The 226624-nt window shown below is 71.4% G+C and carries 206 protein-coding genes, 3 tRNA genes, 1 pseudogene and 1 riboswitch (1 of these 211 cut by a window edge); of the genes and pseudogenes, 127 read left to right on the top strand and 83 right to left on the bottom strand.

The window, feature by feature from the left end; genetic code table 11:
- Positions 1–183: 183 nt before the first annotated feature.
- The 3 genes from ACGFSH_RS07535 to ACGFSH_RS07525 are packed head-to-tail and all read right to left on the bottom strand — an operon-like array spanning position 184 to position 3308.
- Positions 184–1317: an Mrp/NBP35 family ATP-binding protein gene (locus tag ACGFSH_RS07535; RefSeq protein ID WP_393345919.1), complete on the bottom strand. Its 1134-nt coding sequence runs from the start codon at positions 1315–1317 to the stop codon at positions 184–186.
- 43 nt (positions 1318–1360) lie between these two features.
- Positions 1361–1984, bottom strand: coding sequence for a DUF1003 domain-containing protein (locus ACGFSH_RS07530; RefSeq protein ID WP_393345917.1), 624 nt, complete (start codon positions 1982–1984; stop codon positions 1361–1363).
- On the bottom strand, positions 1974–3308 hold the full coding sequence (locus ACGFSH_RS07525; RefSeq protein WP_393345915.1) for a magnesium transporter MgtE N-terminal domain-containing protein: 1335 nt from the start codon (positions 3306–3308) through the stop codon (positions 1974–1976). The genes ACGFSH_RS07530 and ACGFSH_RS07525 overlap by 11 nt, the downstream gene beginning before the upstream one ends.
- 214 nt (positions 3309–3522) lie before the next feature.
- Here ACGFSH_RS07525 and ACGFSH_RS07520 point away from each other — a divergent pair, with 214 nt between their 5' ends.
- Complete coding sequence (locus tag ACGFSH_RS07520) at positions 3523–4272, top strand: hypothetical protein (protein ID WP_393345913.1); 750 nt, start codon at positions 3523–3525, stop codon at positions 4270–4272.
- An 86-nt stretch (positions 4273–4358) separates the two neighbouring features.
- Here ACGFSH_RS07520 and ACGFSH_RS07515 read toward each other — a convergent pair whose 3' ends face one another.
- Together ACGFSH_RS07515 and ACGFSH_RS07510 are read right to left on the bottom strand one after the other, a co-directional pair.
- Positions 4359–4889 carry a hypothetical protein gene (locus tag ACGFSH_RS07515; protein WP_393345911.1) on the bottom strand — a complete coding sequence of 177 codons (531 nt, stop codon included), beginning with the start codon at positions 4887–4889 and terminating at the stop codon, positions 4359–4361.
- 49 nt (positions 4890–4938) lie between these two features.
- Complete coding sequence (locus tag ACGFSH_RS07510; protein WP_393345909.1) at positions 4939–6069, bottom strand: magnesium and cobalt transport protein CorA; 1131 nt, start codon at positions 6067–6069, stop codon at positions 4939–4941.
- Between the two features lie 553 nt (positions 6070–6622).
- On the opposite strand from ACGFSH_RS07510, the gene ACGFSH_RS07505 reads away from it, so the two are divergent.
- Positions 6623–7207, top strand: coding sequence for a suppressor of fused domain protein (locus tag ACGFSH_RS07505; RefSeq protein ID WP_393345907.1), 585 nt, complete (start codon positions 6623–6625; stop codon positions 7205–7207).
- A gap of 66 nt (positions 7208–7273) precedes the next feature.
- Here ACGFSH_RS07505 and ACGFSH_RS07500 read toward each other — a convergent pair whose 3' ends face one another.
- Positions 7274–8497 carry an MFS transporter gene (locus tag ACGFSH_RS07500; protein ID WP_393345905.1) on the bottom strand — a complete coding sequence of 408 codons (1224 nt, stop codon included), beginning with the start codon at positions 8495–8497 and terminating at the stop codon, positions 7274–7276.
- 267 nt (positions 8498–8764) lie between these two features.
- Between ACGFSH_RS07500 and ACGFSH_RS07495 the strand changes: the two genes are divergently transcribed.
- The 3 genes from ACGFSH_RS07495 (at position 8765) to ACGFSH_RS07485 (ending at position 11038) form a co-directional block, all read left to right on the top strand.
- A complete protein-coding gene (locus ACGFSH_RS07495; RefSeq protein ID WP_393345903.1) occupies positions 8765–9406 on the top strand; it encodes a DUF6758 family protein in 642 nt (213 codons plus the stop codon).
- 115 nt (positions 9407–9521) lie between these two features.
- Entirely contained in the window at positions 9522–10379 is an 858-nt protein-coding gene (locus ACGFSH_RS07490) for a PHP domain-containing protein (RefSeq protein WP_393345901.1), read from the top strand.
- Positions 10380–10432: 53 nt separating this feature from the next.
- Entirely contained in the window at positions 10433–11038 is a 606-nt protein-coding gene (locus ACGFSH_RS07485) for a MarC family protein (RefSeq protein WP_329413356.1), read from the top strand.
- Positions 11039–11109: 71 nt separating this feature from the next.
- Here ACGFSH_RS07485 and ACGFSH_RS07480 read toward each other — a convergent pair whose 3' ends face one another.
- A complete protein-coding gene (locus ACGFSH_RS07480; protein ID WP_094103735.1) occupies positions 11110–11262 on the bottom strand; it encodes a hypothetical protein in 153 nt (50 codons plus the stop codon).
- Positions 11263–11466: 204 nt separating this feature from the next.
- Between ACGFSH_RS07480 and ACGFSH_RS07475 the strand changes: the two genes are divergently transcribed.
- Entirely contained in the window at positions 11467–12360 is an 894-nt protein-coding gene (locus tag ACGFSH_RS07475) for an NYN domain-containing protein (protein WP_393345898.1), read from the top strand.
- Between the two features lie 106 nt (positions 12361–12466).
- Here the strand turns inward: ACGFSH_RS07475 and ACGFSH_RS07470 are convergent, their stop codons facing one another.
- Both ACGFSH_RS07470 and ACGFSH_RS07465 read right to left on the bottom strand, forming a co-directional pair.
- Positions 12467–13342 (bottom strand): alpha/beta fold hydrolase, encoded by an 876-nt coding sequence (locus ACGFSH_RS07470; protein ID WP_393345896.1) that lies wholly within the window; start codon positions 13340–13342, stop codon positions 12467–12469.
- Positions 13343–13457: 115 nt separating this feature from the next.
- A complete protein-coding gene (locus tag ACGFSH_RS07465) occupies positions 13458–16250 on the bottom strand; it encodes a DEAD/DEAH box helicase (RefSeq protein WP_393345894.1) in 2793 nt (930 codons plus the stop codon).
- A 511-nt stretch (positions 16251–16761) separates the two neighbouring features.
- On the opposite strand from ACGFSH_RS07465, the gene ACGFSH_RS07460 reads away from it, so the two are divergent.
- On the top strand, positions 16762–17505 hold the full coding sequence (locus ACGFSH_RS07460; protein ID WP_393345892.1) for a ferritin-like fold-containing protein: 744 nt from the start codon (positions 16762–16764) through the stop codon (positions 17503–17505).
- 209 nt (positions 17506–17714) lie between these two features.
- On the opposite strand, the gene ACGFSH_RS07455 is transcribed toward ACGFSH_RS07460, so the two are convergent.
- The 4 genes from ACGFSH_RS07455 to ACGFSH_RS07440 all read right to left on the bottom strand — a co-directional run bounded on the left by ACGFSH_RS07455 (position 17715) and on the right by ACGFSH_RS07440 (position 19734).
- Positions 17715–17984, bottom strand: a complete 270-nt coding sequence (locus ACGFSH_RS07455; protein WP_393345890.1) for a hypothetical protein — start codon at positions 17982–17984, stop codon at positions 17715–17717.
- Positions 17985–18251: 267 nt separating this feature from the next.
- Positions 18252–18479 (bottom strand): DUF3107 domain-containing protein, encoded by a 228-nt coding sequence (locus tag ACGFSH_RS07450; RefSeq protein WP_020130831.1) that lies wholly within the window; start codon positions 18477–18479, stop codon positions 18252–18254.
- A 213-nt stretch (positions 18480–18692) separates the two neighbouring features.
- On the bottom strand, positions 18693–19334 hold the full coding sequence (locus tag ACGFSH_RS07445; protein ID WP_069771643.1) for a TetR/AcrR family transcriptional regulator: 642 nt from the start codon (positions 19332–19334) through the stop codon (positions 18693–18695).
- A 181-nt stretch (positions 19335–19515) separates the two neighbouring features.
- Positions 19516–19734: a hypothetical protein gene (locus ACGFSH_RS07440; RefSeq protein WP_393345888.1), complete on the bottom strand. Its 219-nt coding sequence runs from the start codon at positions 19732–19734 to the stop codon at positions 19516–19518.
- Positions 19735–19962: 228 nt separating this feature from the next.
- Between ACGFSH_RS07440 and ACGFSH_RS07435 the strand changes: the two genes are divergently transcribed.
- The 7 genes from ACGFSH_RS07435 to moeZ all read left to right on the top strand — a co-directional run bounded on the left by ACGFSH_RS07435 (position 19963) and on the right by moeZ (position 28946).
- Positions 19963–20934, top strand: a complete 972-nt coding sequence (locus ACGFSH_RS07435; protein ID WP_393345886.1) for an alpha/beta fold hydrolase — start codon at positions 19963–19965, stop codon at positions 20932–20934.
- A gap of 355 nt (positions 20935–21289) precedes the next feature.
- Positions 21290–22384 carry a DUF3152 domain-containing protein gene (locus ACGFSH_RS07430; RefSeq protein WP_393345884.1) on the top strand — a complete coding sequence of 365 codons (1095 nt, stop codon included), beginning with the start codon at positions 21290–21292 and terminating at the stop codon, positions 22382–22384.
- Between the two features lie 279 nt (positions 22385–22663).
- The gene (locus ACGFSH_RS07425) at positions 22664–24433 is read left to right on the top strand and encodes a DUF3492 domain-containing protein (protein WP_393345880.1); all 1770 of its coding nucleotides are present in this window, start codon (positions 22664–22666) and stop codon (positions 24431–24433) included.
- Entirely contained in the window at positions 24430–25719 is a 1290-nt protein-coding gene (locus tag ACGFSH_RS07420; RefSeq protein ID WP_393345878.1) for a hypothetical protein, read from the top strand. Before ACGFSH_RS07425 ends, ACGFSH_RS07420 begins: the two co-directional genes overlap by 4 nt.
- Before the next feature lie 276 nt (positions 25720–25995).
- Entirely contained in the window at positions 25996–26958 is a 963-nt protein-coding gene (locus ACGFSH_RS07415) for an NAD-dependent epimerase/dehydratase family protein (protein ID WP_393345876.1), read from the top strand.
- Entirely contained in the window at positions 26946–27704 is a 759-nt protein-coding gene (locus ACGFSH_RS07410; RefSeq protein ID WP_393345874.1) for a spherulation-specific family 4 protein, read from the top strand. The genes ACGFSH_RS07415 and ACGFSH_RS07410 overlap by 13 nt, the downstream gene beginning before the upstream one ends.
- A 63-nt stretch (positions 27705–27767) precedes the next feature.
- Positions 27768–28946 (top strand): adenylyltransferase/sulfurtransferase MoeZ, encoded by a 1179-nt coding sequence (gene moeZ / locus ACGFSH_RS07405; RefSeq protein ID WP_256909364.1) that lies wholly within the window; start codon positions 27768–27770, stop codon positions 28944–28946.
- An 86-nt stretch (positions 28947–29032) separates the two neighbouring features.
- Here moeZ and ACGFSH_RS07400 read toward each other — a convergent pair whose 3' ends face one another.
- The 3 genes from ACGFSH_RS07400 to ACGFSH_RS07390 form a co-directional block, all read right to left on the bottom strand.
- Positions 29033–30595 (bottom strand): alpha/beta hydrolase, encoded by a 1563-nt coding sequence (locus ACGFSH_RS07400; protein ID WP_393345872.1) that lies wholly within the window; start codon positions 30593–30595, stop codon positions 29033–29035.
- A gap of 277 nt (positions 30596–30872) precedes the next feature.
- Complete coding sequence (locus tag ACGFSH_RS07395; RefSeq protein WP_393345870.1) at positions 30873–32432, bottom strand: alpha/beta hydrolase; 1560 nt, start codon at positions 32430–32432, stop codon at positions 30873–30875.
- 88 nt (positions 32433–32520) lie between these two features.
- Positions 32521–35268 (bottom strand): flippase-like domain-containing protein, encoded by a 2748-nt coding sequence (locus tag ACGFSH_RS07390; RefSeq protein ID WP_393345868.1) that lies wholly within the window; start codon positions 35266–35268, stop codon positions 32521–32523.
- Positions 35269–35454: 186 nt separating this feature from the next.
- On the opposite strand from ACGFSH_RS07390, the gene ACGFSH_RS07385 reads away from it, so the two are divergent.
- From ACGFSH_RS07385 to nudC, 5 genes are all read left to right on the top strand, one after another.
- Complete coding sequence (locus ACGFSH_RS07385) at positions 35455–35841, top strand: MGMT family protein (RefSeq protein ID WP_329413388.1); 387 nt, start codon at positions 35455–35457, stop codon at positions 35839–35841.
- Positions 35842–36170: 329 nt separating this feature from the next.
- Positions 36171–39737: an ATP-dependent helicase gene (locus tag ACGFSH_RS07380; protein ID WP_393345866.1), complete on the top strand. Its 3567-nt coding sequence runs from the start codon at positions 36171–36173 to the stop codon at positions 39735–39737.
- Positions 39738–39948: 211 nt separating this feature from the next.
- The gene (locus tag ACGFSH_RS07375) at positions 39949–43632 is read left to right on the top strand and encodes a UvrD-helicase domain-containing protein (protein WP_393345864.1); all 3684 of its coding nucleotides are present in this window, start codon (positions 39949–39951) and stop codon (positions 43630–43632) included.
- A gap of 10 nt (positions 43633–43642) precedes the next feature.
- Positions 43643–45055, top strand: a complete 1413-nt coding sequence (locus ACGFSH_RS07370) for a dipeptidase (RefSeq protein ID WP_393345862.1) — start codon at positions 43643–43645, stop codon at positions 45053–45055.
- 155 nt (positions 45056–45210) lie between these two features.
- The gene (gene nudC / locus ACGFSH_RS07365) at positions 45211–46152 is read left to right on the top strand and encodes an NAD(+) diphosphatase (RefSeq protein WP_329413394.1); all 942 of its coding nucleotides are present in this window, start codon (positions 45211–45213) and stop codon (positions 46150–46152) included.
- Between the two features lie 106 nt (positions 46153–46258).
- Here the strand turns inward: nudC and ACGFSH_RS07360 are convergent, their stop codons facing one another.
- On the bottom strand, positions 46259–46501 hold the full coding sequence (locus tag ACGFSH_RS07360) for a mycoredoxin (RefSeq protein WP_393345860.1): 243 nt from the start codon (positions 46499–46501) through the stop codon (positions 46259–46261).
- 219 nt (positions 46502–46720) lie between these two features.
- On the opposite strand from ACGFSH_RS07360, the gene ACGFSH_RS07355 reads away from it, so the two are divergent.
- From ACGFSH_RS07355 to ACGFSH_RS07335, 5 genes are all read left to right on the top strand, one after another.
- Positions 46721–48922, top strand: a complete 2202-nt coding sequence (locus tag ACGFSH_RS07355; RefSeq protein ID WP_393345858.1) for an ATP-dependent DNA helicase UvrD2 — start codon at positions 46721–46723, stop codon at positions 48920–48922.
- Between the two features lie 193 nt (positions 48923–49115).
- Complete coding sequence (locus ACGFSH_RS07350) at positions 49116–49436, top strand: hypothetical protein (RefSeq protein WP_393345856.1); 321 nt, start codon at positions 49116–49118, stop codon at positions 49434–49436.
- A 178-nt stretch (positions 49437–49614) separates the two neighbouring features.
- Positions 49615–49983, top strand: coding sequence for a WhiB family transcriptional regulator (locus ACGFSH_RS07345; RefSeq protein WP_329413400.1), 369 nt, complete (start codon positions 49615–49617; stop codon positions 49981–49983).
- Positions 49980–50303 (top strand): hypothetical protein, encoded by a 324-nt coding sequence (locus ACGFSH_RS07340; protein WP_069771665.1) that lies wholly within the window; start codon positions 49980–49982, stop codon positions 50301–50303. The genes ACGFSH_RS07345 and ACGFSH_RS07340 overlap by 4 nt, the downstream gene beginning before the upstream one ends.
- Before the next feature lie 138 nt (positions 50304–50441).
- A complete protein-coding gene (locus ACGFSH_RS07335) occupies positions 50442–50744 on the top strand; it encodes a hypothetical protein (RefSeq protein WP_393347002.1) in 303 nt (100 codons plus the stop codon).
- A 75-nt stretch (positions 50745–50819) separates the two neighbouring features.
- On the opposite strand, the gene ACGFSH_RS07330 is transcribed toward ACGFSH_RS07335, so the two are convergent.
- Entirely contained in the window at positions 50820–52334 is a 1515-nt protein-coding gene (locus tag ACGFSH_RS07330) for an ABC1 kinase family protein (protein ID WP_393345853.1), read from the bottom strand.
- Positions 52327–53553, bottom strand: coding sequence for a TOMM precursor leader peptide-binding protein (locus ACGFSH_RS07325; RefSeq protein ID WP_393345851.1), 1227 nt, complete (start codon positions 53551–53553; stop codon positions 52327–52329). Before ACGFSH_RS07325 ends, ACGFSH_RS07330 begins: the two co-directional genes overlap by 8 nt.
- A gap of 239 nt (positions 53554–53792) precedes the next feature.
- Between ACGFSH_RS07325 and ACGFSH_RS07320 the strand changes: the two genes are divergently transcribed.
- The 4 genes from ACGFSH_RS07320 (at position 53793) to ACGFSH_RS07305 (ending at position 57679) form a co-directional block, all read left to right on the top strand.
- Entirely contained in the window at positions 53793–54389 is a 597-nt protein-coding gene (locus ACGFSH_RS07320) for a M48 family metallopeptidase (RefSeq protein ID WP_329413405.1), read from the top strand.
- 144 nt (positions 54390–54533) lie between these two features.
- Positions 54534–56213: a TerD family protein gene (locus ACGFSH_RS07315; RefSeq protein WP_393345848.1), complete on the top strand. Its 1680-nt coding sequence runs from the start codon at positions 54534–54536 to the stop codon at positions 56211–56213.
- 11 nt (positions 56214–56224) lie between these two features.
- Positions 56225–56905 carry an AIM24 family protein gene (locus ACGFSH_RS07310; RefSeq protein ID WP_079659796.1) on the top strand — a complete coding sequence of 227 codons (681 nt, stop codon included), beginning with the start codon at positions 56225–56227 and terminating at the stop codon, positions 56903–56905.
- 18 nt (positions 56906–56923) lie between these two features.
- Positions 56924–57679 (top strand): AIM24 family protein, encoded by a 756-nt coding sequence (locus tag ACGFSH_RS07305; RefSeq protein ID WP_393345846.1) that lies wholly within the window; start codon positions 56924–56926, stop codon positions 57677–57679.
- Positions 57680–57745: 66 nt separating this feature from the next.
- Here ACGFSH_RS07305 and ACGFSH_RS07300 read toward each other — a convergent pair whose 3' ends face one another.
- Together ACGFSH_RS07300 and ACGFSH_RS07295 are read right to left on the bottom strand one after the other, a co-directional pair.
- The gene (locus ACGFSH_RS07300) at positions 57746–58261 is read right to left on the bottom strand and encodes an NUDIX hydrolase (RefSeq protein WP_393345844.1); all 516 of its coding nucleotides are present in this window, start codon (positions 58259–58261) and stop codon (positions 57746–57748) included.
- Positions 58258–59736 (bottom strand): zinc-dependent metalloprotease, encoded by a 1479-nt coding sequence (locus tag ACGFSH_RS07295; protein ID WP_393345842.1) that lies wholly within the window; start codon positions 59734–59736, stop codon positions 58258–58260. Before ACGFSH_RS07295 ends, ACGFSH_RS07300 begins: the two co-directional genes overlap by 4 nt.
- A 192-nt stretch (positions 59737–59928) precedes the next feature.
- On the opposite strand from ACGFSH_RS07295, the gene ACGFSH_RS07290 reads away from it, so the two are divergent.
- The 4 genes from ACGFSH_RS07290 (at position 59929) to ACGFSH_RS07275 (ending at position 63127) form a co-directional block, all read left to right on the top strand.
- Positions 59929–61038 (top strand): SDR family oxidoreductase, encoded by a 1110-nt coding sequence (locus ACGFSH_RS07290; protein ID WP_393345840.1) that lies wholly within the window; start codon positions 59929–59931, stop codon positions 61036–61038.
- A 169-nt stretch (positions 61039–61207) separates the two neighbouring features.
- A complete protein-coding gene (locus ACGFSH_RS07285) occupies positions 61208–61669 on the top strand; it encodes a molybdenum cofactor biosynthesis protein MoaE (RefSeq protein WP_393345838.1) in 462 nt (153 codons plus the stop codon).
- 120 nt (positions 61670–61789) lie between these two features.
- The gene (locus ACGFSH_RS07280; RefSeq protein ID WP_329417662.1) at positions 61790–61981 is read left to right on the top strand and encodes a hypothetical protein; all 192 of its coding nucleotides are present in this window, start codon (positions 61790–61792) and stop codon (positions 61979–61981) included.
- Between the two features lie 54 nt (positions 61982–62035).
- Positions 62036–63127, top strand: a complete 1092-nt coding sequence (locus tag ACGFSH_RS07275) for a PDZ domain-containing protein (protein WP_393345836.1) — start codon at positions 62036–62038, stop codon at positions 63125–63127.
- Positions 63128–63160: 33 nt separating this feature from the next.
- Here the strand turns inward: ACGFSH_RS07275 and ACGFSH_RS07270 are convergent, their stop codons facing one another.
- Entirely contained in the window at positions 63161–63703 is a 543-nt protein-coding gene (locus ACGFSH_RS07270; RefSeq protein ID WP_329413417.1) for a PPA1309 family protein, read from the bottom strand.
- 164 nt (positions 63704–63867) lie between these two features.
- Between ACGFSH_RS07270 and ACGFSH_RS07265 the strand changes: the two genes are divergently transcribed.
- The 4 genes from ACGFSH_RS07265 to ACGFSH_RS07250 all read left to right on the top strand — a co-directional run bounded on the left by ACGFSH_RS07265 (position 63868) and on the right by ACGFSH_RS07250 (position 69489).
- Positions 63868–66849 (top strand): UPF0182 family protein, encoded by a 2982-nt coding sequence (locus ACGFSH_RS07265; protein WP_393346937.1) that lies wholly within the window; start codon positions 63868–63870, stop codon positions 66847–66849.
- 40 nt (positions 66850–66889) lie between these two features.
- Positions 66890–66963: transfer RNA gene (locus tag ACGFSH_RS07260), tRNA-Met, on the top strand.
- 205 nt (positions 66964–67168) lie between these two features.
- Entirely contained in the window at positions 67169–69052 is a 1884-nt protein-coding gene (locus ACGFSH_RS07255) for a tetratricopeptide repeat protein (protein WP_393345834.1), read from the top strand.
- A 363-nt stretch (positions 69053–69415) separates the two neighbouring features.
- Positions 69416–69489 (top strand) — tRNA-Met (locus tag ACGFSH_RS07250).
- 92 nt (positions 69490–69581) lie between these two features.
- Here ACGFSH_RS07250 and ACGFSH_RS07245 read toward each other — a convergent pair.
- The 3 genes from ACGFSH_RS07245 to hisN form a co-directional block, all read right to left on the bottom strand.
- Positions 69582–69998 (bottom strand): Fur family transcriptional regulator, encoded by a 417-nt coding sequence (locus ACGFSH_RS07245; protein ID WP_069771680.1) that lies wholly within the window; start codon positions 69996–69998, stop codon positions 69582–69584.
- 47 nt (positions 69999–70045) lie between these two features.
- Entirely contained in the window at positions 70046–70483 is a 438-nt protein-coding gene (locus tag ACGFSH_RS07240; RefSeq protein ID WP_329413422.1) for a CBS domain-containing protein, read from the bottom strand.
- Positions 70484–70645: 162 nt separating this feature from the next.
- The gene (hisN, locus tag ACGFSH_RS07235) at positions 70646–71446 is read right to left on the bottom strand and encodes a histidinol-phosphatase (RefSeq protein ID WP_393345831.1); all 801 of its coding nucleotides are present in this window, start codon (positions 71444–71446) and stop codon (positions 70646–70648) included.
- A 170-nt stretch (positions 71447–71616) separates the two neighbouring features.
- On the opposite strand from hisN, the gene ACGFSH_RS07230 reads away from it, so the two are divergent.
- Positions 71617–72300, top strand: a complete 684-nt coding sequence (locus ACGFSH_RS07230; RefSeq protein ID WP_393345829.1) for a TetR/AcrR family transcriptional regulator — start codon at positions 71617–71619, stop codon at positions 72298–72300.
- On the opposite strand, the gene ACGFSH_RS07225 is transcribed toward ACGFSH_RS07230, so the two are convergent.
- The 4 genes from ACGFSH_RS07225 to ACGFSH_RS07210 all read right to left on the bottom strand — a co-directional run bounded on the left by ACGFSH_RS07225 (position 72257) and on the right by ACGFSH_RS07210 (position 75902).
- Entirely contained in the window at positions 72257–72580 is a 324-nt protein-coding gene (locus tag ACGFSH_RS07225) for a DMT family transporter (RefSeq protein WP_393345827.1), read from the bottom strand. The genes ACGFSH_RS07230 and ACGFSH_RS07225 overlap by 44 nt on opposite strands.
- A gap of 108 nt (positions 72581–72688) precedes the next feature.
- Complete coding sequence (gene rsgA, locus ACGFSH_RS07220) at positions 72689–73699, bottom strand: ribosome small subunit-dependent GTPase A (RefSeq protein WP_393345825.1); 1011 nt, start codon at positions 73697–73699, stop codon at positions 72689–72691.
- Between the two features lie 11 nt (positions 73700–73710).
- Positions 73711–75051 (bottom strand): 3-phosphoshikimate 1-carboxyvinyltransferase, encoded by a 1341-nt coding sequence (gene aroA, locus ACGFSH_RS07215; protein ID WP_393345823.1) that lies wholly within the window; start codon positions 75049–75051, stop codon positions 73711–73713.
- Between the two features lie 128 nt (positions 75052–75179).
- A complete protein-coding gene (locus ACGFSH_RS07210) occupies positions 75180–75902 on the bottom strand; it encodes a M50 family metallopeptidase (RefSeq protein ID WP_393345821.1) in 723 nt (240 codons plus the stop codon).
- A 50-nt stretch (positions 75903–75952) separates the two neighbouring features.
- Between ACGFSH_RS07210 and ACGFSH_RS07205 the strand changes: the two genes are divergently transcribed.
- The 10 genes from ACGFSH_RS07205 to ACGFSH_RS07160 all read left to right on the top strand — a co-directional run bounded on the left by ACGFSH_RS07205 (position 75953) and on the right by ACGFSH_RS07160 (position 86110).
- Entirely contained in the window at positions 75953–76768 is an 816-nt protein-coding gene (locus ACGFSH_RS07205) for an SOS response-associated peptidase (protein WP_393345819.1), read from the top strand.
- Positions 76769–76844: 76 nt separating this feature from the next.
- A complete protein-coding gene (locus ACGFSH_RS07200) occupies positions 76845–77480 on the top strand; it encodes an alpha/beta family hydrolase (protein ID WP_393346935.1) in 636 nt (211 codons plus the stop codon).
- A gap of 315 nt (positions 77481–77795) precedes the next feature.
- Positions 77796–78491, top strand: a complete 696-nt coding sequence (gene sigR, locus ACGFSH_RS07195) for an RNA polymerase sigma factor SigR (protein ID WP_393346933.1) — start codon at positions 77796–77798, stop codon at positions 78489–78491.
- Complete coding sequence (gene rsrA / locus ACGFSH_RS07190) at positions 78488–78790, top strand: mycothiol system anti-sigma-R factor (protein ID WP_329413430.1); 303 nt, start codon at positions 78488–78490, stop codon at positions 78788–78790. The genes sigR and rsrA overlap by 4 nt, the downstream gene beginning before the upstream one ends.
- Before the next feature lie 142 nt (positions 78791–78932).
- Positions 78933–80243 (top strand): HD-GYP domain-containing protein, encoded by a 1311-nt coding sequence (locus ACGFSH_RS07185; protein ID WP_393345817.1) that lies wholly within the window; start codon positions 78933–78935, stop codon positions 80241–80243.
- Positions 80240–81511 (top strand): HD-GYP domain-containing protein, encoded by a 1272-nt coding sequence (locus ACGFSH_RS07180; RefSeq protein ID WP_393345815.1) that lies wholly within the window; start codon positions 80240–80242, stop codon positions 81509–81511. The genes ACGFSH_RS07185 and ACGFSH_RS07180 overlap by 4 nt, the downstream gene beginning before the upstream one ends.
- Positions 81512–81616: 105 nt before the next feature.
- On the top strand, positions 81617–82597 hold the full coding sequence (locus ACGFSH_RS07175) for a hypothetical protein (protein ID WP_069771692.1): 981 nt from the start codon (positions 81617–81619) through the stop codon (positions 82595–82597).
- 112 nt (positions 82598–82709) lie between these two features.
- The gene (def, locus tag ACGFSH_RS07170; protein WP_393345812.1) at positions 82710–83360 is read left to right on the top strand and encodes a peptide deformylase; all 651 of its coding nucleotides are present in this window, start codon (positions 82710–82712) and stop codon (positions 83358–83360) included.
- Between the two features lie 330 nt (positions 83361–83690).
- Complete coding sequence (cyc1, locus tag ACGFSH_RS07165) at positions 83691–84743, top strand: epi-isozizaene synthase (RefSeq protein ID WP_393345810.1); 1053 nt, start codon at positions 83691–83693, stop codon at positions 84741–84743.
- Complete coding sequence (locus ACGFSH_RS07160) at positions 84740–86110, top strand: cytochrome P450 (RefSeq protein ID WP_393345808.1); 1371 nt, start codon at positions 84740–84742, stop codon at positions 86108–86110. The genes cyc1 and ACGFSH_RS07160 overlap by 4 nt, the downstream gene beginning before the upstream one ends.
- A 10-nt stretch (positions 86111–86120) precedes the next feature.
- On the opposite strand, the gene ACGFSH_RS07155 is transcribed toward ACGFSH_RS07160, so the two are convergent.
- From ACGFSH_RS07155 to ACGFSH_RS07125, 7 genes are all read right to left on the bottom strand, one after another.
- Complete coding sequence (locus ACGFSH_RS07155) at positions 86121–87086, bottom strand: GlxA family transcriptional regulator (RefSeq protein WP_393345806.1); 966 nt, start codon at positions 87084–87086, stop codon at positions 86121–86123.
- Positions 87087–87369: 283 nt separating this feature from the next.
- On the bottom strand, positions 87370–88383 hold the full coding sequence (locus ACGFSH_RS07150; protein ID WP_393345804.1) for a ribonucleotide-diphosphate reductase subunit beta: 1014 nt from the start codon (positions 88381–88383) through the stop codon (positions 87370–87372).
- Positions 88383–90767 (bottom strand): ribonucleoside-diphosphate reductase subunit alpha, encoded by a 2385-nt coding sequence (locus ACGFSH_RS07145; protein ID WP_393345803.1) that lies wholly within the window; start codon positions 90765–90767, stop codon positions 88383–88385. Before ACGFSH_RS07145 ends, ACGFSH_RS07150 begins: the two co-directional genes overlap by 1 nt.
- A 144-nt stretch (positions 90768–90911) precedes the next feature.
- Positions 90912–91001: riboswitch (cobalamin riboswitch) on the bottom strand.
- A 77-nt stretch (positions 91002–91078) separates the two neighbouring features.
- The gene (locus tag ACGFSH_RS07140) at positions 91079–91585 is read right to left on the bottom strand and encodes a GNAT family N-acetyltransferase (protein ID WP_393345801.1); all 507 of its coding nucleotides are present in this window, start codon (positions 91583–91585) and stop codon (positions 91079–91081) included.
- 97 nt (positions 91586–91682) lie between these two features.
- Positions 91683–93308, bottom strand: coding sequence for a monocarboxylate uptake permease MctP (gene mctP / locus ACGFSH_RS07135; protein ID WP_393345799.1), 1626 nt, complete (start codon positions 93306–93308; stop codon positions 91683–91685).
- Positions 93305–93619 (bottom strand): DUF3311 domain-containing protein, encoded by a 315-nt coding sequence (locus ACGFSH_RS07130; protein WP_329413452.1) that lies wholly within the window; start codon positions 93617–93619, stop codon positions 93305–93307. Before ACGFSH_RS07130 ends, mctP begins: the two co-directional genes overlap by 4 nt.
- A 100-nt stretch (positions 93620–93719) precedes the next feature.
- The gene (locus tag ACGFSH_RS07125; RefSeq protein WP_393345797.1) at positions 93720–94484 is read right to left on the bottom strand and encodes a GntR family transcriptional regulator; all 765 of its coding nucleotides are present in this window, start codon (positions 94482–94484) and stop codon (positions 93720–93722) included.
- A gap of 373 nt (positions 94485–94857) precedes the next feature.
- Here ACGFSH_RS07125 and ACGFSH_RS07120 point away from each other — a divergent pair, with 373 nt between their 5' ends.
- The 4 genes from ACGFSH_RS07120 to ACGFSH_RS07105 all read left to right on the top strand — a co-directional run bounded on the left by ACGFSH_RS07120 (position 94858) and on the right by ACGFSH_RS07105 (position 99639).
- Complete coding sequence (locus tag ACGFSH_RS07120; RefSeq protein WP_393345795.1) at positions 94858–96138, top strand: extracellular solute-binding protein; 1281 nt, start codon at positions 94858–94860, stop codon at positions 96136–96138.
- Between the two features lie 74 nt (positions 96139–96212).
- Positions 96213–97211: a carbohydrate ABC transporter permease gene (locus ACGFSH_RS07115; RefSeq protein ID WP_393345793.1), complete on the top strand. Its 999-nt coding sequence runs from the start codon at positions 96213–96215 to the stop codon at positions 97209–97211.
- On the top strand, positions 97208–98083 hold the full coding sequence (locus ACGFSH_RS07110) for a carbohydrate ABC transporter permease (protein WP_393345791.1): 876 nt from the start codon (positions 97208–97210) through the stop codon (positions 98081–98083). The genes ACGFSH_RS07115 and ACGFSH_RS07110 overlap by 4 nt, the downstream gene beginning before the upstream one ends.
- Positions 98084–98091: 8 nt before the next feature.
- Positions 98092–99639, top strand: a complete 1548-nt coding sequence (locus ACGFSH_RS07105; protein ID WP_393345789.1) for a glycoside hydrolase family 3 protein — start codon at positions 98092–98094, stop codon at positions 99637–99639.
- A 72-nt stretch (positions 99640–99711) separates the two neighbouring features.
- Here ACGFSH_RS07105 and nagB read toward each other — a convergent pair whose 3' ends face one another.
- The gene (gene nagB, locus ACGFSH_RS07100; RefSeq protein ID WP_393345787.1) at positions 99712–100497 is read right to left on the bottom strand and encodes a glucosamine-6-phosphate deaminase; all 786 of its coding nucleotides are present in this window, start codon (positions 100495–100497) and stop codon (positions 99712–99714) included.
- Between the two features lie 541 nt (positions 100498–101038).
- On the opposite strand from nagB, the gene ACGFSH_RS07095 reads away from it, so the two are divergent.
- A complete protein-coding gene (locus tag ACGFSH_RS07095) occupies positions 101039–102514 on the top strand; it encodes a sensor histidine kinase (RefSeq protein ID WP_393345785.1) in 1476 nt (491 codons plus the stop codon).
- A 209-nt stretch (positions 102515–102723) separates the two neighbouring features.
- Here the strand turns inward: ACGFSH_RS07095 and ACGFSH_RS07090 are convergent, their stop codons facing one another.
- Positions 102724–102981, bottom strand: coding sequence for a WhiB family transcriptional regulator (locus ACGFSH_RS07090; protein ID WP_016639615.1), 258 nt, complete (start codon positions 102979–102981; stop codon positions 102724–102726).
- A gap of 320 nt (positions 102982–103301) precedes the next feature.
- Positions 103302–104267 carry a diacylglycerol/lipid kinase family protein gene (locus ACGFSH_RS07085; protein WP_393345783.1) on the bottom strand — a complete coding sequence of 322 codons (966 nt, stop codon included), beginning with the start codon at positions 104265–104267 and terminating at the stop codon, positions 103302–103304.
- A gap of 148 nt (positions 104268–104415) precedes the next feature.
- Here ACGFSH_RS07085 and ACGFSH_RS07080 point away from each other — a divergent pair, with 148 nt between their 5' ends.
- On the top strand, positions 104416–104853 hold the full coding sequence (locus ACGFSH_RS07080; protein ID WP_393345781.1) for a hypothetical protein: 438 nt from the start codon (positions 104416–104418) through the stop codon (positions 104851–104853).
- Positions 104854–104890: 37 nt separating this feature from the next.
- Here the strand turns inward: ACGFSH_RS07080 and ACGFSH_RS07075 are convergent, their stop codons facing one another.
- The 3 genes from ACGFSH_RS07075 to ACGFSH_RS07065 all read right to left on the bottom strand — a co-directional run bounded on the left by ACGFSH_RS07075 (position 104891) and on the right by ACGFSH_RS07065 (position 107085).
- Positions 104891–106027, bottom strand: a complete 1137-nt coding sequence (locus tag ACGFSH_RS07075; RefSeq protein ID WP_393345779.1) for an RNA polymerase sigma factor SigF — start codon at positions 106025–106027, stop codon at positions 104891–104893.
- A gap of 17 nt (positions 106028–106044) precedes the next feature.
- The gene (locus ACGFSH_RS07070; protein ID WP_006136266.1) at positions 106045–106458 is read right to left on the bottom strand and encodes an anti-sigma factor; all 414 of its coding nucleotides are present in this window, start codon (positions 106456–106458) and stop codon (positions 106045–106047) included.
- Positions 106459–106824: 366 nt separating this feature from the next.
- Positions 106825–107085 (bottom strand): UBP-type zinc finger domain-containing protein, encoded by a 261-nt coding sequence (locus ACGFSH_RS07065; RefSeq protein WP_393345776.1) that lies wholly within the window; start codon positions 107083–107085, stop codon positions 106825–106827.
- A gap of 60 nt (positions 107086–107145) precedes the next feature.
- Between ACGFSH_RS07065 and ACGFSH_RS07060 the strand changes: the two genes are divergently transcribed.
- Complete coding sequence (locus tag ACGFSH_RS07060; protein WP_393345774.1) at positions 107146–108744, top strand: Na+/H+ antiporter; 1599 nt, start codon at positions 107146–107148, stop codon at positions 108742–108744.
- Positions 108745–108748: 4 nt separating this feature from the next.
- On the opposite strand, the gene ACGFSH_RS07055 is transcribed toward ACGFSH_RS07060, so the two are convergent.
- On the bottom strand, positions 108749–109636 hold the full coding sequence (locus tag ACGFSH_RS07055; protein ID WP_393345772.1) for a 1-aminocyclopropane-1-carboxylate deaminase/D-cysteine desulfhydrase: 888 nt from the start codon (positions 109634–109636) through the stop codon (positions 108749–108751).
- Positions 109637–109811: 175 nt separating this feature from the next.
- Here ACGFSH_RS07055 and ACGFSH_RS07050 point away from each other — a divergent pair, with 175 nt between their 5' ends.
- The 3 genes from ACGFSH_RS07050 to ACGFSH_RS07040 all read left to right on the top strand — a co-directional run bounded on the left by ACGFSH_RS07050 (position 109812) and on the right by ACGFSH_RS07040 (position 112894).
- Positions 109812–111218: a family 2B encapsulin nanocompartment shell protein gene (locus ACGFSH_RS07050; protein WP_393345770.1), complete on the top strand. Its 1407-nt coding sequence runs from the start codon at positions 109812–109814 to the stop codon at positions 111216–111218.
- Positions 111215–112327 carry a family 2 encapsulin nanocompartment cargo protein polyprenyl transferase gene (locus ACGFSH_RS07045; RefSeq protein WP_393345768.1) on the top strand — a complete coding sequence of 371 codons (1113 nt, stop codon included), beginning with the start codon at positions 111215–111217 and terminating at the stop codon, positions 112325–112327. Before ACGFSH_RS07050 ends, ACGFSH_RS07045 begins: the two co-directional genes overlap by 4 nt.
- A 303-nt stretch (positions 112328–112630) precedes the next feature.
- Entirely contained in the window at positions 112631–112894 is a 264-nt protein-coding gene (locus ACGFSH_RS07040; RefSeq protein ID WP_393345766.1) for a hypothetical protein, read from the top strand.
- A 28-nt stretch (positions 112895–112922) separates the two neighbouring features.
- On the opposite strand, the gene ACGFSH_RS07035 is transcribed toward ACGFSH_RS07040, so the two are convergent.
- The 3 genes from ACGFSH_RS07035 to ACGFSH_RS07025 are packed head-to-tail and all read right to left on the bottom strand — an operon-like array spanning position 112923 to position 114556.
- Positions 112923–113711 carry a VOC family protein gene (locus ACGFSH_RS07035; RefSeq protein ID WP_393345764.1) on the bottom strand — a complete coding sequence of 263 codons (789 nt, stop codon included), beginning with the start codon at positions 113709–113711 and terminating at the stop codon, positions 112923–112925.
- Positions 113708–114121, bottom strand: coding sequence for a VOC family protein (locus ACGFSH_RS07030; RefSeq protein ID WP_393346931.1), 414 nt, complete (start codon positions 114119–114121; stop codon positions 113708–113710). Before ACGFSH_RS07030 ends, ACGFSH_RS07035 begins: the two co-directional genes overlap by 4 nt.
- A 33-nt stretch (positions 114122–114154) precedes the next feature.
- On the bottom strand, positions 114155–114556 hold the full coding sequence (locus ACGFSH_RS07025; protein WP_329413482.1) for a helix-turn-helix transcriptional regulator: 402 nt from the start codon (positions 114554–114556) through the stop codon (positions 114155–114157).
- Positions 114557–114897: 341 nt separating this feature from the next.
- Between ACGFSH_RS07025 and ppk2 the strand changes: the two genes are divergently transcribed.
- Positions 114898–115800, top strand: coding sequence for a polyphosphate kinase 2 (gene ppk2, locus ACGFSH_RS07020; RefSeq protein WP_393346929.1), 903 nt, complete (start codon positions 114898–114900; stop codon positions 115798–115800).
- A 132-nt stretch (positions 115801–115932) separates the two neighbouring features.
- On the opposite strand, the gene sodN is transcribed toward ppk2, so the two are convergent.
- The gene (sodN, locus tag ACGFSH_RS07015; protein WP_329413483.1) at positions 115933–116328 is read right to left on the bottom strand and encodes a superoxide dismutase, Ni; all 396 of its coding nucleotides are present in this window, start codon (positions 116326–116328) and stop codon (positions 115933–115935) included.
- A gap of 145 nt (positions 116329–116473) precedes the next feature.
- Here sodN and sodX point away from each other — a divergent pair, with 145 nt between their 5' ends.
- A complete protein-coding gene (gene sodX, locus ACGFSH_RS07010) occupies positions 116474–116914 on the top strand; it encodes a nickel-type superoxide dismutase maturation protease (protein WP_329413484.1) in 441 nt (146 codons plus the stop codon).
- On the opposite strand, the gene ACGFSH_RS07005 is transcribed toward sodX, so the two are convergent.
- The 4 genes from ACGFSH_RS07005 to ACGFSH_RS06990 all read right to left on the bottom strand — a co-directional run bounded on the left by ACGFSH_RS07005 (position 116812) and on the right by ACGFSH_RS06990 (position 120374).
- Entirely contained in the window at positions 116812–117447 is a 636-nt protein-coding gene (locus ACGFSH_RS07005) for a CGNR zinc finger domain-containing protein (RefSeq protein WP_393345761.1), read from the bottom strand. The two genes, sodX and ACGFSH_RS07005, sit on opposite strands and share 103 nt — an antisense overlap.
- 198 nt (positions 117448–117645) lie before the next feature.
- Positions 117646–118407, bottom strand: a complete 762-nt coding sequence (locus tag ACGFSH_RS07000) for an amino acid ABC transporter ATP-binding protein (protein WP_329413488.1) — start codon at positions 118405–118407, stop codon at positions 117646–117648.
- Entirely contained in the window at positions 118404–119372 is a 969-nt protein-coding gene (locus ACGFSH_RS06995) for an amino acid ABC transporter permease (RefSeq protein ID WP_393345759.1), read from the bottom strand. The genes ACGFSH_RS07000 and ACGFSH_RS06995 overlap by 4 nt, the downstream gene beginning before the upstream one ends.
- Before the next feature lie 39 nt (positions 119373–119411).
- Positions 119412–120374, bottom strand: a complete 963-nt coding sequence (locus ACGFSH_RS06990) for an ABC transporter substrate-binding protein (RefSeq protein WP_393345757.1) — start codon at positions 120372–120374, stop codon at positions 119412–119414.
- A gap of 660 nt (positions 120375–121034) precedes the next feature.
- On the opposite strand from ACGFSH_RS06990, the gene ACGFSH_RS06985 reads away from it, so the two are divergent.
- From ACGFSH_RS06985 to ACGFSH_RS06970, 4 genes are all read left to right on the top strand, one after another.
- A complete protein-coding gene (locus tag ACGFSH_RS06985; RefSeq protein WP_393345755.1) occupies positions 121035–122264 on the top strand; it encodes an NADP-dependent malic enzyme in 1230 nt (409 codons plus the stop codon).
- A 183-nt stretch (positions 122265–122447) separates the two neighbouring features.
- Positions 122448–123413 (top strand): zinc-binding dehydrogenase, encoded by a 966-nt coding sequence (locus ACGFSH_RS06980; protein ID WP_393345753.1) that lies wholly within the window; start codon positions 122448–122450, stop codon positions 123411–123413.
- Between the two features lie 123 nt (positions 123414–123536).
- Positions 123537–123746, top strand: a complete 210-nt coding sequence (locus ACGFSH_RS06975; protein ID WP_329413495.1) for an HTH domain-containing protein — start codon at positions 123537–123539, stop codon at positions 123744–123746.
- Positions 123746–124351, top strand: a complete 606-nt coding sequence (locus ACGFSH_RS06970) for a Clp protease N-terminal domain-containing protein (protein WP_393345751.1) — start codon at positions 123746–123748, stop codon at positions 124349–124351. The genes ACGFSH_RS06975 and ACGFSH_RS06970 overlap by 1 nt, the downstream gene beginning before the upstream one ends.
- Positions 124352–124407: 56 nt before the next feature.
- Here ACGFSH_RS06970 and ACGFSH_RS06965 read toward each other — a convergent pair whose 3' ends face one another.
- From ACGFSH_RS06965 to ACGFSH_RS06935, 7 genes are all read right to left on the bottom strand, one after another.
- Positions 124408–125601 (bottom strand): helix-turn-helix transcriptional regulator, encoded by a 1194-nt coding sequence (locus tag ACGFSH_RS06965; protein ID WP_393345749.1) that lies wholly within the window; start codon positions 125599–125601, stop codon positions 124408–124410.
- Between the two features lies 1 nt (position 125602).
- Positions 125603–126547 carry a DUF4097 domain-containing protein gene (locus tag ACGFSH_RS06960; RefSeq protein WP_393346927.1) on the bottom strand — a complete coding sequence of 315 codons (945 nt, stop codon included), beginning with the start codon at positions 126545–126547 and terminating at the stop codon, positions 125603–125605.
- A gap of 237 nt (positions 126548–126784) precedes the next feature.
- Complete coding sequence (locus ACGFSH_RS06955) at positions 126785–126967, bottom strand: DUF6104 family protein (protein ID WP_019058231.1); 183 nt, start codon at positions 126965–126967, stop codon at positions 126785–126787.
- A gap of 266 nt (positions 126968–127233) precedes the next feature.
- A complete protein-coding gene (locus ACGFSH_RS06950) occupies positions 127234–131043 on the bottom strand; it encodes a multifunctional oxoglutarate decarboxylase/oxoglutarate dehydrogenase thiamine pyrophosphate-binding subunit/dihydrolipoyllysine-residue succinyltransferase subunit (protein ID WP_393345747.1) in 3810 nt (1269 codons plus the stop codon).
- Between the two features lie 302 nt (positions 131044–131345).
- A complete protein-coding gene (locus ACGFSH_RS06945; RefSeq protein ID WP_393345745.1) occupies positions 131346–132461 on the bottom strand; it encodes a sensor histidine kinase in 1116 nt (371 codons plus the stop codon).
- On the bottom strand, positions 132458–133198 hold the full coding sequence (locus ACGFSH_RS06940; RefSeq protein ID WP_109002674.1) for a response regulator transcription factor: 741 nt from the start codon (positions 133196–133198) through the stop codon (positions 132458–132460). The genes ACGFSH_RS06945 and ACGFSH_RS06940 overlap by 4 nt, the downstream gene beginning before the upstream one ends.
- A gap of 122 nt (positions 133199–133320) precedes the next feature.
- Positions 133321–134007, bottom strand: a complete 687-nt coding sequence (locus tag ACGFSH_RS06935) for a spermidine synthase (RefSeq protein ID WP_393345743.1) — start codon at positions 134005–134007, stop codon at positions 133321–133323.
- A gap of 281 nt (positions 134008–134288) precedes the next feature.
- On the opposite strand from ACGFSH_RS06935, the gene ACGFSH_RS06930 reads away from it, so the two are divergent.
- Positions 134289–135077, top strand: a complete 789-nt coding sequence (locus ACGFSH_RS06930) for a rhomboid-like protein (RefSeq protein ID WP_393345741.1) — start codon at positions 134289–134291, stop codon at positions 135075–135077.
- A 43-nt stretch (positions 135078–135120) separates the two neighbouring features.
- On the opposite strand, the gene ACGFSH_RS06925 is transcribed toward ACGFSH_RS06930, so the two are convergent.
- The 3 genes from ACGFSH_RS06925 to ACGFSH_RS06915 all read right to left on the bottom strand — a co-directional run bounded on the left by ACGFSH_RS06925 (position 135121) and on the right by ACGFSH_RS06915 (position 137835).
- Entirely contained in the window at positions 135121–135912 is a 792-nt protein-coding gene (locus ACGFSH_RS06925; protein WP_393345739.1) for a GNAT family N-acetyltransferase, read from the bottom strand.
- Positions 135913–136019: 107 nt separating this feature from the next.
- Positions 136020–137048 (bottom strand): DUF5954 family protein, encoded by a 1029-nt coding sequence (locus ACGFSH_RS06920; RefSeq protein ID WP_393345737.1) that lies wholly within the window; start codon positions 137046–137048, stop codon positions 136020–136022.
- Between the two features lie 130 nt (positions 137049–137178).
- Positions 137179–137835 carry a GNAT family N-acetyltransferase gene (locus tag ACGFSH_RS06915; RefSeq protein WP_393345735.1) on the bottom strand — a complete coding sequence of 219 codons (657 nt, stop codon included), beginning with the start codon at positions 137833–137835 and terminating at the stop codon, positions 137179–137181.
- 190 nt (positions 137836–138025) lie between these two features.
- On the opposite strand from ACGFSH_RS06915, the gene lon reads away from it, so the two are divergent.
- On the top strand, positions 138026–140446 hold the full coding sequence (gene lon, locus ACGFSH_RS06910) for an endopeptidase La (protein WP_393345733.1): 2421 nt from the start codon (positions 138026–138028) through the stop codon (positions 140444–140446).
- A gap of 155 nt (positions 140447–140601) precedes the next feature.
- Positions 140602–141084: a MarR family winged helix-turn-helix transcriptional regulator gene (locus ACGFSH_RS06905; protein ID WP_393345731.1), complete on the top strand. Its 483-nt coding sequence runs from the start codon at positions 140602–140604 to the stop codon at positions 141082–141084.
- Between the two features lie 130 nt (positions 141085–141214).
- Here the strand turns inward: ACGFSH_RS06905 and ACGFSH_RS06900 are convergent, their stop codons facing one another.
- Positions 141215–142006: a hypothetical protein gene (locus tag ACGFSH_RS06900; RefSeq protein WP_393345729.1), complete on the bottom strand. Its 792-nt coding sequence runs from the start codon at positions 142004–142006 to the stop codon at positions 141215–141217.
- A 369-nt stretch (positions 142007–142375) separates the two neighbouring features.
- Between ACGFSH_RS06900 and ACGFSH_RS06895 the strand changes: the two genes are divergently transcribed.
- From ACGFSH_RS06895 to ACGFSH_RS06875, 5 genes are read left to right on the top strand one after another with little or no spacing between them, the layout of a single operon-like run.
- Entirely contained in the window at positions 142376–145150 is a 2775-nt protein-coding gene (locus tag ACGFSH_RS06895) for a nitrate- and nitrite sensing domain-containing protein (protein ID WP_393345727.1), read from the top strand.
- Positions 145147–145650, top strand: coding sequence for a roadblock/LC7 domain-containing protein (locus ACGFSH_RS06890; RefSeq protein ID WP_393345725.1), 504 nt, complete (start codon positions 145147–145149; stop codon positions 145648–145650). Before ACGFSH_RS06895 ends, ACGFSH_RS06890 begins: the two co-directional genes overlap by 4 nt.
- Positions 145647–146087: a DUF742 domain-containing protein gene (locus ACGFSH_RS06885; RefSeq protein WP_329413519.1), complete on the top strand. Its 441-nt coding sequence runs from the start codon at positions 145647–145649 to the stop codon at positions 146085–146087. Before ACGFSH_RS06890 ends, ACGFSH_RS06885 begins: the two co-directional genes overlap by 4 nt.
- Positions 146068–146724: an ATP/GTP-binding protein gene (locus tag ACGFSH_RS06880; protein ID WP_393345723.1), complete on the top strand. Its 657-nt coding sequence runs from the start codon at positions 146068–146070 to the stop codon at positions 146722–146724. Before ACGFSH_RS06885 ends, ACGFSH_RS06880 begins: the two co-directional genes overlap by 20 nt.
- Positions 146725–146759: 35 nt before the next feature.
- On the top strand, positions 146760–148013 hold the full coding sequence (locus ACGFSH_RS06875) for a styrene monooxygenase/indole monooxygenase family protein (protein ID WP_393345721.1): 1254 nt from the start codon (positions 146760–146762) through the stop codon (positions 148011–148013).
- Positions 148014–148032: 19 nt separating this feature from the next.
- On the opposite strand, the gene ACGFSH_RS06870 is transcribed toward ACGFSH_RS06875, so the two are convergent.
- The 10 genes from ACGFSH_RS06870 to ACGFSH_RS06825 form a co-directional block, all read right to left on the bottom strand.
- Complete coding sequence (locus tag ACGFSH_RS06870; RefSeq protein WP_393345719.1) at positions 148033–149385, bottom strand: C40 family peptidase; 1353 nt, start codon at positions 149383–149385, stop codon at positions 148033–148035.
- A gap of 184 nt (positions 149386–149569) precedes the next feature.
- Positions 149570–149851, bottom strand: a complete 282-nt coding sequence (locus ACGFSH_RS06865; protein ID WP_393345717.1) for a hypothetical protein — start codon at positions 149849–149851, stop codon at positions 149570–149572.
- Positions 149852–149865: 14 nt separating this feature from the next.
- Complete coding sequence (locus ACGFSH_RS06860; protein WP_351362190.1) at positions 149866–150516, bottom strand: helix-turn-helix domain-containing protein; 651 nt, start codon at positions 150514–150516, stop codon at positions 149866–149868.
- 129 nt (positions 150517–150645) lie between these two features.
- The gene (locus tag ACGFSH_RS06855) at positions 150646–151584 is read right to left on the bottom strand and encodes a diiron oxygenase (RefSeq protein WP_393345715.1); all 939 of its coding nucleotides are present in this window, start codon (positions 151582–151584) and stop codon (positions 150646–150648) included.
- A gap of 106 nt (positions 151585–151690) precedes the next feature.
- Positions 151691–153148: a penicillin-binding transpeptidase domain-containing protein gene (locus ACGFSH_RS06850; RefSeq protein WP_393345713.1), complete on the bottom strand. Its 1458-nt coding sequence runs from the start codon at positions 153146–153148 to the stop codon at positions 151691–151693.
- Positions 153145–154662 carry an FtsW/RodA/SpoVE family cell cycle protein gene (locus tag ACGFSH_RS06845; protein ID WP_393345711.1) on the bottom strand — a complete coding sequence of 506 codons (1518 nt, stop codon included), beginning with the start codon at positions 154660–154662 and terminating at the stop codon, positions 153145–153147. Before ACGFSH_RS06845 ends, ACGFSH_RS06850 begins: the two co-directional genes overlap by 4 nt.
- Positions 154663–154715: 53 nt before the next feature.
- Positions 154716–155366, bottom strand: coding sequence for an SH3 domain-containing protein (locus tag ACGFSH_RS06840; protein ID WP_393345709.1), 651 nt, complete (start codon positions 155364–155366; stop codon positions 154716–154718).
- A 70-nt stretch (positions 155367–155436) separates the two neighbouring features.
- Positions 155437–156783, bottom strand: coding sequence for an ATP-binding protein (locus ACGFSH_RS06835; protein WP_393345707.1), 1347 nt, complete (start codon positions 156781–156783; stop codon positions 155437–155439).
- A complete protein-coding gene (locus tag ACGFSH_RS06830; protein ID WP_393345705.1) occupies positions 156780–157565 on the bottom strand; it encodes a hypothetical protein in 786 nt (261 codons plus the stop codon). Before ACGFSH_RS06830 ends, ACGFSH_RS06835 begins: the two co-directional genes overlap by 4 nt.
- A 483-nt stretch (positions 157566–158048) precedes the next feature.
- Positions 158049–158558, bottom strand: coding sequence for a protein phosphatase (locus ACGFSH_RS06825; protein ID WP_393345703.1), 510 nt, complete (start codon positions 158556–158558; stop codon positions 158049–158051).
- Positions 158559–158670: 112 nt separating this feature from the next.
- Between ACGFSH_RS06825 and ACGFSH_RS06820 the strand changes: the two genes are divergently transcribed.
- The gene (locus tag ACGFSH_RS06820) at positions 158671–159474 is read left to right on the top strand and encodes a nuclease-related domain-containing protein (RefSeq protein WP_393345701.1); all 804 of its coding nucleotides are present in this window, start codon (positions 158671–158673) and stop codon (positions 159472–159474) included.
- A 74-nt stretch (positions 159475–159548) separates the two neighbouring features.
- On the opposite strand, the gene ligD is transcribed toward ACGFSH_RS06820, so the two are convergent.
- Complete coding sequence (gene ligD / locus ACGFSH_RS06815) at positions 159549–160448, bottom strand: non-homologous end-joining DNA ligase (protein WP_393345699.1); 900 nt, start codon at positions 160446–160448, stop codon at positions 159549–159551.
- 46 nt (positions 160449–160494) lie between these two features.
- On the opposite strand from ligD, the gene ACGFSH_RS06810 reads away from it, so the two are divergent.
- A complete protein-coding gene (locus ACGFSH_RS06810) occupies positions 160495–161643 on the top strand; it encodes a Ku protein (RefSeq protein WP_393345697.1) in 1149 nt (382 codons plus the stop codon).
- Between the two features lie 15 nt (positions 161644–161658).
- On the opposite strand, the gene ACGFSH_RS06805 is transcribed toward ACGFSH_RS06810, so the two are convergent.
- Complete coding sequence (locus ACGFSH_RS06805; protein WP_393345695.1) at positions 161659–163062, bottom strand: acyltransferase; 1404 nt, start codon at positions 163060–163062, stop codon at positions 161659–161661.
- A gap of 257 nt (positions 163063–163319) precedes the next feature.
- Here ACGFSH_RS06805 and ACGFSH_RS06800 point away from each other — a divergent pair, with 257 nt between their 5' ends.
- Positions 163320–164390, top strand: coding sequence for a substrate-binding domain-containing protein (locus tag ACGFSH_RS06800; RefSeq protein ID WP_393346925.1), 1071 nt, complete (start codon positions 163320–163322; stop codon positions 164388–164390).
- Positions 164391–164570: 180 nt separating this feature from the next.
- On the opposite strand, the gene ACGFSH_RS06795 is transcribed toward ACGFSH_RS06800, so the two are convergent.
- Positions 164571–164858: a DUF4190 domain-containing protein gene (locus ACGFSH_RS06795; protein ID WP_329413559.1), complete on the bottom strand. Its 288-nt coding sequence runs from the start codon at positions 164856–164858 to the stop codon at positions 164571–164573.
- Positions 164859–165174: 316 nt separating this feature from the next.
- Here ACGFSH_RS06795 and ACGFSH_RS06790 point away from each other — a divergent pair, with 316 nt between their 5' ends.
- Positions 165175–167394 (top strand): TerD family protein, encoded by a 2220-nt coding sequence (locus ACGFSH_RS06790; protein WP_393345693.1) that lies wholly within the window; start codon positions 165175–165177, stop codon positions 167392–167394.
- Positions 167395–167501: 107 nt separating this feature from the next.
- On the top strand, positions 167502–168062 hold the full coding sequence (locus ACGFSH_RS06785) for a hypothetical protein (protein WP_393345691.1): 561 nt from the start codon (positions 167502–167504) through the stop codon (positions 168060–168062).
- Positions 168063–168141: 79 nt separating this feature from the next.
- Here the strand turns inward: ACGFSH_RS06785 and ACGFSH_RS06780 are convergent, their stop codons facing one another.
- The 3 genes from ACGFSH_RS06780 to ACGFSH_RS06770 form a co-directional block, all read right to left on the bottom strand.
- The gene (locus ACGFSH_RS06780) at positions 168142–168366 is read right to left on the bottom strand and encodes a cold-shock protein (RefSeq protein WP_393345689.1); all 225 of its coding nucleotides are present in this window, start codon (positions 168364–168366) and stop codon (positions 168142–168144) included.
- Positions 168367–168407: 41 nt separating this feature from the next.
- On the bottom strand, positions 168408–170690 hold the full coding sequence (locus ACGFSH_RS06775) for an FG-GAP repeat domain-containing protein (protein WP_393345687.1): 2283 nt from the start codon (positions 170688–170690) through the stop codon (positions 168408–168410).
- Positions 170691–170924: 234 nt separating this feature from the next.
- On the bottom strand, positions 170925–171179 hold the full coding sequence (locus tag ACGFSH_RS06770; protein WP_393345685.1) for a hypothetical protein: 255 nt from the start codon (positions 171177–171179) through the stop codon (positions 170925–170927).
- Positions 171180–171391: 212 nt separating this feature from the next.
- Between ACGFSH_RS06770 and ACGFSH_RS06765 the strand changes: the two genes are divergently transcribed.
- Together ACGFSH_RS06765 and ACGFSH_RS06760 are read left to right on the top strand one after the other, a co-directional pair.
- Positions 171392–171922: a DUF3761 domain-containing protein gene (locus tag ACGFSH_RS06765; RefSeq protein WP_393345683.1), complete on the top strand. Its 531-nt coding sequence runs from the start codon at positions 171392–171394 to the stop codon at positions 171920–171922.
- A gap of 60 nt (positions 171923–171982) precedes the next feature.
- On the top strand, positions 171983–172861 hold the full coding sequence (locus ACGFSH_RS06760) for a nuclease-related domain-containing protein (RefSeq protein ID WP_393345681.1): 879 nt from the start codon (positions 171983–171985) through the stop codon (positions 172859–172861).
- 107 nt (positions 172862–172968) lie between these two features.
- On the opposite strand, the gene ACGFSH_RS06755 is transcribed toward ACGFSH_RS06760, so the two are convergent.
- Positions 172969–173556 (bottom strand): hypothetical protein, encoded by a 588-nt coding sequence (locus tag ACGFSH_RS06755; RefSeq protein ID WP_393345679.1) that lies wholly within the window; start codon positions 173554–173556, stop codon positions 172969–172971.
- A gap of 549 nt (positions 173557–174105) precedes the next feature.
- On the opposite strand from ACGFSH_RS06755, the pseudogene ACGFSH_RS06750 reads away from it, so the two are divergent.
- Positions 174106–174421 (top strand): annotated as a pseudogene (locus ACGFSH_RS06750) (hypothetical protein); the annotation flags it as partial.
- Here ACGFSH_RS06750 and ACGFSH_RS06745 read toward each other — a convergent pair.
- Positions 174394–177180, bottom strand: coding sequence for a protein kinase (locus ACGFSH_RS06745; protein WP_393345677.1), 2787 nt, complete (start codon positions 177178–177180; stop codon positions 174394–174396). The pseudogene ACGFSH_RS06750 and the gene ACGFSH_RS06745 sit on opposite strands and share 28 nt — an antisense overlap.
- Positions 177181–177647: 467 nt before the next feature.
- On the opposite strand from ACGFSH_RS06745, the gene ACGFSH_RS06740 reads away from it, so the two are divergent.
- The 8 genes from ACGFSH_RS06740 to ACGFSH_RS06705 all read left to right on the top strand — a co-directional run bounded on the left by ACGFSH_RS06740 (position 177648) and on the right by ACGFSH_RS06705 (position 186772).
- Positions 177648–178979: a DNA-methyltransferase gene (locus ACGFSH_RS06740; protein ID WP_393345675.1), complete on the top strand. Its 1332-nt coding sequence runs from the start codon at positions 177648–177650 to the stop codon at positions 178977–178979.
- 66 nt (positions 178980–179045) lie between these two features.
- Positions 179046–179585, top strand: a complete 540-nt coding sequence (locus tag ACGFSH_RS06735) for a hypothetical protein (protein ID WP_393345673.1) — start codon at positions 179046–179048, stop codon at positions 179583–179585.
- Positions 179582–181678: a DEAD/DEAH box helicase family protein gene (locus tag ACGFSH_RS06730; RefSeq protein WP_393345671.1), complete on the top strand. Its 2097-nt coding sequence runs from the start codon at positions 179582–179584 to the stop codon at positions 181676–181678. The genes ACGFSH_RS06735 and ACGFSH_RS06730 overlap by 4 nt, the downstream gene beginning before the upstream one ends.
- 63 nt (positions 181679–181741) lie before the next feature.
- Positions 181742–181927, top strand: coding sequence for a hypothetical protein (locus tag ACGFSH_RS06725; protein ID WP_393345669.1), 186 nt, complete (start codon positions 181742–181744; stop codon positions 181925–181927).
- Positions 181924–183888, top strand: a complete 1965-nt coding sequence (locus ACGFSH_RS06720; protein WP_393345667.1) for an AAA family ATPase — start codon at positions 181924–181926, stop codon at positions 183886–183888. Before ACGFSH_RS06725 ends, ACGFSH_RS06720 begins: the two co-directional genes overlap by 4 nt.
- On the top strand, positions 183881–184273 hold the full coding sequence (locus ACGFSH_RS06715; RefSeq protein ID WP_393345665.1) for a hypothetical protein: 393 nt from the start codon (positions 183881–183883) through the stop codon (positions 184271–184273). Before ACGFSH_RS06720 ends, ACGFSH_RS06715 begins: the two co-directional genes overlap by 8 nt.
- A 913-nt stretch (positions 184274–185186) precedes the next feature.
- Positions 185187–186116 carry a hypothetical protein gene (locus tag ACGFSH_RS06710; RefSeq protein WP_393345663.1) on the top strand — a complete coding sequence of 310 codons (930 nt, stop codon included), beginning with the start codon at positions 185187–185189 and terminating at the stop codon, positions 186114–186116.
- Positions 186116–186772, top strand: a complete 657-nt coding sequence (locus ACGFSH_RS06705; RefSeq protein ID WP_393345661.1) for a Pycsar system effector family protein — start codon at positions 186116–186118, stop codon at positions 186770–186772. Before ACGFSH_RS06710 ends, ACGFSH_RS06705 begins: the two co-directional genes overlap by 1 nt.
- 475 nt (positions 186773–187247) lie before the next feature.
- Here the strand turns inward: ACGFSH_RS06705 and ACGFSH_RS06700 are convergent, their stop codons facing one another.
- Positions 187248–188345 (bottom strand): DUF1152 domain-containing protein, encoded by a 1098-nt coding sequence (locus ACGFSH_RS06700; RefSeq protein WP_393345659.1) that lies wholly within the window; start codon positions 188343–188345, stop codon positions 187248–187250.
- An 81-nt stretch (positions 188346–188426) separates the two neighbouring features.
- Here ACGFSH_RS06700 and ACGFSH_RS06695 point away from each other — a divergent pair, with 81 nt between their 5' ends.
- The 3 genes from ACGFSH_RS06695 (at position 188427) to ACGFSH_RS06685 (ending at position 190700) form a co-directional block, all read left to right on the top strand.
- A complete protein-coding gene (locus tag ACGFSH_RS06695; RefSeq protein ID WP_393345657.1) occupies positions 188427–189167 on the top strand; it encodes a GntR family transcriptional regulator in 741 nt (246 codons plus the stop codon).
- Positions 189168–189444: 277 nt separating this feature from the next.
- Complete coding sequence (locus tag ACGFSH_RS06690; protein ID WP_393345655.1) at positions 189445–189882, top strand: ATP-binding protein; 438 nt, start codon at positions 189445–189447, stop codon at positions 189880–189882.
- Positions 189883–189971: 89 nt separating this feature from the next.
- Positions 189972–190700 carry a GntR family transcriptional regulator gene (locus tag ACGFSH_RS06685; protein WP_393345653.1) on the top strand — a complete coding sequence of 243 codons (729 nt, stop codon included), beginning with the start codon at positions 189972–189974 and terminating at the stop codon, positions 190698–190700.
- Between the two features lie 42 nt (positions 190701–190742).
- Here ACGFSH_RS06685 and ACGFSH_RS06680 read toward each other — a convergent pair whose 3' ends face one another.
- Positions 190743–191150 (bottom strand): hypothetical protein, encoded by a 408-nt coding sequence (locus tag ACGFSH_RS06680; RefSeq protein ID WP_393345651.1) that lies wholly within the window; start codon positions 191148–191150, stop codon positions 190743–190745.
- Between the two features lie 165 nt (positions 191151–191315).
- On the opposite strand from ACGFSH_RS06680, the gene ACGFSH_RS06675 reads away from it, so the two are divergent.
- The 12 genes from ACGFSH_RS06675 (at position 191316) to ACGFSH_RS06620 (ending at position 198430) form a co-directional block, all read left to right on the top strand.
- Entirely contained in the window at positions 191316–191672 is a 357-nt protein-coding gene (locus tag ACGFSH_RS06675; RefSeq protein ID WP_393345649.1) for a hypothetical protein, read from the top strand.
- Positions 191673–191677: 5 nt separating this feature from the next.
- A complete protein-coding gene (locus ACGFSH_RS06670; protein WP_393345647.1) occupies positions 191678–193051 on the top strand; it encodes an FtsK/SpoIIIE domain-containing protein in 1374 nt (457 codons plus the stop codon).
- 86 nt (positions 193052–193137) lie between these two features.
- Positions 193138–193398 (top strand): hypothetical protein, encoded by a 261-nt coding sequence (locus ACGFSH_RS06665; protein WP_393345645.1) that lies wholly within the window; start codon positions 193138–193140, stop codon positions 193396–193398.
- Positions 193398–193976: a DUF2637 domain-containing protein gene (locus tag ACGFSH_RS06660; protein WP_393345643.1), complete on the top strand. Its 579-nt coding sequence runs from the start codon at positions 193398–193400 to the stop codon at positions 193974–193976. The genes ACGFSH_RS06665 and ACGFSH_RS06660 overlap by 1 nt, the downstream gene beginning before the upstream one ends.
- A 19-nt stretch (positions 193977–193995) precedes the next feature.
- A complete protein-coding gene (locus tag ACGFSH_RS06655) occupies positions 193996–194196 on the top strand; it encodes a hypothetical protein (RefSeq protein ID WP_393345641.1) in 201 nt (66 codons plus the stop codon).
- Positions 194196–194387 carry a mobile element transfer protein gene (locus tag ACGFSH_RS06650; RefSeq protein WP_069769931.1) on the top strand — a complete coding sequence of 64 codons (192 nt, stop codon included), beginning with the start codon at positions 194196–194198 and terminating at the stop codon, positions 194385–194387. The genes ACGFSH_RS06655 and ACGFSH_RS06650 overlap by 1 nt, the downstream gene beginning before the upstream one ends.
- 9 nt (positions 194388–194396) lie before the next feature.
- Positions 194397–194591: a hypothetical protein gene (locus ACGFSH_RS06645; protein WP_037680541.1), complete on the top strand. Its 195-nt coding sequence runs from the start codon at positions 194397–194399 to the stop codon at positions 194589–194591.
- 13 nt (positions 194592–194604) lie between these two features.
- Complete coding sequence (locus ACGFSH_RS06640) at positions 194605–194856, top strand: SpdD protein (RefSeq protein WP_393345639.1); 252 nt, start codon at positions 194605–194607, stop codon at positions 194854–194856.
- Positions 194857–194986: 130 nt separating this feature from the next.
- Complete coding sequence (locus ACGFSH_RS06635) at positions 194987–196309, top strand: replication initiator (RefSeq protein ID WP_393345637.1); 1323 nt, start codon at positions 194987–194989, stop codon at positions 196307–196309.
- Positions 196309–196479 carry a helix-turn-helix transcriptional regulator gene (locus ACGFSH_RS06630; protein WP_393345635.1) on the top strand — a complete coding sequence of 57 codons (171 nt, stop codon included), beginning with the start codon at positions 196309–196311 and terminating at the stop codon, positions 196477–196479. The genes ACGFSH_RS06635 and ACGFSH_RS06630 overlap by 1 nt, the downstream gene beginning before the upstream one ends.
- Positions 196476–197849, top strand: a complete 1374-nt coding sequence (locus ACGFSH_RS06625) for a tyrosine-type recombinase/integrase (protein WP_393345633.1) — start codon at positions 196476–196478, stop codon at positions 197847–197849. The genes ACGFSH_RS06630 and ACGFSH_RS06625 overlap by 4 nt, the downstream gene beginning before the upstream one ends.
- Complete coding sequence (locus ACGFSH_RS06620; RefSeq protein ID WP_393345631.1) at positions 197783–198430, top strand: DUF6083 domain-containing protein; 648 nt, start codon at positions 197783–197785, stop codon at positions 198428–198430. The genes ACGFSH_RS06625 and ACGFSH_RS06620 overlap by 67 nt, the downstream gene beginning before the upstream one ends.
- A gap of 176 nt (positions 198431–198606) precedes the next feature.
- On the opposite strand, the gene ACGFSH_RS06615 is transcribed toward ACGFSH_RS06620, so the two are convergent.
- Positions 198607–198678 (bottom strand) — tRNA-Arg (locus ACGFSH_RS06615).
- A gap of 93 nt (positions 198679–198771) precedes the next feature.
- Here ACGFSH_RS06615 and ACGFSH_RS06610 point away from each other — a divergent pair.
- The 25 genes from ACGFSH_RS06610 to ACGFSH_RS06490 form a co-directional block, all read left to right on the top strand.
- On the top strand, positions 198772–199413 hold the full coding sequence (locus tag ACGFSH_RS06610; protein ID WP_393345629.1) for a PleD family two-component system response regulator: 642 nt from the start codon (positions 198772–198774) through the stop codon (positions 199411–199413).
- Positions 199414–199620: 207 nt separating this feature from the next.
- The gene (nrtL, locus tag ACGFSH_RS06605) at positions 199621–200721 is read left to right on the top strand and encodes an ArgS-related anticodon-binding protein NrtL (protein ID WP_393345627.1); all 1101 of its coding nucleotides are present in this window, start codon (positions 199621–199623) and stop codon (positions 200719–200721) included.
- A gap of 14 nt (positions 200722–200735) precedes the next feature.
- Positions 200736–202127 carry a diaminopimelate decarboxylase gene (gene lysA, locus ACGFSH_RS06600; protein WP_393345625.1) on the top strand — a complete coding sequence of 464 codons (1392 nt, stop codon included), beginning with the start codon at positions 200736–200738 and terminating at the stop codon, positions 202125–202127.
- A gap of 214 nt (positions 202128–202341) precedes the next feature.
- On the top strand, positions 202342–203640 hold the full coding sequence (locus tag ACGFSH_RS06595; protein WP_393346923.1) for a homoserine dehydrogenase: 1299 nt from the start codon (positions 202342–202344) through the stop codon (positions 203638–203640).
- Between the two features lie 6 nt (positions 203641–203646).
- Positions 203647–204705 (top strand): threonine synthase, encoded by a 1059-nt coding sequence (gene thrC / locus ACGFSH_RS06590; protein ID WP_393345623.1) that lies wholly within the window; start codon positions 203647–203649, stop codon positions 204703–204705.
- A gap of 369 nt (positions 204706–205074) precedes the next feature.
- On the top strand, positions 205075–206004 hold the full coding sequence (thrB, locus tag ACGFSH_RS06585) for a homoserine kinase (protein WP_393345621.1): 930 nt from the start codon (positions 205075–205077) through the stop codon (positions 206002–206004).
- 406 nt (positions 206005–206410) lie between these two features.
- On the top strand, positions 206411–208462 hold the full coding sequence (gene rho / locus ACGFSH_RS06580; protein WP_393345619.1) for a transcription termination factor Rho: 2052 nt from the start codon (positions 206411–206413) through the stop codon (positions 208460–208462).
- Positions 208463–208627: 165 nt separating this feature from the next.
- Complete coding sequence (locus ACGFSH_RS06575; protein ID WP_393345617.1) at positions 208628–210421, top strand: trypsin-like serine protease; 1794 nt, start codon at positions 208628–208630, stop codon at positions 210419–210421.
- Positions 210422–210580: 159 nt separating this feature from the next.
- Positions 210581–211717, top strand: a complete 1137-nt coding sequence (locus tag ACGFSH_RS06570; protein WP_393345615.1) for an LCP family protein — start codon at positions 210581–210583, stop codon at positions 211715–211717.
- Between the two features lie 182 nt (positions 211718–211899).
- Entirely contained in the window at positions 211900–212124 is a 225-nt protein-coding gene (rpmE, locus tag ACGFSH_RS06565) for a 50S ribosomal protein L31 (RefSeq protein ID WP_393345613.1), read from the top strand.
- Positions 212125–212232: 108 nt separating this feature from the next.
- Positions 212233–213309 (top strand): peptide chain release factor 1, encoded by a 1077-nt coding sequence (prfA, locus tag ACGFSH_RS06560; RefSeq protein WP_393345611.1) that lies wholly within the window; start codon positions 212233–212235, stop codon positions 213307–213309.
- A gap of 85 nt (positions 213310–213394) precedes the next feature.
- On the top strand, positions 213395–214234 hold the full coding sequence (gene prmC / locus ACGFSH_RS06555) for a peptide chain release factor N(5)-glutamine methyltransferase (protein WP_393346921.1): 840 nt from the start codon (positions 213395–213397) through the stop codon (positions 214232–214234).
- An 83-nt stretch (positions 214235–214317) separates the two neighbouring features.
- The gene (locus ACGFSH_RS06550; RefSeq protein ID WP_393345609.1) at positions 214318–214965 is read left to right on the top strand and encodes an L-threonylcarbamoyladenylate synthase; all 648 of its coding nucleotides are present in this window, start codon (positions 214318–214320) and stop codon (positions 214963–214965) included.
- Complete coding sequence (locus tag ACGFSH_RS06545; RefSeq protein WP_393345607.1) at positions 214962–215639, top strand: protein-tyrosine-phosphatase; 678 nt, start codon at positions 214962–214964, stop codon at positions 215637–215639. Before ACGFSH_RS06550 ends, ACGFSH_RS06545 begins: the two co-directional genes overlap by 4 nt.
- Before the next feature lie 163 nt (positions 215640–215802).
- On the top strand, positions 215803–217041 hold the full coding sequence (gene glyA / locus ACGFSH_RS06540) for a serine hydroxymethyltransferase (RefSeq protein WP_393345605.1): 1239 nt from the start codon (positions 215803–215805) through the stop codon (positions 217039–217041).
- A 174-nt stretch (positions 217042–217215) separates the two neighbouring features.
- A complete protein-coding gene (locus ACGFSH_RS06535; protein WP_393345603.1) occupies positions 217216–218574 on the top strand; it encodes an MraY family glycosyltransferase in 1359 nt (452 codons plus the stop codon).
- Positions 218575–219028: 454 nt separating this feature from the next.
- Positions 219029–219484, top strand: coding sequence for a hypothetical protein (locus ACGFSH_RS06530; RefSeq protein ID WP_393345601.1), 456 nt, complete (start codon positions 219029–219031; stop codon positions 219482–219484).
- 225 nt (positions 219485–219709) lie between these two features.
- Positions 219710–220531 (top strand): F0F1 ATP synthase subunit A, encoded by an 822-nt coding sequence (gene atpB / locus ACGFSH_RS06525; RefSeq protein WP_359172868.1) that lies wholly within the window; start codon positions 219710–219712, stop codon positions 220529–220531.
- Positions 220532–220599: 68 nt separating this feature from the next.
- Positions 220600–220830, top strand: coding sequence for an ATP synthase F0 subunit C (atpE, locus tag ACGFSH_RS06520; RefSeq protein WP_009321656.1), 231 nt, complete (start codon positions 220600–220602; stop codon positions 220828–220830).
- Positions 220831–220871: 41 nt separating this feature from the next.
- Positions 220872–221417, top strand: coding sequence for a F0F1 ATP synthase subunit B (locus ACGFSH_RS06515; protein WP_393345598.1), 546 nt, complete (start codon positions 220872–220874; stop codon positions 221415–221417).
- Entirely contained in the window at positions 221414–222235 is an 822-nt protein-coding gene (locus tag ACGFSH_RS06510) for a F0F1 ATP synthase subunit delta (RefSeq protein ID WP_393345596.1), read from the top strand. The genes ACGFSH_RS06515 and ACGFSH_RS06510 overlap by 4 nt, the downstream gene beginning before the upstream one ends.
- A 134-nt stretch (positions 222236–222369) precedes the next feature.
- A complete protein-coding gene (gene atpA, locus ACGFSH_RS06505) occupies positions 222370–223959 on the top strand; it encodes a F0F1 ATP synthase subunit alpha (RefSeq protein ID WP_393345594.1) in 1590 nt (529 codons plus the stop codon).
- A gap of 21 nt (positions 223960–223980) precedes the next feature.
- Positions 223981–224898 (top strand): F0F1 ATP synthase subunit gamma, encoded by a 918-nt coding sequence (locus ACGFSH_RS06500; protein WP_393345592.1) that lies wholly within the window; start codon positions 223981–223983, stop codon positions 224896–224898.
- Positions 224898–226334: a F0F1 ATP synthase subunit beta gene (gene atpD / locus ACGFSH_RS06495; RefSeq protein WP_069769954.1), complete on the top strand. Its 1437-nt coding sequence runs from the start codon at positions 224898–224900 to the stop codon at positions 226332–226334. The genes ACGFSH_RS06500 and atpD overlap by 1 nt, the downstream gene beginning before the upstream one ends.
- 133 nt (positions 226335–226467) lie before the next feature.
- Positions 226468–226624 carry the 5' portion of a F0F1 ATP synthase subunit epsilon gene (locus ACGFSH_RS06490; RefSeq protein WP_062642034.1) on the top strand. Its footprint extends 218 nt past the window's final position, so the window shows 157 of its 375 coding nt (coding positions 1–157); its start codon is at positions 226468–226470; the stop codon falls past the right edge of the window.

The following is a 226624-nucleotide window of genomic DNA, read 5'->3' as shown; positions in this document are numbered from 1 at the left end:
TGGGGGGGGCGGGGCCCCCGGCCGGCCCGCCGCCCCCCCCCCCGCCGCCGCCCCCCCCCCGCCCCCCCCCGGCGGGGGGGGCCCCGGGGGCCCCGGCCCGCCCCCCCACTGTCGTCAGGCGGAGGGAGGGACGCGACCCGCGTGCGGGCCCGCGCCGTCCCCCGGAACCTGACGAAGCGGTCGCTAGAACTTGTTGCGCGGGGTGATGCCCAGCGACAGGCCCGACAGGCCGCGCTGGCGGCCGCCCAGCTTGCCGGCGATCGCGCGCAGGGCGGAGCCCGCCGGGGACTCGGGGTCGCTCAGGACGACCGGCCTGCCCTCGTCGCCGCCCTCGCGCAGCCGGACGTCGATCGGGATGGAGCCGAGGACCGGGACGTTCGCGCCGGTCGTGCGGGTGAGGCCGTCGGCGACCGTCTGGCCGCCGCCGGTGCCGAAGACGTCGACCATCTCCCCGCAGTGCGGGCAGGGCAGGCCGGACATGTTCTCGACCACGCCGACGATCTTCTGGTGGGTCTGCACGGCGATGGAGCCCGCCCGCTCGGCGACCTCGGCGGCCGCCTGCTGCGGGGTCGTCACGACGAGGATCTCGGCGTTCGGGACCAGCTGCGCCACGGAGATCGCGATGTCGCCGGTGCCCGGCGGCAGGTCGAGCAGCAGCACGTCCAGGTCGCCCCAGTAAACATCGGCAAGGAACTGCTGGAGCGCGCGGTGGAGCATCGGGCCGCGCCAGACGACCGGGGCGTTGCCCGGGGTGAACATGCCGATGGAGATGACCTTCACGCCGTTCGCGGACGGCGGCATGATCATGTTCTCGACCTGGGTGGGACGGCCGTCCGCGCCCAGCATGCGCGGCACGCTGTGGCCGTAGATGTCCGCGTCGACCACGCCCACCTTGAGGCCGTCGGCGGCCATCGCCGCGGCGAGGTTCACCGTCACCGACGACTTGCCGACGCCGCCCTTGCCGGAGGCGACCGCGTAGACGCGGGTCAGCGAGCCGGGCTTGGCGAAGGGGACCTCGCGCTCGGTCTGGCCGCCGCGCAGGGCGTTCGCCAGCTCCTTGCGCTGTTCGTCGCTCATCACGTCGAGGGTGACGTCGACGCGGGTGACGCCCTCCACGGCGGAGACCGCGTCCGTCACCCGCTGGGTGATCGTCTCGCGCATCGGGCAGCCGGAGACCGTCAGGTACACGGAGACCGCGACCGCCCCGTCCGCGCCGATCTCCACCGACTTCACCATCCCGAGCTCGGTGATGGGCCGGTTGATCTCGGGGTCGTTCACCGTCGCCAGTGCCTCGCGCACCGCGTCTTCGCTAGCCATAGGGACGATGGTACGGCGACCTGCGGGGACCGGGGTAAGCCCGTCACCGGTCGTCTACGTCACGTCCTCGCGACCGTTCTGCCGGGAATACGGCGTGTTCGCGGTGGCCGTCGCGCCGTTCCTCCAGCTCCTTGACCATGTCCTGCAACTCGGAGCGGATCCAGTCGCGGGTGGCGACCTCGCCCAGACCGATGCGCAGCGCGGCGATCTCCCTGGTCAGGTACTCGGTGTCGGCGATGGACCGCTCGTTGGACTTGCGGTCCTGTTCGAGGTTGACCCGGTCGCGGTCGTCCTGCCGGTTCTGCGCGAGCAGGATCAGCGGGGCCGCGTAGGAGGCCTGGAGCGACAGCATCAGCGTCAGGAAGATGAACGGGTAGTTGTCGAACCGCAGATCCGCCGGGGCGAAGACGTTCCACAGGACCCAGGCGATGATGACGATCGTCATCCAGACGATGAAGCGGCCGGTGCCCAGGAAGCGCGCGATGCGCTCCGACAGCCGCCCGAAGGCCTCCGGGTCCCACTCGGGCAGGATCCGGTGCCGGGGCGGCCGCGGCTGGTCCAGCCGGGCGCGGGTGCGGCCGGTCGCCGTGGCGCCCATCGGGGTGCGCTCCCGGCCCGTGCCGGCCTGGGCGCGCTCGCGGCCCGTGCCCTCGCGTTCAGGAGCCATGCCGACCGGCCCCCTCGGCGGCGCGCTCGCCCGCGGACCCGTCCTCGGACCCGTCCGCGGGCTCGCCCTCCAGGTGGAACTCCGTCTCGCGCCAGTCCTCCGGCAGCATGTGGTCCAGGACGTCGTCGACGGTCACCGCGCCGAGCAGCGAGCCCGCCTCGTCCACGACGGGCGCCGCGACCATGTCGTACGTCGCGAAGAACCCGGCGACGACCGGCAGGGCCGCGCCCGGTGCCAGGGCCTGCAGGTCGTCGTCGATGATCGAGCTGACCAGGGTGTACGGCGGATCGCGCAACAGCCGCTGGAAGTGGACCGTGCCCAGGTACTTGCCCGTCGGCGTCTCGTCGGGCGGACGGCAGACGTAGACCTGCGCGGCGAGCGCGGGGGACAGGTCCGGGTTGCGCACCCGGGCCAGGGCGTCGGCGACGGTGGCGTCGGGGCGCAGGACGATCGGCTCGGTGGTCATCAGCCCGCCCGCCGTGTGTTCCTCGTACGCCATCAGACGGCGCATGTCGGCCGCGTCGTCGGGCTGCATCAGGGACAGCAGCCGCTCCTTGTCCTCCTCCGGCAGCTCGGAGAGCAGGTCGGCCGCGTCGTCGGGGTCCATCGCCTCCAGGACGTCCGCCGCGCGCTCCTCCTTCAGCTTGCCGAGGATCTCGATCTGGTCGTCCTCCGGCAGCTCCTCCAGGACGTCGGCGAGGCGGTCGTCGTCGAGGGCGGCCGCCACCTCCGCGCGCCGCTTGGCCGACAGGTGGTGCAGGACGTTGGCGAGGTCGGCGGGGCGCAGCTGCTCGAACGTGGCGAGGAGGCTCTCCGCGCCCTGTCCGTGCTCCTCCAGCGAGAACCCGGTGACGGCCGACCACTCCACGGTCAGCGTCTCGCCCCTGGCCCGGCGGAAGGCGCTCGCCTTCTTGCCCTTGCGGACGAAGACGCGGTCGATCTCCCAGTCGCGGCGGGCCGGCAGCTGCTGCACGGACACGTCGAGGACGGTGACCTCCTCGCCGGTCTCCACGAGGGCGACGCGCCGGTCGAGCAGCTCCCCGAAGACCAGCCGCTCGGTGGGCCGCTGCTCGAAGCGGCGCACGTTGAGCACCCCGGTGGTGATGACCTGACCGGACTCGATGCCGGTGACGCGGGTCATGGGCAGGAAGATCCGGCGCCGGGTGGACAGTTCGACGACCAGCCCGAGCACGCGCGGCGGCCGCCGCCGCACGCGCAGCACGACGACGAGGTCGCGCACCCGCCCCACCTGGTCGCCGTTCGGATCGAACACGGGGATGCCCGAGAGGTGCGAGACGAAGATCCGCGGGGCTCCCGCTGCCATGACCGCCCCTCCTTGTCGTGCGCGCCGGTGGGGCGCGTTGTCGCCGGCGTTGCTCATTTCCCGATTGCCCGCTCGTGCGGGCTTCAGGCTAGCCCGTCCCGATCGGATACGCCCTGGTGGGGCGTCCGGACGGACTGGCTCCGCCCGGCCCGCGCGACCCCGGTACGCTGCCGTACGCCGCTCAGCAGACCCCCGCAGAAAGGCAGCCCTCCCTGTGACTGCGATTCCCCAGGGCCGTACGCGCCGGACCTCGTTGGTGAGCGCGGTGTGCGCGCTGGTCGTGGGCGTGGGGCTGGCCGGCTGCGGCGAGGATCCGGACGCGGGCACGAACGGGGTGGGCAAACTGCCGGCCGCGCGGATCCAGGAGAAGACCAAGGCGGCCGCCGGTTCCGTGGACGCGGTGCGGCTGTCGGGCAGCGTCGTCACCAGCGGGCGCACGTACCGGCTCGACATGCGTCTGAAGGCGGACGGCGGCGCCGGCTCGGTCACCGCGCAGGGGGCCACCTTCCATCTGCTGCGGGTGGGCGAGCAGCTGTTCCTCAAGGCGGACGCGGCGTTCTGGAAGAAGGAGGACGGCAAGTCCGGCGACGGCTCCGACACGGCGGCCGCCGACAAGCTCGACGGCAAGTACGTCAAGGTGCCGCCGGGCGACCCCTCGTATCGGAAGTTCAGCGGGTTCACGGACAAGGACCTCCTCCTCGACGGTCTGCTCACGCTGCACGGCGCGCTTGCCACCGACGGCCGCCACGAGCAGGACGGGGTGCGCACCGTCCGCATCACCGGCGACGGCGGCTCCGGCGGCAAGCTGGACGTGTCGCTGGAGGGCAAGCCCTACCCCCTGCTGCTGGAGCGCGCGGGCGGGGCCGGGACGCTGCGCTTCTCGTCCTGGGGCAAGGACTTCGCCCTGGAGGAGCCGGCGAAGGACCGGACCGTGGACTACGGCAAACAGCTCCCGACGTCCTGACCTCCCGCCGAGCGCGGCGACCGGACCACCAGGGCGACCGCGGGACCGGCGCGACCCGGGCGAGCGGCAGGGGGCCGGGCGGGGCGCTACTTGCGTCTGCGCCCGCGCAGCAGCAGCTTCGGCAGTCCGGCGGGCACCGGCTCGCGCGTGGTGGCGGGCGTGGGGACGGGCCGGGCGGCGAGGCTGTCCTCCGGAAGCGGCGAGGTGGCGCCGGTCGGCTCCAGGCGCAGCACCCGGCACTCGCGCGCCCAGCGCCCGGTCATGGCCTCGCCGTCGGGCGCGTTCAGCCGCTTGCCCTTCAGCTCGGCGACGGCGGCCTCCCAGGCCTCGGAGCCGGGCGCGAGCCCGGTCACCGTCGCCGTCCAGGTGACCAGCCGGCCGCCCTTGTCCTTGCTGCGCACCGTGACCTCGGCCGAGCCGCCCTCGACGAGTCCGGGCAGCGGCTGCTCGCCGGGCCCGTCGCCGACCAGGCAGGCCGCGCCGTCGTGCCACACGTGCCACAGCGCCCGCGCGGCCGTCTCCCGCCCGCCCCGGACCCAGACGAGGCCGGACTTCTTCGTGGCCTCCTCGACGAGGGTCCGGTCGACGAGGGCCTCTCCGAGCAGCTCGCTTGTCATGCCGCCCAGCCTATCCGGGGGCCGTCCGGGCGGGGCCCCGGCGACGCCCTCACAGCCAGCCGTTGCGCTTGAGCGTGCGGTGGATGCCCACACAGAGGGCCACCATGGCCGACATGACGACGGGATAGCCGTACTTCCAGTGCAGTTCCGGCATGTAGTCGAAGTTCATCCCGTACACCCCGCACACCATCGTCGGCACGGCGATGATGGCGGCCCAGGACGTGATCTTGCGCATGTCCTCGTTCTGCGCGACGGAGGCCTGCGCGAGGTTGGCCTGGAGGATCGAGTTGAGCAGTTCGTCGAAGCCGATCACCTGCTCCTGGACCCGGGCGAGGTGGTCGGCGACGTCGCGGAAGTACTTCTGGATGTCGGGGTCGACCAGCCGCATCGGCCGTTCGCTCAGCAGCTGCATCGGCCGCAGCAGCGGCGACACCGCCCGCTTGAACTCCAGCACCTCACGCTTGAGTTGATAGATCCGGCCGGCGTCCGTGCCGCGCGGGGTGCCCTTGCGGCCCGGCGAGAACACCTCGGTCTCGACCTCGTCGATGTCGTCCTGCACGGCGTCCGCGACGGCGATGTAGCCGTCGACGACATGGTCGGCGATGGCGTGCAGCACCGCCGAGGGGCCCTTGGCGAGCAGTTCGGGGTCGTCCTGAAGGCGGTGGCGCAGTCCGCGCAGGGAGCCCTTGCCGCCGTGCCGGACGGTGATGAAGAAGTCCTTGCCGGTGAAGCACATGACCTCACCGCTCTCCACGACCTCGCTGTTGGCCGTGAGCCGGTCGTGCTCCAGGTAGTGGATCGTCTTGAAGACGGTGAACAGGGAGTCGTCGTAGCGCTCCAGCTTGGGCCGCTGGTGCGCCTGCACCGCGTCCTCCACGGCCAGCGGGTGCAGCCCGAACTCGGCCGCGATACCCGCGAATTCGGCCTCGGTCGGCTCGTGCAGGCCGATCCACACGAAGCCGCCGTCGCGCCGCACCTGGCGCATGGCCTCCTGCGGGGTCGGCGCCTGCGGGAAGACGATGCGCGAGCCGTCGCGGTAGACGGCGCAGTCGACGACGGCCGAGGGGGTGGCCGGGTCGCGGGTGGTGTCGTAGGCGCCGGTGTCCGTACGCCCGCCCCCCTTGCGCAGGGAGGGGCGGGCGGGGCGGACGACGGCACGGAGGTCGCGGATCATCGACATGGCAGGCTCCTTCGCGATGAGCAAAGAAAGACCGCCACGACGGATGGAACTGCCCGGAATGAGGACGTCCTGACTGGGGGGCTCCCGGCCCTTCGGACCGGGAAAGGGTTTGGCACGTCCACAAAGCGGGGAGCACCGCTCCGTCGCGGTGGCGAGCTTCGCTGCTGAATCAGACCGGAGTGATCTGGCAGATCGGACCGGCCGGACCGATCGGGCAGATCAAGGCAAAGAACGAAACGAAGTGCTCTTCCGCTGAAGAGGAGCGCGACAGACGGCGACCAGCCGGAGGCGAAGAGGCCAGAGCAGCGATGTCAGCGGCGGGAAGAGCGAGTGGTACTGCACGGGTGACTTCGATCCATGACAGCCCCACCTCCTCCAGCCGGTCCCTCGTAAGGGAGTCTCGTCTGCGTCGGGGCGAGCGGGCGTTTCCCCGGAGTCTGGAAACCGGGAGATGCCCATCGCGTGTTGCCCCGAACCACCGGGCCAGAGTACCAGTCACCCGAAGTGTCAAGGCGCTGCTTTGCCCCGCCCTGACGAGTTCTATGCTCGCCGCATGGCTGATGTTCTTCCTCTGGTCGAGGCCCGTCTGCGTTCCGCGCTGGGCGAGCCGGACGCACGCGCCGCGGTCACCTTCCTCGGCGCGGACCGCGTCGAGGTGCTGCGCTTCCACGAGGGCGACGTCGTCCGCTACGCCACGCTCGGCATGTCCGCGCAGCCGATGAGCGATCCCACGGCGGTGATCGCGGATCCGGTGCGGGGCCCGCGCGCGGAACTGCTCCTGTCCGTCCGGCCGGGCGGCGCCGACACCGACAAGGTGCTCCGTCCGCTCGCCGTGCTCGCGGCGTCCCCGCAGGTCGAGGGGGTGGTCGTGGCTCCGGGTGCGTCCCTGGACGTGGGCGGGCCGCTGTGGCCCGGGGCCGCGTTCACCTCGGTCCTGGTCGCCGAGCCGGGCGGGCTGGTCGAGGACCTGGAGCTGGACGAGCCCCTCGACCCGGTCCGCTTCCTGCCGCTGCTGCCCATGACCCCCAACGAGGCCGCCTGGAAGCGCGTCCACGGCGCCCAGGCCCTTCAGGAGCGCTGGCTGACGAACGGGACGGACCTGCGGGACCCGTCCCGCACATCCGTCCCGCTCGGCTGACGCCCGTGAGGAACGTCACCAACTCTCCGCCCGGTAAGGCCGGTTGACCCGCCGGGAGGCCCGGCCTCAGTTCGCGAACACCGTGACCGAGTCCTCCGTCGCGTGCCGCGGCTCCAGCTCCCGCGCCTCGTGGGTCAGCGCCCTGCGCCGTACGAGGACCACGACCGCGCCGAGCACCGCGGTGAGCGCCGCGACCACGAACGGCATGTGGATGTCGGTCCATTCCTCGATCTTCGGCGCGAAGAAGGGCGCGGCCGCGGCCGCGAACCACCGCACGAAGTTGTAGCCGGCGCTCGCCACCGGACGCGGGGCGTCCGACACGCCGAGCGCCAACTCGGTGTAGACCGTGTTGTTCACGCCGATGAACGCGCCGGACAGGATCGTGCAGACGACGGCCGTGGTGTGGTCGCCGTAGCCGAGGACGAGCACGTCGGCGGCGAGCAGCAGCAGCGAGCCGCCGAGGACCTTCAGGGAACCGAACCGCTTCTGGAGCCGCGGCGCCACGAGCACCGAGAAGACGGCGAGCAGCACACCCCAGGCGAAGAACACCGCGCCCGACTTGTAGGGGCTCATGTTCAGCACGAACGGGGTGAAGGCCAGCACGGTGAAGAACGTGTAGTTGTAGAAGAACGCCGAGGCGGCGGCGGAGGCGAGCCCGCCGTGACCGAGCGCCTTCAGCGGGTCGAGCAGCGAGGTCCTGCGGGCCGGCCTGGGCTGTTCCTTCAGGAACGCCGTGATGCACAGGAAGCCGATCGCCATCAGGAACGCGGTGCCGAAGAACGGGTAGCGCCAGCTGGCGTCGCCGAGCACCGCGCCCAACAGGGGGCCGCAGGCCATGCCGAGGCCGAGGGCCGACTCGTACAGCAGGATGGCGGCCGCGCTGCCGCCGGCCGCCGCGCCGACGATCACGGCGAGGGCGGTGGAGACGAAGAGCGCGTTGCCCAGTCCCCAGCCGGCGCGGAAGCCGACGAGTTCGGCGACCGAGTCCGAGGTGCCCGCGAGGCCCGCGAAGACGACCACGAGGGCCAGGCCGAGCAGCAGGGTGCGACGTCCGCCGATGCGGCTGGAGACGAATCCGGTGACCAGCATCGCGAGCGCGGTGATGAGGAAGTACGAGGTGAAGAGCAGGGAGACCTGGCTCGCCGTGGCGTGCAGGCCCTGGGCGATGGACGGCAGGATCGGGTCGACCAGGCCGATGCCCATGAAGGCGACGACGGAGGCCCCGGCCGTCGCCCACACCGCCTTCGGCTGTCGCAGGATGCTTCCGGCTCCGGCGTCGAACGTGTCCATGATTCCTCTCGGCCCTAGATGGTTGGTATTTACACATACTAAGTTAGATCGCCTAACGGATGCAAGCTACATCTATATCGCGGCGAGCGGGCGATCCGCCGGCGAACGGCCGACGGGCGGCGGGCGTCCCGCAGGTGTCCCGGCGGGCGCCCCGCCGCCGTTCCGCCGGGCTTCCGGCGGCGTTCCGCCGGCCTTCCCCGGCCGGATTCCGTCCGGACGGGTGATCGTCCTTGACGTGGGCGGGATCGGGTAGGACCGTGGGGCTCTATGAGGGGCGAACCCAGTTGCCCGAAGTGTGGTGGCCGGGTCAGGGCTCCCGGACTCTTCGCCGATTCCTGGCAGTGCGACGTGCACGGGGCGGTCCATCCGCTGCAGCCCGTGATCCCGCCCAGCGTCGAGGCCCTCGGCGTCGTCGTGCACCGCACGCAGGTACCCGTGTGGATGCCGTGGCCGTTGCCGGTCGGCTGGCTCTTCACCGGTGTGACATACGCGGGCGACGACCGCAGCGGCGGCCGCGCCACCGCGGTCGCCTGCACGGGGCCCGGCCCGCTCGGCGGCGTGGGTGAGCTGATCCTGATCGCCGAGGAACTCGGCGTCGGTCTCGGCGCGCGCTACGCCGGTGTGGACGGACCCGATCCGGGGCCCTACATGAGCGTCGAGAAACCCCCGCAGGCCAAGGTGCTCGCCGCCGGCCGCCCCACCCCCCTCTGGCATGTCTCCGCCACCCCGGACGACCGCGCGGTGTTCGCGGGCGAGGCCCGGGGGCTGTGGCTGTGGGCGGTGGTCTGGCCCGAGCAGTCCGGGCTGCTGATGTACGACGAACTGGTGCTGACGGACCTGAGGGACGCGGGAGCGGAGGTCGAGCTGGTCCCGTGCGGAGCCCTGTCGCCCCGCCTGCTCAAGCCGTAGCGCCCACCCCGCGCATGTAGGGGGTGCTCGGCGGTTTCGGGTGTGACATGAGGGGGTCGGCCACCGGCTATGCTGGGGCGTCCCCATCCGTCCGTCACCGTCTGGAGCCCGCGTCGTGCGCATCGACCTGCACTGCCACTCCACGGCGTCCGACGGTACGGACACCCCGGCCGAGCTGGTCCGCAACGCGGCGGCCGCCGGTCTGGACGTCGTTGCGCTGACCGACCACGACACCACCCGCGGACACGCGGAGGCCGTCGCCGCGCTGCCCTCGGGGCTCACGCTCGTGACCGGCGCCGAGCTGTCCTGCCGGATCGACGGCGTCAGCATGCACATGCTCGCCTACCTCTTCGACCCCGAGGAGCCCGCCCTGCTCGCCGAGCGCGAGCTGGTGCGCGACGACCGGGTGCCCAGGGCGCGCGCGATGGTGGCCAAGCTGAACGGACTGGGCGTACCCGTCACCTGGGAGCAGGTGGCGCGGATCGCGGGGGAGGGGTCCGTCGGACGTCCGCACGTGGCCGCCGCCCTGGTCGAGCTGGGCGTCGTCCCCACCGTGAGCGACGCCTTCACCCAGGACTGGCTGGCCGACGGCGGGCGCGCCTACGCCGAGAAGCACGAGACCGACCCGTTCGAGGCGATCCGGCTGGTCAAGGGCGCGGGCGGGGTCACCGTGTTCGCCCACCCGGCCGCCGCCAAGCGGGGGCGCACGGTGCCGGAGTCGGCGATCGCCGAGCTGGCCGCCGCCGGCCTCGACGGCATCGAGGTCGACCACATGGACCACGACGCGGACACGCGGGGACGGCTGCGCGGGCTGGCGAAGGACCTGGGACTGCTGGTCACCGGCTCCTCGGACTACCACGGCAGCCGCAAGACCTGCGAGCTGGGCGAGTACACGACCGACCCCGAGGTGTACGGGGAGATCACCCGGCGCGCCACGGGAGCGTTCCCGGTCCCGGGCGCCGGCGGAGCCTGAGGCCCGTCCTCGCGTCCCCCTTCTGACTTCTTCCCCGCAAGGCTCTCGCACTGATGTTCGACGTCGCCGTCTTCGGCTCCCTGTTCCTCACCCTTTTCGTCATCATGGATCCCCCCGGGATCACCCCGATCTTCCTCGCCCTGACCGCCGGTCGCCCCGGCAAGGTGCAGAAGCGGATGGCCTTCCAGGCGGTCTGCGTGGCGGGCGGCGTCATCGCCGTCTTCGGGCTGCTGGGCCACCAGATCCTGAACTACCTGCACGTCTCGGTGCCCGCGCTGATGATCGCGGGCGGACTGCTGCTCCTGCTGATCGCGCTCGACCTGCTCACCGGCAAGACCGACGAGCCCAAGCAGACCAAGGACGTCAACGTCGCCCTCGTCCCGCTGGGCATGCCCCTGCTGGCCGGACCGGGCGCGATCGTCTCCGTCATCCTTGCCGTGCAGAAGGCCGACAGCGTCGCCACACAGGTCTCGGTGTGGGCGGCGATCCTCGCCATCCACGTGGTCCTGTGGGTGGTCATGCGGTACTCGCTGCTGATCATCCGGGTCATCAAGGACGGCGGCGTGGTCCTGGTGACCCGCCTCGCCGGCATGATGCTCTCCGCGATCGCCGTCCAGCAGATCATCAACGGCATCACCCAGGTCGTCCGCGGAAGCTGAACGGTCCCCTGCACACAGAGCCCCCCACGGCCTGGCCGTGGGGGGCTCTGAAAATCTGTACGGGACCCGTGTTATGAGGCCGAGGCGTCGGCCGGACGGATCCACAGCCGCTGCCCGATGGCGGCGGCCTGCTGAACGATCCGGTTGACGGAGGCGGCGTCCACGACGGTGCTGTCCACGGGCGTGCCGTCGACGTCGTCGAGTCGCATGATTTCGAAGCGCATTGCTTCTCCCTTCGTCTGGTCATCCCCCTCGCGGAGGATTGCTGTGCGTGCTGCTACATGAGTAGTCAACGCGGCGCATGTTACGAACATTCCCTACGCTAAAGAAATTTTTCGAACGACTAATTACTAACGAGTAAGGGGGTTTGCGGAGACTGAACGGGACCGGTTGTGTTCGCAGCGTGACCACCGGGACAATGGGGGGCGATGAACGACGACCTCCCGGCCCTCGCCGCCCGTATCGACCGCACGAACGAGCTGCTCACCCGCATGCTCGCCGAGGTGGCCAAGACGCCCTCGACCCACGCGATCTTCGTCGACGCGGGATACCTCTACGCGGCGGCGGGACGCCTGGTGGCCGGGACCGAGGACCGCCGGGCCTTCGACCTCGACGCCGAGGGCCTCATCGAGGCGCTCATCGACCGCGCCCGCTCGATCTTCGCCGACAGCCGCCTGCTGCGCGTCTACTGGTACGACGGCGCCCGGCGCCGCATCCACACCGCCGAGCAGCAGTCCATCGCCGAGCTGCCGGACGTCAAGGTGCGCCTGGGCAACCTCAACGCCAACAACCAGCAGAAGGGCGTCGACTCGCTCATCCGCACGGATCTGGAGTCCCTGGCCCGCCACCGTGCCATCAGCGACGCGGCCCTGCTGGGCGGCGACGAGGACCTCGTCTCGGCCGTCGAGGCCGCCCAGGGGTACGGCGCGCGCGTCCACCTGTGGGGCATCGAGGCGCCGGACGGCCGCAATCAGGCCGAGCCGCTGCTCTGGGAGGTGGACAGCCAGCGCACCCTCGACCTCGACTTCTTCAAGCCGTACGTCTCACGGCGTACCGTCGCCTACGACGCGGGCGGCGCGAGCCGACCCAGCCGGGAGGCCGTGCGCTTCGTCGGGGCGCAGGTCGCGGCGAAATGGCTGGTGGCGCGGGGCAGGGAGACGCTGGCCGAACTGCTGCCGGGTCACCCCTACCTCCCCGGCTCCGTGGACCAGGACCTCCTCGTGGAGGCCGAGGGCATCCTTCAGTACTCTCTGCGCGGCCAGGCCGACCTCAGGCGATCGCTGCGCGACGGCTTCTGGGAGCACGTGCGGACGCAGTACTAGGGCGCGTGCCAGGCGTCGCCCGGCAGACGGGACTTTCGGAACACGCCCCAGGGCGGTGCACCGCGTCCCATCCGTGCGCGGGGTCGGTGCGGCCGGCCGGGTCGGTTCAGTGGCTGCGGTCCCAGAAGTCGGCCAGTGCGTGGGCCGTCGGCAGGGGCTTGTCCAGGTTCGGCGAATGCTCGGCGCCCGGCACGACCGTGCGGTGCGCGTCCAGGTCCACGGCCATCGCGTCCAGGAGCGGCACCGGCCAGGTGTCGTCCCGCGCGCCCGACAGGACGTGCATCGGCAGCGGCACCGCCGCCAGCTCGCCCACGCGGTCCGGTTCGGCGTACAACTGACGTCCGGTCGCGAGGAGTTGGGCGGGCTTGTGATTGAGCCAGCGCAGCCGCATCTGGTCCAGCTTGCCGAAGCCGTGGGCCGGGCCGCCGACCTCCTCGGGCGGCCCCATCGCCAGGATCGCCGCCCACACCTGCGGCATGGACATCACCGCGAGCGCGTCGTGCAGCAGTTTCACCCGCTGCTTCTGGGACTCCGAGATCTCGCCGGGGCCCGAGGACATGAGCGTGAACGAGACGAAGGGGGAGTGGTCCAGCAGTACGGCGGCCCGGGCGATCTGTCCGCCCAGGGAGTGCCCCAGCAGATGCACCGGGGCATCGAGGGCGGCCGCCTGCGCGAGCACGTCCCTCGCCAACTCGACCTGTGCGTAGGGGGATTCGTCCTCCACGGGGCCGTCGGACTCGTTCTGGCCGCGGCCGTCCACGGCGACGCTCCGGTAGCCGCGAACCGCCAGCGGCGCGTGCATCCGGTGGAAGTCCTCCTTGCTGCCGGTGAAGCCGGGCAGCAGCAGCGCGACACCGCGGGGCTCGACACCGGCGGCAACGGGCGAGTCGACGACGGCGAACTCGCCGCGGTCGGTGCGCAGCGCGTACGCCCGCGCGCCGGGAGGGGGCGGGAAGGGGGTGGCGATGGTCGGCCTGGTCACGTGCCGAGGCTACCGGCAGAGATCGCGGCGCGCCCTCGCCGGGACCCGCTCAGCGGAACGCCGACGGCCCGGCCCCTCGTGAGAGGGACCGGGCCGACGGGTCGTGCGGGTTCGCTCAGCCCTCCGCGGGCTCCGCGGCGGCCGTCGCCTTGCGGGCGCGGCGCACCCGGGGCTTCGCCTCGGCCGCTGCTTCGGCCTCGGCGGGGGCCGGGGCGGTGGCGGCGGTCTTGCGGGTGCGGCGCGGCTTGGCGGGTTCCGCTTCCTGGGTGGCCTGGGCCGGGATGTCGACGGCGGTTTCCGCCGGGGCGGCCGTCTTGCGGGTGGTGCGGCGGCGCGGCTTGGCCTCCGCGGCCTCGGCCGTGTCGACCGCTGCCTCGGCCGGGGCGGCCGCTGCCTTGCGGGTGCGGCGCGGCTTGGCCTCGACGGTCTCGGCGGCCGGCTGGGCTTGCGTCGCCTTGACGGCGGTGGCGGCCGTCTTGCGGGTGCGGCGCGGCTTGGCCTCCGCGGCCTCGGCCGTGTCGACCGCCGCCTCGGCCGGGGCGGCCGCTGCCTTGCGGGTACGGCGCGGCTTGGCCTCGACGGTCTCGGCGGCCGGCTGGGCTTGCGTCGCCTCGACGGCGGTGGCGGCCGTCTTGCGGGTGCGGCGCGGCTTGGTCTCCGCGCTCTCCACGCCCTCAGCCGTGTCCACGGCGGCCTCCGCCGGGGCGGCGGCCTTGCGCGTGGCGCGCCGGCGCGGCTTGGCCTCGACGGCCTCGGCCGTGTCGACCGCGCCCGGTGCGGTGGCCGCTGCTTCGGCCTCGGCGGGGGCCGGGGCGGTGGCGGCGGTCTTGCGGGTGCGGCGCGGCTTGGCGGGTTCCGCTTCCTGGGTGGCCTGGGCCGGGATGCCGACGGCGGTTTCCGCCGGGGCGGCCGTCTTGCGGGTGGTGCGGCGGCGCGGCTTGGCCTCCGCGGCCTCGGCCGTGTCGACCGCCGCCTCGGCCGGGGCGGCCGCTGCCTTGCGGGTACGGCGCGGCTTGGCCTCGGCCGCCGGAGCCTCGACGACTGCGGCCTCGACGACTGCAGTCTCGACGACTGCGGTCTCGACCGCGGCCTCGGTCGGCGCCGTCGCCTTTCGGGTGCGGCGGCGGGGCTTGGCCTGGGTGCTGTCCGCGGCCTCCGCCGTGTCGACGACGGCCTCGGCCGCGGGGGCCTCGGCGGCCGGCAGCTCAGTGACCGTGACGGCGGGCGCGGCCTCGGCGGCCCGGCGGGTACGGCGGCGGCGCGGCTTCGCCGCGTCCTCCGTCGCCTCCTGCGCAGGGACGCTCAGGGTGTCCGGGGCAGGGCTCTCGACCGTCGCCACCGCGGCCACGGCGGCGGGGGCGACGGCGTCGGTCACGGTCGTCGCGGCCGCGAGCTCCGGTGCGGAGCCCGTGCGGGTGCGGCGACGGCGTCGCGGGGTGCGCGTCGCGGTGGTCTCGTCCGCCGGCTGCTGCGCGGCCGCGGGGACCTGCTCGGTGCCGGCGGTCCCGGCGGGCGCGGACGTCGCGTCGAGGGGGGCGCCGTTGCGCGTGCGGCGGCGGCGACGCGGCGTGCGCGCCGAACGCTCACGCTCGTCGGACTGCTCAGCGGGCCGGTCGCCCGGACGCGAACCGTTGCGGCCGCCGCGGTCGCCCCGGTCGCCACGTCCGCCGCGGTCCCGGCCGCCACGGTCGTTGCGACCGCGTGCGCCCCGGCCGCCCGGCTCGCCCAGGTCCTCGAGCTCCTCGGCGTCGAGTCCGGCACGCGTACGCTCCGCGCGCGGCAGGATGCCCTTGGTGCCGGCCGGGATGCCGAGGTCCTCGTAGAAGTGCGGAGAGGTGGAGTACGTCTCCGGCGGGTCGCTGAAGTCGAGCTCCAGCGCCTTGTTGATGAGCTGCCAGCGCGGGATGTCGTCCCAGTCGACCAGCGTGATCGCGATGCCCTTGGCGCCCGCGCGGCCGGTGCGGCCGATGCGGTGCAGGTACGTCTTCTCGTCCTCGGGGGACTGGTAGTTGATGACGTGCGTGACGCCTTCGACGTCGATGCCGCGGGCGGCGACGTCGGTGCAGACGAGGACGTCGACCTTGCCGTTGCGGAACGCGCGCAGCGCCTGCTCGCGGGCGCCCTGGCCGAGGTCGCCGTGGACGGCGCCGGAGGCGAAGCCGCGCTGCTGGAGCTGGTCGGCCAGGTCGGCCGCCGTGCGCTTGGTACGGCAGAACACCATGACCAGGCCGCGGCCCTCCGCCTGGAGGATGCGCGCGACCATCTCGGGCTTGTCCATGTTGTGCGCGCGGTACACGTGCTGCTTGGTGTTCGCCACGGTCCGGCCGGCGTCGTCGGGCGACGTGGCGTTGATGTGCGTGGGCTGCGACATGTAGCGGCGGGCGAGGCTGATGACCGCGCCCGGCATGGTCGCCGAGAACAGCATGGTCTGGCGCTTGGCCGGAAGCATGTTGATGATCTTCTCGACGTCGGGCAGGAAGCCCAGGTCGAGCATCTCGTCGGCCTCGTCGAGCACGAGCGACCTGATGTGCTTGAGGTCGAGCTTGCGCTGACCGGCGAGGTCCAGCAGTCGGCCCGGGGTGCCGACGACGACGTCGACGCCCTTCTTCAGGGCCTCGACCTGCGGCTCGTAGGCGCGGCCGCCGTAGATGGCGAGGACGCGCACGTTGCGGACCTTGCCCGCGGTCAGCAGGTCGTTGGTGACCTGGGTGCACAGCTCGCGCGTGGGGACGACGACGAGCGCCTGCGGGGCGTCCGTGAGGGACTCGGGCGCGGCGCGGCCGGCCTCGACGTCGGCGGGGACCGTCACCCGCTCGAGGAGCGGGAGGCCGAAGCCCAGCGTCTTGCCGGTGCCGGTCTTGGCCTGTCCGATGACGTCCGAGCCCGACAGGGCCACGGGGAGCGTCATCTCCTGGATGGGGAAGGCGGTGGTGATGCCGACGGCCTCCAGGGCCTCGGCGGTCTCGGGAAGGATTCCGAGCTCTCGAAACGTCGTAGTCAGGGTGCTGCCTCTTCTGTGTGCGCGGTGCGAGGCGAGCGCGGGGGTCTTTGACGGACCGTGCCGGGGACGTCGGCGGCCTTACGGGCGAGCCGTGAGGGCAAGCCGTTCGGCACGGGACCACTGCCGACGCTCGAGCGCTCGTACCGCTGGAGGGTGTCCCTCTGGCCTGCGTACGCGATGTGCCGTACGAGCCATGAGGGCTGTCGGGTCGGAGCCGATCGGGCCACCGACCGGGCATCCTCATACGTGCGGCCCGTCGAATATTCGGCAGGCGCATTACCACCATACCCCGGAATCGTGCACATGCGATGGCCGATCCGGTCACGTTGTGGTTGTCACAGTGCCGGGCCCGGTCCCGTACGTCTTCGTCGTCACACTGACTGACCAGGGACTTCCACCGTGCGGGGAGCGGGCTATTGTGCGCTTCATGACGACCTCTGACAAGCCCGAGAACACCGCCCCCGCAACCGGGATCGCCGCCCAGGACTGGGCGACGGCCGCCGCCGACCCGCAGTACCGGGCCGCCGTCGTGGACCTGCTGGGTGCGCTGGCCTACGGCGAGCTGGCGGCGTTCGAGCGGCTCGCGGAGGACGCCAAACTGGCGCCCACCCTGGAGGACAAGGCCGAGCTGGCGAAGATGGCGTCGGCCGAGTTCCACCACTTCGAGCGGCTGCGCGACCGGCTGACGGAGATCGGTGAGGAGCCGACGGCGGCGATGGAGCCGTTCGTCGCCGCGCTGGACGGCTTCCACAAGCAGACGGCTCCGTCGGACTGGCTGGAAGGCCTGGTCAAGGCCTACGTCGGCGACTCGATCGCCAGTGACTTCTACCGGGAGGTCGCGGCGCGGCTCGACGGGGACACCCGGGGCCTGGTGCTGGCGGTGCTCGACGACACCGGTCACGCCGGCTTCGCCGTGGACCGGGTGCGGGGCGCGATCGACGCCGATCCGCGCGTGGGCGGACGGCTCGCGCTGTGGGCGCGTCGGCTGATGGGCGAGGCCCTGTCCCAGTCCCAGCGGGTGGTCGCGGACCGCGACGCCCTGTCGACGATGCTGGTGGGCGGGGTGGCGGACGGCTTCGACCTCGCGGAGGTGGGCCGCATGTTCTCCCGGATCACCGAGGCGCACACCAAGCGGATGGCTGCGCTGGGGCTGGCCGCCTAGGACGGCGACGCGGCGGGGCCGGCCACCACGCAGTCGACGTCGTGGCGCCGGCCGCCACGGAACCTCGGGACCGGGTCCGCGCGCGGCGGTCCTTCACGGGCCGTCGGTGGGCTCGCGGGCCGTCGGCGCTCTTCCTGGGCCGTCGGTGGGGTCTCAGGTCGGCTCAGGGCTCGTGGGCCGGGGGTTCGGGCTCACGGGCCGGGGTTCGGTCACGCCGGGGCTGATCGGCGCCGGCGCAGGCCGGCCGGGCGCAGGAGCAGCGAGAGCGAGGCGGCGGAGACGGTCGCCGCGCCCAGGAGGCTCGGCAGGGCCGATCCCGGTCCGAGTGCGCTGTGGGTGACGAAGTCGCCGAACAGGGCTCCCGCGACGCCCGTCGCGTAGACGAGGGTGCGGACCGGCAGGCGGTGCGAGAGGCGGGTGAGCGCCGCCCACGCGAGCACGACACCGAGCACAGCTGAGCCGAGCGCTTCCAAGATCATGTAGGTCCCTCCCAGACGCCGGGGCTGTGCACCGTGGTCGTAGCCCGTCATACCCGTGACCTGCGAAAGGCAATCCTCACTTCGCGGGCGGTCCGCGCCCGGTGCGAGGTGCCGACGCCGACGACGGGTACCCCCGTTCGCGAATGCCACTACGGGCGGTTCTTTGCAGGAGGGCGACGGCGAGCAACGTCCGCCGGGGCGGTGGGACGGTGAACGCGGGAGGGCCCGGCGACCTCTCGGTCGCCGGGCCCTCCCGCGTTCGTTCGCCTACAGAGCGCCGAAGCCCACCTTGCGCGGGGCGGGCTCGCCCAGCTCGACGTAGGCCAGACGGTCGGCCGGAACCAGGACCTTGCGGCCGTGCTGGTCCACGAGGCTGAGCAGCTGTGACTTCCCGGCCAGGGCCTCGGCCACCACGCGCTCGACCTCCTCGGGAGTCTGACCGCTCTCCAGAACGATCTCGCGAGGCGCGTGCAGCACGCCGATCTTGACCTCCACGGCTATGTCCCTCCGACGGTCACGAGGTGCGCGGGCGTCCGCGCCGTACGCTGCACACATTAGCCCGGTGAGGGGACGTGCACGGCCCGGCCGTCCACGCCAGGAGCGAACAGCGGGCGGGAACAAACGGCCGACCGCCCGCGCGGGCGGCGTTCGGCCCCCCCCGGTCGGCGCTGCCGGGGGCTCCGGGGGCAGCGCCGACCGGCTCCGGGGTCAGTGCTGGTCGGTGCCGTGCAGCGGGAAACCGGCGATGCCCCGCCAGGCCAGCGAGGCCAGCAGCTGCACCGCCTGGTCGCGCGGGACGCTGCGGTCGCTGTGCAGCCAGGAGCGCGCCACGACCTGCGCGAGGCCGCCCAGGCCGGAGGCGAGGAGCATCGACTCCGCGCGCGAGAGGCCGGTGTCCTCGGCGATGACCTCGCAGATCGCCTCGGCGCACTCGGTGGTCACCTTGTCGACGCGCTCGCGCACCGCGGGCTCGTTCGTCAGGTCCGACTCGAAGACCAGGCGGAACGCGCCGCCGTCGTCCTCCACGTACGCGAAGTACGCGTCCATGGTGGCCCGGACGCGCTGCTTGTTGTCCGTGGTCGAGGCGAGCGCGCCGCGCACGGCCTGGATGAGGGACTCGCAGTGCTGGTCCAGCAGGGCCAGGTACAGGTCGAGCTTGCCCGGGAAGTGCTGGTAGAGCACGGGCTTGCTGACGCCGGCCCGCTCGGCGATGTCGTCCATCGCGGCCGCGTGATAGCCCTGTGCGACGAAGACTTCCTGGGCGGCGCCCAGCAGCTGGTTCCGTCGGGCACGGCGCGGCAGGCGAGTGCCCCGCGGGCGCGCCGCCTCTGTCTGCTCGATGGCTGTCACGCCGCCTCCCAAAGTCGTCCCTCATGCGGTGAGCGCCGCGCCGCCATCGTACTTTTCGGTAACCGTCGTGCGCGCGGTGCGAGCGCAGAATTTCACGGACTGGACGACGGCAGAAGCGGTAGAGACGGTTTCGAAACATCACGTTCCGGGCATACTGGCGTCCCGCTCCAGCTCAGCGCCGTCAGCGATAGTCCTCCTCCTCGAGCGGCACCACGCGCGCCTGTTCGACGAGATCCGCCTCGTCGGCCCGCGCGGGATCCACGTCCTCCAGGGGGTCGTCGCGCTCGGGCTTGACGTCCGTGGACTGCTCGGCGGCGTCGTTCTCCGGCGCCTCGACGTCGATCTCCCCGAAGTCGTCGTCCTCTTCGAACGTCCCCGGGTCGGTGGGGTCAACGGCCATGACGGGCTCCCTTCCTGCGAAAGCCCCGCGAGGTGCGGGGGCCACTAGCGGGTGCCCTCGGTACGAGCCTAGGAGACACCCGATTCGGACGCTATGCGATCGCTGTGCAGGGTGCCCCCGATTCGCGCCGGTATGGCGCGGCCGCGGCGGCCGGCCGACGGATGTTCGGGCCATGCCTGTGACGGCGAACACACAAGGGCGCGTGTGATCGTCTCGTAACATTGCCGCATGTCTTCGACCGAGCTGCCCTCCGTGCCGCCCACCAGTGTGCTGCCGAAGGCGATCGCGGTACGGGTCGCGGAGGGCGAGCGGCTGCGGTCGGTCCGGCTGCCGGGCGTCACGCTGACGGTGCGTTCCCGGCCGCCCGCGCGCGAAGGGCTCCCGCCCGCGTTCTACGTGCACGGTCTGGGCGGCTCCTCGCAGAACTGGTCCGCGCTGATGGCCCTGCTCGACGGGGTCGTGGCCAGCGAGGCCGTCGACCTGCCCGGCTTCGGTGACTCCCCGCCGCCGGACGACGGCGACTACTCCCTCACGGCGCACGCGCGTGCCGTGATCCGCTGTCTCGACGCCTCCGGGCGCGGCCCCGTCCACCTCTTCGGCAACTCCCTCGGCGGCGCGGTGTGCACGCGCGTGGCGGCGGTCCGGCCCGACCTGGTGCGCACCCTGACCCTGGTCTCCCCCGCCCTGCCGGAACTGCGGGTGCAGCGCACCGCGGTGCCCACCGGGCTGGTCGGACTGCCCGGCGTCGCCGCCCTCTTCAGCCGGTTCACCCGTGAGTGGACGGCCGAGCAGCGCGTCCGCGGCGTCATGGCGCTCTGCTACGGCGATCCCGCGCTGGTGAGTCCCGAGGCGTTCCGGCACGCGGTGCAGGAGCTGGAGCGGCGGCTGCAACTGCCCTACTTCTGGGACGCGTTGACGCGTTCCACGCGCGGGCTGCTCAACGCCTACACCCTGGGCGGCCAGCACGGGCTGTGGCGGCAGGCCGAGCGGGTCCTCGCCCCGACGCTGCTCGTCTACGGCGGCCGTGACCAGCTCGTCGGCTTCCGCATGGCGCAGCGGTCCGCCCGCGCCTTCCGCGACTCCCGGCTGCTCACCCTGCCGGACGCCGGCCACGTCGCGATGATGGAGTACCCCGAGACGGTCGCGTCGGCCTTCCGGGAGCTCCTGGCCGAGACCTCGACCGAGAAGTCCGGGGGCTGAGGCCGACGTGGGACGCCACAGCCGGCGCGGGCCCGCCCCCAAGGGCGGCACCAAGGGTGACGTCAAGGGCGGCGCCGAAGGCTCTCCCGACGTACCGCCACCGGGGCCCTCGCGGGGGCCTTCGCAGCACGACACCAGGGGCGCCGGCGCGCGGTCCTCGTACCCCCGGCACGAAGGGCCGTCCGGGCAGGGAGCGCCCCCTTCCTCCGGTTCTCCCGGGTTCACCGGGTTCCCCGGCTTTCCCGACGCAACGCCCGGCGGCGGGATCCCGCAGGTGCGCGGAGGCCACCCCGAGCAGCGGGAAGCCGGTGGCGGCTGGGGTGAGCCGAGACAGCGAGCGGGTACCGGGCAGCCCGTGATACCGCGACAACGACCCGCTTCCGACGGCGGCCCGCGCAGGAACCCCCGCAGAGGCCCCCGCGAGGACTACCTCGCGGCCTTCGACGAGGACGAGGACGACGTCTTCGCCCGCCCGGCGACGCTCTACCCGCCGCGCGCGCGGGAGGCACGGGAGGGAACTCCGCACGCCGCGACCGCCGGAACGCGCACCGTCACCCGCGACGCCCGCCCGGCCGCGCCGGCCGACGTCGACGCGGCCGGCGGCACGGCGTCCACCGGCGTGCCCGCCCCCGCCAAGGGCGCCAAGGGCGCCAAGGGGCGCACGTTCACCGGCATCGCGGCCGCCGCCGTCACCACGGTGCTGGCCGTCGTGGTGGCCGGGCAGGTCACCGACGGACGCGACGACGACATCGTCCGCCCGCAGGCGGCGGCCGGCCGCGCAGGCGCCGTCGACGACACCACGCGCGGGGACGACCGGCCCACCCCCTCGGCGTCCACCGGCGCGGTCACGCTCACCTACGCGCAGAAGATGGCCGCCCGGTACCCCTTGAGCGCCCGGCTGAAGGGCCCAGGCGCCTTCGACGCGGTCCCGGGTGTCGCGAAGGCCCCCGGCAAGGGCCGCAAGTACACCTACCGCGTCGACGTGGAGCAGGGCCTCGGACTCGACGGCGCGCTCTTCGCCGAAGCCGTGCAGCAGACGCTCAACGACGACCGCAGCTGGGCCCACGGCGGTGCGCGCACCTTCGAGCGGATCCACTCGGGCCAGCCCGACTTCGTCATCACGCTCGCCAGCCCCGGCACCACCGCCGTCTGGTGCGCCAAGTCGGGGCTGGACACCACCGAGGACAACGTCTCCTGCGACTCGGCGTCCACCGAGCGCGTGATGATCAACGCCTACCGGTGGGCGCAGGGCTCGAAGACCTTCGGCGACCGGATGTACGCCTACCGGCAGATGCTGATCAACCACGAGGTCGGTCACCGGCTCGGCTTCGGCCACGTCACCTGCGACAAGGACGGCGAACTCGCGCCCGTCATGCAGCAGCAGACGAAGTTCCTCGACCACGACGGCATCCACTGCCTGCCCAACCCCTGGGCCTTCCCCGGGCGTTGACGAAGCGTCGCAGTTCGCCCCGGGTCCTGCCGTGAGCCACGGCGGGGCCCGGCGCACCTGCCGCGGCGTGACGTCGCATGCGGCAGTGTGACATCGCGTGGCCGGCTGATCTCTTAGCGCGAGCGAACGCGACCCGCACGGGAAAGTTACGTCCGTTCACCCCTTTTGGTGGTGCGACGGACAACCGTCCGTCGCACCACCGCCTTGTCCGCATACGTTCGTCCCGCTGCGAGCCGCCGGGTCAACGGCGGCTCCCCCAACGGGAGATCGGGAGAGCGCGTGCGCATCGGACTGCTTACGGAGGGTGGCTATCCGTATGTGAGCGGTGACGCCGGGGCCTGGTGCGACCGGCTCGTGCGCGGGCTCGGGCAGCACCGGTTCGACGTCTACGCGCTCAGCCGGGCCGAACAGCAGGAGGAAGCGGGCTGGATCGCCCTTCCGCCGCAGGTCGGACAGGTGCGCACCGCGCCGTTGTGGCGGGCCGAGGAGGACGGGGTCGCTTACGGGCGGCGCGCGCGCCGGCGGTTCGCGGAGTGCTACGAGGAACTGGCGGCCGTTCTGTGCGAGGGCGGTCCCGCCGACGCCACGGCCCCCTCCGAAACCCGGTCCACCGCTCAGGCGGACCGTTTCGCCAACGCGCTGTACGGCCTCGCCGAACTCGCCCGCGACGAGGGTGGCCTCGTGGGCGCGCTCCGCTCGGAGGGCGCGGTGCGCGCCCTGGAACGCGCCTGCCGCGCGCCCGGCGCGCTGCGCCCGGCGCGCGAGGCGCGGGTACCCGATCTCCTCACCGTCGCGGCCCACCTCGAACGTGCCCTGCGCCCCCTCTCGCTCGACTGGTACGACGACCACGGCGGCGACGACGGCGCGGGCCTGGGCTCCGTCGACCTGTGCCATGCCACGTCCGGCGGCGCGGCGGTCCTGCCCGGACTGCTCGCCCGGCACTTCTTCGACGTGCCGCTGCTGGTCACCGAGTACGGGGTACGGCTGCGCACGCACTACCTGGGCGGGGGCGGACCCTCGCGCGCCGGCTCCGCGGACGCGCCCCCGGCCGAGGCCGCGCCCGCCGTGCGCGCCCTGCTCGCCGCCTTCCACGGCAGGCTCGCGGCGGAGGCGTACCGGCGGGCGGCCTGTGTCACCCCGGGCAACGCGCACGCCCGCCGCTGGCAGGAGCGCTGCGGCGCCGACCGCGCCAAACTGCGCACCGTCTACCCCGGCATGGAGGCGTCCCGCTTCGCCGGAGTGGGCGACGCCCCGGACGCCGCCGACCCGTACACCCTCGTCTGGGTGGGCCGGGTGGAGCCGGCGAAGGACCTGGTGTCCCTGCTGCACGCCTTCGCGGAGATCCGCAGGGCGGAGCCCAGGGCACGCCTGAGGATCGTCGGCGCCGCGACCGGCGCGGAGGGCCGGGCCTACCTCGGCCACTGCCGGATGCTGGCCGCCCAGCTCTTCCCCGACGAGGCCGACGGACCGCACAGCGTCGGCGACAACCCGGTGTCCTTCGAGGAGATCGGCGACCCGGAGGCGCCCACCCTCGCGGACGTGTACGCGGCCGGCGCGGTCGTCGTGCTGTCCAGCGTCGTCGAGGGGTTCCCGGTCGGTCTGGTCGAAGCGATGTTCTGCGGCCGCGCGACCGTGTCCACCGACGTGGGCGCGGTGGTCGAGGTCGTCGGCGGCACGGGACTGGTCGTTCCGCCGCGCAATCCGCGGGCCCTCGCGGAGACCTGCGGGGCGCTGCTGCGCGATCCCGAGCGCCGTGCGCGCCTGGGCGCCGCCGCCCGCGCCCGTGCCCTCGAACTGTTCACCGTCGAGCAGAACGTGGCGGCGTTCCACGGCATCTACCTGGACCTCGTCTCCCGGGCCCCGGTGAGCCCGCACGTCTTCGACGACGACGGTGAGCCCCGGCCGTTCGCCGTCCCGGCCGAGGCCCGCCTGCCGGGCCTGTGGCTCGACCTCGCCGCGCGGGACGCCACCCGGTACGGCCCGTCCCGGACGGCCGGGCCGACGCCGCGGGAGCCCTCGCCGGTCGCCGCCACGGAGGGAGCGCGATGAGCGGGCTCGGCGAACTGGACCGGCCCGGAGCGGCGTCGGACGCCCCCGACGGTCCCTCCGACGAGAACCCCACCCCCTACGGCCCCTCTCCCGAGGGTCCCTCTCCCTACGGCCTCTCTCCCGACTGCTCCTCTCCCGACGGCCCCGCCTCCGATGGTCCAGCCTCCGGCGGCCGCGGGCCCGGCGTCACCCGCCGTGGCGCGGCCGACCCGGTGAAGGCCTTGATGCACCGCCACCGCGAACTCTGTGAACGCGCCGTCGACCCCCTGGAGATCGCGGCGGGCCTGGAGGCGCACGGGGTCACCGACCGCACCGCCGCGCGCTTCCGGCACCGCGACGTGTTCTCCCTCGCCGAGGAGATGTACGCCCGCGTGCCCCGTGACGGCGACACACCCCCGCCCGCCGCCCCCGCCGCCCCGGCGCGACCCCGTGCCGACTGGGCGCTGCTCACCATCCTGCCCGGCGTCCTGTGCGCCGCGACCCTGGCCGGCATGCGCCTCACCGACGGCCGGACCTGTCTGCTCGTCACCGCCGCGGGCCTGCTCGCCGTGGCGCTCGCCGTGCACGCCACGCTGCGCCGGGGCCCGCTGAGCGGTCGCCGCCGCCACCACCCCCGATCCCAGCGGACCGAAGCCTGGACCTGCTGGCTCATCGGCTACACCGCCCTCGGCGACGGCCTCCTGCGCGCCGCCGTCCACGGCGGTCCCGACGCGCTGCCCGACGGAACGACGGGCGGCCCCTGGCCCTTTGCCGCCGCCCGCCTGCTCACCCTCACCCTGGCCTGCGCGCCCGCCGCCTGGAGCGCCCACTTCCTCGCCGCCCAGGCCCGCCGCCGGCTGCACTCCAGCCGTGGCCTGGAGGAGTTCGCGGCCGGAGTGCAGCCCCTGCTCCTCGCCGCTCTCGCCCTGTTCCTCGGCGCGCTCACCGCCCTGACCGCCCTCGGCGCCACCGCCCTGGGCGAGCCCGCCGACTACGCCCCGGTCCTCACCCTCGGAGCCCTCCTCTTCCTCGCCCGCCTCCTCACCGTCCACGGATCCGCCCACGTCCCCGCCGTCGTCGTCGCGGCGGCCGGGGCGGCGGAGGTCCTCGCCCCGGCCACCGTCTTCGCGGGCCGCCTGCCCGGCTGCGGCTTCCTGGCCACCCCCGTCGAGAGCCTCCTGGCCGCCTGGGGCCCGGCCGGCGTCCCCTCCGCGGTGTGCGCGAGCGCCGCCCTGATCCTGCTCGTCCACGCGACCCGCACGCTGACCAGGGCCTCCGCCCACGCCCGGACGGACCAGCCGTGCTGACCCCAGCCCGCCGCCCCCCGCCCCCGCGGCCACCGCGCGCGGCGCAGCCCCCACCGTGCCCCGAGGGCACGACGCGCGCGTGCCCGCACCACCCGGCCGCGACCCACCGCAACACCCTCGAAGGAGAGACCAGATGACCACCTCCCGATCCGGAGCGACCGGTGCCACCGGTGCCACCGGGGCACCCGCGGTCGCCGGAGCACACGGGGCGACCGGGACGACCGGAGCCCCCGCGGCCCCCGCCACCGCCGCGACGCACACCCCGGGAGCCGCACGATGAGGGTCCTTCTGATCGGAGCCAACGGATACCTCGGCCGCTTCGTCGCCGACCGTCTGCTCGCCGACCCGGCCGTGCAGCTCACCGCACTCGGCCGCGGCGACGACGCCGACGTCCGCTTCGACCTCGCGTCCGGCAGCCCCGGCGCGCTCACCCGGTTCCTCGACGCGGTCCATCCCCAGGTCGTCGTCAACTGCGCCGGCACCACCCGCGGCGGCGCCCGGGAGCTGACCCGCCACAACACCGTCGCCGTCGCCACCGTCTGCGAGGCGCTGCGCCGCAGCGGCTGCGGCGCCCGGCTGGTGCAGATCGGCTGCGGCGCCGAGTACGGTCCGAGCCAGCCCGGCTCCTCCACCGCGGAGGACGCCGTACCGCGCCCCGGCGGCCCGTACGGCGTCAGCAAACTCGCCGCGACCGAACTCGTCCTCGGCTCCGGTCTGGACGCCGTCGTGCTCCGGGTGTTCTCGCCCGCGGGCCCCGGCACGCCCGCCGGCTCCCCGCTGGGCCGGCTCGCCGAGGCCATGCGCCGCGCCATGCAGTCCGGTGACAGCGAGCTCAAACTCGGCGGCCTCGGCGTCCAGCGCGACTTCATCGACGTCCGGGACGTCGCCCGCGCCGTGCACGCGGCCTCCCTCTCCGCGGCCCAGGGCGTCATCAACATCGGCTCCGGCCGCGCCGTCCGGCTGCGCGACGCCGCGGCGGTCCTCGCGCGCGTGGCCGGGTACGGCGGCGCGCTGCACGAACTCGACGGCCCGCCCGGCGGCCACCTCCGGAGCGCCATCGGCCACCCCCGCCTGGAGCCCGACCACGCCGGGCCGGTCGCGTACCCGTACCCGGACGGCTGCGGGAGCTGGCAGCAGGCCGATGTGCGCACCGCCCGCGACCGGCTCGGCTGGCGGCCCCGCATCAACCTCGAGGAGTCCCTCGCCGACATCTGGATGGAGGCGGCATGTCGTATCTGACCGGCACACCGGCGGGCGCCGCGGGCGCCGGAACCACCGACGTCCGCACCGGCCTCGGCGTTCCGGGCCTCGCCCACCCCCTCCTCGCCCCGGCCGAGTGGGCCGAGCTGACCCGCCCCGGCCGGCCCCTGCACTGGGTCGTCCTCGACGTCGCCGACGGGCCCGGCGTCCGCCCCGACCCGCGCTGCCTGGAATGGACGGGCCGGCTGCGCAACGCGGGCGTCCGCGTCCTCGGCCGCCTCGACCTGCGCCACGGCGCCCGCGCCTTCGCCGAGACGGTCCTCGACGCGCGCCGTCATCTGGACTGGTACCAGGTCGACGGCTTCCTCCTGGACCGCTGTCCCGCCGAGCGCGCCGCGCTGCCCGCGGTGCGCCGCACGACCGACACCCTGCGCACCCTCCACGAGGCGCCCCACCTCGTCCTCGGCCACGGAACCCACCCGCACCCCGGTTATGCCGAGCACGCCGAGCAGTTGGTCACCTTCCGCGGCTCGTGGAACGACTACCGCTGGTCGCAGGTGGCGGAGTGGACCGCCGAGCATCCGCCCGAGCGTTTCTGCCACTTCGTGCACGGCGTGCCGCGCTGCCATCTCGACGAGGCGCTGCGCATCGCCCGCTGGCAGGGCGCGGGCACGATCTGGTTCACCGACGGCGCCGACCGCGCCGGCCTGGCCGACCCCTGGGAGACCATGCCCGGCTACTGGGACGAAATCGTCTCGCGCATTGGAACAGGTGTCTCGGAATGAAGAGGGCCGTGGCAGTGTTACGGGAAGAACAACCGTAGTGATCGACCGACCAACGGAGTCCCCGTGTCGCTGCCACCCCTGGTCGAGCCAGCCTCTGAGCTCACCGTAGACGAGGTTCGACGGTACTCCCGCCACCTGATCATCCCGGATGTCGGGATGGACGGGCAGAAGCGGCTGAAGAACGCCAAGGTGCTCTGTGTCGGCGCCGGCGGCCTGGGCTCGCCGGCGCTGATGTACCTGGCCGCGGCGGGCGTCGGCACGCTCGGCATCGTGGAGTTCGACGAGGTCGACGAGTCCAACCTGCAACGGCAGATCATCCACAGCCAGGCCGATATCGGCCGCTCCAAGGCCGAGTCCGCCCGCGACTCCGTCCTCGGCATCAACCCGTATGTGAACGTGGTCCTTCACGAAGAGCGGCTCGAAGCCGAGAACGTGATGGAGATCTTCGCCCAGTACGACCTGATCGTCGACGGCACGGACAACTTCGCGACCCGCTACCTGGTCAACGACGCGTGCGTGCTGCTCAACAAGCCGTACGTGTGGGGCTCGATCTACCGCTTCGACGGCCAGGCGTCCGTCTTCTGGTCCGAGCACGGCCCCTGCTACCGCTGCCTCTACCCGGAGCCCCCGCCCCCCGGCATGGTCCCCTCCTGCGCCGAGGGCGGCGTCCTGGGCGTGCTGTGCGCGTCCATCGGCTCCATCCAGGTCAACGAGGCCATCAAGCTCCTCGCGGGCATCGGCGAGCCGCTCGTCGGCCGTCTGATGATCTACGACGCCCTGGAGATGCAGTACCGGCAGGTCAAGGTCCGCAAGGACCCCGACTGCGCGGTCTGCGGCGAGAACCCGACCGTCACCGAGCTCATCGACTACGAGGCCTTCTGCGGCGTCGTCTCCGAGGAGGCCCAGCAGGCGGCGGCCGGCGCCACGATCACTCCCAAGCAGCTCAAGGAGTGGATCGACGACGGCGAGAACATCGAGATCATCGACGTCCGCGAGCCGAACGAGTACGAGATCGTCTCCATCCCGGGCGCCAAGCTGATCCCGAAGAACGAGTTCCTCATGGGCACCGCCCTGGAGGGCCTGCCGCAGGACAAGAAGATCGTCCTGCATTGCAAGACGGGTGTCCGCAGTGCGGAAGTCCTCGCCGTGCTGAAGTCCGCGGGCTTCTCGGACGCCGTCCACGTCGGCGGCGGCGTGATCGGCTGGGTCCACCAGATCGAGCCGAGCAAGCCCGTCTACTGACAGAGCCGTTCGCTCCGCCCACCGGGTCGCCCGGTGGGACCGGCGGGGGCCGCGCGTACCACGAGTGCGTGCGGCCCCCGCCGTCGTCATGAGCAGACCTTGCCGTCCTTCGGGACCGTCCCCTTCAGCAGGTAGGCGTTCACGGTCGAGGCGACGCAGTCGTTCCCGCCCGTATAGGCGCCGTGTCCCTCGCCCTTCCAGGTGAGCAGCACGCCGACCCCCTTGCCCAGCTCGTCCGCCATCCTGCGCGCGCCCTCGTACGGCGTCGCCGGGTCCCCGGTGTTGCCGACCAGCAGGATCGGCGCCGCGCCCGGTGCGCTCACCTCCGGGGTGTCGTACTGCCCGGCCACCGGCCAGTCGTGGCACCAGCCGGCCGTGTCCCAGCCCAGGAAGTCCCCGAAGACGGGGGAGATCTTCTCGAACTGCGCCAGGCGCCGCTTCGTCTCCTCCGCGGTGGGCCGCTGCCTGTCGTCCAGGCACGATATGACCCGTTGGGAGTGGGCCGAGGTGCCGTAGTGCCCCGAGGAGTCGCGGTCGTTGTAGCCGTCGGCGAGCGCAAGCAGCTCGGCGCCGTCGCCCTTCTTCGCCGCCGCCAGGGCGCTGGTCAGGCTCGGCCAGCTCTGTTCGCTGTACAGCGGGAGCACGATGCCGGTCAGGGCCAGCGTCTGCGTCAGCTTCCGTCCGCCGGAGGCGGGCAGCGGCTCGGCGTCGAGCCGGTGCAGCAGGTCCGCGATCTCCCGGCTGCCCTTCTCGGGGTCCTCGCCGGTCGACGCGAGGTAGTCGTCGAGGGCCCGCTGGAAGCCGCGCGCCTGGTTCTGCGCATGGCCCACCGCGTCGGCGGTCGGGTCGACCACCGCGTCCAGGACGATCCGTCCCACGTTCTCGGGGAACAGATGGGCGTACACCCCGCCCAGCTCGGTGCCGTAGGAGATGCCGAAGTAGTGCGTCTTGCGATCGCCGAGGACCTGGCGCATCAGGTCCATGTCGCGGGCGGTGTCGGTCGTCGACGCGTGCGCCAGCAGGGGGCCCGCCGCCTTCGCGCAGCCCTTGCCGAAGCCGGTGGCGTCCTGGAAGAACGCCCGTTCCTCCGCCGGGGTGTCCGGGGTGTAGTCCAGGGATTCGGCGGCCTGGACGTCTTTGTCGCTGCGGCAGCGGACGCCCTCGCTGGCGCCGACCGAGCGCGGGTCCCAGCTCACCAGGTCGTAGTGCTCGCGCAGCGAGGAGAACATGGAGCCGAAGGCGGGCAGCGTCGTGACGCCCGAGCCGCCGGGCCCGCCGAAGTTGAACAGCAGCGAGCCGGCCCGGTCGTCTCCGCTCGCCCGGGACGTGGCACGCACCAGAGCGATGCCGATCGTGTCGCCGTCCGGCTTCGACCAGTCCAGCGGCGCCCTCATCGTGGCGCACCGCCATTCGGCGCCCGGTGCGGCCGAACCCCCGGCGCCCTTGCAGCGGCCCCAGTCCAGCTTCTGCCCGGTCAGTGAGGCCGGCGGGGCGGCCGCCGATCCCGTCGCCGCGGGGGAGCCGGCCGAGGCGTGGACGTCGGCCGTCCTCCCCTTGCCGTCCCCGCTCCCGCCCGACCCGCCGCCACAGCCCGTCGCCAGCAGTGCGGCGGCGGCTCCCAGCGCCGTCCACCGTCCCCATCGCGCCATCGCACGTCCCCCCTCGCAGGCCGTCCACGCTCGGTGGCGGACGGCTGTCAGGCCATATTAGGCGGCGGGCGATCCGGCCGTTTCAGCCTGTGGATAACCTTTTGACCTGCTGGTTTCCAGGTTCGAGGGCCGGGCGTTCGAGGGCCGGGCGTTCGTTGGCCGGGGCTCGGGGGTTCGGGGGCTCCGGGGTTCGGGGTTCGAGGCGGTCACCGCGTCAGGCATCGGGTTCAGGCGCCGGGGTCAGGTGCCACCCGGTCCAGGCGTCAGGCGTCAGGCGTCAGGAGCAGACGGTTCCGGCGGTGGGCGTCTTGCCGTTCAGCAGGTAGCCGTTCACCGCCCCCTGCACGCACTTGTTCTTGCTGTCGTACGCGCCGTGCCCCTGCCCCTTGTACGTCAGCTCCACCCCGACCCCCGGGCCCAGCGCGTCCACCATCCTGCGCGCGCCCTCGTAAGGGGTCGCCGGGTCCCCGGTGTTGCCCACGACCAGGATCGGCGCCGACCCCCGCGCGCTCACGTCCGGATGGTCGGCGGCGCCCGGCACGGCCCAGTCGGTGCAGGTCACCATGGACCAGGCCAGGAAGTCCCCGAAGACGGGCGAGGCGGCCCGGAACCCCGGCAGCTGCTCCTGGACGTGGGCGACCGAGTAACGCGGCTTGTCGTCGGCGCAGTTGACGGACACGTTGGCGGCCGTGAGGTTGCTGTACTCGCCGTTCTCGCTGCGCCCGTTCATCAGGTCGGACAGCAGCAGCAGGGTCTGGCCGTTCCCCGCGTAGGCCTGCTCCAGGCCCTCGGTGAGGTACGCCCAGAACTCCTTCGCGTACAGCGCCTGCGCGATGCCGTTGGTCGCGGCGCTCTCCGTCAGCATCCGCGGAAAGATACCCGGGATCGGTTTGCGGTCGAGGGCCCGCAGGGGGTGCGTGATGCGGTCCTCGACGTCCCTTGCGGTGTCCCCGACGGGGCAGTCCTCCGTCTTGGACGTGCAGTCCTCGGCGAAGTTGCGCAGCGCGAGCTGGAAGCCCCGGGCCTGCCCGAGCGTGCCCTGCTCGGACGTCTGCGTGGGGTCGACGACCCCGTCGAAGACCGCCCGCCCCACGTGCTTCGGGAACAGGTGGGCGTACACGCCGCCGAGTTCGGTGCCGTAGGAGATGCCGAAGTAGTACAGCCGGTCGTCGCCGAGCACCTGGCGCATCAGGTCCATGTCGCGGGCCGCGTCGGTGGTCCGCACATGGGGGAGCGTCCTGCCGGAGTGCTTCTCGCAGGCCGCGTTGAACGTCCGGGTGTGGTCCAGCAGGGCGGTGCGCTCGGCGGCGTCGTCGGGTGTGGCGTCCTGCTGGAAGTAGGCGTCGAGCCGCTGGTCGTTCTCGCAGCGCACGCCGGCGCTGCGGCCGACCCCGCGCGGGTCGAAGCTCACCAGGTCGTAGCGGGTGCGCAGGGCCGCGTACTGGTCGCCGAAGGCGGGCAGCGTGGAGACGCCCGAGCCGCCCGGGCCGCCGAAGTTGAAGATCAGCGAGCCGATGCGTCGGTCGGGGTCACCGTCGGCCCGGGCCCTGATCAGGGCGATGCCGATGGTGTCGCCTCGGGGGTCCGCCCAGTCGAGGGGCGCCTTCATGGTGGCGCACTGCCATGTGCCGCCGTGCGGCAGCGGAGAGGGCGCGCTGCCCCCGCCTTCCGCCTGGGAGGGGGCCGGGCAGTCCTTCCAGGTGAGCTTCTGGGCCGTCGGATCCCCGTTGTGCGCCTCCTCGTCGCAGCCCGCCGCCAGGGAGCACGCCAGCACGCAGACGACGGTCAGTGCGGCCACGCGCGCACGCGAGGGGCGCGGACGGAAGGGGATCGGCATGACACCCATCCTGCGGTGGCGTCACGGCACGCGCGCGGGGCGCGGGCCGTACGAGGTACGGCCGTGCGGCCCGGCCGGGCGCCCGTCCCTACAGGGCGCCCTTGCGGCTCAGCTGGTTGAAGGCGAGCCAGCCCGGGAGGACCGGCAGCCACAGCGTCAGCAGACGGAAGAGCAGCACCGCGGGGGCCGCGACCTCCTTGGGGAGCCCGACCGCGATGAGACCGACCGTCAGGGTCGCCTCGACGGCGCCGACTCCGCCGGGCGTCGGGGCGGCGGAACCGAGGGCGTTGCCGGCGAGGAAGACGACGGCGACGCTGGCGATGCTCAGGGAGGTCGTCCCGTCGCCGAACGCGCGGATCGACGCGTCCAGGCACATCACGAAGCACGCGGTGAGCAAGAGCATGCCGCCGATGCCGGTGACCAGTTTCTGCGGCCGTTGCAGCACGTCCAGCATGCGCGGCACGACCCCGGCGAACAGCGAGCGCACGCGCGTGGAGACGAACTTGCGCAGGAACGGCACCGATGTCACCACGAGCACGAGCACCGCCACCGTGAGCAGGCCCGCGATGACCGTGCGGGACGGCGACAGGGACGGCGTCTTCTCGGTGCCGGTCAGGTAGCCGAACGACAGCAGCATCAGGATGTGGCAGCCGAGCCCGAACAGCTGCGACGCGCCGACGCTGGCGACGGCGAGCCCCGGCCGCACCCCCGAGCGCTGAAGGAAGCGCGTGTTCAGCGCGACCCCGCCGACCGCCGCGGGGGCGACGATCTTCACGAACGAGCCGGCGACCTGGGCGGCGACGGTCCGCGGGAAGGGCACTCGCTCCGGGACGAAGCCCAGCAGGCTCATCGCCGCTGCCACGTAGCTCAGCGCGGAGAACAGCACGGCGGCGGCGACCCAGCCCCAGTCGGCGTTCTCGATGAGCGGGCCGAACTCGATGTGCGTGAGCTGCGTCAGCAGGAAGTACGCGCCGATGGCGCCCGCGATGACGCTCATCAGGGTGCGCGGCCGCACCCGCTCCAGCCGGGCCGGCTCGACCGGCGCCTGGGGGCGGATCAGCAGCACCTCGTGCCGGATCTGCGTCAGCAGGTCCTCCTCGCGCGCCTCCTCCACCGCCTCGTCGATGGCGCGCTTCTCGGCCCGCGCCTCCGCCCGCTCGGCCTTCTTGCCGGGCTTCTCCAGGACGACGGTCCCGGCGGCGCCGTGCTCCGACGCCTCCAGGCGCGCCTGTTTGGCCTGCTGGGAGGCCTCCAGGACAGCCTCGCGCTCGCGCTGCGCCCGCTCACGCGCCAGCCGGCGCAGCGTCGCGCGCGTGGAGCGCGTCAGCGCGATGGGCTGGAGCATCGGCAGGCAGTCCGCGACCGCGTCCGGCCCGAGCACGCCCACCGCGGAGGCCACCGCGCGCTGGGCGCCGACGCGCAGTCCGAGCGTCGTCACGAGCTGGGCGACGTCCATGCGCAGCAGCAGGTCGCCGGCCGCGATCTCGCCGCCGCGCAGATCGGTGAGGATCACCGTGCCGGAACGATCCACCAGGATGGCGTCGCCCGCGAGCCGGCGGTGCGCGATCCGCCGCGACTGAAGCGCCCGCACCTGGTGCCAGGCGTTGCGCAGCAGATCGTCGGTGATCTCCTCGTCCGACAGCGAGTCGAGGGTGCGGCCGCCGGTGTGCTCGTAGACGAGCATCACCGCGTCGGGCCCCAGTTCCGAGGTCGCGATCAGCTTCGGCGCGTTGGCGCCCGCCGCGATGGCCGCGTAGGCCAGCAGGGCCTCCTGCTCCAGCGCCTGGCGCAGCGACTGAAGGCTGCTGCGGGTGGCGAAGCCGCGCAGGGTCAGGTTGCGCCACGCGCGGTAGAAGAACCCCTGGGCCTGCTGTTCCCGGTCGACGACCGTGACGTCCAGCGGCGGCCCGTCCTCCAGGGTGACGAAGTAGCGTCGGCCGCGGTCGCCGTCGGAGGCGTCGGAGACCTCCTCGCGGGCCGCGCTCACCGGGCGGAACCCGACGTGCCGCAGCCCCGCCATCAGCGTCCGCCCGGTGGGGCGCACGTTCGGCGAGCCGACCGCGTACAGCGTCCCGTAGGCCACGGTCCAGCCGATCAGCACCGTGAGGATGATCGAGAAGGGCGTCGTGTAGCCGGTGACGAGCATCGAGAAGGCGTCCAGCATCAGCACGATCCACAGCACCGAGCGCCAGCGCGGCCGCCGCGACATGCCGACGGCCGTCATGTAGGCGATGACGGGCGCCAGATAGCCGTGCACCGGGTCGGTGAGTGCGTGGACGTCGCCGGGGGAGGGCTGGGTGAGCGCCTCCTGGATCGACCCCGGAGCGCCCTTGGCGACCCACAGGTCGGTGGCGAGGGTCACGCCGTGCGCGAGGACGGCCGCGAGCACGCCGTCGGCGATGCGCAGTCCGTCGCGCTTGATCAGCCGCTCGATCGCGAAGGCCACGGGCACGAGCAGGATCGCGATGCTGGAGGCCAGCCCCGCGATCTTGATCAGGAGGTCGGGCGCCTGACCGGTGCCCTTGTTGATGTCCTGTTCGAGGCCCGAGGTCGTTCCGTGTGCGAAGGCGGCGATGGCCAGCAGGACGACGACGGCGAGCACACCGATCAGCAGGCGCATCAGGTCGGAGGGGCGGTGCACGCGCGCGGGAAGCAGGGGTTCGTCGCCCTCCACCTCGTCGATGTGCACCTCCTCCGGCTCCTCGGCCTCGTGTGTCCCGTCCAGCGGCGCCCCGCCCTGCGGTACGTCCCGGGAGACCCCGTCGGCGGCGTCCGGGCGCGACGCAGCGTCAGAGGTGCCCTCCGCGCCCTCAGGTCGCACGCCCTGCTGCTTCATCGTCTCTTCTTGGTCTCGTATCACCGGTCACCGCCCGCACGATGGTGGCATGCCGCACCGACACACGGGGGCATCAGGGTGCAAATGCGGGGGCGCACAGTCTGCCCGACGGGCCGCCGGGGGGCGAGGGTCACACAAAGTCGCGGACCCGTCGCATTGTCGGTGCCGTGGGGCAGGATGGGGCGGATGAGCGAGCAGAGCCTTCCGGACGACGCCCGCCCGGAGTACACCGACGCCCTGCCGGAGTATGCCGAGCGGGTCCTCGAGGTCGCGGAGCTGATCCCGCCCGGGCGGGTCATGACGTACGGGGACGTCGCGGAGTGGCTCCAGGAGGGCGGCCCGAGACAGGTCGGCAGGGTGATGGCGCTGTACGGCGGCGCGGCCCCCTGGTGGCGCGTCGTGCGCGCGGACGGGGTGCTGCTCCCGGGCCACGAGTTGCGGGCCCTGAACCACTACCGCGCCGAGGGCACGCCGCTGAAGGAGGCGAGCAGGGCGGCCGAGGGCCATGTGCCGCGCCTCGACATGAGACGGGCGAGATGGGACGGCGGCCAGGACGCGGAAGGTCACACCTGACAGCTTCCGCCATCGCGGAGCGCCGGGGGGATCTTGCGGCTCGTACGGGGGAAACACCGCGAACCGGGCACGTCCGCGACATGGCGTACGTTCGAGGGACGAGAGAAACGCGTGGCCTGCGGGCCGGGAGGGCCGCCGGCGCCGCGAGGGCCGCGCGGGCGACCCGGTCAGGGTGCGCGGCCGGGGGCCCGGGGGAAGAGGCGGAAGCCGTCTTTCCGGGCCGCAGGTCGGCGTAGCGTCGGCCGCACACGTCTCCCTCACCACGCGACCACCGCTCTTGCCGAGCGTCGCTCCGACAACCAGCACACCCACCAGGACCGGCGAACCACGTGAGCTCCTCTTCCTCCACCAGGCGCCTGCCGCACCCCCAGGGTCGGCAGGGCAACCGTGGCGCTTACCGGCTGGTACGCACCCCGGCGGCCCGGCCGGCTCCTCCTCGTCTGGACGCCGCCCAGCGCGCGGTGGTTGACCACGGCGCCGGCCCGCTGCTCGTCCTGGCCGGTCCGGGCACGGGGAAGACGACGACGCTCGTCGAGTCCGTGGCGGCCAGGGTCGCCGCCGGCGGCGACCCCGCGCGCATCCTGGTCCTCACCTTCAGCCGCAAGGCGGCCGTCGAACTGCGCGACCGGATGGCGCTGCGCATGGGCGCCGCCCACGCGCCCCAGGCGACCACCTTCCACTCGTACTGCTACGCCCTGGTGCGCGCCCACCAGGACGCCGACCTGTTCGTCGAACCCCTGCGCCTGCTGTCCGGACCCGAGCAGGACGTCGCGGTCCGCGAACTGCTCGCCGGCCAGCTCGACCTGCAACGGCTCGGCCTCGCGCACGTACGGTGGCCGGACGAACTGCGCGCCTGTCTCACCACCCGCGGTTTCGCCGACGAGGTCCGCGCGGTGCTGGCCCGCAGCCGCGAGCTGGGCCTCGGCCCGGCCGCCCTGGACGCCTTCGCCCACCGCATCGGCCGACCCGACTGGCGCGCCGCGGCCGCCTTCCTCGCCGAGTACCTCGACGTGCTCGACCTGCACGGCGTGATCGACTACGCGGAACTCGTCCACCGCGCGGTCCTCCTCGCCCACCGCACCGAGGTCGCCCACCGGCTCGCCGCCCAGTACGACGCGGTCTTCGTCGACGAGTACCAGGACACCGACCCCGCCCAGGTGCGGCTGCTGCACGCCCTCGCCGGCGGCGGCCGCACCCTGGTCGCGTTCGGCGACCCCGACCAGTCGATCTACACCTTCCGCGGCGCCGACGTGAACGGCATCCTCGAATTCCCGCAGGCCTTCCCGCGCCCCGACGGCCGCCCCGCCCCCGTCGAGGTCCTGCGCACCTCCCGCCGCTCCGGAGCAGCCCTGCTGGCCGCCACCCGGCTGCTCACCCAGCGGATGCCGCTGACCCGGCTGCCCGCCGCGAAGGTCCGCGCCCACCGCGAACTCACCGCGGTACGCGACGGCGGAAGCGTCGAGGTCCACACGTACCCGACCCCCGGGGCCGAACTGGACAACGTCGCCGACATCCTGCGCCGCGCGCACCTGGAGGACGGTGTCCCCTGGAGCGACATGGCCGTCCTGGTGCGCGCCGGCTCCCGCACGATCCCGACGGTCCGCCGCGCCCTGACGGCCGCGGGCGTCCCCCTCGACATCGACGGCGACGACCTCCCCCTGCGCCACGAACCGGCGGTCGCCCCCCTGCTGACGGCCCTGCGGGCCGTCGCCACGGCAGAGACCGCCCGGCCGACGGCGACCGCCCCGGCCCCGCCCACCGCCAGCGCCGCCGCCGAGAGCGGGAACGGCGCCGTCGCGACACCGCGGGACGCGGGAGACGTGGGAGCTCCCGACGACCCGCGGCCGCACACGGACGGTCCGGGAGACCTCGCCGACGGAGCAGGCAGCGAGACCGCCGGAGGCGCGGACGGCGAGGCGAGCGACGGCGCGGACGCCGCAGAGGGCGCGGACACGTCGGGAGCGTCGGGGCCGGCGGAGGTGTCGGAGCGCGGCCGGGCCGCCGCCGCGGACGACGGCGGCTGCTGGCTGGACACCGAGACCGCCCTGACCCTGCTCGCGTCCCCCCTCGCGGGCATGGACGCCGCCGATCTGCGCCGCCTCGGTCGTGCGCTGCGCGAGGAGGAACGCGCCGCCGGAGACCCGCTGCCGCCGCCCTCCGACGTCCTGCTCGCCCGCGCCCTGGCCGAGCCGGAACGCCTGGTCGCCCACGACCCGGCCTACGCGCGCGGCGCCCAGCGCCTGGGCGCGCTGCTGGCGACCGCCCGCGAGCGTCTCGCGCAGGGCGGCACGGCCGAGGAAGCGCTGTGGGACCTGTGGGACGGCACGCCCTGGCCCGCGCGCCTGGAGCGCGCCGCCCGGCGCGGCGGCGCGGCCGGCCGCAACGCCGACCGGGACCTGGACGCCGTGTGCGCGCTGTTCGCCACCGCCGCGCGCGCGGAGGAGCGCACCGGCGGCCGCGGCGCGCTGAACTTCCTGGCCGAGATCGAGGCCGAGGACATCGCCGCCGACACCCTCGCCCGGCGGGCCGTGCGCCCCGACGCGGTACGCCTCATGACCGCCCACCGCTCCAAGGGCCTGGAATGGCGCCTGGTCGTCGTCGCCGGCGTCCAGGAGGGCCTGTGGCCGGACCTGCGCCGCCGCGGCTCCCTCCTGGAGGCCGACCGCATCGGCCGCGACGGACTCGCCGAACCCCTCACACCGGGCGCGCTGCTCGCCGAGGAGCGCCGCCTCTTCTACGTCGCTGCCACCCGCGCGCGGGAGCGCCTCGTCGTCACCGCGGTGAAGGCGCCCGCCGACGACGGCGACCAGCCCTCGCGCTTCCTGACCGAACTCGGCGTCGCGCCCCAGGACGTCACCGGCCGCCCCCGCCGCCCCCTCGCGGTCGCCGCCCTGGTCGCCGAACTGCGCGCCACGACGGTCGACCCGCGCGCGTCCGCCACGCTCAGGGAGGCCGCCGCCCGCCGACTGGCCCGGCTGGCGGCCCTCGCCGACGAGGACGGCAGGCCCCTGGTGCCGGCCGCCCACCCCTACCGCTGGTGGGGCATGTTCGAGCCGACCGAGAGCAAGGTGCCGCTGCGCGACCGCGACCAGCCCGTCGTGCTCTCCGGCAGCGCCCTCGACCAGCTCGCCAACACCTGCGCGTTGCAGTGGTTCCTGGGCCGCGAGGTGAAGGCCGACGCCCCCGCCACCGTCGCCCAGGGCTTCGGCAACGTGGTGCACGTCCTCGCCGACGAGGTCGCCTCCGGGCACACCCCGGCCGACCTCGACGTCCTCATGGAACGCCTCGACTCCGTGTGGAACGCCCTCGCCTTCGACGCCCCCTGGAAATCGGCACAGGAGAAGGCGCACGCGCGCGTGGCGCTCGAACGCTTCCTCCAGTGGCATGTGATGGACCGCACCGGCCGCACCCCGGTCGCCAGCGAACACGACTTCGACGTCACGCTCGAAGCCGGTGAGTACGAGGTCCGCATCCGCGGCCAGATGGACCGCGTGGAGGCCGACGGCGAAGGCCGCGCCTACGTCGTCGACTTCAAGACGGGCAAACAGGCGCCCACGTCCCACGAGGTCGAGCGCCACCCGCAGCTCGCCGTCTACCAGCTCGCGGTGCGCGAAGGCGCCGTCGACGAGGCCTTCGACGGCGTACGGCCCGCACCGGGCGGCGCCGAACTCGTCCAGCTGCGCCAGGGCGCCCCCAAGCGGGACGGCGGGGACGCCCTGCCCAAGGTGCAGGCGCAGGAACCGCTGGAGGGCGAGTGGGTCGGGGACCTGCTGGCCACGGCGGCCGGCAAGGTCCTCGACGAGCGGTTCACCCCGACCGCGGGCCAGCAGTGCGCCCACTGCGCGTTCCGCGCCTCGTGCAGCGCCCGGCCCGAGGGACGCCACGTCGTCGAGTGAGGCGCACGACCCGCGTGTGTCCGGCAGGACCGGTCCCGCGAGCCCGGGCCGCGACGCGAGGCGAGACCGGGGTGCGAGCCGGGCAGGGCCGGTCGGACGGGCCCCGCCCGGCGGGGTGTGACGGACCGCACCACCCGCGCTGAGCTGCGCATCAGCCAGGGCGACGGGTGATTTGTCATCGAGTGTCAGTGCCCGCCGCTAGCCTCTCCCCATGCCCGCCCGTATCAGCGACCCCGAGGAGCTCAAGGAGCTCCTCGGGATCCCCTTCACCCCGGAGCAGACGGCGTGCATCACCGCGCCGCCCGCCCCGCAGGTGATCGTGGCCGGCGCCGGGTCGGGCAAGACGACCGTGATGGCGGCGCGCGTGGTGTGGCTGGTCGGCACCGGCCAGGTCGCCCCCGAGCAGGTCCTCGGCCTCACCTTCACCAACAAGGCGGCCGGAGAACTCGCCGAGCGCGTCCGCAGGGCACTGGTCAGGGCGGGCGTCACCGACCCCGACGCGATCGACCCCGACAACCCGCCGGGCGAACCGGCGATCTCCACCTACCACGCCTTCGCCGGCCGCCTGCTGACCGACCACGGCCTGCGCATCGGGCTGGAGCCGACGGCCCGCCTGCTCGCCGACGCCACCCGCTACCAGCTCGCCGCGCGCGTGCTGCGCGAAGCGCCCGGCCCCTACCCGTCCCTCACCCGCTCCTTCGCCGACCTGATCAGCGACCTTCTCACCCTCGACGCCGAACTCGCCGAGCACCTGGTGCGCCCCGAGGACCTGCGCCGGTGGGACGCCGGACTGCTGCTCTCCCTGGACGGCGCGAAACTCACCAACGCCGACCTGCGCAAGGCGCCCGAGACCGCCGCCGCCCGCCGCGAACTGGCCGACCTGGTGCTGCGCTACCGCGCCGCCAAACGCGACCGCGACCTGCTCGACTTCGGCGACCAGATCGCCCTGGCCGCACAGCTCGCCCAGGTTCCCGAAGTGGGCCCCCTGCTGCGCGACGAGTTCCGGGTCGTCCTCCTCGACGAGTACCAGGACACGTCCGTCGCCCAGCGCATCCTCCTGGCCGGCCTGTTCGGCGGCGGCACCGGCCACCCCGTGACCGCCGTCGGCGACCCCTGCCAGGCCATCTACGGCTGGCGCGGCGCCTCCGTGGCCAACCTCGACGACTTCCCCGAGCACTTCGCGCACGCCGACGGCAGCGCCGCCCGCCGACAGTCGCTCAGCGAGAACCGCCGCAGCGGCGGCCGCCTCCTGGAGCTCGCGAACGGCCTCGCCGAGCCCCTGCGCGCCATGCACGCGGGCGTGGAGGCGCTCAGCCCCGCACCGGGCGCCGAACGCGACGGAGTGGTCCGCTGCGCCCTGCTGCCCACCCATGCCGACGAGATGGACTGGATCGCCGACTCCGTGGCCCACCTCGTGCGCACCGGCAAGGCGCCCGGCGAGATCGCCGTCCTGTGCCGCACCGCCACCGACTTCGCGGAGATCCAGGGCGCGCTGGTCGCCCGCGACATCCCCGTCGAGGTGGTGGGCCTGTCCGGGCTGCTGCATCTGCCCGAGGTCGCCGACCTCGTCGCCGTCTGCGAGGTGCTCCAGGATCCCGGAGCCAACGCCTCCCTGGTCCGGCTGCTCACCGGCCCGCGCTGGCGCATCGGCCCGCGCGACCTGGCCCTCCTGGGCCGGCGGGCCCGGCTCCTCGTCAGCCACGCGCGGGCAGACGGCGCCGACGACCCCGACCGCCGCCTCGCCGAGGCCGTCGAAGGCGTCGACCCGTCCGAGGTGATATCGCTCGCCGACGCCCTCGACACCTTCCTGGAGACCCCCCTGTACGCCGACGGCGGCACGGGGGACGACGACGGCCTGCCGTTCTCGCCGGACGCGCGCGTGCGCTTCGCCCGCCTCGCCACAGAGCTGCGCGACCTGCGCCGCTCCCTGGCCGACCCCCTGATGGACGTCCTGCACCGCGTCCTGGCCGTCACCGGGCTGGAGGTCGAACTGTCGGCGTCCCCGCACGCCCTGGCCGCCCGCCGCCGCGAGACCCTGTCCAACTTCCTCGACGTCGCCGCCTCCTTCGCCGCCCACGAGAGCGAGGCGAGCCTGCTGGCCTTCCTCGGCTTCCTGCGCACCGCCGCCCAGTACGAGAAGGGCCTGGACAACGCGCTCCCCGGCGGAGAGAACACCGTCAAGGTCCTCACCGCGCACCGCTCCAAGGGCCTGGAGTGGGACGTCGTCGTGGTCCCCGGCCTGGTCGTCGGCACCTTCCCCAGCGCACAGGGCCGCGAGAAGTGGACCGCGCAGGCCAAGGTGCTCCCGCACGAGCTGCGCGGCGACGCCGACACCCTCCCCGACGTCGAGTCCTGGGACGCGCGGGGCATGAAGGCCTTCCACGAGGCCATGAAGGAACACCAGCACACCGAGGAGCTCCGCCTCGGCTACGTCACCTTCACCCGACCCCGCTCCCTGCTCCTGGGCTCCGGCCACTGGTGGGGCCCCACCCAGAAGAAGCCCCGCGGCCCTTCCGCCTTCCTCCAGGCCCTGCACGACCACTGCGCGGCCGGACACGGCGAGATCGAGGTCTGGGCGGACGAACCGGAAGAGGACGCGGAGAATCCCGCCCTGCACCGTGCCGCCGCCGACCAGGTGTGGCCGCTCCCGCTGGACGACGCCGCGCTCGCACGCCGGCGCGCCGCCGCCGAGACCGTCCTCGCCCATCTGGAGAACCTCGCCGCGCACACGGACGGCCACCCGGCGCCCACCCATGACCCGGACGCCCACGACGACCCCGAGTGGCCCTCTCCGCCGCCCGAGGACGAACCACCCCACGACGACCCCGACCCCTTCGAACCCGATCCCTTCGAACCCGGCTCGTTCGAACCCGATCCCTTCGAGGACGGTGCCTTCGAGGACGGTGCCTTCGAGGACGATCGCTTCGAGGACGCCTCCTTCGAGACCGACGCCCTCACGGACACCCCCGTCGAAGGCGCTCCCTTCGACGGCACGGCCCCCGATAACGCGCCCGGCGCCCCTGCCGAGGCGGCCGAGCCCCGCGCGGGCCGCCGCCCCACCCTCCCCGTGCCCCACCAGGCCACGGGCCCCGACCGCGACGCCGGACGCCCGCGCGGGAACCGTCTCACCCCCGAGGAGGCCCGCGCCGTCGCCTCCTGGGACCGCGACCTCGACGCCCTCGCCGGCGAACTGCTGCGCGCCCGCCGCGCCGTCACGGACGTCCCCCTGCCGACGACCCTGACCGCCTCCCAGGTACTACGGCTGGCCGCCGACCCGGACGGCCTCGCCCAGGAACTCGCACGCCCCATGCCACGCCCCCCGCAGCCTGCCGCGCGCCGGGGCACCCGTTTCCACGCCTGGGTGGAAGCCCGCTTCGAGGAACTGACCCTTCCCCTGCTCGGACCGGACGAACTGCCCGGGGACGACGCCGAGATCGCCGACGAGCGCGACCTCCAGGCGCTCAAGGACGCGTTCGAGCGCACCGATTACGCCCACCGCACGCCCTACCGCGTCGAGGCGCCCTTCCAGCTCTCCCTCGCGGGCCGCGTCGTGAGGGGCCGCATCGACGCCGTCTACAAGGAGGGCGACGGAGACTCCGCGACCTACGACATCCTCGACTGGAAGACGCACCGCGCGCGCACCGCAGACCCCCTCCAGCTCGCGATTTACCGGGTGGCATGGGCCGAGCAGCAGGGCGTGCCCGTGGAATCCGTCACAGCGGGCTTCCTGTACGTGCGCACCGGCGACGTCGTCCGCCCGCCGGGACTGCCCGATCGCACCGCGCTGGAGCGCCTGTTGACCGGGGAAGAGGCCGCCGGACGCGACCGCGACGCACCCGCCGGGCGAGCACAGCGCCCTCACGGGCCCGGCGAGGACACCGGCGCGGGCCGATAGGCTCGTGACCATGAGCCATCCCGTTGACAGTGCCGTCAGCGCCGTCCGCACGTACGTCGAGCAGCACCGCGACGCCTTCCTCGAGGACCTCGCCGAGTGGCTGCGCATCCCGTCGGTGTCGGCCCAGCCCGACCACGCACCCGACGTACGGCGCAGCGCGGACTGGCTCGCCGCGAAACTCGCGGAGACCGGCTTCCCGACCGTCGAGGTCTGGCCCACGCCGGGCGCGCCCGCCGTCTACGCCGAGTGGCCCTCCGACGACCCGCACGCCCCCACCGTCCTGGTCTACGGCCACCACGACGTGCAGCCCGCCGCCCGCGAGGACGGCTGGGACACCGACCCGTTCGAGCCCGTCGTGCGCGGCAACCGCCTCTACGCGCGCGGGGCGGCCGACGACAAGGGCCAGGTCTTCTTCCACACCCTGGGGGTACGCGCGCACCTCGCCGCCACCGGCCGCCCCGCCCCGGCCGTCACCCTCAAGCTGCTGATCGAGGGCGAGGAGGAGTCCAGCTCGCCGAACTTCCGCGACCTGGTCGAGCGGCAGGCGCGGCGGCTCGCCGCGGACGCCGTGATCGTCTCCGACACCGGCATGTGGTCCGAGGACACCCCCACCGTGTGCACCGGCATGCGCGGTCTCGCCGAGTGCGAGATCCGGCTCCTCGGCCCCGACCAGGACATCCACTCGGGCTCCTTCGGCGGCGCCGTGCCCAACCCGGCCACCGCGGCCGCCCGCCTGGTCGCGGCCCTGCACGACGAGCACGCGCGCGTGGCCGTCCCCGGCTTCTACGACGGCGTCGTCCAGCTCACAGACCGCGAGCGCGAACTCTTCGCCGAGCTGCCCTTCGACGAGCAGGAGTGGCTGCGCACCGCCCGGTCCCACGCCACCCACGGGGAAGCCGGCCACACCACCCTGGAACGGATCTGGGCCCGCCCCACCGCCGAGGTCAACGGCATCGGCGGCGGCTACCAGGGCCCCGGCAGCAAGACGATCGTCCCGTCCTCGGCGTTCGTGAAACTGTCCTTCCGGCTCGTCGCCGGCCAGGACCCCGAGCACATCGAGAAGGCCGTCCGCGCGTGGGCCGCCGGGCAGCTGCCCGCCGGGATCCGGCACGAGATCACGTTCAGCCCCGCCACCCGCCCGTGCCTGACCCCCCTGGACCACCCGGCGCTGCGGTCCGTGGCCCGCGCCATGGGCCGCGCCTTCGACAAGCCCGTCCGCTTCACCCGCGAGGGCGGCTCCGGGCCGGCCGCCGACCTCCAGGAGGTCCTCGGCGCCCCCGTGCTCTTCCTGGGCATCTCCGTCCCCTCGGACGGCTGGCACGCGCCCAACGAGAAGGTCGAGCTGGACCTCCTCCTCAAGGGCGTCGAGACCGCCGCCCACCTCTGGAGCGACCTCGCCGAGAACTGGCGTCATGCGCCCTGATGTCACCGACCGCTCCGGAACGCCCGCGCGCGGGGCGCACACTGGACCGGCCGCCCCGCACCGCGACACCGCGCCCGACCCGGTCGTCCCCTGCTGTACGTCCCGCTGAACCACCCGCCGAAACAACCGTTCCACCGGGGGAGTTGGAAGTACCCGTGACCACCTGGACCGACCCGAACGCCGATCGACCCATCTCGCTCACCGCGCCGAGCGGCGTGGACCGGGCAGCCCACCACCGGCTCGACGAGGCCTGGCTGGCCGCGGCGTGGAGCCACCCGACGACACGATGCTTCGTCGTCTCCGGCGGCCAGGTCCTCATCGACGAGACGCCCGACGGCCGCACCGAACTCGTCATGACCCCGTCGTTCGAGGCGCCCCTCACCGAAGCGCACCGCTACTTCCTGGGCACCGACGACGACGGCGTCAGCTACTTCGCCCTCCAGAAGGACGCGCTGCCCGGCCGGATCGACCAGTCCGCCCGCCCGGCCGGACTGCGCGAGGCCGGACTGCTGCTGTCACCGCGCGACGTGGGCTTGATGGTGCACGCCGTCGGCCTGGAGAGCTGGCAGCGCACCCACCGCTTCTGCTCCCGCTGCGGCGAGCGCACCGTCATCGCCGCCGCCGGCCACATCCGCCGCTGCCCCGCCTGCGGCGCCGAGCACTACCCGCGCACCGACCCCGCCGTGATCATGGCCGTGACCGACGACGAGGACCGCATCCTCCTCGGCCGCCAGGTGCACTGGCCCGAGGGCCGCTTCTCGACCCTCGCCGGCTTCGTCGAGCCCGGCGAGTCCATCGAGCAGTCCGTGCGCCGTGAGGTCTTCGAGGAGGCCGGCATCACCGTCGGCCCGGTCGAGTACGTCGCCAGCCAGCCCTGGCCCTTCCCGTCCAGCCTCATGCTGGGCTTCATGGCCCGCGCCACGTCCACCGACATCGACGTCGACGGCGACGAGATCCACGAGGCCCGCTGGTTCTCCCGCGACGAACTCGGCGCGGCCTTCGAGTCCGGCGAGGTCCTGCCGCCCTACGGCATCTCCATCGCGGCCCGCCTGATCGAGCTCTGGTACGGCAAGCCGCTGCCCACCCGCGCCGTCTGACCGGCACACACGAAGGGCGGCCCCGAACCGGGACCGCCCTTCCTTCGCACAGCCGCACAACCCGACACGGCCCGCACGGCGACGCCCGGTCACACGCCGTAAGCGATCACGCGCCGATCTTCTGCTTCACCTGCGCCAGCGACGGGTTCGTCAGCGTGGAGCCGTCGGGAAAAAGTACAGTCGGCACCGTCTGGTTTCCGCCGTTGGCCTTCTCGACGAACGCGGCGGAAGCCGGGTCCTGCTCGATGTTGATCTCGGTGTACGCGATGCCCTCGCGGTCCATCTGCTTCTTCAGCCGCTGGCAGTAGCCGCACCACGTGGTGCTGTACATCGTCACGGTGCCCAGCATGTCTCTTGTGCTCCTTCGGCGGGTCGGGGGTACAGGCGGTCCTACTGGCAGAACGTACGCGAGGGTGCCGCCATTCCCGCCGGCCGCGGGCCGGGTCCGGGAGCCGGAGTGACGCTCGCCGCATGGGCCCGAGCCGGAGTCCCCGCATTAGTACGACTGCGAGGGCCCGCCTGTGGACAACCGTCCCGCCCGTCTCCGCGGACCTGGCAGCATGGCTGTGTGACAGCAGCAACGCACTCCTCCCTCTTCCCGCAGGCACCGGACTCGGCCGACGCGGTGCTCGAAGGGCTCGACCCCGAGCAGCGCGAGGTGGCCACCGCCCTGCGCGGTCCGGTGTGCGTGCTGGCGGGGGCCGGCACCGGCAAGACCCGGGCGATCACCCACCGCATCGCCTACGGCGTCCGCGCCGGCATCCTTCAGCCCTCCAGCGTGCTCGCCGTCACCTTCACCAACCGCGCGGCGGGGGAGATGCGGGGCCGGCTGCGCCAGCTCGGCGCCCAAGGGGTGCAGGCCCGCACCTTCCACTCCGCGGCCCTGCGTCAGCTCCAGTACTTCTGGCCGAAAGCGATCGGTGGGTCACTGCCCCGGCTCGTCGACCGCAAGATCCAGCTCGTCGCCGAAGCGGCCGCCGCGTGCCGCCTGCGACTCGACCGCGGCGAGCTGCGGGACGCCACCGCGGAGATCGAGTGGTCCAAGGTCACCCAGACCGTCCCCGGCGACTACGCCCGGGCCGCCGCCAAGGCGGGCCGCGAGGTCCCCCGCGACCCCGCCGAGATCGCCCAGCTCTACGCCGCCTACGAGGACCTCAAGCGGGCCCGCGCCGTCATCGACTTCGAGGACGTCCTGCTGCTGACCGTGGCCGTCCTCCAGGACCGCCACGACATCGCCGAACAGGTACGCGCCCAGTACCAGCACTTCGTGGTCGACGAGTACCAGGACGTCAGCCCCCTTCAGCAGCGGCTGCTCGAACTGTGGCTCGGCGAGCGGGACGACCTGTGCGTGGTCGGCGACGCCAGCCAGACGATCTACTCCTTCACCGGCGCCACCCCCGACCACCTGCTCGACTTCCGCACCCGCCACCCGGGCGCCACCGTCGTCAAGCTGGTGCGCGACTACCGCTCCACGCCCCAGGTCGTCCATCTCGCCAACGGTCTGCTCGCCCAGGCCCGCGGCCGCGCCGCGGACCACCGTCTCGAGCTGGTCTCCCAACGCGCGCCCGGACCGGAGCCCGCCTACACCGAATACCCCGACGAGCCGGCCGAGGCGGACGGCGCGGCCCGTCGTATCCGCGAACTCCTCGACGCGGGCGTCCCGGCCGCGGAGATCGCCGTCCTGTTCCGCACGAACGCGCAGTCGGAGACCTACGAACAGGCGCTGGCCGACCGCGGCGTCCCGTATCAGCTGCGCGGCGCCGAGCGGTTCTTCGACCGGCCCGAGGTGCGCAAGGCGCGGGTCGCCCTGCGCGGTGCGGCCCGCTTCGGCGGCAACGACACGCTGCTGGAGGACGCCGTCGACCTGCCCTCCCAGGTGCGGGCCGTCCTCTCGGGCGAGGGCTGGACCACGCAGCCGCCGGCCGGCTCCGGAGCCGTCAGGGAGCGCTGGGAGTCCCTGGCCGCGCTGGTCCACCTCGCCCAGGACTTCGCCGCCGCCCGGCCCGGCGCCACGCTGGCCGATCTGGTCGCCGAACTCGACGAGCGGGCGAACGCCCAGCACGCCCCGACCGTGCAGGGCGTCACCCTGGCCTCCCTGCACTCGGCCAAGGGCCTGGAGTGGGACGTCGTCTTCCTCGTCGGCGTCGCCGAGGGCATGATGCCGATCACCTACGCCAAGACGGACGAGCAGATCGAGGAGGAGCGCCGCCTGCTGTACGTCGGGGTCACCCGGGCCCGTGAACGCCTGCACGTCTCCTGGGCGCTCTCCCGTTCGCCGGGCGGCCGCGCGAGTCGTCGCCCCAGCCGCTTCCTCGACGGGCTGCGCCCCGGTTCGGGTACCGCCGCCGCGGGCCGGGGCGGGGCCGCCGGGGGCATCGAGCGCGGTGTCACGGGCGGGGCGGCGCTCGCGCCCGCCGTGCCGCGCCGGACCCGGCGCAGCCCGGCCCGGTGCCGGGTCTGCGGGCGGACGCTGACCGACGCCGGCGAGATGAAGCTGATGCGCTGCGAGGACTGCCCGTCCGACATGGACGAGGGGCTCTACGAGCGGCTGCGGGACTGGCGGGCGGTCCAGGCGCGGCGAAGCGGACAGCCGGCGTACTGCGTCTTCACGGACAAGACGCTGATGGCGATCGCCGAGGCCGTGCCCGACGCGGAGGGCGAGCTGGCCCGGATCCCCGGGGTGGGGGTGCGCAAGTTCAACCGTTACGGTGCCGACGTTCTGGCCATCTGCGCAGGCCAGGACGTACCGGGCGGCGAAGTGGAGGACTGAGGGGCGGGGCGCGCGAGATTGATCCGAACTCGTCGGAAAAATAGTTTGCGCATGCCCCGGCAATCCCCATAGGTTCTTAGACACGGGAACGGCGGCCTTCTCCAAGGCCCTGATTCCGTGCTGTACTTACCTGCATATCCGTCGGATCGGGCTCACCCCCGGTCCCCCGAGACGCCGAGAGGAGGCGATTCCAGTGATCATCATCAACCGCAGCTCTGCCGCCAAACTGACCGGTCTCTCCGTCGTCTCCTCGTGCATGCTCGGCGCCTCGACCCTGGGCACCGGTCTGTCCGGCATCAGTGCCGGCCGGCTCGTGTCCTCCCGCGTCGCCTCCACGGATCTTCCCGTCCGTGAGCGCAATGAGCGACCGACCGAGGCACTGGAAGCAGTAAAGGGACAGGCGCATGCCTATGCCTTTGCAGCCGCCGGTGCCGGATTCCGGAAGCAGACGACGCAGCAGCACCCCCTGATGTGGGCCTTCCGTGGGCCGGAACCCTGGAGTGATCCAGCCTGATCGTCGATCAGGCCGGCGCCTTCAGGGCCGCGGAACCCCACCCGGGATCCGCGGCCCTTCTGTTTGTCCCGATCACGGGGACGACGGAGCGAAGGGGCCTCGGGACAAGAAAAGAACCCGGTACCCGCCGACAACCGGTCCCACCGGACCGGACCGACCAGACGAGGAAAAACACACCGTGCAACTCGAAGCGCACGCCCCGTCCGTACCGCCTTCCGAAACGCTCCCCCCGCCCGGCCTCACGAAGGACCCCACCTTGATCCCCCTCACGGCGCTGACCGCGCTCGACGACGCCATCGAGAACCTCGGCGTGCCCGTCCCCTGCCGCTCCTACGACCCGGAGGTCTTCTTCGCCGAGACGCCCGCCGACGTCGAGTACGCCAAGTCCCTGTGCCGCACCTGCCCGCTGGTCGAGGCCTGCCTCGCCGGCGCCAAGGAGCGTCGCGAGCCCTGGGGCGTCTGGGGTGGCGAGCTGTTCGTCCAGGGTGTCGTCGTCGCCCGCAAGCGGCCGCGTGGCCGCCCGCGCAAGAACCCGGTCACAGCATGAACATCGCAGGAACGATCGACCGCCCCCTCACGCAAGACCCCAAGAAGCAGGCCCCGATGAAGCCGTTCACCAGCGAGCCCGCAGGCTCCGCGACCGAAGACGTCACCACCACCGGCGCGTACGACTCGCGCCAGAACAGGACCCGCGAGATGCAACTCATTCCAGAAGCCCTGGCACGTGCGCATATGCATGACCGCCTGCGCGAGGCCGAGCAGGGCCGCCAGGCGGCGCGTCTGCTGGCCGCTCGGCGGATGCAGCGTCGGGCCGAGCGCGCCTCGCTGCGCGCCCGCCGGGCGCTCGCCATGGCCGTGATGCAGTGATCACACCCACCTGAAGCGGTGGCCTCCCCATCCACGGGGAGGCGAAGCTCTTCCCGCGGGGGCCGGTCCGTCCGAACGGACCGGCCCCCGCGGTGCGTTGGGGTGGCGAACCCGGGCAGGGGCGCTATCGTCCCGAGGATGACGCGTCCTCCCGGAGACAGCGACCGAGCCGGAGACGGTGAGCGGGTTGCGCACGGTGACCGCGCCGGAGACGGTGACCCGGCCGGAGCCGGTCAGCGGGCCGGAGGTGGGGGCCGCGGCGGCTCCTCGTCCGAGCCCGGTGGCGTGGTGTGCGCCCGCTGCGGTGTGCAGGCCGGGCAGCCGCCGCCCCTCACCTGGACCTGCTCCGTGGAGCACGGGGCCCGGCGCTTTTACTGCGAGGCCTGTGCCCGCGCCAACCTCAGGGCGATCGAGGGACGACTGGACTCGGACTGGTGGTGAGAAGCGTCACACCGCGCCGCGAGGCTGCCTATCCCGCTGCCCTTCCGTGCCGTCCGCTCCTCCGCGTCCCCTTCTTCACGCCTCCGCGACCGAGCCCCCGGCCCCCAGCCCACCCTGCTCCTCCCGCTTTCCCCGCTGCTTCAGCTCCTTCAGTTCCTTCAGCTCTTGGACGTTCTCCAGATCCTCGACGTCCCCCGGCTCCTCGAGTTCGTCCGGCTCCTCGAGTTCCTCCAGCGCCTCTTGATCGTCCGGGGTCTCCTCCGGGACGAAGCCGGGCAGCCACTCCTCCAGTTCCTCGCGCAGCCGTACCGTCGCGCCGAGCTGGCACAGCACGCCGATGGTGCTCAACGTCACCCGGTGTATCAGCAGGTAGGCGGGCGGCAGGTTGAGCTGCTTGCCCAACTGGTGGGCGGGGGAGCGGATGTCGGCGATCCGGGCCGCCTGGCTGCGCATCCAGCCGCGGGTGAACGTGAACTCGTCGAGGCGGGCCGGCTCGATGATCGGCAGGAGGTAGTCGAGGACCGCGTCGGGATCCAGCTCTATGGACTCCTTGACGAAGCCCTCCCTGCGGAGCAGCTCGTAGACCGCCTCGGCCTCGCCGTCCAGGGTGAGGCGCAGTGACTCGCCGATCGGGTCGGGCAGTCCGCCCGGGAGCCGGTCCACGGTGCCGAAGTCCAGCACGCCCAGCCGCCAGTCGTCCTCGCCTCCGGGGCCGCCCGGCAGCAGGCGGAAATTGCCGGGATGCGGGTCGGCGTGCAGCAGGCCGGTGCGTGCCGGGCCGGAGAAGAGGAACCGGGACAGGAGCTGACCGGCGCGATCGCGCTGTTCCTCGGTGCCGTCGGCGATCACCTCGGAGAGCGGCACGCCGTCGATCCACTCGGTGACCAGGATCTGGTCGCACTGGTGGACCACCGCCGGCACCACGACGTCCGGGTCGTCGGCGAACTCGTCCGCGTGGGCCTGCTGGGCCTGCGCCTCCAGGCTGTAGTCGAGCTCCTCCGAGACCCGGTCGCGCAGTTCCGTGATCAGGGGCTTGACGTCCATGCCCGGGACGAGGGGGCCCAACAGCCTGGCGAACCTGCTGAGTTGGTTCAGGTCGGAGAGCAGCGCCTCGCCCGCCCCCGGGTACTGGACCTTGACCGCGACCTCCCGGCCGTCGTGCCACACCGCTCGGTGCACCTGGCCGATCGAGGCGGCCGCGGCCGGCTTGTCGTCGAACTCCAGGAACAGCTGCGGCCAGTCCTCGCCGAGCTGCGCCGTGAGCACGGCGTGCATGGTACGGGTCGGCATCGGCGGAGCCGCGTCCTGGAGCTTGGTGAGCGCCGCGCGGTAGGGGCCGGCCACCTCCTCGGGCAGGGCGGACTCGAAGACGGACAGTGCCTGTCCGAACTTCATCGCGCCGCCCTTCAGCTCGCCCAGCACCTTGAAGAGCTGGTCGGCGGTGCGCTGCTGCAGCTCGCGGCCGACGATCTCCGCGGACTCGCCCACGATCCGCTTGCCCAGGCCCCAGGTCGCCCGCCCGGCGAAGCCGAGCGGGAGCGCGGCGAGCTTGGCGGTCCGGGTGACCGCCTTCCGGGGAAGATCAGACATGCGCCCTCCAAGTCCCAGACAGCCGCGTCGCGTCCGCCGTACGGCGATGCTCCGTCGGATGCCGATGCCTGTCCATTGTCGCGTGCGATCCCCGGTCCTCGGAGGGGTGTTCCCGCTCACCTTCGCGCTCACCTTCCCGGGCGGCTCCGCACGGGCACGCGTGGTGGGGCCGCACCGGCCGGGCGCGCCACTGCAGGGCGGGGGCGCTGACCTCCCAGCGTGCGGTTTCGCTCGCGGGGGTGCGGCCGTCGAGGAAGGCGAGGGCGTGGGCGGCGGCCAGACCGGCGACGGCCGTGGCGAGGGCCAGGTCACAGGCGCGTGCCGTTCGTCGTCCTCCGGAACGCCACTGGGCGATCAGCCTCGGCCAGGCCGGATCGCGGTCGACGCGCTCCTGCTGGAGACAGCCCGCGCATGCCGTCTCACCCGGCAGGACCAGGGGGCCGACGACGCCGGTGCCCTCCACGACGCCGGTGTAGAGGTGGGGCGTGCCCGAGGCGATCAAGGGCTCCGCCGCTTCGGGCGGGGGCGCGTGCACGGACACGTCGTCGCGCGGGGCGAGGATCACCAGGCCGAAGGCCGGGGTGTCCGAGGCGTCCGGTGGTCCCGGGGCCCTGCGCGGGGGGCGGTCGGGTGCGGCCCGGCGTACGGCGCGGCGGGCGGACTCGTCCCGGCGTTCGCCGATCGCCTCGGCGGGCAGGCCGCCCGGAGCGACGTCCCCCGGCTCGACCCGGCCGCCGTCCCGTACGTCCACCTCGCCGACGCCGGCCCCCGACAGCAGGGCGGCCAGCACCGCGCCGACCCGGCCGGCGCCCCGCACCTGGACCCGCAGCCGGCGGCGGGCGGCCAGGCGCCCGATCGCGTCGCCCGGCTCCGGCGTGAGGAGCGAGAGCGCGGCGAGGTCGGGGCGCAGCCGGTCCATGACGTCCGTCTTCTCCCGCAGGGCGTGGGCGTCCGGGCCGCCGCCGCGCGCGTCGTCGAGCAGTCCGGCCCGGGCCAGCCGCTCCACCAGCCGGTCGACGTGGCCGTCGGGCAGATCCATGCGCCGGCCCTCCTGGCGCAGCAGTGCCAGTCCGCGCGTGCCGTCCAGCAGCTCGAGGAAGCTCCCGGTGGCGGTGTCCACCGGGCCGAGTGTCAGTGCGTGCGCGGGTGTCATCCCGAACTGCACCGTGTTGAGGTCACGCCAGCCGCGCCGTAGCGCGGGCTTCATCGTCGGATGCATCGAAGGCCCCCGTATGCCTGGAAACTCCCCGTCATGCCGACGGAGCGGGGCGTGGGGTGTCCTCGCTCCGCCGACGAGTGCCAGCATGCCCGGGCCCGCCGGAGGCCGCCGAAAGTTGTCCACAGGCAGAGGCGTTCATCGTACGAATGCGTCGGACGAGGCAAACGCGGCAGGAGAGATCGAAACCGAACCGCCCCGGGGTCGGGACTTCCCCCGTGTGCAGCGGGTAACGTCGGGGCGTGTCCGCCGACCCACTGCACCGCGCCGGAACACCACAGCGCAGTACGACGAGCCAGCCGCCGAGCGGCTCACGGGCGAGCGCCATCGAGGTCCGCAGGAGCGCCCGTCGACGTCGGACGGTCTCCGCGTACCGTGAGGGCGACCGCACCATCGTGCTCATCCCGGCCCGGATGTCCGAGGCCGAGGAGCAACGCTGGGTGAACGTCATGCTCGACAAGCTCGCCGCCCAGGAGAGCCGGCGGGTGCCGGGGGACGCCGAGCTGGCCGAGCGTGCGGAGCGGCTGTCGGCCCAGTGTTTCGGGGGCCGGGCCCGGCCCGCCTCGGTGCGCTGGGTGACCAACCAGAACACCCGGTGGGGGTCGTGCACCCCGGCCGAGGGCAGCATCCGGCTGTCGCACCGCCTGAAGGGCATGCCCGAGTACGTCATCGACTACGTCCTCGCCCATGAGCTCGCGCATCTGCTCGTGCCCGGTCACGGGCCCGACTTCTGGCGGCTGCTGGAGGCGTACCCGCGCACCGAGCGTGCGCGCGGCTACCTGGAGGGCGTCGTCGCGGCCGAGCGGCTGCCCCACCCGCCCGGCGCACGCGGGGAGTGACCTGCTCCGCGCGCGCGGTGAGCACGTCCGCCCCCTGGCGACGCCGGTTGTGTACCGGGTCTGTACCGACATCGTGCGTTGTCCGACTTTGCCGTTAGCCTGACGCGACGCACTCGCAATCGGGATGGGGGACGGTCGTTACGCATGCCCAGGGAATTCCAGCGCGGCCACAAGGCCAAGATCAGTGACCTCACCGCGGGCACCGATCTGTACGTAGGCGTGCAGATCACCGCACCCGGCCTGACCTTCGACATCAGCTGCTTCGGCCTCGACGCCGACGAGCGGCTCTCGGACGACCGGTACTTCGTGTTCTTCAACCAGCCGAAGTCCCCGGAGGAGTCCATTCAGCTCCTGGGCCCCCAGGCCGGCGACACGGAGTCCTTCCGCGTCACCCTCGACCGGATCCCGTCGCAGATCCACAAGCTCTCCTTCACCGCGACCGTCGACGGCGCCGGCCAGATGTCGCAGATCGGTCCCGGGTACCTGCGCATCGTCGCGGGCGGCGAAGAGGTGGCCCGCTACGCGTTCAGCGGCGCGGAGTTCACCACCGAGCGGGCCGTGATGCTGGGCGACATCTACCTGAAGGACGTCTGGCGGTTCGCGGCCGTCGGGCAGGGTTTCGACGGCGGTCTGGACGCGCTGCTGAAGAACTTCGGCGGCGAGGTCGCGGAGGAGGAGGCCCCCGCGGCACCCCCCGCGCCGGCGCAGCCCCAGGCCGGCGGCGCCACTCCCGGCTTCGCCCCGCCCGCGTTCGGCGCGCCCCCGGCCCCCGCCCCGCATCAGCCGCAGCCCGCCGCTCAGGGCTTCGCGCCCCCGCCCGGCGCGACTCCGCCGCCCGCCCCGGCGCCGGCGCCCTCGGTGCACGCGCCCTCGGTGCACGCCGCGCCGACCATCGTCGGACCTCTGGCCCCGCCCGGCGGCGGCCATGTCCCGCCCCCGGCCCCCGCCCCGGCGCCCTACGGCCAGCCGCAGCAGCCCTACGGGCACGGCCCGGCGCCGACCGCGCCCATGCCGCCCGGCTACGGCCATCAGCCCCCGGCCCCGCAGGCCCCGCCCGGCTACGGACAGCCGGCCCCGCCCCCCGGCTACGGCCAGCAGCCCCCGTTCGGACAGGTCCCCGGCCAGCAGGCCTACGGTGTGCCGCAAGGCGCCCCGCAGGGCGGCGCCGGTGTGGCCTCCGCACTCCAGCAGTTCAAGGAGACGCCCACCGGGCAGCGCTGGACGCAGCAGAACAAGAAGCTGATCCGCGTCGACCTCGGCATGGGCGGCCAGCCGGTGCTCGCCCGCCAGGGCAGCATGGTCCTCTACCAGGGCAAGGTCGACTTCAGTTACAAGGGCGCCGGGTTCGCCGGCCGGATCGTCGGCAACGCCACCGGCCAGGAGATGCAGCTGATGCGCTGCACCGGCCAGGGGCAGGTCTTCCTCGCCGAGAACTCCACCCATGTGCACCCCATCGAACTCCAGGGCGACGCCATCTGCGTCTCCGCCGAGAACGTCCTCGCCTTCGACGAGAGCCTCCAGTACGAGGTCCGTCGCATCGAGGGGCACGGCATCCCCGGCGGCGCGCTGTTCACCATGCAGTTCCAGGGCACCGGCACGATCGTGGTCAAGACGCACGGCACGCCCGTCGTCCTGCCGGTCACGCCCACCACGTTCGCCGACTGCAACGCCGTCGTCGCCTGGTCGGCCGCCGCCCAGGTGGTCGTCTCCAGTCAGGTGCGGATGCGCCGCAACGCCTACCCCGGCGACACCGGAGAGAGCGTCAACCTCCAGTTCCGGGGAGCTCCCGGCAACTTCATCGTCGTCCAGCCGTACGAGGTCTGAGGGAGCCCGTCATGAACCAGCCGCTCGCGGGCTACGCCCCCGCACCCGTCACCGCCCGCATGGAGAACCACGGCAACCACATGCTGAAGGTCGCCATGCAGACCGGCAACGACCTCTTCGCGCGCGTGGGCTCCATGGTCGCCTACGAGGGCTTCGTCCAGTACGAGCCCAACCCGCCGGCCGTGCGCCAGATCGCACGCGACTGGATGACCGGCGAGGGCGCGCCCCTGATGAAGTGCACCGGCGACGGTCTGCTGTACCTCGCCGACTACGGCGCGAACGTCGTCGTGATCAACCTCAACGGCGACGGCATCTCCGTCAACGCCACCAACCTGCTCGCCTTCGACGCGCACCTCACCTGGGGCGTCGAGCGCGTCAAGGGCCTCGCGAAGTTCGCCGGCCAGGGGCTGTGGAACACCAAGATCTCCGGTCAGGGCTGGGTCGCGCTGACGTCCCGGGGCAAGCCGATCGTGGTCGACTGCGGCGGCGGCGAGGACGAGACGTACGTCGACCCCGACGCGCTCGTCGCCTGGTCCCCGAACCTGAAGGTGAAGGGCAAGCGCAGCTTCAAGGCGCAGTCGCTCATCGGCCGGGGCAGCGGTGAGGCCTACCAGATGGCCTTCTCCGGCCAGGGCATCGTCGTCGTCCAGCCCAGCGAGGACAGCACGGACCGCCTCCGGGTCCGGGGCTGAGGGAGAGCCAGAAACGTCATGCAGAGCCCACTTTTCGCGCACAACGACTCGCAGACCCAGGAACGCTGGAGTCTGCAGAACAAGCAGATGCTCCGGGTCACCCTGGAGGGCCATGACGACATCCTCGCCCGCAAGGGCACGATGGTCGCCTACCAGGGCCTGATGGAGTTCGACGCCGAGTTCCAGAACCGCCAGCAGGGACGCGCGCGTGCGTACACCGGCGAGGGCCTGGACCTGATGCGCTGCCACGGGCAGGGCACGGTCTACCTCGCCAACCTCGCCCAGCACATCCACGTGATGGAGGTGGAGCAGGACGGCCTGACCGTGGACAGCAGCTACGTGCTCGCCATGGACTCGTCGCTGCACCACGAGGTCATCGCCGTCGACAGCCTCTACGGCATCTCCGGTTCCGGCAAGTACCAGCTCAACATCACCGGCCGCGGCAAGGTCGCCCTGATGACCTCGGGCGCGCCCCTGCTGATGCAGGTCACCCCGGACAAGTACGTCAACTGCGACGCCGACGCCATCGTCGCCTGGTCCACCGGGCTGCGGGTGCAGATGCAGGCGCAGACGCACTCCTCCGGCGTGTGGCGCCGGCGCGGCAACACCGGTGAGGGCTGGGAGCTGAGCTTCATGGGCTCCGGCTACGCCCTCGTGCAGCCCAGCGAGCTGCTGCCGCCGCAGAACGCGGCCATCGGCTCCGGCCTGGCCGCCCAGTACGGCATGGGGCAGCAGGGGGCGCGCGGTCAGAACCAGGGCAACGTCTGGAGCTGACCGTCCGGCACGGTGAACCGGCGTGAGGGGCGGCCGCCCGGCGGGCCGCCCCCTCCGTCCGCCGGCTCACAGCCGCGCGCGGGTCGCCTCCAGGAGCCGTACGACCGAATCGTCGGCGACCTCCGCCACCTGCGCGTACGGGAACCAGCGCAGGTCCAGGGACTCGTCGCTGATGGCCTCCACGGACCCGGCGGGGGCCAGCGCCGCGTACTGGACGTCGTAGTGCCAGGCGCACGGCGTCTCATGGCGGTCGAGGCGGACCGGGCCGCCGGGCAGCAGGGTCAGCCCCGGCACGCCCGACTCCTCGGCGCCCTCACGCAGGGCGGCGGCCGCCAGCGTTCCGTCGCCCGGCTCGCAGTGCCCGCCCGTCTGGAGCCACATCCGCAGCTTCCTGTGGAGCGTCAGCAGGACCCGCTCCCGCTCGGGGTCGATCACCAGCGCGCTCGCCGTGACGTGCCCCTCCCGGCAGGCCTTCCACATGCCGTCCGGATGCGCCTCCAGATGGTCCAGGTAGGACCGGCGCAGCTCTTCCTGGTCCTCGTACTCCTTGAGGACGAGGACCGCGTCGTCGTACAGGCTCACTCGGCGCCGTCGCCCCTGGAGTCGTGGTCGTCGTCGGTCTTCGGCGCGTCGTCCTTCGTGAGGTCCGGCTTCCCGCCGCCGGCGCCGCCGCTCGCGGCCTCGCCGAGCATCTTGTCCAGCTCGGAGAAGTCCATGTGCTCGCGGTGCACGAAGCCGTCCGGGTCGTCCAGGTCGGAGGCCGTGGGCAGCATGTCCGGGTGCGCCCACAGCGCGTCCCGGCCGTCGACCCCGCGCGCGTCCGTCAGCGAGGCCCACAGGCGCGACGCGTCGCGCAGACGGCGCGGGCGCAGCTCCAGGCCGATCAGCGTGGCGAACGTCTGCTCCGCGGGGCCGCCGGTGGCGCGACGACGGCGCAGCGTCTCGCGCAGCGCGTCGGCGGACGACAGGCGCGGCTTCGCGGCGGCGTGCACCACCGCGTCCACCCAGCCCTCGACGAGCGCCAGGGCCGTCTCCAGACGGGCCAGCGCGGCCTTCTGCTCCGGGGTGTCCTCCGGCTGGAACATGCCCTGCTGAAGGGCGTCCTGAAGCTGCTCGGGGTTCTGCGGGTCGAACTGGCCGACGACGTCCTCCAGCTTGGCGGTGTCGACCTTGATCCCGCGCGCGTAGCCCTCGACCGCGCCGAACAGGTGCGAGCGCAGCCACGGCACGTGCGCGAACAGACGCTGGTGCGCGCCCTCGCGCAGGGCCAGGTACAGCCGCACCTCGTCCTGGGGCACGCCCAGGTCCTTGCCGAAGGTCGCGATGTTGACCGGCAGCAGCGCCGCGCGCCCGGCCGGGCCGAGCGGAAGGCCGATGTCGGTCGAGCCGACGACCTCGCCCGCCAGGACGCCGACGGCCTGTCCGATCTGGGAGCCGAACATCGCCCCGCCCATCGAGCGCATCATGCCGATCAGAGGGCCGGCCATGGCCTGCATCTCCTCCGGCAGGACGTCGCCCATGGCGGCGCCGACGCGTTCGGCGACCGGGTCGACGAGTTCCTTCCAGGCGGGCAGGGTGGCCTCGACCCACTCCGCGCGCGACCACGCCACCGCGGAGCCGGCGCCGGAGGGCAGCGAGGTGGCGTCGTCCAGCCACAGGTCGGCAAGGCGGACGGCCTCCTGGACGGCCGTGCGCTCGGCGGAGCCGACGCTCGCGTCCTTCACGCCGTCGGAGGTGCCCTGCGAGACCGTCTGGCGGGCGATCTGCTTGGCCATGTCCCAGTTCACCGGGCCGCCCTCGTACGAGAGCATCTGGCCGAGCTGCTGGAACGCGGCGCCCAGGTCGTTGGGGTTCAGCGAGCCGAACATCGCCGCCAGGGGGTTGTCCGCGCCGGGGCCGCCCGGAGCGCCGAAGCCTCCGGCGCCGGGCAGCCCGCCGAAGCCGAACGGGTTGGCCGGTCCCTGACCACCGCCGCTCTGCGAGTCCTTCTTCTTGCCCTCGTCGCCGTCTTCCGGCTCCTCCGGCGGAAGGCCGAATCCGAATGGGGTGTCACTCACGGGGTTCCTCGGCTGGTAAGGCCACCGGTCATCGGCCGGCGGCGACTGCCCTGCAACACCACCCAGCGTAGACACCCCGGCTCGATCGGGCCTCGGTGCTTCGCCGACTGCCGGCCTGCGGCAGGATGGATGCCACCTGGTACGTACGCGTCACTCGCGCCCGTATGCCAAGACAACCGCTGGAGACACCTGGTGAGTTCCCCAGATCCGCAGGTTCGCGCAGCGCGAAACCGATCGACCCCGGGCGGTTCGCGCGGGCCCGTCGTCGCCGTGACCGGCGCGGCGAACGGGGTGGGCGCGCAGCTCACACAGCGTCTCGCCGCGTCGGAGGAGGTCAAGCAGGTCGTCGCCATCGACGAGCGGCGCGGTGAGTGCGACGCGGCGCAGTGGCACATCCTCGACGTCCGCGACCCGGCGATCGCCGACAAACTGCGCGGGGCGGACGTCGTCGTCCATCTCGCACTCGACCTCGACCTGGGGAGTGACGCCGCCGCCCGGACGGCCTACAACGTGCGCGGTACGCAGACCGTGCTGACGGCCGCGGCGGCGGCCGGGGTGCACCGGGTCGTGCTGTGCACCTCCGCCATGGTCTACGGAGCGCTGGAGGACAACGAGCTGCCGCTGTCCGAGGACGCCGAGCTGCGGGCGACGGCCGAGGCGACCGGCGTGGGCGACCTCCTGGAGATCGAACGGCTCGCGCGGCGCGCGCCCCGGGCGCATCCGGGGCTCAACGTCACCGTGGTGCGGCCCGCGGTCCTGGTCGGCGGCACGGACACCGCGCTGACCCGGTACTTCGAGTCGCCGCGGCTGCTCGTCGTGGCGGGCTCGCGGCCCGCCTGGCAGTTCTGCCACGTCGAGGACCTGGTGAGCGCCCTGGCGTACGCCATCTTGGAGAAGGTCGACGGGGAGCTGGCCGTCGGGTGCGACGGGTGGCTGGAGCAGGAGGAGGTCGAGGAGCTCAGCGGGATCCGCCGGATGGAGCTGCCGTCGGCGGTCGCCCTGGGCGCGGCGGCCCGGCTGCACCGGATCGGGCTGACGCCGTCCCCGGCGGGCGACCTGGCCTACACGATGTACCCCTGGGTGGTGAGCGGGAGCCGGCTGCACGACGCGGGATGGCGGCCGCGCTGGACCAACGAGGAGGTCCTCGCCGAGCTGCTGGAGGAGGTCGCCGGGCGGCACACCGTCGCCGGGCGGCGGCTGGGACGCAAGGACGCGACCGCGGCGGGCGCGGCCGGCGCGACGGTCGCCCTGCTGGGCGCGGCGGCCGTCGTGCGGCGCGCCAGGAAGGCCCGCCGCAGGTGACCTCGGCGAGGTGAGGGCCTGACCTCGGGGGCGGCGGGGAGGGGATGCCCCCGCCGCTCTTTCGCCGCCGTGGCGGGGCGTCTTTCGTAGGACGCTCCGAAGCGGCACGCGCGTGTGCCGGGTGATCACGCTATTCCGGCCCGTCTCCCGGGTGCGGCACGATGGGGGTATGGCAGCCATCGACGACCATCCGGGCGAGTACGCAGCGCCGGACCCCATCAAGCTCATCGCCGTCCGCGACCGCGCGCTCTCGCTGGACGAGGTCTTCCGGGCCGTCGGGGACGACGCGGCCGGGGGCACGGCCCTGTTCGTGGGCACCGTGCGCAACCACGACGGGGGCGCCGACGTCGACGCCCTCGGGTACTCCTGCCATCCCAGTGCCGAGGCGGAGATGCGGCGGGTCGCGGAGAAGGTCGTCGCGCAGTACCCGGTGCGGGCGCTGGCCGCCGTCCACCGGGTGGGGGATCTCGCGGTGGGGGATCTCGCCGTCGTCGTCGCCGTGTCCTGTCCGCACCGGGGCGAGGCCTTCGAGGCGTGCCGCAAGCTGATCGACGACCTCAAGCACGAGGTCCCCATCTGGAAGCACCAGACGTTCACGGACGGGACGCAGGAATGGGTCGGCGCCTGCTGACCAGGAGGGCGGACGGGCGTGGCCGAGACCTGCGTCCGCTCACCCGTCCGGTTGCGTAACCGCACCCCTGCCGTGAGCGTTGTCCGTGCGGACGGTTAATCTGCTGATCAGTCAGTTGCGGTGGTTCGTCGGGGTTGGGAGGTCGTCATGGCGGCGCTCGTCTGGTTGCTGATTCCACTGGTCGCCGCGATCGGCGCGGGCCTGTGGGGCAGTTGGGCCAACCGGACCCGCAAAGCCCGAAGCGACGGCCCCGAGCTGGACGGCTACGCCCGCTTCCGCGCGGCCATGGAGAAGCCCCACTCGCGTACGTGACCCGGGTGGCAGCCCTGACGGTGCGCTGACAGACCCGTCCCGTAATGTCGAGGCATGCCACGCCGCACCGCGACGATGCTCGCCTCCACCCTGATGCTGATCGCGCTCCTGTGCGCGGGAGTGCTCATCCCCGTGCCGTACGCGGAGATGTCCCCGGGGCCGACGGTGAACACGCTCGGCGACCACGACGGCGAGCCGGTGCTGCAGATCTCCGGGCGCAGGACGTACGCGACCAGCGGCCACCTGAACATGACCACCGTGCGGGTCACCAGCGCCGACTACCGGATGAACCTCGTCGAGGCGGTCTACGGCTGGCTGGCGCACGACACCAAGGTGGTCCCGCACGACACGCTGTACCCGGACGGCAAGACCGAGGAGCAGTCCACCCAGGAGAACGCCGAGGAGTTCAGCCAGTCCCAGGAGAGCGCCAAGGTGGCGGCCCTGAAGGAGCTGAAGGTCCCCGTGACGTCCTGGGTGATCGTCTCGACCGTGGTGAAGGGCTCCCCGGCCGAGGGCAGACTGCACGCGGGCGACGTGATCAAGGCCGTCGACGGGACGGCCGTGAAGCAGCCAGGCGACGTCGCCAAGCTGGTGACCGTGCACAAGCCGGGCGAGAAGGTCGTCTTCACCATCGTCCCGGCGAAGGAGCAGGCGGCCGCCGAGAAGGCGCACAAGACGGCGACCACGACCCAGGACGTCGCCGTCACCACCGCGGCCTCCGACGACAGCGGCCGCAAGCGTGCCATCGTCGGGATCTCGGCCGGCACCGACCACACGTTCCCGTTCACCGTCGACATCAAGCTCGCCGACGTGGGCGGCCCCAGCGCCGGCCTGATGTTCGCCCTCGGCATCTACGACAAGCTCACCCCCGGCAGTCTCACCGGCGGCAGGTTCGTCGCCGGCACCGGGACGATCGACGACGACGGCAAGGTCGGACCGATCGGCGGCATCGAGCTGAAGACGGTCGGCGCGCGCAGCCAGGGCGCCCAGTACTTCCTGACGCCCGCCGAGAACTGCGCGGCCGCCGCCAAGGACACCCCCTCGGGGCTCAGGCTCGTCAAGGTGCACACCATCGACGACGCCCTCGCCGCCCTCAAGGACATCCGCGGCGGCGACACCGCGGGCCTGCCCGCGTGCGAGAAGTGACCGCGGGGCCGCCCCGCTGAGACGCGCGGGCCGCTACTCGGCGAAGGTCGCCGAGAGCGCCTCCGCGAGCCCGGGCACCAGGCCCGAGCCGGTGAGGACCTCCGTCGAGGCGTCCTTCTCCCGCAGCCGCAGGGCGGAGTCGCGGGTGCCGTCGCGCAGGACCCCGACCGTCATCCGGACCTCCTGGCGGTCCGGGTGGTCCGACACCCACTTCGCCAGCTTCGCCTCGCTCAGGCCCTGGGGGACCTGGGCCTCGGCCGACGGCGGCAGCATCAGACGCTCCACGGTGAGGGCGCAGCCGACGACCGCGTCGGGCCAGGCGATCGTGGCGAGGAACTCGTCGAGCGGCTTGTCCGTCGGCACCTCGTCCTGCTCGACGGGGGTGAGGCCGGTGATCTCGGGCTCGTCCTGGAGGCCGAGCTGAGCGGCGAGCGACGGTTCCTGGGCGCGCAGCCGGGCGGTGTCTACGAGGGCGAAGAGGCGGGCGGGCTGGTCCCAGCCGAGGCCGGAGGCGTACTCGTCGATCTCGAGCACGGCCCGGGTGAGCGGGCTCGCCGCCATGGGAGTGTTGGACATGGTCACAATCCTCTCTCGTTCCTGGCCGGAATCGGGAACCGAGTAAACCGTGAGTAAGTTGCATAGGTGGGAGCCCGCGATCACGGCGGGCCGCCAACGGCCCACGAACACGCGGGCCTGACGGATCTACTGCGACTTTCGAGGTGCGCACCTTGGCTTTCCAGATGCCGGACCGCGGCGGAGGCCCCACGGGGCCGCGGATCAGAGTGGGCCGCCCGTCCCGGCGTGTCCGGACCCTGCTCATGACACTGGCCGTCCTGGCCGTCCTGGGCATGGCGTTCACCATGTTCGCCGGGTTCTGGACGGACTGGCTCTGGTACCGCTCGGTGCATTACTCGTCGGTCTTCACCACCACGCTGTGGACCAAGATCGGGCTGTTCTTCGTCTTCGGCCTGCTGATGGCCGTCGCGGTCGGCGTCAACATCTGGCTGGCGCACCGGCTGCGGCCGCCGCTGAGCGCGATGTCGGTGGAGCAGCAGAGCCTCGACCGCTACCGCATGGGCATCGCGCCGTACAAGACGTGGCTGCTGCTCGGCATCACCGCCCTGGTCGGCCTGATCGCCGGCGCGTCCGCCGCGGGCCAGTGGCGGACCTGGCTGATGTGGGTCAACGGTGTCTCCTTCGGACAGAAGGACCCCCAGTTCCACCTGGACGTGTCCTTCTTCGCCTTCGACCTGCCCTGGTACCGGTTCCTGCTCGGCTTCGGCTTCGCCGCCACGATCCTGTCCCTGATCGCCGCCGCGCTGACCCACTACCTGTACGGCGGGCTGCGGGTCACCAGCCCCGGCGCGCGCGCCACGGCCGCGGCCACCGGCCATCTGTCGGTCCTGCTGGGCATCTTCGTCGCGCTCAAGGCGGTCGCCTACTGGCTCGACCGCTACGGCCTCGCGGTGAAGTCCAGCGACTTCAAGGCCACGGACAACTGGACGGGCCTGCGCTACGTCGACGCCAACGCCTACCTCCCGGCGAAGACGATCCTGTTCTGCATCGCCGTCATCTGCGCCCTGCTCTTCTTCGCCACCCTGTGGCGCCGCACCTGGCAGCTGCCGGTCATCGGCTTCGGCCTGATGGTGCTCTCGGCGATCCTCATCGGCGGGCTCTACCCGGCGATCGTCCAGAAGTTCCAGGTCCAGCCCAACGAGCAGGCCAAGGAAGCCCCGTACGTCGAGAAGAACCTCAAGGCGACGCGCGAGGCCTACGGCATCGACGGCGCGCAGGTCACCGAGTACTCGGGCACCAGCACCACCAAGGACAAGACGACCCTGCGCGACGACGCCGACGCCACCGCGAGCATCCGCGTCCTCGACCCGAACATCGTCTCCCCGACCTTCCAGCAGCTCCAGCAGATGCGGAAGTACTACGCGTTCCCGACCAACCTGGACGTGGACCGCTACAACGTGAAGGGGACCGACGAGGACACCGTCATCGGTCTGCGCGAGCTGAACCTCGCGGGCGTCGACAAGCAGAACTGGATCAACAACCACTTCCGCTACACGCACGGCTACGGCGTGGTCGCCGCCAAGGGAACGACGTCCGACCCCGAGGGGCGCCCGGTCTTCACCGAGTCCAACCTGCCCTCGCAGGGCGAGCTCGGCAGTTATGAGCAGCGGGTCTACTACGGCGAGAAGACGACCACGTACTCGATCGTCGGCGGCCCCCAGAAGGAGATCGACTACTCCGACGACAAGGGGGAGAAGACCACCAGCTACACCGGCAACAGCGGCGTCAACCTCTCCAACCCGGTCAACCGGGCCGCGTACGCGGTGGCGTTCGGCGAGCCGCAGATCCTCTACTCCGGCGCCATCGGCGACGGTTCGCGGATCCTGTACAACCGCACGCCCAAGGAGCGCGTCGAGGCGGTCGCCCCGTGGCTGACCATCGACGGCGACGCCTACCCGGCCGTGGTCGACAACAAGATCCAGTGGATCGTCGACGCCTACACGACGACCAACGGGTACCCGTACGCCTCCCGTACGACGCTCGGCGACACGACGGCCGACTCGCTGACCGCGACCAACGACAACCGCGCGGTGGTGGCCCAGCAGAACCAGGTCAACTACATCCGCAACTCGGTGAAGGCGACCGTCGACGCGTACACGGGAGAGGTCAAGCTCTTCCAGTGGGACACCCAGGACCCGGTCCTCAAGACCTGGATGAAGGCGTTCCCCGGCACGGTGAAGGCCAAGTCGTCCATCTCGCCCTCGCTGATGGCGCATCTCCGCTACCCGCAGGACCTGTTCAAGGTCCAGCGCGAACTGCTCACCCGCTACCACGTGAAGGACGCGACGACGTTCCTCAGCGGCAGCGAGGTGTGGCAGGTGCCGGACGACCCGTCCAACAAGTCGGGCGACGCGGTGCCGCCGTACTACCTGAGCATGAGGATGCCCGACCAGAAGGCGCAGGCGTTCTCGCTGACGACGACGTTCACGCCCAACGGCCGTGACAACCTCAGCGCGTTCATGGCGGTCGACTCCGAGGCGGGCACGCCCGACTACGGCAAGATCAGAGTCCTGAAACTCCCGACGAGCACGACCGTCGACGGGCCCAAACAGGTGCAGAGCCAGTTCAACTCCGAACAGGACATCGCCGAGTCCATCAGACTCCTCAAGGGCGGCGACTCCGACATCGAGTACGGCAACCTGCTGACGGTTCCGCTCGACGGCGGCCTGCTCTACGTGGAACCCGTCTACGTGCGCGGCGGCGGCCTCAAGTACCCGCTGCTGAAGAAGGTGTTGGTGACCTACGGCGGCAACACCGCCTTCGAGGACACCCTGGACGAAGCCCTCAACAAGGTGTTCGGCGCGGAGGCGGCGACCCCGCCGCCGACGGACGAGGGCGGGGGCACGACCCCGCCGCCGACGTCGTCCAACCCGACGGTCCGCCAGGCGCTGGCCGACGCGCAGAAGGCCTTCGAGGCCGGCCAGGAGGCGCTCAAGAAGCCCGACTGGGACGCGTACGCCAAGGCGCAGAAGGATCTGGAGGCCGCGCTGAAGCGGGCCGAGGACGCGCAGGCACAGGCGGACAAGGGCGCCAAGACCGGCGGCGGCGCCGTCCCGTCGCCCTCGGCGAGCCCCCGCGCCGGCAGTGGCGCGGCGGCCGGCGGCAAGGCGACCGGCAGTCCCAGTCCCGGCCCGAGCAGCAGCTGATCAAGCCCGTCCCGCGTCGTGATACGGTTGTGGAACACGACGCGGGGTGGAGCAGCTCGGTAGCTCGCTGGGCTCATAACCCAGAGGTCGCAGGTTCAAATCCTGTCCCCGCTACTGAAGACGAAGGCCCGGATCCAGAAACGGATCCGGGCCTTCGTGATGTGCGAACGCATGTGCCGGGGGACCGATGGCCGCGTCGCGGTGGGGAGTTGGGCGATCTGTGTTTCACTTGTCTCTCTGTGGGCATGTCGACAAAACGCTGTAGTGACCTTACGGGCCGCGGTATACCAGGTGTACCCGGGTTGCGGGTGGTGCGACGATGGACGTTATGGGGGACAAGGCAACTCTGTTCGAGACAGGGCGGTTTGTGCAGCCTTCCGGTGAGGAAGCGACCCCGGACGAGAGCCGGGACGAGACGGTGGACGCCGTCGAGACGGGGGAGGCCGTCGAGGAGATGCGCCTGCGACTCGCGGCACGAGCCGGCGACGTCGAGGCCGTGAGCGTCCTCGGGGCCATGCTGCTGCGCCGCGGCGACCTCGACGGAGCCGAACCCCATCTCCGTGCCGCCACCGCCGAGGGCGACCGGGCGGCCGCCAACAACCTGGGCGTCCTCCTCCACCAGCGGGGCTACCCCGACGAGGCGGCCGGCTGGTGGCGGGTCGCCGCCGTCGCCGGCTCCGCCGCCGCGGCGCACGCGCTGGGCCGCCACTGCCGGGAGTGCGGCGACGAGCCGGCCGCCGAGTACTGGCTGCGCCAGTCCGCCGAACAGGGGCACGCCCTGGGTGCCTACGCCCTCGCCGACCTCCTGGAGCACCGCGGCGACGCCGGGGCCGAACGCTGGATGCGGGCCGCCGCCGAGCGCGGCCACCGGGAAGCGGCCTACCGGCTGGCCCGGGCCCTCGACCTGAAGGACCACGAGCAGGGCGGCGAGCCGGGCGAGCGGGGACCGGCAGGCGGCGCGGCGGACGGACGCGGACAGGACGACGGCGTCGCCGCGCGGTCGGACGCCGAGCAGTGGTACCGCCAGGCCGCCGCGCGCGGACACCGCCGCGCCGCGCTCCACCTCGGGGCGATCCTGGAGAAGCGGGGCGACCTCAAGGAGGCCGGTCGCTGGTATCTGACGTCCGCCAAGGACGGCGAGGCGCGCGCCGCCTGCGCGCTCGGCTTCCTGCTGCGCGACGCCGGAGACACCGAGAACGCCGCGATCTGGTGGCTGCGGGCCGCGCAGGAGGGCGACGGCAACGCGGCCAACGCGCTCGGCGCGCTGCACGCCGAGCGCGGCCAGACCCAGACCGCCGAACGCTGGTACCGGGCCGCGATGGACGCCGGCGACGACAACGGGGCCTACAACCTCGCCCTGCTCTGCGCCGAGCAGGGCCGCACCGCGCAGGCCGAGCAGTGGTACCGCCGCGCCGCCTACGCCGGGCACCGGGAGGCGGCCAACGCACTGGCGGTGCTGCTGCTCCAGGGCGGCGACACCGCCGGGGCCGAGCCCTGGTTCTCCAAGGCGGCCGAGGCGGGCAGCGTCGACGCCGCGTTCAACCTCGGGATCCTGTTCGCCGGGCGGGGCGAGGAGACGGTCGCGCTGCGCTGGTACGAGCGGGCGGCGGCCGCCGGGCACACCGAGGCGGCGCTCCAGGTCGGCATCGCGCGCCTGCGCGACGGTGACGAACAGGAGGCCGAGCGGCATCTGCGCTGCGCCGCGGGCGGCGGCAGCGCGGAGGCGGCATACCGGCTGGCCGCCCTGCTCGACTCGCGCCGGCCGCCGCAGCCCGCGCACGAGCTGGGGGAGATCGTGCACGAGAAGACCGAGTGCGAGGAGTGGTACGAGCGGGCGGCGACGCAGGGGCACCGGCGCGCGCAGGTGCGGGTCGGGATGCTGGCCGCCGCCCGGGGCGACGTGGTGGAGGCGGCGCGGTGGTACCGGACGGCCGCCGAGGCCGGGTCCCGCAACGGGGCCTTCAACCTCGGGCTGCTGCTCGCGCGGGAGGGCAGCGAGCCCGAGGCGGCCGTGTGGTGGACGCGGGCGGCCGACGCCGGTCACGGGCGGGCGGCGTTGCGGCTGGCCCTGGTCTACGCGCGTCGCGGGGAGCTGGCGGAGGGACAGCGGTGGGCGGACCGGGCGGTGTCGCTCGGGCCGGCGGAGGTTGCCGAGCGGGCGGCGCGGTTGCGGGACGCGTTGCGGGAGGAGTTGTCCGCGTGACGGTGCCCTGGGCTTGAGGGGGGTCTGGGGCCCTCCGCCGGGGTGAGGCCGTTCTCGGCTCACCCTGGGTGAGGGGCGTCGGCTCTGTCCTCCCGGCCGGGTGGGTGCGGCGCGGTCGGCTGTCGTGCCGTACAGCGGTTGCCGCCCCCGTCGCCCCTTCCCGCCCGTCCCCGGGGGCTGCCGCCCCCGGACCCTCGCTGTCGGCCCTGAAAGGGCCTCGTCCTCAAACGCCGGACGGGCTGAAGAGGCCGGGGAGGCTGAGGAGTCGGACCTCGGCCTCACGCGTCGGACGGGCGGAACGCTTGGTGCGTGGGTATTGATTTGCCTTTGGGGTCGGCCTTCACGTAACGTTGCATTCATCGACGCGGGGTGGAGCAGCTCGGTAGCTCGCTGGGCTCATAACCCAGAGGTCGCAGGTTCAAATCCTGTCCCCGCTACTGAAGGCCGAGGGCCGGAATCCGAAAGGGTTCCGGCCCTCGGTCGTGTTGGCGGCAGGGCCCGTGCTCGCGGCGGTCGCCGCGAGGCGCAGTCAGGCCGTGGCGCAGTCGGGGCAGAGGCCGCGGTAGGTCACCTCGACGTCGGAGACCGTGAAGCCGAAGCGTTCCGAGTCCGGGAGGTCGGCCAGCGGGTTGCCGCTCGGGTGGACGTCCTTGATGGCGCCGCAGCGGGCGCACACCAGGTGGTGGTGCGGGCGGTGCGCGTTCGGGTCGTACCGCTTGGCACGCCGGTCGGTGGCGACCTCGAGCACCTCGCCGAGGGAGACCAGTTCGCCGAGCGTGTTGTAGACGGTCGCCCGGGAGATCTCCGGCAGCCGGACGACGGCCCTGGCGTGCACCTCGTCGGCCGTCAGATGGACGTGCTCGCCGTCGAGCACCTCGGCCACGACGCGCCGCTGCGCGGTCATCCGCCATCCGCGGCCACGCAGTCGGTCCAGAAGGTCACTCATGGTTTCAGCCTAACAGTCGGGCGACCAGGTCCCGAACGGGTGTGACTTTAGATTCTGGCCTGGCTTGGACCGAGTCCACTGTAGGACGGCGTACGGGTTTGGTCGGGCCTCCGGGCCGGGAGCCAGCAGCGGATGATGTCGCGCACGGAGACGATGCCGGCCGGTCCGTGCTGGTCGAGGACGATCAGATGGCGGAAGCCGCCGTGGGTCATCGCCCCGGCCGCCTCCTCCAGCGTCCAGGTCGGGGCGGCGAAGACCACGTCGTCCGTGGTGTGGGCGTGGGTGCGTTCCGTGTCGGGGTCCTGGCCGAGGGCCACCGAGACGAGGATGTCGCGCTCGGTGAGGATGCCGATGCCGCCGGCGTCCGGGTCCAGGACGACCGCCGCGCCGACCCGGCGGGCGGCCATCAGGGCGGCGGCCTGACGGAGGGTGTGTGCGGGGCCGATGGTGAGGATCACCGTGCTCATGGCGTCACGGACGAGCATGGCTGGAGCCACCTCCTAGGATCCCTCGCCGCGCGTGCGGGGATTCACAAGTTCACAAGTGGGCGGTGCTGTCAGCGTGACAGGTAAAGCCGGGGTCAACAAGAGGGCGCGCGCGTCCAATTGAGGGCGCGCGCGCTCATCTGTGGCTCGTGGAGGCGTTCGTCAGTAGCGCTGGTTGAGGTGGTCCAGCAGGTCGTCGTGGAGCAGGCCGTTGGAGGCCGCGGCGTTGCCGCTGTGCGGGCCGGGACGCCCGTCGAGGCCGGTGAACGTGCCGCCCGCCTCCGTCACCACGATCGCCGTGGCCGCCATGTCCCACAGGGAGAGTTCCGGTTCGGCGCACATGTCGATCGAGCCCTCGGCGACCATCATGTACGGCCAGAAGTCGCCGTACGCGCGCGTGCGCCACACCGCGCGGGTGAGGTCCAGGAAGCCGTTGAGCCGTCCGCGCTCCTCCCAGCCGCCGAGCGAGGAGTAGGCGAAGGAGGCGTCCGACAGCTCGGACACGCGGGAGACGCGCAGCCGGGTCGCGGCGGACAGGCTGCGGCCGCTGTAGGCGCCGTGCCCCTTCGCCGCCCACCAGCGCCGGCCCAGCGCGGGCGCCGAGACGACGCCGACGACGGGCTGGAAACCGGTCTCGCCCGCCTCCATCAGCGAGATCAGGGTCGCCCACACGGGAACGCCCCGCACGTAGTTCTTCGTGCCGTCGATCGGGTCGATCACCCAGCGGCGCGGGCCGGTGCCCTCGACGCCGTACTCCTCGCCCAGGATCGCGTCCCGGGGACGGGCGCGCTGGAGCTGGCCGCGGATCAGCTCCTCGGCGGCCTTGTCGGCCTCGCTCACCGGGGTCATGTCCGGTTTCGTCTCGACCTTGAGGTCGAGGGCCTTGAAACGGTCCATCGTCCCGGCGTCGGCGGCGTCCGCGAGGACGTGCGCGAGTCGGAGGTCGTCGAGGTAGTCCGGCATGGGACGAACCGTATCCGGCGCGGGCGAGCGGAGGCCACACGGGACCGCGGGACGGACACCCCGCGCGCGGGGGAGCGGTGCGGCGACCGCCGGTCCGGCCGCGAACCCTTGACAGTGCTCCCCCACGCGTCAAACCTGGGGCGCAGAGCCGCTCGCCCCGGGAGGCGAAGATGCCTGCAGCGCGGGAATCCCTGCTGGACGCCGCTTTCGCGGCGCTTGCGCTACGGCCGTGGGCCGCGGTGCGGATGGTGGACGTGGCCGTGGCGGCCGGGGTGTCCCGGCAGACGCTCTACAACGAGTTCGGGAGCAAGGAGGGCCTCGCGAGGGCCCTGGTCCGGCGCGAGGCCGACGGCTACCTCGCCGGGGTCGACCGGGCGCTGGCCGTGCACGGCGACACCCGGGACCGGCTCGCTGCCGTCGCCGAGTGGACCGTCTCGGCCGCCCGCGACAGCGTGCTCGTGCGGGCCGTCCTCACCGGCTTCTGGAGCGAACGCCTGCCCGCGCCGACGCTCTCGGCGGTCCCGTCCTCCTCCGCCGTGCCGGCGCAGCGGCGGGCGGACGGGCCGCTGCCCTCGCCCGGCGAGCTGGTGGGCGCCGTCCGCGACCGGGCGGTGGCCGTGTTCTCCGGGCCCGGCGCGCTCCGGGCGGACACCGCAGAACTGGCCCGCTGCTGCGAACTCGCCGTCCGCCTCGCGCTGTCGTGCGTGGCCGCGCCGCCGCCGGCCGAAGACGGCGTCGCCGACCTGGTGCGCGGGGCCCTGCACCGACGCCACAGGAACCAGGGGCAGACGCCCGCCGCCGGGGCGGGGCCTAGTGAGCCGAGCCCGACAGCTGCAACCCGATCACCCCTATGATCACCAGGCTGATCGAGACGATCTTCAGCGTCGACACCAGGTCGCCGAGGAAGACCATGCCGTAGATCGCGGTGCCGGCCGCGCCGATGCCCGTCCACACGGCGTAGGCGGGACCGACGTCCAGCTTCTTCAGGGAGAGGGTCAGCAGGCCGAAGCTGCCCAGGGCGAAGGTGCAGAAGGCGATCGTCGGCCAGAGCCGGGTGAAGCCGTGGGACAGCTTGAGACAGACGGCGAAACCGGTTTCGAGCACTCCGGCCACGACGACCAGCAGCCACGCCATGTGCTGTCCCTCCGTTTGACCGGCCCGGTCCGGCTCGGTGCGATTATGCACTTGCCGGACTCGGGGCGGCGCAAACAACGCGGTGGTCAGTGGACCGTTCGTCGGTGGTCAGTCGCCCTCGGTGCGTTCCCGCGTGGACAGCAGGCGGCGCAGGGAGTACAGCCGCGCCGGGTCGGCGTGACCGTCGGCGACCCAGGCGTCCAGCGCGCAGTCCGGCTCGTCGTGGCTGCACGCGCGCGGGCAGCCCTCGGTGCCCGGCACCAGGTCGGGGAAGGCGAGGATCACCCGCGACGGGTCGACGTGGTGCAGACCGAAGGAGCGGATGCCCGGGGTGTCGATCACCCAGTCGTCCGTGCCGGCCAGCGGCAGGGCCAGCGCCGAGGTCGTCGTGTGGCGGCCGCGGCCCGTCACCGCGTTGACGTGGCCGGTCACCCGCCGCCGCTCCAGCGGGACCAGCGCGTTGACCAGCGTCGTCTTGCCGACGCCCGAGTGGCCGACGAACGCCGTGGTCCGCCCGGCCAGCAGCTCGCGCACCCGCTCCGCCGCGTCGCCGTTCTCCAGCTCCTCGCGGCTGGTCACGACGTAGGGGATGTCGAGGTCGCCGTACAGCTCCAGCAGCTTGTCCGGGGAGGCCAGGTCCGACTTCGTCATGACCAGCAGCGGCGTGAGGCCGCCGTCGTACGCCGCGACCAGGCAGCGGTCGATGAGCCGGGGGCGGGGCTCCGGGTCGGCGAGGGCGGTGACGACGGCGAGCTGGTCGGCGTTGGCCACGACGACCCGCTCGTAGGGGTCGTCGTCGTCCGCGGTGCGGCGCAGCACCGAGGTGCGCTCGGCGATGCGGACGATGCGGGCCAGGGTGTCCTTCTTGCCGGACAGGTCGCCGACCAGGGCGACCCGGTCGCCCACCACCGCCGCCTTGCGGCCCAGCTCGCGGGCCTTCATGGCGAGGACGATCCGGTCGTCGACCAGACAGGTCAGCCGGCCCCGGTCGACGGTGAGGACCATGCCGTCGGCGGCGTCCTCGTGCTTGGGGCGGGTGTGCGTGCGAGGCCGGTTGCCCTTGCGGTTGGGGCGGCTGCGGATGTCGTCCTCGTCGGTGTGCTTGCCGTAGCGGCGCATGGCGAAAGTCCCTATACCCCGAGCATCCCGGTCCACAGTTCGGGGAAGTCGGGCAGCGTCTTCGCCGTCGTGGCCACGTTCTCGATCTGCACGCCCGGCACGGCCAGGCCGATGATCGCGCCGGCCGTCGCCATGCGGTGGTCGTCGTAGGTGTGGAAGATCCCGCCGTGCAGCCGGCGCGGCCGGATGTGCAGACCGTCGGCCGTCTCCGTGACGTCGCCGCCCAGCTCGTTGATCTCCTTGGTCAGCGCGGCCAGCCGGTCCGTCTCGTGCAGCCGCAGATGCGCCACGCCCCGCAGGGTGGACGGGGAGTCGGCGAGGGCGGCGACCGCGGCGACGCCCGGGGTCAGCTCGCCGACGTCGCCGAGGTCGACGTCGATGCCGTGGATCGAGCCCGAACCGGTGAAGACCAGTCCGTAGTCGGCCAGTTCGCAGGAACCGCCCATCTCGGTGAAGATCTCGCGCAGCCGGTCACCCGGCTGGGTGGTGCGGGCCGGCCAGTCCGGGACGAGCACCCGCCCGCCCGTCACCAGCGCCGCCGCCAGGAACGGCTGGGCGTTGGACAGATCCGGCTCGATGGTCAGGTCCCGGCCCAGCAGAGCGCCCGGCGTGACCCGCCAGACGTTGGGCTCGCCGCCCGACTCCGGGCTGTCCACCTGGGCGCCCACCGCACGCAGCATGTCCACCGTCATCCGGATGTGCGGCACCGACGGCAGCGAGGAGCCGATGTGCCGGACCTCGACGCCCTGGTTGAAGCGCGGCGCGGACAGCAGCAGCGCGGAGACGAACTGCGACGACGACGAGGCGTCGATCTCCACCGTGCCGCCGTCCAGCCCGCCCGAGCCGTGCACGGTCAGCGGCAGGGCGCCGCGGTCGTCGTCCTCGATGCGGGCGCCGAGCACGCGCAGCGCGTCGATGACGCCGTTCAGGGGACGCTCGTACGCGCGCGGGTCGCCGTCGAAGCGGACGGGGCCGTCGGCGAGGGCGGCGACCGGCGGCAGGAAGCGCATCACGGTGCCCGCGTTGCCGACGTCGACGGTGGCGGGCCCGCGCAGCCCCGCGGGCAGGACGCGCCAGGCCTCGCCGGCGCGGTCCTGGCCGGCCGCCACGGAGGAGCTGGACGAGACCGTCTCCTCGATGCCGACGCCCATCTCGCGCAGGGCCGCCGCCATCAGCAGGGTGTCGCGCGAGCGCAGCGGGCGGCGCAGCCAGCCCGGCTCGGAGGCGAGCGCGGCGAGGACGAGGGCGCGGTTGGTGACGGACTTCGACCCCGGCACGTGGACCGTCGCGTCGACGGCCTCGCTCGCGTGCGGGGCGGGCCAGAGGGCGGTGTGGGCGGGGTTCACGGGCATGCGCCCACTTTAGTCCGCGGCCGGGATCGGGGTGCGTCGCCGTCCGGCCCGCCGCCGGCCGCGACCGCCCCCGGACGCCTGCCGCGCGCGGCCCCGTCCCGTGCCCTCGCGAGGACCGCCCCGGCCCGTCACAGGCCGAGCAGCCACCTGCCCCCGCCGAGCAGCGCGCACAGGCTCACCGCGTGGAACAGGAACAGCCACAGGCCGGCCGGCACATGGGTCAGCCGGGACAGCTGGTCGGCGTCGGAGTCGCCCGCGCCGCCGCGCGAGCGCTTCGCCTGGAGCTCGAAGGCCGGGCGCACACCGCCCAGCAGCAGGAACCACACCACCGCGTACGCGAAGGCCGCCTGCACCTGGGGGCCGGCCAGCCAGGACACGAGCAGGAAGGCGCCGCCGGTCAGGACGACGGTCAGCGCGCCGTAGGCGTTGCGGATCATCACCAGCATCACCAGCAGCAGCGCCGTCGCCGCCCAGAGCAGCAGGGTGATGCGCCCGGCGCCCAGCAGGGCCGCGCCGCCCAGGCCGAGCAGCGGGGGAGCGGTGTAGCCGGCGGCCGCGGTGAGGATCATGCCGAGTCCGTGCGGCTTGCCCCGGCTGACGGTCAGGCCGCTGGTGTCGGAGTGCAGGCGTATCCCGGTCAGCTGACGCCCGGTCAACAGCGCGACCAGGCCGTGGCCGCCCTCGTGGGCGATGGTGATGGCGTTGCGGGAGAGCCGCCACAGGCGGTGCGGCACGACGACCGCGAGGGCCGCCACCGCGGTGGCGATCACCACCCACAGGTCGGGGTCGGTCTGGGTGCCGACGAGCCGGTCCCACAGACCGGGCAGCGCGAGGGCGGCGGTGCTCTCCATAGTGTCGGGTGGCTCCCGTTCTCTCCGAGGAATCTGGCAGTGTGGCACGTATGTGCGGACGGTATGCAGCGAGTCGCAGGCCCGAGGATCTCGCGGGAACCTTCGGGATCGAGACGTGGGAGCCCCAGGAGTCCCTGGAGCCCGACTACAACGTGGCCCCGACCAAAGAGGTCTACGCCGTTCTGGACCGCCCCCTGAAGGACGCCGGCGACAAGCGCCCGGTTCGCCAGCTGCGCCGGCTGAAGTGGGGGCTGGTCCCGTCCTGGTCGAAGACGCCCGAGGGCGCGGCACGGATGATCAACGCCCGCGCCGAGACCGTCCACGAGAAGCCCTCGTACCGGCGGGCCTTCGCCGCCCGGCGCTGCGTCCTGCCCGCCGACGGCTACTACGAGTGGGTCACCGGCGTCCAGGAACGGGACCTGGAGGTGGAGGGGAGGAAGAAGCGGCCCCGCAAGCAGCCCTACTTCGTCCTCCCGGCCGACGGCTCGGTCTTCGCCATGGCGGGCCTGTACGAGTTCTGGCGTGACCGGACCCTGCCCGACGACCATCCGCAGGCCTGGTGGGCGACCTGCTCGGTGATCACCACCGAGGCCGAGACCTCCCCGCTCGCCGTGGCCCCGGCCGACGGCCCGCACGCCCTGGCCGACATCCACCCCCGGATGCCGCTGATGCTGACCCCGGACCGCTGGGACGCCTGGCTCGACCCGGCGCGCACCGACGCCGACGACCTGCGCGCGCTCCTCGAACCCCCGCCGGCCGGGCTGATGCGCGCCTACCCGGTGTCCACGGCCGTCAGCAACGTCCGCAACAACGGACCGGAGCTGCTCAAGGAGCTGGAGGGGCCCGAGGAGGGCACACTCTTCTGATGTGACGAACGAGACGGGCGCGACCGGCCTGGCCGCCGGGGCCGGCGGGCCCCGCGCGACGCAGGCGACGGTGACGGTGACGGTGACGCAGGAGACGGTCGAGACCGGGACGGGCACCGCCCGCCTCACCTGGCACCGAGCCGGGACGCCGCGGCTCGTCCTCGCGGTGAGCCACGGCGCCGGGGGCGGCGTCGAGGCCCGGGACCTCCAGGCCCTCGCGGCCGTGCTGCCCGCTCACGGGGTCGCCGTCGCGCTCGTCGAGCAGCCCTGGCGGGTGGCCGGCAAGAAGGTCGCGCCCGCGCCGAAGACCCTCGACGCCGGCTGGCGCGGAATCTGGCCCGCCGTCGTCGCGCCCGGGCTGCCGGTGATCGCCGGGGGCCGCTCGGCGGGCGCGCGCGTGGCCTGCCGCACCGCCGCCGAACTCGGCGCCCACGCCGTGCTGGCGCTCGGCTTTCCCCTGCACCCGCCGGGCAGACCCGAACGCTCCCGCGCGGACGAACTGCTCGGGGCGGGACGGCCGACCCTCGTCGTCCAGGGCGCCAAGGACCCCTTCGGCACGCCCGCCGAGTTTCCCGAGGGCGCCCACGAACTCGTGGAAGTCCCCTACGCGGACCACGGGTTCGCCGTGCCCAAGCGCGCACCCGTCACCCAGGAGCAGGCGCTGGACGTCGTCACGGCCGGGGTCGTGCGGTGGGCCGGGTCACTCATGTGAACGGGTGGGAATGTGCCGGGGACGGGTGCTGTTGAGGCGGACAGAAGTGCTGAGAGACAGGCACCGACGTCAGTGGGAGAGGAAGTCCGCCGCATGGGTTCGACCATCTGCCCGCCCGCCACCCACCACCCGGTGGACGGGCTGCGCCCGGCAGAGTCAGAGTCCGACAAGGGCCGCGCCGACCGCGCCGACCTGGACTGGACGATTCTGCATGCGGCCAAGGCCACGCCTATTCGAGCGGCGGTCGGCACGGGTAGTCGTCTATCCTCCGATTCGAGTGGGATCGGTTTCGGTTCCGCGCGCGATCTTGAGGAGGTGGGTCCGGTCACCGGTACCGACGCAGGGACCGACAACGGCCAGGCGGAGCTGCCCGAGGGCCAGGGAGTGAGCGGGGAGGCCGGGGCGGAGTCCAGCGCCGAGCGCACCGCGCGCTTCGAGCGCGACGCGCTGGAGTTCCTCGACCAGATGTACTCGGCCGCGCTGCGCATGACGCGCAACCCCGCGGACGCCGAGGACCTGGTGCAGGAGACCTACGCCAAGGCGTACGCGTCCTTCCACCAGTTCCGGGAGGGCACGAACCTCAAGGCCTGGCTGTACCGGATCCTCACCAACACCTTCATCAACTCGTACCGCAAGAAGCAGCGCGAGCCCCAGCGCTCGGCGGCCGAGGAGATCGAGGACTGGCAGCTGGCGCGCGCCGAGTCGCACATGTCCACCGGTCTGCGCTCCGCCGAGTCGCAGGCGCTGGACCACCTGCCCGACTCCGACGTGAAGGAAGCGCTCCAGGCCATCCCGGAGGAGTTCCGGATCGCCGTGTATCTCGCGGACGTGGAGGGCTTTGCGTACAAGGAGATCGCGGACATCATGGGGACACCCATCGGCACGGTGATGTCCCGGCTGCACCGGGGCCGCCGTCAACTGCGCGGCATGCTGGAGGACTACGCCCGTGAGCGCGGGCTGGTCCCGGCCGGCGCCGGAGAGTCGAACGAAGCGAAAGGTTCGGGCTCATGAGCTGCGGAGATCCGCACGAGACGGACTGCAGTGAGGTCCTCGACCATCTGTACGAGTACCTCGACAGCGAGATGCCGCCGCTGGACCGCGACAAGTTCCAGCACCACTTCGAGGAGTGCTCCCCCTGCCTGGAGAAGTACGGGCTGGAGGAGGCCGTGAAGAAGCTGGTCAAGCGGTGCTGCGGGCATGACGACGTGCCGAGCGACCTGCGCGCCAAGGTCCTCGGGCGGCTGGATCTCATCCGCACCGGCCAGACCGTCCCCGAGCACGACGTGACCGCCACGCCGCAGGAGTCCTGACCCCGGCGCACCCGGGACCGCGCAGGACCCGGACACCGTCCACGTCACCCGAATGTGCTAATCCGCGGGTGATACGCCCGCGAAGCCGCCCCCGGCCGTCCTAGGCTCCTGAGCCCGGACAGGCACGGCTGGGGGAGGCGTCATGGAAGGGATTCCGGCGCGGGCGCGCGTCTACGTCGCCTGTGCCGCCCTGGGCGCGCTGCTCTGCCTGCTTCCGCCGCCCGGCCCGCGGACCCCCTGGTGGGCCGTCGCCCTGCTCGCCGCCCTGTACGCCGCGGGCGAGCAGATCGCCCGGCGCAGGTTCGCCGGCACCTTCCACCCCGTGCTGCTCGCCGGGGCCTTCCTCCTCGCCCCGGCCGCGGCCGCCCTGGTGCCGCTGCCCGGAGCACTCTTCTCGCACGTCGAGCAGCCTCCCGCCGCGCTGCGCAGGATCTGGCGGGCCGCCCAGTCGGCGCTCGCCGTGTGGGCCGCGTCCCGGGTGCACGGCGCGCTCGGCGGCCGCGAGGCCGTGGCCGGCTCCGACGTGCCCCACGCCCTCGCCCCGGCCGGCGCGGCCGTGCTGGTGTTCTGCGCCGCGCTCGCCCTCCTCGACGGCGGGATGCTCGCGCTGGCCGAGCGCCTGCCGCTGCGGCAGGCCTGCCGCGGCCTCTTCCTGCGCTCCCTCGCACCCCTCGCCGTGCACGGACTGGCCGGGCTGATGACGGCCGTCCTGTGGCGCAGCCCCTACGGCCCCGTCGCCGCCCTCCTCGTGCTGTTCCCGATGGGCGTGTCCTGGTGGGTGTTCGCGCAGTACCACCGCGAGCGCGCCGCCCACCAGGCGACGATCCGCGCGCTGGTGCAGGCCGTCGACATCAAGGACGGCTACACCCGCGGACACAGCGAACGCGTCGGCCACGCCTCCATGCTGATCGCCCGCGAACTCGGCATGGACGAGACCCGCGTCGAGATGCTCCGCTTCGCCGGCATCCTGCACGACGTCGGCAAGCTCGGCGTCCCCACCCGGCTGCTGCGCAAGGACGGGCCCCTGACCCCCGAGGAACGGCGGGTGATCGAACTGCACCCCGAGTACGGGCACGAGATCACCCGGGGCATCTCCTTCCTCGGCGAGGCCCGCTCGGCGATCCTGCACCACCACGAACGCATCGACGGCACCGGCTACCCGTACGGCCTGGCGGGCGCGCAGATCCCCGAGCCCGCGCGCGTGGTCGCCGTCGCCGACGCCTTCGACGCGATGACGTCCACCCGCTCCTACAGCCGCGCCCGGCCGGTCGAGGCGGCCCTCCAGGAACTGCGCCGGTGCGCGGGATCCCACTTCGACCCCCGGATGGTCACCGCGCTGGCCCGGGTCGTCGAACGGGACGGCTGGCGTCCGGTCGTGACCGCCGAGGAGACCCGGCCCGCCCTTCCCGCGCCCGCACGGCCCTCGGGCGACCGGTCCGGGGCGCGCCGGTGACCGCCCGCCACACCCTCCTCGCGCTGCGCGCCGCCGCGGCCCTCCTCGTCGCCGGCTGCCTCCTCGCCACGTTCTGCGCCGGCGTGGACCAGCGGCCCATGGCGCTCGCCTTCGGCGTCCTCGTCGCCGTGGGTGAGCTGCCCCTCCTGGACCCCCGGCTCCTCCCGGTCGAGACGCCCGCCGACGGGCCCGGACCGCGAGAGCGCGCGCCGCTCGGCGCGGCCGGCGGGCTGGCGTACGCCCTGGTCGGGGAGCACGCCGGCCACCCCACCCACCACGGGGTCGCCCAGGTCGTCGTGGTCGTGGCCGCCGCCTCCCTGCTGGGCGGCGTGCCGTACCTGGCGCGCGGCGAGGGCCCCGTCGTCGACCACCTGGTCCGGCGCGTCCTGGCCGTCGGGTTCGCCGCCGTCTGCTTCCAGCCCCTCTACAACCGCGGGGTGTTCGACCACTGGAGCGGTCCCGCCTACGCGCTGCTGCTGCTCGCGCTGCTGGTCCTGACCGTGCTGTGCGACGCGGTGGTCGCCGCCGCCCTCGCCTGCTCGCGCACCGGCTGGCCGTTCGGCCCGCTGCTGCTGGACGAACTGCGGGCGGTGCCCGGGATCGGCTCGGCGGTGTGCGCGACGGGCGCGGTGATGGCGCTCGCCGTCGCCGTGGTCGGGCTGTGGGCGCTGCCCGTGTTCTCGGTGCCGCTGCTGCTCACCCAGCTCTCCCTGCGCCGCTACGCGGCCGTGCGGGCGACCTACCGGCAGACCATCGCCTCCCTGGCCCGCGCCACGGAGATCGCCGGATACACCCCGGCCGGGCACGCCCGCCGGGTCGCGGCCCTCAGCCAGGCCGTGGGCCGCGAGCTGCGGCTGCCCGAGCCCGAGCTGACCGTCCTGGAGTACGCGGCCCTGATGCACGACATCGGCCAGCTCAGCCTCGTCGACCCGGTCCCGGCCGGGGCCACCGCCGGGCGGCCGGCCGCCGAGCAGCGCCGGATCGCCCTGCTCGGCGGGGCCGTGGTCCGCCAGACCGGCGCGAGCGCCCAGGTGGCGGCCGTGGTCGAGCGGCAGGCCGACCCTTACCCGGAGCAACCGGTCGCGGCCCGGATAGTCCGGGCGGTGAACGCATACGACGAGAAGGTTCGGGGCAGCGGTCCGGGCGGGGCCCTGAGCGCCCTGGAGGAGCTGCGGCTGGGCACCGGAGGGGAGTACGCGCCCGAGGTGGTCGAAGCACTGGCCGGCGTGCTGTCCAAAGGCCGTCTGACCTTGCCCGCGGGTGGGTAACCCATGGGTAATGAGCGGCCCTGCGGCCACACGTGGTTGGATGCGAGGGAGAGAGTGTCCGGGGGCACTGGCCAGCCCACAGAACGGAACTGGCAGGCGGGAATCGTGAGGATCTTCGGCAAGGGACGGCACCGGCCCTCCGCCTCCTGGCGGCAGGCCACCGACCGCGCGTTCACGCTGATCGGCGACGGGCGGTACGAGGACGCGGGCGCGCTGCTGACACGTGCCGCCGACCTGGAGCCCTGGCTGTCGGAGTCCTGGTTCAACCTCGCCCTGCTGCACAAGTTCCGGCACGACTGGGAGCAGGCCCGCACGGCGGGTCTGCGGGCCGTCGCGCTGCTCGACCGCGGGGCCGGGGCCCCCGACTGGTGGAACGTCGGCATCGCCGCCACCGCGTTGCAGGACTGGCCACTGGCCCGCCGCGCCTGGCAGGCGTACGGGCTGCACGTGCCCGGCGAGGCCACCGGCGCGGGCGAGCCCCTCGGGATGGAGCTGGGCAGCGCGGCCGTGCGGCTGTCGCCGGAGGGCGAGGCAGAGGTCGTGTGGGGCCGGCGTCTCGACCCGGCCCGCATCGAGGTGCTGTCGATCCCGCTGCCGTCCTCCGGGCGGCGCTGGGGCGAGGTCGTGCTGCACGACGGGGTGCCCCACGGCGAGCGCACCACCTCGACCGGCCACTCCTACCCGGTCTTCGACGAGATCGAGCTGTGGGCCCCGTCCCCGGTGCCGACCTGGGTGGTCCTGCTGGAGGCGGCGACCGAGTCCGACCGGGACGCGCTGGAACAGCTGGCCGCCGACGCCGGATTCGCGGCCGAGGACTGGTCGTCGTCGGTGCGGCTGCTGTGCCGGATGTGCTCGGAGTCGCGGATGCCCTCCGACGAGGGCGACGGCGAGCACCTGGATCCGCACGACCACAGCGAGCCGGGGCATCCGGGCCCGCTCGGCCACCGCACCGACGGGCAGCTGTGGGTCCCCGAGCGGGAGTGCGGGGTGGCCGCGCCGGCCTCGCTGGTGCGGGGCCTGCTGGACGGGTGGGTCGCCGACAGCCCCGATTCGAGGGACTGGCGGGACCTCGAAGAGGTGTGCTGACCCTCCTCGAAGGGGTCCCGGCCGACCACGGCCCGCGCCTTCACGGGGTGCGCTGCCCGTACCCTGTATCGAGCATCCACCCCCTGTCTGTTCGAGGAAGGCATCGTCGGTCATGGCCCAGCAGGACACCGATCAGCAGCACGCGGGCGTGCTCCCCGTGGACGACGAGGGCTTCGTCATCGACACCGAGAAGGCGCAGGAGCGCGAGCTGGCCTGGCGTGAGGCCGGCACCTCGCGGCCGATCACCGTCGTCGGCAACCCGGTGCTGCACAAGGAGTGCGCCGACGTCACCGCGTTCGACGAGGAGCTGCGCAAGCTGGTCGCGGACATGTTCGCCTCGCAGCACACCGCCGAGGGCGTGGGCCTGGCCGCCAACCAGATCGGCGTCGGCCTGAAGGTCTTCGTCTACGACTGCCCCGACGACGAGGGCGTGCGGCACACCGGCGTCGTCTGCAACCCCAGGCTCGTGGAACTGCCCGCCGACCGGCGGCGGCTGGACGACAGCAACGAGGGCTGTCTGTCGGTGCCGACGGCGTACGCGCCGCTCGCCCGCCCCGACTACGCCGAGGTCACCGGGCAGGACGAGTACGGCAACCCGATCAAGGTGCGCGGCACCGGGTACTTCGCACGGTGTTTGCAGCACGAGACGGACCATCTGTACGGGTACCTGTACATCGACCGGCTGTCCAAGCGGGAGCGCAAGGACGCCCTGCGGCAGATGGCCGAGAACGAGCCCCGCTACCCCGTGGTGGCCAACGACTGAGTTCGGTCCGCCTTCACACGACGCCTGGCCGGGATGCCTCCCGGCCAGGCGTCGTTCGTGTGTCCGTAGGACGTTCGATCGTTTACGCGCATCTACCGCACATCTGCTGATCCATAACCAGTCACCTGGGGGCGGATTCTCAGCATCTTGGGGTAGTGAATGAAGCAAATCCGTTCCCAGAACGGTCAGTTGTAGTGCTGAATGGGAAGTGCGGGGATACGCAACGGCGCACGCCCGGCACGGCGGGAGGGGTGTGCGCCCACTGGCGGCTGAGAGGGGTTGTTCGTGCCAGCTTTCCCATACAGCACCACATACAGCACCACTGCGACGGTGACCGCGCCCGCGGTGCCACCTTCGCTCTCTCTTCCGGTCATCGAGGCGGCGTTTCCCCGGCAACTGCATCCGTATTGGCCCCGGTTGCAGGAGAGGACCCGCTCCTGGCTGCTGGAAAAGCAGTTGATGCCGGCGGACAAGGTCGCCGAATATGCCGACGGTCTGTGCTATACGGACTTGATGGCGGGCTACTACCTCGGCGCACCCGACGAGGTGTTGCAGGCCATCGCGGACTACAGCGCGTGGTTCTTCGTCTGGGACGACCGGCACGACCGTGACGTCGTGCACGGCCGCGCCTCGTCCTGGCGGCGACTCAGGTTCCGCTTGCACGCGGCACTGGACTCACCGGGGTCCCATCTGCGCCATCCGGACCCGCTGGTGGCCGGACTCGCGGACGGCGTGGCCCGGCTGTACTCCTTCCTTCCCGACACCTGGAACGCGCGCTTCGCCCGTCACTTCCACACGGTGATCGAGGCGTACGACCGGGAATTCCACAACCGGGTCGAAGGAAGGGTGCCCGGAGTCGAGGAATATCTCGCGCTGCGGCGGCTCACCTTCGCGCACTGGATCTGGACCGATCTCCTCGAACCGAGTGCGGGGTGCGAACTCCCGGCCCCGGTGCGCAAACACCCGGCCTATCGGCGGGCGGCCCTGCTGAGCCAGGAATTCGCCGCCTGGTACAACGACCTGTGCTCATTGCCAAAGGAACTCGCGGGCGACGAGGTGCACAATCTCGGAATCTCCCTCATCACTCATGAGGGAATGACTCTGGAACAGGCCGTGGAAGATCTGCGCGGACGCATCGACGCCTGCATAGCGGAATTCATGGTCGTGGAGAAGGACGTCCTGCTTCTCGCCGACCGGCTCGACGACGGAACAGTGCGCGGAAGGAAACTCGCCGCCGCCGTCAGGGCCTGCCTCGGAAATATGCGCAACTGGTTCAGTTCCGTCTACTGGTTCCACCACGAGTCCGGCCGTTACATGGTCGACAGCTGGGACGACCGGTCCACGCCCCCGTACGTCAACAACGAAGCGGCAGGTGAGAAATGACCGTCGAGTCGGTGAAACCCGTGACCCCCGGGACCGGGGAACCGAGTGAGCCACCGGTGGCCGGTGGCGGGGTCCCGCTCCTCGGGCACGGCTGGAAACTCGCCCGTGACCCGCTGGCCTTCCTGACCCGGCTGCGCGACCACGGCGACGTCGTGCGCCTCAGGCTCGGCCCCAAGACGGTGTACGCCGTCACCTCGCCGGAACTCACCGGGGCCCTCGCGCTCAGCCCGGACTACATCATCTCCGGGCCCCTGTGGGAGTCCCTGGAGAGCCTGCTCGGCAAGGAGGGCGTGGCCACGGCCAACGGGCCGCTCCACCGCCGCCAGCGGCGCACGATGCAGCCCGCGTTCCGGCTCGACGCGATCCCCGGCTACGGGCCGATCATGGAGGAGGAGGCCCACGCGCTCGTCGCACGCTGGTCGAGGGGCGAGGTCCTCGACGTCACCGCGGAGGCCTTCCGGGTGTCGGTGCGCATCTCGGCCCGCTGCCTGATGCGCGGCAGCTACATGGACGCCCGGTCCGAGCGCATCACCTCCGCACTGGCCACGCTGTTCGCCGGCATGTACCAGCGCATGGTCGTGCCGCTCGGACCGCTTTACCGGGTGCCGGTTCCGGCCAACCGCGAATTCAACCGCGCGCTGGCCGATCTGCATCGGCTGGTCGACGAGATCGTCGCCGACCGCAGGGCATCCGGTCAAAAACCGAACGATTTGCTGACGGCTTTGCTGGAGGCGAAGGACGAGAATGGCGACCCCATCGGGGAACAGGAGATCCACGACCAGGTCGTCGCGATACTCACCCCGGGCAGCGAAACCGCCGGTTCCGTGGTCATGTCGTTGCTCCATGTGCTCACCGAGCACCCGGATCAAGTGGACAAGATCCGTGAAGAGGTGAAAAACGTTGTCGGAGACCGGCCGGTCGCATTCGCCGACGTCCGAAAGCTCCAGCACACCGCCAATGTCGTCGTCGAGACCATGCGGCTGTATCCCGCCGTATGGATATTGACCCGGCGCGCGGTGACCGACACGCAGCTCGGCGGATACCGCATTCCCGCCGGAGCCGACATCGTCTACAGCCCGTACGCGGTTCAGCGCGACCCGCGGTCCTACGAGCGGCACACCGAGTTCGATCCCGACCGCTGGCTGCCCGGCCGGTCCGCGAACGTGCCGAAATACGCCATGACGCCGTTCGGCGTCGGCAATCGCAAGTGCCCCAGCGACCACTTCTCGATGGCCGAGCTGACGCTGATCACGGCGGTGGTGGCGAACGCGTTCCGCTTCGAGCCGGCGCCCGGCTCCGACAACCGGACGCACATCGGCATCACGCTGCGGCCTCGCCGGCTGCTGCTGCGGGCGATACCGGGGTGAGGGCCGCGGCTCAGGCCACGGCCTGCGGACCGCGGAACGTGCGGCGGTAGGCGTTTGGGGTCGTCCCCAGCGCCTGCACGAACTGGTGGCGCAGCGCGCCCGCCGTGCCGAACCCGGCACGCCAGGCGATCGCGTCCACGGTCTCGTCCGTCGCCTCCAGCAGGTGCTGGGCCAGCAGCACCCGCTGGCGCAGCAGCCACCGGTAAGGGGTGGTGCCCGTCTCCTGCTGGAAGCGCCGGGCGAAGGTGCGCGGGGACATGTGGGCGCGGTCGGCGAGCTTCTCGACGGTGACCTCCTGGTCGAGGTGCTGCTCCATCCAGGCCAGGACCTCGCCGACGGTGTCGCACCGCGAGCGCGGCAACGGCCGCTCGATGTACTGGGCCTGGCCGCCGTCCCGGTGCGGCGGCACCACCATCCGCCGGGCGATCCGGTTGGCGATCTCCGGGCCCTGCTCCTTGCGGACGATGTGCAGACAGGCGTCGATGCCCGCGGCCGTCCCGGCCGAGGTGATCACCGGGTCCTCGTCGACGTAGAGCACGTCCGGCTCGACGCGCGTGCGCGGGTACTGCCGGGCCAGCTGCTCGGCGTGCCGCCAGTGCACCGCGCAGCGCCGCCCGTCCAGCAGGCCCGCCGCGGCCAGCACGAACGCGCCGGAGCAGACGCTGAGCACGCGCGTGCCTCGCTCCACGGCCCGGCGCAGGGCGTCGAGCAGCTCCGGCGGGAACTCCCGGCCGGCGTACGTGTCCCCGGCGGGCACGGCGATCAGGTCGGCGCTCTCCAGCCGCTCCAGGCCGTGCCGGGTGTTCATGGTGAACCCGGCGTGGGTGCTCAGGGTCGGCCCTTCCGCCGAGGCGACGGCGAAGTCGTAGACCGGCAGCCCCTCGTCGCTGCGGTCGATCCCGAAGACCTCGCAGACGACGCCGAGTTCGAAGGGGTGCACACCGTCCAGGAGAATCGCGGCGACGTTGTTCAGCATGCCGCCAGTGTGCACCCGAAGTGGCAGTAATTTGAAGGTGTGCGGCAGTCCTGCCACTGTCAGGAGTGTCCGGCGCGTACGACGCTTACCTCATGAACGCACTCAGTGAGTACCTCACCGTCCTGGCCGTCGCCCTCCTCCTCGCGGGTCCGGCGCTCATGGGAATTCGCCACGAGCGCCGGATCGACCGTCGGATCGAGGCGGCGCGGACCGCGCGGACCGAGGGATCCGGGCCCGAGCGGTCCGCGGGGACCGAGGGGTCCGCTCCTTCCGCGGTCCGGCCTCAGAAGTCCTCGTCCAGGTCGACGGTGCCCTCCACCGCGACCTGGTACGCCGACGGACGGCGCTCGAAGAAGTTGGTCAGCTCCTGAACGCCCTGCAACTCCATGAAGGAGAACGGGTTCTCCGAGCCGTACACCGGGGCGAAGCCGAGCCGCGTCAGACGCTGGTCGGCCACGCACTCCAGGTACTGCCGCATGGAGTCGGTGTTCATGCCGGGCAGGCCCTCGCCGCACAGATCGCGCGCGAACTGCAGCTCGGCCTCGACGGCCTCCCGGAGCATGTCGACGACCTGCTCCTGGAGCCGGTCGTCGAAGAGCTCCGGCTCCTCCTTGCGCACGGTGTCGACCACCTCGAAGGCGAAGCTCATGTGCATCGTCTCGTCGCGGAAGACCCAGTTGGTGCCGGTCGCCAGGCCGTGCAGCAGACCGCGGCTGCGGAACCAGTAGACGTACGCGAAGGCCCCGTAGAAGAACAGGCCCTCGATGCACGCGGCGAAGCAGATCAGGTTGAGCAGGAAGCGGCGGCGGTCGGCCTGGGACTCCAGCCGCTCCAGCTTCTCGACCTCGTTGATCCACTTGAAGCAGAACTCGGCCTTCTCGCGGATGGACGGGATGTTCTCCACCGCGTCGAAGGCGGCCGCCCGGTCCTGCGGATCGGGCAGGTAGGTGTCCAGCAGCGTCAGATAGAACTGGACGTGCACGGCCTCCTCGAACAGCTGCCTGGACAGGTACAGGCGCGCCTCGGGGGAGTTGATGTGCTTGTACAGCGTCAGCACGAGGTTGTTCGCCACGATCGAGTCGCCCGTCGCGAAGAACGCGACCAGCCGGCCGATCATGTGCTGCTCGCCCTCGGACAGCTTCGCGAGGTCCGCGACGTCCGAGTGGAGGTCGACCTCCTCGACGGTCCAGGTGTTCTTGATGGCGTCCCGGTAGCGCTCGTAGAAGTCGGGGTAGCGCATCGGGCGCAGCGTCAGCTCGAAGCCCGGGTCGAGCAGGTTCTTGGCTTCGCTGGTCATTACTGGCAGGCCTCGCAGGACTCGGGGTTTTCCAGGGAGCAGGCGACGGCGTCTTCCGGGGCCGTCTGCTGGACGGGGGCCGTCTGCTGTACGGGGACGGTCTGCTGTGCCGCGCGCGCGATGCGGGTCGCCGGGCGCGAGCGCAGGTAGTACGTCGTCTTCAGGCCCGACTTCCAGGCGTACGCGTACATCGAGGACAGCTTGCCGATGGTCGGCGTCTCCAGGAACAGGTTCAGGGACTGGGCCTGGTCCAGGAACGGGGTGCGGGCGGCGGCCATGTCGATCAGGCCGCGCTGCGGGATCTCCCACGCCGTGCGGTACAGGTCGCGCACCTCGGCCGGGATCCACGCGAAGCCCTGCACCGAGCCGTTCGCCTCGCGCAGCGCCTCACGGGTGCGCGCGTCCCACACGCCCAGCTCCTTGAGCTCCTGCACCAGGTACGAGTTGACCTGGAGGAACTCGCCGGACAGCGTCTCTCGCTTGAACAGGTTGGACACCTGCGGCTCGATGCACTCGTAGACGCCCGCGATGGAGGCGATGGTGGCGGTGGGCGCGATGGCCAGCAGCAGCGAGTTGCGCAGGCCGGTCGCGGCGATCCGCTCGCGCAGCGCCGCCCAGCGCTCGGGCCAGGCGAACTCGACGCCGTAGTGGTCGGGGTGCAGCACGCCCCGGGCGGTCCGGGTCTTCTCCCAGGCGGGAAGGGGGCCGTTGCGCTCGGCCAGGCCGGCGGAGGCCTCGTAGGCGGCGAGCATCACGCGCTCGGCGATACGCGTGGACAGGGCCCTGGCCTCGGGCGAGTCGAAGGGCAGCCGCAGCTTGAAGAAGACGTCCTGGAGGCCCATCGCGCCCAGGCCGACCGGCCGCCAGCGCGCGTTGGAGCGGCCCGCCTGCTCGGTCGGGTAGAAGTTGATGTCGACGACGCGGTCGAGGAAGGTGACGGCGGTGCGGACGGTCTCGTCCAGCCGCTCCCAGTCGATGTCGCCGGCCGCCGTGTCGACGAACGCGCCCAGGTTCACCGAGCCCAGGTTGCACACGGCCGTCTCGCCGTCGTCGGTGACCTCCAGGATCTCCGTGCAGAGGTTGGAGGAGTGCACGACGTGGCCCGGCTCGGCGGTCTGGTTGGCGGTGCGGTTGGCCGCGTCCTTGAAGGTCATCCAGCCGTTGCCGGTCTGCGCCAGGGTCCGCATCATCCGGCCGTACAGGTCACGGGCCGGGATGGTCTTCCGGGCCAGGCCGTCCGCCTCGGCCTTGCGGTAGGCCGCGTCGAACTCCTCGCCCCACAGGTCGACCAGCTCGGGCACGTCGGCAGGGGAGAACAGCGACCACGGCCGGTCGGCGTTGACCCGGCGCATGAACTCGTCCGGGATCCAGTGCGCGAGGTTCAGGTTGTGCGTACGACGGGCGTCCTCACCCGTGTTGTCCCGCAGCTCCAGGAACTCCTCGATGTCGGAGTGCCAGGTCTCCAGGTAGACGGCGGCCGCGCCCTTGCGCCGGCCGCCCTGGTTCACCGCGGCGACGGAGGCGTCCAGCGTCTTCAGGAACGGCACGATGCCGTTGGAGTGCCCGTTGGTGCCCCGGATCAGCGAACCCCGGCTGCGGATGCGGGAGTACGACAGCCCGATGCCGCCTGCGTGCTTCGACAGCCGGGCCACCTGGTGGTAGCGGTCGTAGATGGAGTCCAGCTCGTCCAGCGGGGAGTCGAGGAGGTAGCAGGACGACATCTGCGGGTGGCGGGTGCCGGAGTTGAAGAGCGTGGGGGAGGACGGCAGGTAGTCCAGCCGGCTCATCAGCCGGTAGAGCGCGGCGACTTCGTCCAGGGCGCGGGCGGTGTCGTCCTCGGCCAGACCGGCGGCGACGCGCAGCAGGAAGTGCTGGGGCGTCTCGACGACCTTGCGGGTGAGGGGGTGCCGCAGCAGGTAGCGGCTGTGCAGGGTGCGCAGTCCGAAGTAGCCGAAGCGGTCGTCGGCGGCGGGGTCGATCAGCGCGTCGAGGCGGGCCGCGTGGACGCGCACGAACTCGGCGGTGCGGTCGGCGATCAGGCCCTCGCGGTGGCCGACGGCGACCGACTCGGTGAACGACGTGACGCCCTGGGAGGCGGCCTCCGCGGCGATGCCGATCGTCAGCAGCCGGGCGGCCAGCTTCGAGTACGCGGGGTCCTCGGAGATCAGGCCGGCGGCCGCCTCCGTGGCCAGCTCGCGCAGCTCCGCGGTGATCTCGGCGGCGCCCCGGGCGGACCGGCCGCGCAGGGCCGCGGCGGCGACCCGGCCGGGGTCGGCGTCGGGCAGATCGGCGGTCAGCTCGGTCAGGGTGCGCAGCAACGCGGTCCCGGGACCGTCGGTCTTCAGCTCGGTGACTGAGGCCGGTTCGGCGGGCGCGATGGTCACGTGGGGCTCTCCCTCGCTCGGCAGGGGGCCTTGCGCAGGGCAGGGGGCAGCACACGAGCGCGCGGGGGCGTCGCGTCCACCGGCCCACTCCGCGAGGCCCGGACGTCAGGGGCCCGGACCGGACGGCCGGGCACGCTGTCGGCAGGACCTCGGACTGAACAGGCGTGCGCATACGGGTATGGATGCACGCGAGTACACCGTTGCGGGACAGTTCCGGATTCGCACCGGATTCCCCTGCGGCGACAGCGAGCATGAGCATACATCTTGTGCTCGTCCGTCACGCCACCCCCAGATGTTGTGTCGGGGTGGTTTCAGAGCGTCAACTGATAGGTGAGCAGAGTGAGGTCGTCCAGGTCCGGCACGGGATTCCAGTCCCGCTCGGGTGTGCGGACGAAGCCGAGGCGTTCGTAGATCCGGTGCGCGGTGTGCATGGCGCGCTGACTCGACAGGACGACGGCCGCGCAGCCCGGCGTGGCCCGCGCCCGGTCGAGACAGGCCCGCACGAGCGCCTCCCCGGCTCCCCGGCCGCGCGCCGCGTGCGCGACCGCCAGCGCGCGGATCTCGGCCTCGCCGGGCCGCGCGATGTCGGCGACCGGACCGGGGCCGGCCACGAAGGTGACGCCCCCGAGGAGCCGGTCGCCCTCCACGGCCACCAGCACCTCGGCGGCGGCCGCCCGCGCGGCGACGTCCTTCAGCACGGGCAGGTACGGGTCCTCCTCGCCGTAGTCGAGGAGAGCGTCCTGGAGATAGGCCTGAGCGGTGAGGTCGCCGAGGGGGGCGTACTCGGCGGGCAGCGCCTTCCTGATCCGTATGTCCATGCGGCGCAGTGTGCCGCAGACGCACGCGGGCGGGCCGCCGGATTTCTCCGGCGGCCCGCCCGTGCCGGGCACGCGGCCCCTGAGGGCCCTCGGCCGGCTAGTGGGACGTGCCCGCGGTGGCCGGCGGCAGTTCGACCTGCACGCCCGGGTCGCCCGCGTCCGCGGTGTAGTCCTCCGGCTTCGTCTCGTCGATCCCGTCGGGCGCCTTGGCCGCCTTCAGGACGAACGTCAGGACGACCGCGACGAGGACGTTGAGGACGAACGCCGTCAGGCCGATGTAGCCGATCTCCCCGATGCCCGGGATCTCCTTGGAGGAGCCGCCGAAGTGCTTCTGCGTGGGGGAGGCGACCCCGTACGCGGCGAAGGTGCCGTAGATCATGCCGACGGCCCAGCCCGCGAGCAGCGCCCAGCGGTGGAACCAGCGGGTGAACAGGCCGCCGACCAGGGCCGGGAAGGTCTGAAGGATCCAGATCCCGCCCAGCAGCTGGAAGTTGATGGCGACCGTCTTGTCCATGGTGAGGACGAAGACCAGCGCGCCCACCTTCACCAGCAGCGAGACCAGCTTGGAGACCTTGGTCTCCTGGGCGGGCGTCGCGTCCGGCCTGATGAAGTCCTTGTAGATGTTGCGGGTGAAGAGGTTCGCGGCCGCGATCGACATGATGGCGGCCGGCACCAGCGCGCCGATGCCGATCGCCGCGAACGCCACACCGGCGAACCAGGACGGGAACATGTCCTCGAACAGCTGCGGGATCGCCAGCTGCCCGTTGGTGACCTTGACGCCGGCCGCGATCGCCATGAAGCCCAGCAGGGCGAGCAGGCCCAGCATCAGCGAGTACAGCGGCAGGATCGTGGTGTTGCGGCGGATCACCTCGCGGCTGCGCGAGGACAGCGTCGCGGTGATGGAGTGCGGGTACATGAACAGCGCCAGGGCCGAGCCCAGCGCGAGCGTCGCGTAGGTCCACTGGCCCGGGTCCGCCGGGGCGAGCGCGCCGCGCGGCTTGCCCGTCGCCGGGTTGGTCTGGCTGAACGCCTCGCCGGCCTTGGCGAAGATGTCGTCGAACCCGCCGAGCTTGATCGGGATGTAGATGATCGCCACCGCGATGACGATGTAGATCAGGGTGTCCTTCACGAACGCGATCAGCGCGGGGGCCCGCAGACCCGAGGAGTACGTGTAGGCCGCCAGCACGCCGAAGGCGATGAGCAGCGGCAGGTCCTTCACGAACCAGTTGGTGTTCTCGCCGCCGCCGACGCCCATCACGTCGAGCACGGCCTGGATGCCGACGAGCTGGAGCGCGATGTACGGCATCGTCGCCAGGATGCCGGTGACGGCGACCGCCAGCGACAGGCCCTTCGAGCCGAAGCGGCCGCGCACGAAGTCCGAGGTCGTCACATAGCCGTGCCGGTGGGACACCGACCACAGGCGGGGCAGGAACGTGAAGATCAGCGGGTAGACGAGGATCGTGTAGGGCACCGCGAAGAAGCCCGCCGCGCCCGCCGCGTAGATCGCCGCGGGCACCGCGACGAAGGTGTACGCCGTGTAGAGGTCCCCGCCGAGCAGGAACCAGGTCACCCAGGTGCCGAACGACCGTCCGCCCAGGCCCCATTCGTCGAGGCTGTCGTTCTCGGCCTTGCGCCAGCGGGCGGCCAGGAAGCCCATGACCGTGACGGCCAGGAAGAAGAAGATGAAGACGGCGAGCGCGACGCCGTTCACGCCGTCCTTCACTCCGACGCACCGCCCTTCGGAGAGGAGGAGCCGGCCTGCCCGGAGGCGCCGGCGGAGGCCGGGGCGGCGGCCGCGCGGCCCCGCTGGTCACGCTGCCACAGCTTGTACGCCGTCACGGTCAGCGCGGCGGACAGGGGCACCCAGAGCATCTGGTACCAGTAGAAGAACGGGATCCCGATGAACGCCGGGTCCACCTTCGCGTACGAACCCACCCACAGCATCGCCGCGAAGGGCGCGAGCAGACAGAGGGCGATGACGACGCGCACAGGCGTCACCACCGGCCCCCTGGTCACTTCCGGGGTCTCTGACATCGGCGGCTCCGTCCCCTCATCCGATCGCCTTGATCACAGGTGTAATGCGCAGGCAATGTAAGTGACGGATAAGCGCAGCGGAAGGCCCTCCACAGACCCTCTACTCGGCGGGCCTTTTCAGCCGGGCCACGAACTTGTACCGGTCGCCCCGGTACACCGACCGCACCCACTCCACCGGCAGGCCCTTGCGGTCCAGTGAATGCCGGGACAGCATCAGCATGGGCAGGCCCACGTCGGTGCCGAGCAGACCGGCCTCGCGGGGCGTGGCCAGCGAGGTCTCGATGGTCTCCTCGGCCTCGGCGAGACGGATGTCGTAGACCTCGGCCAGGGCGGTGTAGAGCGAGGTGTACTTGGCCAGCGACCGGCGCAGGGCCGGGAAGCGCTTCGCCGACAGATGGGTCGTCTCGATCGCCATGGGCTCGCCGTTGGCCATGCGCAGCCGCTCGATGCGCAGCACCCGGCCGCCGGCCGTGATGTCGAGCAGCGCGGCGAGACGGTCGTCGGCGGTGATGTACCCGACGTCCAGCAGCTGCGAGGTCGGTTCGAGGCCCTGGGCGCGCATGTCCTCGGTGTACGAGGTGAGTTGCAGCGCCTGGGAGACCTTCGGCTTGGCGACGAAGGTGCCCTTGCCCTGGATGCGCTCCAGCCGCCCCTCGACGACGAGTTCCTGGAGGGCCTGGCGGACGGTGGTGCGCGAGGTGTCGAACTCGGCGGCCAGGGTGCGCTCCGGCGGGACGGGTGTGCCGGGCGACTGCGTCTCGGTGATGTCGAGCAGATGCTTCTTGAGACGGTAGTACTTGGGCACACGCGCGGTACGGACGGTCGCCCCACCCTCGTTCTCCGCACTGCTGACGTCGGTGCTCATGGCCTGCCTTCCCGGCTGCGGGTGCGGAAACGGCCGACACCCCGTCGGCCGCGGCTCACATCGTGGCACGGACGCGGCGGCGCGCGCGCCATCGTTCCGTGATCCCTCTGTATACCGTCGCAATCTTTGCTGGTCTAGTCCACCAGGGCAAATGGTCTACCGGACGGGCCCCCTCCGCGGCCCAGGTTTTCGAGGGCTTCTTACTTAAAGGTTCCTGCATATGTAGGTCCCATAACGGCTGGTCGGAGGCGGTTCGGCCACCCTTGACAGGCTTATTGGCCTGAGCCAAGCTCTGCGCACTGGTCTACACCATTGGTCCAGATCGAGGTCCCGGCCCGTGGGCGGGGGGTGTGGCATCCCTGAGGAGGATGGCGTGAAGCGCAAGCTGATAGCCGCGATCGGTATCGCGGGCATGATGGTCTCCATCGCGGCGTGCGGGGACGACAGTGGCAGCGGGGACTCGAAGGGCACGGACGCCAAGGAGCTGACCGTCTGGCTCACCGTCGACGCGCAGAACAACTGGCCCGAGCTGGTCAAGGCCGCCGACGCCGCCGTGCAGAAGAAGCACCCCGGCGTCAAGATCAACCACGAGTACTACGGCTGGCCGGACAAGAACGCCAAGCTCGACGCGGTCCTCGCCACCGACAAGGCCCCCGACGTCGTCGAGATGGGCAACACCGAGATGCTCGGTTACATGGTCAAGGGCGCGTTCGCCCCCCTGGACACCGCCAAGTTCGACAACTCCGCCGCCTGGCTCGACGGCCTCAAGGCCTCGGTCACCTACGACGGCAAGACCTACGGCGTGCCGTACTACGCCGGCGGCCGCGTGGGCAACTGGCGCAAGGACGTCTTCGCCGCGGCCGGCGTGAAGTCCGCGCCCAAGACGTACGCGGAGCTGACCGCCGCCCTGGACAAGGTCCAGCAGAAGCAGGGCGGCAAGTTCTCCGCCTGGTACCAGCCCACCCGCGACTGGTACGCGGCCATGTCCTTCGTCTACGACGCCGGCGGCTCCATCGCCAAGGAGGAGGGCGGCCAGTGGAAGGCCAACCTCTCCTCGCCCGAGTCGCTCAAGGGCCTCAACGAGTTCAAGACGGTCGTCGACAAGTACATGCACGGCGACAAGACCAAGGACGAGTCCGACCGCTACATCGTCTACGGCCAGGGCAAGTCCGGCATGATCTTCGGCGCGGCCTGGGAGGGCGCGACCTCCGCCGACCCGAAGAACGACAAGACGGGCAAGCTCAAGGACAACCTCGAGAACTTCGTGATGCCCGGCCCGTCCGGCAAGAACCTCCCCGTCTTCCTGGGCGGTTCCGACCTCGCCGTCCCGGTCAAGTCCCACGCGCAGGCCCTCGCCGCCGAGTGGATCAACGCCTTCACCGGCCCCGCCGGCCAGAAGGGCCTGATGGGCAAGGGCAACCTGCCCAACAACAAGACCGACCTCGCGACCCTCAAGAACGACCCCGCGACGGTCGTGCCCGCCACCGCGGCCGAGTCCAACTGGTTCGTCCCCATGGCCCCCGGCTGGGGCCAGGTCGAGAAGGCCCAGGTCCTGCAGACCATGCTCCAGAGCATCGGCACCGGCAAGAAGTCGGTCGAGGCCGCCGCGAAGGACGCCGACGCCGCGATCGACAAGGTCATCAACAACAAGTGACCTGAGGGCAGGGCCCTGCCACGAGCAGGGCCCTGCTCCCCGTACGACCCGAGGGACCGCTGAGGAGCGCGCGGATGAGTGCCGCAGACACGACCACTGCCGAAGTGCCGCCGACGCGGCAGTCACCACCGCCGCCGCCGGCCGGCGAACCGGACGCCAGGAGACCGCGCGCCGGCCGCGGGCCGGGCGGGACCGGGACCCCCTGGCTGCTCCTGGCCCCCTGCCTGCTGGTCCTCGCCCTGGTGATGGGCTATCCACTGGCCCGGCTGGTCACCCTGTCCTTCCAGAAGTTCGGCCAGTCCCAGCTGTGGGGCTTCCAGCCGGCCGAATCCGTCGGGTTCGACAACTTCGCGGGCGTCCTGGGCGACGGCGAGTTCTGGCAGGTCGTGCTGCGCACGATCGTCTTCGCGGCCGGCTGCGTGATCGTCACCATGGTCCTCGGCATGCTGATCGCGCTGCTCCTCCAGCGCGTCTCCGGCTGGGTGAAGACCCTCGTCAACATCGCGCTCGTGGCGAGCTGGGGCATGCCGGTCATCGTCGCGACCACCGTCTTCAAGTGGCTGTTCGACTCCGACTACGGCATCCTCAACGCGGTCCTGAGCCGGCTGCCCGGCGTCGACCTGATCGGCCACAACTGGTTCGCCAGCGGCCCGCAGGGCCTCGCCGTCATCATGCTGCTGGTGATCTGGGGCGCGGTGCCCTTCGTGGTGATCACCCTCAGCGCCGGCCTCACCCAGGTCCCGGCCGAGCTGGAGGAGGCGGCCCGCCTCGACGGCGCGGGCGCCTGGGGCGTCTTCCGCTTCGTCACCCTGCCCATCCTCAAACCGGTCGTCGTGATGCTCACGACCCTGTCGGTCATCTGGGACATGGGCGTCTTCCCCCAGGTCTTCGTCATGCGCAACGGCCACCCCGAGGCCGAGTTCCAGCTGCTGACGACGTACTCCTACGACCGCGCCTTCGTCGTCAACGACTACGGCCAGGGCTCGGCCATCGCGCTGATCACGGTGCTGCTGCTGCTCGGGGTGGTCGCCGTCTACATGCGCCAGATGCTGAAGATCGGAGAGGTCGAATGAGCGCCATCGCCTCCGGGACGGGCCCGGCGAAGGGCCGCACCCGCGGCGCCCGCCGCCGCACGTCCAAGGCCGGCTGGAACCTCCTCGGCCTGCTCGTCTTCGCCGTCGCCGGCTTTCCCGTCTACTGGATGCTCAACACGGCGTTCAAACCGGCGAAGGACGCCATCGACCCGGACCCGAGCCTGCTTCCCACGGCCCTGACCTGGTCCAACTTCAGCCGCGCGCTGCACATCGCCGACTTCTGGGGACCGGTGGGCCGCAGCCTGGTCGTCTCCCTGGCGGTCGTCGCGATCGGCGTCGTCGTCGGCCTGCTGGCCGCCCTCGCCATCTCCCGGTTCGCGTTCCGCGGCCGCAAGATCGTCATCGTCGGCATCCTGGCCGTCCAGATGATCCCGCTCGTCGCCATGATCATCCCGGTCTTCCTGCTCCTGAACGACCTGGACCAGTACGACAAGCTCTCCGGCCTGATCATCACGTACCTGACCTTCATCCTCCCCTTCACGGTGTGGACCCTGCGCGGCTTCATCGTCAACATCCCCAAGGAGCTGGAGGAGGCCGCGATGGTCGACGGCTGCTCGCGCACCGGCGCCTTCGTCCGCGTCGTCTTCCCGCTGCTGGCCCCCGGCATGGTCGCCACCTCGGTCTACGGCTTCATCCAGGCCTGGAACGAGTACCTGTACGCCCTGATGCTGCTCAGCCAGAAGAACCAGACCGCGACGGTCTGGCTGAGCAACTTCTCCACCAAGCACGGCACCGAGTACGCCCCGATGATGGCCGGCGCCACCATGATGGCCGTCCCGATCGTCGCCCTGTTCCTCATCGTCCAGCGCAAGATGGCCGCGGGGCTGACCGCGGGCGCCGTGAAGGGATGACGCCCCCGATGACGACAATCGCCAGCGGCACCGACACGCTCACCCGCGACGCCCTGACGGTCCTGCAACCCGGATTCCCCGGCACCACCGCCCCCGACTGGCTGCTGCGCCGGCTCGGCGAGGGCCTGGCCTCGGTGGGACTGTTCGGCAGGAACATCGCCTCGCCCGAACAACTCGCCGCACTGACCGCCCAGTTGCGCACCGAGCGGGACGACGTCCTCGTCGCGATCGACGAGGAGGGCGGAGACGTCACACGCCTGGAGGTGCGCACCGGCTCCAGCTTCCCCGGCAACCACGCCCTGGGCGCGGTGGACGACGTCTCGCTCACCCTGGAGGTCGCCGCCGAGCTGGGCCGCCGCCTCGCCGCATGCGGCGTCAACCTCAACTGGGCGCCCTCCGCCGACGTCAACTCCAACCCCGCGAACCCGGTCATCGGCGTCCGCTCCTTCGGCGCCGACCCCGACCTGGTCGCCCGGCACACCGCCGCCTACGTCACCGGCCTTCAGTCGGCGGGCGTGGCGGCCTGCACCAAGCACTTCCCCGGCCACGGCGACACGGCCGTCGACTCCCACCACGCGCTGCCGCGCATCGACGCCGCCCCGGCCGTCCTGACCGAGCGCGAGCTGACCCCGTTCCGCGCGGCCATCGCCGCCGGCACCCGCGCCGTGATGAGCGCCCACATCCTGGTCCCGGCCCTGGACCCGGCCCGCCCGGCGACCCTGTCGCCCCGCATCCTCACCGCGCTGCTGCGCGACGAACTCGGCTACGACGGCCTGATCGTCACCGACGGCATGGAGATGCAGGCGGTCGCCGCGACCTACGGCATCGAGCGCGGCAGCGTCCTCGCGATCGCCGCCGGCGCGGACGCCATCTGCGTGGGCGGCGGCCTCGCGGACGACGACACCGTGCGCCGGCTGCGCGACGCGCTGGTCGGCGCCGTCCGCTCGGGCGAACTGCCCGAGGAACGCCTCGCGGACGCGGCGCGGCGCGTCCGGGCGCTGGCGCACTGGACGGCGAACGGCGACGGGCGGCCCGCCGCGCCCGCGGCCGAGGAGCGGGACCGGTCCGGCCGGACGCCCTCCGCCGACGGCACGGGCGTACGCGCCGACGTCGGGCTGATCGCCGCCCGCCGTGCCCTGCGGCTCACCGGCGACGAGGTCTTCACGCCGCTCGCCGACCCTCCCTTCGTCGCCTCGCTCACCCCGGTCGCCAACATCGCCGTCGGCGACGAGACCCCGTGGGGCGTGGCCCCGGAACTGGTCCGGCTGCTGCCGGGGACGCGCACCGGCGGCTTCACGGGCGCGGACGCCGGACCCGCGGCGCTGGCCGCCGCGGGGGAGCGGCGGATCGTCGCCGTGGTCCGCGACGAGCACCGGCACGCCTGGATGGGCGCGGCCCTCGACGTCCTCCTGGCGGCCCGCCCGGACACCGTCGTCGTCGAGATGGGCGTCCCCCAGGCCCCGCCCCGCGGCGCCCTGCACATCGCCACCCACGGCGCGGCCCGGGTCTGCGGGCGCGCGGCGGCGGAGGTCATCGCGGCCGGTCCGCACGGCTGAGCGCCACGACGGCGAAGGCGCCCGGCTCCTGACAGGAGCCGGGCGCCTTCGCCGTCGTGCGGGCGGTCGCCCTCAGATGCCCTGCCACCGCGGCTTGGCGGCGAACGTGTGCCGGAAGTAGTCCGCGAGCTTCAGCTCGGAGGCGGCGGCCTCGTCGACGACGACGGTCGCGTGCGGGTGCAGCTGGAGCGCGGAGGCCGGGCACACCGCGGCGACCGGTCCCTCCACGGTGGCCGCGACGGCGTCCGCCTTGCCCTCGCCGGTGGCCAGCAGCACCAGGTGCCGCGCCTCCAGGATCGTCCCGATGCCCTGGGTGATGACGTGGTGCGGCACCTGCTCGATGTCGCCGTCGAAGAAGCGGGCGTTGTCCACCCGGGTCTGCTCGGTCAGCGTCTTGATGCGGGTGCGCGAGGCGAGGGACGAGCAGGGCTCGTTGAACCCGATGTGCCCGTCGGTGCCGATCCCGAGCAGCTGGACGTCGACCCCGCCGGCCGCGGCGAGCGCGCGGTCGTAGGCCTCGCAGGCGGCCTGCACGTCCTGTGCCGTGCCGTCCGGACCGAGGAAGGCGTCCATGCCGATGCCCAGCGGCTCCAGCACCTCGCGCCGCAGCACCGAGCGGTAGGACTCGGGGTGATCGGCGGGCAGGCCCACGTACTCGTCGAGCTGGGCGATCCGGGCCCGGCCGGTGTCCACCGCGCCGGCGCGCACCTTGTCCGTCAGCGCCTGGTAGACGGGCAGCGGGGTGGAGCCGGTGGCCACGCCGAGCAGGGCGTCCGGCTTGCGCCGCAGGAGCTGCGCCATGGCCTCGGCGATGAGTTCGCCGCCCGCCCGGGCGTCCGGAACGATGACAACTTCCACGCTGGCCCGCCGTTCTCATACCGTCTGTGGTTTAGACCAATCTTCGGGGCTCAATCTAACAGAATCGGGGGTCCCGGCCCAGGCGGACAGGCGTCCGGGATCCGTACGGCAGGCCGCCGGCCGGCCCTATGGGCGGGCCGCCCCCGGAAAATTGCCCCCGCCATGTGGCCCCGCGCGGGAACCCGCACAGGCTAGGCTGCGTTGTGGACGACGAGACGTCCGAATACCACACCGACGAACAAGCCCCGTCGCATGGACACACCCAGTGGTCTAGTCCACAATGGCCGGGGGTGAGCGACACAGCCGGCGACGCGGCCGGCGACACACTGAGCCTCCGTCTTCCCCGCACAGGAAGGCGGACCGAGGATCCGGGCTCTCTGCCCTGACTGCCCCGGCTCCTCACCTTCGGCCGACGGGACCGCACACCCCGCGGCCGATATTGCTCCGGGCTGCGGTGCCGGGAGGGTTGAGGGTCCCTCCCAGGCGCCGCGGCCCGCGGGTGTTTCCCGCCCCGCGCATACCCCCAGGTACGCTCGCAGGCGTGCCCTCCATGAACGAACTCGTACGCCAGCACACCGCACTCGACGACTCCGACCTCGAGTGGCTGCATCTGCTGGTCTCGGAGTGGCAGCTGCTCTCCGACCTCTCCTTCGCCGACCTGGTCCTGTGGGTCCCCACCCGCGACGGCGCCCGCTACGTCTCCGTGGCCCAGATGCGCCCCAACACCGGCCCCACCTCCTACCAGGACGACATGGTCGGCCATCTCGTGCCCCGCGGCCGCCGCCCCCTGCTGGACGCCGCCCTGGACGAGGGCCGGATCGTGCGCGAGGGCGACCCGGAGTGGCGCGAGGAGGTCCCGGTCCGGGTCGAGTCCATCCCCGTCCGGCGCGACGGCCGGGTGCTGGGCGTCATCGCCCGCAACACCAACCTGCTCACCGTGCGCACCCCGAGCCGGCTGGAGCTCACCTATCTGCAGAGCGCGTCCGACCTCGCGCAGATGATCGCGGCCGGCTCCTTCCCGTTCCCCAACCAGCAGATGGACATGGACGCGGCCCCACGCGTCGGCGACGGCCTGATCCGCGTCGACGCCGACGGGGTCGTCCAGTACGCCTCCCCGAACGCGCTGTCCGCCTTCCACCGCATGGGCCTGGCCTCCGACCTGGTCGGCCAGCACCTCGGCCTGACCACCGCCGAACTGGCCCCGACGCGCGGCCCGGTGGACGAGGCGCTCGCCAAGGTCGCCAGCGGCTGGGCGCCCCGCGAGTTCGAGATCGAGGCCCGCGACGGGGTCATCCAGTTCCGCACGATCCCGCTCAAGCCGAAGGGCACCCGCATCGGCGCCCTCGTGCTGCTGCGCGACGTGACCGAACTGCGCCGCCGCGAACGCGAGTTGATCACCAAGGACGCGACCATCCGGGAGATCCACCACCGGGTGAAGAACAACCTCCAGACGGTGGCGGCCCTGTTGCGGCTCCAGGCCCGGCGCATCGAGTCCGAGCGCGGCCGCGAGGCCCTCGAAGAGGCGGTCCGCCGGGTCGGCTCGATCGCCATCGTGCACGAGACGCTCTCCCAGAACCTGGACGAGCGCGTGGAGTTCGACGAGATCGCCGACCGTGTGCTGGCGATGGTCGCCGAGATCTCGCCGGGCAAGGTCGCCGGCCGGCGCAGCGGGCGCTTCGGCATCCTGGACGCCGAGGTCGCCACCCCGCTGTCGATGGTCCTCACCGAGATCCTCCAGAACGCCCTGGAGCACGGCTTCGGCGAGGGCGAGACCGGGACGGTCGAGGTCTCGGCCGTCCGCGGCGGCACCAGCAAGGAGGCCCGTCTGCTGGTCACCGTCCAGGACGACGGCGTCGGCCTGCCCGCCGGCTTCGACCCGCACACCTCCGGCAACCTCGGTCTGCAGATCGTACGGACACTGGTGGAGGGCGAGTTGAGCGGGACCTTCGACATGGTCCCGGCCCCGGAGCGCGGAACCCAGGTGATCCTGGACATCCCGGTGCGCGCGCAGAAGTAGCCCGCGGGGCGGCGCCGCAGGCGCGGCGCACAGCAAGAAGCCCCGGACCGTTCAGGGGTCCGGGGCTCGAATGCTCGTTGCCAGCTTGTGCTGCGCATCGGGGGTACTGCGCGCTGCGGCTCGGGGGCGGGAGAAGCGTACTCGCTGCCGACGAGGTGATGTCGGCAGGCACACGCGCCGCCAAGCTCAGGCTTGCGGGGCGGGTGTCGTCAGGCGGAGGCCTGACGGGCCCGGTTGCGGGCGGCGCGGCGCTTCATCGCGCGACGCTCGTCCTCGCTGAGGCCACCCCAGACGCCGGAGTCCTGGCCGGACTCGAGCGCCCACTGCAGACACTGCTCCATAACCGGGCAGCGACGGCAGACGGCCTTGGCTTCCTCGATCTGCAGCAGCGCAGGACCGGTGTTGCCGATGGGGAAGAAGAGCTCGGGGTCTTCCTCGCGGCAAACGGCGTTGTGACGCCAGTCCATGGCTGCTACCTCTCCTTGGTATTACATGCGGGGTGCTTGTGAATGTGAACGCTTTCACGAATCCCCCAACAGATGAAGGGCCACCAGCCGGGTTTCCCTGGCGTGGTCCTGGAGTTCGTTGAGGGGTTCCGGTGATCAGTGGATGCCGGTGTTGCGGGCTGTCCCGATCGCCACGTAGAGACTCGCAAACCTCAGCGGCGGATACAACCCCTTCCGGAAAGTTTTTTTTGATTCCTCGGTGTCGACTAGGTCACAGCCGTACTTCCATGGGGTGGATCCTGGCCTAAACGTTCGAGTGAAAGGACTTCAGCCCTTTCTGCTCACACAATCACACGCAGTGCACGGCGTACGCCTGTGAACGTCACGCTGGTTCGCAGGCCCAGGTGGTCACCGTCCATCTGGAGGGGCAGCGGGACCTTCGAATGCAAGGTGAACCGGTCCAGGTCGTGCAGCGAGACGGCATGCTTGCCGTGCGGTCCCCGCTCGGGGGACGAAGTGAGCAACTGGGTGCCATATCGGGCAACCGAGGCGGTCGACAGACGGCTGAGACCGAGTACGTCGAGCCCGGTATCGAACGAGGCCTTAGGCGACGCGTACACCGGGCGATTGCCCAGATAGGTCCACGGAGCCGTGTTGCAGACTATGGACAGCACCAAATCGGTCACCGGGTCGGCGTCCGGCCGTTCCAGGGTGATGGTTCCGTGCCGGCGCTGTGATTCGCCCAACAACTGACGCACCGCCTGGCGGATATAGAGAGCGTGCGTGGATTTCCTGCCGCGCTCGCGCTGCTGCTCCACCCGGCCCACCACTCCGGCGTCGAAACCGAGGCCGGCGTTGAAGGTGAACCAGCGCGACGGCACCGCCTCGTCCTCCGTGCCGGGCGTGCCCGCCGCGAGCCCGAGGCCGACGGTGCGCTCGCGGCCCTCGCGCAGCGCGTCCAGCAGGGCGCCCGTGGCCTCCACCGGATGGTTGGGCAGATCCAGGGCGCGCGCGAAGACGTTGGTGGAGCCGCCCGGGACCACGGCGAGACCCGGCAGCGCCGGATCGGGCCCGGCGTGCAGCAGACCGTTGACGACCTCGTTCACCGTGCCGTCGCCGCCCAGGGCCACCACCAGGTCGACATTGCCGCTCTCCGCGGCCTGCCGGCCCAGATCGCGCGCGTGCCCGCGGTACTCGGTGGTGACCGCCTCCAGCTTCATCTCGCTCGCGAGGGCGTGGATGAGGACGTCGCGCGTGCGGGCACTGGTGGTGGTTGCCGCCGGATTGACCACGAGAAGTGCACGCATGAGTTGCAGCGTACCTACTGGGTGGTACCGGGCACAGGCCGAGGTGGGGATCGGGTAAGAGATCACGGGGTGAGCCTCGACACGAGGCGCGGCGTGCGCCGAGCCCGCGGTCCGCGGCCGGTCCGGGGGTGCGGGCTACCCTTCAGGGGTGAGCAGTGAGCAGACCCCCGCCGCCCCCGAAACCGCAGCGTCCCGCCCGCGCCGGGTGACGTATGCCGCCGCCCTGTGCGCGCTGGAGGGGCTGGCGCTCGTCGCGGGCGGGGTGTGGATGCTCGTCCTCGGCCTCACCGGCGACCCGGACGACCGTCAGCAGGCCGTCACCGGCGCAATCACCCTGATGGTGCTGGCGCTGCTGCCCCTGCTCGCCGCCCGCGGGCTGATGGCCCTGCGCGGCTGGAGCCGGGGGCCCGCCGTCATCACCCAGGTCATGGCGGTGCCGGTCGCCTACAACCTGCTCCAGGCCGACAGCATGGCCATCCCGGCCGGCATCGCCCTGATGGCCGTGGCCGTCGCCGCGCTGGTGCTGCTGGTCAACCGGGAGACGACCAGGGCCCTCGGGATCCGGGGACCCGGCCGCACACCGTAACGGCCCGCGCGGCCCGCCGCTCCGCTCCTGCGTCCCTCTACTCCTCGACGAGGAGCTTCTCCCGCAGCTGCGCGAGCGTGCGCGCCAGCAGCCGGGAGACGTGCATCTGCGAGATGCCGACCTCCTGCGCGATCTGCGACTGGGTCATGTTGCCGAAGAACCTCAGCAGCAGGATCCGCTTCTCGCGGGGCGGGAGGTCCTCCAGCAGCGGCTTGAGGGACTCCCGGTACTCGACGCCCTCCAGCGCCTCGTCCTCCGCGCCGAGCGTGTCGGCCACCGCCGGCGACTCGTCGTCGGTGTCCGGGACGTCCAGGGACAGCGTGGAGTACGCGTTGGCGGACTCCAGGCCCTCCAGGACCTCCTCCTCCGAGATGGCCAGCTTCTCGGCGAGCTCGTGGACCGTGGGGGAGCGGCCGTGCTGCTGCGACAGCTCGGCCGTCGCCGTCGTCAGCGCCAGCCGCAGCTCCTGGAGCCTGCGCGGCACCCGCACCGCCCAGCCCTTGTCCCGGAAGTGCCGCTTGATCTCGCCGACCACCGTCGGGGTCGCGTACGTGGAGAACTCCACGCCGCGCTCCGGGTCGAAGCGGTCGACGGACTTGATGAGACCGATCGTGGCGACCTGGGTCAGGTCGTCCAGCGGCTCGCCGCGGTTGCGGAACCGGCGCGCGAGATGCTCGACCAGCGGCAGATGCATGCGGACCAGCTGGTTGCGCATCTCCGCGTACTCGGGGCTGCCGTCCTGCAGCTTGCGCAGTTCCACGAACATCGCCCGCGCCCCGCTGCGGTCGGCCGGCACATGCGCCTGGGGCGCCGGCGCGGACGCGGGCGGCGTGGGCGCCGATACCGGTGCCGGTGGTTCGTGCTGTGTGCCCGGCGCGCTGTGTTCGCCGTCTCGCTCGTGCTCGCTCATCGTCCCGCCCGTCGCCCTGTGTCGAGCCCTCGCCTCTGCCCGGCCGGGGGGCGAGCCCCCCGTCCGCCTCTCCCGGGGCGAGTCCTGCACGGCCGCGTCCGGCCGACCCGCCTGCGCGGAGGCCGGGTCGTCCTCCGGATGCGGCCGGGCCTGCTCGGGAATGCCGTCGATGCCGTCGGCCATGCGTCGGGAACCGTCCGGAGGCAGTGGCGTCCCGGCGTCGCCGGCCGGCAGCCCCCGTGTGCCGCGCTCTTCGTCCCGCACCGGCCCGTCCCCGTTCCTCACGCCGGCCCGGGTCCCGCGCCGCGTTGTTTGTAGAGGCTGATCGACACGGTCCTGTCCTCGTCGACTGCGGAGGACACCTTGCCCGCCAGGGCGGACAGGACGGTCCAGGCGAAGGTGTCACGCGAGGGGGCGTGACCGTCCGTGGTCGGGGCCGAGACGGTGACCTCGAGCGAGTCGTCGACGAGACGGAACACGCAACTGAGCACCGAGCCGGGCACGGCCTGCTGGAGCAGGATCGCGCAGGCCTCGTCCACCGCGATGCGCAGGTCCTCGATCTCGTCCAGGGTGAAGTCCAAACGGGCCGCGAGGCCGGCCGTGGCCGTCCGCAGCACCGACAGGTAGGCACCCGCAGCCGGCAGCCGGACTTCCACGAAGTCCTGGGTCGCGGGCTCGCCTGCGATCTGGGACACCCTCACCTCCAAGGTGGTACAAGCTTTTCGGGGCCGGGGGTCGCCCCCCGGGTAACGCGTGTGTGGTGCAGCGGTGACGCTATCGCGCTCTCACGGCTCCTGTCCCCGGACCCCAACCCCCTGGCGTCACTCACAGTAAAGCTGTGAACACGCTCCGTGTCTAGAGGTCTGCGGACCCAAATGGGAAGAGGGCGCGCCGGGTTGACGTACCCAGGCGTCAGATGGTCGAACCGTACCCGCCGGACGGCCGGGGCGTCTCATGGGTTCAACGCCCGCACCGCCCCGAAAGTTCGCACCGGGCCGCGCCGCCCGCGGCGGGAGACCGGAAACAGGCCGCCCACGGGACCCGCGACCTGCCGGGACGCCTCACACGAGGACGTGGTCGACGAAGCACCAGCGCCAGTTCTCACCGGGTTCGAACGTCCGCATCACCGGGTGGCCGGAGTCCTTGTGGTGCGCGGTGGCGTGCCGGTTCGGCGAGGAGTCGCAGCAGCCGACATGGCCGCACGTCAGGCACAGTCGCAGTTGCACCGGGTGGGTGCCGTCCCTCAGGCACTCCGGACATGTCTCGCCCAGCGGGACGGGCTCGGGGTCGGGCAGCGCGTCGGCGTGGGTGCACTGTTTCATGATTGCCAGATTACGACGGGCGTGCGGACGACCGCGCGGAAAAAGAGGGCGGGCCGGGACATGGACGTGATGCCACTGCTGTTGCTGGTGGCCGGCAGTGCGGCGATCGCCGCGGCGGCCCGGCGCACCCCGGTGCCCGCGCCGCTGCTGCTGGTGGCGGTCGGCCTGGCCGTCTCCTACGTGCCCGGCGTGCCGGACTACACCCTGGACCCCGACGTCGTGCTGCCCCTGCTGCTGCCGCCGCTGCTGTACACCTCGGCCAGCGACAGCTCCTATCTCGACCTGCGCGCCCAGCTGCGGCCGGTGGCGCTGCTGTCCGTCGGCTACGTGCTCTTCGCGACCGTCGCCGTCGGCTGGGCCGCCTACCTCCTCGTCCCCGGGCTGCCGCTGACGGCCGCCCTGGTGCTGGGCGCGGTGGTCGCGCCGCCGGACGCGGTCGCGGCCACCGCCGTGGCCCGCCGGGTCGGCCTGCCCTCCCGGATCACCACCATCCTCCAGGGCGAGTCGCTGCTCAACGACGCCACCGCGATCACCGCCTACAAGGTGGCCCTCGCGGTCGTCGTCGGCGAAGGCGCCTCCTGGGCCGGCGGCATCGAGGAGTTCCTGGTGGCGGCGGTCGGCGGGACCGCCGTCGGCCTGATCCTCATGGCCCCCCTGCACTGGCTGCGCACCCACCTGAGGGAACCCCTCCTTCAGAACACACTCTCCCTGCTGATCCCCTTCGTCGCGTACGCGGCCGCCGAGCAGTTCCACGCCTCCGGCGTCATCGCCGTGGTCGTCGTCGCCCTCTACCTCGGCCACCGCGCGTGGGAGGTCGACTTCGCCACCCGGCTCCAGGAGGAGGCGGTGTGGAAGATGGTCGCCTTCGTGCTGGAATCCGCCGTCTTCGCGCTGATCGGTCTCCAGCTCCCGGTCGTCCTCAAGGGACTCGGCGCCTACGAGGGCCCGGAGGCCGCCTGGTACGCCGTCGTGCTGTTCCTCGTGGTCGTCGCGGCCCGCTTCCTGTGGGTGTACCCGGCGACCTTCCTGCCACGGCTCGTGTCCTCCCGCATCCGCGCGCGGGAGGAGAACCCCACCTGGCGGGGGCCCGTCGTCATCGCCTGGGCCGGCATGCGGGGCGTGGTCTCGCTCGCCATCGCCTTCTCCATCCCGCTCACCGTGGACGACGGCGACGCGCCCTTCCCGCACCGCAACCTCATCCTCTTCCTCACCTTCACCACCGTCATCGGCACCCTCGTGCTCCAGGGCCTGACCCTGCCCCCGCTGATCCGGCTGCTCAAGTTCCCCGACGCGGACCCCCAGGCCGCGACGCTCGCCGAGGCCAACGCCCAGGCGCAGGCCTCCAGGGTCGCCGAACAACGCCTCGACGACCTGCTCTCCGACGAGCGCAACGCCCTCCCCCCGCCCCTCGCCGACCGGCTCCGCGACGTCCTGGAGCGCCGCCGCAACGCCGTCTGGGAACGCCTGGGCCAGGTCAACCCGGTCACCGGCGAGACCGTCGACGACACCTACCGGCGGCTGTCGCGCGAGATGATCAGCGCCGAGCGCGAGATGTTCGTCCGCCTGCGCGACGGCCGCTACATCGACGACGAGATGCTGCGCACCCTGCTGCGCAGGCTGGACCTGGAGGAGGCGGCGGCCTACCGGGAGGCGACCTGAGGCCTCACCCGGAGAAGGGCGCGCCCGTCACCACCGCGGCCAGGCGGGTCCCGCGCGGGAAGGCGCCCTCCTCGGCCAGGACGGCGAGAGCGAAGAGCGACTTGGCGACATAGAGACGTTCGACGGCCACGCCGTGCCGGCGCTCGAAGTCCGCCGCGAAGTCCTCCAGCTCCGGGGTGACCCGCGCGTACCCCCCGAAGTGGAACCGCTCGTCGAGCCGCCACTCGCCCCGGCGGCCACCGAACGCCTCCTCCTGGAGAGCGAGTATCGCCGCCCCCAGGAATCCCCCCTTGAGCACCGGTATCCCCAGAGCCCGCTGGCCGGGCGCGAGACCGGCGGCCAGCCCCGCGAGCGTGCCGCCGGTGCCGCAGGCCAGCGCGACCACGTCGGCCCGCCCGCGCAGCTCCTCCCCGAGCGCCCGGCAGCCGCGCACCGCCGCCGCGTTGCTGCCCCCCTCGGGCACGACGTACGCGCCCTCGGCGCCCGCCGCGCCCAGGATCTCCCGCAGCGCCTGCGCCTCGCCCTTGCGCCGGTAGAGCGAGCGGTCCACGAAGCGCAGCCGCATGCCGTCGGCGGCGCAGCGGGCCAGCGAGGGGTTCAGGGGCCGCCCGGCCAGCTCGTCGCCGCGTACCACGCCCACCGTCGGCAGCCCCAGCAGACGGCCCGCCGCGGCCGTGGCCCGCAGATGGTTGGAGTAGGCGCCGCCGAACGTCACCAGCGTCCGCCCGGCCGCCCGCTCCAGATTGGGGACGAGCTTGCGCCACTTGTTGCCGATCAGCTCCGGATGGATCAGGTCGTCCCGCTTGAGCAGCAGCCGTACGCCGTGCCGGGCGAACCGGTCGTCGGCGACCTCCTGGAGCGGGGAGGGCAGGCTCGGGCGCAGGTCGGTCACCTGCCCATTGTCGAACACCGTTCGGCGCGGGACGCGCCGCTTCCCTGGCCCGCGATGATCCATTCCCGCTCTTTCGTGTAATACCACGAGCACGCAACGTGATGAAAGGCTGGCCGCGTGAACAGTGCACCGGCGCAGTTCGGCGCCCGTGCATGAATCGGGAGGGCAATTTCTCATGTCGGTAGGCGAAGAGGTCCGCTCGGAGTCGGGCAAGCCGCAGCAGAGTCTCGGCACCGCGGCCGCGCGGAACCTGGCCACCACGACCAAGTCCGCACCGCAGATGCAGGAGATCAGCTCCCGCTGGCTGCTGCGGAATCTGCCCTGGGTCGATGTGCAGGGCGGCACGTACCGGGTCAACAGGCGTCTGACGTACGCGGTCGGCGACGGCCGCATCACGTTCGTCAAGACCGGCGACCGGGTCGAGGTCATCCCGGCCGAACTGGGCGAACTGCCCGCGCTGCGCTCCTACGAGGACGAGGAGGTGCTCGGGGAGCTGTCCCAGCGCTGCCGGCAGCGGGAGTTCGGTCCCGGCGAGGTCATCGCCTCCTTCGGCAGCCAGACCGACGAGGTCTACCTGCTGGCGCACGGCCGCGTGGAGAAGGTCGGAACCGGCCCCTACGGCGACGACCAGGTGCTCGGAGTCCTCGCCGACGGCGCCTACTTCGGCGACCAGGCGCTGCTCGACGCGGACGCCATCTGGGAGTACACCGCCCGCGCGGACACGGCCTGCACGGTGCTGATCCTGGCCCGCCAGGACGTCGAGCAGGTCGCCGAGCGCGCCGACTCCCTGCGCGAACACCTCCAGCAACTGCGCACGATCCCCGAGCAGCGCACCAACAAGTACGGCGAGAAGGAGGTCGACCTCGCGGCCGGCCACGCCGGCGAGCCGGACATCCCGCACACGTTCGTCGACTACGACGCCAGGCCCCGCGAGTACGAGCTGAGCATCGCCCAGACCGTCCTGCGCATCCACTCGCGCGTCGCCGACCTCTACAACCAGCCCATGAACCAGACCGAGCAGCAGTTGCGGCTGACGGTCGAGGCGCTCAAGGAGCGCCAGGAGCACGAGCTGGTCAACAACCGGGAGTTCGGTCTCCTGCACAACTGCGAGTACGACCAGCGGCTCCAGCCGCACGACGGCGTGCCCAGTCCGGACGACCTGGACGAGCTGCTCAGCAGGCGGCGCGGCACCAAGATGCTCCTCGCCCACCCGCGCGCCATCTCCGCGATCGGCCGCGAGCTCAACAAGCGCGGCCTCGTGCCCGAGACGATCGACGTCGGCGGCAACCGCATCCCCACCTGGCGCGGGGTGCCGATCTACCCCTGCAACAAGATCCCCGTCTCCGAGGCGCGGACCAGCTCCATCATCGCGCTGCGCCTCGGCGAACAGGACCAGGGCGTCATCGGCCTGCGCCAGTCGGGCATCCCGGACGAGATCGAGCCGAGCCTGTCCGTGCGGTTCATGGGCATCAACGAACAGGCCATCATCAAGTATCTGGTCACGGCCTACTACTCGGCCGCCGTCCTGGTGCCGGACGCGCTGGGCGTCCTGGAGAACGTCGAGATCGGCCGCTGGCGGTGACCTCCGCCGTCAGGCGGCAGCGGGGCGGAACGCGGGAAAGGCGGACGTCCGTCGGCGACCGGGGCGAGGGCCACGCGGGGACGGCCGACGGGCACGAGGCGGCGGCGCTCCTGGAGCGGTCCAGGGCGTCCGTCGACCCGGCGCTGCGGGCGGCGCTCGACTCGCTGCCCGCCTCGATGCGCCGGGTCGCGCTCTACCACTTCGGCTGGGAACACGCGGACGGCACCCCGGCCGCGGACAACGCCGGCAAGGCGATCCGGCCGGCGCTGGTGCTCGCCGCGGCCGCGGCGCTCGGCGGCCCGCAGGCCCGTGCGGCGGCGGTGCCGGCCGCCGCCGCGGTCGAACTGGTCCACAACTTCACGCTGCTCCACGACGACGTGATGGACCGGGACAGCACCCGACGCCACCGCCCCACCGCGTGGACCGTGTTCGGCGACGCCGACGCGATCCTCGCCGGGGACGCCCTCCAGGCCCTCGCCCTCGGCCTGCTCGCCGCGGATCCGCACCCCGCCTCCCGGCCGGCCGCGGCCAGGCTCGCGGCGTGCGTGGTCGAACTGTGCGCCGGCCAGCAGGCGGACACCTCCATGGAGAGACGCGGCCCCGCCGGCGTCACCCTCGACGAGGTGCTCGTCATGGCCGAGGCCAAGACGGGCGCGCTGCTCGGCTGCGCCTGCGCGGTCGGCGCGCTGTACGCGGGAGCGGCCGAACGGGACGTCGAAGCGCTGGACGCGTTCGGCCGGGAGGCCGGGCTCGCCTTCCAGCTCATCGACGACGTCATCGGGATATGGGGGGATCCGCGGCACACCGGCAAACCGGCCGGCGCGGATCTCGCCGCCCGCAAGAAGTCCCTGCCGGTGGTCGCCGCCCTGACCTCGGCCACCCCGGCGGCCGGCGAACTCGCCGCGCTGTACGCGGCGCCCTACGACCCGGCCGACCTGGACCGCACGACGCTGGCCGTCGAGCGGGCGGGCGGCCGCGCGTGGGCGCAGGAGCAGGCGGCCGACCGGATGGCCCGCGCCATGCAGGAGCTGGCCCGTGCGGTGCCGGACCCCGAGTCGGCGGGCGGCCTGCTCTGTCTGGCCGAGTTCGTCACCCGCCGCACCACATAGGCCCACCCGCCCGCGGCCCGTTCAGGGGTGCGGCGGGCAGGTGGGTGGTGCCCCGGCCCGCCCCACCCGTGGCGCTCGGCCGACCGGGGCATCGGCGGGTCCATGCGTCTGCCCAGGCCGCCTGCCCAGGCCACCTGTCCTGGCCTGCCAGGGCAGGCGGCCGTCCCGGAGTCGGCCGACGGCGGCCGTTGGGCACCGGCCCCCCAGCGGGCTTTGGTCCTGCCGGGGGAGGGGGCCGTGCGGTGGGAGGCCGGTGGCGTACGACCGGGAGCGGTTCGGCTGGGGTCGCCCTACTCTGAGGACATGGACAGGGAACAACGCGTCTGTTCCGCCTGCGGGGAGCCCGTGCAGTCCGTCGTCCGGCGGCACAAGACGCTGGGCGCGTGGGTGCCGCGCTGGGCGGCGGGACCGTGCCACAACCCCGACTGCGAGGCGTACGTGGAGGCGGGCCCCCAGCCCCACCTCGCCGCGCCCGGCGACGACAGCGGTCCGGGACATCCGGCCGGCCCCGAGCGCTCCGCCACGTCGGAAGAGGGGCCCGGCGCTCCCGCCGCCCGGTCCTCGTGACCGCGCGCCGCGGGCCGCGAGGGGCAGGTCAGGAACCCGTCCGGGGCAGTCCGCCGGTCTGCGCGTCGCGGCCGGTCAGGCAGTACAGGCCGCCCGCCGGGTCGCGCAGCACCGTCCAGTGCGGGTGACGGGCCACCAGCCGCGCGCCCAGCCGTTCGTGGCGTGCGCGCACCGCGTCCACGTCCGCGCCGCAGGCGAGGTCGAGATGGGCGGAGACCTGACCCGCGCCCGCACCGCCGGCGCCGTCACCGCCGGCCGGCTCGTCGTCGAGCCGCTGGAGCAGGATGCGGATCGGCAGTCCGGCGGGCTGCTCGACCACATGGAACTCGGGCCGGGATCCCGCCCGGGCCGGCCAGTCGGGCAGCAGCGCGGTCCAGAAGGCTGTTTCGGCTTCGAACGCCGACGGCGGCACGTCCAGGCACACCTGGTCGACGCGGCTGCCGGCCACCACAGGGGGCCGTACGGCCTCCCCGAGCCACGGCACCGCGCAGAACGCGTGCCCGGCCGGGGAACGCAGCACGGCCCAGCCGTCGTGCAGGGCGACCGGCTCCGCGCCGAGCGCGCGGGCCTCCTCGACGAAACCGGGCACGTCCTCGACGGCGAAGTCGAGATGCGCGCCGCCGTCGCCGTCCGCGACGCCCTGGAGTTTCACGCAGGCGTCCGCGCCGTCCGGCAGCAGGGTGACGAACTCCTCCCGCTCGCCCCGGAACGCGGACAGCCGGGTGTCCGTTACCGCCGTCCAGAACGCGCCGGCCCGGTCGAGGTGCGCGGCGGGCCGGTCCACGAAGGCGTAGGTCCAGCGGACCGGTCGGCTCATGCCCTGCGCTCCAGGAACCGCAGCATGTTCCCGGCCGGGTCCCGGAACGCGCAGTCGCGCACCCCGTAGGGCTGGTCCGTCGGCTCCTGGAGCACCTCGACGCCGGCCTCCCGCACGCGCGCGTGCAGCGCGTCGCAGTCGGCGGTGGTGAAGATGACGCCGCGCAGCACGCCCTTGGCGAGCAGCCGGGCCATCGCCTCCCGGTCGGCAGGGGAGAAGTCCGGGTTGGCGCCCGGCGGCTCCAGCACGATGTCGACGTCGGGCTGGAGCGGCGAGCCCACGGTCACCCACCGCATGCCCTCGTAGGAGACGTCGTTGCGGACTTGGAGACCGAGCACCTCGACGTAGAAGTGCAGGGCCTTGTCGTGGTCGTCGACGGCGACGAAGCACTGGTGGAGTCTGAGGTCCATGGGTTCAGCCGTGAGTTCAGCCATGCCCCCAGCCTAGGCGGGGCGGCTCCGCCGGGGGCGGGTGAAGGTCCTGGCCACGCAGGGCGTGATCACCGCGCTCTCGTCGTGCGAGCGGGCCCGGTACGCGCTCGGGGTCTCGCCGACCAGCTCGGTGAACCGGGAGCTGAACGAGCCGAGCGAGGTGCAGCCGACCGCCATGCAGACCTCCGTCACGCTCAGGTCGCCGCGCCGCAGCAGGACCTTGGCGCGCTCGACGCGGCGGGTCATCAGATAGGCGTAGGGCGTCTCGCCGTAGGCCTCGCGGAAGCTGCGCTGGAAGTGGCCGGGGGACATGAGCGCCGTGGCGGCGAGCGCGGCGACGTCCAGCGGCTCGGCGTACTCGCGGTCCATCCGGTCCCGCGCCTGCCGCAGCCTCACCAGGTCCTCCCGATTCATCACGCCAGGATCGCACGGTCCTCGTCCGCCGGGCCCGCGGCGGGCATCCTCGGCGCAGGTCCGGGAAGTCGGTGGGCAGAGGTGCGCGGGCGTGGCGCGGGGCGCATGGTGATCGCAGGACGGGGCACCCTGCTCGCGGCGGCGGCCCCGGTCCTCCCGCGGTCCCCCGCCCGACGCCCAGGACAGCCCTGACGTCCGGGACGGCCCCGACGCCCACACCCGAGAAGCGCCCCGACACCCAAGACAGGCCCGGCGTCCGCGACATGACGGACGCCTGAGACGACGGACGCCGAGACATGACCGACACGCGAGCGGACATCCGAGACCGGGAGGCGGACGCCATGACCACACGGCCCCTGCTGTCCGACGACGCCGACCTGCGGGTCGACTACACCGACCAGGACGACCCCGTGCTGATCAGGGCGGACGGAAGCCCGGTCGACACGTGGCGGGAGAACTACCCGTACGCCGAGCGCATGGAGCGCAAGGAGTACGACTGCCACAAGCGGCTCCAGCAGATCGAGCTGCTGAAGCTCCAGAGCTGGATCAAGGAGACGGGACGCCGCCTCGTCATCCTCTTCGAGGGCCGGGACGCGGCCGGCAAGGGCGGCACCATCAAGCGGTTCACCGAGCACCTCAACCCGCGAGGCGCGAGGGTCGTGGCCCTGGAGAAGCCCACCGAGCGCGAGCGCGGGCAGTGGTACTTCCAGCGGTACGTCGAACAGCTGCCGACGGCGGGCGAGATCGTGCTCTTCGACCGGTCCTGGTACAACAGGGCCGGCGTCGAACGCGTCATGGGCTTCTGCACGGACGACGAGTACCAGCGCTTCGCCCGTCAGGCCCCGATGTTCGAGCGGATGCTCGTGGACGACGGCGTCGACCTGGTGAAGTTCTGGTTCTCGGTGTCGCAGAGCGAGCAGCGCACCCGTTTCACGATCCGCCGGATCGACCCCGTACGGCAGTGGAAGCTCAGCCCGATGGACCTCGCCTCGCTGGAGCGCTGGGACGACTACACCGCCGCCAAGGTCGCCATGTTCCGCGAGACGGACACCGCGTACGCGCCCTGGACGGTGGTCAAGAGCAACGACAAGAAACGGGCGCGGGTCGAGGCCATGCGCAGCGTGCTCGCCCGGTTCGACTACGACGACAAGGACGAGGAGGTCGTCGGCACCCCCGACCCGCGCATAGTCGGCGCTGCGGCCGGGCTGCTGGAGGTGGGCGAGGGCGACGAGGACGCCGTCTGAGCGGCGCCGCCCACGGCATGGCGAAGGGGCCCGGTCGGATGCCGACCGGGCCCCTTCGCGCAAGGCGCGACGCGCGTTCCCCGCGACCCGCGATGGTGCACCGACCGCAGGTCCTGGACGGGTACCTGCGGGTCAGGCCTTCTTGGTCTCCCAGAAGATGTCGCTGATCTGGCCGATCAGCTCCAGGGCCTTCTCGCCCGTCTTCGGGTCCGTCGAGGCCTTGGCGGCCGACAGAGCCTTCAGGGCGTCGTTGACGAGCTGGTGCAGCTGGGGGTACTTCTCGAAGTGCGGAGGCTTGAAGTAGTCGCTCCACAGCACGGAGACGTGGTGCTTCGCCAGCTCGGCACGCTGCTCCTTGATGACGGTGGCGCGCGCCTGGAAGTGCGGGTCGTCGTTGGCGGCCATCTTCTCCTGCACGGCCTTCACCGACTCCGCCTCGATGCGGGCCTGGGCCGGGTCGTACACGCCGCAGGGCAGGTCGCAGTGTGCGCTGACCTTGACCGTGGGGGCAAACAGGCGGGAAAGCATGGAGCGTTCCTTCCTCGTGATCGTCTTCTCAGGTGGGACATTACTCCCTGGGGGAGGGCTTTTGGCGGGTGCCCCCTGGGGCTTAGGACAAAAGTCCGGGGTCAGACTGGGACTGGTGGAGGATCGGACCGGGGAGGTGCCGGGGATGCCGGAACTGTCGCAGGAGGGCGAGCGGGGCAGGGCCGCCGCGCCGTTCGGGCTGGCCGAGGTGACCGGTCCGTCCATGGTGCCCACGCTCCGGCACGGGGACCGGCTGCTGGTGCACTACGGCGCCCGGGTGCGGCCAGGTGACGTGATCGTGCTGCGGCACCCCTTCCAGCAGGACCTGCTGGTCGTCAAGCGGGCCGCCGAGCGCCGGGAGGGCGGGTGGTGGGTCCTCGGGGACAACGCCTTCGCCGGCGGCGACAGCACGGACTACGGCACGGTGCCCGACGAGCTGATCCTCGGCCGGGCGCGGCTGCGCTGGCGTCCGCTCGCGCCGGGTCAGCGCTCGCCGCTGGCGGTGGTGCGCTGGGCGCTGTCGGCGGCCAGGCCGCTGTCGGCGGCGCGGTCGCGGTCGGCCTCCAGGCGCTTGCGGGCGCGGTAGGCGGCGACGTTGGCGCGGGTGGCGCACCGGTCGGAGCAGTAGCGCCGGGAGCGGTTGGTGGAGGTGTCGAGGTAGGCGTTGCGGCAGGGGCTCGCCTCGCACAGGCCCAGCCGGTCGACGCCGTACTCGGTGAGGTGGAAGGCCAGGCCCATGGCGGCGATGGCCGCGTAGCCCGCCGTCGCGTTGGACGGGTGGTCGGCGAGGTGCATGTGCCACAGCGGGCGGCCGTCGTCGTCGCGGAAGTCGTGGCCGGAGATCTGCGGGCTGACCGGGAACTCCAGCAGCAGGGAGTTCAGCAGGTCCACCGCGAGGGTCTCGTCGCCGCCGTCGGCCGCCTCGAAGACCGCCCGCAGCCGGCCGCGGACCGAGCGGAACCGGGTGACGTCCGCCTCGGTGGCCCGGCGGGCGGCCGACTGGTTGCCGCCGAAGAGGCCCCGGACGGCCTCGACGGACGTCAGGGCGTCCTTGCCCCGGGTCGGCTCCTCGCTGTTGACGAGCCGCACGGCATAGTCCGAGTAATAGGCCAGTTCCACGTGTAGTCCTTACGGGGGCGCTCTGTGGTCGGGGTGCGGGAGGAGTAACGGCCGTTGGTGGCTCCAGGGTATTACGCCGATCGGGGCGGGAAGGTGACGACGGACGCGCGCGGGCCGCTCCGGTCGTCCGGCGGGGAAACGAGGAGGGGCGGTACGGAATTCTCCGTACCGCCCCTCCTCGCGTGTGCGCCGGTGCCGCTAGAGCACCTTCGACAGGAACGCCTGCGTCCGCTCGTGCTGCGGGTTGGTCAGCACCTCGCGCGGGTTGCCGGACTCGACGACCACGCCGCCGTCCATGAAGACCAGGCTGTCGCCGACCTCGCGGGCGAAGCCCATCTCGTGGGTGACGACGACCATCGTCATGCCGGACTCGGCGAGGTCGCGCATGACGTCGAGGACGTCGCCGACCAGCTCCGGGTCGAGGGCCGAGGTCGGCTCGTCGAACAGCATCAGCTTGGGGTCCATGGCGAGCGCCCGCGCGATGGCGACGCGCTGCTGCTGGCCGCCGGACAGCTGCGAGGGGTAGTTGCCGGCCTTGTCGGCGAGGCCGACGCGGTCCAGGAGCTCACGCGCCCGCTCCCGGGCCTGGGCCTTGCTGGCGCCCTTGACCTGCACCGGGGCCTCGACGATGTTGTCGAGCGCCGTCATGTGCGGGAACAGGTTGAACCGCTGGAAGACCATGCCGATGTCCCGGCGCTTGAGCGCGACCTCGCTGTCCTTCAGCTCGTACAGCTTGTCGCCCTTCTGGCGGTAGCCCACCAGGTCCCCGTCGACGTACAGCCGGCCGGCGTTGATCTTCTCCAGGTGGTTGATGCACCTGAGGAAGGTCGACTTGCCGGAGCCGGACGGGCCGATGAGGCAGAACACCTCGCCGTTCTTGACCTCCAGGTCGATGCCCTTGAGGACCTCGACCGCGCCGAAGGACTTGTGGACGCCCTCGGCCTTCACCATCGCGGTCATGCCGCACTCCTTTCGCGGCCGATCGAGAGCAGGTTCGCCTTGATCTTCTGGAAGACGGTGGGCGGGAGGCTGCGGCTCGAACCGCGTGCGTAGTAGCGCTCCAGGTAGTACTGGAAGACGCTGAAGACGCTGGTCATGACCAGGTACCAGATGGAGGCGACGAACAGCAGCTCCATCACGGCGAACGACGAGGAGCCGATCACCGAGGTCGAGCGCAGGAGCTCGTTGTACGTCACCACGTACACCAGCGACGAGGTCTTCAGCATGTTGATGAACTCGTTGCCGGTCGGCGGCACGATCACCCGCATGGCCTGCGGGATGACGATCCGGCGCAGCGTCCTGCCGTGGCTCATGCCCAGCGCGTGGGCGGCCTCGGTCTGCCCCTCGTCCACGGCCAGCAGGCCGGCCCGGCAGATCTCGGCCATGTACGCGGCCTCGTTCAGGCCGAGGCCGAGCAGGGCGCACATGAACGGCGTCATGACGTCCGTCATCTCGTCCTTGTAGATCGGACCGAGGTTCAGGACGGGGAAGATCAGCGCCAGGTTGAACCACATCAGCAGCTGCACGTAGACCGGCGTGCCGCGGAAGAACCAGATGTAGACCCAGGCGACCGTGCTGGTCACCGGGTTCTTCGACAGCCGCATCACGGCCAGCAGGACGCCCAGGACGACGCCCAGCACCATGGACAGCACGCTGATCAGCAGCGTGCGCCCGGCGCCCGCGATGACCGTCGAGTCGAACAGCTGGTCGCCGACGGTGTTCCACTGGATGTCGCCGTTCGCGAAGGCGTTGACCAGCAGTGCCAGGAGCGCGAGGACGATGACGGCGCTGACCCAGCGGCCGTAGTGGCGCACCGGGATGGCCTTGATGGCCTCCGGCGGGCCGGCGAACGCCGACGTCTTGGACACCGGCGGGTTGTCCTCGGGTGGTGCACCCGCGGGGGACTTGTCGAACTTGTCAGTCATGGGGACTGCCCTTCGAAGACTTCAGGAGGTGCGGGTGGATCACTTGCCGCCGTTGACCGTGGCGGACTTGATCGCGCCGCTCTCGGCGCCCCACTTCTCCAGCACCTTCTGGTACGAGCCGTCCTTGATGATCGCGTCGACGGCCTCCTTGAGGGCGTCGCGCAGCTGGGTGTTCTTCTTGTCGACGACGATGCCGAACGGAGCGGCCTCGTACTGCTTGTCGAGCACCTCGAAGGTGGCGCCGCCGCCGGCCTTGCGGGCCATGTCCACGGCGACCGGGTAGTCGTTGACGCCGGCCACGGCGCCGCCGGACTTCACGCGGGTCTGGGCCTCGGTGTCGTTCTCGAACGACTCGATCTTGAGGGCCTTCTTGCCGCCGTCGGTGCACTTCTTCGACTGCGTCTGGAGGGCCTCTTCGTAGGTGGTGCCCCGCTGCACGGCGACGGTCTGGCCGCAGAGGTCGTCCAGGGTCTTGATGCCCTTGGGGTTGCCCTTCTTCACGTAGACGGCCGTGCCGGCGGTGAAGTAGTCCACGAAGTCGACGCCCTCGCCGAGCTTCTTGCCCTTGTCGTCCAGGCCTTCCTGGCGCTGCTTGTTGTCCGTGATCGACGACATGGCCACGTTGTAGCGGCCGGTGTTCACGGCCGTGATCAGGGTGTCGAAGCCGCCCGAGGTGAACTGGAACTCGACGCCGAGCTGCTTGCCGAGCGCGGCGGCGATGTCGGGGTCGACGCCCACGATCTTGCCGCCCTCGACGGACTCCATCGGGGCGTATTCGGCGTTGGTGCCGACCTTGATGACGCCCGCCTTCTGGATGTCGGCCGGGAGCTTGGAGAAGAGGGGGGCCTTGCCGGAGCTGCTCGACGCCTCGGAGGAGCTGCCGCCGCTGTTGGTCTGGTCGCCGCAGGCGGAGAGCAGCAAGGCGCCCGCGACCGCGAGAGATCCGACCGCTGCCAGGCGGGTGCGCGCGGCGGTCGTGTGACGGGTGGTGCGTGCGGTCATGGTGGGTTCCTCCGGCGGATGGATGGAGATGCCGATGGCTCGACAAATGCCGATGGGTCGACGAGAACACAGACCTTCGGGTGTCGCGACCTCGTGTGATTACGGCATCTTGCCATTCGGACGACGCCATTCAGGGGGCCAGCCATGTCAAAATCGGATAACGGGCGACCCCCGAACCGCATCAGTCCGGTACATCACGACCGGACGGAGCCGGACCATCTGCGGGAATCTCCCGTTCCGGCCGAAAGATCTTCGGTTCCTCCCATGATGTGATCACCCGACCTCTGTCCCGTTGTCGCCCCGTCCCACGTCAAGGCCGTGTCAAGCGTCGCCAAGGACCGGTAAGGGATGTCAAAGGCTTGTCAAGGGTTTTCCGGGTTCCGGGCGGGTCCTCGCGCATGAGCCGTGTCACTCAAGGTGATCTCTGTCGAAGGTCCACAGCTCCGGTGATGTGACCTTGCACCGAATGGACTCGTCGGCTGTGGTCTCCGTCCGGTAAGAAGGTTTTTTACACCCCTCATCCGGGGCTCAGGGCGCGTGTGCGGCGCGCCCGACGCCAGGCGCCCGTTCGCATCACCTCAGGGCCCTGTGCGATGCCCGCCCACTTCTCAATCAGGAGTGGCCACCCTCAAACCATGCAGACCTAAGGGGTACGACACAGTGGCAGCGGAGATCGTCAATCCTCGCAGCGAGAACGCCGACCAGACGGGCCGGGAGGGCGGTGCGGAGCCCCTCGACTCGTTCGACCCGGTGTTCGCGCTGCACCGAGGCGGAAAGATGGCCGTGCAGGCCACCGTCCCGGTCCGCGACAAGGACGACCTGTCCCTCGCTTACACCCCCGGCGTCGCGCGCGTGTGCACCGCGATCGCGGAACAGCCGGACCTGGTGAACGACTACACCTGGAAGTCGTCCGTCGTCGCCGTCGTGACCGACGGCACGGCGGTGCTCGGACTCGGGGACATCGGCCCCGAGGCGTCCCTCCCCGTGATGGAGGGCAAGGCCATCCTCTTCAAGCAGTTCGGCGGCGTGGACGCGGTTCCGATCGCGCTCGCCTGCACGGACGTGGAGGAGATCATCGAGACGGTGGTGCGTCTGGCGCCCTCGTTCGGCGGAGTGAACCTGGAGGACATCTCGGCGCCGCGGTGCTTCGAGATCGAGCGCCGCCTCCAGGACGCCCTCGACATCCCGGTCTTCCACGACGACCAGCACGGCACCGCCATCGTCACGCTGGCGGCGCTGCGCAACGCGGCCCGGCTGAGCGGACGCGGCATCGGCGAGCTGCGGGCGGTCATCTCGGGCGCCGGCGCGGCCGGTGTCGCCATCGCCAGGATGCTGGTCGAGGCCGGCATCGGGGACGTCGCGGTCGCGGACCGCAAGGGCGTCGTCTCGGCGGAGCGGCAGGACCTGACCGACGTCAAGCGCGAGCTGGCCTCCTTCACGAACAAGGCGGGGCTGACCGGCTCGCTGGAGAGCGCGCTCGCGGGCGCCGACGTCTTCATCGGCGTCTCGGGCGGCACCGTGTCCGAGGAGGCGGTGGCCTCGATGGCGAAGGGCGCGTTCGTCTTCGCCATGGCCAACCCGACCCCGGAGGTGCACCCGGAGGTCGCCCACAAGTACGCGGCGGTCGTCGCGACCGGGCGGTCGGACTTCCCGAACCAGATCAACAACGTGCTGGCGTTCCCCGGGATCTTCGCCGGCGCGTTGCAGGTGCGGGCGTCCCGGATCACCGAGGGCATGAAGCTCGCCGCCGCCGAGGCGCTGGCGGGCGTCGTCGGCGACGATCTCGCGGCTGACTACGTGATCCCGTCGCCGTTCGACGAGCGGGTCGCCCCCGCCGTGACGGCGGCGGTCGCCGCGGCCGCCCGTGCGGAGGGCGTCGCCCGCCGCTGACGCACACCCCGAATGGTCCCGTCCGCGAGGGCGGGACCATTCCTTTGCCCGCCGACCGGCCCGTTCGGGTGACGGCGCCCGGCGCCCGGTCGCGACGACCGCCGAACGAGCCGAGCGCAAGAGGGTGTGTCTCACAGTCCCGTCCGGTTTCGTTCGACGGCGCCGGACCCTAGGGTCGGGATCATGTTCGCCGCCTACGCCGCCCGAATCGACCGCGACCAGCCGCTTTCCGGCCTGGAGTTGGGGGAGCGCCCGGCCCCCGAGGCCCGTCCCGGCTGGAGCGTCGTCGACGTCCGGGCCGCTTCCCTCAACCACCACGATCTCTGGTCGCTCAAGGGCGTCGGTCTTCCGGAGGGCCGGCTGCCGATGATCCTCGGCTGCGACGCCGCCGGTGTCGACGCGGACGGCAACGAGGTCGTCCTGCACTCCGTGATCGGGCAGACCGGGCACGGCGTCGGGCCCGACGAGCCGCGCTCCATCCTCACCGAGCGGTACCAGGGCACCTTCGCCGAGCAGGTCGCCGTGCCCACCTGGAACGTCCTGCCCAAGCCGAAGGAGCTCTCCTTCGCGGAGGCCGCCTGTCTGCCCACGGCCTGGCTGACGGCGTACCGCATGCTGTTCACCAACGCGGGCGTGCGCCCCGGCGACTCCGTTCTCGTCCAGGGCGCCGGCGGCGGGGTCGCCACGGCGGCCATCGTGCTGGGCAAGGCGGCCGGGCTGCGGGTCTTCGCCACCAGCAGGGACGAGGCCAAGCGCAAGCGGGCGCTGGAGCTGGGCGCGGTCGAGGCCGTGGAGCCCGGCGCCCGGCTGCCGCAGCGGGTGGACGCCGTCATCGAGACCGTCGGCGCGGCCACCTGGTCGCACTCGGTGAAGTCGCTGCGGCCCGGCGGCACGCTCGTCATCTCCGGCGCGACCAGCGGCGACGCCCCTTCGCACGCCGAGCTGACCCGGGTCTTCTTCCTGGAGCTGAAGATCGTCGGCTCCACCATGGGCTCCAGGGGCGAGCTGGAGGACCTGCTCTCTTTCTGCGCCCTCACCGGCGTCCGGCCCGTCATCGACGAGGTGCTCCCGCTCGACCGGGCCCGCGAGGGCTTCGAGCGGCTCGCGGCCGGCGAGCAGTTCGGCAAGATCGTGCTCACCAACGGCTGACGTCCCGCCGGTGGTCCGGCGTGCGCGGTCGCGGGGCGGGTCCGGGGTTCCGGACCCGCCCTTTTCGCACCCGTCATGTCAACCATGGTTGACGGGAGCCTGTTGTCAACGTAGGTTGACGTCATGACCGAAGCAACGGATCTCGCCGAGCGGGCCGGTGACCGCGATCCACGGGTGGGGCTGCGCGCCGTCGCGGCACTGCGCCGGCTGCTGGAGCAGCTGGAGGCGGTGCAGGTGCGCAGCGCACGCAACCAGGGCTGGTCGTGGCAGGAGATCGCCGCGGAACTCGGGGTCACCAGGCAGGCCGTGCACAAGAAGTACGGGAGGCAATGATGTTCGAGCGATTCACGAAGGACGCGCGCGCCGTGGTGCGGTCGGCGGCGGCGCACGCCGAACGGGCGGGTGCGCAGCGGGTGGAGGAGACGCATGTGCTGCTGGCCCTCCTCGACGGGGAGACGGGCCGCGGCTCGTTCGCGCTGACCTCGCTCGGGCTGCCGCCGGGCGGACGCGGGGACGTCGTACGGGACCTGGGCGAGGTGCGCCGCCGGGGAGGTCTCTCCCGGGCCGACGCCGACGCCCTGTCGGGGCTGGGCATCGACGTCGGCGAGATCGTCTCGCGGGTGGAGGAGGCGCACGGGGAGGGCGCGCTGGCGGCCGAGGGCCGGCCGGGTCCGGGCGCGCGCCTCTTCGGCGGGCGGCCTTTCGACCGCGGCGCCAGGGAGCTGCTCACGGACACGCTGCGCATCGCCCTCGCCCGGCGCGAGCGGCAGATCGGCGCCGAGCATCTGCTGCTCGCCCTCACCGCCCGCCGCGGCGTCCCCTCGGAGGTCCTCGCCGACCACGGCGTCACCTACACCGCCCTCACCCGCGTGCTGTACGGCGACGGGGGTCGGCACGGGGGCGAGGGCGAGGGAGGCGTCACCGCCGTGGCCGGCTGAGAGGCCGGCCGGGGGCGGAGGGCAGGGGCCGGGGGCCCGTCGAGGCGGGCTCCCGCTCAGGGGTTGGGGTTGCGGAGCACCACGCCGATGTGGGCCGCCGCCGTCGACAGATGACGGCGGGCCTCGCGGAGCTGTCCGGCGGTGACGCCGTGGTCGCGGGCCGCGTCGCGGATGTCGTCGCGGAAGCGGTCGAGGAGGCGGTCCAGGTCACGGGCGGGCTCGCCGCCGAGGTCCTCGTGGGCCCAGGCCGGCTCGTACTCGGCGGGGAAGTCCTCCGGGGTGCGGACGTACTCCGCAGCGGCGTCCGCCGAGGTCTCCGTGGATCCGGCCGCCTTCGTGAACGAAGGGCCCGGCGACGAAGCCTGCGACGAAGGGGACTCGGGTGAAGAGGACGGGGCCGGAGGGGTCTGTGCGGACGACGCCGGGCCCGTGGAGCCGGGGCGGCCGAAGCCGAAGTCCCTGCCGTACTCGCGCCCGAAATCCTTGCCGAACTCGCCGAACTCCTTGGCGAGTTCCGTCAGGCCCTCGCGGACGCCCGTCGGCCAGTCGCCCCTGGTGAAGTGGTCCTGGACCTGTTCCTGCACCCGGCGCGCTATGCGCTGGACCTCTTCCTGGGCCTGGGAACGCGCCCGGTCCTGCGCCTCCTTGGCCTGGCGGCGGGCCCGCTGGGCCTCCTCGCGGGCCCGGCGGCTCTCGTCCTTGGCCCGGCGGGCCTGCTCCTTCCACTCCTGCTTGACGCGACGCATCTCCTCCTTGGCGGCCCGCCACGCCTCCCGGTCCCCGAACTCGCCGAACTCCCCGAATTCGCCGGGGCCCCCGGGCTCGCCGCGGTCCGCCGCACCCGCGCCCGTGCCTGTGCCCTTGCGGGCCTGGGACGCCGCCGCCCGCATCTCGCGCCGCAGATCGCCCGCCGCGCCGCGCACGTCGGCCCTGATCTCCGCGGCCAGCTCGGCGACCGACTCGCGGATCTCCAGCTCCAGGTCCGCCAGCTCGCCGCTGCGGTCGGCCAGTTCGGCCCGGCCCGCGTCGGTGATGGCGTACACCTTGCGGCCGCCCTCGGTGGTGTGGGTGACCAGGCCCTCGGCCTCCAGCTTGGCCAGCCGCGGGTACACGGTGCCGGCCGACGGCGCGTACAGCCCCTGGAAGCGCTCCTCCAGGAGGCGGATCACCTCGTAGCCGTGGCGCGGCGCTTCGTCCAGGAGTTTCAGCAGGTAGAGGCGCAGGCGGCCATGGGCGAAGACGGGAGGCATCTCAGAGCACCTTCTTGTCGGTCGTGCCGTCGGCCGGGGCGCCGGAGGCGTTCTCGCCGCCGGGTCCGCGATCGGCGTCGTCGCGTGGGCCGGGGCGTGGGCCGGACCGCTCTTCGCCCCGCGCGTCGGTGTGCGGCTCGTCCGCCGCGGGCCTGCGCAGCAGGGCGATCGAGCCGGAGACCGTGGTGGCCTTCAGGCTGCCGTTGCCCGCGCCCAGCCGGCCGGTGATGCGCTTGGCGCCCCACTGCCCGCTGACCCGTAGATCCTCGAAGGCGTTGGAGACCGAGCCGCTCGCGGTGTTCGCCTCCACCCGGGCGTCGGCCGGATGGGGCAGCCTGATGGCGATCTCGCCCGAGACGCTGGTCAGGTTGATTCCGGCGGGCCGGCCGGTCGGGTCCAGGTCGACGATCATCGAACCGCTGACGGAGTCGGCCTTCACGGAGGAGCCCGCCTCGACCACGGTCAGGTCGCCGGAGACGGAGTTGAAGCGCAGGTCGCCGGTGAGGGCCTGGGCGTCCACGTTTCCCGAGACGGTGTCCGCGCGCACCGGCCCCGCGAGCCGCACCAGAGTCGTGTCGCCGTTGACGCCCTTCACGTCGGCCGGGCCGTCGATGCCCGAGAGCACCGCGCCGGCGCTCACCACGCCCACCTCCACGCGGGTGCCGGCCGGCACGGCGAGCGAGACGACGGCGCTGCGCCGCCAGCCCTTGCGGTCGAGCCACTTGAGGAAGCCCTTCCAGGGCAGATCCTCGTAGGCCACCGTCAGGTTCCCGTCACGATGGCTCACCACCAGGGGCGGCCCCTCGATGCGGGACACCTCCAGGCGGGCCGTTCTCTCGTCGGTGCCCACCACGTTCACGGTGCCGTCGACGATGCGCACGTGCAGCTCGCGCACGGGCTCGTCGAAGGAGAGTTTCCTCGGCTCGGCGACGGACCACTCGGACATGGTGCGGACCTCCTCCACGATGGTGACACGACACGCCATATCGCGTCTCCCGGAAAACACGATATATCGCGGAGTCCGAAAGTCAAGCCGCCCGATCCGGCGAGCGACTCCCGCCCCATGGGCGACTCCCGGAACGCGAAGAGGGGCGTCTTTCGACGCCCCTCCGTGCCCGGCCGCGCTGGACGGCCCCCGTCGCCGGCCGGATGGTGTCCGGCTGTCCGTCGGTCCGCGCGTCGCCTACTCGTCGTCCTCGTCGTCGTCCAGCCGCGCCAGCCACGTCGCCAGGCGCTCCACCGGTACCTCGAAGTCCGGATTCAGGTCGACGAACGTCCGCAGCTGCTCGGCGAGCCACTCGAAGGTGACCTCCTCCTCGCCGCGCCGCTTCTCGAGTTCCTCGATTCCGCGATCGGTGAAGTACATGGATCGTGCTCCGTGGGTGGGTCGCAGGGACAGGGTTCCCCTCTCGGGGGAGGGCCCCTCGGTCCTGTGAGGGAGGAAAGGGCCGCTCTCCGGTGCGGAGGGGACAGGAAAAGGATAGGCGCGCGGGGGGACGCGGAAGCGGGGGAGTGCCGTGAGCGGCGAGGACGCCGAACCCCGGGCCGTCCGGCGGCGGCCCCGCACGCGGAAGGGTCCGTGCCCCGGAAGCCTCTCCGGGGCACGGACCCTTCGCCGTGGCGTGGCCGGGACTACGCCTCGAACACCTCACGCACCAGCTGCTCCTGCTCCGCCTGGTGACGCTTGGCCGAGCCGACCGCCGGGGACGAGCCGTGCGGGCGCGAGATGCGGCGCAGGCGCTCGCCGTGCGGCACGTCCGCGCCGACCGCGAGGTCCAGGTGGTCGATCAGGTTCAGGGCGATGAACGGCCAGGCGCCCTGGTTGGCCGGCTCCTCCTGGGCCCACAGGTACTTCTCGGCGTTGGGGTACTTGTTGACCTCGGCCTGGACCTCCGCGCCGGGCAGCGGGTACAGCCGCTCCAGCCGGATGATCGCCGTGTCCGTGACCCCGCGCTTCTGACGCTCGGCGTCCAGGTCGTAGTAGACCTTGCCCGCGCAGAAGACGACCTTCTTGACCGCGTTCGGGTCCACCGAGGCGTCGCCGATGACCGGGCGGAACTGGCCCGAGGTGAACTCCTCCGCCTTCGACGCGGCGGCCTTCAGGCGCAGCATCGACTTCGGCGTGAAGACCACCAGCGGCTTGTGGTGCGGGTTGTGCACCTGCCACCGCAGGAGGTGGAAGTAGTTCGACGGCAGCGTGGGCATCGCGACCGTCATGTTGTTCTGCGCGCACAACTGGAGGAAGCGCTCGACGCGGGCCGAGGAGTGGTCCGGGCCCTGGCCCTCGTAGCCGTGCGGCAGCAGCAGGGTGACGCCGGACGTCTGGCCCCACTTCTGCTCGGCGGCCGAGATGTACTCGTCGACGACCGTCTGCGCGCCGTTGACGAAGTCGCCGAACTGCGCCTCCCACATCACGAGCGCGTCCGGGCGGGCCAGCGAGTAGCCGTACTCGAAGCCCATGACCGCGTACTCGGACAGCAGCGAGTTGTAGACGTTGTAGCGCGCCTGCTCGTCGGCGAGGTACTGGAGCGGGGTGTGCTCCTCGCCGGTCTCGCGGTCGATGAGGACCGCGTGCCGCTGGCCGAAGGTGCCGCGCTGCGAGTCCTGGCCGGACAGCCGGACCGGGGTGCCCTCCAGGAGCAGGGAGCCCACCGCGAGCGTCTCGCCCATGCCCCAGTCGATCGTCCCGTCCTCCACCATCGTGGCGCGGCGCTGCAGCTGGGGCAGCAGACGCGGGTGCACGTGGAAGTAGTCGGGGATGTTGACCTGGGACTCGGCGATGCGCTTGACGACCTCCGTGGAGATCGCGGTGTTCACGGCGACCGGGAACTCGGCCTGCGGGTCCGACACCGGGCCGGCGCTCGGCTGGGCGGTGACGGCCTCGCGGACCTCCGTGAAGACCTTCTCCAGCTGGCCCTGGTAGTCCTGGAGCGCCTGCTCGGCCTCTTCCAGGGTGATGTCGCCGCGACCGATGAGGGACTCGGTGTACAGCTTGCGCACCGAGCGCTTCTTGTCGATCAGGTCGTACATCAGCGGCTGGGTGAAGGCCGGGTTGTCCGACTCGTTGTGACCGCGGCGGCGGTAGCAGATGAGGTCGATCACCACGTCCTTGTTGAACGCCTGGCGGAACTCGAACGCCAGACGCGCGACGCGCACCACGGCCTCCGGGTCGTCGCCGTTCACGTGGAAGATCGGGGCCTCGATCATGCGGGCCACGTCGGTGGCGTACATCGACGAGCGCGAGGACTCCGGGGCGGCCGTGAAGCCGACCTGGTTGTTGATGACGATGTGGACCGTGCCGCCGGTGCGGTAGCCGCGCAGCTGCGACATGTTCAGGGTCTCGGCCACCACGCCCTGGCCCGCGAAGGCCGCGTCGCCGTGCAGGGCGACCGGCAGGACCGTGAAGTCCGAGCCGCCCTTGTTGATGATGTCCTGCTTGGCGCGGGCGATGCCCTCGATGACCGGGTCGACCGTCTCCAGGTGGGAGGGGTTCGCGGCCAGCGACACCTTGATCTGCTCGCCGTCCAGGCCCGTGAAGGTCCCCTCGGCGCCCAGGTGGTACTTGACGTCGCCGGAGCCGTGCATCGACTTCGGGTCGAGGTTGCCCTCGAACTCGCGGAAGATCTGCGCGTACGACTTGCCGACGATGTTGGCGAGGACGTTGAGGCGGCCGCGGTGGGCCATGCCGATGACGACCTCGTCCAGGCGGGACTCGGCGGCCGAGTCCAGCACCGCGTCGAGCAGCGGGATGACGGACTCGCCGCCCTCCAGCGAGAAGCGCTTCTGGCCGACGTACTTCGTCTGCAGGAACGTCTCGAAGGCCTCCGCCGCGTTCAGCCGGCGCAGGATGCGCAGCTGCTCCTCGCGCTCCGGCTTGGTGTGCGGGCGCTCGATGCGGTCCTGGATCCAGCGGCGCTGCTTGGGGTCCTGGATGTGCATGAACTCGACGCCGGTCGTGCGGCAGTACGAGTCGCGCAGCACGCCGAGGATGTCGCGCAGCTTCATCAGGGACTTGCCGGAGAAGCCGCCGACGGCGAACTCGCGCTCCAGGTCCCACAGGGTGAGCCCGTGCTCGGTGATGTCGAGGTCGGGGTGCTTGCGCTGGCGGTACTCCAGCGGGTCGGTGTCGGCCATGACGTGGCCGCGGACCCGGTAGGAGTGGATCAGCTCGAAGACGCGGGCGGCCTTGGTGACGTCGTCGTCGTGGCTGGCGTCGATGTCCTTGAGCCAGCGGACCGGCTCGTAGGGGATGCGCAGCGCCTCGAAGATCTCGTCGAAGAAGCCGTTCTCGCCGAGGAGGAGGTTCGCGACGATCCGCAGGAACTCGCCGGAGGCCGCGCCCTGGATGACCCGGTGGTCGTAGGTCGACGTGAGCGTCATGACCTTCGAGATGCCGAGCTTGTTCAGGGTGTCCTGGCTGGTGCCCTGGAACTCCGCCGGGTAGTCCATGGAGCCGACGCCCATGATGACCGACTGGCCGGGCATCAGGCGCGGCACGGAGTGCACGGTGCCGAGGCCGCCGGGGTTGGTCAGGGAGACCGTGACACCGGTGAAGTCGTCCATCGTCAGCTTGCCGTCGCGGGCGCGGCGGACGATGTCCTCGTAGGCCTGCCAGAACTCGAAGAAGTTCAGCGTCTCGGCCTTCTTGATGCCGGCGACGACGAGCTGGCGGTCGCCGTTGGGCTTCACCAGGTCGATGGCCAGGCCGAAGTTGACGTGCGGCGGCTTGACGAGGGTGGGCTTCCCGTCCTTCTCCGCGTAGTGCCAGTTCATCGACGGCATGGCCTTGATGGCCTGCACCATCGCGAAGCCGATCAGGTGCGTGAAGGAGATCTTCCCGCCCCGGGCGCGCTTGAGGTGGTTGTTGATGACGATGCGGTTGTCGAACAGCAGCTTCACCGGGACCGCGCGCACGGACGTGGCCGTGGGCAGCTCCAGCGAGGCGTTCATGTTCTTGGCGACCGCGGCGGACGGACCGCGCAGCGTCACGAACTCGGGGCCCTCGGGGGAGGCGGGCGCCGCGGCGGCGGGCGCGGGCTTCGCGGCGGCGGCCGGCCGGGAGGCGGGAGCCGCCTTCGCCGGAGCCGGAGCGGCGGCCGCGGGCTTCGCGGCGGCCGGCGCGGGAGCCGGGGCGGCGGGGGCCGCGGCGGCGGGCGCCGGGGGGGCGGGAGCGGCCGGGGCGGCGGGAGCCGCGGGCGCGGTGGTGGTCGCTGCGGCCCCCGCGGCCGCAGTACCCGCCGGAGCCGAGGGAGCGGCCGCTCCTGGCTTGTAGTCGGCGAAGAAGTCCCACCAGGCGCGGTCTACCGAATTCGGGTCCTGGAGGTACTGCTGATAGATCTCGTCGACGAGCCACTCGTTCGGCCCGAACGCGGCAGCGGGGTTCTTGCCCGCTTGGTCTGCGTCGGTCGAGATGCTGGAGTTACTGGGGGACTGTGGCGACACGGCGGCAACCGCCCTCTTCCGCTTCACAAGGTGATGGACAGCGGGAATAAAGGCTACGCCCCCTGGAGGGGGAAGGTCAGGCCGGGCCCGTCCATCGTCGTGTAAGTCACATCGCGGAGCGTGTTTCGGGGGTGAAAATGGCGGGAAACAAGCGCGGTTGTGCGTCACCGGGTACGCGTGGGGCCGGGCGTCGCACGCCGAACGCGCGCACCCCGGCCGACCTGCGCCGGTGTCCCGCCGGATGCCACGTGTCCGGCTTCCCGGACACACGTGGATCTTGAGGTTCCGGTGCGAACTTTACGTCAACTTTGAACGGACGACTCTCCCGGAAGAGTGATAAGAATCCGGCAGCCCCGCTCGGATTCGGCCACTCCGATCCGGCCTCCGTGGAGATCGACCGCCCAGCGGGCGATCGCCAGTCCCAGCCCCGTCCCGCCGTCGCTGCCCGGCCCGTGCGGCCGGCGGACGGCCCCCCGGTTGAACCGCTCGAACACGCGGTGCCACTCCGAGCGCGGAATGCCGGGCCCCTCGTCCAGGACCTCCAGCTCCAGCGACTCCGGCAGGGCCCCGCGCCGGGCCTTCACCGTCACCCGTCCGTGCGGCGGGCTGTGCTTGACCGCGTTGTCGATCAGGTTGGCGACGACCTGGTGGATGCGCTCCGGGTCCGCGTGCGCGGTCAGCTCCGGAGGGGTGACGTCCAGGTGCAGATGGACGTCCGTACGGGTGTGGCTGCCTCCCGAGCCCATCGTGGCGCGGGCCGAGGCGACCATGTTGGCCTCCTTCAGCACGCCCGACAGGTACGGCCACACCTCGAAGCGCCGCTTGCGCAGCGGCACCACGCCGTTGTCGAGCCGGGACAGGTCCAGGAGCGTCTCCACGAGCCGTCCGAGCCGCTCGGTCTGCTTCAGGGCCGTGCGCATCGTCTCGGTGTCCGCCTCGGCGATGCCGTCGACGACGTTCTCCAGGACGGCGCGCAGACCCGCGATGGGGGTGCGCAGCTCGTGCGAGACGTTGGCCACCAGCTCCTTGCGGTGCCGGTCCTGCGCCTCCAGCTCGTCCGCCATGACGTTGATCGTCTGCGCGAGGTCGCCCAGCTCGTCACGGCGGTTCTCGCTCACCCGGCGGGTGTAGTCGCCGTGCGAGATGGACCGGGCCACCGTGTTCATCTCACCCAGGGGCGCGGTGAGCGAATGCGCCACGAACTGCGTGATCAGCAGGGTGGCGATCATCGAGAAGACCGTGATGAAGCGCAGCTCCGTCTTGGTGTGCACCGCGATCATCGACAGACCGGTGGTGATCAGCACCGAGATGACGACCAGCGCACCCAGCTTGGTCTTGATCGAGAACGGGCGCACGCCGCCCCAGGGCGCACCGGCTCCGGGGGCGGGGCTTCTCGGTCCGTCCGGCCCGCGGCTCATGGCGTCGGGGTCTCCAGGGCGTAGCCGACGCCGTGCACCGTGCGGATCCGCTCGGCGCCGATCTTCCGCCGCAGCGCCTTGATGTGGCTGTCGACCGTACGGGTGCCGGAGGCGTCCGCCCAGTCCCACACCTCGGCCAGCAGCTGCTCGCGCGAAAGCACCGCGCGCGGGGTGTTCGCCAGGCAGACCAGCAGGTCGAACTCGGTGGGCGTGAGGTGCACGTCCTCCGAGCGCACCCGCACCCGGCGCTGCGCGTGGTCGATCTCCAGCTCGCCGAGCCGCAGGATCCCGCTGCGCGGCGTCGTCGCCGCGATCGCGGCCCGCTCCACCCGGCGCAGCAGCACGTGCACGCGTGCCGCCAGCTCCCGCATCGAGAAGGGCTTGGTCATGTAGTCGTCGGCGCCCACGCCGAGCCCGACCAGCATGTCGGTCTCGTCGTCGCGCGCGGTGAGCATCATGACCGGCACCGGGCGGGCGGCCTGCACGCGACGGCAGACCTCCAGGCCGTCGAAGCCGGGCAGCATGATGTCGAGGATCAGCAGGTCGGGCTGCCAGGCCTCTGCCGTGTCGACGGCCGCCGGACCGTCGCCCGCCGTTTGCACGAGGAATCCCTCGGCGCGCAGGCGGGCGGCGATGGCGTCGACGATCGTCGGGTCGTCCTCGACGACCAGGACGCGCCGCTGCGCGCCCGGAGTCGCCGTCGCCGCGGTGTTGTGTGCGGTGTGTGTCTGCTCCATCGCCCGCCCCTGAGTGTGCTTTCCGGAACCAGTGGGGTGGTCCCTTGATTGCGCATGACTGCGGTTGACGCGTAAATGATCGGCGTCAGGGATGCAGCGTACGGGGAGTCACCGCGGCTTTGCTATCCAGGTCGGACGGCGAGATGCACCACGTCCGGCACGCCTCGGGCAACCGGGATCTCTTCGGTACGCACCCGCTGGAACCCGGCATTCCCCAAGGTTCCCTCGAATTCCGGAGAGGGCCGGGCCGACCACACCGCCAGTGCCCCGCCCGGTCTCAACACCCGCGCGCAGCCCGCGAGTCCGGACGCCGAGTAGAGGCTGTCGTTGCCCTCGGTGACGGTCCAGCCGGGCCCGTTGTCGATGTCCAGGCAGACCGCGTCGAACGTGTCGCATGTCTCATTGACGAAGTCGAGCAGATCCGCTTCGACGACCTTCGTCCGCGGGTCGGCCAGGGCCGGACCGGAGACGGCGGCCAACGGGCCGTCCCGGTGCCAGTCGATGACGGCGCGCTCGCGCTCCACGACCGTGACGGCGCCCCAGCGGGGGTCGGCGGCGGCGTGCGCGAGGGAGAAGCCGACGCCCAGTCCGCCGATCAGCAGGGCGGGGGCGGGGCGGTCGTCCAGCGCGTCGCGGGCCGCGTCGACGAGCAGCCGCTCCGAGCGGCCGTCCGAAGTGTCCATCAGAAAGCAGCCGTTGGCGATGATCTGGAGCAACTCCCCGTGCCGGCGCAGCACCACCTCGCCGTAGGGGCCCTCGCGGCGGTCCAGGACCTCCGGCGCGTCGGGGATGTCGTACGGGATGGCCATCGGCCCATCCTGGCAGTTCCCCGGCCGGTTGTCGGGGGAATTCCGTGCGCCGGGGACGACGTGCCACGCGCGAACCTCAGGCCGCCGTACGGGGGGTGAGGGAAGGACAGGAGAGGCGGGGGAGCGGGACGGCGGAAGGAAGACGGAAGGACGGGAGACGCTTGGGAGGCGGACGGGAGAAATCTCAGAGGTTCCTGTGAATCGGCGTGCACGTGGCGTCGGTCACAGACAGCGGGTGGCCGGGCCGCGAAAGGTGGGGGAAACGGAAGGAGCGCCACTCAGTGGAACGCACGGCCTCCCCCACGAGCCCGCCCCCGCCGGACGCCGGGCCGTCCGACGGCTCCGGGTTCCTGGACGGCATCCCCGCCCAGCGCACCCCGCCGTGCGCCACGCCGGCCCCCAGGACGAGCCCCGGCCCCCGCCTCGGGCCCCGCTCCGGCCGCCGGATCCCGGTCCCGGTGCCCTTCACCCTGGGCTACGCGGCCGTCCTCGCCGTCACCTCGTATCTCGCGGAGCATCTCGACCCCGCTCTCGTGCACGTCCTGCTCCAGGGCTCCAGCACCGACGTGGCGCATCTGGCGCAGTCGCCGGCGACGGTGCTCGCCGCGAGCGCGCTGTGGGTGGCGGGCGGCTTCGCGTCGCCCTTCACGCTCGCCTTCCTGGTCGTCCTGACCGCGCTGGAACGGCGCGTCGGCGGCGCCCGCACGGCCGTCGTCTTCCTGCTGGGGCACATCCTGGCCACCCTCGCGACCGAGGTGCCGGTCGGGCTGGCCGTCCTGGCCGGGCGGCTGCCCGACAGCTCGCTGCACCGCCTCGACTACGGCATCAGCTTCGGCGTCGCCGCCTGCGTGGGCGCGCTCGCGGGCCTGCTGCGGCCATGGCTGGGGCTGCCCCTGCTCGCCGCCTTCGGCGCGATGCTGCTCCAGGACCTGCTCGCCTTCACCGACCCCATGACCGGCTGGGGGCACCTGCTCGCGCTGGCGACGGGCGTCGCCCTCCGGCCCTGGGTGCGCCGCTGGGACCTCGCCCGCCCGACCCCCGCCGCACCCGTCGCACCGGCCGGTCCCTGACCCCGCCCCTTCACCGCCCCTTACGCCGCCGCGCGATCGCCGTTCAGGGCGTCCACAGGTACGGCGTCAACGTGGTCAGGGCGCGGAAGCCCATTGCGCGCAGCAAGGGCGCGCTGTCGGCCGAGGCGTCCACGTGGACGTACGGGACGCCGCGTTCGGCCGCGTGGGAGAGGCGCGCGGCGACGGACGCCCGGTACAGGCCTCGGCCCCGCCATCCGGCGAGGGTCGCGCCACCCAGCAGCGTCGCGAACCGGGTGCCTGGGCGCACCGACAGCCAGGCGGCCGAGATCATCGCGCCGTCCGACTCCGCCGCCAGGACGACGGTGTCGTGCGGGGCGGAGGCGAGCCGCGCGATCAGGTCGTCGCCGAGGCGGCTCAGATCCAGCCCCCAGACGGCGGACTGCAGCGCCGCGACGGCCCGCAGGTCGGCCTCGGCGGTCAGCCGGCGCAGCGTCACGCCCGGCGGCAGCGACGGCCCGGCCCCGGGTGCGGCGGTGTCCGCGACGACCGCGGCCAGGACCGTCTCCGGGCGGCCCGGCGCGAAGCCGGCCGCGCGGAGCCGGTCGGGCAGGCCGGCCGGGAGGTCGTGGCCGCGAAGCCGCCATTCCACCGCCTCGCCGCGCGCGCCGAAGAAGTCCTGCTGGCGGGCGATCAGCTCGTCCAGCTCGCTGCCGCTCAGCCCAAGCTCGCGGGGCGCGGTCAGCAGGGCCCGCACCGGGCCGGCGAAGCGGGTCAGTGGTCCGTCGGGGGCGTGCAGGACAGCGGTGGGCGGGGCGCCCCGCAACTCGTCGTCGTAGGCCGCGAGCAGGGTCGGCGTGATCGACGCGTCCGTCATGCCCGGGGACGCTACGCCACGCCGGGGGACGACGACGGGCGGTCGCCGTACCCGGCGGGCCCCGTGACCGCACGGGGCGGCGTCACCCGCCCCGCGCCGCGCCGCGGTCAGTCGTCGTACTGGACGGTGCCGTTCTCGTGCAGGGTCGGGTGGAGTTTCATGGGGCCGTACTCGTCGAGGTCCGACGGGCGGGGCGGTTCGGGGCCGTCCGGGCCCAGACGGACCATCCGCTCCACGCGGCAGATCCGGAACACCCGGCCCTCCACGCTCGCCTCGTCGGCCCGGCCGGCGCTGCGGAACGCCTCCGCGGCCCGTGCGTACAGCGCCTTCTTACGCTCGTCGAAGCGGTACAGCATGGCCCACACGCGGGCCATCCCCTCGTACAGCGAACGGCGTGCCTCGTGGGGCGTGGCCGCGAGGGAGCCGCACGGGGTCCAGCCCGACTCGTCCCGTTCGGCCACCGAGAAGCCGACCGGCAGCCGGACCACGTCCGGGTGCGTGCGGGCCGCCCGCGCGGAGTCGGCGCGCACGTCGGCGGGGAACCGGCCTCCCCTGTAGACGAAGTCGCGCAGCCCGAGGCACAGCGCGCCCGCCATCGGCCCCTCGTCCCGGTCGGGGTCGAGTGCGAAGTCCACGTCCGGGGACGGGACGGCGCACGGCTCCTCCCACGACGGGTCCAGGGCCTCCGGGTCGGTGGGCCGGGGCGGCTCCAGGCCGTCGTCGCCGGTGCGGGCGAACTCGTCGCCGCGCACCACCCGGTAGCGCACCCCCAGCGCCTCCACCTCGTCGGCCGGGGCCCGTTCCAGCACGGCGACGGCCGCCAGCAGGTCGCGCCGGGCGGCCGGATCGCCCGTGCCGTCCTTGGCAAGGAACCACAGGTGCGAGTTGAGCCCGTCCCTGGCCTGCTGGGGCATCCCGTCGGCCACCGGCTTCAGCAGCCGCCAGCACGGCTTCGGCGTCTGCGGGGTCTGCGGGTCCAGCCGGGCGACGCCGAAGACGGGACCGCGCAGCGCGATGTGCGGATAACGCCGGGACGCCTCCACGGCGTCCGCCTCCATCACCCAGGCGACCGGGTCGTCCCGGCGGACCAGCTCCGCGTGAAGGGCGTCCAGGCGTCGCTTCCAGTCATCGGTCATACGCGCATTGTGGTCGGCTCGCGGGACGGTACGGGGCGAATGCCGGAAGTGGGCGGGGTACGGGCAGGGGGCGCGGGGGGCGTGTCCCGTCGTGCGGCCCCCCGGGATGCGCCCCCACGGCCGCCGGGCGTCACCCTTGTGCGGCGCCCGTGAACTTCGCGCTGGTCAGCGAGGACTCGACGCGCCACCCCAGGGACTCGTACAGTGCCCGCCCCTGCAGGGTCGCGCCCAGGACGCCGGTCCGGGCGCCCTGCTCGGCCGCCGCGCGGTGCAGGGTCCGCATCACGAGGGCGCCCAGACCGCGCCGGCGGTGCCCGGGGGCGGTCTCCACCTGGTCGACGACCGCCGTGGCGCCGGTCGCGGCGATCTGCCCGCGCGCTGCCAGGGAGCCGTCCGGGGCGGCGACCATCGTGCGTGTGACACCGCCGCGCGACCAGGTGCGGGTCCGGTAGCCCTCCGGGGCGGCGCCGGGCGGGGCGTCGGGGAGCGGGGCCGTCATCAGGAAGCCGGGCTCGGGGTCGATCCACCAGCCGGGGCCGAGCCACGGTCCGGCCACGGCCGGATCGGCGAACGCCTTCAGCCAGACGCCGGCCCCGGTCACCGTGCCCGCGACCTCGCGGACCGTCGCCTCCTTCAGCGCCTCGCCGGTGTCGCCGAACACGTGGCGGGTGACGTGCCCGGCGCCCGCTCCCACGTCGACGGTCCAGCCCCAGGGTTCGGCCGCGGGTGGCGCCGCCCCGCGCGAGACGACCCACCCGTCCACCCAAGCCCGGACGAAACGATCCACGACGACCCCCTGACGGCGACTGTGTAAGTGGCAGAATGGCTGTGTGCCCATTACCCGAGACCGTATGTCCCGGGCGGGCCGCCGCGACAGTCTTGATCGCCCACAGCGAACGCCCGGGAACGTGGGGAACATTCGCAGGCTCATGTGCATTGAGTCGGCATAGCTCAACTTGACTGCCGAAGGGGAGATCATGGCATCGACGTCCGCTCCGCTCACCCTGCCCGTGCTGCCTCTCGATGACGAGGTCGTGCTCCCCGGCATGGTGGTTCCGCTGGACCTCAACGACACCGACGTGCGCGCCGCGGTCGAGGCCGCACAGGCCGCCGCCCGATCGGAACCGGGCAAGCCGCGCGTCCTGTTGGTGCCACGCGTCGACGGCACGTACGCGAGCACCGGCGTGCTCGGCACCGTCGAACAGGTCGGCCGGCTGGCCGACGGCGACCCGGGCGCGCTCATCCGCGGCCGCGGCCGCGTGAAGATCGGCGCCGGCACCACCGGCCCCGGCGCCGCGCTGTGGGTGGAGGGGACGACGGTCGACCAGAGCGTCCCCGATCCCCTGCCCGGCCATGTCGCCGAACTCGTCAAGGAGTACAAGGCGCTCGCCACCGCCTGGCTGCGCAAGCGCGGCGCCTGGCAGATCGTCGACCGCGTCCAGGCCATCGACGACGTCTCCGCGCTCGCCGACAACTCCGGTTACTCGCCGTTCCTGACCACCGACCAGAAGGTGGAGCTCCTGGAGACGGCCGACCCGGTGGCCCGCCTGAAGCTCGCCACCCAGCAGCTGCGCGACCACCTCGCCGAACAGGACGTCGCCGAGACCATCGCCAAGGACGTCCAGGAAGGCGTCGACAAGCAGCAGCGCGAGTTCCTGCTGCGCCGCCAGCTCGAAGCCGTCCGCAAGGAACTGCGCGACCTCAACGGCGACGGCAAGGACCCGGCCGAGGAGTCCGACGACTACCGCGCCCGCGTCGAGGCCGCCGACCTGCCCGAGAAGGTCCGCGAGGCGGCCCTCAAGGAGGTCGACAAGCTGGAGCGCTCCAGCGACCAGTCGCCCGAGGGCTCCTGGATCCGCACCTGGCTGGACACCGTCCTCGAACTGCCGTGGAACGACCGCACCGAGGACGCCTACGACATCCAGGGCGCCCGGAGCGTCCTCGACGCCGAGCACGCGGGCCTGGACGACGTGAAGGAGCGCATCACCGAGTACCTGGCCGTGCGCAAGCGCCGCAGCGCCCGCGGTCTCGGGGTCGTCGGCGGCCGGCGCGGCGGCGCGGTGCTGGCCCTCGTCGGCCCGCCCGGCGTCGGCAAGACCTCGCTCGGCGAGTCCGTCGCCCACGCCATGGGCCGCAAGTTCGTCCGCGTCGCCCTCGGCGGCGTCCGCGACGAGGCCGAGATCCGCGGCCACCGCCGCACCTACGTCGGCGCGCTGCCCGGCCGCATCGTCCGGGCGATCAAGGAGGCCGGGTCGATGAACCCGGTGGTCCTGCTCGACGAGATCGACAAGGTGGGCTCCGACTTCCGGGGCGATCCGGCGGCCGCCCTCCTCGAAGTGCTCGACCCGGCGCAGAACCACACCTTCCGCGACCACTACCTGGAGGTCGAGCTCGACCTGTCGGACGTGGTGTTCCTCGCCACCGCCAACGTGCTCGAAGCCATCCCCGAGGCCCTGCTCGACCGCATGGAGCTGGTCCGCCTCGACGGCTACACCGAGGACGAGAAGGTCGTCATCGCCCGTGACCACCTGCTCCCGCGCCAGCTGGAGCGGGCCGGCCTGGACCCGGAGGAGGTCGCGCTGGAGGAGGGCGCGCTGCGCAAGCTGGCCGGCGAGTACACCCGCGAGGCCGGCGTGCGCACCCTGGAGCGGTCCCTCGCCCGGCTGCTGCGCAAGGTCGCGGCCCAGCACGAGCTGGGCGAGCGGGACCTGCCCTTCACCGTCGGCGAGGAGGACCTGCGCGCGCTGATCGGACGGCCGCACCACGTGCCCGAGTCCGCCCAGGACCCGGCCGAGCGCCGGACCGCCGTCCCCGGGGTCGCCACCGGCCTCGCGGTCACCGGCGCCGGCGGCGACGTCCTGTACGTCGAGGCGTCACTGGCCGACCCGGAGACGGGCGCGGCGGGCCTGACCCTGACCGGTCAGCTCGGCGACGTGATGAAGGAGTCGGCGCAGATCGCGCTCAGCTTCCTGCGCAGCCACGGGGCCGAGCTGGAACTGCCCGTAGGCGACCTCAAGGACCGGGGCGTGCACATCCACTTCCCGGCGGGCGCGGTCCCCAAGGACGGCCCGAGCGCCGGCGTCACCATGACGACGGCCCTCGCGTCCCTGCTGTCCGGCCGGCTCGTCCGCACGGACGTGGCGATGACCGGCGAGGTCTCCCTCACCGGCCGGGTGCTGCCCATCGGCGGGGTGAAGCAGAAGCTGCTGGCCGCGCACCGGGCCGGAGTCACCACCGTGATCATCCCCAAGCGCAACGAGCCCGACCTGGACGACGTCCCCGCGGAGGTGCTGGACAAGCTCGACGTCCACGCCGTGACCGACGTCCGGCAGGTCCTGGAGCTGGCGCTCGCGCCCGCGGTGAACGGCGCGGCGCCGGAGGTTCCCGTGGCGGCGTGACGGACGGCGCGGGACGGCGCGGCCCGGGTCCCGTGAGGGAGGCCCGGGCCTTCGCCGTGCCCGGGACACGGCCCTGGGAAGCGCCTCCGGTCTGTGCCTGGGGAATACTTGAGCGCTGCGCGACCGCGGCGACCGGTGAGATCAGGGGTGCTGACGTGCACGAGGACACGAACGACGACCGACGGCCGTCGCGCGGTGTGGAGCAGGGCGACCGGGAGTTCCTCTCCCTGGAGCGGGAGCTGACGGTGCTGCTGCGCCGCGCCCGCGCCAGCCAGGGGGAGATGGCCCGCGAGGTCCATCCGGACCTGGAGTCCGCCGCCTACGGACTCCTCGTCCGGCTGGAGGAGTGCGGCCGGCAGCGCGCCACGGAACTCGCCGCCTACATCGGCGTCGGCAAGGCCACCATGTCCCGCCAGCTGCGGGCCCTCGAACAGCTCGGCCTGGTCGCGCGGGCGCCGGACCCGGCGGACGGCCGCGCCTGGCTGGTCGACCTCACCGAGGAGGGCCGCCGCCGGGTCGGCCGGGTCCGGGAGGCCCGCCGCGAGCGGTACGTCAGCCGCTTCTCCCACTGGGACCGCGCCGAAGTCGCCGAACTGGCCCGGCTGCTGCACGAGCTGAACCGGGGCATGGAGAAGTGATCCCGGCCGGTGCCGCCGCCCGGCAGCCCGAACGTGCGGCGACGGCCAGGTACCCGGACACCCGGGCATACGGGCGGTTCAGGGGTGCGGGTGGTGCGGGCTGCTCAGGCGGGGCAGGCGGGGCGGGCGGTCACAGCTCCGCGTAGATCACCGTCGCGTCGTCGTGGGTCTTCGCCCGTGCCAGGCGGGGGCGGCCGGCGTCGGCGTCCGCGCGTTCGTGGCGCCGGACCCGTTCCACCAGGGACCGGGTGCCCTCCTCGCGGACCACGGCGAGCAGGTCGGGCCAGCCGCCCTCGCCGAACAGCTCGGTCCAGCGGGCGGCGCCGTCCGAGAGCGCGGCCAGCGAGGCCACCTCGGGCCGCGGCACCGCGCCCGTCACCGCGCGGGCGGCCACCGAGGGGTCGGCCGCGGCCGTGAAGAACCCGCCCTCCTTGTTGCGCAGGGTGGAGTCCACGGCGTCGGCGCTGCGCAGCAGGGCGCGCGGCAGCCTCGCGAGCCGGTCGTCGCGCACGGCGCGGACCCGGCCGTCGGGGGACGCCAGCAGCAGCGTCGCGTCGCACAGGACCAGGTACTCGACCCGCTGCGGTGACCAGCGCGCGAGGGCCACGGTGGCCTGCGGCGTGCGCGGGTGAGAAAGGTCACAGGTTCCCGCGTGGGCCTCGGCGGTGCGCGCGATGGCGAGGGCGAGCGTCTCGGCCAGCGGAACATCCGGGAGCGAAACGGTCAGTTCGGTCAGCGCGCCGCCGAGCCGTGCGGTGAACCAGGGAACGGGATGCAGACAGCCCGCGCCGTCCCGCGGCGGCGTCACGCCGTCCAGCAGGACGAGCGAACCGCCCTGTCCGGAGGCGGGAAGCCCGACCGCGGCGAAGTCCTCGTTGGGGCGGGCCGGATCGCCGCCGTCCGACATGAGTTCCGTGCGCATCCGGCCAGTCTGCACGACCCCTTCACAGCCTTCGCGAAAGACCGGCACCGTTCCCCGAACGGGCGCGCCGCCGCAGGTCAGACGCCTGTTTTGGGTGGGAATGAAGCACTCCGGGAAGGCGTGGCGGCGAATACTGCCAAAGCCCGCCGCCCACGTCCAACCGGCCTGCCGCGCACGGGCGTCGCGCCCGCCACGGGAACTTGCCCGTCAACTCCCCTCCGATGTTCACTCCTTCGGGTGGCGGGGCAAGCGATGCGCGGACCCCGCACACCGGCACTGGGAGGGTCGGAAACCGTACCGGACGCAACGCGCCACTTGACGGAGCGTCACATCCGGCCCATGGGTAACGAGTCAGGAATGCGAGCACCGGTGCAGAAGACGCGGCCTCGGCGTACAGGCAGTCAGACGGCCTCCGAGGGGGGCGCGGAGCGCACCCCCGTCGGCAAGGGCCGCCCGACCCACGTGCGCAACCGGCTGATCGTCGCGGTGGCCGTGGTGGCCGCCGCCGTCGCCGGAGCCGGCGCGCCCTCGATCCTGGCCGCCTCCGGGCAGCTGAAGGACTCCCAGGACCTGGTCACCCTGGCCGAACAGAGCCAGGACGCCCTCGCCCTCGCCCAGTCCCTGGCGGACGAACGCGACGAGGTCACCTCCTACGTCGCCGCCGGCCGCGTCAAGGCGAAGGCCCCCTCCACGCAGAGCAGCGCCCGCGTCGACCGCCAGGCGCGCGAGCTGATCACCGGGACGGAGGTCTCCGCCGCGCTGCGCAAGGCCCTCGCCGCCGTCCCGTCCGTGCGGCAGTCCGCCCTCACCGGCAGGAGCGGCGCACTCCAGGCGCACCAGGACTACTCCGAGGTCATCGCCGCGCTCCACGTCCTCGTCGACCGGCTGGCCGAGCAGATGCCGCCGCGCGCCGGATCCGGCGCGTACGCCCTCGCCGAACTCGACAGCGCCGTCCAGCAGGCCGCCGCGACCCGCGGGCTGCTCCTCGCGGCACTGAACGTGCCGACGAGCGAGAAGACCTCCTACGACCCCCTCACGGGCCGGTCGAGCACCGAGAAGGTCTCCTCCGACACCGACGCCAAGCAGCGCGACGCCCTCGCCGCCGCCGCCCAGCAGGCCCGGCTGCGCTCCGACGCGGCCCTCGCGGACTTCCGCGAAGGCGCGCCCGAGGACACGGTGGCCGCCTACGACTCCACCGTCACCGGCGGCGACGTCGACGCCGCCGAGGCCTACCTCGCCACCCTCACCGACCAGCCGGAGCTCAGCGGCCGCGACCTCGACACCGGCGTCAAGAAACTGGACGCCTCGCTCTCGGCCCGCCTCGACCTCATGCGCGGCGCCGAGTCCTCGCTCTACAGCCACCGCGTCGAGGACCTCGCCCGGCTGCGCGACGACGACGTCACGGACCTGGAGATCCGCGTCGCCGTCCTCGGCGCGCTGATGCTGCTCGCCGTCGCCGTGTCCACCGGCATGGCCCGCAGCCTCACCCGCCCGCTGTCCGTGCTGCGCAGGGGGTCGGCACGGCTGGCCGGGGCCGAGAACCCCGCGGCCGAGGAACCGGTCGCGTTCACCGGCCGCAACGACGAGTTCGCCCAGGTCGTCCGCTCCGTCAACGCCCTGCACCAGCACGCCGTCGCCCTCCACGAGCGCGTCGCCACCCTGGAGTCGGACCGCAAGCACCTCGTGGGCCAGCGCCAGCGGATGGCCGACGCCCGCGAGGAACTGCGCGCCGAACTCGACTCCTCGGCCGCCCAGCTGGAGGGGCTGCGGGACAGCATCAGCGGGACGTTCGTCAACCTCGCCCTGCGCACCCTGGGCCTGGTCGAGCGCCAGCTCGCCGTCATCGAGGGGCTGGAGGAGCGCGAGCAGGACCCCGACCGGCTGGCCACGCTCTTCAAGCTCGACCACTTCGCCACGGTCATGCGCCGGCACAGCGAGAACCTGCTGGTCCTGGCCGGCACCGAACACGTCCAGCAGCACGCCGGGCCCATCCCGCTGGTCGACGTGGTCCGCGCCGCGGTCAGCGAGATCGAGCGTTACGAGCGCGTGCGCATCTCGGCCCTGCCCCCGCACGCGCACGTGGCGGGCTTCGCCGCCGACGACCTCTCCCACCTGCTCGCCGAACTCCTGGAGAACGCCACCGCGTTCTCCCCGCCGGACCTGCCCGTCGAGGTATCCGGCTGGCTGCTGGAGAACGGCGAGGTCATGCTCTCCGTCCAGGACGAGGGCATCGGGATCCCGGCCGGCCGGCTCGACCGGCTCAACGGCCGCCTCGCCGAGTTCGACCCCGAGACGCCGTACGACCAGGAGGGCGAGGAGGGACTCGGCCTCGGCCTGTACGTGGTGGCCCGGCTGGCCCACCGGCACGGGGTGCGGGTGCGGCTGCGCGAGCAGAAGCAGGGCGGGGTCGCCGCCGTCGTCGTCCTGCCGACCCAGCTCCTCGCCGCCGCCCCGGCCGCAGCGGTCCCCTCCTCGGCGCCCTCCTCCGCGGCGGCCCCCGCCTTCTCGCTGCCCGGCGCCGACGCCGAGGCCAACTCCAACGTCCTGCCGGGCCGTTCGAAGCCGGCCGACCCGCTGGTCGCGATGGCCGAGAAGGCCGTACGGCAGGCGAAGAGCCCGGCCGGGACGCCCGCGGAGACGCCCGCCGAGACCACCATGGAACTCCTGCTGCCGAGCCCCCAGGAGGAGCCCGGCGCCGCGCAGGACGAGCACACCCACCCGTCCCCCGACGCCGGCCGCGACGACGCGCCCCCGGAGGCGACCGCCCCCGCCCGCGAGGCCGCCGCGGACGAGGCCGGCCCCGAACACGCACGCACCCCCGACATCCCGGAGGAACCCCTCACCGACAAGGGCCTCCCCAAGCGCACACCCAGGATCACCGCGCCCGCCCACACCCCGCGCCAGCGGACCGGCTCCGTCGACGCGGACGCCCTCCGCCGCCGTCTGGGCGGTTTCCGCCGGGGGGCGGAGGCCGGCTACCGCGAGGTGGAGGCGGAGATCGCCGAGAAGACGGGCCAGAACCGGGTTCCGTCCCAGGAGGCCGTACGCGACGCCGCACGCGGCACCGCGCGGAAGACAGCTCAAGAAGCACACGCACACGCCGAAGAAGACACGGGGGGCACAGTCGAGGAGGCAAGCAGTTGACCGCGCCCAGTACCTTCGGACTGAGCAGTGAAGCCCGAAACCTGCACTGGCTGTTGACCAACCTCGTGGAGGAGGTCCCCGGCATCCAGTCCGTCGCCGTCGTGTCCTCGGACGGCCTGCTCCTGCTGTCCTCGGACGCAGCCCACAACGACGAGGCCCGCCAGGCCCGCGAGACCAGACCGTCCGGCCCGCGCGGCTCCGCCGCCGACCTCGCCACCATCGTGTCGGGCATCGGCAGCCTCACCATCGGCGCCGCCAAGCTCATGGAGTTCGGCGGGGTCAAGCACACCATGATCGCCATGGACGAGGGCAGCCTCTTCGTCATGTCGATCAGCGACGGCTCGCTCCTGGGCGTGCACGGCTCCGCCGCCTGCGACATGAGCGTCGTCGCCTACCACATGGCGCTCTTCGTGGGCCGCGCCGGACACGTCCTGACCCCGGAACTCCGCAGCGAGCTGCGCAAGTCCCTGGAGTCCGAGCCGACGGGGAGCGTCCGATGAACGCCGTGCCGATGCAGCCCCAGGGCGGCAGGCAACTGCTCCCCGTGCGCGGCGGCGACCGCAAACCGGCCCGCGTGCGCCCCTACTCCCTCACCGGCGGGCGCACCCGCTTCGGGCACGTCCTGCTGGTGGAGACGTTCGTGTCGAGCACCGCCGCCCTCGACGCCCCCGAGGAGCGCCGCGAGCTGACGAACGGGTCCCTGAAGTCCACGGTCATGCCGGAACTGCGGGCCATCGTCGAACTGTGCCGCCGTATGCGCACGGTGGCCGAGATCGCCGCGCTGCTGAAGATGCCGCTCGGCGTGGTCCGGGTCCTCCTCAGCGACCTCGCGGACCAGGGAAAGATCCGTGTGTACGGCACCGGTACCGCTCACGGTACGGGCCGTCCCGACCGCGCTCTGCTGGAAAGGGTGCTGAGTGGACTCCGTCGTCTCTGACGCCGCCTCCTCCGTTGGCGTCACCCCCCTCGTCGCGCCCGTGACCGAGCCCGACGAACCCCTGCGGCCGTGGCAGACCGACCGCACCCGCGCCCCCATAGCCACCAAGATCGTGATCGCGGGCGGCTTCGGCGTCGGCAAGACCACCCTCGTCGGCACGGTCTCGGAGATCGAGCCCCTCCAGACCGAGGCGCTGATGACGGAGGCCAGTGAGGAGACCGACGACCTCACCGGCACGCCCGAGAAGACCACCACCACGGTCGCCATGGACTACGGCCGCCTCACGCTCGACGACGACCTGGTGCTCTACCTGTTCGGCACACCGGGCCAGCAGCGGTTCTGGTTCATGTGGGACGACCTGGTGCGCGGCGCGATCGGAGCGGTCGTGCTGGCCGACACCCGCCGCCTCAAGGACTGCTTCCCCGCCCTGGACTACTTCGAGAGTTGCGGACTGCCGTACGTCGTCGCCGTCAACCACTTCGACGGCAGCGAGCTGTTCGAGCCCGAGGACGTGCGGGAGGCATTGACGATCCCCGCGCACATACCTGTCATGATCATGGATGCGCGGCGCCGGATCTCGGTGATCGAGACCCTCCTGGCCCTGGTGGGCCACGCGCTCGACGAAACCCCCGAGTAAGGCCCCCCAGCAAGGCCCTTCAAGGAGTCCCCCGCATGCGGAAGATACTCGTCGTCGGAGCCGGCCAGTCCGGTCTCCAGCTCGCCCTCGGCCTCCAGTCGCACGGGTACGAGGTCACCCTGATGTCGAACCGGACGGCGGACGAGATCCGCTCCGGCCGCGTCATGTCGACGCAGTGCATGTTCCACACCGCCCTCCAGCACGAGCGCGACCTCCAGCTGAACTTCTGGGAGCAGCAGGCCCCGAAGATCGAGGGCCTCGGCGTCTCGGTCGCCGCCCCCGGCTCGCACGACCCCGGCCCCACCCAGCGCGCCATCGACTGGCTCGGCCGGCTCGACGGGCACGCCCAGTCCGTCGACCAACGGGTGAAGATGGCCGGCTGGATGGAGACGTTCGCCCAGCGCGGCGGCCAGCTCGTCATCCACGGCGCGGCCGTCTCCGACCTCGACTACTTCTCCCGCGCCTACGACCTCGTCCTCGTCTCCGCCGGCAAGGGCGAACTCGTCCAGATGTTCGCCCGCGACCCGGAGCGTTCCCCCTACAGCGAGCCGCAGCGCGCCCTCGCCGTCGCCTACGTCCACGGCCTGGGCCCGCGCCCGGAGCACCCGGACACCGAGGCGGTCCGCTGCAACCTCGTCCCCGGCGTCGGCGAGCTCTTCGTCATGCCCACGCTGACCACCTCCGGCCGCGCGGACATCCTGTTCTGGGAGGGCATACCCGGCGGCCCGCTCGACGTCTTCAAGGGCGTCAAGGACCCCGCGGAGCACCTCTCCCTGACGCTGGAGCTGATGGAGAGGTTCACGCCCTGGGAGTACGCGCGGGCCACCCGGGTCGAACTGACCGACGCCGGCGGCACCCTGGCCGGCCGCTACGCCCCCACCGTCCGCAACCCGATCGGCCGCCTGCCCGGCGGGGGCCTGGTGCTCGGCGTCGCCGACGTCGTCGTCGCCAACGACCCCATCACCGGACAGGGCTCCAACTCCGCCTCCAAGTGCGCCGCCGCCTACCTCGCCTCCATCCTGGAGCGCGGGGAGAAGGAGTTCGACGAGGAGTGGATGCGCGCCACCTTCGACCGGTACTGGGACACCGCGCGGCACGTCACCAAGTGGACCAACGCGATGCTCGCCCCGCCGCCGGAGCACATCATCGGCCTGCTGGGCGCGGCCGGGCAGCTTCAGCCCGCGGCTGATCGTTTCGCCAACGCGTTCAACGACCCGGCCGACTTCGAGAACTTCTTCTACGAGCCCGAGAAGACGGCGGCCTACCTGGGCTCGCTGACCGGAGCCTAGGCCGCCGTCACGGCCGCGGTCACGGCCGCCGGAGGTCCCGCTCCCGTCCCGGTTCCCGTCCGGGCAGGGGCGTCGGCGGGAGCTTCGGCGGCCGGTAGCGCCGTACCGGCTCGCCGCCCGGATCCGGACGCACCGCGCCGAGCACCGGGTTGGACGCGAGCGGGGAGACCTTCACCTTCTCGCCGGTCCGCGGGGCCTGCACCACCAGGCCCCGCCCGAGGTACAGCGCCACATGCGTGGCCTCGGGGAAGTAGATCACCAGATCCCCCGGCCGCAGCTCCTTCAGCGGGATCCGCTTCAGCCGCGCCCACTGCTCCTCGCTGGTGCGCGGGACCGGCGTCCCCGCCTGCCCCCAGGCCCGCGAGGTCAGCCCCGAGCAGTCGTACGACCCCGGCCCCTGCGCGCCCCACTCGTACGGTTTGCCGAGCTGGCGCACCGCGTACCGCACGGCCTTCACGCCCTCCTGCGACGGCTTCCCGTCGTCGCCGAGCGCACCCGACGCCACGAGCCTGTCCTGCGCCCGCGCCACCCCGTCGCGCTCCAGCGCGGCGAGCGCGGTGAGCTGCTCGGCGGTCAGCGACGCCAGGAGCTCCTGGACGTCGTCCAGGCGCCGGCGCACGTCGTCGCGCTCCTTCTTCCTGCGCGCGACGAGGGTGAGCTGGCCGTCCAGGGCGGCGCGGGCCCGCCGGGCCAGTCCGTCGGCCCTGCGCTCACCGCCGCGCAGCCGTCCGACCGTCTCCTCCCGCTCGCGCGCCAGCCGGCCGATCACATGCCCCTGGTCGAGGGCGTGCTGCGGATCCCGGGCGAGCAGGAGCCGCAGGTAGGGGGAGAGGGCGGTGCTGCCCTGGTACTGCTGGCGGGCGAGCCGTCCCGCCGCGCCGCGGCTCTCGTGCAGTGAGAGCCGCGCCTTCGCCAGAGCGCCGTCCAGCCGCCCGGTCTCGGCGCGCCGCCGCCGCAGCTCCTCCTCCGTGGCGTTGTAGGCCTCGGTGGCCGCCTCGGCCTCCCGGTACAGCCGCTGAAGGTCCTTCAGCAGCGCGGCGACGCTCCGCCCCCCGGATCCGGGCCCGGCGTCTGGGTCGGCCCCGGGGTCCGCGTCGGAACCGGCGTCAGGGTCGTCAGGGTCGTTCGGGGTGCCGGGCGTCTCGGCTCCGGTGTCCGCCGTCCCGCCCCCACCCGCCCCCTCACCCGGATCCGCACCTGCATCCGTGTCCGCGTCCGAGTCCGCGTCCGGGGTCCGCGGTGCGGCCGTCGCGTGCGCGCCGGCTCCCGGTGGCCCCGTCGTGGCCGCGGCGAGTCCGGGGGCCAGCACGGTCTGCGCGGCGAGCGCCGCCGTGGAGACCGTACAGGCCAGACGCAGCAGTCTTCCTGACACGCCATCACCTCCGCTGCGGGGTGGCCCCTCCATCCCGCAGGGCGAGCATCGGGCGGGTGCCCGGGGTGCGCGCGCCGGGTGCGCGGTTCGGCGCAACGACGTCACCCGTCGGCGTCGACCCGCCGTCCCACCGGCGTGGCGTGGCGCCCGGCGCGCGCGGACGGTGCGTGCGCCCGGCGGCGGCTCACGCGTCCGGGCGGGCGGCGGGCCGGGACCAGGGCCAGCGCGGCCGCCCGCTCCGCTTCCCCTCGGGGTCGAACGCGTACTTCCAGCCCTGGGGGAGCCCGAGCTTCCTGCTGTGCCCACGCGGCACCCGCCGGTAGACGAGGACGGTGGGCGGGCCTCCGGCCGCGTCGGGCACGGGGATGCGGTACGTCTTGGGCGGATGCCCGGTCGGACCCAGCAGCACGGGCAGCACCCGGCCGTCCATGGGCCCGCCCTCGAAGGGGGTGTCTTGGCTCTTCACCGGTCCAGTGTCGATCAGATCTCCGCGCTCAGCGCACCCCGGACCAGTTCGGCGGTCTGCGCGTCCCGCGCCGCGGTCACGGCCAGGACGGCGACGAACTGGTCGACCAGCCAGTCCCGCAGCTCGTCGGCGGGCGGCTGCTTGTCCTCGTCGAGCCAGATGAGGGAGGCCGCCTCGACGGCCGTGATCCACATCCGCACGGTCATCCGCAGTCGCGGCCCGGGGTCGGGGACCTCCAGATGACGGTAGATGGCCTCGGCGGCGGCCCGGCGGACGCCGTCCACGATGGCGGTCGTGCGGGAGGTCTCCACGACGCTGCCGCCCTGGAGCAGGGCGCTGAAGCCGGCGTCGTGGCGGCCGACGAAGGTCAGGTAGCGGTCGAGGACGCGGGCCAGGCGGGGGAGGAGCGGACCGTCGCGCGGCTCGTCGAAGCAGTGCAGGAGTTCCTCGGCGGCGGAGCGCAGGGCGGCCTCGTAGAGCTGCTGCTTGCCGCCGGGGAAGTACCGGTAGACGAGCGGCCGGGACACTCCGGCGGCCTCCGCCACGTCGTCCAGCGAGACGTCCTCGGGGACGCGGTGCGCGAAGAGCGACAGCGCCGCGTCGAGGAGCTGGCTGCGGCGCTCCTCGACGCTGAGACGACGGTAGGCGGGAGCGGCTGGCGTCATGACGAGCAGCGTAATCGCCCGCGCCCGCCGCGGGCCGCGCTCCCCGCCCCGGCCCCACCCCCGCGCGGGCGGCGGCGCCCCACGGTGTCCCGGCGGGGCGCGGGGTGCAGGGCGGGGTGCGGAGCGCGGTCAGGCGAGCAGGCCCGACGACTTCCACAGGCGGCGGCCCACCCCGCGCAGCACGCCGATGTCGTCCAGGAAGTCCGTCAGCCGCTTCGCTCCCGTCTGCATGACCTCCCGCCGGTGCCCGCTCGCCTTGACCTGCGCCAGGGCCTCGCGGCGGTCCAGGCCCACGTTCTCGTACACCTCGGGATTGACGAAGGCCACGCTGAACACGCGGGCGAACTCGCCGGACGTGACGCGGGTGAACTCCTGCGACCACCTCGGCGCCGTCACCATCTGGCGGCGCAGCTCCTCACGGGCGTAGCGCACGTGCCGGGCCTCCTCCACGACGTGGATGCGGGTGACGCCCCGCACCAGCGGCTGGACCCGCTCGTCGGGGAACGTCAGCCGCTGCATCCAGTCCAGGACCTCCTCGCCGAGGAGGGTCGCGGTGAACGAGCCGGGCGTGGTGGAGATCGTCTTGAACAGGCGGCCCATGTGCTGGTGGGCGCGGCTCACCGGGTACAGGGGCGTGCCGCCGCGCTCGATGAGCCGGGCGAACATCTTCGAGTGCCGGCACTCGTCCTCGATCTCGGTCAGCGCGTAACGCACGTGCGCGCTCGTCGCGGCCTTGTCGTAGATGTGCCGCACGAGGAGCTGCATGAGGATGATCTCGAACCAGATGCCGAGCGAGGCGAGCGCGGCGGCCTCGTGCTGGGACAGCAGGATCCGCTGCTCCTCGCTCATCCGCCGCCACATCGGCGTGTCGTACAGCGACACGAGCTCCGGCGGCCAGAACCACTTGCCGTCCTCGAAGGGCGCGTCCCAGTCCAGCTCCTTGTCCGGGTCGTAGGAGTGCTTGGCGGAGGACGCGAGCAGCCGCTCGGCCACCTGCTCCCGGTCCTTGAGCAGGCCCAGCGCGTCCCGCAGCCCTTCCAGCGCGTCGGCATCCGTGAGGGTCGTCATGCTCTTATGAGACTGCTTGTCAGCAAGGCCGTCAATCCCCCGGGCATCACTTCTTGGCCGGGCCCCGCCCCGACGCCGTCGCGTCGCCCGCCCGGAGCGGCCCGGCTCAGGAGTTGAGCACCGCCTCCATGACCGCCCGCGCGATCGGCGCCGCCATGCCGCCGCCGGTGATGTCCCCACGGCGCGCCGACCCGTCCTCCACCACCACCGCGACCGCCACCCTCGGCTCCAGGTCCCGTTCGCCCTGCGCCCAGGAGACGAACCAGGCGTAGGGGATGCCGGCGTTGCCCAGCCCGTGCTGGGCGGTGCCCGTCTTGCCGCCGACGACCGCGCCGGGGATCGCCGCGTTGGTCCCCGTGCCCTCGCGCACCACGTCGGCCATCAGCTCCCGCAGCCGCCGCGCCGTCGAGGGGAGCATCGCCCGGCGGGACGGGCGCGAGCCGGCCGTGGCCACCGTCGCCCCGCCCCTGCGCGTGGTCCGCTCCACCAGGTACGGCGTGCGCACCTGACCCCCGTCGGCCACGGCCGCCGCCACCATCGCCATCTGGAGCGGGGTGGCCCGCGTGTTGTACTGGCCGATCGAGGACAGCGCCAGCTGCGCCCGGTCGAGCGAGGTGTCGAAGGTGCTCGGCGCCACCCCGAACGGGATCCGCAGCGCGTCGTCGTTGAAGCCGAACGCCCGCGCCGTGCGGGTCATCCGGGCCAGCCCCGTGTCCACGCCGAGCTTGGCGAACACCGTGTTGCACGACCACTCGAAGGCCTCCCGCAGCGGGGCGTCCTCGCAGCCGTCGCCCTCGTTCGTCAGGCTCGTCGTCGTCCCGGGCAGCCGGTAGGGGGCGGGGGAGTCGGTCGGCGCGTCCAGGTCCGTGACCACGCCCGCGTCCAGCGCCGCCGCCGCGGTGACCACCTTGAACGTCGACCCCGGCGGATACGTCTGGCGCACCGCCCGGTTCAGCATCGGCTTGTCCGGGTCGGCGTTGAGCCGGGCCCAGGCCCGTTCGGCCCGGCCGCCGTTGCCGGACAGCACTCCGGGGTCGTACGACGGGCTCGACACCAGCGCCAGCACCCGCCCCGTCGACGGCTCCACCGCCGCCACCGCGCCCTTGCGCCCGTCCAGTCCCTCGTAGGCGGCCCACTGGGCGTGGCGGTTCAGCGTCGTCACCACGTCGCCGCCGGGCGGCCGTCCGTGCGTGACGTCGTTCCACAGCGGGAACGGCGCGAGCATCGGATCCGACCCGGACAGGACGCCGTCCCCCGCGTGCTCCAGGAACGTCGTCCCGTACACCTGCGAGGCGAACCCGGTCACCGGCGCGTACAACGGCCCGTCCTGGTACGTGCGTTCGTAGCGCAGCTGCTCCCCGGTGTCCCGCGAGCCGGTGACCGGGGTGCCGCCGACGAGGATGTCGCCGCGGGGCTGCGCGTAACGGGCGATGGAGCCGCGCCGGTTGGCGGGGTTGTCGCCGTAGGAACCGGCCTGGACGAGCTGGACGCGCGCGGCGTTGACCAGGAGCGCCGCCAGCAGCAGGGCGCTGAAGACGGCGGCGTGCCGGATGTGCCGGGTCACCGGGATCTCCCTGGGCTCTTGTCGACGAGCGTGTCGACGGGTTCGCCGGGCGTGCCCCGGCCGTCCGCCGGGGACGAAGCTCGGGCGGCCGGCCCGCCGGACGTATGCGCGGACGGTTCGGTGACCGGGCGGGCGGACGGGGCGTCGTACGGTCTGCGCGCCGAGTCGCTCACCCGGATCAGCAGCGCCACGATCGCCCAGTTGGTGACGACCGAGGAGCCGCCCTGCGCCAGGAACGGCATCGCCATGCCGGTCAGCGGGATCAGGCCGGTCACCCCGCCCGCGATCACGAACACCTGGAGGGCCACGATCGAGGCGAGGCCCGCGGCCAGCAGCCGCCCGAAGGGATCGCGCAGCGACAGCCCCGCCCGGTAACCGCGCTCGACGAGCAGCCCGTAGAGCAGGAACAGCGCCGACAGCCCCGCGAGGCCCAGCTCCTCGCCCGCCGTCGCCAGGATGAAGTCCGACTTCACGGCGAAGCCGATGAGGACCGAGTGGCCCAGGCCCAGCCCGGTGCCCGACGCGCCGCCCGCCGCGAAGGAGAACAGCGACTGCGCGAGCTGGTTGGCGCCCTGGCCCGCCTCGATCGAGGCGAACGGATGCAGCCAGTCCTCGACCCGGCTGTGCACGTGCGGCTCCAGGCGTCCCACGGCCACCGCGCCCAGCGAGGCGAGCAGCAGCCCCACGGCGATCCAGCCGGTGCGGCCGGTCGCGACGTAGAGCATCACCACGAACAGGCCGAAGAAGAGCAGGGACGTGCCGAGGTCCCGCTCCAGGACCAGCACGCCGACGCTCAGCAGCCAGATCGTGACGATCGGGCCGAGCACCCGCCCGGTGGGCAGCTGCATCCGGCTGAAGCGCCGCATCCGGCGGCCCGCGTAGGCCAGCGCCGTGCGGTTGGCCGCCAGGTAGGCGGCGAAGAACACCGCCAGCAGCACCTTCGCGAACTCCCCCGGCTGGATGGAGAAGCCCGCGATCCGGATCCAGATGCGGGCCCCGTTCACGGCCGGGAACAGGATGGGCAGAGTCAGGAGGGCGAGCGCGGCGACCACGCACACGTACGCGTACCGCTGGAGCACACGATGGTCGCGCAACGCCGTCACGACCACGATGAACAGCGCCACGCCGACCGTGGACCACACGAGTTGCGTGGGCGCCGCCCGGTCGCCCGGCGTCTCCAGGTCAAGCCGGTAGATCAGGACCAGGCCCATCCCGTTGAGCAGCACGGCGACGGGGAGCAGCAGCGGGTCGGCACAGGGGGCGCGCAGCCGCACCGCCAGATGCGCCAGCAGCGCGAGCACCCCGAGCCCCGCCCCGTAGCCCGCGGCTCCGGGCGGGACGGCGCCGTCGCGGGCCAGGCCGACCGCGCAGTACCCGTACACGGAGAGCAGGACGGCCAGGACGATGAGGGACAGTTCGACGCCACGGCGGCGGGGGAGTCCCACCATGGCGGCGGGCGCGTCGGCCGCCGCCACGGTGGGACCGGTTCCCGCGCGGACTCCGGCTTTCGTCATGTCCGGAACCTACCCAAATGGGGCTCCTCGGGGGCCTTGTGCGGTCTTTCGGGTCAGCACCAGCGCGGCGTCGTGCCGATGACGTCGATGTACCGCGCCGCGCCCCAGGCCCAGGTGCCGTCCGTGAGGAGGTACCAGACGGAGTTGCCCTGGACGTTCTGCCCGGGGGTCCGGCAGAAGATGGAGACGATCTCGCCGCGGCGGGCGACCCGGATGACCTGGCTGCCCCGGTCGGGCGCGCTGCGCAGCAGCAGTTCGCTCGCGGTGACGCGTCCGCGGTAGCGGCGGGAGTCGTTGTGGTCGACCGACTGCCAGTTGCCGCCGCCGTCACCGCCACCCGACTGCCAGTCGCCGCCGTTCCCGCCGCCGCCTCCCTCGCCGGACTGCCAATTGCCGCCCTGGCCGCCCTGGCCGCCCTGGCCGTTCTGCCAGGTCTGCCCGTTCGGATTGCTCTGCCCGTTCGGGGTGTTCTGGTTGCTCTGGGCGTTCGGGTTCCCCTGGGCGTTCTGGTCGCCCTGGCCGCCTCCGCCGCCCCCGCCGCCCTGGTCCAGCCAGTCGTACGAGTCGTCGCCGCCCTGGGTGCTGTTGTTGCCGCCGTCGCCGTCCCAGTCGTCGCCGAGAGCCGGGGTGACGGCCGCGGTGGCGGCGAGCGCGCCGGCTGCGGTGACTATGGCCAGACGGGTGAGAGCCGAGCGCATGGACATGGCGATACCTCCACGAAGAGGGTGTAACTGACTTATCGCCACATTAGGAGCGGTTGGTGCGTGTCGCCCGTCACGCTGCGCCATCGGGGAGGCGCGCCGGGGCGGGCGGCGTCTGAGGCAGCGTCAGCGTCGCCACCGCGCCGCCGTCCGGCGCGTTCGTGAACGCCAGCCGTGCGCCCAGCACCTCGGCCTGGCCGACCGCGATGGTCAGTCCGAGCCCGTGGCCCTTGGCCCCGCCCTCGGTGCGGAACCGCTGCGGCCCGTGCGCGACGAGGTATTCCGGATACCCGTCCCCGTGGTCCCGGACGGTCACCACGGGCCCGTCCACCGTCAGCGTCACCGGAGCCCGCCCGTGCCGGTGCGCGTTGGCGAGCAGGTTGCCGAGCACCCGTTCCAGCCGCCGCCGGTCGGTCTCCACGTGCGCGTTGCGGACGATGACGACCGCGACCTCGCCGCCGGACGCGGGAGTCCCGTCGGCCGTCGTGGGCCCGGAGGCCGACGGCGTTCCCGAGAAGTCGGAGGCCTGCGCGGCCCGCACCACCCGCGCCGCCAGCGCGCCCAGGTCCTCGGCGTCCAACTCCAGCCGCTCCCGCCCGGTGTCCAGCCGCGAGATCTCCAGCAGGTCCTCGGTGAGCGTGCGCAGCGCCGTCACCCGGTCGCGCACCAGCTCCGTGGGCCGTCCGGGCGGCAGCAGTTCGGCCGCCGCGTGCAGACCGGTCAACGGGGTGCGCAGCTCGTGCGCCACATCGGCGGTGAAGCGCTGCTCGCTGAGCAGTTTGCCCTGAAGCGAGGAGGCCATGGAGTCCAGCGCCACGGCGACCGCGCCGACCTCGTCCTGCGGCCGGCCCGGCTCCTTGGCGCGGCGGTCGTCCACCCGGGCGTCGAGGTCGCCGGCGGTGATCCGGCGGGCCACCTGCGCGGTGGTGTGCAGCCGCCGGGTCACCCGGGTCACGGCGACCGCGCCGACCAGCAGCGTCGCCCCGATCGCCAGCGCCGACGACCACAGGATCGCGGTGTCCAGCGCCTCGATGGTGTGAGCGCTCTGCGAGTAGTCGACGGCGACCGCGAGGGCCCGCCCGCCGTCGGCGGGGCCCGCCGCCCACATCGTGGGGCGGCCCAGCCGGTCGGCGACCATCGTGCCGCGCTCCCCGGAAACCGCCAGGCCGCGCAGCGACGGTGGCAGTCCGGGCGGATCCAGGCTCGCCCCCCGGCCGAGCGAGTCCCCCGCCTCGAAGGCCGCGGTCGCGTCCTTCAGCCGGGACAGCGCGAGATCGCGGGCCTGGCCCACCGTCTGGTTGGTCACCGAGACGTGCACCAGGATGCCGAGCAGGGCGGCCAGCGCGCAGCACATCACCGTGATGAAGACGGCGGCCTTCACGGCGAGCGTGCCGGCCCAGGACGGCAGCGCCGGCCTCATCGGCCGCTCGGGGACGAGGACGCCGGCGGCGCAACGGAATCGGGCGAGGCGTCCGGTGAGGAGTCCGGGGCGGACGTCGAGGGGCCGGCCGGGGTGGAGGCCGAGCCGGAGGCGGAGGGCCGCGGGGAGTGCTTGCGGCCGCCGGTGCGGAGCATCTCGTCGTGGGTGAGCAGCATCGCCTGCTGCTGCTGGTCCCAGGTCCACTGCAAGCGGTACTCGTACCCGGCGACCTCGGAGGGGGCGCGGATGATCACGGACCGCCCTGCCAGCTCGACTCCGCTGACGGCGTCCTCGTAGGCCATGACCTGCACGAGCCTGTCCTTGCGCACGGTGTAGACGCGGACGGCCGTCAGATTGCCCGGCAGCTGCCGGAAGCCGAGGGTCAGGTCGGCGCGGCCGTCGCCGGTGAGGTCGCGGTAGTACGCCTTGAGCACGGGACATCTGGCGCCGCGCGCGCCGCTCGCGCCGCAGTCGGCCATCCGCCGGGCCGTCTCGGCGTAGGGCCCCTTCACGTAGTCGCCCGGATGTCCGGCGATCTCCCTGCGCACCACCGCGACCGGATCGACCTCGCGGATGTCGCCGCCGGGCACGGTGATGCCCTTGACCACCTCGGTGTCCACCTCGCCGATGTCGAACGCGGGGCTGGAGGCGGGGGTCAGGTCGGGCCAGAGCTTGTCCGGACTGATCGCCGTCGGCGTCGGGCCCGCGCCCTGCAACTCGCCGGCGTCGCCGCAGCCCACGGCGGCCGAGGCCAGCACGACGGCGACGGCGACGCCGAGCACGGCCCGGCCCGGGCGACGGGAAGGGCCCCGGCCACTGAAGCGAGCGCGGCGATGCGACCGACCGCGGCGGCCGGAGCGGCCGAAGGGACCGGGGAGACCGGGGAGACCGGGGAGACCGGAACGGCTGCGGGACACGGGACTCCTGTGGCTCCTCTCGGGGACGACGGCGCCAGGCCCCGTACACCTTATTCATACGGAAGTCCGTTTTGCGTACCGGTGGACCGGTGACGCTGAGGCAGCGTACTGCCGGGCACGGGCTGAGCGCTGTGGCGCTGACCATGGGCGAAACGATTCCTCTACGACCGGCGCACCCGCCTGCCTGCCCGGCCCCGACCCGCCCGGCCCCGATCCGACCGTCCGGCCCCCCCCGACCGTCCGGATCCCCCGACCGTCCGGGGTTCCGCCCCTCGGGTCCGTCCGCCGGCGCGCCCGCCCGGGTGCCGCCCACCTCGCGTACGCCGTCCGCCTCGCTCCGCCGTCCGCCTACTCGGCCAGTTCTTCCAGCAGCCTGGCCGTGGGCAGTCCCGCCCGCAGGTACTCCACGAACAGCTCGTTGTGCAGGGCCCAGGGCGAGCGCCGTGACCGTATCAGCCGAACGGCCCCGTCGGCCGAGTGCCCCCGTTCCGTCAACGCGTGGGCCACAACCAGGCCCGAGCGGTTGTAACCGCTGTAGCAGCGCACCAGCACCGCGCGGCCCTCGTCCAGCGCGTCCCCCGCGGCCTGCGCCAGCCGGATCACCCCCGCGAGCTGGGTCCCGTCCAGCGGCCCGTCCGGGATCGGCCACACCTGATGGCGCACGCCGGGGTCGGGCCCGTGGTCCGGCCGCTCCCGGGTCAGCGTCTGGACGAGATCGAACTCGCCGCGCACCACGGCCGGCCGCCGCTCTCCGCCGGGCCCCCGGAACTCGTGGCCGCCCATCCACAGGCCGGGCACGATCTCGCTCCACGGACGGTCCGGAACAGGTACGTCGGGCTGCTTCCTGCGGGTCCGCAACGGCGCCTCCCCAAACGCGCTGCCCAGTGCCTGCCCAACTCGCGCCGGGGGTAACCGCCTTCTTGCCCCCGGAGCACCCCGCCTGGTCCCATGGTCGCAGGGGTGATGGTGCATGAACGGACTGCGCGTCATACCGGTCTCGCGGCATGGCCAGGAACGGCTCTACGTCTGCCTCACGGACGGCAGCAACATCGCCTGGTACGACCGTGAGGCGGCCAGGATCAATCTCATCCGGGACGACCGCAGGGACGACGTCCTGGAGGCTCTCCGGTCCTTCGTCACCGGCCCGGTCACCGTGGGCCCGCCCCCGGTGCCGACCCCGGCGGAGCTGGCCCGCCTCTCCCTCCACCCGGACGACGACCTGGCCCCCAACCGTCCCGGCGAGGCCCTGCTGATCGACCTGGAACGCGACCCGCCCCCCGCCCACCGGCTGCGCACCGACCCGCGCCGCCGCGCCCTTGCGGCCGAGCAGACGGTCGGCGAGGCGCTCGACCGGCTCGACGGCGCGGGCTGGCACACGCTGCACTCCGTGCCGCTGCCCGGCGGCGACCGCGTCCACCACCTGGCCGTCGGCCCGGCCGGACTGTTCGCCGTGCACGCCGTCCACGCCCGCAGGCAGCGGGTCCGGATCGCCGACCCTATGGTCGCTCTGGGCCGCCGCGCCCCCGAGCCCCTGCTGCGCCGGGTGCGCGCCGACGCCGACCGCGCCTCCTACGCGCTGACGGCCGAGGTCCACCCCGTGCTGGCCCTCGTGGGCCCGGCGGAGGTCACCGTCACCGCGCCCCCGCGGGCGACCCGCATCCTCACCGACGCCGGCCTGCCCGGCCTGGCCCGGCTGGGCGGCGTGCTCAAGCCGGCGGACGTGGAGGCCCTGCACGCCATGGCCCGGGACCGGGGGACCTGGGCAAGGGTCTGAGCGGAGACCGCGGAGACCGCGGAGACCGCGGAGACCGTGCGGAGCCGGCGCCCCGCCGGGGAGCGCCGCCGGCGTCAGGAACCGGTCCCGGGGTCCGGCACCGATCCCGCGCGCCGCGCGTCGGTCAGCGGCGCCAGCAGGTCGCCGAAGTCCTGCAACCGCGGCGCGATGTCCGAGGCCAGGAAGGTGAGCGTGCCGGGCGACCGGCACGCCTCGACCTCCTCCCACGTCACCGGCGCCGACACGGTCGGCTCGGCGCGGGCCCGCAACGTGTACGGCGCGGCCGTCGTCTTGCGCGCGGCGTTCTGACTCCAGTCGACGAACACCTTCCCCGGCCGCAGACTCCGCGTCATCCGGTGCAGCACCAGCCGCGGAGCGGCCCGTTCCGCCTCCACGGCCAGCTGTTTGGCGTACTCCGTGACCCGTTCGGACGACGCCCCCCGCACCGCCGCCAGCAGATGCAGCCCCTTCGACCCGGAGGTCTTCGGGTACGCCTCGATGCCGTCCGCCGCCAGCCGCTCCCGCAGCCACAGCGCGACCTCGCAGCACTCGACGACGGTCGCGGGCGCGCCGGGATCGAGGTCGAGGACGAGCCGGTCGGCCGTCTCCTGCTCCTGGATCACCCACTGGGGCGTATGGAACTCGGTGACGAGGTTCGCCGCCCAGACGAGGCTCGCCAGATCCTGCACGACGACCATCCGCGCCGGCCCCTCCGAGCGCGGCACCTCGGCCCTGGTGACCCACTCGGGCGTCCCCGGCGGCACGTTCTTGGCGAAGAACACCTGGCCGTCGGGCCCGTCGGGATAGCGCAGGAAGGACAGCGGCCGGTCGCGCAGATGGGGCAGCAGGGCGTCGGCGACGGTCGCGTAGTAGTGCAGCACCTCGCCCTTGGTGAACCTGGTGGCCGGATACAGCACCTTCTGCAGATTGCTGAGCGCGAGCCGCCGCCCCTCCACCTCGGTGATCGGCGTCATACGATGAGAATCACACGAAACCGGTACATAACGCTCACTCGGGAGGGTGCTGCACGTGCGATCCATTTGGAACGGCGCCATCTCGTTCGGGCTCGTCAGCATCCCGATCAAGCTGGTCAACGCCACCGAGAGCCACTCGATCTCCTTCCGCCAGATCCACACCGAGGACGGCGGCCGCATCCGCTACCGCAAGGTGTGCGAGCTGGAGGAGCGCGAGGTCAGCTCGGCCGAGATCGGCAAGGGGTACGAGGACGCGGACGGCACCATCATCCCGATCACCGACGAGGACCTCTCCCACCTGCCGCTCCCGACCGCGAAGACGATCGAGATCGTGGCCTTCGTCCCGGCCGACCGGATCGATCCGCTCCAGATGGACGCCGCCTACTACCTCCAGGCGGGCGGCGCCCCGGCGGCGAAGCCCTACACCCTGCTCAGGGAGGCCCTCAAGCGCAGCCACAAGGTGGCCATCGCCAAATACGCCCTGCGCGGCCGTGAACGTCTCGGCATGCTCCGCGTCGTCGGCGACGCGATCGCCATGCACGGTCTGCTCTGGCCGGACGAGGTCCGTGCGCCGGAGGGCGTCGCCCCGGACACCTCCGTCACCGTCCGCGACAAGGAACTCGACCTCGCGGACGCCCTCATGGACACCCTCGGCGAGGTCGACCTGGACGACCTGCACGACGAGTACCGCGAGGCCGTCGAGGAGGTCGTGGCGGCGAAGGCGGCCGGCGAGACGCCCCGGGAGGCACCGAGCGCGCCGTCCAGCGGCAAGGTGCTGGACCTGATGGCGGCACTGGAGAAGAGCGTGCGGGCGGCCAAGGAGTCGCGGGGCGAGGAGACGGGGTCCGCGGCGGACGCGGAGGCGGACTCGGACACGGAGGGGGACGGCGACGGCGGGCCGGACTCCGGCTCCCGGTCGGCACGGGCCAAGGTGAGCCGCCTGCCGCAGCGCGAGTCCGCCCGCGGCACCCCGAAGCAGACCGGCGGCAAGAAGTCGACGTCGACGGCGAAGAAGACGGCGTCGGCCCCGAGGAAGTCGGCGGCGAAGAAGTCGACGTCCTCGAAGAGCGCGACGGCGGCGAAGAGCACGGCGGGCGCCAAGGGCACGACGAGGAAGACCGCCGCGAAGAAGACGGCGGCGACGGCGAAGAAGACCCCGGCGAAGAAGACCGCGGCCCGCAAACGCTCGGCCTGACCTGCCTCGTGCGACCTAGCTCGGTCCGGCCGCCCCGCCGCGCCCGTCGGGGCCGTCGGCCGCGGGGACCTCCGGGTGAGCCGCTGAGCCACCCGCCGGGTTACCGGTCGGGTGACCGGCCGGGTGACCGGCCGGGGGAGCCTTCGGGCGGTGAGGTGCGACGGCGGGGGAGACGGCGGTACCGCGCGTCAGGCACACGAGGACCGTGCCCGTGCCCAGCCCCACCGCGGGCCACACCGGGAACGCGCCCCCGTACGCGAACCCGTGCCCCGCGAAGTACGTCAGCGCGCAGACGCTCGTCCCGACCCCGCCCCACATCGCCCACGAGGCCGTTCCCCGCAGGCCCGCGACCGGCCGCACCCGCGCCTCCACGCCGGACAGCCCCCGCTCCAGCGGCCGCAGCGCCCGCATCACCGCCGCCAGGACGGCGCCCAGCACCAGCAGCCACGGCGCCCGCAGCGCCCACCACCCGGCGGAACCGTAGCCGGGCTCGGGAGCCAGGCCGGTGAGGTAGAAGGCGGCGGCGACGATCAGCACCGGCAGCATGTGCCACAGGTAGAGCGCCATGCTGCCCGCGCCCAGCACCCGCACCGCCCGTCGGACCCGTGCCCGTTCCAGCACCCGGCGCACCACCGGCGCCACGAGCAGGGCCACCCCGACCTGCGCGACGGCCCACGCCAGCATGGCGGGCGACGGCGGATCGGCATTGCTCAGCTCCTGCCCGGTCACCAGGATCAGACTGACGGGAAACGGTCCGGGCCCGACCAGTGCGACGAACGCCGCTCCACCGCCCGCCGCGAGCGCGACCGGCGCGGCCGTCCGTCCCTCCCCGCCCAGAAGACCGTCGCGCCAGCAGAAGCCGAGCTGGTAGACGACCCCCCACACGAGGACGTAGTTCAGCGCCCCGACGGCCTCCACGAGCCCGGGGCGCGGCGATCCGGCGGCCGCGACCGACGCGCCGATGCCGAGCGCGACCACGCCGGTCGCCAAGGGGGCCCGCACCCCCCACCGTTCATGGAGGGCGTACATCGCCGGTGTCAGGGCGCTGAGCAGCAGATACACCGGCAGGAACCAGAACTGCATGGCCATCGCCCAGCCCACCAGCGCCAGCGTCGCGGGGTCCCCGCCGAGCCCGGCGCTCGCCCCTGCCGCGAACAGCACGAGAGCGCTGTACGCGGCGGCGGGCAACAGCAGACGCACCGCCCGCTGTCCCACCCACCCCGCGACGGTCCCGCCGGCCGACCGGGCCCGCGCCCAGGAGCCGGCGGCGGCGTGTCCGCCGGCGAGGAAGAACAGCGGCATGATCTGGAAGCCCAGGGTGAGCCACTGCGTCCAGGGCACGGTCGCGAGCAGTTCCGGCGCGACGATCTCCCCGTCCGCACGCCGGACCAGTCCGGTGATCAGCCAGTGCCCGAGCACGACCAGCAGAATGGCCCAGGCACGCAGAGAATCGACGTACAGGTCCCGCCCCGGCCCACCATCCGGCCCCCGATTCCGACGCAGGCCCCGGTCGCGGCCCCGGTCACGCTCTCCCACCTGATCCCGGCCCCGGTCCCGGTCCTGATGTCTGTTCCGGTCTCGCATCCCGCCCTCGCCCCCGTCCCGCCGGCGACCGCGTGGTCGTTCCCCGTCACGGTCCCGGCTCGTACCCGCATGCTGCCGTCCCCTCGACCCGCCTGCGGCGAAGCGTCCTTGTCGCAACCGACCCGTGCCCGGCCCGACACCCCGCCCGGCCCGACGTCGCCAAACTGGCCGGCGTCTCCAAGCAGACGGTCTCCCGGGTGCTCCACGATCACCCGGCCGTCCGCGCCGAGACCCGGGAGGCGGTCCGCACGGCCATGCGCACGCTGGGCTACCGCCTCAGCAGCAGCGCACGCTCACTGGCCAGCGGCCGCACCCGCCTGCTCGGCGTGATCTCCTTCGACGCGGCCCGCTACGGGCCCGCCTCCACCCTGACCGCGATCAGCACGGCGGCGCAGGAGGCCGGCTACCTGGTCAGCTCGATCGCCCTGGACACGGCGGACCGGGACACGGTGGTACAGGCCGCGGACCGGCTGTCGGCGGAGGGCGCGGACGGCGTCATCGCCATCGCCCCGCAGGTCCGCGTGGCCCGGGCGCTCGCCGAGGCCCGTCCGGACACCCCGCTGGTCGTCATGGACAACGACCTGGGGGACGGCACCCCGACCGTCACCTCCGACGCCCGCGCCGGCGCCCGCAAGGCGACGCGGCACCTGCTCTCCCTCGGCCACCCGACGGTCCGGCACCTCGCCGGCCCGGCGGGCTGGTCGTCGGCGGACCGCAGGGCGCGGAGCTGGCACGACACCCTCAAGGCGGCCGGGGCGGAGATCCACGCGCCCCTCTTCGGCGACTGGAGCGCCGACTCGGGCTACGACCTGGGCCGCGCACTGGCCGAGGACCCCGCCGTCACCGCCGTCTTCGCGTCGAACGACCAGATGGCCCTGGGCCTGCTGCGCGCCCTCCACGAGGCAGGACGCCGGGTCCCCGAGGACGTCAGCGTCGTCGGCTACGACGACATCCCGGAGGCCGCCCACTTCCTGCCCCCGCTGACCACGGTCCGCACGGCCTTCACGGACATCGGCACCATCGCGCTGCGCACGCTCCTCGACCGCATGGACACCGCGCGGCACCCCGCCGCCCCCTCGCGGACCCCCGCCCCGGCCGGACCCGCCCTGACCCTGGTCCCCGTCGAACTGAAGATCCGCCGGAGCACCGCGGCCCGGACCTGAATCCGGCCGCCGGACACGGAAACGGCGGCGGAGCCGACCCCCGGCCGACCCCACCGCCGCACACCCGCCCAGGTGCCCGCACGCGCACCTGCCCATGAACACCCACCTGCCCATGAACACCCGCCTGCCCGCGTGCGCTCCCGCACGCCCCTGGAACCCACGGAGGCGTGAGGGGCGCCGTCAGCCGCCCACGTACCAGCTGAACCCGCCGTTGCTGGCGGCGACGGCGAGCAGCACGAGCCAGAGCACCACGTCGACGACGCCGAGAACGATGCCGGCCTTCGCCATCCCGGCCCCGTTCCGCACGGACGCCTGACGCCGGGCGACGGCGCCGAAGACGATCGCCAGCGGGCCCAGGACGATGTTCAGCAGGAACAGTCCGACGATGCCGCAGCAAAGGCTGGCGATCGCGAGGCCGTTGGTGCGTGATCCGGCGGACGCGGCGGAAGAGCTGCCGTAACTCGTCATTGCACACTCCCGGTTGTCGGTTGCACGGACCGAACGGGTCACGCGCTCCTTGCTTTCGGCTTGTGCGGACCGGGTGCCCCGTGAAGACGCCGTCATGTCGACGGGTCGTCAGATACGTGACGACGGAGGCCTGATGAGCCCGGTCCCCGGCCGTCGAACTCTTCCGGGACGGATGCGCCCCCGCCCCCGCCGCCAGGCACTACAGTCGTTCGCTGTGCCGTGCGTCACATGGGGGTGGCGCTCGGTGGGCGGCGGGCCGACGGCCCGGACGCCCGCAACGGCGGCGCCGGTGGCGTCGTGGGCTCTGGGGGGCTTCATGCACGAGATGGTCAAGGGTTCGAACGTGGCGCTCGCCGCGCTGAGCGACAACGCGGGTTCGCTGATCGCCGGGCTGAGCTGGGTCAGTCCGACCGGCGAGGGCGACGCCGACGTGTCGGTGCTCCTGCTGGACGCCGACGGCAAGGTCCGCAGCGACGCCGACTTCTGCTTCTACAACAACCCGGTCGCCGCCGACGGCAGCGTGCAACTGCTGGGCAAGACACCGACGGACAGCGGCGACGAGGACCGCATCGGCTTCGACCTGACCGCGGTCCCCGCCGCCGTCGACCGCATCGTCGTGGCGGCGAGCCGTTACGAGGGTGCCGGTTTCGGCGAGCTGGAGGACTTGAAGGTCACGCTGTCCGACGCGAGCGGCGAGAGCCTCGTCGTGTTCGCCGTCGAGGATCCCGGCACGGTCAGCGCGATCATCTTCGGCGAGCTGTACCGACGCGGCGACGAGTGGAAGTTCCGTGCCGTCGGACAGGGCTACGACACCGGACTGGTCGGTCTGGCGACGGACTTCGGCGTGGACATCGACGACGACGGGGGAGACGACCGGGCGCGGGCCGACGAGCCCGCCGGTGCAGCCGCCGGAAGCGGTGCGCAGGCCGTACAGACCGCACCGGCCGTACGGACCGCACAGCCCGCACCGGCCGTAGGGGCGCCGGCCGTCGAGCAGGACCCGCGGTTCACGCCCGGCGGCCTGGTGCCCGCTCCCCGCTCACCCGCGGCCGGGCCGGAAGCGGAACGGCCCGGGAACGCCGGGATCCCCGATCAGCCCGATCAGCCCGATCAGCCCGATCAGCCCGATCAGCCCGATCAGCCCGATCAGCCCGATCAGCCCGGACAGCCCGGACAAGCCGGGAGGCCCGGGAGGGCGGCGCGGCCGCGCACCGCGAAGAAGAAGGTCACCGTGCCCCGGGCGGCTAGGAAGTCCCTGGCCGACAACGACTCCTGGAAACAGGCCAGACTCTTCCCGGTGTCGGCGCTCAAGAGCGACCGGGACCGCGAGATGCGGGCCACCTCGGTACTCCTGTCGGTGATGGCGCAGGTGCCGGAGTTCGGCCGCAGGCTCACGGCCGCGTTCGGAGCGCCGGCGGGCCGTATGGAGACGTTCACGGAGGTCTCCCTCCCGCACGGTGACACCCCGCGACGCCCCGACGGGATCATCCGCGTCGAACGCGCCGGGAAACTCTGGACCGCGCTCGTCGAGACCAAGACCAACGGCAACGGCCTCAAGCCCGAACAGGTGCAGGCGTACGCGGACATCGCCGCACGCCGCGGCTACGAGGCCGTGATCACGCTGTCCAACGACGTCGCGCTGGAGGGCAGCCCGCTCGTCGACGTCAAGACCGACGGCCGGCGCAAGCACAAGGTCGCCCTGCGCCACCTGTCCTGGGCCGAGGTCGCCCACGTGGCGCAGATGCTCATCCGGCACGAGGGCGTCGGGGACCGGACCCACGCGTGGCTGCTCCAGGAGCTCCTGCACTACCTGCGGCACGAGAACTCCGGCTGCCACGGCTTCCAGAACATGGGGGCGGCCTGGGTGCCCGTCCGCAACGGGATCGATGACGAGACCCTGTGCCAGGGCGACCCGCGCGCCCTGGAGGTCGTCGAGAGCTGGGAACGGCTCATCCGGCAGATCTGCCTCAGCCTCGGCGGCGAACTCGGACAGAAGGTACTGCCCGTCCAGCGGGCCAGACGCGGAGCCGATCCGCGCACCCGCCGGGCCCGCCTGGCAGACCAGCTCTGCCTCGACGGGCGACTCCAGGCCGAACTCCGGATCGAGGGCGCACCCGGAATCCTGGGGGTCACCGCCGACCTGCGCACCGGCAGGCTGCGCACCTCCGTCGAGATCCCCGCCCCCGAGCAGGGCTACCCGTTGACCTGGGCCAAACGCCTCGTCCGTCACTTGGCGGAGGCGCCCGCGGACCTGCACGTCGAAACCCTCGTCGAAGGAGAGACCGGCGGGCCGAGGGGAACGCTGGAACGACTTCGCCCCGAACCCGCGGACATGCTCCCCAAGCAGTCCGACACCCGCATCACCGGCTTCCGCCTGTCCCTGTTCAAGAGCATGGGAAGCAGCCGCGGCAACGCCGAATCCGGCTTCATCCGCAGCGTCGACGACGCGGTGCACCGCTTCCACGGCACCGTCGTCGTCCACCTGGATCGTCTGACGCCTCGTCAGACGCCGGCGGAGGACCGCGTCACGGCATGACGGCGACCCGTTCCGGCCTGCTGCGCACGGCAGTTCGGCGTCCTGCGTACGGCGATCGGACGTCCGGCATAGCCTGCGCATGAAGGGGCGGGCGCGAGGCGTGCGACATGAGGGGGAAGCGGCCGTTGTGGGAACAGGTCCCGGCGTTGCTGGGCGTGGTGGTCGGAGCGGCGAGTTCGTACGTGGCGACGAACATCGTGGAACGGAACCGGTGGCGACGCGGCCGGGCCGAACGCTGGGACGCGAAACGGCTGGAGGCCTACGCCTCCTACGCCAACATCCTGAAGCAGCAGCTGAGCCTCGCGCAGCGCATGGGCGCGGCGAGGGGCTTTCCGCACGCGGCGGACCCGCTGGACCTCGACGCGGGCCTGGCGCAGCTCGCGGAGAACGAGGTGCGGCGGGCGGCCGACTGGGAGTCCGTGCTGCTGATCGGGGACGCGGAGACGATAGGCGCGGCGCGCAAGTGGCACGAGGCGGTGTGGAACGTCGAGCTGTACGCGCGCGGTCTCAAGGACGACCCCGCGGGCTGGACCAGGGCCGTACAGCAGGTGAGCCGGGCGCGGGACGCCTTCTACGCCCTGGCCCGACGCGACCTGGACATCGCCGGCCCGCCCCCGCCGTCGGGCAACTGGCCCCGCGCCTGGCAGCAGGAGGACGGGCCCGCCTGACGGGCAACGCCCGCCCCCGCCGCCGCCCCTGAGCCCCGGGGCTCAGGAACTCAAGGGCTCAGGGGCTCAGGGGGGAACGTCAGGCGGGCCGGGGCGCGATGGCCAGGGCGCGGTAGTCGAACCCGTCCTGCCGGAAGCCGGGAGCCTCCCAGGTGAGATCCACCCGCTGCCCCGGCGACAGCGTGCGGAACCCGTCCATCCGGATGTGGGAGTAGTGGCCCCAGCACCCGCCGGGGGTCTCGGGGGAGTCGAGCACGCCCCACCCGTCGTCCTCGTGCCACTCACGGACCGTCGCAGTCACCATGCCCCCGACGTTACGGCCCTCGACGACGCGCCTGTACGACGTCATACGACGTCGTTGAACCTGCCGCCCTCGCCCGTGTAGAGGTCGGTCGTCATCCGGCTGAAGGGGGCGGTCGCCGAGCCGGTCGAGCGGTACACCCAGGTGCCGTTCGGGCCGTGGGCGATCAGGTCGGGGCGTCCGTCGGCGGTGACGTCGCCGGCGCCGACGATGTGCGAGAAGGCGTTCCAGCCCGTGCCGACCCGGACGCGGGCGCTGAACTTGCCCGCCCCGGTGCCCTGGTACAGCCACAGGACGCCCGAGGCGTCACGGGCGACCAGGTCGCCGGCCGTGCTGCCCGCGACGTCGCCGACGGCGGTGATCCGGTTGTAGATCTGCCACCCGCCGCCGACCCGCACGCGGGGCGCGAAGGGGGCGGACGAGCTGCCGGTGCCCTTGTAGAGCCACAGGACGCCGGCGGCGTCGGCGGCCACGAGGTCGGACCGGCCGTCCCCGGTGAGGTCGCCGCCGCCGGTGATCTTCTGGTAGATCTGCCAGCCGCCGCCGACCCTGACACGGGCCGCGAAGGCGCCGTCGCCCCTGCCCTGGTACATCCACAGGGCGCCGGAGGCGTCACGGGCGACGACGTCGCCGGTCGGGGTGCCCGCGATGTTCCCCACGGCCTCGATCTGGTTGTAGCCCTGCCAGCCGGTGCCGACCCGCGTCCTCTTGGCCGTGGTCACCTTGCCGCCGCCGTCCGACGGCCAGTCGAAGAGGTCGTCGCGCCACAGCACGCCCGAGGAGTCCCGTGCCAGGACGTCCGTGGAGCCGTTGTCGCCGAAGTCGTGCGGGTTGGCCTGACGGGAGACGCGCAGGCTCCCCTGAGCGGTCGCCGGGGCGCCGACGCCGTCGGCCGGGGTGGCGGTGACCTGCCAGGTGTAGGCGCCGTTCGGGGCGCTGACGCCGTCCAGTACGCCGTTCCAGGCGAAGGCGAACCGGCTGCCGGAGACCGGCCCGGTCAGGTGCTCGGTGCGCTTTCTGCCGGTGGCCGTGTGCGTGAGCGTGAGGTCCACGGACGCGTTGGCGCGCGACAGGGTCCACTCCATCGCGACCGCCGCGCCCGGCTTCTCCAGGCTCACCGCGGCGGGGACCTTCGTCTCCGTCACCTTGACGGGCGCGAGCCGCCCGGTGTCCTCGACGAGCGTGGCGGCCGGAAGACCGCCGGTCGCCTCCCGGATCCGGAACAGCCCGTCCGCGTCGGCCGTGGCCCCGCGCACGAGCAGCCCGCCGTCCGGGGCGTGGGCCGCGCTGGAGAAGTGCTCCAGAAGCCTGTAGGGCGCGGCGGCGGGGTCGGTGACGCTCCGCGCGTACAGCGGACCCGACGTCGCGGCGTCGGAGGCACGGCCCGGCACCCCGTACAGCAGGGTGTCCTTGATGAGGCCGACGACGACGGCGCCGCTCATGGAGCTGTCCATGGCGAACCGCCGGTGGACGAACGTCCCGTCCACGACGAGTTCGGCGACGCCGCCCCGGTACTCGACCCACGACTCGTAGTCGGCGGTGCGGGCGCCCGTCGCGGCCTGGGTCCACGGACCGATGTTCATCCTGCTGCCCGACTCGACCGGCGCGTCACCGCCGACGGGAGTGCGCGTCTTCCAGTACTCGGTGCGGAAGGTCGACGAGCTGGGGAAGACCCGGTTGCTGCTCAGCACGATCATCGTGTCGCCCGTGGACGCCACGACCTTGAAGTCCATGCTGTAGGGGTTGGACGACCGCTTCGTCTTCGTGACGACGCCGTCGGCCCGGCCGAGCTGCCACAGCTCCTGATAGCCCCCGCCGGCCGCGGGAACCTTCACGAACAGATCGTCGCCGACCACGCCGACGAGCTTCGCCCCGGGCCCGAACTCGGCCGCGAGATCGTAGGAAGCGGACCAGGCGGCGCCCTCCGGTACGTCCCGCATGTCCCGCAGGAACACGGTGCTGCCGCCGTCGCCGGTCACGACGAAGTCGGAGTCGCTGTCGTACCCCACGACGCCCTCGCCGACGGACGTCACCGAGCCGTCGGCGTACCTGTGCCACTCCAGAAGCGTGCTCCCGCTCCCGGAATCGTCGGCCCGGGACGTGAGATACCCGCTGTCCCCGCTGCTGACGACCTCGGCACCGACAGCCAGACCAGCCACCCGGCCGGTGGTGCCGGCAGTGGCGGAGGCGGCGGAGACCGCAGGGACGGCGAAGGCGGCGGCCGGGGCGAGGGCCCCGGCCCCCACCGTCACGGAGAGAACGGTGAACGCGGCGACGACGGAGCCGACGGAGCCGAAACGCCGTCGGGCGAAGCATGGGGAAGCCAACGAAATCCTTCCAGATGAATGAGACGCACCGGACGCAGTGGACGCACCGGACGCACTGGACGCACCAAAACCGAACCAGGCGCCACAGACGCGACAGACGCCACAGACGGCACAGAAGCCACAGATGACGGGAGGCACACGCACACACATGCGTGTGCCTCCCGATCAGACCTGCGAACAGGGAAGGAGGTTGTACGGATCGCCGCTCAGGGGACGTTGACGCTCCCGCCCCACTCAGGGCAGGTCGTCACACAGGGCGTGCACCAGCTCCTCGAGGCTGCCGACCTCCTCTTCGGCCGTCTCCAGGACTCTGCGGGTGAGTGCCGCCATCCGCTCCTGGGCCTCGATCGCCGCGGTGTCCGGATGCGCCTGCGCCCTCATGTGGGCGAGCTTCGCCTCGTCCTCCGTCAACTCCCTGAGAAGCCCCTGCCGTCGCTGCTTGGCCCGCTCCAGCTTGGCCCTGGCCGCCTTGCACTGTTCCGGAGGCATCACGACTCCCATCCGTGAGACGTCACTTCAGCCTCCCGGACCACCGGCGGCCCCGCACGCCGACCCGGCCCGAGCGGGCGGAAGGCGCGCAAGACGCAAGGTCGCCCGAGGAGACACGAGGTCACAACTGAGTCACTCTCTTCACGAATCCCTCACATGCCACCTGCCGCCGAAGGTAGTTTCACCCCTCACGTACTTCAACAGGGGGCCCCGTGAGCTACTACCAGCCTCAACCGCCGCCGTTCCAGCCACCGCCGGGACCGCCGCCCGTCCGCCCCGCCCCCAAATGGGCCCGCAAGCGCTTCGTCCTCCCCGCCCTGGGCCTCGCGTTCATCATCGGCCTGGCAGGCGCGAGCGGCGACGACCAGAACCCGAACGTGACGAAGACGGCCGCCAACGACAGGGCGCGCCCGACGGTCACGACCACGGCGACGGCAACGGTCACCGCGACCGCGACCGCAACGGCGACGGAGACCGCCGAACCGAAGCCGGCACCGACCGTGACCGAAACGGTGAAGGTCAAGGTGACCGTCACCGCGCACGCCGCAGGGGCGGGCACGGGCTCGGGCGGCGGCTCGTCATCCGGCGGCTCGTCGTCCGGCGGCGGCTCCGGTTCGTCGGGCGGCTCCAGCTCCGACGGCAACGGCGCCACGGCCCTCTGCAGGGACGGCACTTACTCCTACGCCGCCCACCACCAGGGAGCCTGCTCCCACCACGGCGGCGTGTCCGTCTTCTACCGGTAGGAAAAGCACGCCAGGTGCGGGCCGCACGCTTCGAGCCGAGAGCGGACGAGGGGGGCACTCGTGGAGCTGAAGGTCACGCGCTGGAAGCGGTACGGACATGATCGCCTGTACGCGAACCTGCCTGAAGGCACGGCGGTCGGTTGGGCGGATGTGAAGACGGGGGACATCACGGTCCTGGTCGCCGAGTATCGCGACGACGTGATCGCCGTGCTGACTGATCACTTACGGAACAACTCCGAACCGGTCGCGCCGCAGAGGACGCCCAGGACGCCCAAGGCCGAAGGGCCCCCGCTGCTGCCGCCTCTGACGGCGGCCGACGACCTGTCCGCCAACCGTCCCGGTGAGTCTCTGCTCGACAAATCGGGGCCAGGCCTGATCAAGCGAGTCGTCGCACAGCTCCTGCGGCGCCCCGCCGAGTGGGACTCCTGGCGGAAGGGCCTGGCGGGGGAGCAGCGGGTGGGAGCCGAACTGAACCGCTTGGAGCGGCACGGCTGGCGCGTCCTGCATTCCATCCTCGTGGCCGACAAGGTCGACGTGGACCATTTGCTGATCGGGCCCGGTGGCGTGTTCAGCATCAACACGAAACACCATCACAAAAGGGCTGTGTGGGTAGGCGACGACTCCGTGAAGGTGGATCACGGAAAGCCGGCGCCCTATGCGCGTAAGAGCAGGGCTGAGGCCAAGCGGGTAGCCCGAGTGCTTGAGCGATACTGCGGTTTTCCCGTACCAGTGGAGCCGGTGCTCGTTTTCGTGGGCGTGACTGATTTGAAGGTGGTTGCCACGCAGCTCAGCGTGCGCGTGTACCGGGAGCGTGAGGTGGCAGCATTAGCGCCGCTCTCAGGGGTGCTGACAGTCGAGCAGGTCGAGCAGGTCGAGCAGGTGTACGGCGTGGCACGCCATCGCCAGGCTTGGAGCCAGGTCCCGCCGGCGGCGACATGACCATGGTCGTGTTTGAGGGCTGTGGCGGGATGCCCAGGGGCCTCGTCGTTTCCTTAACCCGTCAAGCAGGCCGGGTCGCCCGGGTCTGTTCGGAGGAGAGCAGGCGTTCAAGGTTTCTCCGCTCGCCAATCGAGCGCGGCGAGTATCCGTGTGCAGGTGCGTTCGAAGTCGGGCTCGACCTCGACACCGAGGTCATGGCGCAGAGTGACCCGCAGCAGATATACCCCGTCGGACATTGGACCGCTGAACCAAGCTTTGGCACGGCTGTACGCCTCGGCCGGGTCAGGACTGTTCGGCAGCTGCTTGACCACGGAATACCCGACTCCGAGCGCCCTGTTGAGGATCGAAACAATCTCGTGGACATACTTTGGCAGCGCCATCTGTGCCGAAGAGTATTGCTCCAACCAAGCGTCCCTGGCGGTGTCAAGGACTGCCGGCTCGACGGTTTCACCACGCTCGGCAGCTCGGACGGAGTCTCGGGCAGCAACCCGGTAAGCGCGAGCCGTGGTATTCAAACGGGCATAGAGATCCCGCCTGGCTTCCTGCGCGCGGTCGTGGCGGTCCTCTGCCCGTTCACGATCGGCGCGCTGGTTCTGCTCCCGGGTGACGCGCTGGCTGAGCAGGGCTCCGCCCAGAGTTCCGCCGAGCGTTCCTCCGACACCGATGAGCGCAACTGCAAGAGTGGTCACGTCCACGAGATCCCCCACCTCGTCCGATCATTTGCCCGCCGGCGGCGGTCGTCAGTCTTCCCACCCTCGACGCCGTCCACTACCGGGACGACGATAGCGAGCGGCGCGGCTGCTCGACTTCGATGCGCTGCGCCACCTGCGGGAATGCCTCAAGATTCCGTCCACGCCTCGTCCACAGACGCCGACATACGGCCGCTCCGGGCTGCATCTGCCTGCACATACGCGAAGACCCCGGCCTCAGCGTTTCCGCTGGTGACGGGGTCTTGGGCACACTTGCACAGTGTGCCCCCGGCAGGATTCGAACCTGCGCACACGGCTCCGGAGGCCGCTTAGCTACCAGGCAATCTCGCTGGTCAGGGCCCCCTACATGCTCAATCGACTGAGATAAGTCCACAGATGGTCCGCGGAGTCTAGCCGCCACTTCGGGGATCCCATGACAGCCTTACGGGCTTCCGAAGGAAGCTGGGACGCCACGCCTGGATGCCAGTGGCTTCATCTCCCGCCCCTGCTATGCGCCATCTCACGGGACCTGCTCGCAGGGCGGGTCCTCACTACCCGGTGCGCGGCCGGGTGGGCCAGCCCCGCCACAAGCCGGAGTCGCTGTTCGCCGACCGCGGATACGACCACGATGCCTACCGCGGCCAGGTCTGCGACTGAGGCATCGTGCCAGGGATCACCCGGGCTGGGCACCTACCGATGGATGATCGAGCGCGGTTTCGCCTTGTGCGACTTCCGTTGCCTGCCTATCCGCTGGAGACGACGGGCCTACATCCAAGCAGCACTCCGCGAACTCGCCTGCTGCTTGATCACCCATTTAGCAACAACTCATTGCGGCAGTAGAACTCAGCCGAGCTCGGTGACAGCCGCGTGAATCGCGCTGCGCAACGTCACGTCAACGCCCCGCTCGTTTCTGAGCTCCTGAAAATGACAAGCGCTGTGAGGATGCTGGCGGAGGACTGAGGCAACGATGGTTGCGGCCTGCCCGTCCAGGGAGCGTAGCCAGCGCCTGATCGAGTCCTGCGGTTTCCACTGGTCGAACGCGCCATCCCAGGCGCACATGCTGTCCGTCGCGGCATCTAGGAGCTCCCACTGCCTTTCACGGCTGGCGAGGAAGGCGATGCTCTGCAGCCACCAGATGGCCTGGTCGGCTTCACCGAAACGCGGCCACTGCCCCTGCTCGTCGCCCGCGACATGGGCGGCTAGGGCCTTGACCACCGCGACGGCGCGGGGAACGTCGGACAGCAGTGCAACGTCAGCGAACTTCACGTCGAGCGCGGTGACCGCCTCCAGGTAAAGCTCGTAATCGCCGGGCCGGTCGGCTGCCAGAGCGATCAGGTCGTCGGCCGCCGCACCATCTCCTCCGCCCGCTGTTTCCAGCAGTTGTCGGCCTCGGAGGATCGGCAAGCCAGGAGCGGGAGCCGTCTCCTTCTCGACAAGGTCGAGGAAGGCTGTGATGTTCTGCGGCCGCTGCTCGGGGTCGCGGTGCGCTGCCCGGCGCACGACCCCGTACCAGGGGCCCGGCGCTGGCAGCAGGGGGACGTTGGGCTGGGGCCAGGTGCCGGTCAGGACCCACCCAATGACCTGCCCGAGGCTGTAGATGTCGCTGGCGAAGGTGGCCTCGTGCGCGCTGCTGAACAGCTCGGGGGCGGCGAACCCCTCGGTTCCGATCGCTCCGTTGGTGAGGACGCCGAGGTCGCTGGTCTGGCCACGCGGGCGACGCACGATGCCCCAGTCGGCCAGCACCCATCGGTCCTCCAGGTACAGGATGTTGGATGGCTTGATGTCCCGGTGCAGCCACCCGTGCTCGTGCGCTGCGGCGAGCGCCGAGGCGACGGCGTCCACCAGGCCCCGTAGCTTGCCCGGCGCCAGGAGCTCCGAGCGCAGGTCCTCGGCGGTGGCCCGGGCCATCGGCATCACGAACCAGGAGTGGTCCGGGCTGAAGTCGAGCACTGGCATCACGTGGGGGTGACCGCCTAACCGCTGCCCAAGTTCGATCTCCCGGGCCATGCGCCGGCGCTCCCGTGACCCCTTACTCAGCCGGCGCTTGAACGCCACGCTCACGCGCGATGCCTTGTGTATTGCTTCGAAAACCTCGGCCTGCCCGCCCTCCGCCAGCGGCAGCCGGGCGAGCCGGTAGTCCTTCCTCTCCCCACGGGCGGAGCCGCTCACCAGTCCGTACTCCTGCATCCGTGCCCCATCTTCGGAGGGGTCCCCCTGGCCGAACTCTTCGGCTGGCCGGTGCTCGGCGAGCTTGACCACGACAGGACGCACCTGGGACGGGTCGTGGTCCGGCAGGGAAGCGAGCAGGTAGACAGGCCCATTGGCTCTCTCGGCTTGGGCGAGGCCGAAGACCTGGGCGAGCCGGAGATCGGCCACCGTCTCAGCAGAGCGCTCTGCCACGAGGGTGCGGTGCAGTAGGACGTGGTTGCCGGACCCGTCGGGTGAGGCGCTGAGCACGCCGCCGTGCCCGTCGGCCAGCAGGTGCGCAGGGTAGTGGCCGGCCGTCGGGATCCAGTCCTCACGCCGACCGGCGTCTGTGCTGCGCCCTAGGTCCACTATGGCGCTACTCCCGCCCGCGGCCAGGAAGAAGCGGCGTCCATCCAGCCAGACGGCCGAGCGGACCGCTGCCTCGAAGGCGATGGGGTAGCGCAGCTGGTCGCCGAGCTCGCTGCCGACGCGGGTCAGAGCGAGCGTTCCATCGCCGGTGCTGAAGGTGACGCCGGAACCGGAGAGCACCCACGGCTCCCCACCGGGTCCCGTCAGCAGTTGGGCTCCCTCTTCGAAGGCGCCGGCCAGGACGGTCAGGGCGCCGTCGTGCCAGCGGACCAGCGCCGGCCCACACATCACCAGCAGCTCACCATCGGGCTGAAGAACCGGGCTTCCGTGGCATCCGGACAGCTTCAGGCGCCAGCGCGCAGCGCCGCGCCCGCCAATTTCCGACACGCCGTGCGCGCCTGTGATCAGAAGGCTGCTCCCGCCAGGCCACGAAAGAGTTGCAAGGCCCGAAGGAGGATCCGCCACAGTCGGGCCCATGAAAAGCAGCTCAGCGGTCAGAGGTGCCTGGGTCTGCACCTCAACCTGAACCATCGGGCGCAGACGCGCCGCAGGCGTCATCGTCCATACGTGGTCCGGAGGGCGGGAGGCGGTGAGTAGCTCCGCGAGCGGGACGTGGGTCTGACGCTGCCGGAAGGTGTCGCGGATCAGCTCTGGAAGGGACCGTAGGCCGGCTACGGCCGCGTCCAGATGAGTTCGGTCCAGCACCACGCCGAAGGCCCGCACGGCGTCCTCGACCCGGTCCAAATCGTCGTCTTCGGGCGTGACCGTGACCGTCCACCACAGCAGAGCCCATCGCTCGGACTCCAGCCCCGATCGGCGTGCGGCGAGCACTGCCCGGCCCATGGCATCGGTCGGGCCGATGGCCAGACTGAGGAGGTAGTCCCGCCCTTCATACTCGAAGCCAAGCCCGGGCAGTCCCTCAAGGTCAAGGCGCTGCACGGCGCCATCGTCGGTGACTTGGTTCAGGAGAGCGGCCACCAGTTCGGCGAGCGTCTCGTATCTCTCCGCATCGGTCGCGGTGTCGTCCTTAGCCCACTGGCCATAGTCGGCCAGCAGCGCCCGTGCCCCATCCACTCTGTTCGTGTTCTCCTGCGTCGCTAGGACCGGCCCCTGAAGCGCGGCCAGCCTGAGCGCATTGTGTCCCATCGAGTCCGCGCGGCGCCGAAGTTTGTTGGCCTTGGTCCGTCGTGCTGGCCGCGATAGATGCGCACCTGATGAAGGTGGCGGTCGTAAGTGCTGTCGGCGCCGAGGTGCTGGGTGAGGGCCAGCACCCTCTGTGCTGCACTGTGTCGAAACTTGCTTCGCAGTGCCGTTTCCGTGGCCTGTCAGGGGGCGATGATCATGGGGCAATTAGAGAAGCCCTGCCTCTGCCCACCTGGGCGTTGTGTATTGTCAGCTAGTTGCCGAGCGGAACCTCGGCTGCGGTGTGGCCACGGGGGGGGCACACTCAGGCTGGGACCTACTGGCCTGGGGCCGCAGGCGCATGCTATCTCCGCTCGCGGGACGCACGTTGGACAGGGACACCCGAGGCAAGGAATGCGTTGACCAGCTTCACGGACGACCAGAAGGTCTACACGACACCCCACGGTACCCAGTTTCACGGGGACTCCTTGAGGCTGCTCCAGGACCTCGACGACGAGAGTGTGGACTTGATCGTCACGAGCCCGCCCTTCGCCCTGCAGCGGAAGAAGGCATACGGCAATGAAGATCAGGAGGCGTATGTCGACTGGCTCGCTCAATTCGGTGAGGCCGCAAAGCGCGTCTTGAAGTCAACCGGGAGCCTCGTCGTTGACATTGGCAACGCTTACCGCAAGGGCAGTCCGACTCGATCACTCTACCCATACCGTGTCTTGCTGAAGTTCGTCGACGAGTTGGAGTACCACCTCGCGGAGGAGTTCTTCTGGTACAACCCGGCGAAGCTCCCCAGTCCGCTCGAGTGGGTGAATAAGCGCCGGATTCGGGTTAAGGATGCCGTAAACACGGTCTGGTGGTTCTCGAAGACTGAGTGGCCGCAGGCTGACGTCAATCAGGTGCTGCTGCCGTACTCGAAGAATATGGAGCGTCTCCTCAAGGACCCGGAAAGATACTACAAGGCAACCCTTCGCCCCAGCGAGCACTCGATTTCTAGGCACTTCGGCAACGATAACGGTGGTTCCATCCCACCGAACCTGTTGCAGGTCTCCAACACGGAGTCGAACTCGAATTACCTACGACTATGCCGCGCACTTGACATAAAATCGCACCCGGCCCGATTTCCGAGCGAGCTTCCGCGATTCTTCATCGAGTTCCTGACCAAGCCCGGTGACGTCGTCGTCGACATTTTCTCGGGCTCGAACACCACGGGGATGGTCGCGGAACAACTTGGCCGCAAGTGGTGCTCGTTCGAACTCAGCCGAGATTACGCAGCACTCTCCATCATGCGGTTTCTGCCGGGGATGAACCCGCAGGATGCCCAGGTCCTCTATGAGAAAGCACGGACAGGGACGGTGTCTTTGCCGGAGGATGGCCAGCCGCTCGTCACCACTGCCGCGCGGTCTGCCGTCGCAGAGGTGTCACTTTCCGTAGAGTCTGCGGAAGCGGCTCTGGAGGCTGCCGAGGCAGAGTTGCTGCGTGCGGGCGAGAACCTCGCGGAAGCTAAGTTCGCAGCCGAGTGGAATCCTGATGCAACCCTCGATGCGAACGCCGAGAAAGCTGTGGCTGCTGCCGTGGAGCGCGCAAAGGCGCGGGCTGACGATGCTGCCGCAGCGCGCCGTGACGCGAAGCGTCAGCTTAACAACGCGCGGAAGCTCGCGGATCAAGCACACGCCGCACGCACAGAGTTCGAGGCGTTCTACAAGACGAAGCTCGCGGCAGAAGACGCCACGGCGGAGTAGGCCGTGACAGTGCACGCTGGGGATGACTTCACCCTGTTTCCGGAGTCGTTGGGCACACTGGCACCCATGGTGATGCGGTCCAGAGCTGGTGCGGGCACTCGCCATGCAAACCGGCTCTTCGCCGCGTCCCTCGCGGACCGCTGCAGCTCTGGCTACACTCTGGAGCTTGACAAGAGGCCGTTCGACCTGCGCGCAGCAGCTCCGTTGCCTCCTCTCATGCGCGTCTACTTGTACACGATGACGACACATCCTTCGGAGCGGCAGCAGGGTGCTTACCGCATTCAGATCATCCTGCCCAACAAGGGCCGGCACTTTGACCTCACCGACGACGCATACGTCATCCTCGCTGGTTACAACCCGAGCTTGGAGGTCTTTGCCCTGTGGGACGCGGACGCCCACGACATTGGGAAAGGCATCCCCCATTCCAAGGGAGTCCAGATTCTGGAGGACACCTTGTTAGAGGCGATGTCTCTTGGAGTCGCTCGACAGACGAGGAAGCTCCGTGGCTCTGACGAGTCGGAGACCGTGGTCGCGTCACGTCCGGACACGTTGCCGCAAGCGCTAGAGCTGCGTTGGCAACTGTCAATCGAGAGGCTCATCTCGTGAGCGGTGGCGGCTGGGGCAAGTCGGGATGGACTCCCGAACCGGAGTATGCGAGCGACAGGGAGGATATCCTCAGCGAATTTTACCTGCGTGCTCTAAGTGAGGCCGTCGCCTACGACCGTATTACGGGCTTCTTCGCCAGCAGCGCTCTGGCGCTCTACTGGGAAGCGTTGCCTGATTTTGTGGACCGCGGAGGGATGATCCGCATTCTCTGCTCGCCCCGAGTCGCTGAAAAAGACGCACAGGGCATCGAACGCGGTTATGAAGCTCGCGACGACAACTCCCTTGCTGCCGCGCTGCGGGCTGAGTTTGCTGCGTTGCTTGCCACCGACCAGCTCCGCAAGCCGGCGCTCGCACTGGCCGCATTGATCTCAGAGAGATTCCTTGATATCCGCCTTGCTCGGGTCGCCAACGCCTCGCTCGACGATCGGCGCATGTTTCACGACAAGGTGGGACTATTCACTGATGCGGATGGGCAACGCATAGGCTTCCGTGGGTCCTTGAACGAGACCCGATTCGGTATCGCCTCGGACGGCAACGTCGAATCGTTCGATGCGTGGACGAGCTGGACGGGCCGCAATGACAATATCAGGGTCCAGCGATCTACCGAACGTTTCGAGAAGCTTTGGGCCGGCAAGAGCGACGGGGTTGAAGTCCTAGCTCTCCCTGCGCCCTTCCGGCACTGGCTGGAAACTCAGGCAGAAGGCGTTGACTGGCGTGAGCTCGCAGCTGAGATCACTGTGGGTACGGAGCCGCTCCTCGTCGTCCGTACGGCGCCAGATGGTCGCCCCCTCCGCGAGCAGCAGATCGCAGGACTCAACGAGTGGGAGCGCCACGGTAAGCGAGGGATCCTTGCCCACGCGACTGGCTCAGGTAAGACGGTCACGGGCATCACTGCGATCGTCGGACACGCAGGGCCCGCTCTTGTGATTGCCCCGTCCCGATTGGTTGCGCGCCAGTGGAAGGAGCAGATTGAGGACACGGGTCGCCGAGTGCATCTGTGCGGCGACGGTGAATCCGCCTGGAAGACGAGGCTTCACAACTGGCTGACGCGGCCTGCCTCGGAGCGCGTGGTGGTTGCCCTTGCACCCACGGCAGCTCAAAGGCCCTTCGTGAACCAGGCTTCGCGCGCGAAGGGCCTCCTGCTCGTCGGAGATGAGGTTCACCGCTTGGGCGCTGTGTCGTACCAGAAGATTCTGGAGATCGATGCCGCAGCGCGTCTAGGTCTATCGGCGACGCCAGAACGTGCGGGAGATCCGGAAGGCACCCTGGCGGTTTTCGATTACTTCGGTGGGGTCATCCACCACTACACGCTCAGGGACGCCCTGAAGGCCGACACTCTCTGTAACTACCTTTACTATCCACAGCTTGTTCGGCTCACCCCGCAAGAGCAGGAACAATGGGACGAATTGAGCAAAAAGATCGGACGGCTCGTCGCGCAGTCCCACGACTTGCCTGGCGGTGCCACCAACAGTCAGCAGGAACGCATCAGGATGCTCACGATGCAGCGAGCTCGAATCGCTAAGAAGGCTGCTGGCAAGACGCCCCTAGCTAGGTTGGTGGTGACCAAGAGCTACAAGCCTGGGCAGCGTTGGCTCGTCTATTGCGACGATAAGAGTCAGATGCAGGATATTGCTGAAATGCTTCGTGGCGCAGGGATCGATGCGTATGAGTACTTTTCTGACATGCCGGGAGATAAGGCTGCAACGCTGCGGCACTTTGATGAAAACGGTGGCGTGATCGTCTCGATTAAGTGCTTGGACGAAGGTGTCGATATCCCCAACGCGGACCACGCTTTGATCTTGGCGTCGTCCAGGAATCCTCGAGAGTTCATCCAGCGTCGCGGGCGCGTGCTGCGCAAGGTCGAAGGGAAGAGCCTCGCCACCATCTACGACGCGATTCTACAGCCCGAGACCCTTGAGGAAGCTTCGGGTATGTCGCTGCTTCAGGGTGAGCTCGCTCGCGCGGGAAACTTCGCCCGAGATGCCTTGAATAGTGATGCTCGCGACCCACTGGAGCGGCTAGTTGTAGAACTTGGCGGCGATCTCGATGCACTCTATGGGTTCCTCGGGTCCGGCGAGGAGGCAGACAACTAGCCTGTGGCTTCACATACTTCGTGCAGCACTGTGAACGCACGTACTTCTGTAGGAGTAGAACTCATGCGAGACAACCTTGCCCAAGTGATCGAATCGGTGCGTTCACAGTTTTATGGCGACAGCGTCGATTCAGTACTGGTTCAGCGCATCGTGGAGATCGAGAAGCGGTACGTGGAGGATCGACCCCGCGCGCAGGAGGCCGTGGCCCGCGTTATCCAGGAGCACCTGGACAGGAGCGTTGAGGTTTGAGATACCAGAAGCTCACCGTTGAGAACTTCCTTGTCTTCATAGGCGAGCAGGAGATCAACATCCCCGACAAGCACGGCGTAGTCGTCATCTACGGCCGGAATGGCAAAGGAAAGACGTCTCTGCTCAATGCTTTCCGCTGGGCATGGACCGGTGAAGTTCGTAAGCGGAGCACCCGCCCCCTTCCACTCGAGGACATCGCCAACAAGGTTGCCCTTGCGGAGGCGGCCGGCGACCCAGTTCGATGCCGTGTCCGCCTCGAGTTCGAAGCGGAGGGTGCGCAGTGGGATCTCACTCGTTCCCTCATCAGTAAGAGAGATGAATACACCACTGAGCTCACGTTGCTTCGTGATGCGGTCGCTCTGACCGCCGCCGATGCTGAGCGCAAGGTGACTGAGCTGATGCCCAGGGAGATTGAGCAGTTCTTCCTGTTCGACGGAGAACTCCTCGACCAGTACGAGAAGCTCCTCGATGACGACAGCACCGCAGGTTCCACTCTCCGCGATGCCATTGAACGTATCCTTGGACTCCCCATTCTGGAGAACGCAGCCCGAGATAGCGCTCGGGTGGCTGAGCAGGCTGGCGAGCTGGTCGCTGCTGCTGCGAAGCGGGACTCGAAGACGAAAAAGCTCGGCCAGACTCTTGGTACTGAGCAGACTCGTCTCCGTACGTTCCGCCAGAACTATGAGGCGGAGGACCAGAAGGCCAAAGATCTGGAAGCTGAGTCGGCCCAGCTCGACCAGCAGCTGGCGGAGCAGTCAGGCAAGCTCGAAATCAAGGCCAGGCGCGATGAGACTCTCAATCGCCTCAAGGAGGCAAAGGCGCAGCGCGACGCGGCGAAGCAAGAATTTGAAAAGCTCCTCGCCGAGTCGTGGAGGGCGGTGCTGGTGGAACCGATCGAGGCCCGCATCGAACAGGACACCAAGGCGTTGGAGGCCATCGAAGCGCAGCTGGATGAGCTGCGTTTCGCGGCCACCCTCGCCCGTCATTACGAGGCGACGGGCGCGGATACATGCCCGGTGTGTGAGTCCCGTCTGAATGCCAAAAATCGCTCTGCTCTCGAGCAACACCTCCGGAGCTCAGACTCTAGTGAGCTGAGCGCTAAAGAAGACAAGGCGGCGGCCCTCAAGGCGAGCCTCAAGCGGCTGCGCGAGTCGGGCCGCGGGCATGAACTTCGGGCCAATTTGAGAACCGTCGAAGACGGCTACCTGAACCTGCAGCAGAAGATCGAGGACTACCAGGAAGATATCGATGACTTCGAGGACAAGCTGAAGGGACAGGACACCGGGCTAACCGAGCTTGTTCAGCGCTCCAAGAACGTAAACGTTCTCCTGCGACAAGCGAAGGCTGCTTACAAGGACGAGTGGGAGAAGTACGAGCAGGCCAAGAAGAACGTAGCCAAGCTCGACGAGCAGATCCGCAAGACAGGGGCGGGCCAGGCCGACCCGAGTGTCTACGAGCGGCAGCGGACTGCGGAGGCTCTCGCGGACCTCTATCAGAAGGCGATCGTGATCTATCGCGATCAGCTCAAGGAGACTATCCAGGAGAAGGCCACCGAACTATTCCGGAGCATGCGATCCGAGAGGGACTATGTGAAGCTTGCGATAAATGAGTCCTACGGATTGCGTATCCTTGACCGATCTGGAACCCCTGTCAAGCACCGGAGTGCTGGCTACGAGCACCTAGTCGCGTTGTCACTCTTGGGCGGCCTGCAAGCCAGTTCCCCTATCAGCGGGCCACTCGTCATGGACTCCCCGTTCGGGCGCCTCGACGATCACCATGTTGACGGCGTCGTCGCCAACCTTGACAAGCTCAGTTCCCAGGTGTTCCTTCTGGTTCACGAGCGCGAGCTCCCCCGTGAGACTGCACGAGACCTGCTCCGAGGTCGAATGCTGGCAGAGTTCGAGTTGTCTCGAGGAGCGTCCGCACACGAGACCAATATCCAGGAGCTTCGCAGTGTCTGAAACCGTCACGCGCGGGCGCGTGAACATTGCCCTCACTGGCCGAGCTGAGATCGCTCGAGACGAAATCAGTGCCCGTTTCCCATTCCAAGAGAAGCAGCAGTTGGTCCGCCTAGGTCTGGCCTACGCACTCCGACTCAACCTTGAACCGGTACGCGGAGGCGACTTCGGGCGCGCCGGCGACGGGCAGAACATGAACGTCGGATCCTTTGACCCAGGGGGCGAGCTCTTCGACCTAGTGCGCGCATTCCACCCGGAATGTGATGACCCGGCAGAGGTTGCCGAGACCCTCATGAGTCTCGGCCTGGTCAAGCTCGCCGAGGATGTCCGTAACAGCGAAGTCACTCGCATCGCCGACATCTTGTATGCGAATGACGCAACTCGCTGACGAGGCGCTTCCGAGGCGGGAGCTACTGTGTATCCTCGCCAATCCGCCCTTGGGGAGCGGCGAGCGCACTAGAGCGCGGCTTGGGCTGGCTTGCGGCCTTCTTGGCTTTGAGACTTTCACGATCAGGAACCTGTTTGCCGTGCCCTCACGCGCCGTCACGGACATATCGACACTCGGGGCAACTCCAGCCGGATGGGTCCAGGCTAGACAGCAGATGGGATCAGCCTTCTCTGCCTGTGATGGAGTGCTGCTGGCTTACGGCATCTCGGAACCGACCGGTGCGGCACGGAAGTATCATCGGGAACAAGTGGAATGGGTGGCTGAAAGGCTCGTGGCCTCGGGCTGTCAGGTGTTTTGGGTTGGCGATGGACCGAGGCACCCATCCCGCTGGCAGCGGTGGACTTCTCGCTCTCATAGAGAGCTTGAGTTCTCCGCCGCCCTGGAGGCTTCCCTCGAAGCCGTCAGCCTCGCCGGGCCCCAACTCGCGTAGCCGGACCTGCTGACTGACCTGGTCACCCATCTGCCGGCAGATCACCGCAGGGACCCCAGGCCAGAGCGGGGTGGGGGTGGTCACCCGTGGGCGCTGACGGTCAGCGTTAGTCGACTTCGGACGGCCCAGGGACGGCCCAGAGGTGCGTGAGTCACGGGAAGGGAATGAACGGTCCCAACCAGACGTGACTGTCAGGGGCCGTCGAATTCTGCTGTGTCGGCTCGTCGCCGTGGTTCACCAGGTTTCCCGCTTGATCGGGCGTAGCGCGGGCACGAGGGTCTGCACGCGGAGTGTGTCGGCTTGTCTCAATTTCGAACACGTACTCGCACGCTTCTCACGGATCTGAGTTTCTTCTCCTTGGCTCGTCTTGTCAGACCCCTGCCGTACCGTGGAAGCGGTAGGACCGAGTGTGAGGGGTCGTCCGTGACTGACGTAAAGCTCGAGGATCTGCTCGAGGAGCTCGACCAGAAGGCAAAAGACGAGTTCGCGTCCACCCCGGACGTGGTGGACAAGGGGCACAACCTCGACGTGTCGTCGCTGCCGATCACCGTTCGGAAATGGCACAAGGTTACTGACGCGGTCGCCGTCGTAGCGGACTTGAAAGGCTCCACGAAGTTGGGCACCGGAAAATGGGCTGCGAGCACCGCCAGCATCTACGAGGCCAGCACGGGCGGAGTCGTCAGGATCTTCGACGAGTTCGAGGCTGACTTCCTGGCAATCCAGGGTGACGGCGCCTTTGCGCTGTTCTGGGGGGACCGCCGATACGAGCGGGCGTTGACCGCCGGAATCACAGTAAAGAGCTTTAGCTCCGACTTGGTGAAGCGGCTTGAAAGTCGGTGGCCGTATGACTCCGAGTTGCCCAGCACGGGTTACAAAGTCGGTGTAGCCTCAAGCCGTCTTCTAGTCAAGCGGGTCGGTACGCCGCGCAACGTCAATCAGCAAGAACCGGTCTGGGCCGGCAAGGCTGTCAATTATGCGGCCAAAGCAGCCCAGTCGGTAGATCGACAACGTATGGCTGTCACCGGAAGCGTGTGGGACCGGGTCGAGAATAACGATTACCTGGCATACACCTGTCCTTGTGACGAGGGGCCGTCCGACACGCTTTGGGAAGACCACACCATTGATCGACTCCCGGACGGAGATCTAGAAGCTCAGGGACGTGTACTGCACTCCTCTTGGTGCGCGGTCCATGGGGAGGAGTACTGCGCAGCCATCCTACGCGGCGAGAAAAGGCGAGGTGACGTCGCTCACTTGAAAAAGGCGACCACCTCATCACGAATGCGCGAGGCTATTTGGTCGAAGGCGCAACAGGAACGCAAGGCGCTCCGAGCGCGACGTTCTGGACTTTCGTGATGCGTCAGCCAGGCTCCCCAGAAGGTGGGGAGATCGAGCCAGACACGCCTGGTCAGAGCACGCTTCAGCCGGAGCACGCATGGAAGGCGCTGAGCCTGGTCAACGATTGGGTCAAACATGCCGAGACTAAAAGCGTTGCAACCCTGGCTGCTTCTGGAGTTGCTGGAGGAGTGGCCTACAACCTTCTAAAAGACCAGAGCAACCCTGGAATCTTCCTCGACTTCTTTGCGGTCGTTGGCTGTCTGGCGATCTTCTCTGCCGGACTGTTTTCCATGGCGGCTCTTGCGCCCCAGCTTAAGACCCCTCTAAGCGGTGCAGTGCGCGCGAAGTTCCGCAGCCTGCGGCCAAGAGAACGCGTGCCTCTTGGCGATGGTGAGGCAGAGCCCGCACGGTCTGAGGCTGAACGCAGCCCCACAAACCTACTGTTCTACGGCGACGTTAAGCGTATTTACGAGAACGATGCACCGACGTATGCGCAGGTGCTGGCAGCGCTTACAGGAAATGATCGAGAGATCACTAATCACATTGCCCTTCAGGTTCACGCGAACTCTCTCGTTGCGAACCGCAAATATCTGTGGGCTAACCGTGCAATCCGAGCGCTGCGTATAGGCCTAGTCTGCTTGGCCCTGATTGCATTAATCGTCGCCAGTCATTAGTGTAATAAAAGCCCTATTGAGGCGTACCACGCCGAGGATTCGCGAACTTCAGACATTACAGCCCCAGATCAACCGATCACTCTCCCCAGCTCCCATCCCGTCCGCCGTCGACCCACACACCGTGGAGCGGGCGTGGTTCAGGGCGTCAAGGTGGAGCGCGCCACTGTACGAACGACCTTGACGCCTGGGCCGCGTCTGCTCGGCTCTGCCTGGGTCGACGGTGGACGGGATGGGAGCTCCCCGCGCACGCCACAACGGACCCGCAGTCGGCGGCGGCGCCCCTTCTATCCCGGTGCCGGCCGATCCCCCGCCGGAGGCATCATCTTGTGCCCGCGGATGATGTCCTGCCCTTGCCCGCATGCACGCAGCGCGCCGCCGGGGCGCGGCCAGCCGGGGCGCAGACAGGAGGCAGGCCGCGCCGCAGAGGCGGCGCGCGCCCGCGCTTGCGCGGGCCTTGAACGCGTGAAGAAGGTTGTTACTCAGTCGCGGCTGGGATGCTCCAAAGCGGTGCACAGTAGCGCTCCGGCCGGTTCCTGATGAGCATCTGGCGCAGGTCGTCTCGCTGGGTGCCGTTGAGGCTCAGGACTTCTGTGAGATGTCGGAACGTCGTGTGGGTGACTCCGCGGCTTCGGGCCTCATCCTCGTACCCATCGAGCTGGGAGAGCACGGTGTCGGGATCGAGGTCCACAGCTGGCTGATCCTTGAGCCAGGCCGCCTTGTTGCGTTCGTAGTCGATCTCCGAGTAGCCACAGACCTCTCGGCTGTGGGCCTCGGCCTCGTCCAAGCTAGTGGTCGACAGGACCGCGCGGGCCAGCTCGTTGCGGTGCAGAGCGTCGTCCATGTCGACTTCGTGCACTGCGGGGCTGTCATCTGTGAGTGGGACGAGAAGCCCGGCGTCGCGTACCTCGCAGACGCCCCTCGCTCCTCGCGCTGCTGCAGCGAGCATTCCAGTGGCCTCGGACGGATGCCACTCCAGAATGCCGCTCACCGGCTCCGCGTCCTTCGGGGCGAACGTGTGGACCAGAGGGCCGAGCACGCTGCGTACGTCGTCGGCCGGGAGTTCGCCGTCCAGGCCGGGGCCGGCCACCAGGAGCCGTACGGGAGCTTTCACCTGGCAGCACGCGGCCAGGGTCAGAGCGTCCCCAAGAGGGCTCTTGAGGGTCGGTTCGTCCCCTCGGGCGAGGATGTCTCCCCCCACGTCCAGGAGATCGACTGAGGTCCGCCCCAAGAGGGCTATCAGCTCATCGATTTGGCGCGCTACGCCTTCGGCGCCATGGTGCGGGTCGATCAGGGCGAAGGTGTGGGGGAGCTCCGCGGCGAGCCGGGGGAGGGTGGACCCCGACGGGGCGATCGGGCGGGCCGCGGCCGGCACTGACCACACGGCTTTGGTGAGCTGCTGTAGGCCGGTGAAGTCGGAAGGGGCTCGGGGGCCCGGCACCGGGTCGACCAACAGGCGGTCCCACGCGTACGTGAGGATCACCGCCTGGCCGTCGTCGCCGTACAAGACGGCGTCAAGCATTGCGGCGGCGACTGCGTCGCCCCCTCCTCCTGCTGCGACGATCAACCGCGTCATGTGCTCAACATTACGGGTTCGGGGTCTGGCCACCGACCCTATAGTGGCTAGAGGCCATAGCCACTTGGATGAGGAGGGGACATGCCTCAGATCGAAGAGGCGCAGCCGAAGTATCTCCAGATCGCTCACTACATCCGCGATCAGATCCTTCGGGGCGACCTGAGGCCAGGGGACGAGGTCCCCTCGGAACGGCAGCTTGCGGCCAACTGGAAGGTGTCCAGGCCGACGGCGGCGCGGTCCCTGGAAGCGCTGAGCCACCAGGGGCTCGTCGAGAAGCGGCAGGGGTCGGGCACGTATGTGCGCAGTCTCGAAGTGAACCGACGTGCACGGGAGTTGTACGGGCGGGCACGGCAGACCGGGAAGATCTACACGCCTGGTGAGTACGCGGTCATCACGTCGGCCGGTTGGTTGGATGCTCCTGACTACGTCGCTGAGGCGCTGGGGTTGGTGAAGGATCGTCGGGCAGTGCACCGCCGGCGCGTGACCAACAACCAGGACGGCCCCATCACACTCTCCACGTCGTGGTTCGCGCCTGACGTCGGGCAGCGGGCGCCTAAGCTCCTGGACCCGGAGCGGATCCAAGAGGGCACGCTGATGTACGTCGAGAACACGACCGGACGGCAGGGGAGTTACGCCGAGGACCGCATGTGTGCTCGGCAGGCGACCGGCGAGGAGTCGGCCGACCTGCAACTCGAACCCGACTCACCGGTCCTGGTCGTACATCACGTCGTCTTCGATCTGCAGGACCGGCCGTTGGAGTTCGCCGAAGCCACCTACCCACCGCAGCGCTGGGCGTTCGAGCAGGGCTACCCCCTCACCTGATGGATCGCGCCATTTCAGCGAACGGCTTGCATCGCCCAAGTGGCTAATGCCACTATCCATTCAGTGGCTAAGGCCACTTGGAGAAGGGGGCGCGGTTGTGACGAGTCAGGGGCCGGTGCAGAGCGGGCACTTAGCTTGCGGGGCATGCCGTGGTCGGGATTGGAAGCGGGTCAGCTCGCGCGCCGCCCTGGCGCTCTCCGCCGTCAACGACCGTGCCCGTGCCGCATCGAAACGGCGCTGCCTCGACTGCGACGGTAGCGGCAAGGAGTGAGCACGGATGGCCTACATGATCGACCGCTATCCCTCTGAGGACTCACCGCGACTGGGGGCGATGACCTTGTACCCAGTCGCGGAGTCCGCGGCCCTGTCCCGGCGCTGGTTCCGCAAGTTCATCGCCCCGTACAACCCGGCCTGCTCGGTCGACGACTGCGTGCTGATGATCTCGGAACTGGTCACCAACGCCATCCTCTACGGCGGGTCGGACGAGGTCTGGCGAGTGCGAGTGGAGTGGTTCCGAGAAGGTGCCTCGCTCAAGGTCGAGGTACACAACGCTGGCTTCCCGGCGAGGGTCCGGCTGCGGCGACCGGACGCGGCCGACGCGCACGGACGCGGGCTGCTCCTCGTCGACTCGATCGCCGACTCCTGGCACTGTGGGCCCAGTCGATTCGGCGGAACGGTCGTCTCCTTCGTGATGGCCGATGCCTGGCCTTCCTGAGGCGGGAGCGGGCACCCGGTACTGTGCCATCGGATTTCTCGCTAGTCTGGTTGACCAGTTGACTTGGCCAATCCCGACGGGCGGCGTTCATGGCGTATGAAGTGGAGGCACCAAAGTACGTACGCCTCGCCCAGACGATCCAGGGTCGCATCGAGGATGGCACGTACCCTCCGGGCTCGAAGGTGCCCAGCGAGAATCAGCTGGTGCAGGCCTTCGGTATGTCCCGGCCGACGGTCGTGCGCGCTCTTGAGTTGCTGAAGCGAGATGGCTGGCTGGAGTCCAGGCAGGGATACGGAACGATCGTGCGCGGTCGGCCGGCCGGTGTCGAGCAGAGGGACCGCCGCGGGCGGGAAGTGCTGGAGCGCGATGAATCGCAGAGTTCAGGACGCCTGATCGCTGTCGATCAGGTACCGGTTCCCGCGCGCGTTGCTTCAGTGCTCGGCCTGCCTAAGCGAGCCAAGGTCCTTATGCGCCGTTTCCTGGTTGTGGAGGACGGTGAACCCGTCGAACTCGTCTCGTCCTACTTTCCCGCCAGCCTGGTTGAGGGCACCGAGTTGCAGAGTGCTGAACTCCTGACCGGCGGTACCCGTGAGCACCTTGAGACGCGGAAGAAGGTTCGCTTCGATCACGTGACGGAACGGGTGTCGGCCAGACTGCCCGAGCGTTCTGAGGCCGATCTCCTGGAGCTCCCGGACGGTGTGCCCGTCCTCAGCGTCCTGGTCGTCGCGTGCGACGCCTCAGGTCAGGCGCTGCAAGTCTCTGACGTGCTTCTCCCGGCTGACCGGCAGGAGCTCGAAGACACGTACCGACTCGGTTGAACCTGGGGACGCCCACTGCGGCTTGGCTGGGACGGCTGATGCTCACGCGCGTCGTGTGGCGAGCCGGTACACCACGTAGGTAAATCCGAGGATGACGTCGACTGCCGCCCACAGTCCGATGATGAGTCCCACGCCGATAGTGGTTCCGACGTCGTCGGCGTCCTCGCACAACTTCAGGTTGTCGCCGGTGAGCCCTCGGCAGTCTTCGGGAGTGCCGCTGCCGCTCGCGGCGCCTGCGATCACCCAGATCAGAAACAGGATCTGGATGACCAGAAAGATCCAGAGGAAGATGCGGCGTCGCTTCTTTGGCTGCGGTGTTCCGCCCAGGTGCGGGCTGCTCGCCGGGGGCCCTTGCGGCGGTGCTGACCAGCCATCCGGTGGCCGTGCGGGTGTCTGCGGCTCGCGTGGATCCCACGATTGCGGCTCCTGAGCGCGGTGTTCTCTGCCCATGTCCGCCCTCCTCCGTGTGGCTGGCTTCATGGTGCGCTCGCGTTGCCTCGTCCGCTCGTTGGCCACCCATAGTCACTTGACAAGTCAACCTGGCGTCTCTAACTCGAACTTGCTAAGTCAACCTGTCAGGTGGCGGGTTGATCCATCTCAGAAGGAGAACTCTCTGTGCGTGTGATCCGCGTTGACGCCTCGACCGCGACGATCCTGCTCACCGAAGCGCCGGCGCCGAAGGTGCGTGACCGGCAGACCGGTGAGATCACCAAGGACGCCGTGAGCGGTGAGGCGCTGATGACCGTCGGCGTCGTCTTCATCGATGAGGGGGACTCGTCGCTCATCCAGGTCACCGTTCCCGAAAGCGGTGTGACGGAGGGGCTGACCGTTGGCGCCCCTGTGTCCCTGCCGGGGCTCATCGCCCGGCCGTGGGAAAGCGTGTTCAACGGCCAGCAGCGGCACGGCATCGCCTACCGCGCTACCGCGATCGCGCCGGGTGCCTTCCCGGTCCCGGTCGCTCAGGCGGGCTGATCGTCGTGACGGACCTGATCACGTTGGCCGAGCTGGGCGCACCCCTCGCGGCGATAGGTGGCGCGGCCTACGCCCGGCACGCCAACCCGGCGGCGTACTGGTCCACGGTCGGGCTGCCGGTGTCGGTGGCTCGGCTGCTGGCCTCGTACTCCTCGACCATGGACGCTTGCGGTCTGACCGTCGAGCCCTCGCGGTTGCGGGTGTTGGCCATCAAGGCGACCACTCGCCGAGAGATCCGTCCGGTCCCGCCTCGGCGGGGCATCATCCGGCCCACTGCGACTGGCCTACGCGTCCGGCTCCGCCTCGCTCCCGGCCAGGAACCGGCCGACGTCGCCGCCTCGGCGGAACGACTCCGCCACGCCTGGGGCGTGCACGGCGTGTACGTGAAGGACGTCAAGCCTGGTGTCGTCGAACTGCGTCTCATCGGCTTCGACGTCCTGCGCAAGGTGCGGATGCCTCGGCGGACTGAGGGCGGGTTCCTCAAGGTGCCGGTGGCCTTGAGGGAGGACGCTACGGCGTTCTTACGGGACTACCGCGCCGTCCCGCATGGACTCGTCCTTGGCGCAACGCTGTCGGGCAAGTCCATGTACCTGCGGAACCTCATTGCCGGGCTCGCCCGACAACCCGTCGCCCTGGCCGGCATCGACTGCAAGCGGGGCGTCGAGCTGGCCCCGTTCGCCGCTCGCTTCGCCGCGCTCGCCACGGACCCGGATGAGGCCGCTGAGTTGCTGCCCGTCCTGGTCAAGGAAATGGAGGACCGATACGACCTCATCAAGGCTCGGCAGGGTATCGCTCGCGGTACCCGCGACGAGGAGATCACCTCGGACATCTGGGGCCTGCCCGAGAGCGAACGGCCCACCCCCATCGTGCTGTTCGTCGACGAGGTGGCCGAACTCTTCCTCGTGGCATCCCGCAAGGACGAGGAGCGCCGGGACGAGATGGTCACCCACCTCATCCGCCTCGCCCAGCTGGGCCGGGCGGCCGGCATCTACCTGGAAGTTTGCGGGCAACGCTTCGGTGCAGAACTCGGCAAGGGCGCCACCATGCTCCGGGCCCAACTCACCGGCCGCGTCTGCCACCGCGTCAACGACGAAGCCTCCGCCAAGATGGCCTTGGGTGACATCGCCCCCGAAGCGGTCGACGCCTCCTGCGCCATCGCCGCCGAGCTGCCGGGCCTGGCCGTGGCCGGTGACACCTCCGGCGGCTGGTCCCGAATCCGCACCCCCAACCTGTCCCTTGCCGTTGCTGCGGCCACCTGCCGCGAGACGGCCCACCTCGCCCCGGACATTCCGGCGCTCACGCCCTTCCGGCCGTACGTCCCGCCCGCGCCTGCGAAGGCGTCAGGCCCGGTGACCGCTCCCAGTCCGGCTGCCGAGTAACCCACCTTCGCCCCGACCACCGGTCGGCGTGGCCGTCCCACGCCAAGTCCCTACCCCCGCCATGCCCGAATCGGAGAGGAACGCTCGTGACTGCGTCCATGGCCTTCTACGCGGACGGCAACACCCTCGTCCGCCTCAGTGAGTACGGCACGATCCGTACCCCGATCCTCACCCTCGACGGCGAGGGCCATTCCCTGACCGTCTCGGCCTCCGCCCGGGTGCCGATCGCCGAACACCTGACGTTCGCCCGTGAGCTGTCCGCCGACTGTGCCGACTACGTGATGGCCCTGGAGACCTACGCCTCTGCTCTGCCCGACGACGAGACGAGCCAGGGCGAGAAACCGTGATGCGGATGCCCGTCCGCATGGATGCCGTACTCGTCCAAGCACTGATCGCTGCCGCGCTGTCCTTCGCTCACCTTCATGACCTGGCTGCTGCTGCCGGACAGGACGGCTGGAAGGCGTGGGCTTATCCGGTCTCCGTCGACCTGCTGTTGGTGGCGGCCTGGCGGCGGCTACGTTCCGGTGGATCGAAGGCGGCTGGGTGGTGTTGGTTCCTCGTTGCGCTGATCGCGTCACTCGGGGCCAACGTCGCCACGGCCGGTCTGCTGGACCTGGACGCCGTACCCGCCTGGCTGCGCATCCTCGTCGCCGGATGGCCGGCTGTCGCCTTCCTCGGCGGCACGCTTCTCGCTCACGGCCCGACCGAAGCGCCGGCGCCGGCGACCGAGCTGCCGAGTACCGCGCCGGTCGAACCGGCTCCACCGTCTACGACTCCCGTCCCGCCCGCCCTCGTCGCCCTCGCCCACAAGGTCGCCGACGACCACCGCGCCCGGACCGGAACGGACATCGACACCCACACCCTTCGCGCCCGGCTCGGTGTCCCGCTCCCGCTCGCTGAAGCCATAGCCGCACAACTCACCTGACCTCGGAGGACTTTCCACCTTGCGCCCGTCCACGCTCCGCGCGCTCAACCGCGCCGCCGAGCTGACACGTCAGAACCACCTCACCGAAGCAATGCTCATCGCCGAACCCGTGATCCTCACCGCCGACGAGTACGAGGGCGCGGAGATCCGGCGCTGGCTGCTCGATCACGTCGCCGACTTCACCGGCGAGAACCACGACGAACCGAAGGAGCTGCCCTGATGCCCGCCAACCGCCGCTTCCGCCGAGTCGTCCGCATCGGACCCGTCCAGGTAGGCACCGCCTACGACGGCCGCGGCCGCGAGAAGCACACGGCCGTCTGCACCGCCCCGCGCTGCGGCTTCTCCAACGACTTCGACACCCGCGCCGCCGCCGAGCTTGCCGCCCGTACCCACCGCTGCCGCGTCCGCTGAGGAGACCCCGTGACCGTCTCGCTCCCGCTCGTCTTCGTCCTGGGCGTCATCGCTTGGGCCGCGATCAAGTTCCTCGGGGTGCGCATGTGGGTCGCCGTCGTGATCGCCCTCTTCGGCTTCTGGCTCTCCCACACCTTCCTCGCCCCCGCCATCGAGTCCGGCACCCGATCCGGGGTCGGCGTCGTCAACGGCGACAACCGCTGAAAGGAGCTCCGCCATGTTCCGCCCCAAGCTGCCCGACGTGCCCACTCCGCCGCCGGCCCTCATCCCGCAGCAGCACCACCAGCACACTCCGGCTCCGACCGTCGCCGGCCGCTCGCTCAGCCCCTACGCGGGCCCGGTGGCCGCTGTCCTGGTCGGCGGTGTCGTCCTCACCGCGCTCCTGGCGGCGGTCGCCATCACGGCCATCTCCGTGGCCATCTCTGCCGTGGTCCTGCGCTCGCTCCTGAACAACGCCAACAGGCGCTGACCGGCCGCCGGGGCGGCAAACGCCGCCAAGCATCCCGCCGCCCCGGGGCCGTCCCTCCCAACCGCCGAAACAGCCGAAAGGAACACCCATCATTACCCGGCAGACTCCGCCCCCGCTGGCGGAACTCTCCATGCTCGCCTCCCTCGGCACCATGCCCGAGCTGGCCCGCCAACTCTCCGGCCTGGGTGGCTGCACCCACCCCGTCCGCCTCGACGGCCACCGCACCGAATACGCCGTCGATACGGCAACCGGCGAAATCGGCCGCGCCCTGCACCACCTCGACTCGACCGCCCTCCCGGCCGGCCAACTCCTCGTCCGCTGCAACAACCGCCGCGCGACCCGCTGCCCGGCCTGCGCCGAGACCTACCGCCGCGACACCTACCACCTGATCACTGCCGGACTACGCGGCGGCAAAGGCACCTCGGACCAGGTCGCCACCCACCCGCGCGTCTTCGCCACCTTCACCGCCCCCGGCTTCGGCCCGGTCCACAACCGCCGCACCGACGGACGCCCCTGCCGCTGCGGTGCTCGCCACGACGAGAACGACAGCACGTTAGGCACGCCCCTCGATCCGGACCGGTACGACTACGAAGCGGCCGTGCTCTGGAACGCCCACGCCGGGCACCTCTGGCGGCGCTTCTCGATCTACCTCCGCCGGGAGATCGCCAAGCGCGCCGGCCTCACCCAACGCACCTTCCGCGACCACGCACGGGTCTCCTTCGCGAAGGTCGCCGAGTATCAGAAGCGCGGTGCCGTGCACTTCCACGCGGTCATCCGCATCGACGGCCCGGAAGGCGGAGATACCCCACCGCCCGCCTGGGCGACGGCAGAGCTCCTGACCGACGCCATCCAGGCCGCAGCCACCGCCGCCCGCGTCGACGGCCCGACCATCGACGGACGCGCCCATACCTTCGCCTTCGGCCGCCAACTCGACGTCCGCACGATCCGATCCGCCGACTTCGACGACGGCCAGGACCTCACCGAGCGAGCCGTCGCCTCGTACATCGCGAAGTACGCGACCAAGGGTGCCGAGACGGCGACCGGCACCCTCGACCGCCCGCTGAAGTTCCTCGCCGAACTCGCCCAAGCCCGCATCTCCGACCATGCCCGACGCATGATCCGCGTCGCCTGGACCCTCGGCGCACGCCCCGAACTCGCCGAGCTCCGCCTACGCGCCTGGGCACACATGCTCGGCTTCCGCGGCCACTTCTCCACCAAGTCCCGCCGCTACTCCACCACTCTCGGCGCGCTCCGCACCGCCCGCGCCGACTGGCGACGCGCACAGGTCACCCCGGTGGTCGAGACAGAGCCGACTGAAACGACTCTCGTCCTCTCGCACTGGGCCTTCGCCGGAACCGGCCTCTCCCGCGCCGAAGCCTGGCTATCCGCGTCCCTCGAACCCGCCCCCGGAACGGAAGGAGAACCGACGTGGACACCCGTCACGACGAGCTGATGACTGTTCGCCAGGTCCTGGATGAGCTGGGTGGTGTCTCTCGCCGGACGTTCTACCGCTGGCGGGAGCTGGGATATGGGCCGGCCGCGTTCAAGCTGCCCAACGGAGAGCTCCGGGTGTGGCGGAGTGACTTCACCACGTGGCTGCGACGGCTGGAGGCGGCGGCGTGAAATCTCTCGATGTGAAGGTGTGGGGCGTTCGTAAGAGGAACACCAAGAAGTCGTCCTACGACGTTCGGTGGATCGTTGCGGGGAACGTGTTCTCCGATCAGTTCCGGACCAAAGGGCTGGCGGATCACTACCGTTCCAAACTCCTCCGGGCCGCCCATGGTGGTGAAGAGTTCGACACGGTCACGGGACTGCCTGACTCGTTGGTTGAAAAGGCGGCCTCGACGACTTGGTACGCCTTCGCCCTCAAGTACCTCGCCATGAAGTGGCCACACGCGGCCCCCAACACGCGTAGCGGGATCAACGAGTCGTTGACCGCAGTCACCATGGCGCTCCTGAACTACCGGCCGGGGCAGCCTCCCGAGGAGCTGATCAGGAAGGCGCTGCGCAACTGGGCCTTCGTCCTGCCTGGCCCTGATGACCGCGACTTGCAGGATGACGTCGCGAGCGTGCTGCATTGGGTCTCGAAGGCATCGCGTCCCCTGGCCGACCTTGAGGACGCCGCCCTTGCCAGGGCTGTTCTGGACTCGCTGAAGCTGAAGCTTGACGGAACGTCGGCTGCTGCGGAGACCGTACGCCGAAAGCGACGCACACTCGTCAACGCCCTGCACTATGCAGTGGACCTCGGAGAGTTCAAAGAGAATCCGATCACTGGAATTCGGTGGAAGAAGCCGAAGGTCGCGGGGGAAGTCGATCCGCGCGTGGTCGCCAATCCCGAGCAGGCGCGTTCCCTGCTGACCGCTGTTTCGTACGTCGGTGGATATAACCGGGCCCGCGGCCGTCGACTCGTCGGCTTGTTCGCCTGTATGTACTACGGGGCCTTTCGCCCCGCCGAGGTCGTGGGACTAACCAGGGCAGACCTGAAGCTTCCCGAAGAAGGTTGGGGTACGGCCCTTCTTCACCGCACCCGGCCCAGTGCCGGCAAGCAGTGGACGGACTCCGGTGAGACGCACGACGACCGCGGATTGAAGAACCGGCCCGCCGAAGAGGTCCGACCCGTGCCGATCCCGCCTCAGCTCGTCGCTATTTTGCGGCAGCACCTCGACACCTTCGGCACCGCGGACGACGGGCGGATGTTCACCAACGAGCGCGGGGGAGTGGTCGGCTCGTCGACCTACTACCGCGTCTGGCAGGAAGCCCGACTTCTGGCGCTACCGCCGGCCACCGTCGCCTCGCCGCTCGCTGCGCGGCCTTACGACTTGCGGCACTCGGCGCTTTCCACCTGGCTCAACTCCGGAGTGGATGCGACCGAGGTTGCCGAACGGGCGGGCAACAGTGTGGAAGTCCTGCTGTCTCGCTATGCCAAATGCATCGATGGTCGGCAGGAGGTGGCCAACCGAAAGATCGAGGAGCTGTTGCGCGAGTACGAGTGATCGCACACCTAAGGCGTCAGCCCCCAGCCCGCTTGGGCCGGGGGCTTCGCCATGTCTCGGCCGCGCTTCGTCGGCCGGTAGGTGCTGGTTGCACCTGCTGCGTCGTGTCTCTTCTCATCGGCGCACTGCCACCCCAGGCGTTCCGTCTGGTTCGTGCTCTACGCCTTGGCCGACAGCCTGGCGACCCTCACGTTATGGGGGCTTTAGATGAGAAACCGCGCCGTTTAGGCAGTGGGCAGAGCCAGTGCCCTTACTGCGGGCTGTTGCAGGATCGAGTAGCGACGCTTGAGCAGGACTGGGTGCTGTTGGAGCCGGACATGCGTCCGCTGGCCCACACGGTGCCGGCGGAGCACCGCTGGATCGAGTTGTCTGATGGGCGGGTCACGGTCTACGGAGTGTGTCCGCCGGACCAGTTCCAGCGGTGCCGCGTCGAGCACCGTCTCGCCTGTCCGCAGCAGGCTCTGCCGGATCTATGGCCGTGGTTGACCAGCCTGCGAGGGGAGAACGCGCGGCAAATGGAGCGGCGGACCGACCCGGAGTCGCCGCCTCTGCCTCCTGAGGAGTGGCCGGACGCCGGCTGACTGACGCGGTGGGAAATCCCGGAGCTGACCAGGGCAGATGCCCCAAGATCCTGTCCACGAATAGTCCACAGACCGCGTCATAGGGTCGCTGTGGGCTGCATACGGCTGCACATACGCGAAGACCCCGGCCTCAGCGTTTCCGCTGGTGACGGGGTCTTTGGGCACCGTATGAAGGGTGCCCCCGGCAGGATTCGAACCTGCGCACACGGCTCCGGAGGCCGTTGCTCTATCCCCTGAGCTACGGGGGCGTGTCGGTCGGGAGGTGTTGCTCGCGGCGACGGGTAGAACACTACCAGCTCGCTCGGGGTGATCAGGAACGAGTTTGCAGGGCTTGCGCGGGGGTGGGTCGCTCGCCCGGGGTGGAAGTGGGGAAAACCCGGACGCGGTGGCCGGTGCCGACCTACTCTCGAGTTGTGTCAGGCACGTCGGGCCGGGTGCTTGTGGTGGACGACAACAAGGTCATCCGGCAGCTGATCAGGGTCAATCTCGAGCTGGAGGGCATCGAGGTCGTGACCGCGTCCGACGGTGCCGAGTGTCTGGATGTCGTTCATCAGGTCCGGCCCGATCTTGTGACCCTCGATGTCGTCATGCCCCGGTTGGACGGGTTGGGCACCGCCGCGCGGTTGCGTGCCGATCCTCGGACGCGGGACCTTCCCCTGGTCATCATCAGCGCCTGTACGCAGTACGAGGTCGAGTCCGGCCTTGATGTCGGCGTCGACGCGTTCCTCTCCAAGCCTTTCGATCCCGCCGAACTCGTCTCCGTCGTACGGACGTTGGTGGAGCGGGAACGCGGGAGAGAGGCGGAGGCCGAGCGAGAGGGGGGTGGAGGCGGCGAGGACGACCATGCGGGTGGGGGTGCGGTGCGGTCCGGGTCGGAGGCGGGGCTGACGACCCGGTTGGAGAGGGAGCCGGGGACGGGGGCCGCCGTCATAGGGGTCGGGAAGAGTCACTCGTCCGGCGGGGGAGCCGCGGCCGGGGAGTGAGGTCCAGGTCCTGCGCTCGAGGTCGAGACTCCTCTTTCTGCCTTGCCCCCCGCCCCGTCCTCCCTCTTGCTGCCTCTCCCCGGTCAGGGGTTCCTGTCGCCTTCGCCTTCGCCGTCGGCCGGCCTCTGGTCCTGCTCGGCGTCCACATCTCGGGACCCCGTCGAACCGGCTCGCCTACCCACCCCCCTCCTCCCCTACGCTTGTGCCGTGACTCCCGTCGAGCTGTCTCGTGCCGTGCTGTGCGCGGTGCGTCGTGCTGTCGACGACGGGGAGCTGAGCGTGGCCGTTCCCGAGCGGGCGGTCGTCACGCCGCCGGGGCCCGGAGGGCGGGGGGACTACGCCACCAACATCGCCTTGCAGCTCGCCCGGCCCGCCGGGCAGACGCCTCTTCAGGTGGCCGAGGTTCTGCGGCCGTATCTGATGGGGGCCGAGGGCGTCTGCGGGGTGGAGATCACCGGGCCCGGGTTCCTCAATCTCCGTCTCGACGGGTCCGCCGTCGTCGATCTGGTCCGGCGGATCAGGGCGGACGGTTCGCGGTACGGGCACAGTGACGACCTCGCCGGGCAGGTGTTCGAGGTGCGGGTGCCGTACGAGGTGCGGGCCGAGGTGCTCGCCGACGTGCTCGCGCGGATCATCGGAGCACAAGGCGGCCTCGTCGACGTCCGTCACGACCTGCGGGACGTCCGTCACGACCTGCGGGACGTGCGTCATGGCCTGCGGGACATGCGTCATGATCCGGCAGGTAGCAGCGTGTTGCGGCCCGTTCCCGCTCCGGAGGACCCCGCTCCGCTCGGTCTCGACGCCGCTCGCTGGGCCCTGGTCCATCCCGCCCCGCACGACCGGCCCCGCATCACCGCCGACCATCTGGTCCAGCGTGAGGGCAATCCCCTCTTCCGCGTCCGCTACGCCCACGCCCGTACCCGGGCCGTGGGCCGGAACGCCGCCGACCTGGGTTTCGCCGCCGAGCCCGGTCCTCTGGACGCGTCCGACCTCGTCGGCCTTCTCGCGGACTACCCCCGCGTTCTCGCCACCGCCGTCACCGTCACCGTCACCGCCACCGTCGCCGTCGCGTCTGCCCCGGCGTCCGCGCCGCGGGCCGTTCCTGATTTCTCCGTGCCGTCGCGGCTGGCCCGGCATCTGGTCGGGGTGGCCGACGCCACGCTCGTTCTGCTGCCCGCCGTGCTGCCGCGAGGTGCGGAGAAACCCTCGGCCGCCCATCGTGCCCGGCTCGCGCTCGCCGAAGCGGCCGGGGCGGTGCTGGCCGGCGGCCTGTCCCTGCTCGGCATCGACGCACCCGACCACCTCTGAGAGAGCACGCCCAGATGAGCCGATCCGCCCACCCCGCCGGGCCCCGTCACGCCGACGTCCTTCCCGAGGGGCACTACTCCGCTCCGCCCGCCGATCTCAACGCCCTCGACCCCAAGGTGTGGGCGCGGACCGTCACGCGTGACGACGACGGTGTCGTGACCGTCGGCGGCGTCGACGTCGTCACCCTCGCCGAGCGGCACGGCACGCCCGCCTACATCCTCGACGAGGCGGACTTCCGCGACCGGGCCCGCGCCTGGCGCACCGCGTTCGGGGCCGACGCCGACGTCTTCTACGCGGGCAAGGCCTTCCTGTCCCGGGCCGTCGTGCGCTGGCTGCACGAGGAGGGCCTGAACCTCGACGTCTGCTCCGGGGGCGAGCTCGCCACCGCGCTGTCCGCCGGCATGCCCGCCGACCGGATCGCCTTCCACGGCAACAACAAGTCGACGCACGAGATCGAGCGGGCCGTCGACGCCGGCGTCGGACGGATCGTGCTCGACTCGTTCCAGGAGATCGTGCGGGTCGCGCACATCGCGCAGGCGCGCGGCATGCGGCAGCGGGTGCAGATCCGGGTCACCGTCGGCGTCGAGGCGCACACGCACGAGTTCATCGCCACCGCCCACGAGGACCAGAAGTTCGGGATTCCGCTCGCCGGCGGACAGGCCGCCGAGGCCGTGCGGCGGGCGCTCCAGCTCGACGGGCTGGAGCTGATCGGGATCCACTCGCACATCGGGTCGCAGATCTTCGACATGTCCGGCTTCGAGGTCGCCGCCCACCGGGTCGTCGGGCTGCTCAAGGACATCCGTGACGAGCACGGGGTCGAGCTGCCGGAGATCGACCTCGGCGGCGGGCTGGGCATCGCCTACACCAGCGACGACGATCCGCGCGAGCCGCACGAGATCGCCAAGGCGCTGACGGAGATCGTCACCCGTGAGTGCGAGTCGGCCCGGCTGCGGACGCCCCGCATCTCGGTGGAGCCGGGGCGCGCCATCGTCGGGCCCACGGCCTTCACCCTGTACGAGGTGGGCACCGTCAAGCCGCTCGACGGGCTGCGGACTTACGTATCCGTCGACGGCGGTATGTCGGACAACATCCGTACCGCGCTGTACGACGCCGAGTACAGCGTCGCGCTCGTCTCCCGCGTCTCGGACGCCGCGCCGATGCCGGCGCGGGTCGTGGGCAAGCACTGCGAGAGCGGGGACATCGTGGTCAAGGACGCGTTCCTGCCGGCCGACCTGGCGCCGGGCGACCTGATCGCCGTCCCCGCCACGGGCGCGTACTGCCGCTCCATGGCCAGCAACTACAACCACGTGCTGCGGCCGCCGGTCGTCGTCGTGCACGAGGGCGAGTCGCGGGTGGTCGTGCGGCGGGAGACGGAGGAGGATCTGCTGCGGCTCGACGTCGGCTGAGCCCGACGCCCCGACAGACCATCGCCCCCGCCGGAACTGTCTCGGGACTGTTTCGGGACGGTTCCGGGGGCGGTGGAAGATCTCCTGTCTGCCGGGCTCTGGAAATGAAATAGATGTCTCACGATCCGGACTATGGGCAGAAAGTCCGGTCCGGTGAGTGAGACTGGGTCAACCGGAAACATCCGTAGACGGTATGAGGAAACGAGGTCGGATGATGCGTACGCGTCCGCTGAAGGTGGCGCTGCTGGGCTGTGGAGTGGTCGGCTCAGAGGTGGCGCGCATCATGACGACGCACGCCGACGACCTCGCCGCGCGGATCGGCGCTCCCGTGGAGCTCGCCGGCGTCGCCGTGCGGCGGCCGTCGCGGGTGCGGGAGGGCATCGACCCCGACCTCGTCACCACCGACGCCACCGCGCTCGTCAAACGCGGGGACATCGACGTCGTCGTCGAGGTCATCGGCGGCATCGAGCCCGCCCGTACGCTCATCACCACCGCCTTCGAGCACGGCGCGTCCGTCGTCTCCGCCAACAAGGCGCTGCTCGCGCAGGACGGCGCCGCGCTGCACGCCGCCGCCGACGAACACGGCAAGGACCTCTACTACGAGGCCGCCGTCGCCGGCGCCATCCCGCTGATCCGGCCGCTGCGCGAGTCCCTCGCCGGCGACAAGGTGAACCGGGTGCTGGGCATCGTCAACGGCACCACCAACTTCATCCTCGACAAGATGGACTCCACGGGCGCCGGCTACCAGGAGGCCCTCGACGAGGCCACCGCCCTGGGGTACGCGGAGGCCGACCCGACCGCCGACGTCGAGGCCTTCGACGCCGCCGCCAAGGCCGCCATCCTCGCGGGCATCGCGTTCCACACGCGCGTGCGTCTCGACGACGTCTACCGCGAGGGCATGACCGAGGTGACCTCGGCCGACTTCGCCTCCGCCCGGGAGATGGGCTGCACCATCAAGCTGCTCGCCATCTGCGAGCGGGCCGCCGACGGGGCGTCGGTCACCGCGCGGGTGCACCCCGCCATGATTCCGCTGAGCCACCCGCTCGCCTCGGTGCGCGGCGCCTACAACGCCGTCTTCGTCGAGTCGGACGCGGCCGGGCAGCTCATGTTCTACGGTCCCGGCGCCGGCGGTGCACCCACCGCCTCCGCCGTGCTCGGCGACCTGGTCGCCGTCTGCCGCAACCGGCTCAGCGGGGCGACGGGGCCCGGCGAGTCGGCCTACGCCGCGCTGCCGGTGTCGCCCATGGGCGACGTCGTCACCCGGTATCACATCAGTCTCGACGTCGCGGACAAGCCTGGCGTTCTCGCCCAGGTGGCCACCGTCTTCGCCGAGCACGGAGTCTCCATCGACACCGTGCGGCAGCAGGGCCGACTGGACGGAAGCGGCGAGGCCTCCCTCGTCGTCGTCACCCATCGCGCGTCCGACGCCTCCCTCACCGGGACCGTCGAGGCGCTGCGCAAGCTCGACACCGTGCGGGGTGTCGCCAGCATCATGCGGGTTGAAGGAGAGTAACCAGCAATGACCCACCAGTGGCGCGGAATCATCGAGGAGTACCGGGACCGGCTGCCGGTTTCCGACAGCACGCCCGTAGTGACGCTCCGTGAGGGCGGCACGCCCCTCGTGCCCGCGCAGGTGCTCTCCGAGCGCACGGGCTGCGAGGTCCACCTCAAGGTGGAGGGCGCGAACCCCACCGGCTCCTTCAAGGACCGGGGCATGACCATGGCCATCACGCGGGCCAAGGAGGAGGGCGCGCAGGCCGTCATCTGCGCCTCCACCGGCAACACCTCCGCCTCCGCCGCCGCGTACGCCGTCCGCGCGGGCATGGTCTCGGCCGTCCTCGTCCCGCAGGGCAAGATCGCACTGGGCAAGATGGGCCAGGCGCTCATCCACGGCGCGAAGATCCTCCAGGTCGACGGCAACTTCGACGACTGCCTCACGCTGGCGCGGGCACTGAGCGACAACTACCCGGTGGCGCTGGTCAATTCGGTGAACCCGGTGCGTATCGAGGGCCAGAAGACGGCCGCCTTCGAGATCGTCGACATGCTCGGCGACGCCCCCGACATCCACGTCCTGCCGGTCGGCAACGCGGGCAACATCACCGCGTACTGGAAGGGGTATAAGGAGTACGCCGCCGACAAGGTCGCCACGCGCACGCCCCGCATGTGGGGCTTCCAGGCGTCCGGCAGCGCCCCGATCGTGCGCGGCGAGGTCGTCAAGGACCCGTCGACGATCGCCACCGCGATCCGCATCGGCAACCCGGCGTCCTGGCAGTTCGCGCTGGCCGCGCGGGAGGAGTCCGGCGGCCTCATCGACGAGGTGACGGACCGTGAGATCCTGCGCGCCTACCGGCTGTTGGCCGCGCAGGAGGGCGTCTTCGTGGAGCCCGCGTCCGCCGCGTCCGTGGCCGGTCTGCTGAAGGCGGCCGAGCAGGGCAAGGTCGACCCGGGGCAGAGGATCGTGTGCACCGTCACCGGCAACGGTCTGAAGGACCCCGACTGGGCCGTCGCGGGCGCACCGCAGCCGGTCACCGTCCCGGTCGACGCGGCGACGGCCGCCGAGCGCCTCGGACTCGCGTAGCGACACCGGAAGGGCCGCGTCCCTCCGGGTGACGTCCCGACGACGTCCGGGTGGCCCCCCTCAGGGGCCCTCGGGCGTCTCGGTCGACCGGCATCCCGCCGGGCACCCCGCCGGGCACCCCGGATCCGGCGCGGTCCGGCGTCACGGTCGGCCGGTGGATGTCCCTGACAGGGGTGCACGAGGGGCTTACGACACGCATCGTGCGCCTCCTGTGCGCCCTATGTCGCCGCAGAACCTTCCTTCGATAGGCTGTAACCAACCCGCCCGCCGCATATGCCGCAGTGACGCGTCGCCGTCGCGGTCCCGGGTCCTCACTCACGCATCGCAGCTCATTCGACAGCCCCGCAGCTCAAGGAGAGTCATCGCGAGATGGCCGGTCCCGCCTTCCGCGCCGCCCCCGTCCGGGTGCGCGTTCCCGCCACCAGCGCCAACCTCGGCCCGGGCTTCGACGCCTTCGGGCTCGCGCTGGGACTCTACGACGACGTCGTCGTCCGGGTGGCCGACTCAGGGCTGCACATCGACATCGCGGGGGAGGGCAGCGAGACGCTGCCGCGCGACGAGAAGCACCTCCTCGTCCGTTCCCTGCGCACCGCCTTCGACGTCCTGGGCGGTCAGCCGCGCGGCCTCGAGATCGTCTGCGCCAACCGCATTCCGCACGGCCGGGGCCTCGGCTCGTCGTCGGCCGCGATCTGCGCCGGCATCGTCGCCGCGCGCGCGGTGACGATAGGCGGCGAGAGCAGGCTCGACGACGCGGCGCTGCTGGAGCTGGCGACCGAGATCGAGGGGCACCCCGACAACGTCGCGGCCTGCCTGCTGGGCGGGTTCACCCTGTCCTGGCTGGAGGCGGGGGCCGCGCGGGCGATCAGGATGGAGCCGGCCGGTTCCGTCGTTCCGGTGGTTTTCGTGCCCGGGAAGCCGGTGCTGACCGAGACCGCGCGCGGACTGCTCCCGCGCTCCGTGCCGCACGTCGACGCAGCCGCCAACGCCGGCCGCGCCGCACTGCTCGTCGAGGCCCTGACGCGCCGTCCGGATCTGCTGCTGACGGCCACCGAGGACCGTCTGCACCAGGAGTACCGCGCGCCGGCCATGCCGGACAGCGCCGCGCTGGTGGAGCGGCTGCGCGCGGACGGGATCCCCGCTGTGATCTCCGGCGCCGGGCCCACCGTGATGGCGCTGGCCGACGCGGAGACGGCCGACAAGATCGAGGCCTCCGCCGGCGCGGACTGGGCCGCGAACCGCCTGGCCCTGGACCTGCGAGGGGCGAGCGTGCTGCCCCTGGCGCCCTCCGGCGACATCTAGAAGCGCACGGTTGCCGGATTTCGAGAGGGGGAATGTTTGTTGGATCCGGTAGTGTTAATCTCAAGTCTGCACCCGACCTCACCATGGCGAGGTGCTTCGTGTCCCGCTTCGGGACAGACATTCTTCCGGGAGCTTCCCAAGCCGCACTGCGTTCCGTACGTCGTACCTGGGCAGTACGCCGTGCAGCGACGCTGAGCGGTGTTCGGGGCACGCTCCGGAATCGGTGCGACCTCGCGACGTGACACCTAGATGTCACGGTTCGCTCAGGAAGCGCCATCACCAGAAATCTCCTCCGCCGCATTGGCGGACAACCGCCCCGGCTTCGCCACAGCAAGGACCGAAGTCGGACAGCACAAACGGTCGCCGAGCCAGACAGGCCGACGTCCGCTCCAGGGAAGGACCCTTCGTGAGCGACACCACCGATCTGATGGGCGCACGTGTCGAGGAGACCGCTGCCGCGCCCGCCACGGACGCCTCCGCGCCTGCCACCGGTGCGGGCTCCCGGCGGCGCCGCGGTACCGGCCTCGACGGCATGGTGCTGGCCGAGCTGCAGCAGGTCGCATCCGGACTCGGTATCAGGGGCACCGCGCGGATGCGCAAGAGCCAGCTGATCGAGGTCATCAAGGAGGCGCAGGCCGGGGGAGGCGCCGCCCCCGCGAAGGCGACGCCCGCGGCGGACGCCGCCGAGACCAAGCCCAAGCGTCGCGCCACCTCCAAGGCGCGCACGGGCGACACCGCCGAGAAGAAGGCGGACGCCGCCCCCGCCGAGGCCGCCGCCGACAAGGCCGTGGCCCAGCAGCAGATCGAGATCCCCGGTCAGCCGGCCGGCGGGGAGGCCCCCGCCGAGCGCCGTCGCCGTCGCGCCACCGCCGACGCGGGCAGCCCGGAGACGGTCGTCGCCGAGGCCAAGGGCGCCGCGAAGACCGAGACGTCCGCCCCGGCGCAGGCCGAGGGCCAGGGCCAGTCGCAGGGCGACGCGCGCGGTGACGCCGACGGCGCCGAGGGCCGCCGCCGCGACCGCCGTGAGCGCGGCCGCGACCGGGGCGAGCGCGGTGACCGTGCCGACCGCGGCGAGCGCGGTGACCGTCGCAAGGGCGACGACCAGCAGGGCGGCCAGCAGCAGCGCGGCGGCCAGCAGGGCCAGCAGCAGAGCGGCGGCCGTCAGGACCGCCAGCAGCGCGACAACGGCCCGCGGGCCGACGAGGACGACGACTTCGAGGGCGGCCGGCGTGGCCGTCGTGGCCGCTACCGCGACCGCCGTGGCCGTCGCGGGCGCGACGAGATCGGCGCCGCCGAGCCGCAGCTCGCCGACGACGACGTCCTGATCCCCGTCGCGGGCATCCTGGACATCCTCGACAACTACGCCTTCATCCGGACCTCGGGCTACCTGCCGGGTCCGAACGACGTCTACGTCTCCCTCGCCCAGGTCCGCAAGAACGGCCTGCGCAAGGGCGACCACGTCACCGGCGCGGTCCGTCAGCCCAAGGAAGGCGAGCGGCGCGAGAAGTTCAACGCGCTGGTCCGGCTGGACTCCGTCAACGGCATGGCGCCCGAACACGGCCGCGGCCGCCCGGAGTTCAACAAGCTGACCCCCCTGTACCCGCAGGACCGCCTCCGCCTGGAGACGGACCCGGGCGTGCTGACGACCCGGATCATCGACCTCGTGTCGCCGATCGGCAAGGGCCAGCGCGGTCTGATCGTGGCCCCGCCGAAGACCGGCAAGACCATGATCATGCAGGCGATCGCCAACGCGATCACGCACAACAACCCCGAGTGCCACCTGATGGTCGTCCTGGTCGACGAGCGTCCGGAAGAGGTCACCGACATGCAGCGGTCGGTCAAGGGCGAGGTCATCTCCTCGACCTTCGACCGCCCGGCCGAGGACCACACCACGGTCGCCGAGCTGGCCATCGAGCGCGCCAAGCGCCTGGTGGAGCTGGGCCACGACGTCGTCGTGCTGCTCGACTCGATCACGCGTCTGGGCCGTGCGTACAACCTCGCCGCGCCCGCCTCCGGCCGCATCCTGTCCGGTGGTGTCGACTCGACCGCCCTGTACCCGCCGAAGCGCTTCTTCGGTGCGGCCCGCAACATCGAGGACGGCGGCTCGCTGACCATCCTCGCCACCGCCCTGGTGGACACCGGGTCCCGCATGGACGAGGTGATCTTCGAGGAGTTCAAGGGCACCGGCAACATGGAGCTCAAGCTCGACCGCAAGCTCGCCGACAAGCGCATCTTCCCGGCGGTGGACGTCGACGCGTCCGGCACCCGCAAGGAAGAGATCCTGCTCGGCAACGACGAGCTGGCCGTCGTCTGGAAGCTGCGCCGGGTGCTGCACGCGCTCGACCAGCAGCAGGCGATCGAGCTGCTGCTGGACAAGATGAAGCAGACGAAGTCGAACGGCGAGTTCCTGCTCCAGATCCAGAAGACGACGCCGTCGCCGGGCAACAACAACGACTGACGGCCGTCGCCGTAGGCCGCTGCTCGACCGGTACCGGAGGGCCGCTCCCCGTTCAGGGGGGCGGCCCTTCGCGTTGTCCGCGACCGGGGTACGATCTCGCCTTCGGTCATGTTTTCGAACATGCACCTGACGAACTTGAACTTCACTTCCCGAGGGGGGACTTGAGTGGGTACACCCACGTCCGGGGGCGGTCGTAAGCGTCACAGACGCAAGCTGCGCATCGGCCTGCCGATCGCTGCGGCCGCGGTGGCCGCCACCGTGGCCGGCGCGCTGCTGACCTCGTCGGCGCAGGCGGCCGAGGCGCCGCCCAAGCCGAAGATCACCACCCCGTCGGCGCAGGAGCTGCACAAGCGGCTCGAGATCGCCCTCGCGGGGGACGACGTCGCCGGGCAGACTACGAAGGAGTCGCTCACCTCCAGCAGCCGCGCCACGGTCGACCCGAAGATCATCGGCGGTACGACCACCACCATCGCCAAGGCGCCCTGGATGGCGCAGCTGTGGTACGGCGACAACCGGGGCACGCCGGACAACACGAGCGACGACATCGGCTTCTTCTGCGGCGGCGCGGTCGTGTCCCCGACGAAGATCGTCACCGCCGCGCACTGCGTCAAGGGCTACGACTGGCTCAACCACGGCACCATCGTCACCGGCGCGTCGCAGCTCGCGACGGACACCGACCTGCACGGCGGTACCGCCACCGGCGTCTTGCGCCAGTGGAACCACTGGTCCTACAACGCGTCGACGATCGACAACGACATCGCCGTGCTGACCCTGGGCACCCCGCTCACGGTCAAGCCGATCCCGATGGTCCCGGCCGGCAACACCGGCTCGTACGTCGCCGGCACCAACGCGACGGTCTTCGGCTGGGGGCGCACCACCTCCGCCAATGACGAGATCTCCGACGACCTGAAGACGGCCACGCTGCCGCTCCAGTCGGACGCCACCTGCGCGGGTTACTACGGCGCCGACTTCGTCAAGAGCCACATGGTGTGCGCGGGCAACCCCGCCACCGGCAGCGACACCGGCACCACCACCACCTGCAACGGCGACTCCGGCGGTCCGCTGGTCGTCGGCGGACGGCTCGTGGGCGTCGTCTCCTGGGGTGTGACCGACTGCGTGAAGAGCGGCGCTTACAGCGTCTTCAGCAAGGTCACCACGTACGTCGGGGACGTGTACCCGCGGGTCGACGACACCAACCTCAGCCTCGACCACAACGCCGATCTCTTCGCGCGCAACTCCAGCACCCAGACGGCCTACGAGTTCGACTCCAAGGGCACCTCGCTGGCCCCCCGGGAGTCCTGGGGCACCTGGAGCGGCTACAACCTCATCCTCCAGGCCGACCTGGACCGTGACGGCTTCCAGGACCTGATCCTGCGCCGCTCCTCCGACGGGGACGTGTTCTGGGACCACTTCGTGCCCGCCTCCGGGACCTGGGCCACCCAGCTCATCGGTGACAACTGGAAGAGCCGCCTGTCGATCGTCGCCCCCGGCGACGTCACCGGCGACTTCCTGCCCGACCTCGTGTCCGTGGACTCCGCGGGCAACCTGTGGATCAACCCGGGCCGGGGCAACGGCAGCATCGGCGCCTCGGTCAAGGCCGGCACAGGCTGGAACAGCTACAACGTCGTGCGCGGTCACGGCGACTTCAACGGCGACGGCCGGGCCGACCTGATCGCCCGCAACAAGACCAGCGGCGCCGTCTACCTGTTCCGGGGCCGCGGCGTGAGCGGGACGAGCGCCTTCGCGCCCGGACTCAAGGTCGCCACCTGGAGCAACACCACGTACAACGCGTTCGCCACGGTCGGCGACGTCAACGGCGACGGCAAGGCGGACCTGCTGGCCCGCACCCCCGCCGGCACGCTCTTCCTGTACCGCGGCAACGGAAGCACGGGCAGTGTGATCTTTTCCGCAGGGATCTCGCTGGGCACGAGCTTCAAGCAGTACGACCTCTTCGGCTGAAACCGCAGGTGAGAGCGGCCTTCCGTCCTCACCCGCAGAACGCTCCGTGTCCGGTCGCTCACCGACCGGGCACGGAGCGTTCGTGCAACCCTGTCCCGAGTTTCCCCGTCTGTCCTGGCGGAGTGACGATGGTGAGGTCGCACGAGAACCGAGGAGCGCATGTCCGCCGAGAGCACGCCGGAGCCCGGCATACCGGGTGAGGCCGGCACGACGAGCGGGGCCGACGGCAAGGGCCCGCGCCACCGCAAGCAGCGGGGCAGGCGCAAGGCGCTGCTGATCGGCGCCTGGACCGCCGCGGGCATCGTGGTGCTGGGCGGCACCGGACTGGGCTACCTCTACTTCAAGCTCAACGGCAACATCAAGAGCGTCGACATCGACCAGGCGCTGGGCACGGACCGGCCCACCAAGGCCGACAACGGCTCCGAGAACATCCTGGTCCTCGGCTCGGACACCCGCTCCGGCGCCAACAAGAAGCTGGGCGGCGGCGCCGACGACGGCAGCGCCCGCTCCGACACGGCGATGATCATCCACGTGTACAAGGGGCACAAGAGGGCGAGCGTCGTCTCCGTTCCGCGCGACACCCTCATCGACCGCCCCGCCTGCACGGACGCCAAGGGCGCCGAGCACGACGCCGCGCACGGCGTGATGTTCAACTCGGCGTACTCCACGGGCGGCGCCGCCTGCGCCGTGAAGACGGTCGAGTCGATCACCGGCGTCCGCATGGACCACTACCTCGAGGTCGACTTCTCCGGCTTCGAGAAACTCATCGACGAGCTGGGCGGCGTCCCCGTCACCACCACCAAGCCCATCAAGGACCCCGACAGCCACCTGGACCTCAAGGCCGGCACGCACACCCTCGACGGCGAACAGGCCCTCGGCCTGGTCCGCACCCGGCACGGCGTCGGCGACGGCTCCGACCTCGGGCGCATCCAGCTCCAGCAGGCGTTCATCAAGGCCCTGGTCGACCAGGTCGGGCACGTCGGCCTCTTCACCGGCGGCACGAAGCTGTACAACCTCGCCGACACCGCCACCAAGGCCGTCACGACCGACTCCCACCTCGGCTCGCTGAACTCCCTGATGTCCTTCGCGAACGGCCTCAAGAGCATCAGCGCGAAGAACATGAACATGGTCACGATGCCGGTCGTGTACGACCCGTCCGACCCCAACCGGGTCATCGTCTCGAAGGCGAAGGCCGAGCAGGTCTGGACGGCCCTGAAGAACGACCGGCCCATCCCGAAGTCGGCCGTCACCGGCAACGCCACGGGCGAGGCCGCCGGGGTCGTCACCTCGTCGTGAGGCCGCGCGCCCGGCAGGGGACGCCGGATCCGGGGCGTCCCGCGGACCGCCGGGAATAGATCGGCCCACCCCCCGGTTTTGGGGGATGCGGCCAGTCCTGGCAGACTGGTACGTCGGCCCCGGTTCACGCTCGTCGTATCCCGCGACAGCGACCCGGCGCCCTCCCGAAACTAGGAGACACCTTGAAGCGCGACATTCACCCCGAGTACGTCGAGACGCAGGTCAGCTGCACCTGTGGCGCGTCGTTCACCACCCGCAGCACGATCGAGAGCGGCAACATCCGCGCCGACGTCTGCTCCGAGTGCCACCCGTTCTACACGGGCAAGCAGAAGATCCTCGACACCGGTGGCCGTGTGGCCCGCTTCGAGGCCCGCTTCGGCAAGGCCGCCGCCGGCTCCAAGAAGTAGCGAGCCCCTCTTCGCCGGTCCACGGCAGTGTCCCCGCCAGGGGGCACGCCGGGACCGGCGTTTTTGGTCGCCCGCCCTTCCCCCACGTTCGTCATTCAGGAGCCCACCATGTTCGAGGCCGTCGAGGAGTTGCTCGGAGAGCACGCCGACCTGGAGAAGAAGCTCGCCGACCCGTCGGTCCACTCCGACCAGGCCAACGCGCGCAAGCTGAACAAGCGCTACGCCGAGCTCACCCCCATCGTCGGCACGTACCGCTCCTGGAAGCAGACCGGCGACGACGTCGAGACCGCGCGTGAATTCGCCGCCGACGACCCCGACTTCGCGGCCGAGGTCAAGGAGCTGGAGAAGCGGCGCGAGGAGCTGACCGAGAAGCTGCGCCTGCTGCTCGTGCCCCGGGACCCGTCCGACGACAAGGACGTCATCCTGGAGATCAAGGCGGGCGCGGGCGGCGACGAGTCGGCCCTGTTCGCCGGCGACCTGCTGCGCATGTACCTGCGCTACGCCGAGCGCGTCGGCTGGAAGACCGAGATCATCGACGCGACCGAGTCCGAGCTGGGCGGCTACAAGGACGTCCAGGTCGCCGTGAAGACCAAGGGCGGCCAGGGCGCCACCGAGCCCGGCCAGGGCGTGTGGGCGCGGCTGAAGTACGAGGGCGGCGTGCACCGGGTGCAGCGCGTGCCCGCGACCGAGTCCCAGGGCCGGATCCACACCTCCGCCGCCGGCGTCCTCGTGACGCCCGAGGCCGAGGAGGTCGACGTCGAGATCAACGCGAGCGACCTGCGCATCGACGTCTACCGGTCCTCCGGCCCCGGCGGCCAGTCCGTCAACACCACCGACTCCGCCGTGCGCATCACGCACCTTCCCACCGGGGTCGTCGCCTCCTGCCAGAACGAGAAGAGCCAGCTGCAGAACAAGGAGCAGGCGATGCGTATTCTGCGCTCCAGGCTGCTCGCCGCGGCGCAGGAGGAAGCCGAGCGGGAGGCCGCCGACGCCCGCCGCAGCCAGGTCCGCACCGTCGACCGCTCCGAGAAGATCCGCACGTACAACTACCCGGAGAACCGCATCTCGGACCACCGGGTCGGCTTCAAGTCGTACAACCTGGACCAGGTCCTGGACGGCGACCTCGACGCGGTGATCCAGGCGTGCGTCGACGCGGACTCGGCCGCCAAGCTCGCAGCCGCGTAGGCGATGCAGGACGTCACCACGACGAGTACGACACGGAGGACGCGTGCAGCAATCATTTGGGGGACGCCCCCCAAGCCCCCGCAGTCTGCTGCTCGCTGAGGTAGCTCAGGCCACCCAGCGGCTGGCCGACGCCGGCGTGCCCTCGCCGCGCAACGACGCGGAGGAGCTCGCCGCCTTCGTGCACGGCGTGAAGCGCGGTCAGCTCCACTCCGTGCCCGACTCCGACTTCGACGCCCGCTACTGGGAGGTCATCGCCCGGCGCGAGCAGCGCGAGCCGCTCCAGCACATCACCGGCCGGGCCTTCTTCCGGTACCTGGAGCTCCAGGTCGGTCCCGGCGTCTTCGTACCGCGCCCCGAGACCGAGTCGGTCGTCGGCTGGGCCATAGACGCCGTCCGCGCGATGGACGTCGTAGAGCCCCGCATCGTCGACCTGTGCACCGGCAGCGGCGCCATCGCGCTCGCCCTCGCCCAGGAGGTGCCGCGCTCGCGCGTGCACGCCGTGGAGCTGTCCGAGGACGCCCTGCGGTGGACGCGCAAGAACATGGAGGGGTCCAGGGTCGACCTGCGCCAGGGGGACGCCCTGGACGCCTTCCGCGACCTCGACGGCCAGGTCGACCTGGTCGTCTCCAACCCGCCGTACATCCCGCTCACCGAGTGGGAGTACGTCGCCCCCGAGGCCCGGGACTACGACCCCGAACTCGCCCTGTTCTCCGGCGAGGACGGCCTCGACCTGATCCGCGGCATCGAGCGCACGGCGCACCGGCTGCTGCGCCCCGGCGGCGTCGTCGTCATCGAGCACGCCGACACCCAGGGCGGCCAGGTGCCGTGGATCTTCACCGAGGAGCGGGGCTGGGCCGACGCCGCCGACCACCCCGACCTCAACAACCGGCCGCGCTTCGCCACGGCCCGCAGGGCGATGCCGTGAGCGTCGTCCCCGGTACTTTCGACCCGCAGCAGGACGCGCACCCATACGCGCACAGGTACTTCGTGTACGAGGAGGCTCGCTAGATGGCACGGCGATACGACACCAACGACGCCACCGACCGTGTGACCGGTCTGCGCGAGGCCGCGTCCGCCGTCCGCCGTGGCGAACTCGTGGTCCTCCCGACGGACACGGTGTACGGGATCGGCGCAGACGCGTTCTCCTCGGAGGCCGTCACCGACCTGCTGGCGGCCAAGGGCCGGGGCCGCAACATGCCCACCCCCGTCCTCATCGGCTCCCCGAACACGCTGCACGGCCTGGTCACCGACTTCTCCGAGCTGGCCTGGGAACTGGTCGACGCTTTCTGGCCGGGCGCGCTGACGCTCGTGGCCAGGCACCAGCCGTCCCTCCAGTGGGACCTGGGCGACACCCGCGGTACCGTCGCCGTCCGCATGCCGCTGCACCCGGTCGCCATCGAGCTGCTCACGGAGGTCGGCCCGATGGCGGTCTCCTCGGCCAATCTGACGGGTCACCCGGCCCCGGAGAACTGCGACCACGCCCAGGACATGCTCGGCGACTCCGTCTCCGTCTACCTCGACGGCGGCCCGACCCCCGGCAACGTGCCCTCCTCGATCGTCGACGTCAGCCGGGAGGTGCCGCTGCTGCTGCGGGCGGGCGCGATCTCCGCGGACGAGCTGCGGAAGGTCGTACCCGACCTCGAGGTGGCGAATTGACAGCCCCTGACGCGGGGCGTGGCATAGGCACCGGGGAACGTGCCGCGGAGCAGACGACGACGTTCGGGTTTCCGCGCGACACCTTCCGCATCCTCCACGTCAGCACCGGCAACGTCTGCCGCTCGCCCATCACCGAACGGCTGACCCGACATTTCGTGTCGCAGCGGCTCGGGGTGCTGGGCGGCGGGCTGATCGTGGAGAGCGCGGGCACCTGGGGCCACGAAGGCGCGCCGATGGAGGCCAACGCGGAGACCGTGCTGGCCGACTTCGGCGCGGACGCCTCCGGCTTCACCGGGCGGGAGCTGCTCGACGAGCACGTCATCATGGCCGACCTGGTCCTGACGGCGACGCGCGACCACCGCGCCCAGGTCATCTCCATGGGGCACTCGGCGGGCCTGCGCACCTTCACACTGAAGGAGTTCACCCGGCTGGTGAACGCGATAGACCCGGCCACCCTGCCGTCCCTGGACGAGGGCGTGGTGATGCGCGCACGCGCCCTGGTCCGCGCGGCGGCGGCTCTACGAGGGTGGCTCCTCGCCCCGACGCTGGAGGCCGACGAGGTCTACGACCCCTACGGGGCGCCCCTGCCGTTCTTCCGCTCGATCGGCGACGAGATACACCAGGCGCTGGACCCGGTCGTCACCGCTCTGACGGGCGTCCCCGCCCGCACCTGACCCGACGACGCCCGCCCCCGGCGACCCGCGACGCACCGGCCCGTCCGAACGGTCCGGCGGGCCCGCGGGCGGCCTTGCGCCCGGGTGGCGGCGAAGAGCGCGCGCGGTGTCCGCGCCGGGCCTACATTGGACGTACGTCACCGTCGACGCCCCGGAGCGCACCATGTCGGTCACCCATGTCCCCGAGACCGACGTCGTACGCCGGCAGGACCCCCAGATGGCCGACATCCTGCTCGGGGAACGCGAGCGGCAGGCGTCGACGCTCCAACTGGTCGCCGCCGAGAACTTCACCTCCCCCGCCGTGCTGGCCGCACTCGGCTCGCAGCTCGCCAACAAGTACGCGGAGGGCTATCCGGGAGCCCGCCACCACGGCGGCTGCGAGATCGTCGACGTCGCCGAACGCCTCGCCGTCGACCGCGCGAAGGCCCTCTTCGGGGCCGAGCACGCCAACGTCCAGGCCCACTCCGGCTCCTCCGCCGTGCTGGCCGCCTACGCGGCGCTGCTGCGGCCCGGCGACACCGTCCTCGCGCTCGGGCTGCCCCACGGCGGACACCTCACCCATGGCTCGCCCGTCAACTTCTCCGGCCGCTGGTTCGACTTCGTCCCCTACGGGGTGGACGCCGAGACCGGCCTCATCGACCACGAGCAGGTCCGGGCGCTGGCCCGGGGACACCGGCCCAAGGCGATCGTGTGCGGGTCCATCGCCTACCCCCGCCACATCGACTACGCCTTCTTCCGCGAGGTGGCCGACGAGGCCGGCGCCTATCTCATCGCCGACGCCGCGCATCCCATCGGTCTGGTCGCCGGGGGAGCGGCGCCCAGCCCGGTTCCGTACGCCGACGTCGTATGCGCCACGACGCACAAGGTGCTGCGCGGCCCCCGCGGCGGGATGATCCTGTGCGGCGGCGACCTGGCCGAGCGGGTCGACCGGGCGGTGTTCCCGTTCACGCAGGGCGGTGCGCAGATGCACACCGTCGCCGCGAAGGCGGTCGCGTTCGGCGAGGCGGCGACACCGGCGTTCCGCGTGTACGCCCATCAGGTGGTCGCCAACGCGCGGGCTCTCGCCGCCGCTCTGGAGAGTGAAGGGCTGGCCGTCACCACCGGCGGGACCGACACCCACCTCATCACCGCCGACCCGGCCCCCCTCGGCGTGGACGGCCGCACGGCGCGCGGGCTGCTCGCCGCCGCCGGGATGGTGCTGGACTGCTGCGCCCTGCCGCACGCGCACGACCGCGGCCTGCGCCTGGGCACCGCCGCGCTGACCACGCAGGGCATGGGGGAACGGGAGATGACAGGGATCGGGGCGCTGCTGGGGGCGGTGCTGAGAGGGGAGACCGAGAGCAGGAAGGCCCGCGAGGAGGTGCGCGCGCTGGCCCTGGCGTTTCCGCCGTACCCGGGCTGAACCGGAGTGGGCGTGGCGTGTGCGCGCCCTGTCGCGCACACCCCGTGCGCCCCCGTGCACAGCCTCACGTGAAACCATCGTCACTACCCGGCAGTCCTCACACATATGCGCCGTGCGGCGGACGATCGCTAGGGTGTGGGACTGAGATGGCCGGCGAGACCTGTGGGGAAGCCCGTGCGTGAATACCTGCTGACGCTCTGCATCACGGCCGCGGTGACGTATCTGCTGACCGGGCCGGTACGTAAGTTCGCGATCGTGGCCGGAGCGATGCCGGAGATCAGGGCCCGTGACGTGCACCGGGAACCCACTCCGCGGCTCGGCGGTATCGCCATGTTCTTCGGTCTGTGCGCCGGCCTGCTGGTCGCCGACCACCTGACCAACCTGAACGAGGTCTTCGAGAAGTCGAACGAGCCGCGCGCCCTGCTCTCCGGCGCGGCGCTGATCTGGCTGATCGGCGTCCTGGACGACAAGTTCGAGATCGACGCGCTGATCAAGCTGGGCGGCCAGATGATCGCCGCCGGCGTCATGGTCATGCAGGGTCTGACGATCCTGTGGCTGCCCATCCCGCTGGTCGGCACGGTTGCGCTGACCCAGTGGCAGGGCACGCTGCTGACGGTGGCGCTGGTCGTCATCACCATCAACGCGGTGAACTTCGTGGACGGCCTCGACGGGCTCGCCGCCGGCATGGTGTGCATCGCGGCGGCGGCGTTCTTCATGTACGCCTACCGCATCTGGTACTCGTACGGCATCGAGGCCGCGGCCCCGGCGACGCTGTTCGCGGCGATCCTGATGGGCATGTGCCTGGGCTTCCTGCCGCACAACATGCATCCCGCGCGGATCTTCATGGGCGACTCGGGCTCGATGCTGATCGGGCTGGTGCTGGCGGCCGGCGCGATCTCCATCACGGGCCAGGTCGACCCCGACGTCATGAAGCTGTTCTCCGGGTCCGAGCGCAACGCCGTCCACCAGATGGTGCCCGTCTACATCCCGCTGGTGATGCCGCTGACGATCATCGCGATCCCGGCCGCCGACCTCGTCCTGGCGATCGTGCGCCGCACCTGGCGCGGCCAGTCGCCGTTCGCGGCGGACCGCGGCCACCTGCACCACCGGTTGCTGGAGATCGGCCACTCGCACAGCCGCGCGGTGCTGATCATGTACTTCTGGTCGGCGCTGATCGCGTTCGGCGCGCTGGCCTACTCGGTCAACTCGGCCTCCATGTGGATCGTCCTCGGCGTCGTGGCGCTCAGCGCGGTCGGCCTGGGGCTGCTCCTGCTGCCGCGCTTCACCCCCCGCGCACCGCGCTGGGCCGAGGCGTTCCTGCCGCCCCGTTACCGGCGCCGGCGGGCGGAAGCGCGCGGCGGGGCCGTCGCCCCGGCCACGGACGGTCCGGCCGCCGTGGGACCGGCCCCGGTCGAGCGCACGCCGCAGCGGGTCCCGGCCCGCGAGCCGGGCCCCCACCGCAAGATGAACGGCAGCACCGCCCTGTCGGAGCGGACGGGCCGCGTACGGACCCAGGAGCGCGAGCGCGCGTAGGGCGGCGCCGACGGCTCGTCACCGGCCCCGTCGGGGCTGTTCCTGACCCCTGGGAGGGTGCCTCGGGAGGGGTGCGTCCGGCGCTCACCCGTACCGCTCCCTCGCCCTGTCGAGGGGCTCCGACGGCGACCCCGACAAGGTAAGAATCTGACTAGAGCATTGCCAACTCGTGGGGGAATGAGGGGCGGGCAAACGATGCCAATACCAGACAAGCCCCCCTCGTCCCCGCCCAGACGCGCGCCGTCACTCTCATGTGTGACAGCAGGCACACCCAGTAGGTAAAGACCTCATCAAATAGTTTGTGATACGGTTCACGAGAACCCGGAACCCCACCAGAGAACCTCAGCGCGACGGTCCTCGGGGGCGAGGCCGGCGGAGGTCATTCCGCCCCTCGAACCGGGACTACGCTCGTCCATGACGACACCCTGCCCCCCTTGAAAGCGGAGTTGCCGCCATGCCCTCCAATGACGTCCGGATCCTGGTCCAGGCCGCCGTGCCCACCGTCGCCGTCGGCGCTGTCGCCGCGGTCGTCAGCGGTGTGGTCGCGGGCGGCAAGGGGGTCATCGGGGCGGTCGTCGCGACGGTCGTGGTCATCGCTTTCATGGGACTCGGTCTGTATGTGCTTCAGCGCACCGCCAAGTCGCTTCCGCACCTGTTCCAGGGCATGGGTCTGATGCTCTACACGACGCAGATCCTGCTGTTGTTCGTCTTCCTGGCCGCATTCAAGGAGACGACGCTGTTCAACCCCAGGGCTTTCGCCGTCACGTTGCTCGTCGGCACGCTGGCCTGGATCGGTGCCCAGACGCGGGCCCACATGAAGTCCAAGATCCTCTACGTCGAACCCGAACCGTCCTCCTCGACGACGACCTCGAAGGGCGAGAAGCCCGCAAAATCGGGGCACTCGTCGTGAAGGGTAGGGCCGGGATAAAGACGTCTGGGAGATCCTGCTATCGTCCGGTGCCAACTGCGGCATCGCGGGCGCGGGCATCTGAGCTGACGCCTGCTCAATCGCGAGGCACGATGCCCCCAAGCCGCCTCCACATCCGAACCACCAGTCCCGTGCCGAACCGCGGCCGTGCGCCGCGCCGACACAACGAGGTTGCCGTACCTATGCGCCACGCTGAAGGAGCCCGCGGTGAGTGCTGACCCGACGCAGGTGCTCGCCTTCGAGACCGACTGCCACATCTTCGACGGCTGTGGCTTCCCCTCTCCCGGCCTGCACTCGTTCCTGTTCGAGCCCATCTGGGGCGACGGGGACAGCAACGTGTACTTCAACAAGACGATGCTGCTGGCGCTGCTCGGCTCGATCATCATCGTCGGGTTCTTCTGGGCCGCCTTCCGCAAGCCGAAGGTCGTGCCGGGCAAGCTGCAGATGGTCGCCGAGGCCGGCTACGACTTCATCCGACGCGGAGTCGTCTACGAGACCATCGGCAAGAAGGAAGGCGAGAAGTACGTACCGCTCGTCGTCTCGCTGTTCTTCTTCGTCTGGATGATGAACCTCTGGTCGATCGTGCCGATCGCCCAGTTCCCGGTCACGTCGATCATCTCGTACCCCCTGGTACTGGCCCTGATCGTCTATGTCCTGTGGGTCTCGCTGACCTTCAAGAGGCACGGCTTCGTCGGCTTCTTCAAGAACGTGACGGGCTACGACAAGTCGCTCGGCCCCGTGCTCCCGCTGGCCATGCTGATCGAGTTCTTCTCGAACATCCTGATCCGGCCGTTCACGCACGCCGTGCGACTCTTCGCCAACATGTTCGCCGGGCACACGCTGCTGCTGCTCTTCACGATCGCCAGCTGGTACCTGCTGAACGGCATCGGGATCGCCTACGCGGGTGTCTCGTTCGTGATGACCGTCGTGATGACCGCCTTCGAGCTCTTCATCCAGGCCTTGCAGGCTTACGTGTTCGTCCTGCTGACCTGCACCTACATCCAGGGCGCGCTCGCCGAGCACCACTGAGCACCCCCGCTCCCCGAGTCGTCCGGTGGCCAACCCCCACCGGTCCGTAAAGAAAAGGAAGAACTGGCATGTCCCAGACCCTTGCTGCTGTCGAAGGCTCCCTCGGCTCCATCGGTTACGGCCTCGCCGCGATCGGCCCCGGCGTCGGCGTCGGCATCATCTTCGGTAACGGCACCCAGGCCCTCGCCCGGCAGCCCGAAGCGGCCGGCCTGATCCGCGCCAACCAGATCCTCGGCTTCGCGTTCTGTGAGGCGCTGGCCCTGATCGGTCTGGTCATGCCGTTCGTCTACGGCTACTGATCGCCGATTTCGGACCAGCCGACCAGACGAAAGGCATACACATGAGCCAGATGCTCATCGTGGCGGCCGAGGAGATGGAAAATCCCCTCATCCCGCCGATCCCTGAGCTCGTCATCGGCCTGCTCGCCTTCGTCATCGTCTTCGGCTTCCTCGCCAAGAAGCTCCTCCCGAACATCAACAAGGTTCTGGAGCAGCGGCGTGAGGCCATCGAGGGCGGTATCGAGAAGGCCGAGGCCGCACAGACCGAGGCCCAGAGCGTCCTGGAGCAGTACAAGGCCCAGCTCGCCGAGGCCCGCCACGAGGCCGCGCGCCTGCGCCAGGAGGCGCAGGAGCAGGGCGCCACGCTCATCACCGAGATGCGCGCGGAAGGCCAGCGCCAGCGCGAGGAGATCGTCGCGGCCGGACACAGCCAGATCGAGGCCGACCGCAAGGCCGCCGCGTCCGCGCTGCGTCAGGACGTCGGCAAGCTCGCGACCGAGCTGGCCGGCAAGCTCGTCGGCGAGTCCCTCGAGGACCACGCCCGGCAGAGCCGCGTCATCGACCGCTTCCTCGACGAGCTCGAGGAGAAGGCCGAGGCGTCTCGATGACCGCACACGGAGCGAGCCGCGAGGCATTCGCAGCAGCCCGTGAGCGTCTCGACGCGCTGACGGACTCCACGTCCGTGGACGCGGCGCGGCTCGCAGAGGAGCTGGCGTCCGTCACGGCGCTGCTCCACGGCGAGATCTCGCTGCGTCGGGTCCTCACCGACCCGGCGCAGGCCGCCGACCGCAAGGCCGAGCTGGTCCAGCGCCTGCTCGGCGCCCAGGTCAGCGGCCCGACCGCCGACCTGGTGGCCGGTACGGTGCGTTCGCGCTGGTCGCAGTCGCGCGACCTGGTGGACGCGCTGGAGGAGCTGGCGAACATCGCCGACCTCACCGCCGCGCAGAAGGCCGGCACGCTCGACGACGTCGAGGACGAGCTGTTCCGCTTCGGGCGGATCGTCTCCTCCAACACGGAGCTGCGCGCCGCACTGACCGACCGGAAGGCCACCGTCCCGGCCAAGAGCGAGCTGCTGCGCAGCCTGCTCGGCGGCAGGGCCGACGCGGCCACCGAGCGACTGGTGACTCGCCTCGTGACCGCGCCGCGTGGACGTAGCCTGGAAGCGGGCCTCGAGTCCCTGTCCAAGCTCGCCGCGGAGCGCCGCGACCGCATGGTCGCCGTCGTCACCTCGGCGGTGCCGCTGAGCGACCCGCAGAAGCAGCGCCTCGGCGCGGCCCTGGGGAAGCTCTACGGCCGCAGGATGCACCTCAACCTCGACGTGGACCCCGCGGTCCTCGGCGGGATCCGGGTGCAGGTCGGCGACGAGGTGATCAACGGCTCCCTCGCGGACCGCCTCGAGGACGCCGCCCGCCGCATGGCGAGCTAGCAGCAACTCAAGACCGCAGTACGAACTGATGGCGGCCCTGGTTGGGCCGTGCAGAGGATTCACCTCTTTCAGGGGGGAGTCCCCATCCCCCCAAAGTGAAACTTCGGGCCCAACAAGGAGAGCAGGGAACCCAGATGGCGGAGCTCACGATCCGGCCGGAGGAGATCCGGGACGCGCTGGAGAACTTTGTCCAGTCGTACAAGCCGGACGCGGCCTCGCGCGAGGAGGTCGGTACGGTCACCCTTGCCGGCGACGGCATCGCGAAGGTCGAGGGCCTCCCCTCGGCCATGGCCAACGAACTGCTGAGGTTCGAGGACGGCACCCTCGGCCTCGCGCTCAACCTCGAAGAGCGCGAGATCGGTACCGTCATCCTCGGCGAGTTCAACGGCGTCGAGGAGGGCCAGCCGGTCACCCGCACCGGCGAGGTCCTGTCCGTCGCCGTCGGCGAGGGCTACCTCGGCCGTGTCGTCGACCCGCTCGGCAACCCGATCGACGGCCTCGGCGAGATCGAGACGTCCGGCCGCCGTGCCCTGGAGCTTCAGGCTCCCGGTGTCATGGCCCGTAAGTCGGTGCACGAGCCGATGGAGACCGGCTACAAGGCCGTCGACGCGATGACCCCGATCGGCCGCGGTCAGCGTCAGCTGATCATCGGCGACCGCCAGACGGGCAAGACCGCCCTGGCCGTCGACACGATCATCAACCAGCGCGACAACTGGCGCACCGGCGACCCGAAGAAGCAGGTCCGCTGCGTCTACGTCGCCATCGGCCAGAAGGGCTCGACCATCGCCTCTGTGCGTGGCGCCCTCGAAGAGGCCGGCGCGCTGGAGTACACGACCATCGTCGCCGCCCCGGCGTCCGACCCGGCCGGCTTCAAGTACCTGGCGCCGTACACCGGTTCGGCCATCGGCCAGCAGTGGATGTACGAGGGCAAGCACGTCCTCATCATCTTCGACGACCTCTCGAAGCAGGCCGACGCCTACCGCGCCGTGTCCCTGCTGCTGCGCCGCCCGCCGGGCCGCGAGGCCTACCCGGGTGACGTCTTCTACCTGCACTCCCGTCTGCTGGAGCGCTGCGCGAAGCTCTCGGACGAGCTGGGCGCCGGCTCGATGACCGGTCTGCCGATCGTCGAGACGAAGGCCAACGACGTCTCGGCGTTCATCCCGACCAACGTCATCTCCATCACCGACGGCCAGTGCTTCCTGGAGTCCGACCTGTTCAACGCCGGTCAGCGCCCGGCCCTGAACGTCGGTATCTCGGTCTCCCGCGTCGGTGGCTCCGCCCAGCACAAGGCCATGCGCCAGGTCTCGGGCCGGCTCCGCCTCGACCTCGCCCAGTACCGCGAGCTGGAGGCGTTCGCCGCCTTCGGTTCCGACCTGGACGCCGCGTCGAAGTCGCAGCTGGAGCGTGGACAGCGCCTGGTCGAGCTGCTCAAGCAGCCGCAGTACCAGCCCATGCCGACCGAGGACCAGGTCGTCTCCGTCTGGGCCGGCACCACCGGCAAGATGGACGACGTTCCGGTCTCCGACGTCCGCCGCTTCGAGAAGGAGCTGCTGGAGTACCTGCACCGCAAGGAGCAGGGCCTCATGACCTCCATCAAGGAGGGCGCGAAGATGTCGGACGACACCCTCACCGCTGTTGCCGACGCGATCGCCGAGTTCAAGAAGCAGTTCGAGACCTCGGACGGCAAGCTTCTCGGCGAGGACGCCCCGGCCGCGGCCAAGTGACGTAAGGAAGGGACCTGACTCATGGGAGCTCAGCTCCGGGTCTACAAGCGTCGCATCCGATCCGTCACCGCGACCAAGAAGATCACCAAGGCGATGGAGATGATCGCCGCCTCGCGCGTCGTCAAGGCGCAGCGCAAGGTGGCGGCCTCCGCGCCGTACGCGACCGAGCTCACCCGCGCGGTCTCGGCGGTCGGCACCGGTTCGAACACCAAGCACCCGCTGACCACGGAGGCGGAGACGGCGACCCGTGCCGCGGTGCTGCTCCTCACGAGCGACCGCGGACTGGCCGGCGCCTTCAACTCCAACGCGATCAAGGCCGCCGAGCAGCTGACGGCGCGCCTCGAGGCGGAGGGCAAGGAGGTCGACACGTACATCGTCGGCCGCCGCGGTCTGGCCCACTACAACTTCCGCGAGCGCAAGGTCGCGGAGTCGTGGTCGGGCTTCACCGACGAGCCCACCTACGCGGACGCGAAGAAGGTCGCGGGTCCGCTGATCGAGGCCATCGAGAAGGACACGGCTGACGGCGGCGTGGACGAACTCCACATCGTCTTCACCGAGTTCGTCTCGATGATGACGCAGACGGCGCTCGGCGACCGTCTGCTGCCGCTCAGCCTCGACGAGGTGGCCGAGGAAACAGCCCCCAAGGGCGAGATCCTTCCGCTGTACGACTTCGAGCCCTCGGCGGAGGACGTCCTCGACGCCCTGCTGCCGCGCTATGTGGAGAGCCGCGTGTACAACGCGCTTCTCCAGTCGGCAGCCTCGAAGCACGCCGCCACGCGGCGCGCGATGAAGTCGGCCACCGACAACGCAGGAGAGCTCATCGAGACGCTCTCCCGCCTTGCCAACGCGGCCCGCCAGGCCGAAATCACCCAGGAAATCAGCGAGATCGTCGGTGGCTCCGCAGCCCTGGCCGACGCGACCGCGGGGAGTGACAGGTAATGACGACGACAGTTGAGACGGCCGTTGCCACGGGCCGCGTCGCCCGGGTCATCGGCCCGGTCGTCGACGTGGAATTCCCCGTCGACGCCATGCCGGAGATCTACAACGCCCTTCACGTCGAGGTGGCCGACCCGGCCCTCGCCGGCGAGAAGAAGACGCTGACCCTGGAGGTCGCCCAGCACCTGGGTGACGGCCTGGTCCGCACGATCTCGATGCAGCCCACCGACGGTCTGGTCCGCCAGGCCCCGGTCACCGACACCGGCACGGGCATCACCGTCCCGGTCGGCGACTTCACCAAGGGCAAGGTGTTCAACACCCTCGGTGAGGTGCTGAACGTCGACGAGCAGTACGAGGGCGAGCGCTGGTCCATCCACCGCAAGGCCCCCAACTTCGACGAGCTCGAGTCGAAGACCGAGATGTTCGAGACCGGCGTCAAGGTCATCGACCTTCTCACCCCGTACGTCAAGGGTGGAAAGATCGGTCTGTTCGGCGGTGCCGGCGTCGGCAAGACGGTGCTCATCCAGGAGATGATCTACCGCGTCGCCAACAATCACGACGGTGTCTCCGTGTTCGCCGGCGTCGGTGAGCGCACCCGTGAGGGCAACGACCTCATCGAGGAGATGGCCGACTCGGGCGTCATCGACAAGACCGCCCTCGTCTTCGGCCAGATGGACGAGCCCCCGGGCACCCGTCTGCGCGTAGCCCTGGCCGGTCTGACCATGGCGGAGTACTTCCGCGATGTGCAGAAGCAGGACGTGCTGTTCTTCATCGACAACATCTTCCGCTTCACGCAGGCCGGTTCCGAGGTGTCGACCCTGCTCGGCCGTATGCCCTCCGCGGTGGGCTACCAGCCGAACCTGGCCGACGAGATGGGTCTCCTCCAGGAGCGCATCACCTCGACCCGTGGTCACTCGATCACCTCGATGCAGGCGATCTACGTCCCCGCGGACGACCTGACCGACCCGGCCCCGGCCACCACCTTCGCCCACCTCGACGCGACGACGGTTCTCTCCCGTCCGATCTCGGAGAAGGGCATCTACCCGGCCGTGGACCCGCTGGACTCCACGTCCCGGATCCTGGACCCCCGCTACATCGCGGCGGACCACTACAACACCGCGATGCGCGTCAAGACGGTCCTGCAGAAGTACAAGGACCTTCAGGACATCATCGCGATCCTCGGCATCGACGAGCTGGGCGAGGAGGACAAGCTCACCGTCCACCGCGCCCGTCGCGTCGAGCGCTTCCTGTCCCAGAACACCCACGTCGCCAAGCAGTTCACCGGCGTCGACGGGTCGGACGTCCCGCTGGACGAGTCGATCACCGCGTTCAACGCGATCATCGACGGCGAGTACGACCACTTCCCGGAGCAGGCGTTCTTCCTGTGCGGTGGCATCGAGGACCTGAAGGCCAACGCCAAGGAGCTGGGCGTCTCCTGAACTCCCTGAGTTCGCAGTGAGCCCCACGGCTCACGCCTGAGGGGGCGGGCGCGTCCCGCCCCCTCACGCACGCCCCTTAGACTTGTAACCAACACCCGGCAGAATCCGCCGGGTGGTGACCCGAGGAGCCACCTTGGCTGCTGAGCTGCACGTCGCGCTGGTTGCGGCCGACCGAGAGGTCTGGTCCGGCGAGGCCACCCTGGTCGTCGCGCGCACCACGTCCGGCGACATCGGCGTCATGCCCGGTCACCAGCCGCTGCTCGGTGTGCTGGAGTCGGGCCCGGTGACCA

Origin of the sequence: Streptomyces sp. NPDC048481 (assembly GCF_043200075.1) — a bacterium.
GTDB lineage: Bacteria > Actinomycetota > Actinomycetes > Streptomycetales > Streptomycetaceae > Streptomyces.
This window is presented reverse-complemented; position numbering and strand designations above follow the sequence as displayed.

Coding starts and splice junctions, on each gene's coding strand:
- ACGFSH_RS07535 (WP_393345919.1), bottom strand. CDS start 1,317: ATGGCTAGCGAAGACGCGGTGCGCGAGGCACTGGCGACGGTGAACGAC.
- ACGFSH_RS07530 (WP_393345917.1), bottom strand. CDS start 1,984: ATGGCTCCTGAACGCGAGGGCACGGGCCGCGAGCGCGCCCAGGCCGGC.
- ACGFSH_RS07525 (WP_393345915.1), bottom strand. CDS start 3,308: ATGGCAGCGGGAGCCCCGCGGATCTTCGTCTCGCACCTCTCGGGCATC.
- ACGFSH_RS07515 (WP_393345911.1), bottom strand. CDS start 4,889: ATGACAAGCGAGCTGCTCGGAGAGGCCCTCGTCGACCGGACCCTCGTC.
- ACGFSH_RS07510 (WP_393345909.1), bottom strand. CDS start 6,069: ATGTCGATGATCCGCGACCTCCGTGCCGTCGTCCGCCCCGCCCGCCCC.
- ACGFSH_RS07505 (WP_393345907.1), top strand. CDS start 6,623: ATGGCTGATGTTCTTCCTCTGGTCGAGGCCCGTCTGCGTTCCGCGCTG.
- ACGFSH_RS07500 (WP_393345905.1), bottom strand. CDS start 8,497: ATGGACACGTTCGACGCCGGAGCCGGAAGCATCCTGCGACAGCCGAAG.
- ACGFSH_RS07495 (WP_393345903.1), top strand. CDS start 8,765: ATGAGGGGCGAACCCAGTTGCCCGAAGTGTGGTGGCCGGGTCAGGGCT.
- ACGFSH_RS07485 (WP_329413356.1), top strand. CDS start 10,433: ATGTTCGACGTCGCCGTCTTCGGCTCCCTGTTCCTCACCCTTTTCGTC.
- ACGFSH_RS07480 (WP_094103735.1), bottom strand. CDS start 11,262: ATGCGCTTCGAAATCATGCGACTCGACGACGTCGACGGCACGCCCGTG.
- ACGFSH_RS07475 (WP_393345898.1), top strand. CDS start 11,467: ATGAACGACGACCTCCCGGCCCTCGCCGCCCGTATCGACCGCACGAAC.
- ACGFSH_RS07465 (WP_393345894.1), bottom strand. CDS start 16,250: ATGACGCTCCCCGTGGCCCTGTCGGGCTCGGACGTCATCGGACAGGCC.
- ACGFSH_RS07455 (WP_393345890.1), bottom strand. CDS start 17,984: ATGATCTTGGAAGCGCTCGGCTCAGCTGTGCTCGGTGTCGTGCTCGCG.
- ACGFSH_RS07440 (WP_393345888.1), bottom strand. CDS start 19,734: ATGGCCGTTGACCCCACCGACCCGGGGACGTTCGAAGAGGACGACGAC.
- ACGFSH_RS07435 (WP_393345886.1), top strand. CDS start 19,963: ATGTCTTCGACCGAGCTGCCCTCCGTGCCGCCCACCAGTGTGCTGCCG.
- ACGFSH_RS07420 (WP_393345878.1), top strand. CDS start 24,430: ATGAGCGGGCTCGGCGAACTGGACCGGCCCGGAGCGGCGTCGGACGCC.
- ACGFSH_RS07415 (WP_393345876.1), top strand. CDS start 25,996: ATGAGGGTCCTTCTGATCGGAGCCAACGGATACCTCGGCCGCTTCGTC.
- ACGFSH_RS07410 (WP_393345874.1), top strand. CDS start 26,946: ATGTCGTATCTGACCGGCACACCGGCGGGCGCCGCGGGCGCCGGAACC.
- ACGFSH_RS07400 (WP_393345872.1), bottom strand. CDS start 30,595: ATGGCGCGATGGGGACGGTGGACGGCGCTGGGAGCCGCCGCCGCACTG.
- ACGFSH_RS07395 (WP_393345870.1), bottom strand. CDS start 32,432: ATGCCGATCCCCTTCCGTCCGCGCCCCTCGCGTGCGCGCGTGGCCGCA.
- ACGFSH_RS07390 (WP_393345868.1), bottom strand. CDS start 35,268: ATGAAGCAGCAGGGCGTGCGACCTGAGGGCGCGGAGGGCACCTCTGAC.
- ACGFSH_RS07385 (WP_329413388.1), top strand. CDS start 35,455: ATGAGCGAGCAGAGCCTTCCGGACGACGCCCGCCCGGAGTACACCGAC.
- ACGFSH_RS07375 (WP_393345864.1), top strand. CDS start 39,949: ATGCCCGCCCGTATCAGCGACCCCGAGGAGCTCAAGGAGCTCCTCGGG.
- ACGFSH_RS07370 (WP_393345862.1), top strand. CDS start 43,643: ATGAGCCATCCCGTTGACAGTGCCGTCAGCGCCGTCCGCACGTACGTC.
- ACGFSH_RS07360 (WP_393345860.1), bottom strand. CDS start 46,501: ATGCTGGGCACCGTGACGATGTACAGCACCACGTGGTGCGGCTACTGC.
- ACGFSH_RS07340 (WP_069771665.1), top strand. CDS start 49,980: ATGAACATCGCAGGAACGATCGACCGCCCCCTCACGCAAGACCCCAAG.
- ACGFSH_RS07335 (WP_393347002.1), top strand. CDS start 50,442: ATGACGCGTCCTCCCGGAGACAGCGACCGAGCCGGAGACGGTGAGCGG.
- ACGFSH_RS07330 (WP_393345853.1), bottom strand. CDS start 52,334: ATGTCTGATCTTCCCCGGAAGGCGGTCACCCGGACCGCCAAGCTCGCC.
- ACGFSH_RS07325 (WP_393345851.1), bottom strand. CDS start 53,553: ATGCATCCGACGATGAAGCCCGCGCTACGGCGCGGCTGGCGTGACCTC.
- ACGFSH_RS07315 (WP_393345848.1), top strand. CDS start 54,534: ATGCCCAGGGAATTCCAGCGCGGCCACAAGGCCAAGATCAGTGACCTC.
- ACGFSH_RS07310 (WP_079659796.1), top strand. CDS start 56,225: ATGAACCAGCCGCTCGCGGGCTACGCCCCCGCACCCGTCACCGCCCGC.
- ACGFSH_RS07305 (WP_393345846.1), top strand. CDS start 56,924: ATGCAGAGCCCACTTTTCGCGCACAACGACTCGCAGACCCAGGAACGC.
- ACGFSH_RS07285 (WP_393345838.1), top strand. CDS start 61,208: ATGGCAGCCATCGACGACCATCCGGGCGAGTACGCAGCGCCGGACCCC.
- ACGFSH_RS07275 (WP_393345836.1), top strand. CDS start 62,036: ATGCCACGCCGCACCGCGACGATGCTCGCCTCCACCCTGATGCTGATC.
- ACGFSH_RS07270 (WP_329413417.1), bottom strand. CDS start 63,703: ATGTCCAACACTCCCATGGCGGCGAGCCCGCTCACCCGGGCCGTGCTC.
- ACGFSH_RS07265 (WP_393346937.1), top strand. CDS start 63,868: ATGCCGGACCGCGGCGGAGGCCCCACGGGGCCGCGGATCAGAGTGGGC.
- ACGFSH_RS07255 (WP_393345834.1), top strand. CDS start 67,169: ATGGACGTTATGGGGGACAAGGCAACTCTGTTCGAGACAGGGCGGTTT.
- ACGFSH_RS07245 (WP_069771680.1), bottom strand. CDS start 69,998: ATGAGTGACCTTCTGGACCGACTGCGTGGCCGCGGATGGCGGATGACC.
- ACGFSH_RS07240 (WP_329413422.1), bottom strand. CDS start 70,483: ATGCTCGTCCGTGACGCCATGAGCACGGTGATCCTCACCATCGGCCCC.
- hisN (WP_393345831.1), bottom strand. CDS start 71,446: ATGCCGGACTACCTCGACGACCTCCGACTCGCGCACGTCCTCGCGGAC.
- ACGFSH_RS07230 (WP_393345829.1), top strand. CDS start 71,617: ATGCCTGCAGCGCGGGAATCCCTGCTGGACGCCGCTTTCGCGGCGCTT.
- ACGFSH_RS07225 (WP_393345827.1), bottom strand. CDS start 72,580: ATGGCGTGGCTGCTGGTCGTCGTGGCCGGAGTGCTCGAAACCGGTTTC.
- rsgA (WP_393345825.1), bottom strand. CDS start 73,699: ATGCGCCGCTACGGCAAGCACACCGACGAGGACGACATCCGCAGCCGC.
- aroA (WP_393345823.1), bottom strand. CDS start 75,051: ATGCCCGTGAACCCCGCCCACACCGCCCTCTGGCCCGCCCCGCACGCG.
- ACGFSH_RS07210 (WP_393345821.1), bottom strand. CDS start 75,902: ATGGAGAGCACCGCCGCCCTCGCGCTGCCCGGTCTGTGGGACCGGCTC.
- ACGFSH_RS07205 (WP_393345819.1), top strand. CDS start 75,953: ATGTGCGGACGGTATGCAGCGAGTCGCAGGCCCGAGGATCTCGCGGGA.
- rsrA (WP_329413430.1), top strand. CDS start 78,488: ATGAGCTGCGGAGATCCGCACGAGACGGACTGCAGTGAGGTCCTCGAC.
- ACGFSH_RS07185 (WP_393345817.1), top strand. CDS start 78,933: ATGGAAGGGATTCCGGCGCGGGCGCGCGTCTACGTCGCCTGTGCCGCC.
- def (WP_393345812.1), top strand. CDS start 82,710: ATGGCCCAGCAGGACACCGATCAGCAGCACGCGGGCGTGCTCCCCGTG.
- ACGFSH_RS07160 (WP_393345808.1), top strand. CDS start 84,740: ATGACCGTCGAGTCGGTGAAACCCGTGACCCCCGGGACCGGGGAACCG.
- ACGFSH_RS07155 (WP_393345806.1), bottom strand. CDS start 87,086: ATGCTGAACAACGTCGCCGCGATTCTCCTGGACGGTGTGCACCCCTTC.
- ACGFSH_RS07150 (WP_393345804.1), bottom strand. CDS start 88,383: ATGACCAGCGAAGCCAAGAACCTGCTCGACCCGGGCTTCGAGCTGACG.
- ACGFSH_RS07140 (WP_393345801.1), bottom strand. CDS start 91,585: ATGGACATACGGATCAGGAAGGCGCTGCCCGCCGAGTACGCCCCCCTC.
- ACGFSH_RS07130 (WP_329413452.1), bottom strand. CDS start 93,619: ATGTCAGAGACCCCGGAAGTGACCAGGGGGCCGGTGGTGACGCCTGTG.
- ACGFSH_RS07125 (WP_393345797.1), bottom strand. CDS start 94,484: ATGAGCACCGACGTCAGCAGTGCGGAGAACGAGGGTGGGGCGACCGTC.
- ACGFSH_RS07115 (WP_393345793.1), top strand. CDS start 96,213: ATGAGTGCCGCAGACACGACCACTGCCGAAGTGCCGCCGACGCGGCAG.
- ACGFSH_RS07110 (WP_393345791.1), top strand. CDS start 97,208: ATGAGCGCCATCGCCTCCGGGACGGGCCCGGCGAAGGGCCGCACCCGC.
- ACGFSH_RS07105 (WP_393345789.1), top strand. CDS start 98,092: ATGACGACAATCGCCAGCGGCACCGACACGCTCACCCGCGACGCCCTG.
- ACGFSH_RS07090 (WP_016639615.1), bottom strand. CDS start 102,981: ATGGACTGGCGTCACAACGCCGTTTGCCGCGAGGAAGACCCCGAGCTC.
- ACGFSH_RS07085 (WP_393345783.1), bottom strand. CDS start 104,267: ATGCGTGCACTTCTCGTGGTCAATCCGGCGGCAACCACCACCAGTGCC.
- ACGFSH_RS07065 (WP_393345776.1), bottom strand. CDS start 107,085: ATGAAACAGTGCACCCACGCCGACGCGCTGCCCGACCCCGAGCCCGTC.
- ACGFSH_RS07060 (WP_393345774.1), top strand. CDS start 107,146: ATGGACGTGATGCCACTGCTGTTGCTGGTGGCCGGCAGTGCGGCGATC.
- ACGFSH_RS07050 (WP_393345770.1), top strand. CDS start 109,812: ATGTCGGTAGGCGAAGAGGTCCGCTCGGAGTCGGGCAAGCCGCAGCAG.
- ACGFSH_RS07040 (WP_393345766.1), top strand. CDS start 112,631: ATGGACAGGGAACAACGCGTCTGTTCCGCCTGCGGGGAGCCCGTGCAG.
- ACGFSH_RS07035 (WP_393345764.1), bottom strand. CDS start 113,711: ATGAGCCGACCGGTCCGCTGGACCTACGCCTTCGTGGACCGGCCCGCC.
- ACGFSH_RS07030 (WP_393346931.1), bottom strand. CDS start 114,121: ATGGACCTCAGACTCCACCAGTGCTTCGTCGCCGTCGACGACCACGAC.
- ACGFSH_RS07025 (WP_329413482.1), bottom strand. CDS start 114,556: ATGAATCGGGAGGACCTGGTGAGGCTGCGGCAGGCGCGGGACCGGATG.
- ppk2 (WP_393346929.1), top strand. CDS start 114,898: ATGACCACACGGCCCCTGCTGTCCGACGACGCCGACCTGCGGGTCGAC.
- sodN (WP_329413483.1), bottom strand. CDS start 116,328: ATGCTTTCCCGCCTGTTTGCCCCCACGGTCAAGGTCAGCGCACACTGC.
- sodX (WP_329413484.1), top strand. CDS start 116,474: ATGCCGGAACTGTCGCAGGAGGGCGAGCGGGGCAGGGCCGCCGCGCCG.
- ACGFSH_RS07000 (WP_329413488.1), bottom strand. CDS start 118,407: ATGACCGCGATGGTGAAGGCCGAGGGCGTCCACAAGTCCTTCGGCGCG.
- ACGFSH_RS06995 (WP_393345759.1), bottom strand. CDS start 119,372: ATGACTGACAAGTTCGACAAGTCCCCCGCGGGTGCACCACCCGAGGAC.
- ACGFSH_RS06990 (WP_393345757.1), bottom strand. CDS start 120,374: ATGACCGCACGCACCACCCGTCACACGACCGCCGCGCGCACCCGCCTG.
- ACGFSH_RS06980 (WP_393345753.1), top strand. CDS start 122,448: ATGTTCGCCGCCTACGCCGCCCGAATCGACCGCGACCAGCCGCTTTCC.
- ACGFSH_RS06975 (WP_329413495.1), top strand. CDS start 123,537: ATGACCGAAGCAACGGATCTCGCCGAGCGGGCCGGTGACCGCGATCCA.
- ACGFSH_RS06970 (WP_393345751.1), top strand. CDS start 123,746: ATGTTCGAGCGATTCACGAAGGACGCGCGCGCCGTGGTGCGGTCGGCG.
- ACGFSH_RS06965 (WP_393345749.1), bottom strand. CDS start 125,601: ATGCCTCCCGTCTTCGCCCATGGCCGCCTGCGCCTCTACCTGCTGAAA.
- ACGFSH_RS06960 (WP_393346927.1), bottom strand. CDS start 126,547: ATGTCCGAGTGGTCCGTCGCCGAGCCGAGGAAACTCTCCTTCGACGAG.
- ACGFSH_RS06955 (WP_019058231.1), bottom strand. CDS start 126,967: ATGTACTTCACCGATCGCGGAATCGAGGAACTCGAGAAGCGGCGCGGC.
- ACGFSH_RS06945 (WP_393345745.1), bottom strand. CDS start 132,461: ATGAGCCGCGGGCCGGACGGACCGAGAAGCCCCGCCCCCGGAGCCGGT.
- ACGFSH_RS06940 (WP_109002674.1), bottom strand. CDS start 133,198: ATGGAGCAGACACACACCGCACACAACACCGCGGCGACGGCGACTCCG.
- ACGFSH_RS06935 (WP_393345743.1), bottom strand. CDS start 134,007: ATGGCCATCCCGTACGACATCCCCGACGCGCCGGAGGTCCTGGACCGC.
- ACGFSH_RS06925 (WP_393345739.1), bottom strand. CDS start 135,912: ATGACGGACGCGTCGATCACGCCGACCCTGCTCGCGGCCTACGACGAC.
- ACGFSH_RS06920 (WP_393345737.1), bottom strand. CDS start 137,048: ATGACCGATGACTGGAAGCGACGCCTGGACGCCCTTCACGCGGAGCTG.
- lon (WP_393345733.1), top strand. CDS start 138,026: ATGGCATCGACGTCCGCTCCGCTCACCCTGCCCGTGCTGCCTCTCGAT.
- ACGFSH_RS06900 (WP_393345729.1), bottom strand. CDS start 142,006: ATGCGCACGGAACTCATGTCGGACGGCGGCGATCCGGCCCGCCCCAAC.
- ACGFSH_RS06885 (WP_329413519.1), top strand. CDS start 145,647: ATGAACGCCGTGCCGATGCAGCCCCAGGGCGGCAGGCAACTGCTCCCC.
- ACGFSH_RS06875 (WP_393345721.1), top strand. CDS start 146,760: ATGCGGAAGATACTCGTCGTCGGAGCCGGCCAGTCCGGTCTCCAGCTC.
- ACGFSH_RS06860 (WP_351362190.1), bottom strand. CDS start 150,516: ATGACGCCAGCCGCTCCCGCCTACCGTCGTCTCAGCGTCGAGGAGCGC.
- ACGFSH_RS06855 (WP_393345715.1), bottom strand. CDS start 151,584: ATGACGACCCTCACGGATGCCGACGCGCTGGAAGGGCTGCGGGACGCG.
- ACGFSH_RS06845 (WP_393345711.1), bottom strand. CDS start 154,662: ATGACGAAAGCCGGAGTCCGCGCGGGAACCGGTCCCACCGTGGCGGCG.
- ACGFSH_RS06840 (WP_393345709.1), bottom strand. CDS start 155,366: ATGTCCATGCGCTCGGCTCTCACCCGTCTGGCCATAGTCACCGCAGCC.
- ACGFSH_RS06835 (WP_393345707.1), bottom strand. CDS start 156,783: ATGAGGCCGGCGCTGCCGTCCTGGGCCGGCACGCTCGCCGTGAAGGCC.
- ACGFSH_RS06820 (WP_393345701.1), top strand. CDS start 158,671: ATGAACGGACTGCGCGTCATACCGGTCTCGCGGCATGGCCAGGAACGG.
- ligD (WP_393345699.1), bottom strand. CDS start 160,448: ATGACGCCGATCACCGAGGTGGAGGGGCGGCGGCTCGCGCTCAGCAAT.
- ACGFSH_RS06795 (WP_329413559.1), bottom strand. CDS start 164,858: ATGACGAGTTACGGCAGCTCTTCCGCCGCGTCCGCCGGATCACGCACC.
- ACGFSH_RS06790 (WP_393345693.1), top strand. CDS start 165,175: ATGCACGAGATGGTCAAGGGTTCGAACGTGGCGCTCGCCGCGCTGAGC.
- ACGFSH_RS06785 (WP_393345691.1), top strand. CDS start 167,502: ATGAGGGGGAAGCGGCCGTTGTGGGAACAGGTCCCGGCGTTGCTGGGC.
- ACGFSH_RS06780 (WP_393345689.1), bottom strand. CDS start 168,366: ATGGTGACTGCGACGGTCCGTGAGTGGCACGAGGACGACGGGTGGGGC.
- ACGFSH_RS06770 (WP_393345685.1), bottom strand. CDS start 171,179: ATGCCTCCGGAACAGTGCAAGGCGGCCAGGGCCAAGCTGGAGCGGGCC.
- ACGFSH_RS06735 (WP_393345673.1), top strand. CDS start 179,046: ATGGTGATGCGGTCCAGAGCTGGTGCGGGCACTCGCCATGCAAACCGG.
- ACGFSH_RS06725 (WP_393345669.1), top strand. CDS start 181,742: ATGCGAGACAACCTTGCCCAAGTGATCGAATCGGTGCGTTCACAGTTT.
- ACGFSH_RS06705 (WP_393345661.1), top strand. CDS start 186,116: ATGCGTCAGCCAGGCTCCCCAGAAGGTGGGGAGATCGAGCCAGACACG.
- ACGFSH_RS06700 (WP_393345659.1), bottom strand. CDS start 188,345: ATGACGCGGTTGATCGTCGCAGCAGGAGGAGGGGGCGACGCAGTCGCC.
- ACGFSH_RS06695 (WP_393345657.1), top strand. CDS start 188,427: ATGCCTCAGATCGAAGAGGCGCAGCCGAAGTATCTCCAGATCGCTCAC.
- ACGFSH_RS06690 (WP_393345655.1), top strand. CDS start 189,445: ATGGCCTACATGATCGACCGCTATCCCTCTGAGGACTCACCGCGACTG.
- ACGFSH_RS06685 (WP_393345653.1), top strand. CDS start 189,972: ATGGCGTATGAAGTGGAGGCACCAAAGTACGTACGCCTCGCCCAGACG.
- ACGFSH_RS06680 (WP_393345651.1), bottom strand. CDS start 191,150: ATGGGCAGAGAACACCGCGCTCAGGAGCCGCAATCGTGGGATCCACGC.
- ACGFSH_RS06660 (WP_393345643.1), top strand. CDS start 193,398: ATGCGGATGCCCGTCCGCATGGATGCCGTACTCGTCCAAGCACTGATC.
- ACGFSH_RS06650 (WP_069769931.1), top strand. CDS start 194,196: ATGCCCGCCAACCGCCGCTTCCGCCGAGTCGTCCGCATCGGACCCGTC.
- ACGFSH_RS06640 (WP_393345639.1), top strand. CDS start 194,605: ATGTTCCGCCCCAAGCTGCCCGACGTGCCCACTCCGCCGCCGGCCCTC.
- ACGFSH_RS06635 (WP_393345637.1), top strand. CDS start 194,987: ATGCTCGCCTCCCTCGGCACCATGCCCGAGCTGGCCCGCCAACTCTCC.
- ACGFSH_RS06630 (WP_393345635.1), top strand. CDS start 196,309: ATGACTGTTCGCCAGGTCCTGGATGAGCTGGGTGGTGTCTCTCGCCGG.
- ACGFSH_RS06620 (WP_393345631.1), top strand. CDS start 197,783: ATGCATCGATGGTCGGCAGGAGGTGGCCAACCGAAAGATCGAGGAGCT.
- lysA (WP_393345625.1), top strand. CDS start 200,736: ATGAGCCGATCCGCCCACCCCGCCGGGCCCCGTCACGCCGACGTCCTT.
- ACGFSH_RS06595 (WP_393346923.1), top strand. CDS start 202,342: ATGCGTACGCGTCCGCTGAAGGTGGCGCTGCTGGGCTGTGGAGTGGTC.
- thrC (WP_393345623.1), top strand. CDS start 203,647: ATGACCCACCAGTGGCGCGGAATCATCGAGGAGTACCGGGACCGGCTG.
- thrB (WP_393345621.1), top strand. CDS start 205,075: ATGGCCGGTCCCGCCTTCCGCGCCGCCCCCGTCCGGGTGCGCGTTCCC.
- ACGFSH_RS06570 (WP_393345615.1), top strand. CDS start 210,581: ATGTCCGCCGAGAGCACGCCGGAGCCCGGCATACCGGGTGAGGCCGGC.
- prfA (WP_393345611.1), top strand. CDS start 212,233: ATGTTCGAGGCCGTCGAGGAGTTGCTCGGAGAGCACGCCGACCTGGAG.
- ACGFSH_RS06550 (WP_393345609.1), top strand. CDS start 214,318: ATGGCACGGCGATACGACACCAACGACGCCACCGACCGTGTGACCGGT.
- glyA (WP_393345605.1), top strand. CDS start 215,803: ATGTCGGTCACCCATGTCCCCGAGACCGACGTCGTACGCCGGCAGGAC.
- ACGFSH_RS06530 (WP_393345601.1), top strand. CDS start 219,029: ATGCCCTCCAATGACGTCCGGATCCTGGTCCAGGCCGCCGTGCCCACC.
- atpE (WP_009321656.1), top strand. CDS start 220,600: ATGTCCCAGACCCTTGCTGCTGTCGAAGGCTCCCTCGGCTCCATCGGT.
- ACGFSH_RS06515 (WP_393345598.1), top strand. CDS start 220,872: ATGAGCCAGATGCTCATCGTGGCGGCCGAGGAGATGGAAAATCCCCTC.
- ACGFSH_RS06510 (WP_393345596.1), top strand. CDS start 221,414: ATGACCGCACACGGAGCGAGCCGCGAGGCATTCGCAGCAGCCCGTGAG.
- atpA (WP_393345594.1), top strand. CDS start 222,370: ATGGCGGAGCTCACGATCCGGCCGGAGGAGATCCGGGACGCGCTGGAG.
- ACGFSH_RS06500 (WP_393345592.1), top strand. CDS start 223,981: ATGGGAGCTCAGCTCCGGGTCTACAAGCGTCGCATCCGATCCGTCACC.
- atpD (WP_069769954.1), top strand. CDS start 224,898: ATGACGACGACAGTTGAGACGGCCGTTGCCACGGGCCGCGTCGCCCGG.